The sequence below is a fragment of the Qipengyuania marisflavi genome, from assembly GCF_005884405.1.
Classification (GTDB): Bacteria; Pseudomonadota; Alphaproteobacteria; order Sphingomonadales; family Sphingomonadaceae; genus Qipengyuania; species Qipengyuania marisflavi.
In genome coordinates this window covers 54,482-275,709 of record NZ_VCAO01000003.1, presented here as the reverse complement: position 1 = coordinate 275,709, position 221,228 = coordinate 54,482, and the positions used below count along the sequence as shown (strand labels likewise).

Annotated in this window: 230 protein-coding genes, 3 tRNA genes and 2 pseudogenes (2 of these 235 running past the window's edge); 132 read left to right on the top strand and 103 right to left on the bottom strand. The window is 62.4% G+C overall.

Annotated elements, in window-relative coordinates; all coding sequences use genetic code 11:
• The 3 genes from FEV51_RS08395 to FEV51_RS08385 form a co-directional block, all read left to right on the top strand.
• Positions 1-678: the end of an asparagine synthase-related protein gene (locus FEV51_RS08395; RefSeq protein WP_138617824.1), read on the top strand. It extends 1,221 nt beyond the left edge of the window; the window shows 678 of its 1,899 coding nt (coding positions 1,222-1,899); the start codon falls outside the window, past its left edge; the stop codon is at positions 676-678.
• A gap of 53 nt (positions 679-731) precedes the next feature.
• A complete protein-coding gene (locus tag FEV51_RS08390) occupies positions 732-2,411 on the top strand; it encodes an ATP-binding cassette domain-containing protein (RefSeq protein ID WP_138617822.1) in 1,680 nt (559 codons plus the stop codon).
• 84 nt (positions 2,412-2,495) lie between these two features.
• The gene (locus FEV51_RS08385; RefSeq protein WP_138617820.1) at positions 2,496-2,993 is read left to right on the top strand and encodes a DUF2141 domain-containing protein; all 498 of its coding nucleotides are present in this window, start codon (positions 2,496-2,498) and stop codon (positions 2,991-2,993) included.
• Here FEV51_RS08385 and FEV51_RS08380 read toward each other — a convergent pair.
• Entirely contained in the window at positions 2,984-3,892 is a 909-nt protein-coding gene (locus FEV51_RS08380; RefSeq protein ID WP_138617818.1) for a hypothetical protein, read from the bottom strand. The genes FEV51_RS08385 and FEV51_RS08380 overlap by 10 nt on opposite strands.
• Entirely contained in the window at positions 3,889-4,935 is a 1,047-nt protein-coding gene (locus tag FEV51_RS08375; protein ID WP_138617816.1) for a diacylglycerol/lipid kinase family protein, read from the bottom strand. The genes FEV51_RS08380 and FEV51_RS08375 overlap by 4 nt, the downstream gene beginning before the upstream one ends.
• Positions 4,936-5,246: 311 nt before the next feature.
• On the opposite strand from FEV51_RS08375, the pseudogene FEV51_RS08370 reads away from it, so the two are divergent.
• The 3 genes and pseudogenes from FEV51_RS08370 (at position 5,247) to FEV51_RS08355 (ending at position 8,519) form a co-directional block, all read left to right on the top strand.
• Positions 5,247-6,494 (top strand): annotated as a pseudogene (locus FEV51_RS08370) (phage integrase).
• A gap of 184 nt (positions 6,495-6,678) precedes the next feature.
• A complete protein-coding gene (locus FEV51_RS13340) occupies positions 6,679-7,191 on the top strand; it encodes a helix-turn-helix transcriptional regulator (protein WP_246034500.1) in 513 nt (170 codons plus the stop codon).
• On the top strand, positions 7,191-8,519 hold the full coding sequence (locus tag FEV51_RS08355) for a type II toxin-antitoxin system HipA family toxin (RefSeq protein ID WP_138617810.1): 1,329 nt from the start codon (positions 7,191-7,193) through the stop codon (positions 8,517-8,519). The genes FEV51_RS13340 and FEV51_RS08355 overlap by 1 nt, the downstream gene beginning before the upstream one ends.
• A gap of 92 nt (positions 8,520-8,611) precedes the next feature.
• On the opposite strand, the gene FEV51_RS08350 is transcribed toward FEV51_RS08355, so the two are convergent.
• Positions 8,612-9,496 (bottom strand): ImmA/IrrE family metallo-endopeptidase, encoded by an 885-nt coding sequence (locus FEV51_RS08350; protein WP_138617808.1) that lies wholly within the window; start codon positions 9,494-9,496, stop codon positions 8,612-8,614.
• Positions 9,493-9,828, bottom strand: coding sequence for a helix-turn-helix domain-containing protein (locus FEV51_RS08345; RefSeq protein ID WP_138617806.1), 336 nt, complete (start codon positions 9,826-9,828; stop codon positions 9,493-9,495). Before FEV51_RS08345 ends, FEV51_RS08350 begins: the two co-directional genes overlap by 4 nt.
• A gap of 103 nt (positions 9,829-9,931) precedes the next feature.
• Here FEV51_RS08345 and FEV51_RS08340 point away from each other — a divergent pair, with 103 nt between their 5' ends.
• The 4 genes from FEV51_RS08340 (at position 9,932) to FEV51_RS08320 (ending at position 11,648) form a co-directional block, all read left to right on the top strand.
• On the top strand, positions 9,932-10,123 hold the full coding sequence (locus tag FEV51_RS08340) for a hypothetical protein (RefSeq protein WP_138617804.1): 192 nt from the start codon (positions 9,932-9,934) through the stop codon (positions 10,121-10,123).
• A 65-nt stretch (positions 10,124-10,188) separates the two neighbouring features.
• Positions 10,189-10,452 carry a DUF3892 domain-containing protein gene (locus FEV51_RS08335; protein ID WP_138617802.1) on the top strand — a complete coding sequence of 88 codons (264 nt, stop codon included), beginning with the start codon at positions 10,189-10,191 and terminating at the stop codon, positions 10,450-10,452.
• Between the two features lie 322 nt (positions 10,453-10,774).
• The gene (locus tag FEV51_RS08325; protein ID WP_138617800.1) at positions 10,775-11,239 is read left to right on the top strand and encodes a Panacea domain-containing protein; all 465 of its coding nucleotides are present in this window, start codon (positions 10,775-10,777) and stop codon (positions 11,237-11,239) included.
• Positions 11,240-11,291: 52 nt separating this feature from the next.
• Entirely contained in the window at positions 11,292-11,648 is a 357-nt protein-coding gene (locus FEV51_RS08320) for a DUF2207 domain-containing protein (RefSeq protein WP_138617798.1), read from the top strand.
• Here FEV51_RS08320 and FEV51_RS08315 read toward each other — a convergent pair.
• Together FEV51_RS08315 and FEV51_RS08310 are read right to left on the bottom strand one after the other, a co-directional pair.
• Positions 11,645-12,670 (bottom strand): BstA C-terminal domain-containing protein, encoded by a 1,026-nt coding sequence (locus FEV51_RS08315; RefSeq protein WP_222927447.1) that lies wholly within the window; start codon positions 12,668-12,670, stop codon positions 11,645-11,647. The two genes, FEV51_RS08320 and FEV51_RS08315, sit on opposite strands and share 4 nt — an antisense overlap.
• Positions 12,663-13,607: an IS1595 family transposase gene (locus tag FEV51_RS08310; protein ID WP_138617796.1), complete on the bottom strand. Its 945-nt coding sequence runs from the start codon at positions 13,605-13,607 to the stop codon at positions 12,663-12,665. Before FEV51_RS08310 ends, FEV51_RS08315 begins: the two co-directional genes overlap by 8 nt.
• Positions 13,608-14,294: 687 nt before the next feature.
• Here FEV51_RS08310 and FEV51_RS08300 point away from each other — a divergent pair.
• Positions 14,295-15,338, top strand: coding sequence for a LacI family DNA-binding transcriptional regulator (locus tag FEV51_RS08300; protein ID WP_138618214.1), 1,044 nt, complete (start codon positions 14,295-14,297; stop codon positions 15,336-15,338).
• A gap of 194 nt (positions 15,339-15,532) precedes the next feature.
• Here the strand turns inward: FEV51_RS08300 and FEV51_RS13475 are convergent, their stop codons facing one another.
• A complete protein-coding gene (locus FEV51_RS13475) occupies positions 15,533-16,096 on the bottom strand; it encodes a helix-turn-helix domain-containing protein (RefSeq protein ID WP_138617792.1) in 564 nt (187 codons plus the stop codon).
• A gap of 237 nt (positions 16,097-16,333) precedes the next feature.
• Here FEV51_RS13475 and FEV51_RS08290 point away from each other — a divergent pair, with 237 nt between their 5' ends.
• A complete protein-coding gene (locus FEV51_RS08290) occupies positions 16,334-17,584 on the top strand; it encodes a phage integrase SAM-like domain-containing protein (protein WP_171033075.1) in 1,251 nt (416 codons plus the stop codon).
• Between the two features lie 596 nt (positions 17,585-18,180).
• Here the strand turns inward: FEV51_RS08290 and FEV51_RS08285 are convergent.
• Positions 18,181-18,257, bottom strand: a tRNA-Arg gene (locus FEV51_RS08285).
• A 149-nt stretch (positions 18,258-18,406) separates the two neighbouring features.
• Here FEV51_RS08285 and FEV51_RS08280 point away from each other — a divergent pair.
• The 9 genes from FEV51_RS08280 to FEV51_RS08240 all read left to right on the top strand — a co-directional run bounded on the left by FEV51_RS08280 (position 18,407) and on the right by FEV51_RS08240 (position 27,048).
• The gene (locus tag FEV51_RS08280) at positions 18,407-18,805 is read left to right on the top strand and encodes a hypothetical protein (protein ID WP_138617790.1); all 399 of its coding nucleotides are present in this window, start codon (positions 18,407-18,409) and stop codon (positions 18,803-18,805) included.
• Positions 18,806-18,856: 51 nt separating this feature from the next.
• Entirely contained in the window at positions 18,857-19,339 is a 483-nt protein-coding gene (locus tag FEV51_RS08275) for an MmcB family DNA repair protein (protein ID WP_138617788.1), read from the top strand.
• A 46-nt stretch (positions 19,340-19,385) separates the two neighbouring features.
• Positions 19,386-20,102 carry a sterol desaturase family protein gene (locus FEV51_RS08270; RefSeq protein ID WP_138617786.1) on the top strand — a complete coding sequence of 239 codons (717 nt, stop codon included), beginning with the start codon at positions 19,386-19,388 and terminating at the stop codon, positions 20,100-20,102.
• Entirely contained in the window at positions 20,066-20,548 is a 483-nt protein-coding gene (locus FEV51_RS08265) for a DUF2141 domain-containing protein (protein WP_246034499.1), read from the top strand. The genes FEV51_RS08270 and FEV51_RS08265 overlap by 37 nt, the downstream gene beginning before the upstream one ends.
• A 101-nt stretch (positions 20,549-20,649) precedes the next feature.
• Entirely contained in the window at positions 20,650-22,779 is a 2,130-nt protein-coding gene (locus tag FEV51_RS13470) for a hypothetical protein (protein WP_138617781.1), read from the top strand.
• Between the two features lie 58 nt (positions 22,780-22,837).
• Complete coding sequence (locus FEV51_RS08255; protein WP_138617779.1) at positions 22,838-23,953, top strand: phosphatase domain-containing protein; 1,116 nt, start codon at positions 22,838-22,840, stop codon at positions 23,951-23,953.
• A gap of 14 nt (positions 23,954-23,967) precedes the next feature.
• Entirely contained in the window at positions 23,968-24,942 is a 975-nt protein-coding gene (locus FEV51_RS08250) for an alpha/beta hydrolase (RefSeq protein ID WP_171033074.1), read from the top strand.
• Positions 24,943-24,948: 6 nt separating this feature from the next.
• Positions 24,949-26,343 carry a M48 family metalloprotease gene (locus tag FEV51_RS08245; RefSeq protein ID WP_138617775.1) on the top strand — a complete coding sequence of 465 codons (1,395 nt, stop codon included), beginning with the start codon at positions 24,949-24,951 and terminating at the stop codon, positions 26,341-26,343.
• A gap of 18 nt (positions 26,344-26,361) precedes the next feature.
• Complete coding sequence (locus tag FEV51_RS08240; protein ID WP_138617773.1) at positions 26,362-27,048, top strand: DsbA family protein; 687 nt, start codon at positions 26,362-26,364, stop codon at positions 27,046-27,048.
• Positions 27,049-27,052: 4 nt separating this feature from the next.
• On the opposite strand, the gene FEV51_RS08235 is transcribed toward FEV51_RS08240, so the two are convergent.
• Positions 27,053-27,664 carry an HD domain-containing protein gene (locus FEV51_RS08235; RefSeq protein WP_246034498.1) on the bottom strand — a complete coding sequence of 204 codons (612 nt, stop codon included), beginning with the start codon at positions 27,662-27,664 and terminating at the stop codon, positions 27,053-27,055.
• 83 nt (positions 27,665-27,747) lie between these two features.
• On the opposite strand from FEV51_RS08235, the gene FEV51_RS08230 reads away from it, so the two are divergent.
• The 5 genes from FEV51_RS08230 (at position 27,748) to FEV51_RS08210 (ending at position 31,772) form a co-directional block, all read left to right on the top strand.
• Positions 27,748-28,959 (top strand): sensor histidine kinase, encoded by a 1,212-nt coding sequence (locus FEV51_RS08230; protein ID WP_138617771.1) that lies wholly within the window; start codon positions 27,748-27,750, stop codon positions 28,957-28,959.
• Positions 28,956-29,753 (top strand): LytR/AlgR family response regulator transcription factor, encoded by a 798-nt coding sequence (locus tag FEV51_RS08225; RefSeq protein ID WP_138617768.1) that lies wholly within the window; start codon positions 28,956-28,958, stop codon positions 29,751-29,753. The genes FEV51_RS08230 and FEV51_RS08225 overlap by 4 nt, the downstream gene beginning before the upstream one ends.
• Positions 29,753-30,613, top strand: coding sequence for a carboxylating nicotinate-nucleotide diphosphorylase (gene nadC, locus FEV51_RS08220; protein ID WP_138617766.1), 861 nt, complete (start codon positions 29,753-29,755; stop codon positions 30,611-30,613). The genes FEV51_RS08225 and nadC overlap by 1 nt, the downstream gene beginning before the upstream one ends.
• Positions 30,614-30,685: 72 nt before the next feature.
• Entirely contained in the window at positions 30,686-31,054 is a 369-nt protein-coding gene (locus tag FEV51_RS08215) for a hypothetical protein (protein WP_138617765.1), read from the top strand.
• 4 nt (positions 31,055-31,058) lie between these two features.
• Complete coding sequence (locus tag FEV51_RS08210) at positions 31,059-31,772, top strand: ribonuclease T2 family protein (RefSeq protein ID WP_246034497.1); 714 nt, start codon at positions 31,059-31,061, stop codon at positions 31,770-31,772.
• A gap of 10 nt (positions 31,773-31,782) precedes the next feature.
• Here FEV51_RS08210 and FEV51_RS08205 read toward each other — a convergent pair whose 3' ends face one another.
• Positions 31,783-32,241 carry a nucleoside deaminase gene (locus tag FEV51_RS08205; RefSeq protein ID WP_138617761.1) on the bottom strand — a complete coding sequence of 153 codons (459 nt, stop codon included), beginning with the start codon at positions 32,239-32,241 and terminating at the stop codon, positions 31,783-31,785.
• A 156-nt stretch (positions 32,242-32,397) separates the two neighbouring features.
• Between FEV51_RS08205 and rpmB the strand changes: the two genes are divergently transcribed.
• Positions 32,398-32,688: a 50S ribosomal protein L28 gene (rpmB, locus tag FEV51_RS08200; protein WP_138617759.1), complete on the top strand. Its 291-nt coding sequence runs from the start codon at positions 32,398-32,400 to the stop codon at positions 32,686-32,688.
• Between the two features lie 98 nt (positions 32,689-32,786).
• On the opposite strand, the gene FEV51_RS08195 is transcribed toward rpmB, so the two are convergent.
• From FEV51_RS08195 to xseA, 4 genes are read right to left on the bottom strand one after another with little or no spacing between them, the layout of a single operon-like run.
• The gene (locus tag FEV51_RS08195) at positions 32,787-33,761 is read right to left on the bottom strand and encodes an esterase-like activity of phytase family protein (RefSeq protein WP_138617757.1); all 975 of its coding nucleotides are present in this window, start codon (positions 33,759-33,761) and stop codon (positions 32,787-32,789) included.
• A 19-nt stretch (positions 33,762-33,780) separates the two neighbouring features.
• Positions 33,781-34,725, bottom strand: coding sequence for a M23 family metallopeptidase (locus FEV51_RS08190; RefSeq protein ID WP_138617755.1), 945 nt, complete (start codon positions 34,723-34,725; stop codon positions 33,781-33,783).
• A complete protein-coding gene (locus tag FEV51_RS08185; protein WP_138617753.1) occupies positions 34,722-34,928 on the bottom strand; it encodes a DUF2093 domain-containing protein in 207 nt (68 codons plus the stop codon). Before FEV51_RS08185 ends, FEV51_RS08190 begins: the two co-directional genes overlap by 4 nt.
• A 23-nt stretch (positions 34,929-34,951) precedes the next feature.
• A complete protein-coding gene (gene xseA, locus FEV51_RS08180; protein WP_138617751.1) occupies positions 34,952-36,421 on the bottom strand; it encodes an exodeoxyribonuclease VII large subunit in 1,470 nt (489 codons plus the stop codon).
• Between xseA and purD the strand changes: the two genes are divergently transcribed.
• Entirely contained in the window at positions 36,420-37,709 is a 1,290-nt protein-coding gene (gene purD, locus FEV51_RS08175) for a phosphoribosylamine--glycine ligase (protein WP_138617749.1), read from the top strand. The genes xseA and purD overlap by 2 nt on opposite strands.
• Before the next feature lie 4 nt (positions 37,710-37,713).
• On the opposite strand, the gene FEV51_RS08170 is transcribed toward purD, so the two are convergent.
• On the bottom strand, positions 37,714-38,712 hold the full coding sequence (locus tag FEV51_RS08170; protein WP_138617747.1) for an adenosine kinase: 999 nt from the start codon (positions 38,710-38,712) through the stop codon (positions 37,714-37,716).
• Here FEV51_RS08170 and FEV51_RS08165 point away from each other — a divergent pair.
• Positions 38,711-39,511, top strand: coding sequence for an EI24 domain-containing protein (locus tag FEV51_RS08165; protein WP_246034496.1), 801 nt, complete (start codon positions 38,711-38,713; stop codon positions 39,509-39,511). The two genes, FEV51_RS08170 and FEV51_RS08165, sit on opposite strands and share 2 nt — an antisense overlap.
• On the top strand, positions 39,504-39,926 hold the full coding sequence (locus FEV51_RS08160) for a hypothetical protein (RefSeq protein WP_138617746.1): 423 nt from the start codon (positions 39,504-39,506) through the stop codon (positions 39,924-39,926). The genes FEV51_RS08165 and FEV51_RS08160 overlap by 8 nt, the downstream gene beginning before the upstream one ends.
• Here FEV51_RS08160 and FEV51_RS08155 read toward each other — a convergent pair.
• The 11 genes from FEV51_RS08155 to FEV51_RS08105 all read right to left on the bottom strand — a co-directional run bounded on the left by FEV51_RS08155 (position 39,923) and on the right by FEV51_RS08105 (position 47,646).
• Complete coding sequence (locus tag FEV51_RS08155) at positions 39,923-40,093, bottom strand: hypothetical protein (RefSeq protein ID WP_171033073.1); 171 nt, start codon at positions 40,091-40,093, stop codon at positions 39,923-39,925. The two genes, FEV51_RS08160 and FEV51_RS08155, sit on opposite strands and share 4 nt — an antisense overlap.
• A 64-nt stretch (positions 40,094-40,157) precedes the next feature.
• Positions 40,158-40,514 carry a HesB/IscA family protein gene (locus tag FEV51_RS08150; protein ID WP_138617742.1) on the bottom strand — a complete coding sequence of 119 codons (357 nt, stop codon included), beginning with the start codon at positions 40,512-40,514 and terminating at the stop codon, positions 40,158-40,160.
• A complete protein-coding gene (locus tag FEV51_RS08145; protein WP_246034509.1) occupies positions 40,511-41,002 on the bottom strand; it encodes an SUF system Fe-S cluster assembly protein in 492 nt (163 codons plus the stop codon). The genes FEV51_RS08150 and FEV51_RS08145 overlap by 4 nt, the downstream gene beginning before the upstream one ends.
• 8 nt (positions 41,003-41,010) lie before the next feature.
• Positions 41,011-42,240, bottom strand: a complete 1,230-nt coding sequence (locus tag FEV51_RS08140) for an aminotransferase class V-fold PLP-dependent enzyme (protein ID WP_246034495.1) — start codon at positions 42,238-42,240, stop codon at positions 41,011-41,013.
• Entirely contained in the window at positions 42,237-42,986 is a 750-nt protein-coding gene (locus tag FEV51_RS08135) for a SufD family Fe-S cluster assembly protein (protein ID WP_138617738.1), read from the bottom strand. Before FEV51_RS08135 ends, FEV51_RS08140 begins: the two co-directional genes overlap by 4 nt.
• Positions 42,983-43,729 carry a Fe-S cluster assembly ATPase SufC gene (gene sufC / locus FEV51_RS08130; protein ID WP_138618200.1) on the bottom strand — a complete coding sequence of 249 codons (747 nt, stop codon included), beginning with the start codon at positions 43,727-43,729 and terminating at the stop codon, positions 42,983-42,985. Before sufC ends, FEV51_RS08135 begins: the two co-directional genes overlap by 4 nt.
• Positions 43,730-43,859: 130 nt before the next feature.
• On the bottom strand, positions 43,860-44,381 hold the full coding sequence (locus tag FEV51_RS08125; protein ID WP_138617737.1) for an endonuclease domain-containing protein: 522 nt from the start codon (positions 44,379-44,381) through the stop codon (positions 43,860-43,862).
• Positions 44,378-44,746: a hypothetical protein gene (locus tag FEV51_RS08120; RefSeq protein WP_222927446.1), complete on the bottom strand. Its 369-nt coding sequence runs from the start codon at positions 44,744-44,746 to the stop codon at positions 44,378-44,380. Before FEV51_RS08120 ends, FEV51_RS08125 begins: the two co-directional genes overlap by 4 nt.
• Positions 44,743-46,236, bottom strand: coding sequence for a Fe-S cluster assembly protein SufB (sufB, locus tag FEV51_RS08115; RefSeq protein ID WP_138617735.1), 1,494 nt, complete (start codon positions 46,234-46,236; stop codon positions 44,743-44,745). Before sufB ends, FEV51_RS08120 begins: the two co-directional genes overlap by 4 nt.
• On the bottom strand, positions 46,233-46,643 hold the full coding sequence (locus FEV51_RS08110; protein WP_138617733.1) for an SUF system Fe-S cluster assembly regulator: 411 nt from the start codon (positions 46,641-46,643) through the stop codon (positions 46,233-46,235). The genes sufB and FEV51_RS08110 overlap by 4 nt, the downstream gene beginning before the upstream one ends.
• A 91-nt stretch (positions 46,644-46,734) precedes the next feature.
• Positions 46,735-47,646 carry a helix-turn-helix transcriptional regulator gene (locus tag FEV51_RS08105; protein ID WP_138617731.1) on the bottom strand — a complete coding sequence of 304 codons (912 nt, stop codon included), beginning with the start codon at positions 47,644-47,646 and terminating at the stop codon, positions 46,735-46,737.
• Positions 47,647-47,976: 330 nt separating this feature from the next.
• On the opposite strand from FEV51_RS08105, the gene FEV51_RS08100 reads away from it, so the two are divergent.
• The 5 genes from FEV51_RS08100 to FEV51_RS08080 all read left to right on the top strand — a co-directional run bounded on the left by FEV51_RS08100 (position 47,977) and on the right by FEV51_RS08080 (position 53,516).
• Positions 47,977-49,005 (top strand): quinone-dependent dihydroorotate dehydrogenase, encoded by a 1,029-nt coding sequence (locus tag FEV51_RS08100; protein WP_138617729.1) that lies wholly within the window; start codon positions 47,977-47,979, stop codon positions 49,003-49,005.
• Positions 49,006-49,015: 10 nt separating this feature from the next.
• A complete protein-coding gene (gene ggt / locus FEV51_RS08095; protein WP_138617727.1) occupies positions 49,016-50,734 on the top strand; it encodes a gamma-glutamyltransferase in 1,719 nt (572 codons plus the stop codon).
• 109 nt (positions 50,735-50,843) lie between these two features.
• Entirely contained in the window at positions 50,844-52,646 is a 1,803-nt protein-coding gene (locus FEV51_RS08090; protein ID WP_138617725.1) for an AMP-dependent synthetase/ligase, read from the top strand.
• A gap of 2 nt (positions 52,647-52,648) precedes the next feature.
• Complete coding sequence (locus FEV51_RS08085; protein WP_138617723.1) at positions 52,649-53,029, top strand: cupin domain-containing protein; 381 nt, start codon at positions 52,649-52,651, stop codon at positions 53,027-53,029.
• 4 nt (positions 53,030-53,033) lie between these two features.
• On the top strand, positions 53,034-53,516 hold the full coding sequence (locus FEV51_RS08080) for a hypothetical protein (RefSeq protein ID WP_138617721.1): 483 nt from the start codon (positions 53,034-53,036) through the stop codon (positions 53,514-53,516).
• 13 nt (positions 53,517-53,529) lie between these two features.
• On the opposite strand, the gene FEV51_RS08075 is transcribed toward FEV51_RS08080, so the two are convergent.
• The 3 genes from FEV51_RS08075 to FEV51_RS08065 form a co-directional block, all read right to left on the bottom strand.
• Positions 53,530-54,057: a hypothetical protein gene (locus FEV51_RS08075; RefSeq protein ID WP_138617719.1), complete on the bottom strand. Its 528-nt coding sequence runs from the start codon at positions 54,055-54,057 to the stop codon at positions 53,530-53,532.
• Positions 54,058-54,129: 72 nt separating this feature from the next.
• Positions 54,130-55,110, bottom strand: coding sequence for a sulfur carrier protein ThiS (gene thiS, locus FEV51_RS08070; protein WP_138617717.1), 981 nt, complete (start codon positions 55,108-55,110; stop codon positions 54,130-54,132).
• 10 nt (positions 55,111-55,120) lie between these two features.
• Complete coding sequence (locus FEV51_RS08065; RefSeq protein ID WP_342773739.1) at positions 55,121-55,618, bottom strand: MerC domain-containing protein; 498 nt, start codon at positions 55,616-55,618, stop codon at positions 55,121-55,123.
• A gap of 48 nt (positions 55,619-55,666) precedes the next feature.
• Between FEV51_RS08065 and FEV51_RS08060 the strand changes: the two genes are divergently transcribed.
• The 6 genes from FEV51_RS08060 (at position 55,667) to FEV51_RS08035 (ending at position 59,766) form a co-directional block, all read left to right on the top strand.
• Positions 55,667-56,719, top strand: a complete 1,053-nt coding sequence (locus tag FEV51_RS08060) for a COX15/CtaA family protein (protein WP_138617715.1) — start codon at positions 55,667-55,669, stop codon at positions 56,717-56,719.
• The gene (gene cutA, locus FEV51_RS08055) at positions 56,716-57,006 is read left to right on the top strand and encodes a divalent-cation tolerance protein CutA (protein ID WP_138617713.1); all 291 of its coding nucleotides are present in this window, start codon (positions 56,716-56,718) and stop codon (positions 57,004-57,006) included. The genes FEV51_RS08060 and cutA overlap by 4 nt, the downstream gene beginning before the upstream one ends.
• 26 nt (positions 57,007-57,032) lie before the next feature.
• Entirely contained in the window at positions 57,033-57,749 is a 717-nt protein-coding gene (locus FEV51_RS08050) for a hypothetical protein (RefSeq protein ID WP_138617711.1), read from the top strand.
• A gap of 202 nt (positions 57,750-57,951) precedes the next feature.
• Complete coding sequence (gene rplM / locus FEV51_RS08045; RefSeq protein WP_138617709.1) at positions 57,952-58,431, top strand: 50S ribosomal protein L13; 480 nt, start codon at positions 57,952-57,954, stop codon at positions 58,429-58,431.
• Positions 58,431-58,961, top strand: coding sequence for a 30S ribosomal protein S9 (gene rpsI / locus FEV51_RS08040; RefSeq protein ID WP_138617707.1), 531 nt, complete (start codon positions 58,431-58,433; stop codon positions 58,959-58,961). Before rplM ends, rpsI begins: the two co-directional genes overlap by 1 nt.
• A 67-nt stretch (positions 58,962-59,028) precedes the next feature.
• On the top strand, positions 59,029-59,766 hold the full coding sequence (locus FEV51_RS08035) for a class I SAM-dependent methyltransferase (RefSeq protein ID WP_171033071.1): 738 nt from the start codon (positions 59,029-59,031) through the stop codon (positions 59,764-59,766).
• A gap of 16 nt (positions 59,767-59,782) precedes the next feature.
• Here FEV51_RS08035 and FEV51_RS08030 read toward each other — a convergent pair whose 3' ends face one another.
• The 3 genes from FEV51_RS08030 to FEV51_RS08020 form a co-directional block, all read right to left on the bottom strand.
• The gene (locus tag FEV51_RS08030; protein ID WP_138617703.1) at positions 59,783-60,643 is read right to left on the bottom strand and encodes a metallophosphoesterase family protein; all 861 of its coding nucleotides are present in this window, start codon (positions 60,641-60,643) and stop codon (positions 59,783-59,785) included.
• Complete coding sequence (locus tag FEV51_RS08025; protein ID WP_171033070.1) at positions 60,633-61,460, bottom strand: diacylglycerol kinase family protein; 828 nt, start codon at positions 61,458-61,460, stop codon at positions 60,633-60,635. Before FEV51_RS08025 ends, FEV51_RS08030 begins: the two co-directional genes overlap by 11 nt.
• A gap of 77 nt (positions 61,461-61,537) precedes the next feature.
• The gene (locus FEV51_RS08020; protein WP_138617699.1) at positions 61,538-61,804 is read right to left on the bottom strand and encodes a hypothetical protein; all 267 of its coding nucleotides are present in this window, start codon (positions 61,802-61,804) and stop codon (positions 61,538-61,540) included.
• Positions 61,805-62,000: 196 nt separating this feature from the next.
• Here FEV51_RS08020 and FEV51_RS08015 point away from each other — a divergent pair, with 196 nt between their 5' ends.
• A complete protein-coding gene (locus tag FEV51_RS08015; RefSeq protein WP_138617697.1) occupies positions 62,001-62,216 on the top strand; it encodes a UrcA family protein in 216 nt (71 codons plus the stop codon).
• A gap of 198 nt (positions 62,217-62,414) precedes the next feature.
• On the opposite strand, the gene FEV51_RS08010 is transcribed toward FEV51_RS08015, so the two are convergent.
• The 3 genes from FEV51_RS08010 to FEV51_RS08000 form a co-directional block, all read right to left on the bottom strand.
• The gene (locus FEV51_RS08010) at positions 62,415-63,164 is read right to left on the bottom strand and encodes a LytR/AlgR family response regulator transcription factor (protein ID WP_138617695.1); all 750 of its coding nucleotides are present in this window, start codon (positions 63,162-63,164) and stop codon (positions 62,415-62,417) included.
• The gene (locus FEV51_RS08005; protein WP_138617693.1) at positions 63,154-64,386 is read right to left on the bottom strand and encodes a sensor histidine kinase; all 1,233 of its coding nucleotides are present in this window, start codon (positions 64,384-64,386) and stop codon (positions 63,154-63,156) included. Before FEV51_RS08005 ends, FEV51_RS08010 begins: the two co-directional genes overlap by 11 nt.
• A gap of 93 nt (positions 64,387-64,479) precedes the next feature.
• On the bottom strand, positions 64,480-66,006 hold the full coding sequence (locus FEV51_RS08000) for a fumarate hydratase (protein WP_138617691.1): 1,527 nt from the start codon (positions 66,004-66,006) through the stop codon (positions 64,480-64,482).
• A 145-nt stretch (positions 66,007-66,151) separates the two neighbouring features.
• Between FEV51_RS08000 and FEV51_RS07995 the strand changes: the two genes are divergently transcribed.
• From FEV51_RS07995 to FEV51_RS07975, 5 genes are read left to right on the top strand one after another with little or no spacing between them, the layout of a single operon-like run.
• On the top strand, positions 66,152-66,748 hold the full coding sequence (locus FEV51_RS07995; protein ID WP_138617689.1) for a protein-L-isoaspartate O-methyltransferase family protein: 597 nt from the start codon (positions 66,152-66,154) through the stop codon (positions 66,746-66,748).
• A complete protein-coding gene (locus FEV51_RS07990) occupies positions 66,748-68,229 on the top strand; it encodes a TolC family outer membrane protein (RefSeq protein ID WP_138617687.1) in 1,482 nt (493 codons plus the stop codon). Before FEV51_RS07995 ends, FEV51_RS07990 begins: the two co-directional genes overlap by 1 nt.
• A 50-nt stretch (positions 68,230-68,279) precedes the next feature.
• Positions 68,280-68,792, top strand: a complete 513-nt coding sequence (locus FEV51_RS07985) for a DUF2497 domain-containing protein (protein WP_138617685.1) — start codon at positions 68,280-68,282, stop codon at positions 68,790-68,792.
• A gap of 46 nt (positions 68,793-68,838) precedes the next feature.
• Entirely contained in the window at positions 68,839-70,983 is a 2,145-nt protein-coding gene (locus tag FEV51_RS07980) for an alpha/beta hydrolase family protein (RefSeq protein ID WP_138617683.1), read from the top strand.
• Positions 70,950-71,354, top strand: a complete 405-nt coding sequence (locus tag FEV51_RS07975) for a (2Fe-2S) ferredoxin domain-containing protein (protein ID WP_246034494.1) — start codon at positions 70,950-70,952, stop codon at positions 71,352-71,354. The genes FEV51_RS07980 and FEV51_RS07975 overlap by 34 nt, the downstream gene beginning before the upstream one ends.
• On the opposite strand, the gene FEV51_RS07970 is transcribed toward FEV51_RS07975, so the two are convergent.
• Entirely contained in the window at positions 71,351-71,641 is a 291-nt protein-coding gene (locus FEV51_RS07970) for a hypothetical protein (RefSeq protein WP_138617681.1), read from the bottom strand. The two genes, FEV51_RS07975 and FEV51_RS07970, sit on opposite strands and share 4 nt — an antisense overlap.
• 111 nt (positions 71,642-71,752) lie before the next feature.
• On the opposite strand from FEV51_RS07970, the gene FEV51_RS07965 reads away from it, so the two are divergent.
• The 3 genes from FEV51_RS07965 to xth all read left to right on the top strand — a co-directional run bounded on the left by FEV51_RS07965 (position 71,753) and on the right by xth (position 73,380).
• Positions 71,753-72,184: a CBS domain-containing protein gene (locus FEV51_RS07965; protein ID WP_138617679.1), complete on the top strand. Its 432-nt coding sequence runs from the start codon at positions 71,753-71,755 to the stop codon at positions 72,182-72,184.
• Positions 72,185-72,215: 31 nt separating this feature from the next.
• The gene (locus tag FEV51_RS07960; protein ID WP_138617677.1) at positions 72,216-72,545 is read left to right on the top strand and encodes a HesB/IscA family protein; all 330 of its coding nucleotides are present in this window, start codon (positions 72,216-72,218) and stop codon (positions 72,543-72,545) included.
• A 61-nt stretch (positions 72,546-72,606) separates the two neighbouring features.
• Positions 72,607-73,380 (top strand): exodeoxyribonuclease III, encoded by a 774-nt coding sequence (xth, locus tag FEV51_RS07955; RefSeq protein WP_138617675.1) that lies wholly within the window; start codon positions 72,607-72,609, stop codon positions 73,378-73,380.
• 18 nt (positions 73,381-73,398) lie between these two features.
• Here the strand turns inward: xth and FEV51_RS07950 are convergent, their stop codons facing one another.
• The 9 genes from FEV51_RS07950 to FEV51_RS07910 form a co-directional block, all read right to left on the bottom strand.
• Positions 73,399-74,049 carry a cell wall hydrolase gene (locus FEV51_RS07950; protein WP_138617673.1) on the bottom strand — a complete coding sequence of 217 codons (651 nt, stop codon included), beginning with the start codon at positions 74,047-74,049 and terminating at the stop codon, positions 73,399-73,401.
• 201 nt (positions 74,050-74,250) lie between these two features.
• The gene (locus FEV51_RS07945; protein ID WP_281281614.1) at positions 74,251-74,589 is read right to left on the bottom strand and encodes a DUF1491 family protein; all 339 of its coding nucleotides are present in this window, start codon (positions 74,587-74,589) and stop codon (positions 74,251-74,253) included.
• Entirely contained in the window at positions 74,582-75,055 is a 474-nt protein-coding gene (locus FEV51_RS07940; RefSeq protein WP_138617669.1) for a PaaI family thioesterase, read from the bottom strand. The genes FEV51_RS07945 and FEV51_RS07940 overlap by 8 nt, the downstream gene beginning before the upstream one ends.
• Positions 75,056-75,067: 12 nt before the next feature.
• Positions 75,068-75,631 carry a ribosome hibernation-promoting factor, HPF/YfiA family gene (hpf, locus tag FEV51_RS07935; RefSeq protein ID WP_138617667.1) on the bottom strand — a complete coding sequence of 188 codons (564 nt, stop codon included), beginning with the start codon at positions 75,629-75,631 and terminating at the stop codon, positions 75,068-75,070.
• 72 nt (positions 75,632-75,703) lie between these two features.
• Positions 75,704-76,393 carry a DNA polymerase III subunit epsilon gene (gene dnaQ / locus FEV51_RS07930; RefSeq protein WP_138617665.1) on the bottom strand — a complete coding sequence of 230 codons (690 nt, stop codon included), beginning with the start codon at positions 76,391-76,393 and terminating at the stop codon, positions 75,704-75,706.
• A 46-nt stretch (positions 76,394-76,439) separates the two neighbouring features.
• Positions 76,440-77,072: a dephospho-CoA kinase gene (gene coaE / locus FEV51_RS07925; RefSeq protein WP_138617663.1), complete on the bottom strand. Its 633-nt coding sequence runs from the start codon at positions 77,070-77,072 to the stop codon at positions 76,440-76,442.
• Positions 77,069-77,923 carry a shikimate dehydrogenase family protein gene (locus FEV51_RS07920; RefSeq protein WP_138617661.1) on the bottom strand — a complete coding sequence of 285 codons (855 nt, stop codon included), beginning with the start codon at positions 77,921-77,923 and terminating at the stop codon, positions 77,069-77,071. The genes coaE and FEV51_RS07920 overlap by 4 nt, the downstream gene beginning before the upstream one ends.
• Entirely contained in the window at positions 77,920-78,528 is a 609-nt protein-coding gene (locus FEV51_RS07915; RefSeq protein ID WP_138617659.1) for a Maf family protein, read from the bottom strand. Before FEV51_RS07915 ends, FEV51_RS07920 begins: the two co-directional genes overlap by 4 nt.
• Positions 78,525-79,370 carry a pyruvate, water dikinase regulatory protein gene (locus FEV51_RS07910; RefSeq protein ID WP_138617657.1) on the bottom strand — a complete coding sequence of 282 codons (846 nt, stop codon included), beginning with the start codon at positions 79,368-79,370 and terminating at the stop codon, positions 78,525-78,527. The genes FEV51_RS07915 and FEV51_RS07910 overlap by 4 nt, the downstream gene beginning before the upstream one ends.
• A 318-nt stretch (positions 79,371-79,688) precedes the next feature.
• Between FEV51_RS07910 and hemE the strand changes: the two genes are divergently transcribed.
• The 4 genes from hemE to FEV51_RS07890 all read left to right on the top strand — a co-directional run bounded on the left by hemE (position 79,689) and on the right by FEV51_RS07890 (position 83,066).
• On the top strand, positions 79,689-80,714 hold the full coding sequence (hemE, locus tag FEV51_RS07905; RefSeq protein WP_138617655.1) for a uroporphyrinogen decarboxylase: 1,026 nt from the start codon (positions 79,689-79,691) through the stop codon (positions 80,712-80,714).
• Positions 80,715-80,745: 31 nt separating this feature from the next.
• A complete protein-coding gene (locus FEV51_RS07900) occupies positions 80,746-81,189 on the top strand; it encodes a CopD family protein (RefSeq protein ID WP_138618188.1) in 444 nt (147 codons plus the stop codon).
• Between the two features lie 157 nt (positions 81,190-81,346).
• Complete coding sequence (rho, locus tag FEV51_RS07895; protein ID WP_138617653.1) at positions 81,347-82,612, top strand: transcription termination factor Rho; 1,266 nt, start codon at positions 81,347-81,349, stop codon at positions 82,610-82,612.
• A gap of 58 nt (positions 82,613-82,670) precedes the next feature.
• Positions 82,671-83,066, top strand: coding sequence for a BLUF domain-containing protein (locus FEV51_RS07890; protein WP_138617651.1), 396 nt, complete (start codon positions 82,671-82,673; stop codon positions 83,064-83,066).
• Between the two features lie 13 nt (positions 83,067-83,079).
• Here the strand turns inward: FEV51_RS07890 and FEV51_RS07885 are convergent.
• The 3 genes and pseudogenes from FEV51_RS07885 to FEV51_RS07875 all read right to left on the bottom strand — a co-directional run bounded on the left by FEV51_RS07885 (position 83,080) and on the right by FEV51_RS07875 (position 85,788).
• A pseudogene (locus FEV51_RS07885) lies at positions 83,080-83,480 on the bottom strand (nuclear transport factor 2 family protein).
• Complete coding sequence (locus tag FEV51_RS07880) at positions 83,468-85,096, bottom strand: FMN-binding glutamate synthase family protein (protein ID WP_222927445.1); 1,629 nt, start codon at positions 85,094-85,096, stop codon at positions 83,468-83,470. The pseudogene FEV51_RS07885 and the gene FEV51_RS07880 overlap by 13 nt, the downstream one beginning before the upstream one ends.
• Positions 85,093-85,788: a dienelactone hydrolase family protein gene (locus tag FEV51_RS07875; RefSeq protein WP_138617649.1), complete on the bottom strand. Its 696-nt coding sequence runs from the start codon at positions 85,786-85,788 to the stop codon at positions 85,093-85,095. Before FEV51_RS07875 ends, FEV51_RS07880 begins: the two co-directional genes overlap by 4 nt.
• Positions 85,789-85,887: 99 nt before the next feature.
• On the opposite strand from FEV51_RS07875, the gene FEV51_RS07870 reads away from it, so the two are divergent.
• From FEV51_RS07870 to FEV51_RS07815, 12 genes are all read left to right on the top strand, one after another.
• Positions 85,888-86,151 carry a DUF6489 family protein gene (locus FEV51_RS07870; protein ID WP_138617647.1) on the top strand — a complete coding sequence of 88 codons (264 nt, stop codon included), beginning with the start codon at positions 85,888-85,890 and terminating at the stop codon, positions 86,149-86,151.
• Positions 86,152-86,167: 16 nt separating this feature from the next.
• Positions 86,168-87,439, top strand: a complete 1,272-nt coding sequence (gene mnmE / locus FEV51_RS07865) for a tRNA uridine-5-carboxymethylaminomethyl(34) synthesis GTPase MnmE (RefSeq protein WP_138617645.1) — start codon at positions 86,168-86,170, stop codon at positions 87,437-87,439.
• Between the two features lie 61 nt (positions 87,440-87,500).
• Positions 87,501-89,357, top strand: a complete 1,857-nt coding sequence (mnmG, locus tag FEV51_RS07860) for a tRNA uridine-5-carboxymethylaminomethyl(34) synthesis enzyme MnmG (protein ID WP_138617643.1) — start codon at positions 87,501-87,503, stop codon at positions 89,355-89,357.
• Positions 89,354-89,986, top strand: a complete 633-nt coding sequence (gene rsmG / locus FEV51_RS07855; protein WP_138617641.1) for a 16S rRNA (guanine(527)-N(7))-methyltransferase RsmG — start codon at positions 89,354-89,356, stop codon at positions 89,984-89,986. The genes mnmG and rsmG overlap by 4 nt, the downstream gene beginning before the upstream one ends.
• A complete protein-coding gene (locus FEV51_RS07850; protein WP_138617639.1) occupies positions 89,983-90,774 on the top strand; it encodes a ParA family protein in 792 nt (263 codons plus the stop codon). The genes rsmG and FEV51_RS07850 overlap by 4 nt, the downstream gene beginning before the upstream one ends.
• Complete coding sequence (locus FEV51_RS07845) at positions 90,771-91,739, top strand: ParB/RepB/Spo0J family partition protein (RefSeq protein WP_138617637.1); 969 nt, start codon at positions 90,771-90,773, stop codon at positions 91,737-91,739. Before FEV51_RS07850 ends, FEV51_RS07845 begins: the two co-directional genes overlap by 4 nt.
• A 154-nt stretch (positions 91,740-91,893) precedes the next feature.
• A complete protein-coding gene (locus FEV51_RS07840; protein WP_138617635.1) occupies positions 91,894-94,506 on the top strand; it encodes a hypothetical protein in 2,613 nt (870 codons plus the stop codon).
• Positions 94,503-94,880 carry a response regulator gene (locus tag FEV51_RS07835; protein ID WP_138617633.1) on the top strand — a complete coding sequence of 126 codons (378 nt, stop codon included), beginning with the start codon at positions 94,503-94,505 and terminating at the stop codon, positions 94,878-94,880. The genes FEV51_RS07840 and FEV51_RS07835 overlap by 4 nt, the downstream gene beginning before the upstream one ends.
• Before the next feature lie 23 nt (positions 94,881-94,903).
• Positions 94,904-97,465: a poly-gamma-glutamate biosynthesis protein PgsC/CapC gene (locus tag FEV51_RS07830; RefSeq protein ID WP_138617631.1), complete on the top strand. Its 2,562-nt coding sequence runs from the start codon at positions 94,904-94,906 to the stop codon at positions 97,463-97,465.
• Between the two features lies 1 nt (position 97,466).
• The gene (locus tag FEV51_RS07825; protein ID WP_138617629.1) at positions 97,467-98,240 is read left to right on the top strand and encodes a hypothetical protein; all 774 of its coding nucleotides are present in this window, start codon (positions 97,467-97,469) and stop codon (positions 98,238-98,240) included.
• On the top strand, positions 98,237-99,124 hold the full coding sequence (locus FEV51_RS07820) for a hypothetical protein (protein ID WP_138617627.1): 888 nt from the start codon (positions 98,237-98,239) through the stop codon (positions 99,122-99,124). The genes FEV51_RS07825 and FEV51_RS07820 overlap by 4 nt, the downstream gene beginning before the upstream one ends.
• Positions 99,121-103,296 (top strand): hypothetical protein, encoded by a 4,176-nt coding sequence (locus FEV51_RS07815; protein WP_138617625.1) that lies wholly within the window; start codon positions 99,121-99,123, stop codon positions 103,294-103,296. The genes FEV51_RS07820 and FEV51_RS07815 overlap by 4 nt, the downstream gene beginning before the upstream one ends.
• Here FEV51_RS07815 and FEV51_RS07810 read toward each other — a convergent pair whose 3' ends face one another.
• The 4 genes from FEV51_RS07810 to FEV51_RS07795 all read right to left on the bottom strand — a co-directional run bounded on the left by FEV51_RS07810 (position 103,297) and on the right by FEV51_RS07795 (position 106,464).
• Entirely contained in the window at positions 103,297-104,196 is a 900-nt protein-coding gene (locus FEV51_RS07810) for a hypothetical protein (RefSeq protein ID WP_138617623.1), read from the bottom strand.
• A gap of 7 nt (positions 104,197-104,203) precedes the next feature.
• The gene (locus FEV51_RS07805; RefSeq protein ID WP_138617621.1) at positions 104,204-104,959 is read right to left on the bottom strand and encodes a response regulator; all 756 of its coding nucleotides are present in this window, start codon (positions 104,957-104,959) and stop codon (positions 104,204-104,206) included.
• Positions 104,960-105,058: 99 nt separating this feature from the next.
• Positions 105,059-105,847, bottom strand: a complete 789-nt coding sequence (locus FEV51_RS07800; RefSeq protein WP_138617619.1) for a hypothetical protein — start codon at positions 105,845-105,847, stop codon at positions 105,059-105,061.
• 134 nt (positions 105,848-105,981) lie between these two features.
• The gene (locus FEV51_RS07795; RefSeq protein ID WP_138617617.1) at positions 105,982-106,464 is read right to left on the bottom strand and encodes a GAF domain-containing protein; all 483 of its coding nucleotides are present in this window, start codon (positions 106,462-106,464) and stop codon (positions 105,982-105,984) included.
• Between the two features lie 91 nt (positions 106,465-106,555).
• On the opposite strand from FEV51_RS07795, the gene FEV51_RS07790 reads away from it, so the two are divergent.
• Positions 106,556-108,010: a PQQ-dependent sugar dehydrogenase gene (locus FEV51_RS07790; RefSeq protein WP_138617615.1), complete on the top strand. Its 1,455-nt coding sequence runs from the start codon at positions 106,556-106,558 to the stop codon at positions 108,008-108,010.
• Between the two features lie 15 nt (positions 108,011-108,025).
• Here FEV51_RS07790 and FEV51_RS07785 read toward each other — a convergent pair whose 3' ends face one another.
• Positions 108,026-109,765, bottom strand: a complete 1,740-nt coding sequence (locus FEV51_RS07785) for an acyl-CoA dehydrogenase family protein (RefSeq protein ID WP_138617613.1) — start codon at positions 109,763-109,765, stop codon at positions 108,026-108,028.
• Positions 109,766-109,812: 47 nt separating this feature from the next.
• Here FEV51_RS07785 and FEV51_RS07780 point away from each other — a divergent pair, with 47 nt between their 5' ends.
• The gene (locus FEV51_RS07780) at positions 109,813-110,742 is read left to right on the top strand and encodes an L-threonylcarbamoyladenylate synthase (protein ID WP_138617611.1); all 930 of its coding nucleotides are present in this window, start codon (positions 109,813-109,815) and stop codon (positions 110,740-110,742) included.
• A 5-nt stretch (positions 110,743-110,747) separates the two neighbouring features.
• Here FEV51_RS07780 and FEV51_RS07775 read toward each other — a convergent pair whose 3' ends face one another.
• From FEV51_RS07775 to FEV51_RS07750, 6 genes are all read right to left on the bottom strand, one after another.
• On the bottom strand, positions 110,748-111,086 hold the full coding sequence (locus FEV51_RS07775; protein ID WP_171033069.1) for a hypothetical protein: 339 nt from the start codon (positions 111,084-111,086) through the stop codon (positions 110,748-110,750).
• A 52-nt stretch (positions 111,087-111,138) separates the two neighbouring features.
• Positions 111,139-111,966: a head GIN domain-containing protein gene (locus tag FEV51_RS07770; RefSeq protein ID WP_138617609.1), complete on the bottom strand. Its 828-nt coding sequence runs from the start codon at positions 111,964-111,966 to the stop codon at positions 111,139-111,141.
• A 137-nt stretch (positions 111,967-112,103) separates the two neighbouring features.
• Positions 112,104-112,637, bottom strand: a complete 534-nt coding sequence (locus FEV51_RS07765) for a CarD family transcriptional regulator (RefSeq protein ID WP_138617607.1) — start codon at positions 112,635-112,637, stop codon at positions 112,104-112,106.
• A 238-nt stretch (positions 112,638-112,875) separates the two neighbouring features.
• The gene (gene fdxA / locus FEV51_RS07760) at positions 112,876-113,214 is read right to left on the bottom strand and encodes a ferredoxin FdxA (RefSeq protein WP_138617605.1); all 339 of its coding nucleotides are present in this window, start codon (positions 113,212-113,214) and stop codon (positions 112,876-112,878) included.
• Positions 113,211-113,534: an RNA-binding S4 domain-containing protein gene (locus FEV51_RS07755; RefSeq protein WP_138617603.1), complete on the bottom strand. Its 324-nt coding sequence runs from the start codon at positions 113,532-113,534 to the stop codon at positions 113,211-113,213. Before FEV51_RS07755 ends, fdxA begins: the two co-directional genes overlap by 4 nt.
• Before the next feature lie 10 nt (positions 113,535-113,544).
• Complete coding sequence (locus tag FEV51_RS07750; RefSeq protein ID WP_138618181.1) at positions 113,545-115,992, bottom strand: helicase-related protein; 2,448 nt, start codon at positions 115,990-115,992, stop codon at positions 113,545-113,547.
• Positions 115,993-116,290: 298 nt separating this feature from the next.
• Between FEV51_RS07750 and FEV51_RS07745 the strand changes: the two genes are divergently transcribed.
• The 5 genes from FEV51_RS07745 to FEV51_RS07725 are packed head-to-tail and all read left to right on the top strand — an operon-like array spanning position 116,291 to position 120,597.
• Complete coding sequence (locus FEV51_RS07745; protein WP_138618178.1) at positions 116,291-117,865, top strand: M23 family metallopeptidase; 1,575 nt, start codon at positions 116,291-116,293, stop codon at positions 117,863-117,865.
• Positions 117,866-117,911: 46 nt separating this feature from the next.
• Entirely contained in the window at positions 117,912-118,910 is a 999-nt protein-coding gene (gene hemB, locus FEV51_RS07740; protein WP_138617601.1) for a porphobilinogen synthase, read from the top strand.
• On the top strand, positions 118,903-119,463 hold the full coding sequence (locus FEV51_RS07735; RefSeq protein ID WP_138617599.1) for a GNAT family N-acetyltransferase: 561 nt from the start codon (positions 118,903-118,905) through the stop codon (positions 119,461-119,463). The genes hemB and FEV51_RS07735 overlap by 8 nt, the downstream gene beginning before the upstream one ends.
• The gene (locus FEV51_RS07730; RefSeq protein ID WP_138617597.1) at positions 119,456-120,016 is read left to right on the top strand and encodes a GNAT family N-acetyltransferase; all 561 of its coding nucleotides are present in this window, start codon (positions 119,456-119,458) and stop codon (positions 120,014-120,016) included. Before FEV51_RS07735 ends, FEV51_RS07730 begins: the two co-directional genes overlap by 8 nt.
• Positions 120,013-120,597: a gamma carbonic anhydrase family protein gene (locus tag FEV51_RS07725; protein WP_138617595.1), complete on the top strand. Its 585-nt coding sequence runs from the start codon at positions 120,013-120,015 to the stop codon at positions 120,595-120,597. Before FEV51_RS07730 ends, FEV51_RS07725 begins: the two co-directional genes overlap by 4 nt.
• Before the next feature lie 72 nt (positions 120,598-120,669).
• On the opposite strand, the gene FEV51_RS07720 is transcribed toward FEV51_RS07725, so the two are convergent.
• The 6 genes from FEV51_RS07720 to FEV51_RS07695 all read right to left on the bottom strand — a co-directional run bounded on the left by FEV51_RS07720 (position 120,670) and on the right by FEV51_RS07695 (position 128,602).
• The gene (locus FEV51_RS07720; RefSeq protein WP_138617593.1) at positions 120,670-122,268 is read right to left on the bottom strand and encodes a cisplatin damage response ATP-dependent DNA ligase; all 1,599 of its coding nucleotides are present in this window, start codon (positions 122,266-122,268) and stop codon (positions 120,670-120,672) included.
• 3 nt (positions 122,269-122,271) lie between these two features.
• The gene (locus FEV51_RS07715; protein ID WP_138617591.1) at positions 122,272-123,276 is read right to left on the bottom strand and encodes a ligase-associated DNA damage response exonuclease; all 1,005 of its coding nucleotides are present in this window, start codon (positions 123,274-123,276) and stop codon (positions 122,272-122,274) included.
• A 64-nt stretch (positions 123,277-123,340) separates the two neighbouring features.
• On the bottom strand, positions 123,341-124,840 hold the full coding sequence (locus FEV51_RS07710) for an ABC transporter permease (protein WP_138617589.1): 1,500 nt from the start codon (positions 124,838-124,840) through the stop codon (positions 123,341-123,343).
• A complete protein-coding gene (locus FEV51_RS07705; protein ID WP_138617587.1) occupies positions 124,837-125,751 on the bottom strand; it encodes an ABC transporter ATP-binding protein in 915 nt (304 codons plus the stop codon). Before FEV51_RS07705 ends, FEV51_RS07710 begins: the two co-directional genes overlap by 4 nt.
• A 112-nt stretch (positions 125,752-125,863) precedes the next feature.
• Positions 125,864-128,275, bottom strand: a complete 2,412-nt coding sequence (clpA, locus tag FEV51_RS07700; RefSeq protein ID WP_138617585.1) for an ATP-dependent Clp protease ATP-binding subunit ClpA — start codon at positions 128,273-128,275, stop codon at positions 125,864-125,866.
• A 126-nt stretch (positions 128,276-128,401) separates the two neighbouring features.
• Positions 128,402-128,602 (bottom strand): DUF1192 domain-containing protein, encoded by a 201-nt coding sequence (locus FEV51_RS07695; RefSeq protein ID WP_138617584.1) that lies wholly within the window; start codon positions 128,600-128,602, stop codon positions 128,402-128,404.
• Positions 128,603-128,746: 144 nt separating this feature from the next.
• Here FEV51_RS07695 and FEV51_RS07690 point away from each other — a divergent pair, with 144 nt between their 5' ends.
• The gene (locus FEV51_RS07690) at positions 128,747-129,724 is read left to right on the top strand and encodes an NAD(P)H-quinone oxidoreductase (protein WP_138618175.1); all 978 of its coding nucleotides are present in this window, start codon (positions 128,747-128,749) and stop codon (positions 129,722-129,724) included.
• On the opposite strand, the gene FEV51_RS07685 is transcribed toward FEV51_RS07690, so the two are convergent.
• Positions 129,721-130,728, bottom strand: coding sequence for a class I SAM-dependent methyltransferase (locus FEV51_RS07685; RefSeq protein WP_138617582.1), 1,008 nt, complete (start codon positions 130,726-130,728; stop codon positions 129,721-129,723). The genes FEV51_RS07690 and FEV51_RS07685 overlap by 4 nt on opposite strands.
• A gap of 77 nt (positions 130,729-130,805) precedes the next feature.
• On the opposite strand from FEV51_RS07685, the gene FEV51_RS07680 reads away from it, so the two are divergent.
• Positions 130,806-131,513, top strand: coding sequence for a DUF1013 domain-containing protein (locus FEV51_RS07680; protein WP_138617580.1), 708 nt, complete (start codon positions 130,806-130,808; stop codon positions 131,511-131,513).
• A gap of 141 nt (positions 131,514-131,654) precedes the next feature.
• Complete coding sequence (locus FEV51_RS07675; protein WP_138617578.1) at positions 131,655-133,340, top strand: AMP-binding protein; 1,686 nt, start codon at positions 131,655-131,657, stop codon at positions 133,338-133,340.
• Between the two features lie 85 nt (positions 133,341-133,425).
• Here FEV51_RS07675 and FEV51_RS07670 read toward each other — a convergent pair whose 3' ends face one another.
• Together FEV51_RS07670 and FEV51_RS07665 are read right to left on the bottom strand one after the other, a co-directional pair.
• Positions 133,426-133,818: a bactofilin family protein gene (locus tag FEV51_RS07670; protein WP_425466604.1), complete on the bottom strand. Its 393-nt coding sequence runs from the start codon at positions 133,816-133,818 to the stop codon at positions 133,426-133,428.
• A 10-nt stretch (positions 133,819-133,828) separates the two neighbouring features.
• Complete coding sequence (locus FEV51_RS07665) at positions 133,829-134,914, bottom strand: M23 family metallopeptidase (protein WP_246034492.1); 1,086 nt, start codon at positions 134,912-134,914, stop codon at positions 133,829-133,831.
• 337 nt (positions 134,915-135,251) lie between these two features.
• On the opposite strand from FEV51_RS07665, the gene FEV51_RS07660 reads away from it, so the two are divergent.
• The 10 genes from FEV51_RS07660 (at position 135,252) to wecC (ending at position 143,786) form a co-directional block, all read left to right on the top strand.
• Positions 135,252-135,914, top strand: a complete 663-nt coding sequence (locus FEV51_RS07660; RefSeq protein ID WP_138617576.1) for a nicotinate-nucleotide adenylyltransferase — start codon at positions 135,252-135,254, stop codon at positions 135,912-135,914.
• A 57-nt stretch (positions 135,915-135,971) separates the two neighbouring features.
• Positions 135,972-136,391 carry a ribosome silencing factor gene (gene rsfS / locus FEV51_RS07655; protein WP_138617574.1) on the top strand — a complete coding sequence of 140 codons (420 nt, stop codon included), beginning with the start codon at positions 135,972-135,974 and terminating at the stop codon, positions 136,389-136,391.
• Between the two features lie 73 nt (positions 136,392-136,464).
• On the top strand, positions 136,465-136,887 hold the full coding sequence (locus FEV51_RS07650; protein ID WP_138617571.1) for a 23S rRNA (pseudouridine(1915)-N(3))-methyltransferase RlmH: 423 nt from the start codon (positions 136,465-136,467) through the stop codon (positions 136,885-136,887).
• A gap of 18 nt (positions 136,888-136,905) precedes the next feature.
• On the top strand, positions 136,906-138,129 hold the full coding sequence (locus FEV51_RS07645) for a murein hydrolase activator EnvC family protein (protein ID WP_138617570.1): 1,224 nt from the start codon (positions 136,906-136,908) through the stop codon (positions 138,127-138,129).
• A 102-nt stretch (positions 138,130-138,231) separates the two neighbouring features.
• Positions 138,232-139,569 (top strand): S41 family peptidase, encoded by a 1,338-nt coding sequence (locus FEV51_RS07640; protein WP_138617568.1) that lies wholly within the window; start codon positions 138,232-138,234, stop codon positions 139,567-139,569.
• Positions 139,570-139,587: 18 nt separating this feature from the next.
• On the top strand, positions 139,588-140,061 hold the full coding sequence (locus FEV51_RS07635) for a disulfide bond formation protein B (RefSeq protein WP_138617566.1): 474 nt from the start codon (positions 139,588-139,590) through the stop codon (positions 140,059-140,061).
• Positions 140,061-140,588 (top strand): demethoxyubiquinone hydroxylase family protein, encoded by a 528-nt coding sequence (locus tag FEV51_RS07630; RefSeq protein ID WP_138617564.1) that lies wholly within the window; start codon positions 140,061-140,063, stop codon positions 140,586-140,588. Before FEV51_RS07635 ends, FEV51_RS07630 begins: the two co-directional genes overlap by 1 nt.
• Positions 140,589-140,675: 87 nt before the next feature.
• Positions 140,676-141,281 (top strand): hypothetical protein, encoded by a 606-nt coding sequence (locus tag FEV51_RS07625; protein WP_138617562.1) that lies wholly within the window; start codon positions 140,676-140,678, stop codon positions 141,279-141,281.
• A 44-nt stretch (positions 141,282-141,325) separates the two neighbouring features.
• Positions 141,326-142,450 carry a non-hydrolyzing UDP-N-acetylglucosamine 2-epimerase gene (gene wecB, locus FEV51_RS07620; RefSeq protein ID WP_138617560.1) on the top strand — a complete coding sequence of 375 codons (1,125 nt, stop codon included), beginning with the start codon at positions 141,326-141,328 and terminating at the stop codon, positions 142,448-142,450.
• Between the two features lie 70 nt (positions 142,451-142,520).
• Positions 142,521-143,786, top strand: a complete 1,266-nt coding sequence (gene wecC / locus FEV51_RS07615) for a UDP-N-acetyl-D-mannosamine dehydrogenase (RefSeq protein ID WP_138617558.1) — start codon at positions 142,521-142,523, stop codon at positions 143,784-143,786.
• 19 nt (positions 143,787-143,805) lie between these two features.
• Here the strand turns inward: wecC and FEV51_RS07610 are convergent, their stop codons facing one another.
• From FEV51_RS07610 to FEV51_RS07595, 4 genes are read right to left on the bottom strand one after another with little or no spacing between them, the layout of a single operon-like run.
• On the bottom strand, positions 143,806-144,804 hold the full coding sequence (locus FEV51_RS07610; protein ID WP_138617556.1) for an SDR family NAD(P)-dependent oxidoreductase: 999 nt from the start codon (positions 144,802-144,804) through the stop codon (positions 143,806-143,808).
• Position 144,805: 1 nt separating this feature from the next.
• Positions 144,806-145,612, bottom strand: a complete 807-nt coding sequence (gene fabI, locus FEV51_RS07605) for an enoyl-ACP reductase FabI (RefSeq protein WP_138617554.1) — start codon at positions 145,610-145,612, stop codon at positions 144,806-144,808.
• Positions 145,609-146,637, bottom strand: a complete 1,029-nt coding sequence (locus FEV51_RS07600; protein ID WP_171033068.1) for a YihY/virulence factor BrkB family protein — start codon at positions 146,635-146,637, stop codon at positions 145,609-145,611. Before FEV51_RS07600 ends, fabI begins: the two co-directional genes overlap by 4 nt.
• 3 nt (positions 146,638-146,640) lie before the next feature.
• Positions 146,641-147,609, bottom strand: a complete 969-nt coding sequence (locus FEV51_RS07595; protein ID WP_138617552.1) for a DnaJ C-terminal domain-containing protein — start codon at positions 147,607-147,609, stop codon at positions 146,641-146,643.
• Between the two features lie 83 nt (positions 147,610-147,692).
• Here FEV51_RS07595 and pdxH point away from each other — a divergent pair, with 83 nt between their 5' ends.
• Genes pdxH through FEV51_RS07580 form a run of 3 tightly spaced genes read left to right on the top strand, consistent with a single transcriptional unit; the run spans position 147,693 to position 150,045 of the window.
• A complete protein-coding gene (pdxH, locus tag FEV51_RS07590; RefSeq protein WP_138617550.1) occupies positions 147,693-148,298 on the top strand; it encodes a pyridoxamine 5'-phosphate oxidase in 606 nt (201 codons plus the stop codon).
• Entirely contained in the window at positions 148,295-149,242 is a 948-nt protein-coding gene (locus FEV51_RS07585; protein ID WP_138617548.1) for a cation diffusion facilitator family transporter, read from the top strand. The genes pdxH and FEV51_RS07585 overlap by 4 nt, the downstream gene beginning before the upstream one ends.
• Complete coding sequence (locus FEV51_RS07580) at positions 149,239-150,045, top strand: PhzF family phenazine biosynthesis protein (RefSeq protein WP_138617546.1); 807 nt, start codon at positions 149,239-149,241, stop codon at positions 150,043-150,045. The genes FEV51_RS07585 and FEV51_RS07580 overlap by 4 nt, the downstream gene beginning before the upstream one ends.
• On the opposite strand, the gene FEV51_RS07575 is transcribed toward FEV51_RS07580, so the two are convergent.
• A complete protein-coding gene (locus FEV51_RS07575) occupies positions 150,030-151,178 on the bottom strand; it encodes a serine hydrolase domain-containing protein (RefSeq protein ID WP_246034491.1) in 1,149 nt (382 codons plus the stop codon). The genes FEV51_RS07580 and FEV51_RS07575 overlap by 16 nt on opposite strands.
• 19 nt (positions 151,179-151,197) lie before the next feature.
• On the opposite strand from FEV51_RS07575, the gene FEV51_RS07570 reads away from it, so the two are divergent.
• Positions 151,198-151,536: a hypothetical protein gene (locus FEV51_RS07570; RefSeq protein WP_138617544.1), complete on the top strand. Its 339-nt coding sequence runs from the start codon at positions 151,198-151,200 to the stop codon at positions 151,534-151,536.
• On the opposite strand, the gene fcl is transcribed toward FEV51_RS07570, so the two are convergent.
• The 3 genes from fcl to mnmA all read right to left on the bottom strand — a co-directional run bounded on the left by fcl (position 151,517) and on the right by mnmA (position 154,775).
• The gene (fcl, locus tag FEV51_RS07565) at positions 151,517-152,488 is read right to left on the bottom strand and encodes a GDP-L-fucose synthase (RefSeq protein WP_425466611.1); all 972 of its coding nucleotides are present in this window, start codon (positions 152,486-152,488) and stop codon (positions 151,517-151,519) included. The two genes, FEV51_RS07570 and fcl, sit on opposite strands and share 20 nt — an antisense overlap.
• Positions 152,485-153,531, bottom strand: a complete 1,047-nt coding sequence (gene gmd / locus FEV51_RS07560) for a GDP-mannose 4,6-dehydratase (RefSeq protein WP_138617542.1) — start codon at positions 153,529-153,531, stop codon at positions 152,485-152,487. The genes fcl and gmd overlap by 4 nt, the downstream gene beginning before the upstream one ends.
• Before the next feature lie 80 nt (positions 153,532-153,611).
• On the bottom strand, positions 153,612-154,775 hold the full coding sequence (mnmA, locus tag FEV51_RS07555) for a tRNA 2-thiouridine(34) synthase MnmA (protein ID WP_138617540.1): 1,164 nt from the start codon (positions 154,773-154,775) through the stop codon (positions 153,612-153,614).
• A 105-nt stretch (positions 154,776-154,880) separates the two neighbouring features.
• On the opposite strand from mnmA, the gene FEV51_RS07550 reads away from it, so the two are divergent.
• From FEV51_RS07550 to FEV51_RS07525, 6 genes are all read left to right on the top strand, one after another.
• Positions 154,881-155,177, top strand: a complete 297-nt coding sequence (locus FEV51_RS07550; protein WP_138617538.1) for a hypothetical protein — start codon at positions 154,881-154,883, stop codon at positions 155,175-155,177.
• Positions 155,174-155,473 carry a CtrA inhibitor SciP gene (gene sciP / locus FEV51_RS07545; RefSeq protein WP_138617536.1) on the top strand — a complete coding sequence of 100 codons (300 nt, stop codon included), beginning with the start codon at positions 155,174-155,176 and terminating at the stop codon, positions 155,471-155,473. Before FEV51_RS07550 ends, sciP begins: the two co-directional genes overlap by 4 nt.
• A 145-nt stretch (positions 155,474-155,618) precedes the next feature.
• A complete protein-coding gene (locus tag FEV51_RS07540; RefSeq protein ID WP_138617534.1) occupies positions 155,619-155,882 on the top strand; it encodes a GlsB/YeaQ/YmgE family stress response membrane protein in 264 nt (87 codons plus the stop codon).
• A 268-nt stretch (positions 155,883-156,150) separates the two neighbouring features.
• On the top strand, positions 156,151-157,335 hold the full coding sequence (locus FEV51_RS07535; protein ID WP_138617532.1) for an efflux RND transporter periplasmic adaptor subunit: 1,185 nt from the start codon (positions 156,151-156,153) through the stop codon (positions 157,333-157,335).
• A gap of 6 nt (positions 157,336-157,341) precedes the next feature.
• A complete protein-coding gene (locus tag FEV51_RS07530) occupies positions 157,342-160,515 on the top strand; it encodes an efflux RND transporter permease subunit (RefSeq protein ID WP_138617530.1) in 3,174 nt (1,057 codons plus the stop codon).
• A gap of 38 nt (positions 160,516-160,553) precedes the next feature.
• Positions 160,554-161,789, top strand: coding sequence for a DUF445 domain-containing protein (locus FEV51_RS07525; protein ID WP_246034490.1), 1,236 nt, complete (start codon positions 160,554-160,556; stop codon positions 161,787-161,789).
• Positions 161,790-161,804: 15 nt separating this feature from the next.
• Here the strand turns inward: FEV51_RS07525 and FEV51_RS07520 are convergent, their stop codons facing one another.
• The 4 genes from FEV51_RS07520 to sucC all read right to left on the bottom strand — a co-directional run bounded on the left by FEV51_RS07520 (position 161,805) and on the right by sucC (position 165,906).
• The gene (locus FEV51_RS07520; RefSeq protein WP_138617528.1) at positions 161,805-162,716 is read right to left on the bottom strand and encodes a TonB family protein; all 912 of its coding nucleotides are present in this window, start codon (positions 162,714-162,716) and stop codon (positions 161,805-161,807) included.
• An 80-nt stretch (positions 162,717-162,796) separates the two neighbouring features.
• On the bottom strand, positions 162,797-163,726 hold the full coding sequence (locus FEV51_RS07515; protein WP_138617526.1) for an electron transfer flavoprotein subunit alpha/FixB family protein: 930 nt from the start codon (positions 163,724-163,726) through the stop codon (positions 162,797-162,799).
• Positions 163,727-163,781: 55 nt separating this feature from the next.
• Positions 163,782-164,534: an electron transfer flavoprotein subunit beta/FixA family protein gene (locus FEV51_RS07510; protein WP_138617524.1), complete on the bottom strand. Its 753-nt coding sequence runs from the start codon at positions 164,532-164,534 to the stop codon at positions 163,782-163,784.
• A 172-nt stretch (positions 164,535-164,706) separates the two neighbouring features.
• Positions 164,707-165,906 (bottom strand): ADP-forming succinate--CoA ligase subunit beta, encoded by a 1,200-nt coding sequence (gene sucC, locus FEV51_RS07505; protein ID WP_138617522.1) that lies wholly within the window; start codon positions 165,904-165,906, stop codon positions 164,707-164,709.
• A gap of 119 nt (positions 165,907-166,025) precedes the next feature.
• Between sucC and FEV51_RS07500 the strand changes: the two genes are divergently transcribed.
• Entirely contained in the window at positions 166,026-166,808 is a 783-nt protein-coding gene (locus tag FEV51_RS07500) for a 3'(2'),5'-bisphosphate nucleotidase CysQ (protein ID WP_138617520.1), read from the top strand.
• Positions 166,809-166,887: 79 nt separating this feature from the next.
• On the opposite strand, the gene FEV51_RS07495 is transcribed toward FEV51_RS07500, so the two are convergent.
• Complete coding sequence (locus FEV51_RS07495; RefSeq protein WP_138617518.1) at positions 166,888-167,589, bottom strand: YiaD family glycine zipper/OmpA-like lipoprotein; 702 nt, start codon at positions 167,587-167,589, stop codon at positions 166,888-166,890.
• A gap of 188 nt (positions 167,590-167,777) precedes the next feature.
• Here FEV51_RS07495 and FEV51_RS07490 point away from each other — a divergent pair, with 188 nt between their 5' ends.
• A complete protein-coding gene (locus FEV51_RS07490; protein ID WP_138617516.1) occupies positions 167,778-169,097 on the top strand; it encodes a hemolysin family protein in 1,320 nt (439 codons plus the stop codon).
• Positions 169,098-169,100: 3 nt separating this feature from the next.
• Here FEV51_RS07490 and FEV51_RS07485 read toward each other — a convergent pair whose 3' ends face one another.
• The 9 genes from FEV51_RS07485 to FEV51_RS13130 are packed head-to-tail and all read right to left on the bottom strand — an operon-like array spanning position 169,101 to position 176,898.
• The gene (locus FEV51_RS07485; RefSeq protein WP_138617514.1) at positions 169,101-169,511 is read right to left on the bottom strand and encodes a DUF3035 domain-containing protein; all 411 of its coding nucleotides are present in this window, start codon (positions 169,509-169,511) and stop codon (positions 169,101-169,103) included.
• A complete protein-coding gene (lspA, locus tag FEV51_RS07480) occupies positions 169,511-170,047 on the bottom strand; it encodes a signal peptidase II (protein ID WP_138617512.1) in 537 nt (178 codons plus the stop codon). Before lspA ends, FEV51_RS07485 begins: the two co-directional genes overlap by 1 nt.
• A complete protein-coding gene (ileS, locus tag FEV51_RS07475) occupies positions 170,044-173,007 on the bottom strand; it encodes an isoleucine--tRNA ligase (RefSeq protein ID WP_138617510.1) in 2,964 nt (987 codons plus the stop codon). The genes lspA and ileS overlap by 4 nt, the downstream gene beginning before the upstream one ends.
• A gap of 44 nt (positions 173,008-173,051) precedes the next feature.
• The gene (locus FEV51_RS07470) at positions 173,052-173,981 is read right to left on the bottom strand and encodes a bifunctional riboflavin kinase/FAD synthetase (RefSeq protein ID WP_138617508.1); all 930 of its coding nucleotides are present in this window, start codon (positions 173,979-173,981) and stop codon (positions 173,052-173,054) included.
• On the bottom strand, positions 173,978-174,472 hold the full coding sequence (locus FEV51_RS07465) for a dihydrofolate reductase (RefSeq protein ID WP_138617506.1): 495 nt from the start codon (positions 174,470-174,472) through the stop codon (positions 173,978-173,980). The genes FEV51_RS07470 and FEV51_RS07465 overlap by 4 nt, the downstream gene beginning before the upstream one ends.
• Positions 174,469-175,527 carry a 5-(carboxyamino)imidazole ribonucleotide synthase gene (locus tag FEV51_RS07460; protein ID WP_138617504.1) on the bottom strand — a complete coding sequence of 353 codons (1,059 nt, stop codon included), beginning with the start codon at positions 175,525-175,527 and terminating at the stop codon, positions 174,469-174,471. Before FEV51_RS07460 ends, FEV51_RS07465 begins: the two co-directional genes overlap by 4 nt.
• On the bottom strand, positions 175,527-176,033 hold the full coding sequence (purE, locus tag FEV51_RS07455) for a 5-(carboxyamino)imidazole ribonucleotide mutase (RefSeq protein ID WP_138617502.1): 507 nt from the start codon (positions 176,031-176,033) through the stop codon (positions 175,527-175,529). Before purE ends, FEV51_RS07460 begins: the two co-directional genes overlap by 1 nt.
• A 1-nt stretch (position 176,034) precedes the next feature.
• Positions 176,035-176,721, bottom strand: coding sequence for a 2,3-diphosphoglycerate-dependent phosphoglycerate mutase (gene gpmA / locus FEV51_RS07450; RefSeq protein ID WP_138617500.1), 687 nt, complete (start codon positions 176,719-176,721; stop codon positions 176,035-176,037).
• 33 nt (positions 176,722-176,754) lie between these two features.
• Entirely contained in the window at positions 176,755-176,898 is a 144-nt protein-coding gene (locus FEV51_RS13130) for a hypothetical protein (protein ID WP_171033064.1), read from the bottom strand.
• Positions 176,899-176,988: 90 nt separating this feature from the next.
• Here FEV51_RS13130 and FEV51_RS07445 point away from each other — a divergent pair.
• From FEV51_RS07445 to FEV51_RS07435, 3 genes are all read left to right on the top strand, one after another.
• Positions 176,989-177,063 (top strand) — tRNA-Thr (locus FEV51_RS07445).
• A gap of 99 nt (positions 177,064-177,162) precedes the next feature.
• Positions 177,163-177,630: a PH domain-containing protein gene (locus FEV51_RS07440; RefSeq protein WP_138617498.1), complete on the top strand. Its 468-nt coding sequence runs from the start codon at positions 177,163-177,165 to the stop codon at positions 177,628-177,630.
• On the top strand, positions 177,627-179,207 hold the full coding sequence (locus FEV51_RS07435; RefSeq protein WP_138617496.1) for a PH domain-containing protein: 1,581 nt from the start codon (positions 177,627-177,629) through the stop codon (positions 179,205-179,207). The genes FEV51_RS07440 and FEV51_RS07435 overlap by 4 nt, the downstream gene beginning before the upstream one ends.
• On the opposite strand, the gene FEV51_RS07430 is transcribed toward FEV51_RS07435, so the two are convergent.
• On the bottom strand, positions 179,170-179,466 hold the full coding sequence (locus FEV51_RS07430) for a GNAT family N-acetyltransferase (protein ID WP_138617494.1): 297 nt from the start codon (positions 179,464-179,466) through the stop codon (positions 179,170-179,172). The two genes, FEV51_RS07435 and FEV51_RS07430, sit on opposite strands and share 38 nt — an antisense overlap.
• Positions 179,467-179,519: 53 nt before the next feature.
• On the opposite strand from FEV51_RS07430, the gene FEV51_RS07425 reads away from it, so the two are divergent.
• Positions 179,520-180,515 carry a threonine aldolase family protein gene (locus FEV51_RS07425; RefSeq protein ID WP_138617492.1) on the top strand — a complete coding sequence of 332 codons (996 nt, stop codon included), beginning with the start codon at positions 179,520-179,522 and terminating at the stop codon, positions 180,513-180,515.
• Positions 180,512-181,420: a DMT family transporter gene (locus tag FEV51_RS07420; protein ID WP_138617490.1), complete on the top strand. Its 909-nt coding sequence runs from the start codon at positions 180,512-180,514 to the stop codon at positions 181,418-181,420. Before FEV51_RS07425 ends, FEV51_RS07420 begins: the two co-directional genes overlap by 4 nt.
• Here FEV51_RS07420 and FEV51_RS07415 read toward each other — a convergent pair.
• A complete protein-coding gene (locus FEV51_RS07415; protein WP_138617488.1) occupies positions 181,417-182,193 on the bottom strand; it encodes a Rossmann-fold NAD(P)-binding domain-containing protein in 777 nt (258 codons plus the stop codon). The two genes, FEV51_RS07420 and FEV51_RS07415, sit on opposite strands and share 4 nt — an antisense overlap.
• Positions 182,190-183,437: a M48 family metallopeptidase gene (locus FEV51_RS07410; protein ID WP_246034489.1), complete on the bottom strand. Its 1,248-nt coding sequence runs from the start codon at positions 183,435-183,437 to the stop codon at positions 182,190-182,192. The genes FEV51_RS07415 and FEV51_RS07410 overlap by 4 nt, the downstream gene beginning before the upstream one ends.
• Before the next feature lie 182 nt (positions 183,438-183,619).
• Between FEV51_RS07410 and pepN the strand changes: the two genes are divergently transcribed.
• The 9 genes from pepN to FEV51_RS07365 all read left to right on the top strand — a co-directional run bounded on the left by pepN (position 183,620) and on the right by FEV51_RS07365 (position 193,350).
• Positions 183,620-186,271, top strand: a complete 2,652-nt coding sequence (gene pepN, locus FEV51_RS07405; protein ID WP_138617486.1) for an aminopeptidase N — start codon at positions 183,620-183,622, stop codon at positions 186,269-186,271.
• Positions 186,264-186,926 (top strand): peptidoglycan editing factor PgeF, encoded by a 663-nt coding sequence (gene pgeF, locus FEV51_RS07400; RefSeq protein ID WP_138617484.1) that lies wholly within the window; start codon positions 186,264-186,266, stop codon positions 186,924-186,926. Before pepN ends, pgeF begins: the two co-directional genes overlap by 8 nt.
• 245 nt (positions 186,927-187,171) lie before the next feature.
• Positions 187,172-187,744, top strand: coding sequence for a ubiquinol-cytochrome c reductase iron-sulfur subunit (gene petA / locus FEV51_RS07395; RefSeq protein ID WP_138617483.1), 573 nt, complete (start codon positions 187,172-187,174; stop codon positions 187,742-187,744).
• A 25-nt stretch (positions 187,745-187,769) separates the two neighbouring features.
• Positions 187,770-189,062 carry a cytochrome b gene (locus FEV51_RS07390; RefSeq protein WP_138617482.1) on the top strand — a complete coding sequence of 431 codons (1,293 nt, stop codon included), beginning with the start codon at positions 187,770-187,772 and terminating at the stop codon, positions 189,060-189,062.
• Positions 189,063-189,084: 22 nt separating this feature from the next.
• Positions 189,085-189,966, top strand: coding sequence for a cytochrome c1 (locus tag FEV51_RS07385; protein WP_138617480.1), 882 nt, complete (start codon positions 189,085-189,087; stop codon positions 189,964-189,966).
• 79 nt (positions 189,967-190,045) lie between these two features.
• On the top strand, positions 190,046-190,582 hold the full coding sequence (locus tag FEV51_RS07380; RefSeq protein ID WP_138617478.1) for an adenine phosphoribosyltransferase: 537 nt from the start codon (positions 190,046-190,048) through the stop codon (positions 190,580-190,582).
• A gap of 104 nt (positions 190,583-190,686) precedes the next feature.
• On the top strand, positions 190,687-192,537 hold the full coding sequence (locus FEV51_RS07375) for a cation:proton antiporter (protein WP_138617476.1): 1,851 nt from the start codon (positions 190,687-190,689) through the stop codon (positions 192,535-192,537).
• Positions 192,534-193,166: an OmpA family protein gene (locus tag FEV51_RS07370; RefSeq protein ID WP_138617474.1), complete on the top strand. Its 633-nt coding sequence runs from the start codon at positions 192,534-192,536 to the stop codon at positions 193,164-193,166. The genes FEV51_RS07375 and FEV51_RS07370 overlap by 4 nt, the downstream gene beginning before the upstream one ends.
• 110 nt (positions 193,167-193,276) lie before the next feature.
• Positions 193,277-193,350, top strand: a tRNA-Gly gene (locus FEV51_RS07365).
• On the opposite strand, the gene panC is transcribed toward FEV51_RS07365, so the two are convergent.
• Complete coding sequence (panC, locus tag FEV51_RS07360; RefSeq protein WP_138617472.1) at positions 193,319-194,203, bottom strand: pantoate--beta-alanine ligase; 885 nt, start codon at positions 194,201-194,203, stop codon at positions 193,319-193,321. The genes FEV51_RS07365 and panC overlap by 32 nt on opposite strands.
• Before the next feature lie 101 nt (positions 194,204-194,304).
• On the opposite strand from panC, the gene FEV51_RS13325 reads away from it, so the two are divergent.
• From FEV51_RS13325 to FEV51_RS07335, 5 genes are read left to right on the top strand one after another with little or no spacing between them, the layout of a single operon-like run.
• Entirely contained in the window at positions 194,305-195,117 is an 813-nt protein-coding gene (locus FEV51_RS13325; protein ID WP_138617470.1) for a division plane positioning ATPase MipZ, read from the top strand.
• Positions 195,114-195,416, top strand: a complete 303-nt coding sequence (locus tag FEV51_RS07350; RefSeq protein ID WP_138617468.1) for a J domain-containing protein — start codon at positions 195,114-195,116, stop codon at positions 195,414-195,416. Before FEV51_RS13325 ends, FEV51_RS07350 begins: the two co-directional genes overlap by 4 nt.
• Positions 195,413-196,816: a phosphoglucomutase/phosphomannomutase PgmG gene (gene pgmG / locus FEV51_RS07345; RefSeq protein ID WP_138617466.1), complete on the top strand. Its 1,404-nt coding sequence runs from the start codon at positions 195,413-195,415 to the stop codon at positions 196,814-196,816. The genes FEV51_RS07350 and pgmG overlap by 4 nt, the downstream gene beginning before the upstream one ends.
• Before the next feature lie 15 nt (positions 196,817-196,831).
• Complete coding sequence (locus FEV51_RS07340) at positions 196,832-198,031, top strand: J domain-containing protein (protein WP_138617464.1); 1,200 nt, start codon at positions 196,832-196,834, stop codon at positions 198,029-198,031.
• A gap of 44 nt (positions 198,032-198,075) precedes the next feature.
• Positions 198,076-200,550, top strand: coding sequence for a ligase-associated DNA damage response DEXH box helicase (locus FEV51_RS07335; protein WP_138617462.1), 2,475 nt, complete (start codon positions 198,076-198,078; stop codon positions 200,548-200,550).
• 7 nt (positions 200,551-200,557) lie between these two features.
• Here the strand turns inward: FEV51_RS07335 and FEV51_RS07330 are convergent, their stop codons facing one another.
• The 6 genes from FEV51_RS07330 to FEV51_RS07305 all read right to left on the bottom strand — a co-directional run bounded on the left by FEV51_RS07330 (position 200,558) and on the right by FEV51_RS07305 (position 204,312).
• Positions 200,558-201,004 carry an ExbD/TolR family protein gene (locus tag FEV51_RS07330; RefSeq protein ID WP_138617460.1) on the bottom strand — a complete coding sequence of 149 codons (447 nt, stop codon included), beginning with the start codon at positions 201,002-201,004 and terminating at the stop codon, positions 200,558-200,560.
• An 85-nt stretch (positions 201,005-201,089) separates the two neighbouring features.
• Complete coding sequence (locus tag FEV51_RS07325; RefSeq protein WP_138617458.1) at positions 201,090-201,518, bottom strand: ExbD/TolR family protein; 429 nt, start codon at positions 201,516-201,518, stop codon at positions 201,090-201,092.
• A gap of 144 nt (positions 201,519-201,662) precedes the next feature.
• Positions 201,663-202,088: an ExbD/TolR family protein gene (locus tag FEV51_RS07320; RefSeq protein WP_138617457.1), complete on the bottom strand. Its 426-nt coding sequence runs from the start codon at positions 202,086-202,088 to the stop codon at positions 201,663-201,665.
• Positions 202,089-202,126: 38 nt separating this feature from the next.
• On the bottom strand, positions 202,127-202,657 hold the full coding sequence (locus FEV51_RS07315) for an ExbD/TolR family protein (protein ID WP_171033067.1): 531 nt from the start codon (positions 202,655-202,657) through the stop codon (positions 202,127-202,129).
• A 78-nt stretch (positions 202,658-202,735) separates the two neighbouring features.
• Positions 202,736-203,578 carry a MotA/TolQ/ExbB proton channel family protein gene (locus FEV51_RS07310; protein WP_138617455.1) on the bottom strand — a complete coding sequence of 281 codons (843 nt, stop codon included), beginning with the start codon at positions 203,576-203,578 and terminating at the stop codon, positions 202,736-202,738.
• A 53-nt stretch (positions 203,579-203,631) separates the two neighbouring features.
• Positions 203,632-204,312 carry a TonB family protein gene (locus FEV51_RS07305; protein WP_138617453.1) on the bottom strand — a complete coding sequence of 227 codons (681 nt, stop codon included), beginning with the start codon at positions 204,310-204,312 and terminating at the stop codon, positions 203,632-203,634.
• A 353-nt stretch (positions 204,313-204,665) separates the two neighbouring features.
• On the opposite strand from FEV51_RS07305, the gene FEV51_RS07300 reads away from it, so the two are divergent.
• The 3 genes from FEV51_RS07300 to FEV51_RS07290 are packed head-to-tail and all read left to right on the top strand — an operon-like array spanning position 204,666 to position 207,283.
• Positions 204,666-205,505 carry a hypothetical protein gene (locus FEV51_RS07300; protein WP_138617451.1) on the top strand — a complete coding sequence of 280 codons (840 nt, stop codon included), beginning with the start codon at positions 204,666-204,668 and terminating at the stop codon, positions 205,503-205,505.
• A gap of 58 nt (positions 205,506-205,563) precedes the next feature.
• Positions 205,564-205,980, top strand: coding sequence for an acyl-CoA thioesterase (locus FEV51_RS07295; protein WP_138617449.1), 417 nt, complete (start codon positions 205,564-205,566; stop codon positions 205,978-205,980).
• Positions 205,973-207,283: a homoserine dehydrogenase gene (locus FEV51_RS07290; protein ID WP_138617447.1), complete on the top strand. Its 1,311-nt coding sequence runs from the start codon at positions 205,973-205,975 to the stop codon at positions 207,281-207,283. Before FEV51_RS07295 ends, FEV51_RS07290 begins: the two co-directional genes overlap by 8 nt.
• Here the strand turns inward: FEV51_RS07290 and FEV51_RS07285 are convergent.
• Positions 207,237-207,857, bottom strand: coding sequence for a hypothetical protein (locus FEV51_RS07285; protein WP_138617445.1), 621 nt, complete (start codon positions 207,855-207,857; stop codon positions 207,237-207,239). The genes FEV51_RS07290 and FEV51_RS07285 overlap by 47 nt on opposite strands.
• A 94-nt stretch (positions 207,858-207,951) precedes the next feature.
• Here FEV51_RS07285 and glpX point away from each other — a divergent pair, with 94 nt between their 5' ends.
• Positions 207,952-208,926: a class II fructose-bisphosphatase gene (gene glpX / locus FEV51_RS07280; protein ID WP_138617443.1), complete on the top strand. Its 975-nt coding sequence runs from the start codon at positions 207,952-207,954 to the stop codon at positions 208,924-208,926.
• A gap of 56 nt (positions 208,927-208,982) precedes the next feature.
• Here the strand turns inward: glpX and FEV51_RS07275 are convergent, their stop codons facing one another.
• Positions 208,983-209,357, bottom strand: coding sequence for a hypothetical protein (locus FEV51_RS07275; RefSeq protein WP_222927444.1), 375 nt, complete (start codon positions 209,355-209,357; stop codon positions 208,983-208,985).
• A gap of 220 nt (positions 209,358-209,577) precedes the next feature.
• Here FEV51_RS07275 and FEV51_RS07270 point away from each other — a divergent pair, with 220 nt between their 5' ends.
• Both FEV51_RS07270 and FEV51_RS07265 read left to right on the top strand, forming a co-directional pair.
• A complete protein-coding gene (locus FEV51_RS07270; protein WP_138617439.1) occupies positions 209,578-210,216 on the top strand; it encodes an SEL1-like repeat protein in 639 nt (212 codons plus the stop codon).
• Positions 210,217-210,380: 164 nt separating this feature from the next.
• Positions 210,381-211,316, top strand: coding sequence for a ribose-phosphate pyrophosphokinase (locus tag FEV51_RS07265; protein ID WP_138617437.1), 936 nt, complete (start codon positions 210,381-210,383; stop codon positions 211,314-211,316).
• Here the strand turns inward: FEV51_RS07265 and FEV51_RS07260 are convergent.
• The gene (locus tag FEV51_RS07260; RefSeq protein WP_138617435.1) at positions 211,313-212,305 is read right to left on the bottom strand and encodes a helix-turn-helix domain-containing protein; all 993 of its coding nucleotides are present in this window, start codon (positions 212,303-212,305) and stop codon (positions 211,313-211,315) included. The genes FEV51_RS07265 and FEV51_RS07260 overlap by 4 nt on opposite strands.
• Positions 212,306-212,416: 111 nt before the next feature.
• Between FEV51_RS07260 and FEV51_RS07255 the strand changes: the two genes are divergently transcribed.
• The 9 genes from FEV51_RS07255 to pheT all read left to right on the top strand — a co-directional run.
• The gene (locus tag FEV51_RS07255) at positions 212,417-213,220 is read left to right on the top strand and encodes an inositol monophosphatase family protein (RefSeq protein ID WP_138617433.1); all 804 of its coding nucleotides are present in this window, start codon (positions 212,417-212,419) and stop codon (positions 213,218-213,220) included.
• A gap of 48 nt (positions 213,221-213,268) precedes the next feature.
• The gene (locus FEV51_RS07250; protein ID WP_138617431.1) at positions 213,269-215,251 is read left to right on the top strand and encodes a sulfatase-like hydrolase/transferase; all 1,983 of its coding nucleotides are present in this window, start codon (positions 213,269-213,271) and stop codon (positions 215,249-215,251) included.
• Between the two features lie 43 nt (positions 215,252-215,294).
• Complete coding sequence (locus FEV51_RS07245; protein WP_138617429.1) at positions 215,295-216,038, top strand: SDR family oxidoreductase; 744 nt, start codon at positions 215,295-215,297, stop codon at positions 216,036-216,038.
• A gap of 123 nt (positions 216,039-216,161) precedes the next feature.
• Complete coding sequence (rpmI, locus tag FEV51_RS07240) at positions 216,162-216,365, top strand: 50S ribosomal protein L35 (RefSeq protein ID WP_138617427.1); 204 nt, start codon at positions 216,162-216,164, stop codon at positions 216,363-216,365.
• A 29-nt stretch (positions 216,366-216,394) separates the two neighbouring features.
• Complete coding sequence (gene rplT, locus FEV51_RS07235; protein WP_138617425.1) at positions 216,395-216,754, top strand: 50S ribosomal protein L20; 360 nt, start codon at positions 216,395-216,397, stop codon at positions 216,752-216,754.
• A 160-nt stretch (positions 216,755-216,914) separates the two neighbouring features.
• A complete protein-coding gene (locus tag FEV51_RS07230) occupies positions 216,915-217,763 on the top strand; it encodes a helix-turn-helix domain-containing protein (RefSeq protein WP_171033066.1) in 849 nt (282 codons plus the stop codon).
• Positions 217,764-217,860: 97 nt separating this feature from the next.
• Positions 217,861-218,757: a helix-turn-helix domain-containing protein gene (locus FEV51_RS07225; RefSeq protein WP_138617421.1), complete on the top strand. Its 897-nt coding sequence runs from the start codon at positions 217,861-217,863 to the stop codon at positions 218,755-218,757.
• A gap of 83 nt (positions 218,758-218,840) precedes the next feature.
• Positions 218,841-220,001, top strand: coding sequence for a phenylalanine--tRNA ligase subunit alpha (pheS, locus tag FEV51_RS07220; RefSeq protein WP_138617419.1), 1,161 nt, complete (start codon positions 218,841-218,843; stop codon positions 219,999-220,001).
• A protein-coding gene (pheT, locus tag FEV51_RS07215) for a phenylalanine--tRNA ligase subunit beta (RefSeq protein WP_138617417.1) crosses the window boundary here: on the top strand, positions 219,998-221,228 show its 5' portion. Its footprint extends 1,160 nt past the window's final position; 1,231 of the gene's 2,391 nt are visible here — the first part of the coding sequence; the start codon lies at positions 219,998-220,000; the stop codon falls past the right edge of the window. The genes pheS and pheT overlap by 4 nt, the downstream gene beginning before the upstream one ends.

The window sequence follows — 221,228 nt, the reverse complement described above, 5'->3', positions numbered from 1 at the left end:
CTGTGGCGGCGCTTCGGGGGGCTGGTGCTGGGCGATTGGCTGCCGGGGCGCGGTCCGCGTGCGCAGGTGCCCGCCAGCCATTTTGCCGCATTGGGGCTTAGCCAACGCGCTGTGGCCGATGCACAGCTGCCCGCCAGCAATGCGCTCGCATTCCTGCGCCGCCGCCACCCGCGTTCGCTGAGCCAGCACGAACTGACTGAAGCCTTGGTCACGCGCGATGATCAGGGGCGCAGCGATGCTCTCAAAGCGCTCGAAGCGCGGCATGGCATTCCCTATCGCGACCCCACGCTGACCCGCGCGCTGGCCGAGTTCTGCCTCGCGCTGCCACCCGAACAATTCCTGCGCGATGGCGAGACCCGTTTTCTGGCGCGGCGGATGGCGCGCGGGATCATGCCCGAGGACCAGCGAACCGCCACCACGCACGGCGCTACCCACGCCGATTGGCACCACCGCCTGTTCCGGGCGCGTGATGCAGTGCAGTCCGAACTGGACCTGATGGCGAGTGACGAAGACATCGCCGGACTACTGGATCTGACAGATTTGAAACAGCGGCTCGAACAACTGGCTCCGCTGCCCGATGGCAGCGAGGACGAACGGCTGTTTGTCACCTGCGGCCTGCCCTCCGCCATCGCTGCGGCCCGGATGATTGCGCGTGCCAAGGGGCGCAATGATATCTGAGGTGGCGGCCCGCACAGGCTTGAACCCAGCGCCCAGCGCGCCATAGGTGGGGCATGGCTGCTTCGTGGCGCACCCTTCTTGCCCTTGCCGGGCCGCGCAGAGCGCTGGCGCTTGCGGCGCTGACACTGTTGGTTGCGGCCACCGAGGGTGCGGGTTTTGTCCTGCTGGTTCCGCTGCTGGAGGGGTTACAGGCAGGCGGCGACACCGCGCTGCCCTTGCGGTTTTCTCTGGGCCAGCTGCTTGCCGGTTTCGTGCTGCTGGTCGGCCTGCGCGCGGGGGCCGAAATGTACCGTGCACTGATCGCGCAGGATCTGACCGTGGCGGTTGTCGACGGCCTGCGCCGCCGCGCGTTTGCAGCTCTGGTCGGCGCGGAATGGAAGCTGCTGGCGCGGATGCGGCACAGCGACACTCGCGCGATGCTGATCACGACGATCGATAGAGTTGGCCACATCGCGGCGTGGTTTGCCGATCTGCTGCGCATCGGCCTCAGCCTGATTGCATTGCTGCTGGCTGCGCTGGCCATTGCGCCATTGGTATCGGTAATCGGCGGACTTGCGGCACTGGTCACACTGGCGCTCTACGCCGGTCTGCGCCGCCATGCCCGCCGTCTGGGCGAGGCGACCACGCGCAGTTATGAGGCGATTTATCGCAGTCTGGAGCAAGTGCTGGGCAGCTTGCGGATTATCAAGAGTTTCGGGCGCGAGCGCGCGGCGCTGGCCGATGCGGATGAGGCCTTCAGGGCGCTGCGCATTACCGAACGGCGCTATATCCTGGTCAGCGGGCTGGCGCGCGCGGCATTGCAAATCGTTGCGGCGGGCGGGCTGGCCGCCGCCCTGTGGCTCGCAGCTAGCCGCTGGGAGGTGCCGCTGGCGATCCTGTTGCCGCTGGCTGCGCTCGCAGTGCGCGCTGTGCCGCTGCTGGGATCGTTGCAAGCGACCGCGCAGGAATGGCACCACGCTCTCCCAGCGCTGGAGGAAGCCCGCGCCCTGATCGACCGCGCCGAAGCCGCTGCCGAGCCGCCGCCAACGCTACCCGCGCCGCAGCTGACCAGCGCGATTGCGCTGCACGGTGTGTCATTGGCCCATGCGCCCGACCGCCCGGCACTGCGCGCCATAAACCTGACCATCGCGGCGCGCAGCACGGTGGTGCTGGAAGGGCCATCGGGCGCGGGCAAGAGCACGCTGGCGGATCTGCTGGGCGGGTTGCTGTCACCTGACAGCGGCACAGTGACTGTGGACGACACGCCGCTCATCGGCGGCGCACGCTCCGCCTGGCGCAGCCGCGTGGCCTATGTCCAGCAAGAGCCTGTGCTGCTGGCCGGAAGTGTGCGCGGCAATTTGCTGTGGGCCATGCCCGATGCTGATGAGCCGGCATTGCAGCGGGCGCTGGAACAGGCGCATGCGGGCTTTGTCCATGATTTGCCGGGCGGTCTTGATTGCGACCTTGGCGAGGCGGCGCGCGCGCTCTCGGGCGGGGAGAAGCAGCGAATCGCACTGGCACGGGCGCTGCTGCGGCAACCCGATCTGCTGATTCTCGACGAAGCGACCAGCGCGCTCGATCCTGCGGCGGAGGCGGAGATCGCCCGCGCCATTGCCGGACTGGCGGGGCAATGCACCGTATTGGTCATCGGCCACCGCGGCGCGGTGGCGCAGATTGATGGCCGCCGGATCATGCTGGAGGGCGGGCGGCTGCGCGAACAGGAAATTGCTGCAGCGCCGCAAATTCAGCCGTAATTCAGCGAGAAAGCCTATATTCACTCCCAAACCAGCCGCTCTGGCGCCGCTATGGCTGCCGGACGGCGAATGGACGGGATGATTATGAAGACCTCTTTCACTGCACTTTCGGGTGTGCTGGCTCTCGCACTGTCGGGGGCGCTGATCGCCGCTCCGGCGCAGGCGCAATATCGCCAGAAAATCGCCAATGATCCGGCCAAATGCGCTGCGGGCCGCGGGCCTGCGGTGCAGGTTACTGTCACCGGCGTTGCGGCGGGCGGCGGTACGCTGCGCGTCCAGAGCTATCGCGCCACGCCGGGCGAATGGCTGGAAAAGGGCAAGTGGCTCAGCCGCATCGAAGTACCTGCCCGGGCCGGGACCATGCGTTTCTGCGTCCCGCTGCCCAGCAGCGGCAGCTATGGCATCGCGGTGCGCCATGACCTCAACGGCAATGGCAAGACCGATCTGTCAAAAGACGGCGGGGCAATGTCGAACAATCCCAGCCTGAACATCTTCAATCTGGGCAAACCCAGCTACAAGAAGACCGCGTTCAGCGTCGGCAACAGTGTCGAGGCGATCTCGATCACCATGCGTTATATGTGATCGCGCGCCGCGCGCCTGCGGGCGCGCCATAGCGCAAACATCGCACCGGGCGCGGCCAGCAAGGGATGCCGCGCGGCAAACGGCGTGACTTTCAGCGCGATGCCCGTGTGCCGCTCCAGCTTCCACGCGGCATAATCCGCCGCCCCGTCAAACGTCGTGGTCGCCTTGGCCAGCCGCAACAGATTGAGCGGTTTGCCCAGCCGCGCGCAGCGCTGCCACCAGCGCAGGATAGCGGCGCGTTCTGTGGGTGACAGCTGCGGCGCCAGAGCATCGGCTGCACGCGCAAAGCTGATCCCGCCAGCCTCCCACGCCAGCGGCAACAGCCCGTCGAAATGCGCGCGATTGACCGCCAGGATCGATTCCTCGCGCCCCGCTTTCTCCACCCGGAATTCCGCTTTGTAAGTTGCCTGAAACAGCGCGCGCCAGAAAGCATCCTCCGGCCCTTGCTCAGGCCCCAGCGCCGCCGCCAGCCGCGCCGCCGTTTGCGCCGCGCTGGCCGCCGCCTGCACCACTGCGCCGCGCGCCGCTTCATCCGCCGCCCAAACCAGCGCGCTGGGCTGGACAAACCGCGCCCAAATCGTGGTGTCGCGCGATTGCCCGGCAGCAGCCTGCGTGAACTGGTCCAGCGACATGGTGGCAATTTTGGCGCGCAGGACGCTGTCCCCGCTGCGCTGCTCACGGTAACTCACACGCGGCCAGATTCGCTCCTGCTGCGGACCCGGCAGCAGCACATAGAAATCGAGCACGCCCTCCAGCGATCCGGTGCGCAGGTTGGAGCCATAGAACAGCACCGCAAGCGCTCCCGCCTCAGCCCCCAATTGCGCGGCCCATGCGCGCACTTCGGCGGCTACCGGCTGCGCCAGCGTATCTGCACTGCGGTGGTGGAGGGCCTGAGTCACGCGGTGACGAAGGTCAGGTCCGGCCCCTGTTCGACGCGGTATTGGCCGGGATCGAAGGCTTCCCCGTCAAGGATAAACGGCTCGGCAAAACGCATTGCGAAGCCTTCGCCATCGGTCTGGTGGAAACCGGCACGCTCCAGCCATGCCGGACGCCAGCCATACAGAATCGCCGGGAAGCTGAGCAGCAGGCGCCGCAGCGGCTTGTCCATCGCCACCAGCTTGATGCCGCTGCTATCCGGCGCGAACAATTTCAGCCCCATCGGCATATGCCGCAGCGTGCTGGCCAGAATGATGCTGCGGCGGCCCGGATCGCCATGTTGTGAGTGCGCCAGCGCGGATCCATCGGACAGCCGCGAGATTGCCATCTCGCTGCCGCGCCGCCACTGGTTACGATTACTGCCCAGCAGCGCCTGTAGCACGCCCCAGGCTGCAGTGGCCCCGACAGCAAGGCTGCCGAAGAAGCCCAGCGCATGGGCATCCTGACCAGCGCGCGTGCCAATGGTGAAAGCGCCCGCGCCAAGGAAAAAGCCCATCACCGCAGGCTCGTCACGCCCCTGCGCAGTGATTGCCAGCGGGCGGCGGCGCACGCGGCGACCGTCCGACCAAGCCGCCACGGCATCGCTCAGCGACCAGTCGGTCGGCACGCCCAGATCAACCGTCAGCGCATTGGTCTTGCCCTTGGGCAGCACCGCCAGCGCAGGCCAGTTGTCACCGAACACGCCCTGACCCATGGTCAGCACATCGCGCACCGTACCGTCGCCGCCATTGATGATGAGGAAGTCCACGCCCTGGCGGTCCAGATCGGCCAGCGCCTCGGCAATCTGTTCGCGCGATTCGGGCTGCGCCACGGTAATGCCCAGCCGCTGCGTGCATTCCAGATCCTGCCCGCGATTGCGGTGGCTGCGCGGATTGTAGATCACGCCAATGCGGGGATTTGGCGCATTGGGCGGCGGAGCACGTTCGCCAGACCCACCGCCGACACGCCGCAGCGGCGCTGCACGCAACGCCTCGATACGGTCGAACTGGTAAGTCGTGCGGTCCATTACCCTATCGCAATACCCGCGGTAACCACGGCTTTCCTAGGAAATTTTTCGTCATCATGTGGAGGCGGACCTTTGCCCTGGCGCACCCGACAGGATTCGAACCTGTGGCCTCTGCCTTCGGAGGCATAAAAATGGCGAAAAAATTTTGCACCGCAACAAAACAAAAATGAACGATAAACAATTATTTTTTATAGGTTAAATTGGCTTCTCTAAGTTGCGAACCGTTCGCATTTGTTGCACTGCGTTCACCCCTCTTGCACTTACATTTCACTTACGGATCGGCTAGCTTTGTGATCACAGGAAAGATCGCAATGCCAGCTTCCATGAACAACGCAGTGGCAGAACGGGCGGCCCCAAGGGCCAACCCTTACGAGCTGCGCGATCCCAAGTTGAACGGCTTACTGCTGCGGGTTCAGCCCTCCGGTGTGAAGACTTGGTATCTCGAATTTGAGCGTGGCAAGCGCATCAGGCTCGGTCGCTTGACCAGCATGGGATACGCTGAAGCCGTCGAGGCGGCAAAGAACGCGCTTGGCCCGTATTGGGCCGGTGTCGATCCGCGCATTGAGCGCCAGAAGCGCAAGCAAGTCTCAACGTTCGGCGAGTTTATCGACGAGCATTATGCCGCTTGGGCACGGGTCCACCAGAAGACCGCAGAGGCCACGATCAAGCGGCTGAAAGTGACCTTCAAGAAGTTTCTCAAGACTCCGATGGCGGCAATTTCACCGCTCGATTTGGAACGCTGGCGCGCCCAGCGAATGAAGGATGGCGTGAAGACCAATACGGTCAATCGGGACATCACGGCCATCAAGGCAGCGCTCAACCGGGCCGTCGAATGGGAACTGATTGCGGTAAATCCGATCGCCAAGGTCAAGAAGGCGCGCGAGAACAAGGAGGTCCGCGTTCGTTACTTGGACGAAGCCGAGGAATACCGCCTGCGTTCGCAGCTAAGGAAACGCGAAGACAGAATGCGGACCGAGCGCGATTCGGCCAATCAATGGAGGCGTGAGCGTGACCGCGAACTGCTCCCAAGCTTGCACGCTGTGCCCTTCGCCGATCACCTGACGCCGATGGTTCTGCTATCGATCAACACGGGTATGCGGCGCGGTGAATTGTTCGATCTCAAATGGTCGCATGTGAATTTCGATCGGCGGATTGTGACCGTGTCAGCCGAGACCGCCAAGTCTCGCAAAACACGGCACATACCGCTCAATGCAGAGGCCTAAGAGACCTTGAAGTCCTGGCGCTCCCAATGCGACCTAGGCAACAGCCGCGTCTTCGAAAGCGAGGACGGCAAGCGCTTCGACAACGTCAACTCATCTTGGAAGAAGCTGCTCGATGACGCAAAGATTGCAGATTTCCGCTGGCACGACATGCGCCACCACTTCGCCTCTCGCCTTGCCATGGGGGCAGTAGACCTCAATACGATCCGCGAACTGCTTGGCCACAGCGACTACGCAATGACGCTCCGCTATGCGCACCTTGCGCCGGAGCATCGGCGGGAGGCGGTCGAAGTGCTTGATAAGCCCCGAACGCACCTCAAGATCGTAGCCACAAATTGAGGTGGAGGCCTTGGACGTATATTCACTGCGCAGAGAATATCGGCTTTTTACCGAATCTTACAACGCTCCCGAACGGGATCACGATGGAAAATTGTTTACCCAACTGCTCAAAATGCACCCTTTCAGGAACAAATGTTGACTTTTTAGGTCTGGAATGCCATTTCGCTCCCGAAAGGGATCAAAAATGAAACCGGCCTCTGATAGTCAGCGCCTCCTGAAAGCTCTCAACGAGCAGGATCAGGCATTTCGGAAGCTCGCTACGAGTCCAGCCATCAATTCGGTAAGCAAGGCCGGTCGCGAGCTCAATGCCAGATTGGCAGAGGTGATGTCGCCTATACAAAAAGTGGCCGAACAGCTGCAAACCCCACAATATCAACGAGCAATCGATATAGCACGACAGCTCTCGGATGCCTCATCCGGCCTTTCCGTTTCGAAACCTCCCACACCACGAATTGCAGCACCGCGCATGCCAGCCTCTGTCGAGCGCGTAAGATCGGTTGCGGAACTGGGCGCGCTTGTGCGGCGCGCGCGCAAGGCGATGAAGATGAAACAGTCGGAATTCGCTGCGCATGCCGGTGTCGGGCGGCGGTTCGTATCCGAACTCGAAGGCGGGAAGCCAAGCCTGGAATTCGACCGCGTGATGGCCTGTGCGCAGGCAGCAGGCATCGATCTTACCGCCAGATTGCGTAGCCGCTGATGCTCATCCTGCAAGTCTGGCTCGAAGCGTCGGCGGAGCCGGTCGGTTACCTTGTCAAAGGCGATGATGGTGATCTGTCTTTCACCTACAATGCCCATTGGCTGGCGGCCCCGAACAGTCATGCTCTTTCGCTCTCTTTGCCACTCAGCGAACAGCCCTTCGGAGATGTACCCGTGCGCGCGTGGTTTGGAAACCTGCTCCACGAAAATGACCAGCTCGAAGCGACCATGGCGCGCTATGGAATCGAGCGCAGCGACATAGCAGGGCTGCTCGAACATCTGGGGGCAGACTGCCCGGGCGCTGTCAGCGTGCTCGGTCTCGACCGTCCACCGGTGAAACGTCCTGGAACGCTGAGCGAAGACTATGATCCGCTCGACGAGGGAACGTTGCGCGACATCGTCGAGCGCCTCGCCACAGGCAAGCCCCTACCAGAAAAGATGCGCGACCCTTCGCCAGTCGCGGGTGTGCGCCGGAAGATATCACTCGCCGCACTGCCCGACGGACGCTTCGCACTTCCCAAAGATGGGACGGGCGCGCCCACGACCCACATTCTGAAGCTCCCGGATCGCCAGAACCTTAAGGAGGCACGGGACGAAGCCTTTCTGACCGACCTGGCAGCCAAGTGCGGCTTCGCGGTCGGGACATGCGTCGCTGATCAAATCGGTGAACACGACATCCTTCTCATCAATCGGTTTGATCGCCTTATCGACGGCGACAAGGTGTACCGCTTGCATGTCGAGGACTTTGCCCAAGCGAGCGGCCTTCCCTCCGATCTCAAGTATGAGCGGCGTGGAGAGGCGGGACGACGGTTCGATGCGGTGACAATCGGAAGAACGCTTGCCGCAACGGACCAGCCCGCTCTCGCTCGCAACACATTCCTAAGAATGACGCTGTTCAACCTGCTTCTCGGCAACAACGACAACCACGCCAAGAACATCGGCCTAATCCTGGTCCCAGGCGGATCGGTGCAACTTGCCCCATTTTACGACCTTACCCCGGTGCTGATGGGGGACGACTACACAGACGAGCTGGCGTTCAATGTGGGGGCAGCCAGTCGTTTCGATGACATAACTGCCGACGACCTGATTGCCTTCTGCGCTGCCATCGGAATTCCAGCATCGGGTGCGAAAGCATTGCTAAGGTCGGCGGCGGACGAACTGATCGACAAGATCGAGGAGTTGTCGGCAAGTTTTCCTCGGGAGATGTCGGCACTCGATCGCTTGTTTGGGCATACGGCAACGCACCTCAATGAGATACTTGGCCTGGATCGCGCGTTAAGAGAGCGAGATGCGCATGTGACGCGTGGCGGTGGTTGGTCCTTAAGCTGAAGGTACGGCTGTAAAGAATGATGCCGCTTAAAAGTCACTCCAAGCAAGCTGCATACGTTCACGGCGCACCTAGTGTCTCCTGCGCGCTGCCGTTATCGGCCATAAGCGAACTTTGCCGTATAGCTACCTATTAGGGCTGCTTCCTCGTCTTCGAATTCGTCAGGCTCCTCAGGTAGTTCCTCGCTTGAAAATACCGTAAGAGTGTACCCATACTTACCAAGTCCCAAAACTTCTTCATCGAGTATAATGCCCGGCGGTCCGTCAAACCAGTCTGCCAGCGTGGTTTCGCCCGCGTGGCGTTTGCCGTTTTCGATGTTGGCCGTGTCCAAATTGAACTGGCGAGTTGCAGAGTCGGGTAACAAGTCACCTTTGCGGGGGAATGCGCGGGGCTTTAGTTGTTTGAAGCCATCTGAAAGAAACCCGTAACAGATCTGGTCCTCACGGCTCATTACAATAGCCATGGGGTAAGGGCTGCATTCTGCTGCCCGGATTGCAGAGGCAGTTAGCGAACACTCGGATAATTCGGAAAGTTCCTCGATTCCCTCTAGGCCTATTTGACCATCTCCAAGTGCCTGCCGGACCAAGTGCCCAGGCAAAAGCAGGCCAGAGGAAAAATGGTCGGCTTCGATTTCGATCGCCCTGTCGCCTTGAGAGAAGCCTGCCTTAGAAGCATGCAACGGCCCGGTCTGCAGTATCTCTTCGGGATGGCCTTCGAGAAAGTAGTGACCCAATTCATGGCCGACAGTGAAGCGTTGAAAGCCGGAGCTACTGATGTTAGTCGCATAGAAAATGGCAACATCTTCGTCATTGAATATGATGCCACCGCTTACACCTATTTGGTCGGCTTTCTTCGCCTGGACCAAGATATCCTCATCTTCAGCGATTCTAAACGGGTCTATTGGGAAACGCAGAAAACCACACTGCTTTGCTTTGCGCTCACCACACTTGCGTGCCCACTCTGCTCGTGTGGGCCTCACGGATCAGACCGCTCTCTTCGTTCGCGCATCATATCGATCATGAGCTGGATTTGATCACGGTCCGCACTGGAAAGATCGTCTTCGCCTCGGAACGCCGTCGTAGCTCCTTCCATACTTGGAGTTCTGCCAAGCAAATAGTCTGAGCTCACGTTGAGCGCCTTCGCCAAAGCTCGAACATTTGCGAAAGAAGGCTTGCGTCGACCTCGTTCGAAATGTCCGATCGCAGCAGCTTGGAGGCCAGCTCTTTTCGCAAGTTCGGCCTGATTCATCTCGCGCTTGTCCCGCGCGGCGGTGAGCCGCTCACCGAAATCATTTTCGTTTGATACCATCATTGCCCTACGGTTAATATTGCTGTATACCTACGGAATAGTAGCCCAAGTGCGTCGCAACTGCGGCGTTTATTTTCGCTCTATCACCCTACGTTTACGTAGGAAAATGTACGACGAATCGCAATTGCTGTCAATAAGGAAGGAGGTGAGTGAAATGGCGGGCAAAAAGGGCAATTCCGAAGTGACAAGCAAGAAGGCGGCTTCCGCGGCATCAAAAGTGCTGCGTAATCCCAGTTCAAGCAAAGCTGCAAAAACAGCGGCAGCTTCGGCGCTGACGCAGCGTCCGAACAAGAAGTGAATATGGGCGGGGCAGCAATGTCCCGCTCACGATATCAAGAACCGACCAAAAGATAGGAATAAATCATGGCAAAGCGTTATGTTCGCCAAACTGGCAAGGACAAAGATGGAGATATCACTCGCCTGTGCAACAGCGTGCATGAGTGGTCTCCCCGTTCGAAGGCCAATGCTATCAGCGATATCGATTCGGGTGCGCACGAATATTGGGTCAACTGGGCTAACAGTCCAGAAACAAGTATCCACGTAGTCAATGGCACCGACGGCAAGTATCTCCGTACCGATTGGGACAATACCAGTAAGAACAATTTGGATGATTTACCCGATTGCTAAGTTGGGAGTCCGACGCAACCAGGATCAATTGACAGTTCCGGTCGCAGATTTGCGAATGTATCGAAGCGACTTATTTTAACTGATTAGCTGGAAGGAATTTTCGATGGCTAGATGCACAGCACCAACAAGAGGACACCGTACCTCAAGCGGCGCAGCGGCATGTCCTGCCTGTAGTGGCGTACGCCGTTACGGTTCTGACTCATCCTATTCACCGTCGACCTACCCGTCTTATTTTTGGGACCTATATACCTAACTAGCCGCTCCGCGCTGCGACGGTTGCATCCTGACTCGACATGGACCATATAGGGAACGGAGAAACCTCATGCCATACGATGCTCGCGCCATTGCGAACGAGTTTCTAAAACTCAAGGAAGGCCCTGCTAACCAGATGTGGTTGCAGAAGCTGGTTTATATCGCACACGGCTGGAATCTCGCAATCAATGGGGAGCCGCTGGTCGAGGATCGCATCGAGGCATGGGATGGCGGCCCCGTACTGCGCATAATCTGGAACCACCTGCGTGATTTAGGCTTTAACGCTAAGGGCGGACTTCTAGGAAAGGCGGAAGGAAAGCCGTTCAAGGCCGAGTTGTCGGGTTCCGAAAAGGCAATAATCCGCCATGTTTGGAAGCGGTATGGCTCCTACACAGGCAATGATCTTTCCCGGATGACCCATCAAGAAGGAACACCGTGGAGTAACGCCTATTTTGGCATGGGTCGGAATGCCGCTCTTAAGAACGACGATATCAAGCAACACTTTACTGAATTAGCCCTTGCAGGACGAACCTGACACTCGGCCTCTTACGCCCGATGATATCGACAACGCGCCAAACGATGTTGTCATGTCAAAGGGTGATACGGCTGTCAGCGAAGAAACCCTTCGTAACGCGCTATCCCAAGTAGGCGCGGAAAAAGATGCATTACAAGCCGAGCTTGAGCTGACGCAGAAGCGCGTTCGCACCATTCAAATTCTGGACGACCTGATTGAGCCAATGGCCAACAAGGCGTTCATTTTTATGTGTGCCTACGCTGGAATTGTCGCGCTTTTGCTCATCATGCACGGGTTCGCAGGGATTGCGTTCTCGCTACCCGACAGCGTGCTTGAATTTTTGGTTGGTAGCACCGCAGTAACGGTCATCGGATTGGTGGGGATGGTATTGACCGGAATTTTCGTAGGTGCTCGAAACAAACGGGATTAGCCTTCAATCGCTTTCTGTTCATACATTGCCGCAAGTTGGCGGGCCTCATCGGCTCCGCCCGACAGCATCTTGGCTTTCTTGAGAATGTAGGGCGGGTATTTCGTGCGCAGGTAAACCGAACGAAACCAATCTTGGAACTCCGGCCAAGCCTGATTTGGGTAGGCGTTTGCCTTTTGCGGATTGCTGGCGCTTTGTGGATATTCTGGCGGATAATAATGCGGATATTCGATCCGTTCGCCATACTTTGCCGCAAGGTTCTGAGCGGTCCAGTGTCGCCCCCAGGTGCCGCCCACGCTACCATCGGGGATGGTGTGCTGGTTCACTGGTAGGCCCGCATTGATGAGGTCCACCACCAGCCCAGTGCTCTCTTTGAACACACTGAAATAACCGGCAGGAACGCTGTCCTTGAGTAGCGACACGCGGGCGTTGAAAAGCTTCCATGGGTCTTCGGGAACGTAGCCAAGCGCGTCGTAGATGAACTTTTGGAGGCCGTAGCGGGCTAGATTGCGGAAATTGGTGATGGCAGTCTCGTTGGTGCGCTGCGCCTCAAATGCGAAGTATTCCACCATCGCCATGCAAACCATGTCGGGGTAAGCATAGTGCGGAGATCCGTCTTTCGTGATCTCGATAAAAAGTCGCGGTTCATCGAAATCGGCTTTTGAAAGGTAGTCGCGGAAGTAGAGCATCCGGCCCCGCCAAACGTCTGTCGTCTGGGCCTCTTGCCATTCCTCAGTGATCTCTTGGATACTGCGTCGCGCTGCTCCCGTCATTTCTGCGAGACCGCGCTGCGTGAGATATGGAATTCCATTCTCAAGCACGCCCATTTCGATGCCGCCAACGACGCGCTCGACCTCAATCCCAAGGTCCAATTTAAGCTGTTTGGGGGTGGCTGGCGATTGGCCGGAAACTGTTTCTAAAGCTTTGTTTTTGTTAATTAAAGGGGTGGCGGGGGATATCATCTTTCGAGCCACTTCGTCAAAGCCAGCGTCGAGGGGTTCGATTGTCTTTTTGTTGTCAGGCATTGATGAGGCCCTTGTAGGTGAGGCGCTTGCCGACCATGCGGGCAATCGTCTTGTCGATGAAAAGCATGGTGCCATCCTGCGCAGTGTTCTGGCGGAATGCAAATTCGTTCACGTAGCGGTGCAAGTGCTTCTGGCTCATGAAGTGGTAGATACCGTAGTGGCCGCGCTTGAGTAGCGCCCAGAAGCTTTCGATGCCATTGGTGTGGATACACATATCGCGGACGTATTCGCCAGCGGAGTGGTTCACGGTGAAGTGGCGGTAGCCTTCCGAGCGGAGGCCCTGATAGCCGCCATGCTCGTCAGTGGTCACGAAAGCGCCCTGTTCGACATTCGCCTTGATATAGCCATTGAGGGTCGGTGCCGACGTATCAGCAATGGGAGTGGCGCGGACCTGCGCGTTCTCGTCGCGGATGCCGAGAACTGCAACCTTGCCGACGGGGCCGCGACCAGCGCGAAGCTTCTTGGAAGCGTGCTTGTTGCGCTCTTTGCCACCGATGTAAGTCTCATCAACCTGCACATCATCGCCCATAGGGCCTTCATCGCGGCCTGAAAGCCAAGTTTCACGGATGCGCTGCGCAAGGAACCATGCGGACTTTTGGGTAATGCCGAGTTCGCGGGCCATCTGGGTAGAGGGGATGCCCTTGCGGGCCGTTGTCATCATGTAGATCGCCATGAGCCACTTGTGGAGGCCAAGGCGGCTCTCAGCCAAGACTGTGCCTGTGCGGACGCTGAAATGCTTCCGGCAATCGCGGCAGCGATAAGGCATTGGCTTCTGGTTTTCGATCACAGCAACGTTCGTGCTGCCACAGTGACCGCAACAGGCTTCGTCGCCCCAGCGGTTGTTTTCGAAATACTTGCGAGCCGCTTCCTCATCAGGAATGCGCGCAAAAAACTGGTAGAGGCTGATGGTTTCGGGTTTGTCTTTTGCGTTGCTCATGAAACCTAACTAGCCACAATGGGCGGCTAGGTCAAGCTAAATCTGGCTAGTTAGGTATATAGGTCCCTTAAGTTGCCCTAATTGCAAATAGAGACCGTAGTCGCAATACTTCCACTAGCGGTAGGAGTTTCGGTCTTGGTTATCTCACAGGTCTCACTAACAGAGACAATATAATAAACTAGCCAAAAACTCGCAAACGCAAGCAGAGTTAAAACTATTGCTTTTACAATTGTTTCAAACTTAAACGCAGAATCAGTCATTTAATTTACGAACACGTAGTTCTAGTTGTGGTTCTGGTAACAGTTTCCCCAGCGGCGTTCGTGGACGTTCGCGTCGTGGTCGTCGTCACGCAATCATCTGTGGATCTGGCCGTAACATACCCCGCAGCGCCCGCAACGACCGCGACGACCACAGGAACTAACAGAGCAGGCAATGGGCCGCCAGCTACAAGGCCTACCTCGTCGAAGCTCAGCTCTTGAATTCCACCAGCTGGCGCAAATTCGGTATTGGTCATATAGCTCATAGCGTTCCCTTCCCAAATAGATGTGATGTCGATTCTTCGACACGGCGACGATAAGATTGCCCACATGGTTGTCAAGCCCAAAGCAGGCGGCTCGTAGGTCGAAAAGCAAGTCGTGCTTGTCGGCATTCATAGAGCCTGCATATGGCCACACATTCACCGATGAGATGTGCGACGCGAGATCTCCAATCGACGATGCCCAGGTCGAATCAAACCGCGTGCGCACCATCACCGATCTGGCGAAGCTCGCCGGCGTCTCGCCCGGCACCGTCTCTCGCGCGCTGGCGGGCAAGAGCCTCGTTAATGCCAAGACGCGTGAGAAGATCGAGGCGATCGCGCGAGAGCACGGCTTCCGCCCCAACCAGATGGCGAGCCGTCTGCGCCGTCAGAAGACCGGCGTTATCGGCGTCATCATCCCGCTGGGGCACGAACAGAAGCAACAGGTCTCGGACACGTTCTTCCTCACCCTGCTGGGCCACTTGGCGGACGAACTGACAGCGCGCGGATACGACCTCATGCTGCGCCGCGTCGTGCCTGCGGCGGACGAGGACTGGCTCGATCCCTTCATCGGATCGGGGATGATCGACGGTGTTATCGTGGTCGGACAGTCGGACCAGTTCGACCGGCTGGAGGAGATCGCCGAGCGCTACCGTCCGATGGTCGTTTGGGGCCAGCACCGCGAGGGCCAGCGCCACTGCGTGGTGGGGACCGACAACCTGCTCGGCGGCAAGCTCGCCATGGAGCGGCTGATCGCCGCAGGCGCCACACGACTTGCATTCGTGGGCGACACAAATGCGCCCGAGTTCGCCGCCCGCTTCGCCGGAGCTCGGCATGTAGCGCAAGCGTTCGGCCTCGACCTCGCCGAGATGCCGGCGCACCTCGCGACCTCGGGCATGACATCGGAGATCGCTGCGCTGATGCGTAAAGCCAAGGGGCGCTTCGATGGGTTGTTCGCCGCCACCGACCTGCTGGCGCTCGCCTGCATAGGCGAGTTGCGCCAGCTCGGCATCGATGTGCCCAAACAGATGAAGCTAGTCGGGTTCGATGACCTCCCGATCGCCCGACAAACCACGCCGGCACTCACCACTGTCCGGCAGGACATCGCGGTCGGTGCTCGCGCCATGATCGACCTCCTGCTGCGCCGCGTGGCCGACGAGGACACCGAAAGTATCGTGATGCCGCCTGCGCTTATCGCGAGAGAGACTGCCTAGAAGCGCACGACGTCAGGCGGCCAGTGCCATGTCGAGCCGTTCTGCGCGATGAGCTAGGGAGAGGCACCAAGGCAAGCTTACAATAGGACCTCGCTGTTCGTCCCAAACGTGTCTGGCTTATTTCACCTTTAAAATGGCGGCTTTCGGGATGCGAGATGGCAGGACCGAATGACCGGGATTGGGGCGCTTAGCGGTCATTCGCTTGGGACCGAGGCCTGACCTAACTCAATCCATTCGCATGCGTCGGTTAAATCAGCCGCAGACCGGTAGCCGAGCAACTTCGCCAGCGGGTCAGAAACAAGCGTCAGGCGCTCGGTCATCCTACCTTCGGCTTTATACAGCTTTGCTAGTTCCCCCTCCCCATGAAGTCCCCTCTCGAATCTCGAGAACGTGCTAATACTCACGCCCGCAGCGCGGGCAGCTTCTGTCAGAGTGATAGACCTTCCAACCCTAATCTGACGCAGCCCCAAACCCAGATGCTCTGTGCCCAACACGATCCGTTCGCGATCATCGGCTGCCCAATTGGGTGCTAGCAGACCAACCGACACTCTCAAGACACCTGCTATACGACGGAGCGTGTCTTCCGTTGGCAGCTGATGGCCTCGCTCAATCCTCGCTAGCGTGTGGGGGGCAATAGCCGCGTCACCCGCTAGGTCATTTCGGCTGATTCCTGAAGCTTCACGGTGCTTCCGGACGCGACAGCCAACAGATTTATCAAGAGATCGACGAGCGAAACGGGGTGGGCCTTTCTTCGGCATGGTCCGAGTTTGCACGCCTAATCCTAATCAATCCTAAAAACCAAGCGCAACGGCATGCCGTGCGAATGGAAAGGAGCGAAGCGTGGAGCAGTCTTTGAGTGAGATCGCCCGGAAGTGGTCGAGAAACAGCGAGAAGGGAAAAGGGCTTCGGCTCGATTCCGTCGCGCTCGACCGGCTCAACGAGATTGGCGTCGGCGAACTCATCCAGGCCGAGGCCGCGAAACAACAGAGGTTAGAATGCGCAAAACGGATAAGCCCCTCTACGAGCGGGGAGACTATAAGCTCGTCTACGATCGGAAGCGCAACGGCACCCTCCGATCCCCCTACCTCCAGATCGTCTGGTATGACGGAGCCGCGGGACGTCAACGCAGCAAGTCGACGGGCACGGCGGATGTTGAAGTAGCTGAACTGCAGCTCGACGCGCTTTACCTAGCAAACGAAAAAGGGCGGGCCGTATGTTATGCTTGTGGCCAACCCATCACGACCGACGACAGTTATCTGCTCACCGAAGCCATCGAAGCATACTTGGCTGCCAAAAACAGCAAACCAAGCATCAGCTCCATACGGCCACGGATCGCTCATGTGCTGGATTATCTCACGCAGAACGACTCCTTGGCAACGCTCTGTAACGAGGTGGACGAAGAATGGATCGAGGACTTCCGCGAATGGAATATCTTGATCCCTGTCGAGGAGGGCAACGGTTCGACACGGGAACGTGCTCCCGGCACTGTCGAAGCGAGTGTCAGGCAGCTGGCGGCGGCGATCAATTACGCAAAGAAGCAAGAGCACATTCGAAAGGGTGCCCAGTTCAAACCGAAGAAGCACACCGAGGTAAGCCATACTCCGACCTACCGTGCGGCGGTGTCCGAGCTCGCTGATATGTTCCGCTATTGCACTGAGCCGCCCAGAAAGGATGGAGAAAGCGACAAGACCTTTGCGAAACGAGTCGCGGACCGTCGTAACCTTTTACGCTTTCTCCAGATCAGCGTAGCCACGTGGGCGCGCCCGGATGCAGCGCATGACGTATCGACAAGCAGTAAGCGTGGTCAGTGGCAGTCGAAGCGCCGGTTGCTCAATCTCAATCCTCGGGGCCGCACTCAGACCCGCAAGTATCGTCCAACGGTTCCGATTGCCCGTCAGGTGGCACCGCTGTTGGACGATACCGACGGCTTCTTCGTAACCGTGGCTTCGGTCCGGAAGGCGTTCGAAGCAATGCAGGACGCGCTCGGCCTCCCGGGTGATCGTGAGGCCGGATTGAAACTGATCCGCCGGTCCATGGCACAGCTGGGCCGCGATCGCCTTGGCCGCACCGCATGGATCGAAGGCAAGTATATGCTGGGCCATCACCGTCCGGACCCATCGGACCTCTACGGCATCGATACGCCAGGCGATTTCCCACTAGCGCTGAAGGTCACCGAAGAGATCATTGACGAGATTATTTCGCTGGCTCCGTTGGCATTCGCCGCCACGAAAATGGAAGGCGGATGACCGGTCCTGTGGTGGGAAGCGGACGTAGATTACGGCTGCGTAGCTCGCGAGCCTTCCGGGCAGCGGGGTGGTTAACCTTTCCGAGACCTTCGGGACGCCGCAGTCGCACTCTCGGTTGAGTGATACTCCTTCGAAAGTTTGAACTTTCCGTCGCCATCGTATTGACGATCGGTGCTAATCGCCGATGCCCGCATCGTGCGCACGCCACGCCACGCAGCGAATGCGTTGAACGCAAGGCCAAATACCACGGATGGCCAGAACCACCAGTTACCGATGATTGGGGTCAGCAACGCTGGCACGAACGGCAAGACTACAAGCAGCTTACGATGACGACTGCCCGGTACATTCCACTGCGCATCAACCCATTTTCGCGTTTTGAGATACAAGCTCACTGATTCATTCCGAACACCACCTCAATTGCGACGAGGATAGCAGCATTGAGCTGCGCTCGAAATGGGTCGAGAGCGGACTTAGTGCGGCGCGCTCGGCGCGCGCGGCTACCTAGGCGACGCGAAAATTCGCGAATGTTCTACCCATTTCACCGGAGATACACCGGACTGCAAAATCGGGCGATAGGGCAAAAATGGCGGAAAAGCTGGCGCACCCGACAGGATTCGAACCTGTGACCTCTGCCTTCGGAGGGCAGCGCTCTATCCAGCTGAGCTACGGGTGCATCATGGCCTCGCGGCGAGCGGGGCGCTTAGCAAAGCGTGCCACTGCTCGCCAGTGCAAATCGCGCAAGGGAATGTGCGGGGGATCGCGCAAACATTTTCGCGCCGGGCGTTAGCGTTTTGGCAAGTCTGGCTGCGTTACTCTGCGCCCATGAGCGCGATGTCCCACGAATTCGACCTGTCGCAAGCGACGATGTTGCCACCCGCCAAGCCGGGGCCGCACCCGATCCCGGATGCCGGCGCGCTGGCCAGTCAATGGGATGCGGTTCACGAAGCGGCGGCGGCGGTTGGCCATCTGGCGCAGCTCAGCCGCGAGGATACAGACTATTCGGTGCAATCCTTGCCGCTGCGGGCGGCGGAGTTGGGCGGCTGGCATTATGAAATGGTTGCACGTGGGATCGACGATCTGGCCGCAGTGATGCAGCCGGGCCTGCGCGCCTTGCTGGCGCTGACAGCGGACGGCCGCGACACCACAGCGGCGGCGCTGACGCTGTGGCGCGAATTTCACATCGCGCGCGCCGCGATCCTGAGCATCGCCGTGCAGGATTGATCCAGCCAGCTTGCGCTTGACCTTGTTCGCGCTCTGTTCCATTTCTGGGGCATGAGCGATTCACAATTAATCTCCGATTGCACCGCCGCGCAGGTGGCGCGCGGTATTGCCCGGCTGTTTGCGCGCAATGATATCTGGTGCCTATCCGAAATGCCGCTGCGCAATGGACGGCGCGCCGATCTGATGGGCGTGGACGCCAAGGGGCGGGTGATCATTGTCGAAATCAAGGTCCAGCGCGGCGATTTGCTGGGCGATGGGAAATGGCCCGATTATCTGGACTATTGTGACCGGTTTTACTGGGGTGTTCCGCCCGGAATGGATCGCAGCCCGCTGGAAGGGGACAGCCACAAGCCTGATTGCTGCGGCATTATTGTTGCCGATGAATATGACGGCGAAATCCTGCGCCCCGCACCGCTCCACCCGCTCAGCGCCGCGCGCCGCAAGGTGGAGGTTGAGCGGCTGGCCCGCGCCGCGCTGCGCCGGATGACCGTGGCCGCCGATCCACACTGCGCGCCCTGGGGGCAGGAGAGTTAACCTGCGCTCTGTCATCGCCCGCGAAGCTGCGGCATAAGCGCCTGCGATGTTGACTGCGATTGCTCTTTCCGCGCTCGCGATGACTGTGATTGTCGCGCTGCGCTATCTGGCGGCGAGCGCGCTGTTCGCGTGGATCACCGCGCGGCGGCTGCCGGGGTTTTATGCCAAGCTTGGCCCGCAGATGCGGCGCGAAATTGGCTGGTCACTGGCCTCGGCTGCGATTTACGGCGTTCCTGCAGGGGTGGTGGCCTGGGGCTGGCAGCACCGCGGCTGGACACAGGTTTACAGCGATTGGGACAGCTATCCGCTGTGGTATCTGCCGCTTGCCCCATTGCTGTACCTGCTGGCGCATGACGCGTGGTTTTACTGGACGCACCGCTGGATGCATCGGCCCCGCCCATTCCGCATTGCCCACGCTGTGCATCACGCCAGCCGCCCGCCCACCGCATGGGCAGCGATGAGCTTTCACCCGATCGAGGCACTGACCGGGGCCGTGGTGATCCCCGCGCTGGTGTTCGTGATCCCGATCCATGTCGCCATGCTGGGTGTGGTATTAGTGATCATGACCGTAATGGGTGTGACCAATCACATGGGGTGGGAAATGTTTCCCCGCAGGCTGGTTCACTCCCGGTTAGGGGGCTGGCTGATAACAGCAAGCCATCATCAGCGTCATCATGAAGAGTACAAATGCAATTACGGACTGTATTTCCGCCATTGGGATCGCCTGTGCGGCACCGACAAGGGCCTGAGCGCCAACGCCTGAGCCGCACTGCGGCGCTGCTGCTGTTGCCGCTGGCTGCCGGGCTGACAGGAGCGAGCGCGCCACAAGAGGGCGCAACTGTCACCGTTACCGCCACCGATCTGCGCAGTGCCAAGGGGCTGGTGCAGGCCTGCATGACATCGGCCGAGAGCCAGTTCCCGCGCTGTGACAACCCCGCCGAGGTGCTGGGCACAACCGTCAGCGCGGCGGGCAAGACGGTCACACTGCGATTCACCGGCGTCAAACCGGGCCGGTACGCCATCGCTTTGCTGCATGATGAAAACGGCAATGGCAAAGCCGATATGGCGCTGGGATTCATGCCAAAGGAAGGGTTTGGCTTCTCCCGCGATGCGCGCGTGCGCATGGGGCCGCCCAAATTCTCCGAGGCCGCAGTCGACATTGGCACTGCTGACCAGCACTTCAGTATCAGGATGCGCTATCTGCTCTGATCTGCCCCGACATCCTTGGTTAACGATTTTAACCGGATGTTTACTACGCTCCCCCACAAGCCTTGTGAATGCGCAACGCAACTTCGGGGGCTTAAACAGCGATGGACAGGCTTGGCGGCTATTTTGGCTCGCACGACGCGGACGACCATCTCGATTACGAGGACGATATCGGCGAGGATGATTCCGCGCTCGATCATCCGCCCTCGCCCGTCGGGCAGGACGAACGGCGCATGCAGGTGCGCGCTTACAATCATTGGGCGGGCCTGCTGGGCGACCGCAATTTTCCCAGTATCGAAGATCTTGAGCCCGAACAGCTGGACGATTTCGGTCCCTATTCGGTGCTGCTCGATTTCACTGTGGGCGTCGAAGATGCCGAGGTCCGCTTTGTCGGGGCCGAGCTGGCGCAGGAATGCGGCGGCGGCAATCAACTGGTGCGCCTATCAGACGTACCCAGCCGTTCGGTGCTCAGCCGAATCACCGATCATTACATGCAAATCCTGGCGAATCAGGCGCCGATCGGATTCGAGGCGGAGTTCGTCAACGATGCCGGGCTGACCGTGCTCTATCGCGGGATCCTGCTGCCCTATTCCTCGGATAACGAGACGATCGACTTCATTTATGGCGTAATCAACTGGAAGGAAATGGCCGACCAGCAGACCGCCGACGAGCTGCTGCTCGAAATCGACCAGTCGCTGGGTGTGAATGACGAGATTGGCGAAGACACCGAACGCCCGCTCGAAACCGCCGAAACGCTGACCGAAACGAGTGAAGCCGTAAGCCAGGAGGCTGAAGCGATGCCCGAAGTTACCGCCGAAGCCGCCGCCGAATTCACTGGACCCGAAGACGCTGACAACACCGTGTTCGACCTTGGCAATGCCCAGATGGTCGACGATACGCCGGAAGGCGCGCTGCCGCTGCCCGCATTCGGACAGGATGATGACGAAACGCCCCCGCTGGCGGCCACGCTGGACGAGGATGACGAAGATTACGACGATGGCTCAGCCGCTGAATGGACGCCCGCACCGCCGCGCGTCGGCACGCGCGGTCTGGACGCGCTGGGCAATCCGATTGGCGCCCATCCCGGTGCCGGTGAAGAGCATGGCGGCGAATACGAATCGCTCGACGATTACGACAGCGGCATGAAAACCGCCGCCGATTACGGCCTGCCCGATTGGGACGAAGAGCCCGAGGGCGAAGATGTGGACGATCTGGTCGACCCGCTCGCCGATGAAGATTCCGAAAGCAGCCTAGTTTCACTGGTCAGCCGGGGAATGCGCACCAAGCGGTCTGTCGATCTATCGCGGATCGAACCGGCGGCGCCTGTGCCCGAACCTTATGAGAACGAGAGCGAAAGCGGCGAACCGCCGTTTATCGATCCCAGCGAATATGCCGGCGGACCCGAGGTCGAAGCTGAAGAGCCGGTCGGATCGGTCGCCGAGGACGCGGTTGAAATCATGCCCGAGCCTGAGCTTGAAGCAGAGCCAGTGTTCGAACCCGAGCCGCCAGTCGAGGCGCAGCCCGAACCCGTCGCCGAAGCCCCTGTCCCCGCTCAGGTGGTGCCAGAACCCCAGCCGCTGGAAGCCATCGCAGCCGCCGACATCGCTCCGCTGCTGGCCGAACCTTCACCCGAAGGCCTGTACGACTGCCTCGCCGCAGCACGCGAGATGGCGCATGCTGCGCTGACGACCGAAGATCGCAGCCGCAAGACGCTCTATGCCGCCGTGGGCCGCGCCTATGACTTCAGCCTTGAAGCCGAGGAAAACCGCGACGAATTCGCTGAACTGATCGCCGACAATGGCCTGACCGTTCAGGACCGCGCGCCGATGACGCCGGTGGTCAAGCTGGTCTTCGGTGCCGATTACGACAAGACCCGGCTGACCGAATATGCCGCCGTGCTGACCCATGCCCACCGCCTGCAAGTTGCGCGCGGCGAGCTGTCGCAATTCCTTCGCAGCGCCGAAGGCGGGCTGAAAGGTGTGGTCCAGGCCGAACGCCGCGCCCGCCGCGAGGAACAGGGCAAGCCGGCTCAGGAGGTCAATTCCGTCCGTGCCGCGCTGGCGAAAAAGCTGCGCAAGCTTGAGCCTTTGTCTTTCGCCGATGTCGAAGATGATGGCGCCGAATTCGCGCTGGTCATGGTTCATCGCACTGCCGATGGTGAGCTGGTGGTGCTGGGCGAAGTGCCCGAGGATGTGCCGCTGATCGAGCGGGCCGCGCGCAAACTGCTCGGCTGACGCGATAATCTGCGCGAAAGGCTTGGCACCTTGCCACATGCTTCGCTAGCGCGGGGCTATGCCACTATTTCCCACCGCGCCCGTCCGTATCCAGCCCTATCTCGGCTATCGCAATCGTGACCGGCTGGTCATCACTGCGCGCGCGCTGCGGTCGCGCGAAAACACCTTTGCCAAAAGCGGTCGCTGGCGGGCCTTTCGCACCATGGTGGCGCAATTTGCCAGCCACGAGGTTGCGGGCCTGCCCGTCACTCTCGAAATCGCGCGGCCCGGCGGGGTCAGCCACCAGCATCAGGGGCTGAGCGACAAGGAAGGCTTCGTCCATTTCGATATCCGCCTTGACCCTGAATGGGATTATGCGGTGGATCCAGCATGGGAAACCGTGCTGTTCCACTGGCACAATGAAGAGGGCGAACATTGCGCCGAAGGGCATGTGCTTGCACCGGGCACAGCCACGCAGCTTGCGGTCATTTCCGACATTGACGATACCATTGTCGAAACCGGCATTACCGGAAATTTCCGCGCGGTGATGCGCAATTGGCGGCGTATCTTGCTGGAAATGCCGGAGGAACGGCTGCTGGTTCCCGGCGCAGACCTGTTTTATCAGGCGCTGGGCGGCGGCGCGGTGCAGAGCCATGATGATGCCCATGCGGGTGACCGCCAGCAGGCGACCTCGCGGCCGTTTTTCTATGTCTCATCCAGCCCATGGAACCTGTTTTCCTATCTCGTCGCTTATATCGGCGGACGCGGCCTGCCGCTGGGTCCGGTGTTGCTGCGCGATTGGGGGCTCAACCGCGCAACCTTCGGCAGTGCCAGCCACGGCGCGCACAAGCGGGCGGCGATCACGGGCCTGCTGGCGCATTACCCCGACCTAAAATTCGCGCTGATTGGTGACGATTCGCAAGGCGATCTGGTGGCGTTTGGCGAAATCGTTGTGGCTGATCCCTCGCGGATTCGCGCGGTGTTTATCCGCAAGCTGGGCGCGGCCAGCAGTGTCGAGGAGGAAGCCGCCAAAGCCGCCATCGAACAGGCCAAGGTCCCGCTGTGGCTGGGCGAGGGTTATTCCGAAGGGCACGATTTTCTGGCCTCGATGGGCCTGCTGGGCGACGATGAAGCAGAAGCCATTGTCGAAGCCGTCGACAAACCCGCCCAAACGCCCGACAAGCCTGCAACATGACAGGGAAGCGAAAGATGAGCCGCATGGTCAAATTGCTAATCGCATTGGTGGTGGTCGCGCTCGCGCTGTTCGGCGTGTGGCGCTGGGCCGTTGCGACCGGGTCCGCTGCGACGCTCGACTGGGTCGATGCGCGGTTCTCTCGCCATCACGATGTCGTGCTGGCGCAATCGGCGCAATATGGCTCTGATCCGGCGCAGCGCGTCGAATTGTGGGTGCCCAAGGGTCAGGATTTTGCCGAACCCGCACCCCCGCCGGGCACTCCGGTACAGCCCTTGCGCTATCCGCTGATGGTGTTCTTTCACGGCGGCGGCTGGCACAGCGGCGCGCCCGAGGATTACCGCTTTATCGCCCGCGCTATGGCGGACATGGGCTATGCCACCGCGCTGGTTGGTTACCGGCTGGTGCCCGATGGCCGCTATCCCGCCATGCTGGAAGACAGCGCCGCCGGTATCAAATGGGTGCGCGACAATGCCGGAAAACATGGCGCGAGAACCGACCGCATTGCGCTGATGGGCCATTCGGCGGGCGCGTATAATGTGTTGATGATGGGCCTCGACCCGCAATGGCTGGCCGCTGCTGGCGTGCCGCAGGATGCAATTTCAGGCGTGGTCAGCCTGTCCGGTCCGGCGGACTTCTATCCCTTCGACAAACCCTCTTCACAGAACGCCTTCGGCCATACCGACACACCCGAAGCGACTCAGCCGATCACCTATGCCCGCGGCGATGCGCCGCCGCTGCTGATGATCCACGGCACGGGCGATACAGTGGTAAGGCCGTACAATTCGCAGAATCTGGAGGCCGCCGTGCGCAACGCCGGAGGCTCGGTGACCCTGCACGAAATCGACGATGCCAGCCACGCCTGGACCGTCATGGCCTTCGCCCGCCCGTTTGACCGCGATCCGGCGGTCAAGGATTGGGTGCAGGCGTTCCTGCGCCAGACCGACCAGGCCCCGGCTTCAGCGCCCGTTCAGCGCGAGGCGGCGCAATAAGCGGTAATGCGTCAGCTCTCCCGCCTCCTCGCCCGCACGCTGGCCGTGCTTGCTGCTGCCATGCTGGCAGCGCAGCCGGTGGCGGCACAATCGGTGCTCCGCGATGCCGAGACCGAGGCGTTTCTGCAGGAAATTGCGGCTCCGCTGGTTCAGGCTGCCGGGCTGGAACCCGGCAATGTCGATGTGGTGCTGCTCAACGATCCATCGATCAACGCTTTCGTGGCGGGCGGCCAGACGGTCTATCTGCACAGCGGACTGATCGAGGCGGCGGACTCTGCCAGCGAAGTGCAGGGCGTGATTGCACATGAAATCGGCCATATCACTGGCGGACACATCAACCGTTACAGTGAAGGCGCGCGGTCCGCGACGACCATTATACTGCTGTCCATGCTGGCCGGGATCGGGGCCGCGCTGGCTGGTGCTGGCGAGGCCGCGCCCGCCATCATGTCGGCCGGACAACGCGCGGCGATGGGCAATTTCCTGTCTTTCACCCGCACGCAGGAATCCTCCGCCGATGCCGCTGGCGCGGAATATCTTGGCAAAGCGGGTATTTCCGGACGCGGCTCGCTGACCTTTTTTGGCAAGCTGCTCAATCAGGAATACCGTTACGGCTACCGTCAGGATGACGAGGCGGGCTTCAACCGCACGCATCCGCTATCGGGCGACCGGATTTCCGCCTTGCGCGAAGTGTATGAAAGCGATCCGGCATGGGATCGCCCCGATGATACCGAATGGCAACGGCGGTTTGAACGCGTGAAGGGCAAGCTGACCGGCTATATCGCCAAACCCGAAGCGACGTTCCGCGATTATCCGCAGAGCGACCGCAGCGTCCCGGCGATGTATGCGCGCGCTTATGCCTATCATCAGGAAGCGCGCATCGACAAAGCGCTGGCCGAGGCTGATGCGCTGCTCGAACTGGATCCTGCAGATCCCTATTTCCTCGAACTCAAGGGTCAGGTCCTGCTGGAATCGGGCCGCGCGGACGAGGCCATTGTGCCGCTGCGCCGCGCCACCGATCTTTCCAATTCAGAGCCGCTGATTGCGGGTCTGCTGGGCCATGCGCTGATCGCGACCGAGGACCGGACGCATTACGAAGAGGCCGAGGGCGTGCTGCGTGCCGCAGTGGGGCGTGACCGGCTGAACCCGTTCGCCTGGTATCAGCTGGGCGTGGTCTATGCCGAACGCGGCGATATCCCGCGCGCGCGCCTCGCCAGCGCCGAACAGCAGGTGATGAGCGGGCAATACGGTTTGGCGCTGCGCAGTGCGCAGGCGGCAGAAGCTGGCCTAGACATGGGCACACCCGACTGGCTGCGCGCGCAGGATATCGGGATGCAGGCCCGCGCGCTGATCGAACAGCAATGCGAGATCGAGCGCCGCCGCAATTGCACTGGCGGACGATAGGCGATAGCGGGCGCGGCCATGAAAAACCATCTGATCACCGCGCTGATCGCGCTTGTCTTTGGCTTTGCGGGCGCCGGATTGTGGGCTGCCAGCGGACTGGGCAACGGGCTGACGCGCAGCTATCTGGTCGGCAATCCCGACATTCTGCCCGCCATGGCCGAAGCGTATCAGCAAAAGCAGGCTGAGGACCGGCTGGCCGATGTCGGCGGCGCTGTAACCACGCCGTTTCCGGGCGCGGTGCTGGGCAATCCCGAAGGCAGCAAGACGCTGGTTGAGTTCACCGATTATGGCTGTACCTATTGCCGGATGAGCATCGCCGATGTCGACCGGCTGGCGCAAGAAGATCCCGATCTGAAGATCGTGGTCCGCGAATGGCCGATTTTCGATGGTAGCGAAGATGCTGCACGGATGGGTCTGGCAGCTGCCAAGCAGGGCAAGTTCGCCGCTTATTATCACGCCGTGTTCGATCTTGGCCCGCCCAGCGCCGCATCGGTCGAGCAGGCCGCCCGCACCGCCGGGATGGACCTTTCCGCCGCCCGCCTGTTCGCCGCATCCGATGCGGTCACTGCGGAAATTGCGAAAAACCGTGAATTTGCCCGCAAGCTGGGCTTTTCCGGCACGCCCAGCTGGATCGCGGGTGGCTCTACTCTGGAAGGTTATGTCGGCTATGACCGCCTGGCCGCCGCCATCGCGGGCGACAGCTGAGCGCTTATTCCTCGGCGATCGCCTTGGCATAGGCTGAGGTGATCGGCTTTGCCATCACGCGCCGCACCATCGGTTCGAAAAACTCCAGCGGTTCGCTGGCGTAATCCGGGTCGAATGCCGCCTGATCATATTTCTCGCAAAATTCGCGGCACGCCTCGAAATGCGGGTGATCGCGGAACTGTTCGCGTGCGTTCTGGTCCATGCCCAGAAAGTGGAAATAGTAATAGCCCTGGAACGCGCCGTGGTTCTGACAAATCCAGTGCAATTCCTCGCTGACAAACGGCTTGAGGATGGCGGCCGCCACTTCGGGATGGTTATAACTGCCCAGCGTGTCACCCATGTCGTGCAGCAGCGCCATCACCACGTAATCCTCGGCCCGCCCATCGCGGTGCGCGCGGGTGGCGGTCTGCAGGGAATGTTCCAGTCGGCACACCGGAAAGCCCCCGAAATCGCCATCAAGCAATTTGAGATGGGTCAGCACACGGTCCGGCAAGCCGCGCGCAAACTCGCGGTAATCGCGGCCGATGACCGCCCAATCTTCGGCGGTGCCCTGCTTCATTTCGCGGAATGCGGCGCGTTCTGCCATCCCGTGCAGCGTGTCTTCACGCACATCCATCAGCTGTCTCCCGCGGCCTGTCCGCATCACGCAAGCCTAGCCGCTGGCGCAGCGGCCTGCAATTGCGCTAAGGCGGGTGCCGCATGGCCGTGTTGCCCTTCAGTCCGACGCCGTTCTTCGCCAACAAGAATCAGGCATTCTGGAACCTCCAGCTGGCCGGTTGGGGCGGAACCGCGCTGCTGCGCGCCATGTCCGCGCTGGCCAATGGGCAGCCCGCCGATTTTCTGGTCATCATCCTGATCGCCACGATCACGGGCTTTTCGCTCAGCCTGATTCTGGCGGTAATCTATAACCGCCTGATCAAGCAGCAACCGCTGGTGACCTGGGGCATTACCGCGCTGTCATTGGTGCTGGCCGTGGGGGTTTACGCCTTTGTCGACAGCTGGGTGCTGGAACTGGCGCGCCCCACCAGCGACAGCGGTTTCGCGCGGCTGTTTGTCGGGATTTACTTCATCGATCTGACCCTGCTTGGGGCATGGTCTGCGCTGTATTACGCGATCAATTTCTTCCTGCAGGTGGAGGAACAGACCGACCGGCTGGAACGTCTGGAGGCGCAGGCCACCAGCGCGCAGCTGGCGATGCTGCGGTATCAGCTCAACCCGCATTTTCTGTTCAATACGCTCAATTCGATCAGCACGCTGGTGCTGCTGAAACGCACTGAGCCGGCCAATGCGATGCTGACCCGGCTGTCCAGTTTCCTGCGGCATACGCTGGTCACCGAGCCCGGCGGTAAGGTCACAGTGGCGCAGGAGGTCGAGACATTGAAGCTCTATCTCGACATCGAACGGATGCGGTTCGAAGATCGGCTGCGCACCGATTTTTCGGTCGAGAGCGAAGCCGCAGCCGCGCGATTGCCGTCGATGCTGCTGCAACCGCTGGTGGAAAATGCCATCAAATACGGCGTCAGCGTGCTGGAAGAAGGCGCGGAGATTACGCTGATGGCGCAAATCGTCGGCCCCCGGCTGCGCGTGACGATCAGCGACAGTGGGCCGGGCGTCCATGTCGGCGGGGTCGAGGGCGGGTTGCCCGCCGTGATGGCCACGCACAAACGGCGCGATTCGACCGGCGTGGGCCTTGCCAATATTCGCGATCGGCTGGCGCAGGCCTATGGTGACGATCACCGCTTTGAAATCCGCTCCCCCGAAAGCGGCGGTTTTACCGTGCTGATCGAGCTGCCGCACGAAACTGCCGACGAACAGGACCCGTTCGCCGCACCCCGCGCGACAGCGTCCGCGAAACCCGCCAGCACCTTGCGTGTTGAAGACCAGCAACCTCTGCAAAAGGCGATCCCATGACCATCCGCACCATCCTCGTCGATGACGAGAAGCTCGCGATCCAGGGCCTTCAGTTGCGGCTTGAACCCTTTGACGATGTCGAGATCATCGAAACCTGCCAGAATGGCCGCGAGGCGATCCGTGCGATCAAGACGCTCAAGCCCGATCTGGTGTTTCTCGATATCCAGATGCCCGGCTTTGACGGCTTTTCTGTGGTGCAGGGCGTGATGGATATCGAACCGCCACTGTTCGTCTTCGTCACCGCATTCCAGGAACACGCGATCCGCGCGTTCGAGGCGAATGCGGTCAATTACCTGATGAAGCCCGTGGATGAGGACAAGCTGGCCGACACACTAGAACGCGTGCGCACCCGCATTGCCGAAAAGAAGAGCACGGAAGAGGCCGAAAAGCTCAAGAATGTGCTGTCCGAAGTGGCGCCGGAAGCGGTCGAGGACATGGAAACCGACGATAGCGAAGCGGCAGGCCGCTATGAAAAGCTGATCAACGTCAAAGATCGCGGACAGATCTTCCGCGTCGAGGTCGGCTCGATCGAACATATCGAAGCGGCTGGCGATTACATGTGCATCTATACCGGCGACAATTCGCTGATCCTGCGCGAAACCATGAAGGATCTGGAGCGCCGACTGGACCCGCGCAAATTCCAGCGCGTGCACCGTTCCACCATCGTCAATCTGGATCAGGTCCGGCAGGTCAAGCCGCACACCAATGGCGAATGCTTCCTGGTGCTGGATTCCGGAGCAGAGGTGAAAGTCAGCCGCTCCTACCGCGACGTAGTGGCACGGTTCGTTCATTGATGGCGTTTCACATCGACGGCTTCGACCTGAACCGCTTTGTCCGCGATACGCTTGCAGAGGACCTTGGCGACGGCCTTCCCGGCGGCGGGCGCGATGTCACCAGCGAGAGCGTCATTCCTGCCGATGCGCGTTTTGCCGGGGTGATGGACACCCGCGATGCCATCCTCGTGGCGGGCCTGCCGATTGCCGCAGCTTTTTTCCGCGCGCTTGAGCCGGATATGGATGTGGAAATTCTGGTCGAGGAAGGCGCCGATGTGCCCGCCGGGACCGATCTGATGCGGCTGTCGGGCAATGCCCGCGCCATGCTGACCGCCGAACGCAGCGCGCTCAACACAGTCCAACACCTGTCGGGTATCGCCACCATGGTGCAGGGCTATGTCCGCGCGATGGACAATCCGGCGTGCACTCTGCTCGACACCCGCAAGACCATTCCCGGTCTGCGCCATCTGGAGAAATACGCGGTCCGCATGGGCGGCGCAGCGAATCACCGCATGGGCCTTTGGGATGCGGCAATGATCAAGGACAACCATGTTCTGGTCGCGGGCAATGTGGGCGAGGCCGTGCGCCGCGCCAAGGATGCGGGCGTCGCCGACATTATCTGCGAAGTCGACCGCATCGACCAGATCGAGCCCGCACTGGCTGCCGGGGCAACCCGTCTGCTGCTCGACAATATGGCCCCGCCCATGCTGCGCGAAGCGGTGGCGCTGGTGGCAGGCCGCGTGCCAACCGAAGCCAGCGGCGGGATCAATCTGGAGACCATCGCTGCCAAGGCTGCAACCGGGGTAAATTACGTCTCGGTCGGCCGCCTGACGCAAAGCGCGCCCGCTGCTGATATCGGTCTCGACTTTACCCCGCTTTAACTTTGCTGCATTCCAAGCGCGGGCGTTTCTGAGAGGGATTGTATGCGACCAGACTCAATCAAGAAATTCGACATGTTATTCCTGGGCGGCATCGCCTTGGGGATCGTGAACTTCATCATCGGTTACGGCGCGCTGTCAGCCGATCTTGAGGCGCAACTCGCAGCTGAAGGGGCCCAGGGCGGGCCTGCTATTCTGATCGGCAGCGTAATTTTCGGAACAGTGATTGCGCTGGCGCTGTGGTTTCTGGTCTCGCGGATGCGAATCGAATTTGTGAAATGGGTGCTGATCGCGCTGGTCGGTTACGGCCTGTTCTCGCTGTTTTCCAATGGGATTAAGGCGATGGATCTGATCGGCCTGCTGGCTTCGCTGCTGCAGGCGGCGGCGCTGATCTTTCTGTTCCGTCCCGATGCCAAGGCGTGGTTTGCCGCAAAGACGCGCTAAGGTTTTGGCCAATGGCAGCGCGGCGATCCGCAGTGGCATAGCATTTGCCGCCGCAATCGCTGCCACGCCACTGGCCGCGCAATCGTACCAATGCCGCCTGCCGGACTCGATCGCCGTGCCGCGCATCGCGCCCGATGCCGCGCCGCGCCGCCTGCCCGTGACCGGATACACGCTGGCGCTGAGCTGGGCGCCGGAATTCTGCCGGACCCGCGAAGACAATCCGGGCCATGCGCGGCAGTGTTCCGGGCGCGATGGGCGGTTCGGGCTGGTGGTTCACGGGCTGTGGCCGGACAGTGGCCGCAGTTGGCCGCAATGGTGCCGCGCCCGCGCGCCGGTCGCTGCCGATATGCGCCGCAACCTCTGCCTCAGCCCCTCGGCCCGCCTGCTGGCCAAGCAATGGGCCAAGCACGGCAGCTGCATGGCAAAGCGGCCTGCCACCTATTTCAAGGTCACGCGCATTCTCTACCAAGGGTTGCAGATCCCCGATTTCGACCGGATTTCCCGCGAAGAGGATTTGACCGCTGGCACAGTACGCACGCGATTCGTCGATGCAAACCGTGGGTGGCGCGCCGATGCCATTGGCGTGCATCTCAATTCGCGTGGTTGGCTGGAGGAGTTGCGGCTCTGCTATGACAAGCGGTTTATGCCGACCACCTGCGACCGCCAGCGGCGCGGTGCGCGTGACAAAGGGGCGGTAAAAATCTGGCGCGGGTTGTGACCTGTGCTGGCTATGACCGGCGCGCGCTGAAAAAACCGCGCAGCAGCGCCGCCGCTTTCGCCTCTCCCATGCCAGCATAAACCTCTGGCCGGTGCAGGCATTGCGGCTGGTCAAACACCCGCGCGCCGTGCTCGACAGCGCCGCCCTTGGGGTCCGCAGCGGCATAATAGAGCTTGCCTATCCGCGCATGGACAATCGCGCCGGCACACATCGCGCAAGGCTCCAGCGTTACCCACAATTCACAATCGGTGAGGCGCTCCTGCCCCAGCGCGCGGGCGGCGCGGCGAATCGCCAGGATTTCAGCATGCGCGGTCGGGTCATGGCCTTCGCGCGGCGCATTATGCGCCTCGGCAATAACGGCGCCAGCGCGGGTCACCACCGCGCCCACGGGCACTTCACCCGCCGCCGCCGCAGCCTCGGCCAGCGCCAGTGCGCGTATCATGGGTTGCGGTAGTGTCCAGCCAGCCATAGGAGGTCGCTAGAGCGGGGCGGCGCAAGGCGCAACGTGCTTGACGATTCGCAAGGCCGCAGCTATGCGCGCCGCTTTCCGGGACAAGTCGAGCCCCGCACCCCGCTTTCAGGGGACTGTGGAACTCGGCCCCGCCAATTGAACGAGAGACGCATCATGTCGCGTATTTGCGAACTCACCGGCAAGGGCCGTCAGGTCGGCCACAATGTGAGCCATGCCAACAATAAGACCAAGAAGGTCTTCCTGCCCAACCTGCAGAACGTTACGCTGATGAGCGAGAAGCTCGAGCGTAGCTACAAGTTCCGCGTGTCGACCCACGGTCTGCGCTCGGTTGAGCACAATGGCGGGCTCGACAATTGGCTGATGAAGACCAAGGACGAAAAGCTTTCGTCGCGTGCGGTCAAGGTCAAGCGCGAGCTCAAGAAGGCTTCCGCCGAAGCCGCCTGAGCGTAAGCGCCCTTCCGGCGCCTTACTCAGCGAGATAGAGATTTGGGGGCGTGCGGCCGGTCCGCGCGCCCCTTTCGCTTGCACATTCGCGGCGTGTTTCAGTCAGCCCAGCGCAGGCGCAGCAACAGCGTTCGCTGGAAATGTTGCATGTCGTTATCATCCGATATCAGCCACACGAAACGCTCGCCCTGCCGGCCGATTTCCACTGCAATACCTTCGTAATTGTCGCTGGGCACGGGAGCATCGAGCCGCGCAATCACGCGGGCCTGCCAGGGCTTGCCCGCAGCAATCCGGGCCGGATCAGCAATCGCGATGGCGCTGCCAAAGCGCGGCGGGAACGGCCAGCGCAGTTTTCGCAGCAGGATAAGCACGCGCCCGTCGGGCAGCGCAGCCATATCCACCGGCGCATAGCCATCGGTCCCCTCAAGGCCGAAGCGCACAGGCGCGGGCGTTGCACGATCGGTCGGGTCGCCAGCGAACAACAGGCCGCGATAGGCGCTGCGAAACAACCCGCCAGTCCCTTCGCTCAGCACGATAAACCGTCCATCGGACAACCGCACCATCGCCTCTGGCCCGGTATTGCCTGACCAATTGCGCATGGCGGGCGGGCGGGCGCGGGCCTCGGCCTCGAAATCTGGCGCAAACCGCTCGATTGTGTTGGAGCCTTCATAGGCCATCCACATGCGCCCGCTGACATCATCCAGCGTCATCGCCTCGATATCGAAATTGGACTTGTCGGCATCGCGGACGCGTTTGAAGCGGTCGAGATAGGCATCGGCTAGCGCCCCGCCCTCCCGCCGCAGGAACAGCAGGCGGCCACCGTCACTGGCGGCCACCAATGTGCGTCCGGGCCGCAGCGCCAGCGCCGAATAACCGCCGAACATCGGGCTATCGCTGGACAGCTGCCATGCGGCGTTGAGCCGGAACGGCCCGATTTTCGCGTGGGGGATATCCAGCCGCACGATGTCGACGGGGGCCTGGCGATCCAGCGGTTGCGGCTCACTACGCCACAGGATGCCCGGCGACAGGCCCGCAGCGATCAGCAGGGCAAGGGTCAGGCGGAATTTGCGCATGGTCCGGCGGGGCGTCGCCTCAGTTCATCGGGCCGGTAAACAGCAGCGGGTCGAGCCGGGCATCGCGCCACTTCAGGCTCCAGTGCAGATGCGGGCCGGTGGCGCGTCCGCTGCTGCCGATATCGCCGATATGCTGACCCTGCTTCACTCGCTCGCCTTCTTGCACATAGAGCCGCGAGGAATGGAGGAAAGCGCTGTTCAGGCCATTGCCGTGATCGATAATCAACAGCTTGCCTTCGAGGCTGAAATCGCTGCTGGTCGCCAGCACCACCACGCCGTCAGCGGGCGCGACATAGGGCGAACCTGCGCGGCCCGTGGTGACGTCCAGACCCGAGTGATAGCTGCCCGGTTCGCCGCGATAGACGCGCTGCGAACCGAAGCGGCCCGAGATCCGGCCCGTGACCGGCCAGACAAAGTCCTGCCGCCAGCCCTGCGTGTCGCTTTCCACCGCGCGCGCGCGAACAATCCGCGCCAGTTCGGGGCGGCGGATGCGCATAAAAGCTTCGCTGGCCCCGCCGGGTGAGCGCGCGACATTTACCCGTTCGATGTTCCAGGCGCGCGGCGCAATCGACAGCGGGCTGTCGATGGTTCGGCCATCGGCCAGCCTTGCTGACAGGGTTGCGGATGGTCCCGCATCCCGGTCGAACGCAGCGAAGAAATGCCCATCATCATCAATCGGCAGCGTCTGGCCGCCCAGTGTGACACTAACCGCACCGCCGGGTGCGGTGCCGCGAATATAACCGCCCTGCGTCAATTCGCCGCTGAACGAAAACACCCCGGGCCGGGTCGGCTGGATGTGCGCCACAGGAGTAGGGGTTGGCGCCGGTGTCGGGCTTGCCCGCACCGGCTGGACCACAGCAGAAGGCGCGGCGGTGGTAGCAGGCTCTTCGGGCTGCCCATCGGGGACGGCACAACCCATGACCAAAGCGAGCGCCAGCAGTGGCGCGACCCGGCTGATGATCATTTCGCCAACCGCTCTGCCGCGAGCTGCGCGCTGGCATAAGGTTCCTGATATTCTGCCGACCAATAGCGCAATTCCTCCAGCGGAACGGGCACCCCGCTCATCGCGCACAGGACATATTTGCCCGCGCGCAGGACGCGAAAGGCATTCGGGCCATAGTGCAGTTTGGCTTCAGAGCCCGCACCGGTAGATTTGTTCATCAGCATGGGGCTGCTTTAGCAGGTGCAGATTAACCGAACAAATCATCTTGCCGGGGCGGCGTTGGTTTCGCCGCAGCAGGCTTGCGGGCTGCCGGTTTGGCAGCAGGGCTGGCCCCATGTGGCACCACCACCAGCTCGCCATCGCGAAATTTCAGCGTCAGCGCATCCTGCTTGGCGGCCCGTTTGCGGTCGGTAATCGTGCTGCCATCAGAACCCATCACGCGGACATAGCCGCGTTCCAGCGGCCGGTCGGGATGCAATTGCTGCGCCAGACGGCCCAGCGCGGCAATTTGTTCGCGGCGATCCGTAATTCGCCGTGTGACCAGCGCAGGGTCCAGCCGCACCGCTCCCAGCCGCTCTGCCGCGCGTTCCAGCCGCGCGCGCAGCAGCGGGGCCGACAGGCGGGCGCGGTCGCCCTGCAATGTCGTGCGCGCGGCGGCGATCCGGTCGAGCAGGCCGCGCCGCAATCGCTCGGCCAGATCGTCCAGCTTCTGCGCGTGCGGTTCGACCAGCGTTTCGGCGCGCGGCAGGCGCTGCACCCGCGCCTCCAGCCGTTCGCGCCCCAATTGCACGGGCCGCGCGGCGCTTTGCCGCTGGCGATGCGCAAAATCCGCCAGTGTCGCGGCCAGCTCGGCGCGCACCGGCACGGCAATTTCCGCCGCAGCAGTGGGCGTGGGCGCGCGGCGATCGGCCGCAAAATCGGCCAGCGTGGTGTCGGTTTCGTGCCCGACCGCGCTGATCGTCGGGATAGTCGATTCGGCGATGGCGCGGACCACAGCTTCCTCGTTAAAGCTCCACAAATCCTCTATCGACCCGCCGCCGCGCGCCACGATCACCAGATCGGGCCGGTCGGCGTGTTCTTGCGGCAAATTCGAAAAGCCCCGTACTGCCGCCGCCACCTGCTCGGCAGCGCCCTTGCCCTGCACCAGCACCGGCCAGACAATCACGCGGCTGGGAAAGCGGTCTGCCAGCCGGTGCAGGATGTCGCGAATCACTGCGCCGGTGGGCGATGTGACCACGCCGATGGTGCGCGGCAGAAATGGCAGCGTGCGCTTGCGGTCGGCATCGAACAGCCCCTCGCCCGCCAGCCGCGCCTTGGTCTTTTCCAGCAGCGCCAGCAGCGCGCCTTCGCCGGCCAGTTCCATCCGGTCGATCACGATCTGGTATTTCGAGCGTCCGGGATAAGTCGTCAGCTTGCCCGCCGCGACCACTTCCAGCCCATCTTCGGCATGGAACGCCAGCCGCCCCGCATTGCCGCGCCACATCACCCCGTCGATGACAGCGTTTTCATCCTTGAGCGCGCAATAGAAATGGCCCGAGGCGGCGCGTTTGACGCCCGACAACTCGCCGCGAATCCGCACAAAACCGAATTTGTCTTCGACCGATCGCTTCAGCAATTGCGAGATTTCGCTCACCGAATGCGGCGCAGCGTTGTCGCCCGCCGCGCTGCGCGCTACGAGACTGTCCTTGCTATCCAAATCGGGGGTTTCGGCGGCCATGAATATCCTTCTGCTCGGCAGCGGTGGACGCGAACATGCGCTGGCGTGGAAGCTGGCGCAATCGCCGCGCTGCGACAAGCTGTGGGCGGCGCCCGGCAATCCGGGCATTGCCGAAGAGGCGACCTGCGTCAAACTGGATGCAGGCAATCACGCTGCGGTCATCGAGTTTTGCCAGCACCAGACAATTGGCCTGGTGGTGATCGGCCCCGAAGTGCCCTTGGTGGAGGGGCTGGGCGATGCACTGCGCGAGGCTGGATTTGCCGTGTTCGGCCCCTCGAAAGCCGCGGCGCAGCTGGAAGGCAGCAAGGGCTTTACCAAGGATCTGTGCGAACGCGCCGGTATTCCCACGGCGAAATATATCCGCACCACCTCGCTTGAACAGGCGTGGGGCGCGCTGAAGCGTTTCGATCCGCCCTTCGTGCTCAAGGCCGATGGGCTGGCGGCGGGCAAAGGCGTGGTGATCGCGCAAACGCGGGAAGAAGCGCAGGAAGCGCTGGCCGAAATGTTCGACGGCAAATTCGGTGCTGCCGGTGCCGAAGTGGTGATCGAGCAATTCCTCGAAGGCGAGGAAGCCAGCCTGTTTGCGCTGACCGATGGCGAGACCATCGTGACGCTGGGAAGCGCGCAGGATCACAAGCGCGTCGGCGATAGCGATACTGGCCCCAATACTGGCGGCATGGGCGCCTATTCCCCCGCCCCGGTGCTGACCCCCCAATTGCAGGCGCAAGCGCTGCGCGAGATCGTGGAGCCGACTGTGCGCACTATGGCGGCAGAGGGAATGCCCTATTCCGGTGTACTGTATGCCGGGCTGATGCTGACACCGACCGGACCGCAGCTGATCGAATACAATGTGCGTTTTGGTGATCCTGAATGTCAGGTGCTGATGATGCGGCTGAAAAGCGATCTGGTCGATCTGATGATGGCCTGCGCCGAAGGCACGCTGGGCCAGACCGCTGCGCCGCGTATGGCGGGCGATGCGGCGCTGACTGTGGTGATGGCAGCCAAGGGTTATCCCGGCACCCCAGCCAAGGGCGGCGCGATTGTGCTGGGTGATGCCGAGGAGGATGACGACGCCAAGGTCTTCCACGCCGGGACACTGATGCAGGACGGCGCGCTGGTCGCGGCGGGTGGCCGCGTGCTCAATGTCACCGCCAGCGGCGCGACAGTCACGCTGGCGCAGGCCGCCGCTTACCGCGCGGTGGACGAGATCGATTTCGACGATGGCTTCTGCCGCCGCGATATCGGCGCCCGCGAAGTCGAGCGCGAACAGGCGCGGCGGAGCAGCTGACGGATCAGGCGGAGAGCTTCTCCGCCACCAGCGCCTGAAGGTCGGCTTCGGGCCGTGCGCCGTAATGGCTGATCACTTCGGCGGCGCAGATGGCACCCATACGCAGGCACCGCTCAAGGCTTTCGCCGCGCGCATGGCCGGTCAGGAAGCCCGCTGCGAACAGATCGCCTGCGCCCGTAGTATCGACAACCTTGGCAACCGGCTCGGCAGCGACTTCGGCGCGGGTGCCGCCCGCCACTGCGACCGCACCGGCGGCGCTGCGCGTGGCGACCAGCACGGGAACCTTGGCGGTCAGCGCCGCGATCCCGTCCTCGAAATCGCTTTCACCTGTCAGCGATGCCAGCTCGTGTTCGTTGACGAACAGAATGTCGATCTTGCCCTCTTCGATCAGCGCGCGAAAATCGTCGCCATGCCGGTCAATCACGAAGCTTTCGGACGCAGTGAAGGCAACCTTGCGGCCCGCACCGCGCGCCACGTCGATGGCGCGGCGCATGGCGCTGCGCGGTTCTTCGGGGTCCCACAGATAGCCTTCCAGATAAAGGATGGCGGCGCTGGCGATGGTGTCATCATCCAGTGCGGCGGGAGGCAGGAACTGGCTGGCCCCCAGGAAGGTGTTCATGGTCCGCTCGCCATCGGGCGTCACAAAGATCAGGCAGCGGGCGGTAGGCGGCTCTGCAGCACGCGCGGGCGTGTCGAAATCGATGCCGACAGCGTGAATGTCGTGGCTGAACACATCGCCCAGCTGGTCCTTGGCGACTTGCCCGATGAAGGCGCATTGTGCGCCCAGCGCGCTCATACCCGCCAGCGTGTTGGCAGCCGATCCACCAGAGATTTCCTTGGCTGGGCCCATCGCTTCATAAAGCCGGGTGGCGCCTTCGGCATCGACCAGCGTCATTCCGCCCTTGGCCAGGCCAAGTTCGGCGATCAGCTCTTCGCTGCAGGGGGCCATCACATCGACAATGGCGTTGCCGATGGCGATTACGTCGTAACGGGGTTCGGTCATGAATGCTCCAGAACTGGCAATTGGTCGGCGCGCGTTAGCGGCTCGACCGCAAGAGGCCAAGCCCGGCGTTGACTTGGGCGGCGGCCTTGCGCATTCGCTGGCCGCTATGATTTCGCTCCCCCGCGCATCCGCACTGGCTGTTGGCCAGTTGAGCGACCCGGCGATCCTGAGGGTCTTGGCCAAGAGTGTTGCAATAACGCTGGCGATTTTCGGGGCGCTGGGGTGGTTGCTGGCCCTGTGGATGAACCAATTGCTGGCGGCGGGCGGCATTGCTGATCCCGACGGGCTTACCCCACTGATAGCTATTGCTGGCACCGTTATAGGCGGGTGGCTGCTGTTCCGCATCGTGGCGCTGTTCGTGCTGCAATTCTTTGCCGAGGATGTGGTGCGGGCGGTGGAGGCGCGGCATTATCCCGGCGCGGCATCGACTGCGCGCGAGCTGTCCTTTACAGTAGGGCTGAGCAATGGCTTGCGCTCGCTCGCCCGCACTTTAATCGCCAATCTTGTTGCCGCACCCTTTGCGATTGCGCTGCTGGTCACCGGGATCGGCACGATTGTGCTGTTCTGGGCGGTCAACGCCTGGCTGTTGGGCCGCGAATTGCAGGATATGGTGTGGCTGCGGCACCGCGCTGAAAATGAGGAAACTGCCCCCATGTCCGGATCGTCACGCCTGTTGATGGGCGGTGTGTTTGCCGCACTGATGTATGTGCCCTTCGTCAATTTCCTCGCCCCGGTGCTGGGCGCTGCCACGGCAACGCATATGGTACACCGCAAACGTGCGGGGATGGTCCATGCGTAAGCTTGCGCTGGCCCTTGTGCCGTTACTGGCCGCCTGCGCCGCCACCCCGCAGCCGCGCACTGCTGCACCGCCGCCTGCGCGCACCACTGCTGCTCCCCCGCCGCAGACCAGCCCGGTGAGGCCGGCCGTGACAACGGGCTTTCGCGCGCCGCGAGTGATGCGGATAGCTGGGCTGGAGGATGTAATTGGAAAGAACGGCACCGCCATCGCCAATATGTTCGGCACGCCGCGGCTTGAGGTGAAGGAAGGCGATGCCCGCAAGCTGCAATTCGCGGGCAATTCCTGTGTGCTCGACGTCTATCTTTATCCGCTGACGCAAGGCGCAGAACCAAGCGCGACCTATGTCGACGCCCGCCGCGCCAGTGACGGTCTTGACGTCGACCGCGCCGCCTGCGTCAAATCGCTGCGGCGTTAATCGAAGGCAAGCGGCGCTTCGGCCCCGCCCTGCATGGGCAACGGGCCTTTGGGCGAGATGGCGGGAACCGGCAGGCCAGCCTCAGGCGGTTTGCGCTTCGGCTTCGGCCCGGCCCGCACAGCTGTGACAATATCTTCCGCTCGCCGCCGCCGTTCTCGTGCGCTCACCCCGCGCTCCAACAGGTGGCGGGCCTTTTCCATAAGCAGGCGCTGAAAGTGATTCATCAGGTCACTATACCATGAAACTCTCGCCGCACCCGCATGCGCCCTTGGCGTTGGGGTTTTCGAAGGTGAAGCCGGCGGTGAAGTCATCCTCTACCCAGTCCATCACGCTGCCGACCAGATAAAGCACGCTTGCGCCGTCAATGTAGAACACCCCGCCGGGAGTCGCGATTTTCTCGTCGAACTTCACCTCTTCGGTAATGTAATCGACCGAATAGGCGAGGCCCGAACAACCGCGGCGCGGGGTCGACAGCTTGACCCCGATCGCATCGTCGGGGGCTTTGGCCATCAAATTGGCGACGCGCTGCTCGGCGCGCTGGGTCAGCGTCACGGCAGCGGGAAGAGTGCGGGTTTTTGTCTCGGTCATAGCATTCCCAGTTCCAGCCGCGCTTCGTCGGTCATTTTTTCTGGCCCCCACGGCGGGTCGAACACCAGATTGACCTGGGCATCGCGAACGCCCGGCACGCTGGCGGCGCGCAGTTCCACCTCGCCCGGCATCGATTCGGCGACCGGGCAATTCGGCGTGGTCAGCGTCATGGTCACAACGACGTCACTTTCGTCCGACACATCGACCCCGTAGATCAGGCCGAGATCATAGATATTGACCGGAATTTCAGGGTCATAGATCTCCATAAGCGCGGCCACGACCGCCTCATACAGATCACCGCCAGGCTCCCCCGCCGTCAATGTTTCAGGCTTGGCCGCCAGGAAACCTTCCAGATAATCACGCTTGCGCACCAGCTTTTCCTGCGGGCTTTCCTCAGGCTCCACAGCGTCCGACACCCGCGCACGCGGCGGCTTGGCCGCCAGCGGATCATTCGGCGGCGGGGCGGCGATATAGTCTTTGCTGTCCATGTCCTCGATCATCCGAAGATCCTCTGGGTTCGTTCGATACCGCGCATCAACGCAGTGATATCGCTTTCATCCGAATAAAGCCCGAAGCTGGCCCGCGCGGTCGCGGGGACGCCCAGATGCTCCATCAGCGGCTGCGCGCAATGGTGGCCTGCGCGGATTGCCACGTTCTCTTCATCCAATATGGTGCCGAGGTCGTGCGGATGCACCCCCTCCATCACAAAGGACACAATGCCCGCGCTATCTTCCGGACCGAGCAGGCGGACTGAATTGAGCCCGCGCAGCTGGTCACGCAGCTGGCTGGCCAGCGCGGCTTCGTGCGCAAACAGCTTATCAGGCCCAAGCGCGGCGACATAATCCACGGCAGCGTGCAGCGCGATTGCCTCGGCAATCATCGGCGTGCCCGCTTCGAAGCGCTGCGGCGGCGGGGCATAGGTAGTGCGGGCAAAGCTGACCCGGTCGATCATCGCACCGCCGCCCTGATAAGGCGGCATTGCGTCCAGCAATTCTTCCCGCGCCCACAACACGCCAATCCCGGTAGGACCGTACAATTTGTGGCCCGAAAAGGCGTAAAAATCGCAATCCAGCGCTGCCATATCCAGCACCATGCGCGGGGCCGCCTGACAGCCGTCGAGTAGCAGTTTGGCCCCCACCCCATGCGCCAGATCGGCGGCGCGGCGAGCATCGAGCACCGATCCCAGCACATTGGAAACATGCGCCAGCGCAACCAGCCTGTGCTGCGGCGTCAGCATGGTTTCCAGCGCGTCCAGATCGATACGTCCGTCTTCGGTCAGCGGGCAAACATCGATATGCGCGCCGGTCCGCTCGGCAATCATCTGCCACGGTACGATATTCGAATGATGCTCCAGCATGGACAGCATGATGCGGTCGCCGGCCTGCAGCACGCTTCCGCCCCAGCTAGCCGCGACCAGATTGATGGCCTCGGTCGCGCCGCGCACGAACACTATTTCGCTGGCGGAGCGCGCACGGATGAACTCCGCGACCCGGCGGCGCGCGGCTTCAAACCCCAGCGTCATTCGCGCCGAACGTGCGTAAACCCCGCGGTGCACTGTGGCATAGTCGCGCCCCAGCGCATGGCTCATCGCATCGATCACTGCCTGCGGCTTGTGTGCGGTGGCTGCCGTGTCGAGATAATGCCACGGCGCGCCGTCCGGCGTCAGCAGGCCGGGAAAATCGCCGCGCACATCGGGCTGGCGGAGCAGGGTGGCCGCTTCGCTCACAAATGCCGGTCCAGCTTGTCCAGTGCCATCCGCATCAGCCGCTCGCGAGTGTCATCATCGTTCAGCGCCACAAAGGCATCACCGATAAATGCCTGCACCAGCAGCCGCCGCGAAGCCTCTGGCGACAGCCCGCGCGCGGCCATATAAAACCGCGCAGTTTCGTCCATCTGGCCAACAGTTGCGCCATGCGCGCATTTCACATCGTCGGCGAAAATCTCCAGCTGCGGCACAGCGTTTACGCTCGCGCCCTTCTCCAGCAGCAATCCCTTGAAACTTTGCGCGGCATCGGTCTTCTGCGCATCGCGCGCGACATCGATATTGCCGAGGAAATTGCCCGTGCCCTGCCCCCAATGGACGCTGCGCACGGTCTGGTTGCTGGTGCCATCGGGCTGGGCATGGACCACGCGGGTGACGAATTCACGCACCGTGTCGCGCCCGCCGACGGTAACGCCGCCCATTTCAAAATGCGCGCCCTTGCCCAGCGTCACTTCCACTTCGATCCGGGCATAGGGAGCGCCCGCGATCACGCCAAAAAGCTCGCACCGCGCGCCGTCGGCCACACTCACGCGCAGACGGCGTACTTCGGCCACTTCACTATCGCCGATGGTCAGGCATTCGTGAAAAGTCTCACCCGCCGCGACAGCAATAGTGCGCCAGTCCGCCAGCGGTGCGGCTGCCAGCGCTTCCACCGCAGCATAGCGCCAGGCTTCGTCCTTGCGGGTCGGCAGGGTGGCCAGCTCGCTCACGCCGCCATCACCGCGTCATAGCCTTCGGCTTCAAGGTGCTTGGCCAGCTCCGCATCGCCGGTTTTCACGATCCGCCCCTGCGACAGAATATGCACGAAATCGGGCTTCACATAATCGAGCAGCCGCTGGTAATGGGTGATCAGAAGCACGCTCTTGTCAGGCTGGCGCATGATCGCATTGATGCCGTCGCCCACCACGCGCAGCGCGTCGATATCCAGCCCGCTATCGGTCTCGTCGAGGATGGCGAGGCGCGGATCGAGGATGCCCATCTGCACCATTTCGGCGCGTTTTTTCTCGCCGCCGGAGAAGCCGACATTGACGTGGCGCTTGAGCATTTCCATGTCGAGCCCCAGCAGCGCGGCCTTTTCGCGCGCCAGTTTGAGGAAATCGCCTGCCGAATGAAGCGCTTCATTTCGCGCCGAACGCTGGGCGTTCAGTGCCTCGCGAAGGAACTGAACATTCGAAACACCGGGAATCTCGACCGGATACTGGAATCCCAGAAAAAGACCCGCCGCGGCGCGTTCATGCGGCTCCATTTCGAGCAGGTCCTGCCCCATGAAAGTCACGCTGCCGCCGGTCACTTCATAGCCCGGACGCCCGCCCAGCACATAGGACAGCGTCGATTTGCCCGCGCCATTCGGCCCCATGATCGCATGGACCTCACCCGCATTGACGCTGAGCGAGAGGCCATTGAGGATTTGCTTGCCAGCGATAGTGGCGTGAAGGTCTTTGATCTCGAGCATCATATATTTCTCAATTCATCGTCGCCCCGGATATGATCCGGGGTCCCGCTGCCGTTTGACGGGCGGAGCGGAAAAATAGCGGGATCCCGGGTCAAGCCCGGGAAGACGGAGGTGGGGGCTGGGGAATGCATCAGTGTTCCTCGCGCCGGTTGGGGCGTGAATAATTCTGGTTCGGATTGGCATCGCGATGGGTGCGTGCGGCCTCCTGCTTGTCGGCCATGCGCACGCGCATTCCGGCTGTGATCCGCGCCAGCACGGCGTCCATGTCTTCAAGGATTTCTTCGGCTGGAATCCGCATCACGCGAATGCCCACCGCCTCAAGGCTCTTGTCGCGGCGGGTGGCCAGCGCCTCTTCCTCGTCCAACTCGTCGATCGAGATTGCCATACCCAGCGAGTGGCAGCCGAAATCGACAATCGCCGAGCCGATCACCATGTGGCGGATGAATTTGTGCCGCCCCAGATCGGCCTTGGCAAACCGCTCTGCCAGCGCCTTGTGCGCCGGGCTCGAATGCCGCCGCATATCGCGCGCGCGTTCGTGCAGCGCATCGAGCCGCTTCTCGGATATCTCCCAACCGCGGCCCTTCTTCTTGATTGCGGGCGCATCATCCTGCTCGGACGGGGTGCGAAGGTGGAGGGTTTTCTTTTCGGTCACGTTGCGTTTACCCTGAAATAAACTGTCCCGCTAAAGTCTCGATCTCCTTGCTCAGCTTTCTTAAAAGACCATTCGTCGGGTCGTTCCATGAATGTCTGCCAGACCATGAGTCCAAAGCATTTGCGCGCGGCGTCGAAACTAGACCGCGCCGCCTTCTCGTAGATCGGCTGAAACGGTGTGCCCGTCCAATCCGATCCAGGCATCCAACTTGATGTGTGAACCTCATCGCAAGAGATCATGCCGTTCAACTCATCTTTGATTTTGAGAAGTTCGCCTTCGGAAAGGCGCGAAAGCCAATCGCAATACTGTGTTGCATGTGGAACCGCTGTTATCTGATCACCATTTAGCAAATCTATCAACATCACCCCACGCTCCCCTCGAGCGAAATCGCCAGCAGCTTCTGCGCCTCTACTGCGAATTCCATCGGCAGCTGCTTCATCACGTCCTTCGCGAAGCCGTTGACGATCAGCGCCACCGCTTCCTCGGTCCCCAGCCCGCGCTGCATTGCGTAGAACAGTTGGTCGTCAGAGATTTTGCTGGTCGTCGCCTCGTGCTCGATCTGCGCGCTGGGGTTTTTCACTTCGATATAAGGCACGGTGTGCGCGCCGCATTCACTGCCGAGCAGCAGGCTGTCACACTGCGTGAAATTGCGCACATTGTCGGCGTTCGCGCCCACGCGGACCAGCCCGCGATAGGTGTTTGAGCTCTTGCCGGCGCTGATGCCCTTGGAGATGATCGTGCTGCGGCTGCCCTTGCCATTGTGAATCATCTTGGTGCCGGTATCGGCCTGCTGGTGATTGTTGGTCACCGCGACCGAGTAGAACTCGCCCACGCTGTCTTCGCCATTGAGCACGCACGACGGGTATTTCCACGTCACCGCGCTGCCGGTTTCGACCTGCGTCCAGCTGATCTTTGACCGTGCGCCCTGGCACAGCCCGCGCTTGGTGACGAAATTGTAGATCCCGCCCACGCCCTCGGCATTGCCGGGATACCAGTTCTGGACGGTCGAATATTTGATCTCCGCATCGTCCATCGCGACCAGTTCGACCACTGCGGCGTGGAGCTGGTTTTCATCGCGCATCGGTGCGGTGCAGCCTTCCAGATAGCTGACATAGCTGCCCTTTTCGGCAATAATCAGCGTGCGTTCGAACTGGCCGGTGTTTTCGGCATTGATGCGGAAATAGGTGGAAAGCTCCATCGGGCAGCGCACGCCTTCGGGAATGTAGACGAAGGTTCCATCCGAAAAGACCGCGCTATTGAGCGTGGCGAAATAATTGTCACGCTGCGGCACGATTTTGCCGAGCCATTTTCTGACCAGTTCAGGATATTCGCGGATCGCCTCCGAAATCGAGCGGAAGATGACGCCCGCGCTCTCCAGCTCCTTGCGGAATGTGGTGGCGACGCTGACGCTGTCGAACACCGCATCGACCGCAACCCTTGCCTTTTCGGGCTCAGCGCCTTCGACCCCGGCGAGCACTTCCTGCTCGGCGATCGGGATGCCCAGCTTGTCATAAACCGCCTTGATCTCGGGATCGAGCTCATCAAGCGAGCCCAGCACCGGCTTCTTGGTCGGTTCCGCGTAATAATAGGCGTCCTGGTAATCGATCTTGGGATAGCCGACCTTGGCCCAGTCAGGCTCGTCCAGCGTCAGCCACAGGCGAAATGCCTTCAATCGCCAGTCAAGCATCCATTCCGGCTCGTTCTTCTTGCCGGAAATGAACCGGACCGTGTCCTCGGTCAGCCCTTTGGGCGCGAAGTCCTGCTGGATATCCGACGACCAGCCGTGTTCATATTCGGCAGCGCGATCCGCTGCGTCACGGGCGTCCTGGTCCTGGATTGCGGCAACTTCGTTCATGCTGGTTCTTCCTGGCGGGCGAGTTGGGTCAAAGGGATATTGGCCAGCGCGCCGCGCACCGCCTCGTTCACCAGCGGCCAATGCGGCCTGACTGCGCAATCATGGCCGACCGAACAGTCGCCGCCATCGCTGCACGCCGACAGCGCGATCGGCCCTTCGACCGCCTCGACAATATCCGCCAGAGTGATCGCCGCTGCGGGCCGCGCCAGCTGCAAGCCGCCGCCGGCACCGCGGGTGGAGCGCAACAATCCGGCAGCCACCAGCTTGCTGACCAGTTTCTGGACCGTGGGCACAGGCAGGGCGGTTTCCGCCGCCAGTTCGGCCGCACTGGTCCGTCCCCCGCCGCAATGGCGGGCCGCAGCGCCCATCGTAACGACGGCGTAATCGGCGAGATTTGACAGGCGCATAATGTAATCGGACCAATCTGTTCCGATTAGGCACCTATGCCGCAGTGCAGCAGTTTTCAACCGTGAACCGCCTGTTGCGAGTCGTTAGCAGCTAGCCGTCATCGCCAAGCTGTTCATCCTGATTGCCGCCAAACAGGTCGACCGAACCATAGCCGTCAGGTCCAAGCATATCGGTTACCGCCGAACCATCATCAGGGATCAGCAGGCGCGGGGTGCGGCCCGTGAAATAGCGGATTTCCTTGATCAGATGCGCCTGATCGTAAAACGCATCGCGAATCTCGGTTTCGACTTCGGGGGCAAGCTGCGGAAATGACAGCAGAGTGGCGGCGCGAATGGCGCGGTAACGGCGGATCAGACGAATCGGTGATTGCCCGAAAAATTGCGCGACCAGCCGCTGAACCTGTCGTTCCGAATAGGGCAGGCTGGCATAGAGATCAGCCAGATCGGGTTTGAACGAGCTGCTCAGCCATTCCAGCGTGTGGTCGATCACTTCAATATGCTTGGGGCGCAAGGCGCTCAGCCCTTCGCGCACAATCTGCACCATTGCGTCCAGCATCTGCGCATCATCCAGCGCACCTGACCGCCAGGCCGGGGCCAGCGCGGCGAACTTTTCAGCCAGCCCCTCGCCCAAGGCCGCGCCGGGCGCGAAGAACCGGTCGTGCCATTTGGTGACATCCAGCCCGGTCAGCGCCGCCCAGCCGCGAAAATTGAGCGAGACGCCAAACGCCCGCGCCGGGCCAGTCACTTCGAACTGGCGCGCCTGTAGCAGCGGCGCGGCGAAGAAGGCGTCACTGGTCCGGCCAATGGCATCGCCATCGAACTTCATCCGCGCGCTGCCTTGGACAAACGCAACCATTTGCCCGGAATAGGCGGGCAGGATTTCCGTCAGGCGCGGCTCTTCAAGCTGCCAGCTGTAAAGCGAATTGAGATATGGCGCGAGGTCGGGCGGGGCCGCCACAAATGTAAACTGATGCGGGCTTTCGCCCTGTTGCGCGCCCGCCATCGACCCAGGTTCCGACTTATCAAGGTGCGACCCCTGGCCGGTTTCATGCAACCAAATGCGGCACTTGGAAAGGGGGCGAGAGGATCACGGTGCCAAAAAAAGGGGGCGGCGCCCGGAGGAACCGCCCCATAAAGTCAGGAACTCTTTGCATGAATGCGCCGAGCCCTTCGGGTCGCAGGGGTGAATTAAGCCGAGTCTGTATCATTTGATTGTATGCAAACGACATCTCGGCATTTCGGACAAAATAGGTCATCGCTGGATCGGTTTGTAGGTGCGGCCAACCGGTCCTGCGCTCGACAGGATCAGGCGGGTTGGGCATAGGCGCGGCGCATGTTGTTCCATCTCGCCCGCCCCGCCTTGTTCGCTCTGGATCCGGAACGCGCGCATGGCCTGACCATCGCCGCGCTCAAGGCCTCACCGCTGCGCAGTCCACCAACTGCAGGCGCGCTGGCAACCGAGGTGGCGGGCATCGCCTTTCCCAATCCGCTGGGCATGGCCGCCGGGTTCGACAAGGATGGCGAAGTGCCCGATGCGCTGCTTGGGCTGGGCTTCGGATTTGCCGAGGTCGGGTCGATTACCCCGCTTCCGCAAGCAGGCAATCCCAAGCCGCGCCTGTTCCGGCTGGTCGAAGACCGCGCGGTGATCAATCGGATGGGGTTCAACAATGGCGGCTCCGAAAGCGCGCGCAAGCGGCTGGCGAGCCGGGCGCAGCGACCGGGAGTGGTCGGGATCAATATCGGTGCCAATAAGGACAGCGCCGACAGGATTGCCGATTACGCCAAGATGACGCAAATCATGGCGCCGCTGGCATCGTATCTGGCGGTCAATATCTCCAGCCCGAATACGCCCGGCCTGCGCGCCCTGCAGGACGAGGGCGCGCTGACTGCCCTGCTTGACGCTGTGCTGGATGCACGCGGCGCTGACGGCCCGCCGATTTTCCTCAAGGTCGCGCCCGATCTGGAGCGTGCCGATATCGACGCGATTGCGCGGATTGCGCTGGACAAGCAGCTGGGCGCGCTGATCGTCTCCAACACCACCATCTCGCGCCCTGATTTGCGCTCGCATCACCGCGGCGAAACGGGAGGCCTCTCCGGCGCACCGCTGACGCAGCTGGCGCTGGGCCGCATCCGTGATTTCCGCAAGGCAACCGGCGGCGCGGTTCCGCTGATCGGTGTAGGCGGCATTGCCAGCGCCGCAGACGCCTGGGCGCGCATCCGCGCCGGGGCCAGCCTGGTCCAACTGTACAGCGCGCTGGTCTATGAAGGACCGGGACTGGCGCGGCGGATTGTCAGTGGGCTGGAAAAAATGATGCGCCGTGACGGCTTTACCTCGATTGCCGAGGCGGTCGGGACGGAGTAGCGTCCCCCGCATGATCCGTGCTTTTACCGTTTCGCTTGCTGCCGCCCTTCTCGCTGGCTGCGCCACTCTCCCCGCCAATGCGCCCGCCGCACCAATCGCTCCGCCAGCCGGTTTTGCCGGCACAGTGACCGCCGCCGATCCACGCGCTGAGGAGGCCGGGATGGCCATGCTGCGCGCTGGTGGCAATGCCACTGACGCCGCGGTTGCCACCATGCTGGCGCTGACAGTGGTCGAACCGCAAAGCTCCGGCATTGGTGGCGGCGGCTTTCTGGTGCGCGGCACCGCCGCTGGCACCGCTGAAAGCTTTGACGGGCGCGAGAAAGCCCCGGCGGCGGCTGGACCTGAGTGGTTCTCTGGCCCTGACGGAAAACTTCCCGCTTACCGCGAATCGGTCCGCAGCGGCTTGAGCGTGGGGGTACCCGGCAATGTCGCAATGGCCGCCCGCGCGCACGCCAAGAATGGCAGGCTGCCCTGGGCCAAATTGTTCGAACCCGCGATTGCGCTGGCCCGTGACGGGTTCCGCATCAATCCGCGCCTGCACGATTATCTGGTGCGGATGCCCGAACATGCCGGTGGTTCGCCGGTGGCCAAGGCGCTGTTTTATGACGCAGCGGGGGCCGCGCATCCCGTGGGCCATGTGGTCACCAATTCGGCGCTGGCGCGGACCTTCACAGATATCGCCGCACGCGGGCCGCAGGCGTTCTATACCGGCGCGCTGGCCGAGGAAATCGCCACCACCACTGCTGCTGCCACGCCGCATGACAAGGCAATGACCCCCGCCGATCTGGCCGATTACGAGGCGCAGGAACGGGCTCCGGTATGCGGCAATTACCGCGCCTATCGCATCTGTGCGATGGGTCCGCCGACTTCGGGCGGTGTCGCCGTGCTGCAAATCCTCGGCATGCTCGAACGCTTCGACCTGTCGGCGCTGGGCGCGGAAAACCCGGTCACCTGGCACCTGTTTCTCGAAGCGCAGCGGCTGGCCTATGCCGACCGGGAATTGTATCTGGCGGATAGCGATTTCGTGTCGGTGCCCGTCGCCGGACTGGTCGATCCGTCCTATCTGGCGCAGCGAAGCGCCCTGATCGATCCCGCGACCACGCTGGCCTTTGCCGCTCCGGGCAAACCGGCTGGTGCACCCATTGCCTTGGCCGACGGCGACGAGCCTGAGGAGCGCGGCACATCGCACCTCGCCGCCGTGGATGCGGCAGGCACGATGGTCAGCTACACCTCCACCATCGAGGGGCCGTTCGGGTCCGGGCTGATGGCTTCGGGATTTTATCTCAACAATGAACTGACCGATTTCAGCCGCTCGCCAGAAGTGGAGGGCCGTATGGTCGCCAACCGGGTGGAGAGCGGCAAGCGTCCGCGCAGCTCGATGTCGCCGGCTGTGGTCTGGGACCCGCAGGGCCGGCCATTCCTCGCCGTCGGTGCCGCTGGCGGCTCCACCATCCCGGTCCAGACCGCGCGCAGCATCATTGCCGCTATCGATTTCGGTGCATCGGCCGGCGAAGCGGTCGGGATGCCCTTCATCATGGCGTTTGGCGATGCGATACTGGTCGAACAGGGCACCTGGCTGGAAACCGCCATTCCCGCTTTCGAGGCATTGGGCCACAGCCAGATTACCGCACGCGCCGCCCCGGTAAAGGGCGGTGCCATCCTACGCTCTGCCAGCGGCTGGCAGGGCGCGCGTGACCCGCGCATCGAAAGTGATCTGATCTTGCCCTGAGACGCCGTTAATGCCGCCCGTGCATGGTCTTGCCGTAGCGGCAGCGGGAGCCTAAGCCGCCCCGCAACGTTGGGACGCAAACAAAACAAGAAACTACGAGGAGCCCGAAGTGCTTTCAGATATCGATGCGGCAAATAACCTCGTCGAGCTGTTCCTCAAGCATGCCGACGAAAAGGCCGACCAGCCCTTTCTCGGCCACAAGCGCGCCGGTGAATGGCAGACGCTGAGCTGGGGTGAAACTGCCGATCAGGTATGTATTCTGGCAGAAAAGCTGCGCGCCATGGGCCTGACCGATGGCGACCGCGTGGCGCTGGTGTCGGAAAACCGGCCCGAATGGTGCATTGCCGATCTGGCGATCATGGCGGCGGGCTGCATTACCGTTCCGGCCTACACCACCAATACGCAGCGCGATCACGTCCATATTCTCGACAATTCGGGCGCCCGCGCGGTGATCGTGTCGAACGAGAAATTGTCCGGACCGCTGATCCCGGCGATCATGCACACCGGAATTGCCGAACATATCATCCCGATCGACGGCATCCGCAAATATCAGGGCGGCAATCTTAGCTGCCACACATGGGCCGACCTGACGCAAGGCGATGCGGCCACGGCCCGTCAGGCTGTGCGGGAGCGGATTGCCACCATCGGGCGCGGCGACACCGCTTGCATCATCTACACCAGCGGCACCGGCGGTGCCCCGCGCGGAGTGATGCAGCATCACGGCGCGATCCTGTGCAATGTCGCGGGCGCGGGCGAAATCCTGATCGATGATTTCGGCCTGTCGAATGACGAGCGCTTCCTGTCCTTTCTCCCGCTTAGCCACGCATACGAGCATACTGGCGGGCAATTCCTGCCGATCTCTGTCGGCGCGCAGATATTCTATTCCGAAGGGCTGGAGAAACTGGCCAGCAATATCGAGGAAGTGAAGCCGACGATCATGGTCGTCGTCCCGCGCCTGTTCGAAGTGCTGCGCACGCGGATCATGAAGCAGATCGAAAAGCAGGGCGGCATGGCGCTCAAACTGATGGACACTGCGCTGGGTGTCGGTGAACGGCGTGCTGCCGGAAAGCCGCAGTTTGGCGATGCTGTACGCGATTTCGTGGTCGCCCGCCTGCTGCGCCCCAAGATTCGCGCCAAATTCGGCGGCCGGGTCAAGGCGATGGTCAGCGGCGGCGCGCCGCTCAATCCCGAAGTCGGCATCTTCTTCGATGCGATGGGTCTGACCATGCTGCAGGGCTATGGCCAGACCGAGGCTGGCCCGGTGATGAGCTGCAACCGCCCCGCCGCCGGGATCGCCATGCATTCCGTCGGCCCGCCCATGCGCGGCGTGGAAATCAAGATTGCCGAGGATGGCGAAATCCTCTGCCGCGGCGAGCTGGTAATGCATGGCTATTGGCAGAACCCCGCCGAAACCGGGCGGGCGCTGCAAGACGGCTGGCTGTACACCGGCGATATCGGCCATGTTGATGATCAGGGCCGGGTGGTCATCACCGACCGTAAGAAAGACATGATCGTCAATGACAAGGGCGACAATATCGCCCCGCAAAAAGTCGAGGGGATGCTGACCCTGCAGCCCGAAATCGGCCAGGCAATGGTGACCGGCGACCAGCGCCCCTATATCGTGGGCCTGATTGTCCCCGATGCCGAATGGGCGCTCGACTGGGCCAAGGCGCAGGGCAAGAAATTCGACCTGCGCGAATTGCAGGACAATCCCGAATTCCGGGCCGAAGTGCGCAAGGCTCTGGACCGGGTGAACAAGGAATTGTCAGTGGTCGAAAAGGTCCGCCAGTTCACCTTTGCCGACGAAGCCTTCACCGTCGAAAACGAAGAGATGACGCCGAGCATGAAAATCCGGCGGCATAAGATCAGGGATCGCTACGGCGAGCGCCTCGACGGGCTTTACCGCAGCTAAATATGCGAGATATAGGGATAATCCTTGCCGGCACGCTACTGCTCGGCAGCTGCACCACGCGCCAGCACATCAGCGATGCGCTACCCTCCGCGCTCGAAGCGGGCTGGGAAGGAGAGCGGGTCTGCACGCTCCAGCACCAGACCGACACGCACCGCTTGCTGCGCTGCACCTTCCCGCCGGGTGTGGGCCACGAACGGCATTATCACCCGCCGCATTACGGATACGCGCTGATCGGAGGCACGATGAAGCTCACCAGCGAAAGCGGCACGCGCACGGCGACGCTGGCGACGGGCTCGGATTATTCGAGCGACGGCGTGGAGTGGCACGAAGTAGTGAATGTGGGCGAGACCACGGTGACCTATCTGATTGTGGAAGAGATTTAGAACAATGATGCGGTACCCGGTCAGCCTCGCCGTTTCACTTTTGATTTCAGGCTGCGGTGGAGATGCCGAGACGACGAACGATTCCAAAGTTTCTTTAGACTTAGAACGGCTTGAGGAAATCTCGCGCATCAATTGCGAGTGTCGAATGGCAGGCTATGAAGATTCTGTCGCAGATGCCGAGTACAAGCGGCTAACGGTAGGCATAACGGGATTGGGTGTAGCAACTTCGAGCGTTCCCGTTTCCTATGAAAGCGTTTGCTTCGAAGGCTTCGGCGACGACGCCTGTATCTCTACGGGCGGATACGTCCCACCTAATTCCGATGACTTCATCTGCACTGAGGAGCAGGGAATTGCCCTTGAAGGGCTTTTCAATGCGGTCGAGGCCGGAGGTGGCTCTATCGATGATGCCGACAAAGCGGTTTCGGAAAAGCTGGAGTCATTTCGGCAGGAAGCTCGCCGCAATGCGGTGACGAAGAACTGTCGATGAACGACTGTGGCTCTTACGCAGCCACTTCCTCGATGAACTCCGGATAGAAGCTGGGTGCGCGGTCGCTCCAGCCTGGCGCGGTTGCGGCGGCTTCGCTGATGGATTGCAGCAGCATCCGACGGCGTTCAGGGCGAATTTGCGGCAGGGCTGCGGCGGCGCAGAAGGCGCTGGGCAGCCACGGACGCGCTTCGGCGCCCAGCAGGCGTTCGTAGAGGAAGCGGAAGGCGGAGAAACTGTCCATGCGTTCCTGCGCAAGGTCGAAAGCGGCCACGCGGGTGAGCTTGCCGACAAACCCTTCGATCCGGTCGAAACCCGAATCCTGCGGCACCGATTGGCGCAGCGCCTTCAATTCCTGATAAGCGACATATTGGCTGCGGATCGCGGCGTTTTCGACCGCGTTGCGGCCCCAGACACGAAACGCATCACAGCGCCCCAGACCGATATCGAGACTGCGGCGGATATAGCGCTGTTCGGCAGCGGTGAAGCTGGCGAATTCGCGCATTTCGGCGATGGTGAGCGATGCGGCATTCGTGACGGCCATGATGGCACTCCCTGTTGCAGGGTGAATGTCACCGAACTTGGTTAACAATTGGTGTTGATGGCCTAAATTGGTCTAGATCAAGCCCGCCAGTGGCGAGCTGGGGTCGGCATATTTGCGCGTGGCCATGCGGCCGCTGAGATAGGCGTGTCGCCCGGCCTCGACTGCCAGTTTCATCGCGCGGGCCATGCGGATGGGGTCTTTCGCCTCGGCAATGGCGGTGTTCATCAGCACACCGTCGCAGCCCAGTTCCATCGCCACAGCTGCATCGCTGGCAGTGCCAACACCGGCATCGACCAGCACGGGCACGCTGGCGCCTTCGACGATCAGGCGGATGGTCACGCGGTTCTGGATGCCCAGCCCGCTGCCGATTGGCGCGCCCAGAGGCATGACCGCCACGGCGCCCGCCTCTTCCAACTGCTTCGCCGCGATGGGGTCATCGGTGCAATAGACCATCGGCAGGAAGCCCTCATTCGCAAGGATTTCAGTGGCCTTGAGCGTCTCGCGCATATCGGGATAGAGTGTGCGCGCCTCGCCCAGCACCTCCAGCTTGACCAGATCCCAACCACCCGCCTCGCGCGCCAGCCGCAAGGTGCGGATCGCGTCGTCGGCGGTGAAGCAGCCTGCGGTATTGGGCAGATAGGTCGTCTTTTTCGGGTCGATGAAGTCGGTCAGCATCGGCGCCTTGGGATCGCTGACATTGACCCTGCGGACCGCCACGGTGACGATTTCCGCGCCCGAAGCCTCCAGCGCGGCGGCGTTCTGCGCAAAATCCTTATATTTGCCGGTCCCGACAATCAGCCGCGAGGTGAAGGTACGGCCCGCCACGGTCCAGCTGTCATCCCCGCTGCCGCCGCCGACGAAATGGACGATTTCCAGCGTATCGCCGTCACTGACCGGATGCTGCGCCAATTCGCTGCGCGGGGCGATCACGCCATTGCGTTCAACCGCGACCTTGGCCGGGTCGAGGTCCAGTTCGCGCACCAGCGCGGCTATTGTGGTGGCAGAAGTGCGGCGCAGTTCGCCGTTAACGGTCAGGGAGATAGGGGCTGTCATGCCCCGCCACTTAATCCTTGCAACGCTCCGCGCAAGACGCGGAGTGCGTATGGCGCATGTTGAGGATGTGGCCGAGCGAGACCAATGCGACGCCGATGATGGTCAGGATCGCCTCTTTCGCACCATGCGGCACCGCCAGTGCGCCGCCCATAAATGTCAGGCCGGTCATCGCCACCACAAAGGGTGCAGCCATGCGGTGACGCAGCGCGCCCCAGCCAATCGCAACCGCCGCAATCAGCGTTGCGATCACCAGGCCGATGCGGTGGATGTCGGGCGAGAGAAACAGCTCCTCGCCCAGACCCAGACCGGACACCAGCACAATCGACAGCAGGCAATGCACCGCACACGCACCCGACAGGAAGATGCCCGCACGGTCGAGCCGCCGACGAATCGGGGAAATGGCACGTTGCAACATGCAACACAGATATGTGACGATGTAACGTGATGCAAGGGGAATGCCCTGTTCCGCTGTAATTTCGCCATCGGCGGAGAGGCGATAGCCGCGCAATTCGTTTTGCCCTTGCGAAAGGCGGCGCGCGTCATCACACAGGCGGCCATGTCTCCCCAAGTCCTGAAAACTGCCGCGCAAGACCCGGCGCAAACACGGCCCCGCGCCATTGCGCTGTGGCTGTTGATCGTGGCGGCCATGGTGGTGCTGATGGTTGCAGTGGGCGGGATTACCCGGCTGACCGAAAGCGGGCTGTCGATCACGCAGTGGAACCCGGTCAGCGGCACCTTGCCCCCCCTGGACGAGGCGCAGTGGCAGCAAGAGTTCGATCTGTACCGCCAGACACCTGAATATCGCAACGAAACCGGACCCGCCGGAATGGATCTTGCCGCGTTCAAATTCATCTTTTTCTGGGAGTGGTTTCACCGCCTGCTGGGCCGCTTGATCGGAATCGCTTTCGCGCTGCCGCTGGCATGGTTCTGGGTGCGCCGGGCGATCCCTGCCGGATATAAGCTGCGGCTGGTCGCATTGCTGGCGCTGGGCGGGCTGCAGGGCGTGTTCGGCTGGTTCATGGTACGCAGCGGGCTGTCGGGAGAGATGACCGATGTCAGCCATTTCTGGCTGTCGATCCATCTGCTGACCGCTTTTTTCACACTCGGCGGGCTGGTCTGGACCGCGCTGGACCTGCGCGCCCTGGATCGCGACCCCGCAGCGGCTCCCGCAAGATGGACTGCAATGGCCAGCTGGGTGGCGGCGATCCTGTTCGTCCAGCTGTTGCTGGGGGCATGGGTCGCGGGGCTGAATGCCGGACTGGCTTCGGATAGCTGGCCGTTGATGCAGGGCCGCCTGATCCCCGAATACGATGGCGCGCGCGGATTTTTCTATGCTGCAACGCACGATCCCTTCCTGATCCATTTCCTGCATCGCTGGTGGGCGTGGGCCGCGGTGGCGGCGCTGATTGTGATGGCGCGCCGGGTGAAACCGCTTGAGAGACGCGCCTCGATTGCCATTCACAGCGCCTTCGGCACGCAGATACTGCTGGGCATTGCCACAGTGATGACCGGCGTCGCGCTGTGGCTGGCGGTGGCGCATCAGGTGGTCGGCGCGTTGCTGGTCGCCTGCTTCGCCTGGGGCGCACACGTGCTGGGGCGGCGCGCATGACGGCACTGATCTATTGCCCCTTCCCCGATGCTGCGACTGCGGAGCGATTGGGCGGTCAATTGCTCGCAGAAAATCTGATCGGCTGCATCAATATCGGCGGCCCGATCCGCTCGCTATTCTGCTGGCAGGGCGAAATGGGCGCGGGCGAAGAAATTCCGGCGCTGATCAAAACGGATGCCAGCCTGCTGGACCGCGCAGTCACCCGGCTTGAGGCCCTGCACCCTTATGACACCCCCGCAATAATGGGCTGGCGCTGCGATTCTGCGGGGAGCGGCACGGCGCAATGACTGGGAGCTTTGGGGGGATGAAAGACATGGGGCGCATTAATCGCCGGTCGGTGCTGGAAGTCATGGGCGTGATGGCCCTCGCCCCGCTGGCAGCGCTGGGTGTCACCGCTGCCCCGGCCAGAGCGACTGGCAAACTGAGCGCCCCGCCGCACGCCATGCGGTTGCAGCGGGTGCTGGAGCGTGAGCTGGTCGGCGGCGCAGCGCTGGTGGTCACACGCGATTGGGAATGCCGTTTTGAAGTCGTGGGCCGCGGGATGCAGATTGCTGGCCGCCAGCTGAGCTGCGAAGTCGAGGCACCTGCAGCACTCGCCCCGCTAGCCGCGCTTGAGCGCCAGCGCGATGTCACGGGGCTGTTTCCCGCACTGCTCGATGCGGATGGCCGGATCGTCAATTCTCCCGCCACGGCGGATAGCGATATGACAAGCGCGGTGGATGCGGCGCTGGCTGCTCTGGGCAAACATGCGAGCGCGGATTCGCGCAGCTTTATCGCGCAATTGCATCAGACGTCGGCGGCGCTGGTCAGCACTGTCCCGCTCGATCTGTTCTTTCCCGCACCCGGCGCCAGCACGGTGACGCGCACCATACCGCTACCCGACGGGACAGCAGGTGAGCTGGAAATTACGCTGGTCACCCATATCGATCCAGCGTCTGGCCTGCTGGATACCTGCGAGAAAATGATCGTCTCGCGCATCGCCGACACTCAGCGCACAGCAAAAGAGCGCTGGACACTGGCCGCTTTCTGACCCGCCAGATGCGCGCAAAACCGTTGCGATATTATGCTGCGGTATTATTTTACCGCAGCCAAGACGGGCGGATTTGCTTGACTAATCGGGGTGTCGGCGCCATTTGGTCCGCGCTTCGCAAATTCGGACAAACCCGGATTCGCCGGACGGGTGCTTGCCTCAGCGGCAAGTGCTGCAAACACTAGAAACGGATATCACAGCCATGAAGGCTCTCACCAAGACCACCCGGTCGATCAAACCGGCCGAGGTCGAAAAGAAGTGGCACATTATCGACGCCGAAGGGCTCGTCGTGGGCCGTCTGGCAGCGATTGTCGCCAATTTGCTGCGCGGCAAGCACAAGCCCAGCTACACCCCGCATGTCGATTGCGGCGATCACGTCATCATCCTCAATGCCGACAAGGTGAAGTTCACCGGCAAGAAGATGACCGGCAAGATCTATTACAAGCACACCGGCCACCCCGGCGGTATCAAGGAAACCACCCCGGCCAAGGTGCTGGAAGGTCGTTTCCCCGAGCGTGTGATTGAAAAAGCCGTGACGCGCATGATCCCGCGTGGCCCGCTGGGCCGTGCGCAGATGAAGGCGCTCCACCTCTACAACGGCACCGAGCATCCGCATGACGGGCAGCAGCCCGAAGTGCTCGATGTCGCCTCGATGAACCGCAAGAACAAGGCTGCCGCGTAATGGCCGACACCACCAACACCAGTGGCGAAACCGTCACCGATCTCGCTGATCTGAAAGACATCGCCGGGGGCGCGCCGGAAGGCGACGCCGCTGAAATCGCTGCCAAGGCCGAAGTTCCCCTGCGCGAGCAGGTGCTCGACAAGCAGGGTCGCGCCTATGCCACTGGCCGCCGCAAGGATGCCAAGGCACGCGTCTGGCTGAAGCCGGGCACGGGCAAGATCACTATCAATGGCCGCGATCAGGAAGTGTATTTTGCACGTCCCACGCTGCGCCTCGTGATCGATCAGCCGTTCGCCATCACCGAACGCCAGGGCCAGTACGACATCGTCGCTACGGTCAAGGGCGGCGGTCTGTCGGGCCAGGCTGGCGCTGTGAAGCACGGCATCAGCCAGGCACTGACGCGCTACGAACCGACGCTGCGCGCAGCCGTCAAGGCCGCTGGCTTCCTGACCCGCGACAGCCGCGTGGTCGAGCGTAAGAAGTATGGCCGTGCCAAGGCACGCAAGAGCTTCCAGTTCTCGAAGCGTTAAGCCGCTTCCAACCGATCCATGTGATCGCCAAAAGAAGGCGGCCCTGGCAACGGGGTCGCCTTTTTTCTTGCCCGCCAGCACTGCACAAAGGATTGCCAATCCGCTGGTTTGCCGCTTGAAGGGCGCGATGCCCTTGCGCCGGATCAAGCACGCTCTCACGCGGATGCTCTCGCCTTACAAGATCGAGGTCTACGATCTGTTGCGCGAAGCGGCGGCGCGGCAATCCGCCGATTATGCAGCGCAGCACCTCGATCAGGCGATGATCTTCCGGCTGCGCGAAGAGCTGTGGGATTATGCCGCGTCACACGCACAGCTTGAGAGCGGGATGATGCTGGAATTTGGCGTGTTCGAGGGGGTGTCGATCAACCATCTCGCCAAGCGCTTCCCCGGCGAGCGGCTGTATGGCTTCGACAGTTTCACCGGGCTGGCCGAAGACTGGACCGGCTATCATTTGCCCAAGGGTGCATTCGATCTGGGAGGGAATTTGCCCAAGGTCAGCAGCAATGTCGCACTGATCAAGGGCTGGTTTGAAGACACAGTGCCGTCATTCCTAGCTGAGCATCCTGACGCGCCCGTGCGGCTGTGCCACCTCGATTGCGATACTTACGCCAGCGCGCGCTATGTCCTGGAGACGATCGCCCCGCGCCTGACCACTGGCAGCGTCATCATTTTCGACGAATATTACGGCTACCCCAACTGGCAGCAAGGCGAGTTTCGCGCTTGGCAGGAGGTCTGCAAGCTTGCTGGCCTGAAGTATCGCTATCTCGCCTTTGCCAATATGCAGGCGGCGGTGATTATCGAATAGAAAGTCGCCGCCGCGGTCAGTGCACCGGCGGGTCTACGCGCGGCACCTGACGGATCGGTGCGACCGGCTCGCCCGGTTCACGCGGCGGCAGGGCATTTTCCGGGACGTCGTCGATCTGCATGGACGGCGTCGCGATATCTTCCAGATTGCGCACACACACGGTCAAATCCTGCCCGTCCCACATCAGCTCGTTATAGCTTGGCGGAGTCGAGCGCGTGCGCTTGGACAAAGTCCCCGCACCAATCATCCGCACCGGGCCATTGGTGGTCGCTTCGACGATATCGAACGCATCATGGACATGCCCCGACAACACTGCGGCAACGGGACGCTTGGCCAGTTCCGCCAGCGCATTGTTGCCGCCATGGGTAAGTGCCGTGCCTGCCGTGCCGACCTCGCGCAGCGGATGGTGCGCGGTCACCAGCGCTTTGACACCAGGAGGCAGGGCGTCGATCGCAGTCAGGCATTTTTCCAGCGCCCGCTTGCTGATCCAGCCCTTCGACCAATTGGCCCGGGGCTGCATCCGCACGGCAGTCTTCAGCGGCACAATCGCCAGGCCCGGCAGGTTAAGTTCGCGCTCAACCACGCTCTCCATGCCCTGAAACCGGCGATAGGGCGCAAAGAACCGCTCGACCGGGTTAAAATAAGGCATGTCGTGATTGCCGATTTCAACCGTCACGGGAATGCCCAGCGACATGATCCAATGCGTTGCGGCGGCAAATTCGCGGTGCCGCGCACGCATGGTCAGATCGCCGGTAATCGCCACCGCGTCCGGGCGGCGCTCGGCAATTTCCTGCACCACCCAATCGAGCGCGCGATTGTCCTCAAGGCCGAAGTGGATGTCCGAGAGGTGAAAAATCCGCGTGTTGTCAGTACCCATGATCGGTCGCTAGCAGATCGACCTCGCATGCTGCCACTGTGAATGTTGCGCGCGGGCCAAGTGTGGCCGGTTCGCCATCAATCAACACCTCGACCGGGCCACCGTCGACGCTCTCAAGCGTGACTTCATCGAACAGCCCCAACCGGATATGCGGCCCTTCACGGAACTGGCGGCGCAGCAGCGCCCAGCTTTGCTGCAGCAATTCGCCTGTAGTCTCCGACGAGAACCCGTCCAGCTGCATCCCGCGGTCGCTGGGGGAAAACTCGATCAGGGGATAGCCTTCAGGCCTGCCCCGAGCTGGCTCTGCGCAGCGCAGCATCGTGCCGGCCGTGGTCTCGTTGATCGCCTGACTGGCGGTTTCCGCAATCGCGGAGAGGTCGAAATCACGCATGGCCTCGCGAACCGAACCCCAGGCTGTGCCCGGCCCCGCCAACAGTCCGGCCAGCGCGTCGCCCTTCTCGCACCGCGCCATCAGCGGGCGCACCGGGCGCACCGCCTGATTGGCATAGCGTTCGATCACTATGGGCGCATCCACGTCACCGTGCAGGCGGATGCTAAGCAAATTCATCGTCCCGCCGGGCAGCACCAGGATCGAGCCGCCCCAGCCATACAGGGCGGTGATCGCCGCATTCAGTGTTCCATCGCCAGTATAGATCGCCAGACAGCCAACGCCCGCCTCATCCAGCTGCTCGGGGGTCGGCAATTCTTCGTCAGGAAAGTCGATCTGGCGTTCCACAACGATGCCGCGCGCGTCGCAGCAATCATAAAGCGCCACCAGCGCATCGGCGGTGTTGCTGCCGCTGCGGGCATTGGTCACGAGCCACATTCTGGATTGGTCTGTCATAGAACGAGAGCGCGGAAAGCCTCAGCTTGTTCCCGCAGCTGGCAACAGGATTATTCAGCGCGCCGGAGCATTGTCCACCCGGCCACGCCATTGCAAGCGCTGTAGAACGCATAAGCCCATCCCGCGCTGCTCCACCCGCCATTGGCCAGCAACATGGCCGAAAGCAGGATGATAAATTCCGCTGTCAGAGAAATCCGCCCGCCATTGGCGCGCAGCGCCGCAGGCACGCTCGCCAGAAAGGGATGCCCGCTTTCCAGCACGGCCTTGTGAACGGCAAAATTCGCCACACCCAGAATGAAGAGCACTGTCAGGATCATCGCCAAGAACCATAGGCTCGCCGCCCGCCGATGCCCAGCAGCACTTGGTCGGTAACGGTCAGCAGGTCGTCAGAACGCTGAAACACCCGTCGAATCCGGGCTGCCGGGAGGAAAATATGGGTGCATTCAAAGTGTGTCGGCACAGTGTTTCCGGGCAACTCGTCCAAACCTTTGCTGCAATCGAAAGGATAGAAAAATGGCGAAGAATCTTGCTATTGCCGCCGCGCTTGGGCTCGCCCTTGCCGCCGCGCCCACGCCCGCATTTGCCCAGAATGCCGCTGGCTACAACCGCGATCTCACAGTCACATACACCGACATCGACCTGACGAAGAAATCGGATCGCAAAGCATTGCAGCGTCGCCTCGACCAAGCTGCGCGTACGGCCTGCAATTATCAGGAACAGCGCACCTGAACGCGGCTGAAGGATGGTGATGGGCGCCGCTGCTACGCCAAGGCGCGGATCGCGGCCCGCGCCCAATATGACGCCGTTGTTGAACAATATGGCATAGGTGGCTGACCCCCCAGTCCGACCACCTGATCCCCGGCCGGAAGCAGTCCCCCGGTCGGGGATCCAACTTTTCCGATTATTCTGAAATATAGCAGCGCTGGATCAGCGTCCGGCCATCGCCTTGACCTTGGACAGATAGGTCCGCCCGATCCGCAGCGCCTCGCCATTGTCGAGTTCAACAGACCACACCCCCAGCCCGTCATGGCGCAGACCCTTGATCCCGTTCTTGCGCAGGATGGTGGAGCGATGGATGCGAATGAACTGTGCGGGATCAAGCCGCTTTTCCAGCCCCGCAATCGTCTGCAACAGCAGATAGGACCGCGCCTCTTCGCCATTGCCGACATGCAGGCGGACATAATCACGCTCGGCATCGATCCGGCCCACTTCGGCGGTTTCGATCCGGATCAGTTCGGAGCGGTGCGGAATCCACAGTTCTTCCAGCCAGCGACTGGCCTCGCGCCCCTCCTCGCCCCGCCGCGCCAGCGCGCGGCGCACGGCCCGGTCGAGCCGCTCGGGTTTGACGGGTTTGAGCACATAATCGACCGCATCCAGATCGAAAGCGTCGACTGCGTAATTGTCATGCGCGGTTACAAACACAACTGCCGGACGGGTTTTCGCCTTCGCCAGTTCGCGCGCCACTGACAGACCGTCGACCTCGGGCATGGTCATGTCGAGCAACAGCAAATCGGGCTGCAGCGCCTCGACCAGTCGCAGCGCCTGCGCGCCGTCGCTGGCAGTGCCGACGACCGAAAGATCGTCCAGCTTGGCGCAAATGACCTGCATCCGTTCGACCGCCAGCGGTTCGTCATCGACGATCAAGGTGCGGAGACGGGTGTCTTCACTATCTGCCATGTTTCACCAATGGTATCCGCAGTTCGGTGGCGTATCCGCCACTTTGGGAAGCGCCCGAGGTCACGCTGGCAGCATCGCCGAAACGAGCTTTCAGCCGATCGCGCACATTGGCCAGGCCGATGCCGAAACCCTTGTGGCCGCTCTGCTGGCCGCCCGGCCCGTCATCGGCAACCGTCAGCACCAGCCGTTCATATTCTGTGCGTGCCGAGATCACGATGGTCACCGGACTGGCACTCGCCGAAACACCATATTTGACCGAGTTTTCAACCAGTGGCTGGAGGATCATGCCCGGCACTTTGAAATGTGCCAGCTCGGAGGGAATGTCGATCTTGATGCGCAGCCGTTCGGGAAATCGCACCGATTCGATTTCGAGATAATGCTCCTGAAGGTCGATCTCTTCGTCCAGCGCCACATCACCCGTTGGATCGTCAGCCAGACTGTGGCGATAGAACCGTGAGATGGTCTGGATCATCTGCTCGGCGCGTTCGGCCTTGCCCGTCATCACCAGCGCGGACAGCGAATTGAGCGTGTTGAACAGGAAATGCGGATTGACCTGATACCGCAAGCTACGCAACTCGGCCGACTTGGCGGCCGACCGGAACCGCTCCTCACGCTGATGCGCGGCGCGCGCCTGCGCCCCGGCAAGCATGGCGAGATACAGCGCCGCCCAGGCGAGCAGCAGGAAATAGCGCCCGAGCGCAATATCGAAAATCGCCCGCCAACGGTCGCTGGCCGTCGGGGCGGGCGCAATCATGATGCTGCGGGGGGATGCCGCGCTGGCTTCATCGACCCCGTGGTCCATTGGCGCGCGCGGCAAATCGACCAGCAGATTGCCCGCTTCATCGCGGCGGATCGACACCCCGCGATCCTCACCGATCTTCTGTTCCACTTTCGCTTCGACCGATGCGAACACCCATTGGTTGACCTGCGCAATCAGCAGGGCCGCTGGCAGCGAGGCAATCAGTACCACGGTGACCTTCAGGCCAAGGCTGCGGTCTTCAACCAGCCGCAGCACCAGCCACAGCAGCGCCGTGACCCCCATCCCGGCCAGGCTGACCACACCGCGGCGCCACAGCAGTTCGCCTTGCAGCTCAAGCCCGACGACAGAACCGCGCAAAGTGGTGAGCAGGAAATAGCACAGCCATAGCCCGGCAATCGATGCCAGCACGGCCGCATGCGTCAGCCGCGGCTCTTCAGATTCGGAGGAGGTCACAAAATTCATGGGCGGTGCCGGTCTGCCGTCTTGTTCACAAAAAGGCCAGCGCCGCTGTCGAACGCGCATTGGCGTTCGTCGAGCGTCGCGCCGCTCGTCGGCTCAGGTTCCCGGCAGCAAATGTTCCTCGGCGATTTTCTTGCGCCATTTTGCGGGAGCCAGCGTGTGGACATTGTTGCCCCGCGCATCGACTGCCACGGTCACGGGCATATCCTCAACGGTGAATTCGTAGATCGCCTCCATGCCCAGATCTTCAAACGCCACCACCTGGGCGCCCTTGATCGCGCGGCTGACCAGATAGGCCGCACCGCCGGTCGCCATCAGATAAGCGACCTTGAAGCGGCTGATGACCTCAACCGCATCGTGCCCGCGCTCCGCCTTGCCGATCATTGCCAGCAGGCCAAGGTCGAGCATCATCTCGGTGAACACGTCCATGCGGGTGGCGGTGGTGGGGCCGGCGGGGCCGACCACTTCGCCCATCACCGGATCGACCGGACCCACGTAATAAATCGCGCGGCCCTTGAAATTGACCGGCAATTCCTCACCGCGCGCCATCATATCCTTGATCCGCTTGTGCGCAGCATCGCGCCCGGTCAGCATCTTGCCCGACAGCAGCAGGCGGTCGCCATCTTCCCAGCTGGCCACTTCCTCCGCCGTCAGATTGTCGAGATCGACCCGCTTGGCAGCAGCATCGGGCTGCCATGTGACTTGCGGATAATCCGCCAGCTTGGGGGGCTCCAGATAGGCAGGCCCCGATCCGTCGAGCGTGAAATGCGCGTGGCGGGTGGCGGCGCAATTGGGGATCATCCCCACCGGCTTGCCCGCCGCATGGCAGGGTGCGTCGAAAATCTTGACGTCGAGCACCGTCGATAGGCCGCCCAGCCCCTGTGCGCCCACGCCCATCGCGTTGACCGCGTCGAAAATGTCGATGCGCAGCTGCTCGATATCGTTTTGCGGCCCGCGCGCCTTCAGCTGGCCCATATCGATCGGGTCCATCAGGCTGAGCTTGGCCAGCTTCATGCAATGTTCGGCAGTTCCGCCAATCCCGATGCCCAGCATCCCCGGCGGACACCAGCCCGCCCCCATCGACGGGATCTGTTCGAGCACCCAGTCGACGATATTGTCGCTGGGGTTCATCATCTTGAACTTGGATTTGTTCTCCGACCCGCCACCCTTGGCTGCGACATCGATCGATACCGTATCGCCATGCACCATTTCCACCGACAGCACGCTGGGCGTGTTGTCGCGTGTATTGCGGCGGGTGAAGGCGGGGTCGGCGAGGATCGAGGCGCGCAGCTTGTTGTCGGGATGGTTGTAGGCGCGGCGCACACCCTCATCGATCACTTCCTGCAAGGCGCGGTCCGAGTCCAGCCGGCAATTCTGCCCCCATTTGACGAAGACATTGACGATGCCGGTGTCCTGGCAAATCGGACGGTGCCCTTCGGCGCACATGCGGCTGTTGGTCAGGATCTGCGCAATCGCATCCTTGGCAGCGGGGCCTTGTTCAGCCTCGTAAGCCTCGCCCAGCGCGCGGATGTAATCCATCGGGTGGTAATAGGAGATGTATTGCAACGCATCCGCCACGCTCTCGATCAGCGCGTCTTCTTCGATCACCACCATGTCGCTCATCGCTGCGTAATCCCTTGTTGCAGATTTGCGCTCTTCCCTAAGCGTGTTTCGGGGCAGTGGTCAAAGCGCTTGGATGCAAGCGGTGTTGTGCTTAAAGCATCATGGCTTGCAGAAGCGTGTTAGAACTGTAATACAGTTGGCGGACATGACGATTACACAGACCCTTCCCGACATGACTGCCGCGCGCCGCGCGATGATCGACAGCCAATTGCGCCCCAGCGGCGTGACCGAGGCTTTCGTGCTCGAACGCATGGGCACTGTCCCGCGTGAGGATTTCGTGCCTGATACGCTGCGAAGCAGTGCCTATGCCGACCGTGCGATGCGGCTCGGCGAAGGCCGCTTCCTTGCCGCGCCGCTGTTCCACGGGGCGATGCTGGCCGAGGCGCATCCCTCGATGACGGACCGCGTGCTGGTGATCGACGGCGGCAGCGGATATTTGCCAGCGCTGGTCACTCCGCTGGCCCAATCGCTCGCCACACTTACGCCCGAACAGGCGGTGGCAGGCAAACATCGCGGCGAATATGATCTGATCCTGGTTGATGGCGCGGTCGAGCATTTGCCCGCTGCAATGGCCAAGCTGGTGGCTGAGGGCGGACGCATTGTTACTGGACTGGTCGAGCGCGGCGTGACGCGGCTTGCCACCGGGCGCAAGGCAGGCGGCGCGCTGGCACTGCTGCCGCTGGCTGAAATGGGCATTCCCCGGCTTGGCCAGTTCGACCGTCCACCGTCCTGGAGTTTCTGATGCGGCGCAAAAGGTTTTCGGCAGCGCTGGCGATCGGGTCGAGCCTTGTGGCGCTGGCATTTGCCGTGCCCGCAGCTGCCGATACGCTGCAGGAAGCGCTGACCGAAGCCTATCTCAACAACCCCACACTGGCCGCTGCGCGTGCGGGACAGCGTGCGACTGACGAAACCGTTGCGGTCGAAAAGGCGTCAGGCCGGCCCAATGTTGCCGCCACCGGCGCTTATACCGAATTTCTGACTGGTGCTTCGGCGAATGGCCCGGATCGGCTGTTTTCGGGCGGGCTGGATCTGGGTGTGCCGCTGTATCAGGGGGGAGCTGTCAAAAACTCGATCCGCGCTGCTGAAAACCGTGTCGCAGCGGGCCGCGCCGATTTGCGCGCTACCGAAAGCGCAATTTTCACGCGCGTCGTGGCTGCATATATGGATGTGCTGCGCGGTCAGGCACTGGTTGGGCTCTCGGCCAATCAGGTCGATGTGCTTGGCGTGAACTTTCAGGCGACTGGCGACCGGTTCGAAATTGGCGACCTTACCCGCACCGATGTGGCGCAGTCGCAATCGCGGCTGGCGCTGGCGCAGGGCGATTTGCGCAGTGCGCAAGCCAATTTGATCGCCGCCCGTGAAACCTATATCCAGCTGGTCGGCGATGCGCCTGACAATCTCCAGCCGCCACCACCGCTGCCCGGTCTGCCGCAGGATGTCGGCACCGCAGTCGATATCGCTCTGGCCAACAATCCCGATCTGATCGCCGCGAAAGAGCGGGCCGAGGCATCGGGCTATGACATCGACGTCGCCGGATCGGCGCGCCTGCCGCGCGTGTCAGTGTTCGCCGGATACGATTACCAGAACACGCTCAGCTCGCTGCGCAGCAATGTGCCGAATGTCGTCCTGCCGCAGAGCAGCGGCGCAGCTCAGGCCGGGGTTTCGCTGCGCGTCCCGCTGTTTCAGGGCGGCCTTCCTGCCGCTCTCGAACGGCAGGCGCAGGCGCGTTCTGCCGCAGCGCTGGAAAACGTCATCGCTGCGGAACGCGATGCAATCGCGCAAGTGCGCTCGGCATGGTCGAGCTGGCAGGCATCGCTGGCCATTATCGAAAGCAGCCAGAGCGCCGTCGCCGCCAGCGAGCTTAGCCTTGAGGGCGTCCGCGCCGAAAACTCGATCGGCAATCGCACCATTCTCGACGTGCTCAACGCCGAACAGGAATTGCTCCGTTCGCGGGTCCAGCTCGTGACCGCGCGCCGCAACGCATACGTCGCCGGTTTTTCGCTGCTCGCGGCGATGGGCCGTGCCGAGGCGCGCGATCTGGGTCTGGTCGACGAGGGACTGCTGTATGATCCGATCACCAATTACGACCGCGTAAATGGCAAATGGTTCGATTGGGACCGCGATCCGGACCCCGAGGCGCAGGCGACGCGCACGGTCGATGTGTCTGCAGCGGATGCCGAAATTCCGCCTGCGGAGACATACGGACCCAAAACTTCTATGTAAGCCTGCGCCGAATCGGCTAGAATGCGATTCGCCAACAGGGGAAGATTTCCATGCACCAGCCAGGTGAACCCTCGGTCGAAGAGATTCTCGACTCGATCAAGAAGGTGATTGCCCGCGACAATCGTGATGACGCGATTGCCGAGCGTCGCCGTCGCACGCTGGGTTCTGACATGGTGGGCGCGGATGATGGCGAACGCGCCGAACCCGCCGATGCGGAAGAGGCTGCCGAAGTTCTCGAGCTGGACGAATCCGAAATGGTGCAGGCTGATGATCGCCCTGGCGATTCCGGTGATAGCGACATGCAGGACGGCGACTCTGCCGACGATCCACTGGTCCGCGCCGATACGCGCACGGCCATGCAGCAAAACTTCGCCGCGCTGGCGATGCTGTCCAAGCCCGGCAAACAGCCGCAAATCGTGCGTTCCGGCGAAACGTCGCTCGAAGGGCTGACACGCGAATTGCTGCGCCCGATGCTGGCCGCATGGCTGGACGAGAACCTGCCCGGCATGGTCGAAGAGCTGGTGAAGGCGGAAATCACGCGGATCGCTGGCAAGCGCAGCTGATTTTGCCCCTTATCATCGGGCGGCGCGAGGGCTAGACCCTCCACCCATGACTGCACGAAAATGGGTTTCGCGCCCGCTCGCCCGCCTTATCGGCCTCTCCCTCGCATCGCTTATGGTGCCCGCACCGCTCGCCGCGCAGGAGCGTCCGGCGATGAGCGCCGAAGATCTGGTCACCATGCCGCGACTGGGCGGTCCCGCGGTGGATGCCGATGGGCGCATCGCGATTTATCCTGTCACCACCACCGATCCCGACAGTTTCAAGCGCAGCACCGCGCTGTATCTGCGCCCGCTCGACACTCAGGGCACTCCGGCAGTCGAGCTGACCGCCCTCAAGGGCGCCAGCGACGCCGCGTTCGGCGGCGATGGTTGGCTCTATTACCTTGCGGATGATGCCACCCCGGCAGCTGGCAAGGACGCCACTAGTCAGGTCTGGCGCGCCCGCGTCGATCCCGACGGCAGCGTCAGCGGCATCAAACAAGTTACCGATTTTGCGCGCGGTGTGAACGGTTACACCGTTGCGCGCGACGGCGGGCATATCGCAGTATGGGCAGAATTGCCGCGCAGCTGCATCCGATTGGACTGCGATGACAGCGCCAAAGCGTATCTGCCCGGCCCCGGCGACGGGCGGCTGTTCGATGGCAGCGGCGGTTTTGTGCGGCACTGGGACGGCTGGGAAACCCCCGGTACGCATAGCCGCGTGTTCGCCTTTGCGCTTCAGGATGGCACCGCGCAGGGACCGGGTGTCGCACTCGACGGCCCAGCCGGTGACGGCGCGCCCACCGGCGATACCCCCACCCAGCCCTTTGGCGGAGGTGAGGACATCGCCTGGGCACCCGATGGCAAGAGTGTGTACTTCACCGCGCGTGAAGCCGGTGCGGATGAGCCATATTCGACCAATCTGGACATCTGGTGGTCCGATCTGACCGGCAGCGCCCCCACCAATCTGACCGCCGCCAATGAAGCGCTTGATGCGCTGCCCACCCCGTCGCCCGATGGCCAGTTCCTGGCCTATGTGGCGATGGCACGGCCAACTTATGAGGCGGACCGTCAAGTGGTCATGCTGCGCGATCTGCGCAGCGGCAAGACCACTGCCCTGACGCAGGATTGGGACCGTTCGGTCGGCTCGCTCGCCTGGACCCCCGACAGCCGCTGGCTGATCGCCACGGCGCAGGACGTGCTCGACACCCCGGCATTCCGCATCGATCCGCGTAGCGGCGCGGTCGAGCGGCTCGACCTGATGGCGGGCAATGAAGCGCATATCGGCAATGTCACTCCGCTGCACAGCGAACGACTGCTGTTCACCCGCGATTCGGTGGGCGGGCCAGCCGAACTGTATCTGTCCGAAGGCTGGCAGCAGGCCGAACCGCTGACTGACATTGCAGTCAGCCGGATGGGCAAGCTTGCTTCGGTCATGACCACGCGCTTCAGCTTCGCAGGCGCCAATGGCGACACTGTGTGGGGCCAGATTCACAAGCCCGAGGCGCACACCGGCAAACTCCCGGCGATCCTGTACGTTCACGGCGGCCCGCAGGGATCGTTCAACGATGGCTGGTCAACCCGCTGGAACCCGCGCGTTCTGGCGAGCCAGGGCTATGCTGTGATCTCGGTCGATTTCCACGGCAGCACAGGATACGGGCAGGCCTTTACCGATGCGATCAACCGCGATTGGGGCGGCAAGCCGCTGGAGGATTTGCAGAAAGGCCTCGCCGCTGCATTGGCGCAGGATTCGTCTATCGACGGTGATCGTGCCTGCGCGATGGGCGCCAGCTATGGCGGCTATATGATGAACTGGATTGCGGGCAAATGGCCCGACCGGTTCCGCTGCCTGATCCAGCATGACGGGTTGTTCGACATGCGCAGCTTCTATTTCACCACCGAGGAATTGTGGTTCCCGCGCTGGGACTTTGGCGGCGGTTATGCCGAGGCAGCAGCCGAGTATGAGAAGTGGAACCCGGTCAATCACATCGACGCGTGGAAAACGCCGATGCTGGTGGTGACTGGCGAGAAGGACTTCCGCGTTCCCTACACTCAGGGGCTGGCATCCTTCACCGTGCTTCAGGAAAAGCGCATTCCCAGCCAGCTGCTGGTGTTTCCGGGCGAGAACCATTGGGTGCTCAGCCCTAAGAACTCGCTGCAATGGCACCAGACAGTGTTTTCATGGCTCGACCGCTGGCTGAAACCCGCCGAATGAGCGGCGATGATGATCTGGCGAAGGCCCGCGCCGCGCTAGGCAAGATAGGCGGCGAGACGGTGACGCGGCAGATTTTCCTGTGCGCGCTGAGCGAGAAGCAGAAGTGCTGTTCGCGCGAGGATGGCAAGGCGGCCTGGACCTATCTCAAGCGGCGGCTCAAGGAATTGCAGTTGATCGGTCCGGGCAAGGTGCAGCGGGCCAAGGCGGATTGCCTACAGATCTGCGCCAACGGCCCGGTCGCGGTCGTCTGGCCGGACAATGTCTGGTACCATTCCTGTGCGCCGGAAGTGCTGGAGGCGATCATCCAGCGGCATTTGATCGGCGGCGTGCCGGTGGAGGAATTTCGCCTGCGCGGGGACCCGCCTGCTTAATCCTCGCGGTCGGAAGGCCGGTCCTCGATCGCATTGTCATGCCCCGTCCCCGATGACAGGAACACCAGCCCCATCAGCGCCGCGGTCAGCAGCATCGAGACGCCCAGCCCCAGCGCGGCGGCGATGTAGAAGTGCACTGACACCACATTGCCCTGCTTCCACAGCAGCGCCATGGCGATGGCGACAACCCCGATGGTCAGCAGCATCATGAAACGCATCAGGCGGCGGAACCGCGCCCAGGCAAAAGCAGCGGTTTCAGGATCATCAAGCGGGGATTTGCGCGTCATGCCCTCTCCTTGGCGTGTCAGCCGCGCGCATTCAACGCAAAGCAGCACGGAGATTCGCTTTTCCGCCGCATTGATGGCATCCTGCCTGGCGGAAAAGCGGTGGAGAACAGGATGAATGTTGGCAATTTGATCGAAGGCTTTGCGGCTGCGGATATTGTTTCCTGCACCGTGGACACCGCCATGCGCGATGCGGTGACGCTGCTGGCTGAAAAACGCATCGGCGCGCTGCCCATCATGGAGGGCGGCCGGGTGGTCGGGATATTTTCCGAGCGTGACGTGATTTACTGTCTGGCGGCCAAGGGCGCGGGGTGCCTCGATGGGCCGGTCGGCAATGTCATGACCTCTCCGCCAATCACTATTGCCCGTGATACCAGTTTGCTACAGGCGCTGTCGCTGATGACCAAGCGGCGGATTCGCCACCTTCCGGTGGTGGATGGCGACACGATGTGCGGCTTCATTTCCATAGGTGATCTGGTCAAAACCCGGCTCGAGCAGATCGAGCATGAAGCGCAGGCGATGCGCGAATATATCCAGACCGCTTGAGGCCGGGCCTCGCGCACCCTACATCGGGTGCATGGCCACCATGCTCACTCTGACCGAATCCGCTGCCGCCCGCGTTGCCGCGATTGCGCAAAAGCAGGCCAAGCCTGCGATCCTGCGCCTGTCAGTGGAAGGCGGCGGATGTTCGGGCTTCCAATACCGCTTTGGCCTGGCGGACGCCCCGGAGGACGGCGATTCGGTCAGCGAGACCGGCGGCGTTAGGCTGGTGGTCGATCCGGTCAGCCTTGATCTGGTGGCTGGCAGCAAGGTCGATTTTGTCGAATCACTGGGCGGCGCTGCGTTCAAGGTAGAGAACCCTCAGGCCGCTGCGGGCTGTGGCTGCGGGTCCAGTTTCGGGATCTGACACGCCTTATATGGGCTGATTTGGGTTAGACCCAGCCGCAGCATTCGGGCACAGTCTGCCTATGCGTATCGCCAGCTTCAACATCAACGGCATCAAGGCGCGCCTGCCGCGCCTGCTCGAATGGCTCGAGGAAACCCGGCCTACCGTCGCCTGCCTGCAGGAAATCAAGACGCAGGACGAAGGCTTTCCCGCCGACGAATTCGAGAAGATCGGATATCACGCCATCTGGCATGGCCAGAAAAGCTTCAACGGCGTCGCGATACTGGCTGACGGGGTGAAACCCGTCGAAACACAGCGGGGCTTGCCCGGCGAGCCGGAAGACGATCACTCACGCTATCTCGAAGCCGAGGTGAACGGGGTGCGTGTGGGCTGTATCTATCTGCCCAATGGCAATCCGCTGCCCGGCCCGAAATTCGATTACAAACTGCGCTGGATGGAACGGCTGCGGGCGCATGCGGCAACCTTGTGGGCGCAGGAAATCCCTACCGCGCTGGTCGGCGATTACAATGTTATCCCCGACGACAAAGACGTCTGGGCGCCGCGTGCCATGGCCAGCGATGCATTGATGCAACCGCAGTCACGCGATGCCTATTCCCGCGTGCTGGCCGATGGCTGGACCGATGCCCTGGGCACGCTCAATCCGCGCGGCGGCGTGTGGACCTATTGGGATTATCAGGCCGGAGCCTGGCAGCGCGATCACGGGTTTCGGATCGACCACCTGCTGCTGTCGCCAGAACTGGCTGACCGGATGACCGGCGCCGGGGTCGACAAGGAACACCGCGGGCGCGAAAAAGCCAGCGACCACGCACCCGTATGGGTCGCAGTCGCTGACTGATCGTTTTTTGTTGAACGCTTACTTGTAGAAAACGTGGGTGTTGATCGTCGCACGGGCCGTTTTGCGGCGGCTCCAGCTCGGCTTCACATATTTCGCATGGAAATACAGCGAATCCTGCGCTGCGCTGTCCCACGCATTTTCATGCGCGATGCGGGCGATCGCTTTGGCCTTGCGCCACGCGGCCGATCCGGTCTTGATGCGGGGCATCCGGCCGTTCTTCACAAAGGAGAACTGCGAACGCTGGTAAACCACGCCGCAATAGCTGGAGGGGAACTGGCGCGCTTCGGCGCGGTTGATGATGACCCTGGCAACGGCCAGCTGTCCGGCCAGCGGCTCGCCGCGCGATTCGAAATAGATCGCGCCGGCCAGGCACTGCATTTCTTCGGACAGCGTTGCAGGCGTCGCGGTGCTCTTGACCAGCTTGGCCAGAGTTTCCGCATGGGGAATGGGGGGAGCACTCTCGGGCTCGGCTGCCTCGGGCAGCTCCTGAACCACAGGGCTTTCCACGAATACCGGAACGACTTCGTCAGTCAGAACGGCTTCGGTGGTGATGGTCGGAGCAGCAATTTCGCTGCTCTGTGCATTGGCGCCGGAACTTTCAAAGCCAGCCAGCGTAATGATCAATGTAGCGGCCAGGGCCGCAGTAAAAGTAGTGGTCTTGCGAATCATAATCCCGAAGCAATTCGGCGGTTGGCGGACTGACACAGGCTGGGACCCGGCGCGCGTTACAATGCGTCATTGGGTTGGGTCCGTTACGGGCCTGCCGGCCACCCCCCGTCTGCGTGCTAGCCGGGCGACCCCTTGTCGACCCGAACCGCCTGCGCACTCGAAGTTGAGCCGCCAAATAGTCTCATTTGAAATCAAGTCAAGTTAACCGGCGCTCTCTGCGATGAAGCGTTCGGGATTCGTGACGTCCAGCTCGATTATCCAGCTATCGGGATCCTGACCCCGGCGGCGCTGCATATATTCGGCAAATTCGTGTGGATTTTCATCGTCTTGCCGCCGAGTGATCGAATAGATGCGGCGCCCGTCCAGCTGCGGCATCCGCTCCCAAAGGCACGTGTCCCTGCCGCATTCCATGGTTAACACCAGGATGACGCCGCCGGTCTTTTCCCCCTTGCGCAGCACCGTCGCAAAGCCGCCCGCAGCCTCTACCGCGCGCAGCATTCCAGAAACTTCAATATGCGCAGGCAGCCGCCCGTCAGGCACTCTGGGTGCCGTTCGAATAGCCGGACAGGCTGGAAAGCGCGATTCGCGACCGCATGAAGGTGCCCGTCCCCCGGCCAATTTCCTCGCCCTCTTCATCGATCAACCGCGATTCGGCGACCAGCACCCGTCGGCGGCCACTGACCCAGCGGCCCTCGGCCACGACAGTCCCTTCGCGTACCGGCTTGGTGAAATGGAGGTTGAATGAAGTCGTCAGCAGAAAGCGATCAGTGACCAGCGTGTTGGCCGCATAAAAGGCGGCGTCATCCAGCATTTTGAAATAGACTGTGCCATGCGCCGCACCGGCGGCGTGATAGCAGGTGGGCGTGACCTGGAAGGTGATCCGCGCGCGGCCATCCTCCAGCACGGCCAGCGCGGAATCGAACAGCGTGTTGACCGGGGCGGAGCTGTAAAGGCTCTCGAGCGCGCGATAATGCCCCTCTGCCCCGCTGGTTGCGGCCCCGGTCATCACAGCATTCCCTTACCGGGGCTCGATCCAGCCGATCGAACCGTCACGGCGGCGATAGACCATATTGTGGCGTTCGCTCTTGGCGTTCTTGAAGAACAGCGCATCGGTGCTCTGCAAATCGAGCAGCATTACCGCATCGGCCACGCTGCATTCGGGGATCGTGGCGCTGGTTTCGGCGATCACCGGCGGGCTTTCGGCGGTAACCTCCTGCTCGGGATCGGCATCGGCAAAGATGGTATAGGCCGCCTCTTCCTCGCGCGCGGAATGCGCGTGGCGCTCGTGCCGGTCTTTCAACCGGCTCTTATAACGGCGCAGCTGCTTTTCGATCTTGCTGACCGCCTTGTCGAACGCCTGATGCACATCATGCGCTTCGCCGTGACCCTTTAGGATCAGGCCCTGCATGACATGCGTGACGATGTCCGAACTATAGGCGCCGGCCGCTGCACGGCCGAACGTGACGTGCGACGAAATCGCGCGATTGAAATATTTCTCGACGATAGCGTTGAGCCGCTCGTCGACGTGCTCCTGCAGAGCACTACCGGTGTCCATCTGATGGCCTGAGACGCGGATATCCATATTTTCTCGTTCTCCTTTAAGCGGCCCTGCCGATCCCGAACCCCGGCCCGTCCGCCGGGGTCTTACCAGTACCTATCCCCAGAGCGGGGAAGTGATCCCGGCAATAAATTTCTTGTGCCGTGCACTTTCCTCCAGCGTGGGCGCATGCGGGCGCGGTGCGCGGCGCTGCCCCACAGGGGCCTGGCGCACGGCGGCGCGTTCCGGCTGCTGCGCGGCGGCCTGCGCCTTGGCAGCAAGTTCCAGCCCGATCTGCCGTCCGCCTTTCAGCTCGACATAGACCTGCGCCAGCAATTCCGCATCGAGCAGAGCGCCATGCTTGACCCGGTGGCTGCGATCGATGCCGTAGCGCGAGCACAGCGCGTCGAGCGACAGTTTGCCCCCCGGATGGCGTTTCTTGGCCAGCGCGACCGTATCGACCATGCGGCTGGTGCACACCGCCTCACGATCGCACTTCGCCAGCTCATTGTTGAGGAAGCCGAAATCGAAACCGGCATTGTGCGCCACCAGCGGTGCATCGCCGATAAAGGCGAGCAATTCTTCGGCCAGTTCGTGAAACAGCGGCTTGTCGGCCAGAAACGCCTCGGACAGCCCGTGCACCGCCTCGGCCCCGGGGGGCATATCGCGCTGCGGATTGAAATAGGCGTGGTAGCTTTCGCCGGTAGGCACCAGATTGACCATCTCGATGCAGCCAATTTCGACCATCCGGTCCCCGGTCCTGGGATCGAGGCCGGTCGTTTCAGTATCAAATACGATTTCGCGCATCCCCATTTCTATCGGCCCGGATGCCGCAGAATACAAGGGGTGACGGCTATCGAAGTGGCGAGGATGGCGGACCGCCTGTGTCGCCGGGAGGGGTGGTCAGGCGCGCGACCAGCGCCGAGACTGCAGCCTCGGTTTCTTCCAGCGAGACGCCCGTATCGATCACATGGTCGGCGCGGGAGCGTTTTGTCGCATCGGGGAGCTGCAATGCGAGGATCTGCGCGAACTTCTCCGGCGTCATCCCGTCGCGCGCCAGAACCCGCTCGCGCTGCACTTCGGCGGGAGCGGACACCACCACCACTGCATCGACCCGCTCGGCGCCGCCTTTTTCGAACAATAGCGGGATATCGAACACCGCCAGCGGAGCCGCCGCATGTTCGATCAGGAAAGCCTCGCGCCGCCGTCCGACTGCGGGGTGAATCAGCACTTCGAGCCGCGCCAGCTCGTCACGGTCGGCAAAGACCACTGCGCCCAATTTGTCGCGCAGCACGCCCTCGGGCGCGGTCGTGCCCGGAAACGCCGCCTCGATCTCTGGCAGCAGCTCGCCGCCTGGTCCCTGCATGGCGCGCACTTCGGCATCGGCATCGAAGACCGGCACACCCTGCGCAGCGAACATGGCAGCGACAGTGGATTTGCCCATACCGATCGAGCCGGTCAGGCCAAGAATGATGGGGCGAGTCATGGGGCGAGCCTTTCCTTGAGCATGGCATCAAATTCGCGCGGTGCCTCGATATCAAAGAAGTGTTGAAAAGCCGCAGCCGCCTGTCCGATGAGCATGGCGAGGCCGCCAATCGTCTCAAATCCGGCCTCCCGCGCATCACGCAGGAATTGTGTGTCCACCGGATCGGTCACGATATCATAGGCGATACTGCCGGGCGGGGCATGGCTCCAGTCAAATGCCAGCGCTGGCTGACCGCGCATTCCCAGCGGGCTGGCGTTGATCACCAGATCGCAGCAGCCGGAACGGTCATCGAAGGTGAAATCAGTGCGAGCGGCAAAATGGTCGAGCGGGGCGGCATGGTGCTCGCCCTGCGGTGCCAGCTCATCCAACAGTGCGCGCGCCTTGGCCGGATCACGCCCGGCAACCACCAGCGTGAACCCCTCTGCCGCCAGCCCAGCCACAACCGCCCTGGCCGCGCCGCCAGTCCCGATAATCCGCGCCATGCGAAAATAATGCTGTCTGGCGAGCCGGGATCGCAGTGGTTCGAGAAAACCCTCAACATCGGTGTTGCGCCCAAACAGTGTGCCATCTGCCAAACGCGTGATGGTATTGACCGCGGCAACCGTCTTCGCCAGTGGTTCGACCCGGTCGAGCAGCGGTAGCACCGCCTGCTTGTGCGGCATGGTGACATTGCAACCGCTCCAGTCGGGATCGCCGCGCCGCGCCGCCAGATAAGCGGCCAGATCACCGGGTGCGACCAGTTTGGCGCGGTATGCTGCGTCGATCCCCAGCTTCTCCAGCCAGAAATTGTGAATCGAGGGGGATTTCGACTGGGCGATGGGATCGCCGATCACTTCGGCGTAGACGCTCACCGGGCCAGCGCGCCATGTTCGCGCAGCGCCGCCAGCACCTGGAGCAGCGGCATCCCCAGCACGGTGAACTGGTCGCCCGCAATGCTGGAGAACAGTTGGACACCGGGGCCTTCGATCCGAAACACGCCGACGCAATGCGACACGGCGGGCCATTCGGCATCAAGATAGGCGGCGATAAACTCCTCGCTCAGATCGCGCACGCGCAGCCGCGCAAAATCATTGCCCACCCACAGCACCCGCTCGCCCTGCGCCAGTGCCGCAGCGCTGTGCAGGGTCATCGTCTGGCCAGAAAATGCACGCAAATGTTCGGCGGCCTCTTCGCGCGAAGCTGGCTTATCGAAACGCTGCCCGCCGACTTCAACCAGCGAATCGCTGCCCAACACAAGGCGCTCAGGGTGCTGCGCCGCGACCGCCGCCGCCTTGGCCGCTGCCAAAGCCTGCGCCACTTCGGTGGGCTCGGCATCGGCCATTTCGGCTTCCAGAGCGCGCTCATCGAAATCGGCAGCAATTGCCGAGAACGCGATCCCTGCCGCGCTCAGCATGGCTTTGCGTGAGGCGCTGTTCGACGCCAGCACAATGCCCGATCCGGCAAGATCACCGCTCATATCGGTTTTACCCCTTCGAAATCACCACCCTTGTGCCGCCCGCGATCACCCAGCAGGCGGATCACCGCAGCAGCAGTTTCCTCAATCGAGCGGCGCGTAACATCAATCACGGCCCAGCCATTGTCGGCGAACATTCGCCGCGCAAAGGCGACCTCGTCCTTCACCCGCTCATTGTCGATATAGGCGGTCTGATGGCCCTCATTGAGGCTGAGCAGCCGGTTGCGGCGGATTTGCACCAGCCGCTCCGGCGCTGTGGTCAGCCCCACCACCAGTGGATGCTTTAGCCGGTACAGCGCAGGCGGCGGCGGGCTTTCTACCACCAGCGGGATATTGGCGACCTTGTACCCGCGATTGGCCAGATAGATGCTGGTCGGCGTCTTGGAGCTGCGCGACACCCCGGCCAGCAGGATATCGGCCTCTTCCCAATCCTCGCTGCCGATGCCGTCATCATGCGCGATAGTGAACTGGATTGCCTCGACCCGTTCGAAATAGGCCTGATCCATCGCGTGCTGGCGACCCGGGCGGCCATGCGCTTCCTGCCCCAGCGCCTTTTCCAGCGCGGCGGTTACCCGGTCGAGGATCGGCACCGCCGGCAGACCCAGCTGCGCACAGCTTTCCTCCAGCCGGGCGCGGGTTTCCGGATTGACCAGAGTGAACAGCACCAACCCCGGATTGGCCTTGAATTCAGGGACAATGCGGTCAAGGTGCTGGCGGCTCCTGACCATCGGCCAGAAGTGCCGGACAACGTCGGCATTCTCGAATTGCGCCAGCGCCGCCTTGGCCAGCATTTCCAGCGTTTCGCCGGTGGAATCGGATAACAGATGCAGGTGGATCGAGGTCACGTGCGGCAGGACTCCGGCCTGTGGACAATGCGCGGCATAAACCACGGGAGAAAGCTGGCGACAAGTTCGGGGGTGGATTCGCTCCCCACTACCGGCCTTCGCCCTGCCCACTTGTGGACAGGCGCGCTGGCTTGTCGACAGGCTGGGGACAGAGGGCATAACTCTGACTCGACTCACGGCCTTTGGCGAGTCGCATGGCGCAGTGAACCTTTGCATCGCGGGAGAAATCGGGCAGGGGCGCGCTATGCCCGATATCCACAGGGCCAACAAACTACATCAATACTTATATATACTAATATTATTGGATTAGACTCTGAGATGCCCGGTCTTCTTCTCGACACTCTGAACGGTAATCGCGGCGTTGGCGTGCCGCTCTGGCTCATGCGTCAGGCAGGGCGCTATTTGCCCGAATATCGTGAGCTGCGAGCGCACAAAGGCGGCTTTCTGGCGCTGGCTTATGACAGCGAGGCAGCGGCAGAAGTTACGGTCCAGCCCATCGACCGGTTTGGTTTTGACGGCGCGATCCTGTTTTCCGATATTCTGATCGTGCCCCATGCGCTGGGCCAGCATCTGGAATTTCTCGCAGGCGAAGGCCCCAAACTGTCCCCGCGCCTGGTCGATGCTGCGTTAGAATCGCTGGCGCCCGATTTGACCCGCTTCGATCCGATTTACGAAACCGTGCGCCGGGTGCGGGCGCGGCTGTCGCCTGAAGTGACAATGCTGGGCTTCGCTGGCAGTCCCTGGACCGTGGCGACGTACATGGTGGCGGGCGAGGGCAGCCGTGACCAGCACGAGGCGCGGGCGATGGCCTATCGCGATCCGCAAGCCTTTCAGGCCATCGTTGACGCGATCGAAACGCTGACGGTGGACTATCTGTCAGGACAGATCACAGCGGGCGCAGAAGCGGTGCAATTGTTTGATAGCTGGGCAGGCAGCCTGGCGCCTGACGAGTTTGAACGCTGGGTCATCGCGCCCAATGCGCGGATTGTGGCCGCGCTCAAGCAGCGCCATCCCGGCACTCCGATCATCGGCTTTCCCAAGGGTGTGGGCGCGAAATTGCCTGCCTATGCCCGCGAAACCGGGGTTGATGCCGTGGGCGTCGATGAAACCATCGATCCAGTCTGGGCCGCGCGCGAATTGCCCGCCGATATGCCGGTGCAGGGCAATCTGGATCCGTTGCTGCTGTTGTCCGGTAGCCAGCGGCTGGAAAGCCGGACGCGAACCATTCTGGAAGCCTTTTCGGATCGTCCGCATGTCTTCAATCTGGGCCATGGGATCGACCGCCGCACGCCGATTGCGCATGTTGAGCTGCTGATTGCCTGTATACGGGGCTGGCAGGGGTGACGCGGGCAGCGACAGCGCCTACATCGCAGCCATGCAGGATGTGCTTTCGATGACCTATTACTGGCTCAAGGCGGGCCACATCATTTTCATGGTGTTCTGGATGGCGGGCCTGTTCATGCTGCCACGCCAGATGCTGTATATGCACAGCGCGCCGCCAGGTTCGGAAGAGGAAGCGCTGTGGGCCACACGCAGCGGCCTGCTGCGCACAATCATCCTCACGCCCAGCATCATCGTGGTATGGGTTCTGGGCCTGTTGCTGGCCATGACCATCGGCGCTTTCGACCAGGGTTGGTTCCACGCCAAACTGCTGCTGGTGATCGTGCTGTCGGGCTATCACGGCTGGCTGGTGGCCAAGGCCCGCAAGATGGCTGGCGGGGCGCGGCCGCTAAATGAAAAACAGCTGCGATTGTGGGGCGAATTCCCGGCCATCATGCTGGCGCTGATCGTGGTGCTGGTGATCGTCAAACCGTTCTGAGGCGCGTCCTGCCGCATTGGCGATTGACGGCTGTGTGCTGCGAACCTATTTGCTGAGCCTCTTTCCCGGCTAGAGGTCCCGCCCAGCGCGCGACCGGGTCTGCTTTCCCCAAGCCCATCGACCCGCCGGCTATCAATGATATATTTCGAGAAAACACATGCATCTCAAAGAATTAAAGGCCAAAACTCCCGCCGATCTGGTTTCGATGGCCGAGGAGCTCGGCGTCGAAGGCGCGTCCACCATGCGCCGTCAGGATCTGATGTTCTGCATCCTGCGCGAGCTGGCCGAAGACGAAGAATACGAAGAAAAGATCATGGGCGTCGGCACGATCGAGGTGCTGCAGGACGGTTTCGGCTTCCTGCGCAGCCCCGAGGCGAATTATCTCGCCGGGCCTGACGATATCTATATTTCGCCCAACCAGGTCCGCAAATGGGGCCTGCGCACTGGCGATACGGTCGAAGGTGAAATCCGCGCCCCGCGCGATGGCGAACGCTATTTTGCGATCACCAGCCTCGCCAGCGTCAATTTCGACGATCCCGATGCCGTGCGCCATCGCACCAATTTTGACAATCTCACGCCGCTCTATCCCGAAGAAAAGCTGTCGCTCGATACCCTCGACCCGACGGTCAAGGACAAGTCGGCGCGTGTCATCGATATCATCAGCCCGCAGGGCAAGGGCCAGCGCGCGTTGATCGTTGCTCCGCCGCGCACTGGCAAGACCGTGCTGCTGCAGAATATCGCCAAAGCAATCACTGACAATCACCCCGAAGTGTTCCTGATCGTCCTGCTGGTCGACGAACGCCCAGAAGAAGTCACTGACATGCAGCGCAGCGTGAAGGGTGAGGTTATCTCCTCAACCTTCGACGAACCCGCCACACGGCACGTCCAGGTCGCCGAGATGGTGATCGAGAAAGCCAAACGGCTGGTCGAACACAAAAAGGATGTCGTGATCCTGCTGGATTCGATCACCCGCCTGGGCCGCGCCTACAACACTGTGGTCCCGTCATCGGGCAAGGTGCTGACCGGCGGTGTCGACGCCAACGCCCTGCAGCGCCCCAAGCGCTTCTTCGGCGCAGCGCGGAACATCGAGGAAGGCGGTTCGCTGTCCATCATCGCCACCGCGCTGATCGACACCGGCAGCCGCATGGACGAGGTTATCTTTGAAGAGTTCAAGGGCACCGGCAACAGCGAAATCGTGCTGGATCGCAAGGTCTCCGACAAACGCATCTTCCCCGCGCTCGACGTGGGCAAAAGCGGCACCCGCAAGGAAGAGTTGCTGGTCGACAAGGATCAGCTGTCCAAAATGTGGGTCCTGCGCCGTATCCTCATGCAGATGGGCACGATCGACGCGATGGAATTCCTGCTCGACAAGATGAAGGATTCCAAGACCAACGAAGACTTCTTTGCGACGATGAACCAGTAGGTCTGCATACATCTGCTGTTAGGGATAAGGCTGTAGCTCCGTCTCAAAGGGGCATATCATGCAGCGAATCATCTATGTCAGTGAGGCTGTCGCCAACTTGCCTTCGGACGAGGTTTTTCGAATTATCGAAACCTCTTCACGCAACAATATGGGCGAAGACATTACTGGTTTCCTGTTGTTCAGGGCTGGCAAGTTTTTGCAATTGGTCGAAGGACCGCGCGGCAATCTTGATAGCTTGCTGGCACGGCTCCATCAGGATCCGCGTCATCATTCAATAAATATACTGTCGCGTGAGCCGGTTTTCGAGCGATTATTCCCGCGCTGGCGGATGAAACGGCTGGCGAACGGACAAGATGCAGTGGCTGCACTTGATCAGGCGATGGCAGCCGAGGTCGGCAATGGCTCGATCCCAGCTGAGGTGCGCGCATTTTTGCTGGATTCTGCGGGAGATTGACTGGGCGCAAGCGTTAGCTCTTGCGCGACCCATCCAGCTGCGTCGCCATCATTTCCCACACCTTGTTCACCGCCTTAAGCGGCCGGACCATCACCTTGAAATCCACGATCATGCCCGCCTCGTCAAGCGGATAAGGTCGATGCCATTGACTGTAATACCATCCATTTCGGTCACAAATTCCAGCATGGCGTTGTCGCCATCGACCAGTTCGCGCACGTAATGAAAGCTGTCATTGCCCAGCGTCTTGCCGGCTGCGGCGAGATATGCTGTGACGATGGCGCGGCCCCGCTGCGGGGTGTGGACGACCGGCGAGTGGAACACCGCATCATCGGCAATGATCGCCGCGAGCGCTGCAGGATCGCTGCCGCCATTGATGACCGCGTGCCAGCGTTTGAGGCCTGTTACTGCTGACATGCGGCCATTCCGAAGCTGTAGGCGCTCGCGATGGCCCAGTCGCGCGCATATTGTGTCCCACCGGGATCGGCGAGGAGCTGTCCCGGTTCGAGGAAATTGTAAATCCGGTCGATACTGTCCGAACGCGCACTGTTGAGCCGTTCGGAGATGTGACAGGGGGCGATTTGCCAGGGATCGTCCAGCCCCATCGCAATCACCATTTCGCGCAATGCGTGCAGTGTATGCCGCTGAAACCGCGTGACTCTTTCGGCCTTGTCCATGACCACAAGCCCGCGTTGCCGGGTGGCATCCTGTGTTGCGATGCCGGTTGGGCAGTGATCGGTATGGCAATTCATCGATTGCACGCAGCCCAGTGAAAACATGAACGCGCGGCCCGCATTGCACCAATCCGCGCCAAGGCCGAAATTCATCGCCATACCCGCGCCCGAATGAACTTTGCCGGCAGCGGCGATCTTGATCTGATCTTTCAGGCCAGCGCCAACCAGTGCATTGCGCACCAAGATCAGCCCTTCACGCAAGGGCGCGCCCACGCGGTTGGAAAACTCAACCGGAGCCGCGCCAGTGCCGCCCTCGGCCCCATCGACAACAATGTAATCGAGGGTGATCCCGGTTTCGCGCATCGCTTTGACAATGGCGAACACCTCATGCGGCTTACCCACGCACAGTTTGATGCCGACAGGCTTGCCGCCGGAAAGCTCACGCAATTGGGCCGCCCATTCAAGTAGACCAACAGGCGTTGAAAAGGTCGAATGTGATGGCGGAGAAATGCAATCGGTGCCGATGGGCACCCCGCGCGCTGCGGCGATCTCCTTGGTGACCTTCGTTCCCGGCAACACCCCGCCGTGACCCGGTTTGGCACCCTGGCTCAGCTTGATTTCGACCATTTTGACCTGATCGAGCTGCGCAGTATCGGCAAATTTTGCGGGATCGAACGCCGCATTGTCATCTCGGCAACCAAAATAGCCGCTGCCGATTTCCCACACCAGATCGCCGCCATGTTCCTTGTGATAGCGTGACAGGCCGCCTTCGCCGGTGTCGTGATAGAAATTGCCCGCCGCCGCACCCTTGTTGAGCGCCATGATGGCATTGGCTGACAGCGATCCAAAGCTCATTGCTGAAATATTGAGCAAAGCCGCCGAATAAGGGCGCGCGCATTGCTGGCTCCCCACATCCACCCGCCATTCCGCAGGAGCTTCCTCATTGGGCACAATCGAATGCGCAAGCCATTCATATTCATCGGAATAAACGTCCAGCTCGGTCCCGAAGGGATGCGAATCGAGCTGCCCTTTGGCGCGGGCATAGACCAGTGATCGCTCGTCATGGTTGAAGGGGCGGCCTTCAAGGTCGCCCTCAACCACATAGGCTCGCAGGAACGGCCGCATATCCTCCATTAGCCAGCGCATACGCGACAGCAGCGGATAATTGCGGCGCAGCGAGTGCTTGCGCTGAAAAAAGTCCAGGACCGCAATGCCGAGCAGGGGGAGGGTGATGACCAGCCCCCAGCGCAGCCACTCAACCCAAGCAAACAGCACGGTCAGCAGCAACAGCACCAGCGGCAGGCCGAACCGCATGAACAGCTCTGATGAACCCCGCACCTCCGCCTTGTTCTGACTCATCCCAAATGCTCGGCAAAGAACGCCATTGTACGCTCATCGGCCAGTTGCGCGGCCTCCCCGCTTCGCCGGTCGCCAAATTCGGTAGCAAACCCGTGATCCATGCCTTCGTAATCGTGGAGCGTGACCTTGGGGTGATTATCCAGCCCGGCGTGCATCGCCTGCTGCGCCGCCTTGTCGACAAAGCCGTCATCGGTGGGGATATGCAGCATAAGCGGATGCGCGATGGCGTGTTTTTCGCCCAACAGGCCGTCGACGCCTACCGCGTAATAGCCGACTGTCGCATGTGCATCAGTCCGTGCGGCGGCCATATAAGCGAGCCGTCCGCCCAGGCAGTAGCCAACAGCGCCCACCTTGCCGCAGCCTTCGCTCTGCGCCCATTTGATCGCGGCTTCGATGTCACGAACGCCCTGATCCTGATTGAACTTGCCCATCAGATCCAGCGCACGCTGGAATTCGGGTTCGATATCGGGATCCAGCTCGATGCCGGGCTCCAGCCTCCAGAACAAATCAGGCGCGATGGCGAGAAAGCCTGCTTCAGCCAATTTGTCGCATTTGCGGCGAATGCCCGCATTCACCCCGAAAATCTCCTGTATCACCACGATGGCGGCGCGCGGGGCATCAGCAGGGCGCGCAACATAGGCTGCAAAATTCTCTTTGCCGGACAGGGTTGTGACGGTGACAGTCTCGCTCATCGTTTGGCAGTCCTCTGGTTGATGCGCGCCGGGTCTAGCGCTTGCACGCGACAAGTGCCAAACCCGCCAGGCGATACTTAGCCCAACGGAGAACCCGCCATGAAGGTCCAAATCGAAATCGACTGCACCCCCGAAGAGGCGCGCAGCTTCATGGGTTTGCCCGATGTGGGCAAGGCCAATGCGATCTATGTCGACATGATGTCAAAGGCGATGAAGGGCGTTTCCAGCCCCGACCAATTGCAGGACTATGCGCGCCAGCTGGCCCCCATGGGGCAGGCGGGCTTCAAGCTTTTCCAGAGCTTCATGGAAGGCGCAGGCGCGGCCAAGGGGCGTTCGTCCAAGGACACCAGCTCCGACGACTGAGAGCTGAAGCAGCGCCGTGACTGATACAATTTTCGCGCTTTCGAGCGGTGCCCTGCCTGCGGGCATCGCGGTTTTGCGGATCAGCGGCCCCAAAGCTGGCGCTCTGCTGGCCGACCTATCGGGAGATTTGCCGCCGCCGCGTATGGCCAGCCTGCGCGTGTTGCGAGACGGTGATGTCATGCTGGACCGGGCTTTGGTGCTGTGGCTGCCGGGGCCTGCGACTGTGACAGGCGAGGATCTTGCCGAACTACATTGCCATGGCGGCCGCGCGGTCGTGGCGGCCGTTGAGACTGCTCTCGCGGCGACAGATGGGGTTCGCAAGGCTGAGGCGGGTGAATTTACCCGCCGCGCTTTCCTAAATGGCCGGATCGATCTGGCTGAAGCCGAGGGGTTGGCTGATCTGCTTACAGCTGAAACCGAATTGCAACGCCGCGGGGCGATGGGGTCGGTTGGCGGCTCCTTGTCTAAGGAAGTGGAAGGCTGGCGGACCACAATCTTGCAACTTTCGGCGCAAGTCGAGGCGGCGATCGACTTCTCGGACGAGGATGATGTCGATACCATACCCGCATCGGTAGCCAGTGAAGGGGCGGTGCTCTCAGCGGAGATATTCGCTGCGCTGAACCGCCCCTTTGCCGAGCGCCTTCGCGATGGTGTTCGGGTGGTCCTCGCCGGACCACCAAACGCCGGAAAATCATCTTTATTCAATGCGATGTTGAATGAGGGCGCGGCGATTGTCTCGGCAGAGGCGGGGACCACGCGCGATGTGATCGAGCGCCCAGTGGCGATACGGGGCGTGCCTTTCGTACTGATTGATACTGCCGGACTGCGTACGGATAGCGCTGGTGAGATCGAGCGGATCGGTATTGATAAAGCACAGGCTGAAATGCAGCGTGCCGACATTATCCTGTGGCTGGGAGCGGAAGGTGAGGGGCCGCTTGATGCTCTCGAAATTGAAACCAAGAGTGATCTTAACAGGCACGTTAAAACCGTGCCCGCTCATATGGTTTCTGCTGTAACCGGCCAAGGCCTCGAAAATTTGCTCGAAGGTCTGGTGATGCGCGCCGGTGCTCTGCTGCCATCAGGTGATGTACCGGCATATAATCAACGCCAACGCGGCGCGCTGATGATGGTGATTGCGGCTTTCAAGGATTTTGCTGAGCTCAACGATCCGCTGCTGGTCGCGGAGGAATTGCGATACGCACGCCGCGCGCTCGACAGGCTGTTGGGGCGCGAATCTACCGAGGAAATGCTCGACGCATTGTTTGGGCGGTTCTGTATCGGCAAATGATGTTCCACGTGAAACAATCGCGGCTTTGACGATGCGCCGCGTTGCCGGTATCGGCGCGTCCATGACACAGTTCGACATCCTTGTTGTGGGCGGCGGCCATGCGGGCGTCGAAGCAGCCTGTGCAGCGGCGCGGCTGGGTGCGCGGACTGGGCTTGTCAGTTTTGATCTCTCCAAAGTTGGCGCCATGAGCTGCAACCCGGCGATTGGTGGCCTTGGGAAGGGCCATCTGGTGCGCGAAGTGGATGCGCTGGACGGGGTGATCGGGCGCGCAGCAGATGCCGCGGCAATCCATTACCGGATCCTCAACCGCTCAAAGGGCAGTGCAGTATGGGGTCCGCGCGTGCAGGCCGATCGCACATTGTTCAAAGCTGAGGTTCAGCGGATCGTTGCAGCTCAGTCAGGGCTGACATTGATAGAAGGTGAAGTTGCGGAATTGATGCTGGAGCAAGCTCGCGTCACCGGACTGAAACTCGCCGACGGCACGGCCTTGGGTGCGCGCGCGGTGATCCTGTGCACCGGGACTTTCCTGGGCGGAGTTATGTTCCGTGGTGACGAGCGACTGACGGGTGGCCGCATCGGCGAAGATTCGGCCCATGTGCTTGCGGCGCAGTTGCGCGAGGCAAGCTTGCCAATGGCGCGCCTGAAAACGGGCACTCCGCCACGGCTTGACGGCCGAAGCATCGATTGGGCCAGACTGGAAGAGCAGCCATCCGACGGCGAGCAGTGGACGATGTCCTCACTGATCAAGCACCGTCCAAACCCGCAAGTATTCTGTGCGCTGACGCGTACCAATCCGCGCAGCCACGATATTATTCGCGAAAACCTTGAGCGTTCACCGCTGTTCTCCGGCGCTATCGATGCTGCCGGGCCGCGCTATTGCCCCTCTATCGAGGACAAGATCCACCGCTTTGCCGACCGCGAAGGCCATCAGGTGTTTCTCGAGCCTGAGGGCATAGCCACTCCGATGGTCTATCCCAATGGGATCAGCACCTCTCTGCCGGTCGATGTCCAACTCGTCATGCTCAGGAGTATGGAGGGCCTTGAGGACGTCACAATGGCGGTGCCGGGCTATGCCGTGGAGTATGACCATATCGACCCGCGCTCACTGCGCTCGACGCTCGAAATGCGCGATATCACCGGGCTCTATTGTGCCGGGCAAATTAATGGCACCACTGGATACGAGGAAGCCGCAGCACAGGGGCTTGTTGCGGGAATGCAGGCCGCGTGCACTGTGCTGAACCGGGCAGCACCCCCGCTTGATCGCGCGAATTCCTATCTTGCTGTGATGGTCGATGATTTGACGATTCAGGGCGTATCCGAGCCTTACCGCATGCTGACCGCGCGTGCCGAATATCGTCTGCGCCTGCGTGCGGCGAATGCTGATACGCGTCTTACGCCTCTTGGCATGGCCGCCGGGTTGGTTGGGCCGGAGCGCAGCGATTGGTTCAACGCGCGCGAGGACAAGCGAGCTGACTGGGCCACCTGGTTTGGGCAGGAGATCGCCAGCGCTGATATGGCAGCGCGCGGCCATACGGTGCGGCAGGATCGCGGAAGATGTTCGGTCGGCAATTGGCTGCAGGGCGGTCACGTCTCCCTCGAAGACCTTTCCGATACCATGCCCGACGGTCTCGATGCGGGGGATGATCTTGGCCGTGAGATGGCGGAGGACTTGGTCTACGCGCCGTATTTACAGCGTCAGGAAGCAGAATTGCGCGATCTGCGCGCCAGTGAGCTGGTGAAGCTACCGGCGGAACTCTCCTATGCCGCAGTCCCCGGTCTATCGAATGAAATGATTGAACGGCTGGAGCGCACCCGTCCAGATACGCTTGCTGCGGCGGGACGCATCCCCGGCATCACCCCTGCTGCGCTGGCCGTGTTGCTGGTCCATGCTCGCCGTCATGAGCGGAACGCAGCATGATACTTACAGATGAAACCGCCGCGCGTGCTTATGTTGCGCAGTCGACAAAGCCTGACGTGATGGTGAAGTTGGAGATGCTGTGCCACGCGCTGCGCGACGAGAACGAGCAACAGAATCTTGTCGCCAAGCGCACGCTGGAAGAGACTTGGCTGCGTCACATCGCCGATTCGGCTCAACTGCTTGAATATGTTCCACGTGAAACAGGTGACTGGCTGGATCTTGGAACGGGAGCCGGTTTTCCGGGGCTGGTGATCGCAATCATGCGGCCAGATACAAATGTGATTCTGATCGAATCCCGGAAGCGCCGGATCGAATGGCTTGCCAGCCAGATCAGTGTGTTGGATCTGTCAAATTGCACCATTCTTGGTCAGCGGCTGGAGCTTGTTGAAACTCGCAACGCTGGGTGCATCTCGGCCCGAGCGTTTGCTCCATTGCCAAAATTGCTCAGACTGGCGGCGCGTTTCTCCACAAGCGACACGCACTGGCTGTTGCCGAAAGGGCGTTCGGCGGCGCAAGAAGTTGCAGAACTGCCCGCCAAGCGGCGCACGATGTTCCACGTGGAACAATCCTTGACGGATGAGGATGCGGGAATCATCGTGGGAAAAGGCAAAGTGGAGACGCACAAGTGATCATCGTCGCGATTGCGAACCAGAAGGGTGGGGTGGGAAAGACCACCACCGCAATCAATATCGCCACCGCAATGGCCGCTACCGGGTGGAAAACGCTGCTGATCGACCTTGATCCGCAGGGCAACGCCTCGACCGGAATGGGTGTCGGCGCGGGCGAGCGCGAGAATTCCAGCTATGATTTGCTGCTGGAGCAGGCGACGCTGGCGCAATGTGTGCAGCCCACTGAAATCCCCGGCCTCGATATTCTGCCCGCGACGCAGGATCTTTCTGGCGCAGAAGTTGAGCTTGTTGCGGTGGAGGACCGCACTTCACGGCTCAAGCGCGGGCTTGACCAGCAAGGCCGCAAGGGAGCGCCATCATACGATATCTGTTTCATTGACTGCCCGCCGTCGCTCGGATTGCTGACTCTCAATGCGCTGTGTGCCGCGGATACGCTGATGGTGCCGCTGCAATGCGAGTTTTTCGCGCTCGAAGGGCTGAGCCAGCTGTTACAGACGGTCGAGCGTGTCCAGCAGCGCTTCAACGCCAATCTTGGCATTGTCGGCATCGCTCTAACGATGTTCGACCGCCGCAATCGCCTGACCGATCAGGTTTCCGACGACGTGCGCGACTGCCTCGGCGCGCTCGTCTTCGACAGCGTTATCCCGCGCAATGTCCGCCTGTCTGAAGCGCCCAGCCATGGCCTGCCGGCGTTGGTGTATGATCACTCTTGCGCGGGCAGCCGCGCCTATATCGCCCTGGCCCGCGAACTGATTGGCCGCCTGCCTGAGAAAAGGATCGCAGCATGAGCAATTCCCCCAGTGATCCAATTCGCCTGTCGGTGCCACGTCCGGCCGATCGCAAGAAGAAGCTTGGCAAAGGCTTGGGCGCGCTGATGGGTGAAACGCAGCGCGAAGAGCCGCTGGTCCGGCAGCCCGCTGGCAAGGACGTCACGAGCGGCGCGGACGCCCCTGAAGGTTCACGCCTGGTTGCCATTCCCATTGGCCAGATCGAACCGCTGCCTGGACAGCCGCGTAGCTATTTCGACGAAGCGGCACTTGCCGAGCTGGCAGCGTCGATTTCCGCGCGCGGGGTTATCCAGCCCATCATTGTGCGCCCCAAGGGCGAGGGGCGCTATCAGCTGGTCGCTGGCGAGCGCCGCTGGCGGGCCGCACAGAAGGCTCGCATCCATGAAATACCCGCGATTGTCCGCGATCTGGACGAACGCGAGGTGGTGGCCCTGGCACTTATTGAGAATCTTCAGCGCGAGGATCTCAACCCGGTCGAAGAAGCACGAGCATACCACCAGCTCTCCGAAGACGAGGGGATGACGCAGGCCGAGATTGCCAAGCTGGTCGACAAATCCCGCAGCCACGTGGCGAATTTCCAGCGGCTGCTCGCGCTTCCCGAAGAAGTGCTCGATTTGCTGGGCAGTGGTGCGCTGACGATGGGTCATGCACGAGCCTTGATTGGCAATGATCGCGCCGCAGAGCTTGCGCGCAGCGCGGCGCGTGATGGTCTGTCCGTGCGCGAAATCGAGAAGCTGGCGCGCGGCGATGCGCCCAAGCGCAAACCGCCGCGCCGGGGTGCGGTTCGCGAAGCAACCAATGATGCCGATATCGCGGCAGTACAGGGGCATCTGGAAGATTTCCTCGGGATGCCGGTGCGGATCAAGACTGACAGCGCGCCAAATAATGGCACTGTCAGCATCCGCTATCGCACACTCGACCAGCTTGATCTGATTTGTCAGCGCCTGACAGGCGGGGATATCTGAGCGCCTCTTTGCTCAAACAACGGTCAATAAATCTTGTTTATCAGCATGTTACATGACTTATGCCAACTTTCGGCAAACAGACCGTCACGACGTCAGCTTGCCGATGAAGAATTGAAGCCATAGGCAGGGGGAGGACGCAGGCAGGATCGGGCGATTGGCAAGCAGCAAGAGTTCATTCTGGCAGAAAGGCTGGCGCAAGAGGCTGCGCTCGTCGCGCGGTCTGGATGTCGCGCTGGGTGATTATGTCACTGCGCTAGTGGTTGCTCTGGCCGCAGCTCTTCTGGCGCAAACTCCGGCGCCGCGTATGCTTGACGGATTGTTCTTTGATAGCGTCACGCGCTTTGACGCGGGGCGCACTCCCAAAGTTGTCATTGTCGATCAAACGCAGGCAGTGCCTTCCGGGGAGAGTGCCGCACTCGAACTGGCGGCAGAAAACTTGCGCATTACCCGGTTATGTTACCGCGTGGCTCCGGAAATTTCACCGAACTCCGTCGATATATCCGCAAGCGCGCCCGGAATATCCGACACGGTAGTGGCAGGACGCGATGTGGAGCGGATTCCGGCGGGCAATGGATGGCGCTTTGCGGGTTCCAGCGAATTTCCAGCGAACATCGCCGCTGCAAACAACCGGATCGCGACACCCGAATATGGTGTTCACCGCCGCCAGCTGTTCGGGCAAAAGGGTGCCAGCGAACCCATTCCGATGCTCGAAACCGCCTGCGCTGGGCGGCAAGCGGCGCTGGGTTCTTATCTCGTCAGGATGCCGCGCGCGCAAAACATCCCGCGCGTTACGGCGGGCCAATTGCTCAGCGGCGAGTTCCAAGAAAGCGAGCTGGCGGGGATGATAGCTCTGGTCGCGCCGCCATCTGACCGGACCGAACCATACTTTCCCACACCGCTCACACCCGGAGCGCGCGGCACCAGCGCTACGCTGTTCAGCGCCTATGCGATTCAGGCGCTAGCTGACGGGCGCGAAGTGTACCGCGCGGGTCCCTGGGCGTCGCTAATGTTGCTGATCGTTGCGGCGCTCTCTGCAGCATTGCTAATGCGGCTCTTGCCCAGCAAGCGGTTTGCGGTGCTCGCTGCTTTCGGTGGCCTTTTGCTGGTGACAGCGGCTGGCTGGGCCGTGTTGCAGTTCGTCCATGCGCTAATGCCGATTTCGGCGATGCTGCTGGCGTTCGCGCTGACCGCAGCTGCGCTCATCTTGCGGCATGAGCGCGCGCAGGATCGCAAATTGGGGCAGACGCTGGAGCGGGCCATCAATCTGTCCTTCACGCGCAGCGTCTTTTACGACCATTCGCGGATACCCGACTATCTGCTTTCACTGGCGCGGCTGTTGAAATTGCCAAAAATGGCCGTTCTCGAGCGTGGGGCAGACACGCTCTGGCACGTTCTGGCTGCGCACAATGCTGAAAATTCCGAACTCGCCCTGACCGCACCGGCTGCCCGCCGTCAGCTTGAAAAGCTGCAGCGAGCGCAAAAACCGCTTTCTGCCCAGATACTTGCGCCCGAATGGGGTGACACCACTCGCGTGGCGCTTGTTTCTTCCGGCGATAGCGAAATTGCGTGGGTTTATGACGTCTTGCCGGGCCGCAAAGGGGCGATCACCGGGCGTGTGGTCACGGCCATTGCCAGCAGCCTGCGACAGATGCGCAATTGGCAACATTCGATGCTGGGCAACGCCGACGGCAAGAGCCGCCAGATCCCCATCGACGCCCGAGTCTCCAGCGCTGCCAATTTGATCACGGTGCAAAGCGAGCAAATCCGCCAGGGTCTGGACGCGCTCGATACTGCGGTGCTGATTTTCCATCCGGCTGGCTTTGCGTTGCAGGCCAACGTGCGCATGGCCGCGCTTTGCGAGCAGATTGAATTGCCGCTGGAGCGGACTTCGATAGCCGAAGCAATCCTTGCCCTGACCGAGCTGACCCCGGAGCAGGCTGACAGTGTTGTCGAGCGGATGCTGGTGCGAGGCGGCGATATGCGCGTGCCGATGCGGGATATTGCCAGCCGTCAATATATGCTGCGGATCGCCGCCACGCCGGGCCGCGATGAGGCCTGGAGGCGGGTTGTTGTGCTGGAAGCCGTGGATGTCAGCGACCTCGACCAGCTGGCCGAGCTGCGGCAGGCGGTGGGCGTCTTTATCGACCGGCAATTGCGCAATGATCTGGAGGCGATTACTTTGGGCGCGACACTGGCCGCCGATCCGCGCCTGAAAGAAGGTGCGCTCAACCGCATTATCGGGCGGATCAAAGACGTGGCAGCGCGGGCAACCGGGCGGCTTGAGGAAGTCGCCGAACTGCTTGGCGAGCTGCCGCCGGGTCTGATCCCCAGCTATCCGATCGAAGCGCGCAACAGTGTCGCGCAGGCATTAGAGCGCGTCAGCGAGCTGGCGGATGAAATGGCGGTGACAATTGACGCGCAATTGCCGGGCATCAGCGGCTTTACCATCGCCGAACCATTTATGCTGTCGGATATGGTCGAAGCGATCCTGCGGCTGGTAATTGCCGACACCGCGCAGGGCGGCACGATCACGTTGCTGCTTGAAGAGGTCGACAATCATACCCGCATCCGCATAGCCGGCGGTTTCGGAATGCCATTCGACCGGCTGGTCGAAGCACTCGATGCGCGGGCGGGTGAGGTGCCTAGCGAGTTCCAGATCGCCGCTGCAGGCTTTGCGGAAGTGCTGGCATGGCAGGGCAGTGTCTCCTACTGGAGCGCAGCAGGAGACGGCTACAAGTTCAACATTCAGCTTAGGCGTATCGGATGACCGGCCATTCCATCCTTATTATCGATGATGACGACCTGCTGTGCGACATGGTCGCATCGCTGCTTGAACTCGAAGGGTATCGGGTCACGCTGGCGCATGAAGGTCATGCCGGTCTGCAGGCGCTTGCCCGCGAGACGTTCGATCTGATCCTGCTGGATCTGGTAATGCCCAAGATGGACGGGATCCAGTTCATGCGGACAGTGCATGCAGATATGCCCGGCCACCCGCCGATTGTGGTGATGTCAGCTTCCGTCTCAGCGAAGATCGTCGAGCAGGGGCGCGGGTACGGCGTGACCGGGATGATCCGCAAGCCGGTTGATCCGCAACTGCTGGCCGAAACTGTCCGCGCGACCATCGCCGCCACGCACGGCTAGGCCGTGGCGCGGGAAAATCCCCCTTGCTGACTCTCGCCATCTTCCCCGAAGGCGGGCTTGCCAGCTCGGTCATCACCACCGTCTGGGTCGGTGTGTTGGTGCTGTGTTTCTTTAATCTGCGATTTGGCTGGGTGCTGTCGGGACTTGTCGTGCCGGGTTATCTGGTGCCGCTGATAATCGTAAAGCCAGTGTCGGCGCTGGTGATCGTGATCGAGGCGATCCTTACGTATCTGATTGTCTATCTCTTCTCCGAAAAGCTTGCGCGGGGGCGCTTTCCGGCGCTGTTCGGCCGCGACCGGTTTATGGGGCTGATCCTTGCCAGTATCGCGGTACGGCTGCTGCTTGATGGCTTTTTGCTGCCGCAGGCGGCGGACTGGATCCAGCTTAATTGGAACCGCGAGGTGGATTGGGAAAGCGATCTGCAAAGCTTTGGCTTGGTGATCGTTTCACTGATGGCCAACCAGTTCTGGAAGCCGGGGCTGGGGCGCGGCATCACCACGATGGTGGTGGTCACCGGCATCTCGTGGTTTCTGGTCCGCTATGGCCTGATGGAGTTTACCAATTTCCGCATCAGCGGCGTGACTTATCTGTATGAGGGTCTGGCCAGCTCGGTTCTGGCCAGCCCCAAGGCCTATATCATCCTGGTGCTGACGGCGCTTTATGCCAGCCATATGAACGTCCGCTATGGCTGGGATTTTTCGGGGATTCTGATCCCGGCACTGATCGCGTTGCAATGGTATGAACCGACCAAGATCCTGACCTCTTTTGCCGAAGCCATCGCGATTTATCTGATTGCCCGGCAATTGCTCAAAACCCCCTGGCTCGCCAATGCGACGATGGAGGGGGCGAACAAGGTCCTGCTGTTCTTCAACATCAGTTTTGCGCTCAAACTGCTGGTCGGCTGGGGATTGTTGTGGGCGGGGTGGAACGTCAAGACCACGGATTTCTATGGCTTTGGCTATCTGCTGTCGACGCTGTTGGCGATGAAGGCGCATGACAAGGACATTTTCCCGCGCCTGATGCGATCAACCTTGCAAGTGTCTTTTGTCGGCGCAGGGGCTGGCAATCTGGTGGGTCTGGCGCTGGCGGTGCTGATTCCGGCGAATGTTGCCGGGGCTGGAACGCAGACGGCTGATGATATGCGCCGCACGCGCGAAGATTCCTTGCTCGTCAACGCCATTGGCGATGCCCACTGGCGTGCGGAAAGCAATTCGGGGGCGACGCTGGGCAGTCAGTCTGCCGAGGCGCTGAGCGATGCGGTGGAGCTACTTGAAGTGGGCCTGCCTGCGGTACAGGCGGGCGCAGCGGCGGCCAGCGGAGGTTGGCGCGTCGAGGCGCTTTCTGCGCAGCGCGCGGCGATCATTCGCGAAGACGGGCAGGGACGCGACCTGATCCTGTTCGATGCCAATGGCACGCGCGATCTGGTGATGCGCGTCGATGATCCTGCCGCCCGGCCCGGCCTGGTGGCGTCGGCGCGGGTGTTGATGGAGCAGCTTGGCGCGCGCTGGCTGGTGGTCTCGGCCCCGGCTGCGTCGGGGAGCACGGGCCAATCGGTGGTCGGCACGATCAGCAGCACGCTGGATGTCCCGCAATTGGTGGTGGGAGCCTCGGCGCAGGCCGGCCCGCCGCGCTTGTCACTGGTGGGAGACAGCGCGGAGGCGATCGATTTGGACGCGCTGCGCAGTCTCTACCCATCGCTGGCAGTCTCCTTTGCTGATAGCCGAAGCCGAGCGGGCGGCGCAACTGTCGGGGCGAGCAGCCTGAGCCTGTCCGGCGATGCCATCGCCGCGCTACTGGCACCCCGCTCAGCCACCCCCGCCGCACTGAATGAATGCCAATTGCCCGAGCAGGGCGCCGCAGCGCCGCAAGCGGATAGTCTTGAGCAATTGCTGTTCCTGCGTAGCGAGATTGTCCTGCCGGTCCTCTCCGCGCTGGAAAGCGGCAAAGAGCCGACTACGGCGTTTCGCGCCGCACCGATGCTGGGCGTGATCCTGGAGCCGTGCACATCGGGCGGTCAGCCGCATATCCTGCTGCGCTCGGATGACGTTTCGGGTGGAGCTTACCTGTTCCGGCGCGGCGGCGATCCGGCGGTGCTGATCGAATCCGCTCTACGCAGCGAACGCAGGGGTACCAGCGGCGCGGCCAGCGATGCCGACATACAACTGGTCGATATGGGGCTGCGCGTGCAACAGGCCAGCAACGCCCAGCTGCTCGCTCTGGCGCCCCGCGAGCTGCGCTATGACGGCTCTCAGGCGACCGCTTTTGGCATTGTCACGCAAGCGGCGATTGGCCGGCAAGGCGATGATCCGGCGCTGGTGGTGCAATTGCGCCCACGGCCCAAATTCGGTGCATCATCTGTGCCCGCAGATCGCGCGATCCTGTTGCCCGACCGCCTGAATACCGTTTCCGAACGCATAGCCGCTTACGAGGCGATGGTTCGCGGGGCTGGTTACGTTCCGCTGGTGGCGACGCGCGATGCCCGGTTTGCTGGCTATGAGGCGTTCCCGCTGGCTTCGCTGCGCTATCTCAACCAGTATTTTGCCAAGCGTTATCTCATCATCTATCCCCCGGTGGAGGGCCGCTGACATGCGACTGACACGGATTGGACGCCTGGTAAGCCTGATAGCGGCGACGGCGATCGGGATTGGCGCTGCCTGGCTGGCGCGGGATGATATCATCCGCCTAATTGGCTGGAGCAAGGCGCAGAGCGAGCTGGAGGTGGAGGCAGCCAAGCGGTCGCTGGTGTACCGACTCAACCGGGAAGCGCCGCTCAATTTCGCATTCTCTCGCCCGGCGGGGGTCATTCGGATTGTCTCGCAGCCGCTGGTGGATGCTGGCAGCTGGGATAGGCTCGATTATTGGACCTATGGGTTCCGGGTGGAGGTCTATGACAGCGGCGGCACTGCTATCGCGTCCCATGACATCCACTCGCGCGCGCTCCATCCCGACCGCATCCTGCCATTCCGCCGCCCGGTCCGTTTTGTGCGCGACAGCGACCTCAAGATTGCGCTTCAGGATGACACTGTGATCGTCAGTACCCCTGCGGCGAGCACAATTGCGATCACGCCGCTCCCCTCCGACCCGGCGGTTCGCGAGATTGACCTGCGTGTTTATGAGCGGTTGCCCTTTATTGGCCGCACTGCCCTGGCCGCCTTCCACCGCCGCAGCCCCGCCGAACAGGCGCAGCTTGCCGGCGCGAGCGCGCTGCCAGCCGAACTGCTGCCCGATGCCGAGCGCGCGGCGCTGATGACCAATCGCTGGAAGGTGCTTGGCCCCACCGGGGTTCCGGGGCAGGATTACACCGTCACGGTCATGTATGAAGGGCGCTTCCAGCCGTCTGACGAAGAGGAGGACGAATGAGCAGGCAGCGCCGTCCGCGGCGCTGCACGCTTGTCATTGTCATCATCGCCATGATCGGGTCCGCCATACTTGCCACCGCCATCTTTCGCTCCCTGCGCGAAGCGACGGAGTTTTATGTGCCCGATCAACGCGAGGCTGCGACTGCCCAGGCGCTGTTTACGCGTGCGCTGGCGGGTGATCAGGGTGCGGTGCTGGGCCGTGATTTGGAGGCGCTGGGTTTCGAACTGCGCCCGATTGCGAACACAGAAGGCGAGCGCGTCATTCGCGAGATTGATGGCGATTGCCGGGGGCGCGGCCTCTATCGCCTGCGCGAACGCGGCGCAGTCCCGCTTGCCCTGATCGCGCCGCATCGCGGTTTTGATCGCGGCACGGGGCAGCTGGCAGAGCAATTGATGGCGGAGTTTCCCTTCGCCGCTGCCGCATGGAATTCGGCACCTCGCAAAATAACGCAGGACTGCCCCGGCGGCGGCGATCCGACGCGGGTCGAGACGCATTACCTAACCGCCTTTTCGCTCGCCTTCGCCGCCACCCATCCGGGCGGACGGGTGGTCCAGCTGCATGGGTTCGACCGCAGTCGCCGCGAAAGTAGCGCCGCGCAACTCGCCGATGCGATTATCAGCGAGGGCAGCGACAATCCCGCCGCGCGCCTGCTTGATGTTGCAGACTGCCTGTCGGTGGCGCTGCACCCCGCGCGCGTACTGGTCTATCCGGGCGAGACGCGCGAACTGGGCGCGACGCAGAACCGGCAGGGGCAGGCCCTGCGCGCGGGGGGCTTTGATGGCTTTGTCCATCTTGAAATGTCCGCCGGGCTGCGCGAGCGGCTTTTAAGTGACGGGGCATTGCGCGCGCGACTTGGCCAATGCCTCGGCACGGGGCTGACATGACCGAGGCTGTGCCGTCCCTGCGCGAAGCGCTGGCGCTGGGTATCGCACCACTGCTGGCGCCGATTTATGACGACATTATCGACGAGCTTTGTGCCGAACAAGCGACAGTACAGGGCGAGGGGTGGAGCGTTCTGGCGCGCATCACGATCCGGTTTGCCAAGAGCCAGGCGGCGCAGATGCAGCAGCTCAATGCCGATGCCGCACTGTTCAACGCCCGCTTTGCCACCGTGTCCGATGAAGCGGAAAAGCGCGGTGCGATCCTCGACTTTGCGGCCAAGATCGGTGCGGATGCGCGGCAATTGCGCCGCGACCGCAAGGCGTTCGACGCATGGTTCGATAGCGATGCCGTAATCGAGCGATATCGCCGCCGCGTGGGGGAGCGCGAGCGGGCCTATGGCTTTGCGATCGAGCGTGCCGGGATGCTGGCGGGACGCGCGATGCAGGAAGGTGAGGTCACGGGTTCCGGGGCATTGCTGGCCCGCGAACTGGCCCCGCTGCTGGCCGCAGCGCGCAGCCACCGGGGCGACCCGCGGATCCGTGAGGCGGCCTATCTGTCCTTCCTCCATGTCGCCAACAGCTCGGGCGAAGAAGCGACCACGCTGTGGACAGACACGGCGCTGCGGGACACGCGCCGGGCAGCCCTGGATTTGGGCGAATCGGTGTGGACACAGTGCCATGCGTTCAGCGCACTGCTGGCCGCCTCACCGCGCGGGCTGGCCCCGGTGCTCGAGCAGCGCATTGCCAGTGCGCGCGGCGGCGAGAGCGCGGCGCGGCAGAGCAGCCAGCTGTTCCTGCGCCGCCATCTGGCGCGGATGATTGCCGGTGCAGTAGGACGCCATGCTTTTCTGCAATCCTCGCTCCAGCTGCTATCGACCGACCCCGATGGCGCTGTGCGGCAAGCGGTGGCGCAGGCCATCCCGATCCTGCCGCCCGAACTGGTCAATCCTTATACCACCCGCTTCCGGCTGGACCGCGACCCGCAGGTGCGCGCGCAGATATTTGCCGATCCGGCGGCAATTGCGGCTGCGGGCGGGATCGAACCCTATCGCGGACACTTGCTGCGCGTGCTGGCGCGCGAGGAGGACGGGTTCGTGCTACGCGTGGCCATCGATGCGAGTCGGCTGCTGTGCGAATGGGCGATAGAAAATAGCGACGAACAGGCCGAAGCGACGGCGCGGGCCTTGCAACAGGCACTGGTCGATTTGCGCCAGCGTATCGCCGATCCCAAGATCCGCCGCTGGGCCAGCGAGGCCTATGAACACATCTGGCTGCTTGGCGATGCCGAGGGACAGGCGATTGCGGCAAAAGTGCGCGCTGCTGCGGGCCGCCTGCGCGAAGGCGAATCGTGCCGGGTCGGAGCGCTGGGCGATGCAGTGGCAGGGGATCCGGAGAAGGTTGGCCGCGTGCTGGCCGTGCTGGCGCAGCGCGATTTCGGGTTCGACCTGGTCGAAGCGCGCCGCCCCTTGTTGCGGCGCGGCGACCGGATAGTTCGGCGGCTGTGGCGCGTCCTGTTCGAACTGCGCGTCAATGCGACCGATAAACGCCAGGCGCATCTTCACACGACGGGCCGCGAATTTATCGGCACTATCGCCGCACCATCGCCGCGCATTGCCGAGCTGGCCCCGACCAAAGTGCCCGGCGAACCGCTGTTCCAGTCTGAGGACGGCAATTGGCGCAACTGGCTGCCACTGGTCGATCATGTGCTGGGCGCGGTTGATCTGGGCAAGCCGGTGCGGCTGTTCACCAGTGAGGGGGTGACGACCATCCATCCGCCCGCAGGAATGCTGCGCCGGGCGCGCCTTTACTGGCGGGTCAGTGCGAATTTCGCCCGCTTTGCCGAGGCGCGCAACACCACCGGCCATGACTTCGTGAAGCTATTGCGCGCCGAAGGCATCGACCTGACCTTCACGCCGCATCAGGCGGTGCATCTGGAGGAGGAAGAGCCCGCGCCGCTGCCTGCCGATGAAAGCGTCACGCGCTTTTTCAGCGTTGGCGCGCCCTTCGCGCTGCTGCCGATCTTCTGGGACAATGCGGTCAGCTATTTCGCGACTGTGTTCGCCAATACGCTGGTCCAGCTGGCCGTATTCGTTCTGCTGGCGTGGCTGTGGTTTTTTGGACGCCATATCGTCATCGGGCGACATGCGCGGCGCGTGCGCGATGCGATTCCGCTGCGGCTGGGCGGTTGGGGCACACGTGGCAAATCGGGGACCGAGCGGCTTAAGGCGGGGTTGATCAACGCGCTTGGCCCGCCGCTGGTCTCCAAAACCACGGGCTGCGAGGCGATGTTCCTCAATGGCGAAGCGTTTGGAGATCTGACCGAGATGTTCCTGTTTCGGCCGTATGACAAGGCGACGATCTGGGAGCAGTACAATCTGATTGCCATCGCCCGGCGGCTCAAGGCGCGGGTGTTCCTGTGGGAATGTATGGGGCTGAACCCGTCCTATGTGCGCGTGCTGCAGCAGGACTGGATGAACGACAATATCGGCACGCTGACCAACACCTATCCCGATCATGAGGATGTGCAGGGCCCGGCGGGGCGGAACATTCCCGAAGTGATGACCGAATTTATCCCCGCCCAGTCGGTCTGTCTCACCACAGAAGAGGAAATGCTGCCGATCCTGCAGGAGGGTGCCGACCGTGTGCACACCAGGATGCGGGCGATTACGTGGAAAGAGGCGGGGCTGGTCCACCAGCAGCTGCTCGACCGCTTTCCTTATGAAGAGCACCCTTACAATATCGCGCTGGTCGCCGCGATGGGCGACGAATTGGGGCTGGAGGACGATTTCAGCTTCAAGGAAATGGCCGACCGGGTGGTTGCCGATCTGGGCGTGCTCAAAACCTACCCTCAAGCGCGGATCGATGACCGCCTGCTGGAATATGTCATGGGCAATTCTGCCAATGAACGCTTTGGCGCGATGGGCAATTGGACGCGGATGGGCTTTGACGAGCACGATCTGTCGCGCGATCCTGAGGTCTTCGTCAGCACTGTGGTCAACAACCGCGCCGACCGTGTGCCGCGCAGCCGGGTGTTCGCACGGATCCTGGTAACCGATATTGCAGCGGACAAGCACTTCCTGATCGGCTCCAACATCGAGGGCTTGATCGGCTTTATCGAGGAAGAGTGGGACATTTACGCCGCTGCGCAATCGCTGGTGGCCGAGGGTGAGGAACCGCTGGCAGTATTTGACAGGCTGGCCAAGATGCAGCGCATCCCGGCGAGCGAAGCCGAGCTGTTCGGCAGGCTGGAGGCGATGGTTTCAGGCGTAGGGGCCGATCTGTCCGGCGAGGAATTGGTGCTGGCAGCATCGGGCGGCGCGCTGGCAGCATTGCTCGAAAGCAAGGCGGTGCCGCATGGTGACGCGATCCTGGAGCATTACGAGCAGATTGCGGAGTATCACAAGGCGTACGCAAAGTTGCGCGGCGCGATTTCTTCATCGGGCGATCCGGCCAGCCATGATGCGGATATGCGCGCGCTGCTGCGGCGGGTGTTCATGGCCAAGCTGGTCCCGGTCCGCGATTTCTACATCAAGGGCGAAATGATCGTCCGCCTGATCGCGGCGCAGACCCCGCCGGGCCTGCTCAACCGCATCATGGGGATGCAGAACATCAAGGGCACCGGGCTGGACTTCGTCTATCGCTGGCAGGCGTGGGAAGCCGTGGCGCGCGCCTGCGAACAGGCACTGGACCCGGACCCGGCAGTGGCGGACAAGGGGTTGGCGATGCTGTCGTCCTTTCAGGAATACGGCGCGCTTAGCGATGAACGCGTCCGTCATACGGTGGCAAAGCTGGTCGCGGCGGACAATCTCCCGCCCAGCTATTCACCGCAGCAGGTCGCGGCGATACCCGCACGGCTGGACGAGCAGCTGTCAGTGTACGCCGAGGCGGACGAGGCGGATGGTTCGGGTGGGGGCGGAAAGCAGGACGGCGCGGCATCCCGGCTGCGCGCTTATCTGCTCGCGATGCTGGAAGGCTTCATCGATGGCGGGGATGCGATCAGCCGCAGGCGCAAGGCCGACAAGATCTATGAAGCGATGATTGCCGAGCAGATCAGCAGCCCGCGCGCGGCGCTGGAGCTGAAGAAGCTGACGTCGCGGCAGAAGGGCGGCTGGCTGGCCAATTCTATCGGGGATCGGCTGGGGCGCCTGCCGCTGCTATCGCTGCTGCGCCGGTAATCAGAACCGGTAGCCGATCGTCAGATCGAGATAGGGCGCGTCGTCGCTATAGCGCGGATCGTTTGATGTGCGGAACTGGTAGGCTGCCCGTAATCTGGCGCGCAGCCCCGAGGAGCCTCCATAATCTAGGCCGATTTCCGGCGCGACGTAGGAATCCTGGCGCAGCTCGCTTGCGGGATCACCCAGCACGCGGCGTTCGTCATAGGTCCAGCTGCGATATTCCAGTTGCGGCCGCAGACGCAGCTTTTTGGCGACCGGCAGGCTGTAACTACCGCGCACTGTCATGCGGTGATAACTGCGGCGCGCAGTGTCACTGTCGATATCATCGAACTGAACATCCAGCCGCGCCCAATGCCACGATCCAATGCGGCGGTTGTATTGCGCATCATAGCGAAACCCTTCGCCCTGATCGTCGACAATGGTGGAGGAGCGATATTCGCGGGCGCGATATTGCGCGCGCAGGCGCAGGCGGTCCTGCTTGGTTTCATATTTGACCTCGACCCGCACTGCATCCTGATCGGTTTCGCGCGCTTCGAGTGTGACGATATCCTCGGCATGGCTGACGGTCACCGCGACTGACAGCGTATCGTTTAATTCCTGCGCCAGCGTGGCGCTGGCCGTGGCACTCTCGCGTGTTTCGCGCGTGTCTTCGGAATAGTCGAAAATCTGCGCACCCAGGTCAAATTGCACGCTGGTGCGGCCATTTTTCCATTCGAACCCGGCGGCGGCGGCGACGCCGACGCCCGAGCTGTCGATATCATCACCTTCAAAGACGGCGCGGCTGGAATCAACTGCCCGTGCGGACAGTTCGGCCCAGACATCGACGCCATCCTTGGCGTGTGCGGGCACTGCGCCCAACATCAGGGTCGCAGCGATAAGAAAGGAAATCCCGTTACGCATTATGCTCTCAGCCTACCGCCTTGATCAGCGCCAGCGCCTTGGCCAGCGCCGCATGGCTCTCACCCGGCTGTGCTGCGGCGACCACGCCTGCAGCCTCGGCTGCGGCGGCGCTTAATGCCTCTTCGCCAAACGAACCGGCAGTCCCGGCCAGCTTGTGCAGATGGTTACGCAGCGCACTTGTCTCCTCGTCGGCGCAATTGCCAGCGGAGACGCATTCTTCCAATTGCGAAAACACCTCGGTCTTGCGCAGCGCGTAGCGGCGGCGCAGAGCGTCGAACGAGTGACGGGCAATCGGTGCACCCGCTTCGGGGCGCGTGGTCACCCATGCATCGAAACAGGCGGATAAATCGGCGATGGAAACGGGTTTGGCCAGATAAGCTTGCATGCCCGAGTCGAACAGGTCGCGAACCTCGTCATTGGCGGTGGCGGCGGTGACAGCAACGATCGGCAGTTCTTCAGGCGAAATGCCATTGGCGCGCAGGCGGCGCGTCGCTTCCGCGCCGGACAGCACAGGCATCATCGCATCCATCAACAGCAGGGCATAAGGCAATCCGGCTTCGCGTGCGCGGTGGACGGTATCGACAGCGTCGAGGCCGTTTTCGACCCAGTCCATCTTCGCGCCCAGCCGGTCCCCCATCATGCGCAGCAATTCGGCAGCGATACAATTGTCCTCGGCCAGAAGAATGCGCAGCTCTTCGCGGCGCGCGGGCACGGCGGGCTGCTGCTTGGTGGCGCCAGACGATGATGCAGGGCGAGAGGCCATGCATCGCCTATCGCAGCACAGGGTTAATACGAAGCTAAGGCTGATCCCTTAGCCAGCATAGACGGGCCTTTGAAAGGGTCTGGTCGCGCCGCGCAACTTTTAGCGGCGGGGTTCCTGCGGGACCATTACAGTCACGGGGACCAGCATATATTGCTGGCTATAGCCCTGCTGCGGCACCAGTGTGCCCGCTGCCGCGCTGTTCATATAGCTGTCCAGATAGGCTTCGCAGTGATCGCGGCCTGCCGAATAGCCCGCCGCAGCGCCGCCCAGCGCGGCGATCGCAGCCGCGCGGTCGCGAGCATTATACCCGCTCAGCCGCTGACGACAGGCACCAAGCCATGCTGCGCGATCAAACGTAACCAGCTGTGATCCGGCAGGGATGGGGCTTGCCGACTGCGCGTAATCCTGCGGCACGGCATATTGCACGGGTGCAGGCGCGGCGCGTCCAGCGGGGTAGATGACACGCGATGCCCCGCCCGGCGGCGCTACTTGCGGAGCCGGGATGCTGCGAGGATCGACATAATAAACCGGCCCGGCATTATAGATCGGACCGCGCGGCACGACTGCCACTGTGGGTGCAGGAACCGCTGCCGCTGGCAGGGTAACCACAGGCTGCATCGTGGTCAGCGGCTGGATCATCGGCGTGGAAACGAACACAGGGGCTGCGCCTGCCTGACGCCCACCCTGACGCATGGGGATCACCCGTGCCGCAGTTATTTCGGCACCCTCCACAGGCAGCGTTGTGGTCACAACATCGTCATCCTGCGCCGCATCTGCGGTTTTCGCATAGACATATTGTCCGGCCTCATAGTCGATCTGGGGCTGCGCCAGTACGGGCGCGGCCAGCGCGATGCTGGCGCAGAGGGGTAGGATGAAACGAACCGACATCGAAATGCTCCTGAGGCGCGACTCCGGCCAAACCGGTGGTTGCAAGTTAACCCCTTGTTAGCATTTACAGTGCCCTGCGGCAAAAGCCGGATCGCCCGGGTGTCCCCCTGCGGGGCAGTTCGCCAGACAAAGCTTTATATGCGTGCGGCGAGCAGTGCGGCCAGCGCTTCCAGCCCGGCGGAATCATCGGCATCGAAGCGCCCATGCGTCGGGCTGTCCAGATCGATCACCGCAATCACCGCGCCATCGCGCACCACCGGGACGACCAGTTCGGCATTGCTTGCCGAATCGCAGGGGATGTGTCCGGGGAATGCGTGAACATCCGCCACCAGCTGGGTTTCGCCCGTTTGCGCGGCGGTACCGCAAACGCCGCTGCCCACAGCAATACGGATACAGGCGGGCCGCCCGACAAATGGCCCCAGTACCAGCTCGCCATCAATCATGCGGTAAAAGCCTGCCCAGTTGAGATCAGCCAGAAATTCACCGAGCAGCGCCGCGACATTGGCCATATTGGCTACCGCATCCAGCTCTCCGGCGGTCAGCGCATCGGCGGCCTGCGCCAGCTGGCGATAGACTTCGGGTTTGGGGACATCGGCTGCGGGGCGGAAATCATACATGCGCAGCGATGTAGGGTTCTGGCGGTGTGCTGCAAGGGGCTCCTAAAGACTCATTGCCGCCGCGCGGCACCTCGCGTAGTCATCCGCTCTTATGAGCACTCTCAAGAAGCTGGGTATCGCCCTTCTCGTCCTCCTGCTGGTCCTTGTGGTCGCAGGCTATTTCTTCACCCGCGGTGATCAGGCCGATGTGGATTTTGCCGAGGTTACGGGTGTCGATCCCAAGCTTGACGAGCCGGCCGCCGAAAGCTTCCCGACTGTCGCCATCGCAGAGCCGATCGGGTGGGACGCTGACGAAGTGCCGGTTGCCGCTGAAGGCCTGGCGGTCACGCGCTTTGCCGACGGTCTCGACCATCCGCGCACGATGCACACGCTGCCCAATGGTGACGTGCTGGTGTCACTCACCGGATCGCCGGGGATCAGCACCGGCGAAAGCAGCTGGCTGCGAAAGCAGGTCGAGGCATTCCTGTTCAGCAAGGCGGGTGCCGGAGGCAAATCGCCGAATCAGCTGGTTTTGCTGCGCGATGCCGATGGCGACGGCGCAGCCGAAGTGCGTAAAGTGCTTGCTGACAATCTCGATTCCCCCTCGGGCATCGCGTGGGGTGATGGCATCTTGTATGTCGCCAACCACGATGAAGTGCTTGCCTATCCCTACACGCCGGGCGAGCTGACATTGACCGGTACGCCAAAGAAAATCGCCGATCTGGCGCACGGCACCGGGCACTGGATGCGCAATCTCAAGCTCAGCCGTGACGGGGCAAAGCTGTATGCCGCCGTGGGATCGCAATCCAACATTGCCGAGAAGGGGCTGGAGATCGAGGTTGGCCGAGCGCTGGTGTGGGAAATCGATATCGCAACCGGCCGCCAACGGATCTTCGCCAGCGGCCTGCGCAATCCCAACGGGCTGGATTTCAACCCGTGGTCGGGCGAATTGTGGACCACCGTGAACGAGCGGGACATGCTGGGTTCGGATCTGGTGCCCGATTATCTGACCAATCTTCCGGTAGGCGCGAATTACGGCTGGCCCTGGGTCTATTGGAAAGACAATTTCGATCGCCGGGTGAAATATGATTATCCCGCCACCATCAATTACGTCCGCAAGCCGGAATACGCGTTGGGACCGCATGTCGCTGCGCTGGGACTGGTATTCAGCCGCGAAGGCGCGACGATGGGTGATCGCTTCGCCAGCGGCGCATTCATCGCCGAACATGGCTCGTGGAACCGCAAACCGCCGTCGGGCTATGAGGTGGTCTATGTGCCCTTCGATGCGCGCGGCAACCCGTCGGGCAAGCCGGTGCCGGTGCTGTCAGGCTTCCTGACCGGCGATGGTACCACGCGCGGCCGCCCGACCTGGGTTGAATGGGCGGGCGACGGCGCGCTGCTGGTCAGTGACGATACCGCCGGGATTATCTGGCGCGTTGCTGCGCCGGGTGCCGAAGGACAGGCGGGAATCACACAGATCGCCGGAAACCGGCTGCCGCCGCAGCGCGAATTGCGCGGGCAGAACGCAACCTTCGGCAAAGATGACTACGCGCGCCCGGCCAACTGATCCGGAGGAACGTCCTCAGCCCGCCAGCGCGGCGGAGTCCAGCTGGTAAAGCCCGGCTGCACCCGCAGTCGCGGCGGCTCTCAGGCCCACCGCTTCGGGCACGATCCGGTCGAGGAAGAACCGCGCGGTAACCGGCTTCGTGGCGGCAAGTGCTGGCGCCGCGCCGTCCGCGACTGCACGCGACTGGCGCAGCAATTGCCAACCCGCCACCGCCACTGCCATCATCGTACAGAACGGCACTGATCCGGCGAGCCGGTCATCGAGGCTGGCCTCGCCGCGCATCCATTCGGCAATCGTGCGGCATTCCTGTGCCAGCACCGCCAGCGCAGGTTCGTCCGCGCCATCGCGCGCGATATCGTCGACCAGCGCGAACAGGACCTGCCCGTCCTCCAGTCCCAGCTTGCGGGTCACCAGATCGGCGGCCTGAATGCCGTTGGTGCCTTCATAGATCGGGGCGATCCGCGCATCGCGCCAATGCTGCGCGGCGCCGGTTTCCTCGATGAAGCCCATGCCGCCATGCACTTGCACACCCAGGCTGGCGATTTCGACACCGACATCGGTGCCCCACGCCTTGAGCAGCGGAACCAGCACTTCAGCGCGGGCCGCGCCCACCGCATCGCCCAGCGTGCCGCGATCAACATGTCCGGCCGTGTAATACAGCAGCGCGCGTGCGCCTTCGGTCAGCGCTTTCATCCGCAGCAGCATCCGGCGCACATCGGGATGTTCGATAATCGCCACGGGCGTGCGGTCGGCCGATCCGGCGCGGGCCGATTGCACCCGTTCCTTGGCATAGCCCATCGCCTGCTGAGTCGCGCGTTCGCCGATCTGCACGCCCTGATTGCCGACATTGATTCGCGCATTGTTCATCATCGTGAACATGGCGGCGAGTCCGCGATTGGGCTGGCCCACCAGCTCGCCGATGCATTCGTCACTGTCGCCATAGGACATCACGCAGGTGGGCGATGAATTGATGCCCAGCTTATGCTCCAGACTGACGCAGCGCAGATCGTTCTTCGGACCCAGCGCGCCATCGGCGGCCACATGGTATTTTGGCACAGTGAACAGCGAAATCCCCCGGCTCCCCTCGGGCGCATCGGGCAGCCGGGCCAGCACCAGATGGATGATATTCTCGGCCAGCTCGTGCTCGCCCCAGGTGATGTAGATCTTCTGGCCCTTGATTCGGTATTTGCCCGCATGCTCGCCATCCTCGATAGGCTGGGCGGTGCTGCGCAGCGCGCCGACATCGCTGCCTGCCTGCGGTTCGGTCAAATTCATTGTGCCCGACCATGCGCCGCTGACCAGCTGGGGCAGATATTTCTGCTGCAATTCCTCGCTGCCATGATGCGCGATGGCTTCGATGGCCCCGACGCTGAGCGTGGGGAGCAGGTTGAACGCCATATTCGCCGTGCCGATGTTTTCCAGCACATTGCAGGCCAGTGTGAAGGGCAGGCCCTGACCGCCGAAATCCACCGGGCTGGCAATCGCGTTCCAGCCCTGCTCGACATAATGGCCATAAGCCTCGGCATAGCCATCGGGCAGGCGAACCACGCCGTTCTCCAGCTTCGCGCCTTCCAGATCGCCCTTGCGGTTGAGCGGGGCAAATTCGCCTGCTGCAAACTGGCCGACGCCCTCGACGATGGCCTCGACCATATCGGGTTCGGCGGCGGCGAAGCGGTCATGCGCTGCCAGTTCCTCGATCCCGGCATTTACGCGGATGGCGAGCAGCTGGTCTTGCGTTGCGGCGGCATAGGTCACTGGGCATTCCTCTTGGCTTTATTCCGCTGCGCATATAGCGCGCGGGCATGGTCGGCAAATACGCTACGGAAACGCTTCAGGCAGATGCGGCAGGAATCGCCCGCGCCGTGCACATCCTGCGCGATGGCGGTCTGGTCGCTGTGCCGACAGAGACGGTTTACGGGCTGGCAGCGCGCGCTGACAGCGATGAGGCCGTGGCGAAAATATATGCAGCGAAGGGACGGCCCAGCTTTAACCCGCTGATCGTCCATGTCGCGACCCCCGACGAGACGCGGCGATACGCACATTTGTCAGGTGAGGCAGAGGCGCTGATCGCCAAGCATTGGCCGGGGCCTCTGACCATAGTGCTGCCACGGCGGGACGACGCCGGGCTGGCCGAAGCCGTGACGGCAGGTTTGCCCTCCATTGCGCTGAGGATGCCTGCGCATCCGGCAATTCGGGCGCTGCTGGAGGCGGCGAGGTTTCCGCTCGCTGCGCCGTCTGCCAATCGTAGTGGCTACATAAGCCCGACAACGCCGGGCCATGTGCTGGCGACACTGGACGGGCGGATCGATGCAGTGATCGACGGCGGGGCCTGCGCTGCCGGGCTCGAATCGACCATCATCGCGGTTCGCAAAAATGGTGAGCTCGCGGTTCTACGGCCCGGTCCCATCGCCCTGGGTCAGGCAGTTAGCAGCGGCGCGATAGAGGCGCCCGGCCAGCTTGCCAGCCATTATGCGCCGGGCAAGCCCATGCGGCTGGATGCGGCAGAAGTTGCGCCAGACGAGTTTCTGATCGGGTTTGGCGCAGTGGCCGGAGATGCGAACTTGTCGGCGCGCGGGGATCTCAATGAGGCGGCGGCGCGGCTCTATGTGTGCCTGCATCTGGCCGCATCGTCAGCCAAGCCGCAGATTGCGGTTGCCCCGGTGCCTGAACAGGGCGTCGGCGCGGCGATCAATGATCGCTTGCGGCGCGCGGCAACGCTGCCTCACGCTTAAGACAATTACTTCCGCTCGGGCGGCGGTTCGACCGGGATGGTGGGGATGATCTGCTGCATTTCGGCATAGGTCCCGCGCGCCTCGTTGCAGGCATTGCGGTCGCCATCCTCGCATTCGTCGAGCTGCTTTTCATAAGCGCGCTCCAGCTTGGCCAGCTGGGCTTCGCGGCGGCGAATTTCGCGCCCGCGCTTCTCATCGGCCTCAGACTGGCTGGTGGTCGCCAGATCGACGCCCTTGCTGACAATCTTGACCGGCGCGGTCGCAATATCGAGCGCGGTCTTGGCAAGGCAGCCCGGGAGCATCAGGCTCGCCGAGACCAGAGTAAACAGAGCTATGCCGCGCATCGAATTTCCTTCCGAGCGCGGCATAGACTGTAAACCGTGAGCCTGCGATGAATTATTCAGGCGCTTCGGGGGCTTCGGGTGTTTCGGGAGCCTCAGGGGCTTTTGGGGCCTTCGGCGCCTTGGGCTTCTTGGCCTTCGTCGTGGTGCCGCTACGGCAATTGAGCGAGCCGGAACCCATCGAGCTGACCGTACAATTCGCGCGGCCGATGACGGTTACGCTGCCCGATCCCATGATGCTGGCATCGACATCGCCATCCGAGGCGAAGCTGGCATCGCCCGAACCGGCAATCGTCACTTCGGCCATGTCGGCCTTCAGATCGGCCATGTCGGCCTCACCCGAACCGGCGATTGTCAGTTCCAGTGCCCGGGCCTTGCCGCTGGCTTCCAGCGAACCCGATCCGGCGATGGTAACCGCAAGATCTTTCGCATCAACCTTGGCAGCGCGCATCGTGCCCGAACCGGCAATGGTAATGTCCGCATCGCCAGACAGCGAAGCAGCTTCGATCGTGCCCGATCCCGCCAGTGTCACCGATTCGGCTGCCGGCATTGTCACGCGCACAGTTGCCTGGGCCCGGTTTTTCCAGTCCCCCTTTTCGCGCATGATGGCCAGCGTTCCGTCATCCAGCGAGAAGCGCATTGCCTCCACGGCATCGTCGTCGCCAGACACGTTGATATCCAGTTCTGCGCCATCGGTTACGATCACGGTGTCGGGTCCGGCCAGCACCAGCTTGGTGGGCGCAGGGCCGGACATATCGAGCTCGGCCAGCGGTACGCCATCCGAATCGCCGATCTGGATGTTCATATTGTCGCAGCCCGCAACCATCACGCCCGCTGCCAGTGCCGCAACTGGCCCGATAGCCTTGAATAATGTCTTCAGCATTCGCCTCACTCCTCGATATCTGCCAGCAATGGCCGTATTGGCGATATAATACAGCGAGGGGGTTAGGGCAAGACATACAAGAAGGGCCGCCCCTTGCGGAGCGGCCCTTTCGTCGAACCCGGAAGGTCGCCTGTCGATCAAGCTTCTTCGGTGTTCTCGTAATATTGCGGCGCGTGCGTGCGCAGGACCTCGAGGATTTTTTCCAGCGCGGTCGGCTCGTCCGTCTTTTCCATCGCCGCGAGCTCACGGGCGAGGCGGCTGCTGGCCGCTTCGAAAATCTGCCGCTCGGAATAGCTTTGTTCGGGCTGGTCTTCTGGACGGAACAGATCTCGCGTCACCTCGGCAATCGAGACCAGATCGCCTGAATTGATCTTGGCTTCGTATTCCTGGGCACGGCGGCTCCACATGGTGCGCTTGACCTTGGGCTTGCCCTTGAGCGTTTCCATGGCCTCGTTCAGCGTCTTGTCGCTGGACAGCTTGCGCATCCCGATCGCTTCGACCTTATTGGTCGGCACGCGCAGGGTCATGCGTTCTTTTTCGAAACGGAGCACATAAAGCTCCAGCTGCATTCCCGCGATTTCCTCGCTTTGCAGCTCGATCACACGGCCCACGCCGTGTTTGGGGTAGACAACGTAATCGCCAACGTCGAAGGCATTCGCCTGGCTCGCCATGCATCAATCCTTTGTTCGGGTGGCCCGCATCCAGTGTCACGAAAGGGGCAGGCCGCTAACCGGTAAAGGCGCGGTCGTACCCCGATTCTGGCGTGTTCTGGAGGTGGCTTGCCCTTTCAATCCATACACCTGACCGGGAGCATACCGGCGCAGTTGTTGCATTATATAGCACACCGGCAACAAAGTTGCGAGTCGGGATTGATTCAGCGCAATTGCAGCGAGCCGGTCTCCCGGAGGATCAGTCGCCTTCGCCGGGTTCCGGGGTGAAGAACTTCTCGAACTTGCCCTCTTCACCCTTATGCTCATCAGCGTCCTCGGGCGGGGCCTTCTGGCTGGTGATATTGGGCCACTCGGCTGAGAACTTGGTGTTCAGCTCCAGCCATTTTTCCAGATTGTCTTCGGTATCGGGCAGGATCGCTTCGGCCGGGCATTCGGGTTCGCACACGCCGCAGTCGATGCATTCGCTGGGATTGATGACCAGCATCGTTTCACCTTCGTAGAAGCAGTCCACCGGACAAACTTCGACGCAATCGGTATATTTGCATTTGATGCAGGCGTCGGTGACGACGTAGGTCATGGGTGCGGCATCCCTCGCGTGATGTGGGCCGGAACAGGTGTGTCTGGCGCTGCTATTGCGGTTTGGCCCTGCGGGTCAAGCTCGCGATAACATGCCTGCGCATCTCGCGGGGCGCCGCGTCGTGTCGGAAGCGCTGTAATCTCGACCAGCCGGACTGCCTGGTCCAGCGGTAAAGTCAGGATATCGCCGGGCTGCACATCGCGGCTGCAGCGGGTCACCCGTTCGCCATTGCGGCGGATGTGTCCGGCATCGACCAGCTTGCAGGCGGCGCTGCGGGTGCGGACAAAGCGCAAATGGCAGAGCAGACGGTCGATCCGCATCCGCAGCGGCTCAGCGCACCAGATCGGCCAATGCGGCAAAGGCGCTGCCTTCGCGCGGACGGGCAGGGACGGCGCGTTCCTGCTTGCGCTGAGAGGGACGCCATTCCCAGCTATCGGGACGTGGCGGGCCAAACGCGCCATCGGCCAGCGACCGGGCGCGTTGGACCCGGAAGCCCGCCGTGCCCAGCAGCCGCACGATATTGTCCGCCTCGAGCCCGATCGACACGGGCAGCGCAGTATCGAGCACGAATTTGCGCCGCCGGTCCTTGCGCTGATTGCCACCCTGCGATTTCGCGCGGGCATCATGAGCGGCGCGCAGGATTTTCTCCGCCAGATCGATGCGGATCGCCTGCGTCCCGGCATGGCGATAGCCGGAGGGGAGCTTGCGCGTGTCGCCAAGCACCGGCAGCATTGCGTCCTGAAGCGGGCGACGATCCACGCCCAATGCGTGGAGCAGTTGGCGCGGGGCAGGCTTGAGCAGGGCGGATGTGAAAATATCCAGCGCCCCGAAAGTCACCCCGATCTTGCGCAGGAAGGGCCGCATTTCCTTGGGCAGATGTTCGATCCCCGCCTGTTCGCGGCTGACATAGCCATGTCCGGCAATCAGGTTCAGCAGCAAGGCGCGCGCCTGCGATCCGGCATCGGGATTGCGCGCGGCATGGTGCAGCTTGGCCAATGCATCGAGCGGTGACAACTTCACGCTCAGCCATTTGGCCAGCGCCGCCAGCAGCGCCTCGCGCGGGCCATCGGGCAATGCAGCAATCTCGCGCGCGGGGTGCAGCAAGGGGTCCCCGCCGCCATCACGCAATTCGATCCGCGCCAGTTCCTGACCGTTCCAGCGCAGCGCGCCGCGGGTCAGTTCGACCTCAGCCAGATCTGTGCCCGCCAGTGCGGCGGCGCGTTCGCCCAAAATCCCCGGCAGTGCCTTTTCGGCAGCGGCCAGCAGCATCCGGCGATCCTCGGCACGCGCGGCAGGGTCCACTGTAAAGCGGAACCCTTCAACCCGGCCCATTGCCTCTTCCTCAACCCGCAACACCCCATCTTCGCCCAGTGCGATGGGCAATATCGATGCGTCCTGTCCCAGCGTTTTCATCAGGATTGCCGTCCTCCGATTGACGAATCTTTCAGTCAGCCGCGCGTGTAGCGCATCCGACAGCTTGGCCTCGACTGCGCGTGCCCGTGACGCCATTTCGTCACGCGCCAGAACCCAGTCGGGGCGCTGGCAAATATATGCCCAGCTGCGAATCGCCGCGATCCGCCCTTGCAGCGTATCGATGTCGCCACTGGTATTGTCGAGTTCGGATATCCTCGCCGCGACATAGTCCGCCCCCAGATAACCGCCATGCAGGTCCTGCCACAAGCGCGCGACAAAGCGTGCGTGGACATCAGGGCCGCGCTGGCGAAAATCGGGCAGCGAGCACGCCTGCCAGAACCGCCGGACGTTGGCGGCCTTGCGAATCTGCGCTGCGAAAGGTTCTTCGGACAATCGCTTGAGCGTGGCCAGATCCACTGCCTCGGGCGCTGATCGCAAAACGGGGTCATTGGGCGGGGCCTCTAGGTCGGCAATCAGCGTATCCAGCGAATCAAAGCGCGGCTCTGCCTCGCGCCAATAGAGATGCGTCAGCGGGGCGAAGCGGTGCTCCTCGATCGCATAGACTTCCTCTTCGGTGAATTCGGGTGTCTCGCCCATCCGCTTGCCGGTGCCGCCCAGCGTGCCGAAAGTCCCGTCACGCTGGTACCGCCCGGCGCGCCCGGCGATCTGCGCCATTTCCGCCGGCTGCAGCCGCCGCTGGCGCACGCCGTCGAATTTGGACAGGCCGGCAAAGGCCACGTGGTTCACATCCAGATTGAGCCCCATGCCGATCGCATCAGTGGCGACAATGTAATCGACCTCGCCCGACTGATAGAGTTCGACCTGACGATTGCGCGTGTCGGGGCTCAGCCCGCCCATTACCACCGCCGCGCCGCCGCGAAACCGGCGCAGCATCTCCGCAACGGTGTAAACCGCCTCCGCACTGAAGGCGACAATCGCGCTGCGCGGGGGCAGGCGCGACAATTTGCGCGGGCCGATATGGGTCAGCGTGGAGAAACGCGGGCGCGTGGTAATCTCGGCCTCGGGCACCAGCTGGCGGACCAGCGGAGCTAATGTCGCCGCGCCCAGCAGCATGGTTTCCTCCCGCCCGCGCGTGTGCAGCAGCCGGTCGGTGAACACGTGCCCCCGTTCCCGGTCGGCACCCAGCTGCGCCTCGTCCAGCGCCACAAACGCGCGGTCGCCGCCATCGCGCGGCATCGCCTCGACTGTGCAACACATATAGCGCGCACCGGGCGGCTCGATCCGTTCTTCGCCCGTGATCAGCGCAACCGCCGCGTCGCCCTTGATCGCGCGCACCCGGTCATAGACCTCGCGTGCCAACAGCCGCAGCGGGAACCCCATCGCGCCGCTGGAATGCGCGCACATCCGTTCGATCGCCAGATGCGTCTTGCCGGTGTTCGTCGGACCCAGGACGGCCTTGATAGAGCTGTCTTCCACATCCCACTGGTGACAGCCGCAGCGCCCGCCTGCAACCACTCGCCGCACGATGTCATCGCTTTGCCGCACGCTGGATTTGTTTGGTCGCAGGTTAAGCGGGTCTTTACTTTGTTTCGGCAGAGAAAGCCGTCACACGGGCCCGCAAGGGTCGGACCGCAGCTGTCACGCAAGGCGCGGTCGAGATGGAGGGTTGTGCGTGTACCAGTTCCGCGAGGTCAATGATCAGATGCATGAAGGTGTAGCCGCCGGTGGCCCGACCGGCCCCGCTGCCGCGCTTGCCTGCGACCAGATCATCGCACCGGAATCTGCCAACCCGTTTTCCTGGACGATCCTGCGCGATCAGCTTTCTGCCAAGGCCGCCGCCGCCGACCTCGCGCCCGATCTGGGCAGCCAGATCGGCAGCCGCCGCTGGTTTCGCGGGCTGGGCACAATGGTCGGGCTGTCCGCGATTGCGCTGGCTTTCTGGCCCGGCTTTGCGCCGCTGGAAGCGGCTCCGCCGATGCATGTCGATGATGCCATTCGCGACGAATACCGCAGCCAGATGATCATGCCGTTGGCTTTGGGCGCCGATAGCGGCCGCCATATGGGCGCGACCGCTGCAATGCAGCCATTGGCCGCCGCGCCCGAACGGCCGCAGCTCGACATGGTCGCCACACTTTCTCAGGGGGACAGCTTCGACCGGATGCTGCGCCGCGCCGGGGTAAGCCCATCGGATACCGCGCGGGTCGCGGATATGGTGGGCGGGACCATTGCACTGGGCGAGCTTACCCCCGGCACGCAATTCGATATCACTCTGGGCCGCCGCGCCGCTGCTGGCGCGCCGCGCCCGCTGGAGGCACTGGCTTTCCGCGCGCGGTTCGATCTCGAGCTGGAAATTGCCCGGATCGATGACGGCGGACCGCTGGCGCTGGTGCGCAAACCGATCCGCGTTGATGATACCCCGCTGCGCATTCGCGGCATGGTGGGGGACAGCCTGTATCGGTCCGCCCGCGCAGCAGGCGCTCCGGCCAGCGCGGTTCAGGCCTATCTCAAGACACTGGGCAAGCAGGTCAATCTCGACCGCGAGCTCAAGCCCACCGACACTTTCGACATGATCGTATCGCACCGCCGCGCTGCCACGGGCGAGCGGCAGGCGGGGCAATTGCTCTATGCCGGGGTCGATCGCGGCGAGAAATCCAAGACCCAGCTGATGCGCTGGGGCAAGGATGGCAAATTCTACGAAGCATCGGGCGTTGGCGAACAGCGCGCGGGCCTGCTGGCACCGGTGCCGGGCCGCACAACCTCGCGCTATGGCATGCGCCGTCATCCGATCCTTGGGTACAAGCGGATGCATTCGGGGCTTGATTACAAGGCCGGTCATGGCCAGCCCATCGTTGCCGTGACTGACGGAGCGGTTGTCTCTGCCGGACGTGCAGGCGGCTGCGGCAATGCGGTCAAACTGCGCCACGGCGGCGGGCTGGAAACGCGTTATTGCCATATGAGCCGCATGGCGGTTAATCGCGGGCAGAGCGTGCGGCGCGGTCAGGTGATCGGCTATGTCGGATCAACCGGTCTGTCGACCGGCGCGCATCTGCATTACGAAATGTATCGCGGCGGACGGGCGATCAATCCGGCATCGGTGCAATATGTCACGCGCGCCCAGCTGTCGGGCGAAGATTTGCGCCGCTTCCGCGGGCTGCTCGCCAAGCTGAAAACTGTCGAAGCCGGTGCTGCGCTCACAGATCTGGAGCCAACCGCCACCGAAGCTGTCGCTGACCAGCCCAAACGCGAAATCGACAAGCTCGCCCCGGCGAAGAAGTAATACCGCCGATTGCGCGCCGCCGCCACTTGCGGCAACAGCTTGAGGTATGACTCAAGCCTCCTTCCCCGCCACTCGCCTGCGCCGCACCCGCGCGCATGGCTGGAGCCGCACCATGCACCGCGAAACGGTGCTGACCCCAGCCGATCTGATCTGGCCGCTGTTTGTCACCAGCGGCACGGGGGTGGAGGAGCCAATTGCCAGCCTGCCGGGCGTCTCGCGCTGGTCGGTGGACGGGATCGCGAAACGGGCCCGCGAAGCGGTAAATCTGGGCATCCCCTGCATCGCGCTGTTCCCCAATACCCCTGCCAATTTGCGCAGCGAGGATGCCAATGAAGCGCTTCATTCGGACAATTTGATGTGCCGAGCAGTCCGAACAGTGCGCGATGCCTGCGGTGATGACATCGGCATCCTGACCGATGTGGCGCTCGATCCCTATACCAGCCACGGCCAGGACGGGTTGCTGGATGCGCGCGGTTACGTGACCAATGACGATACGGTGGCAGTGCTGGTCGACCAGGCGATCAACCAGGCGGAGGCGGGGGCCGATATCATCGCCCCGTCGGACATGATGGACGGCCGCGTGCGCGCGATTCGCATGGCGCTGGAGATGAACGATCATCCCAATGTCCAGATCATGGCCTATGCCGCCAAATATGCCTCGGCCTTTTACGGCCCGTTTCGTGTTGCCGTGGGGTCTGGCGGGCTGCTGAAAGGCGACAAGAAAAGTTATCAGATGGACCCCGCCAATGCCGATGAGGCGCTGCGCGAGATCGCGATGGATATTGCCGAGGGGGCCGACAGCGTGATGGTCAAGCCGGGGCTGGCTTATCTCGACATCATCTACCGCGCCCGGCAACGCTTCGAAGTGCCGGTGTTCGCGTATCAGGTCAGCGGCGAATATGCGTTGATCGAGGCAGGGGTTGCCGCCGGTATTGGCGACCGCGATGCTCTGGTGATGGAAAAGCTGATAGCGTTCAAACGCGCCGGATGCAGCGGAATATTGACCTATTTTGCACCCTTGGCGGCACGGTTGTTGCGTGGCTGAGTTCCGCTACGAGACCGAGCGACTGGTGGTGCGCGATTGGCGGGACGAGGATTGGCCCGCGTTTTTTCGGCACACCAACACCCCGGCCGTCATGCAATGGCTGGGCGGCGTGCTGGATGATGCGGGCGAGGCGAAGCAGCGCGCGCGTGTGGAGGCTTGCAGGCAGCGCAACGGGTTCTGTTTCTGGCTGCTGGAACGCAAGTCAGATGGCGCAATTCTTGGCTTCTGCGGTTTGAAACGGGCCGATGCGCCGGGCTCCCGTGTTGCCGATATGATGGAAGTGGGCTGGCGGCTGCGCGAAGATGCCTGGGGCCAAGGCTATGCTAGGGAAGCCGCATTCGCCGCGCTTGACTGCGCTTTCGACCGGTTCGGTGCGGATCAAGTCGTCGCGCTGACGGTTGCTGGCAATGCGGGCAGCTGGGGCTTGATGAAGCGACTGGGAATGCAGCGGCGAGAAGAACTCGACTATGCCGATGATCGCTATGACCCGCCGTGGCGCGACGCCATCGTTTATTCGCTCGACCGGGCTGCATGGGAGGCTGCAAATGGCTGACATCATCGCGGAAACCCCGCGCCTGATCCTGCGCACGATCGAGGAAGGCGATGCCGAGCGGCAATATCGGCTGCTCAACACACCTGCCGTTATGGCGCGGTTGGGCGGGCCAAAGGAACTGCACGAGATCGAGGCCAAACACGCCCGGTCGATGGCGCTTTATGCGCGTGACGGCTTTGGCTTCCTGATGATCCTGGAAAAGGCAACGGGCGAACTGGTGGGTCATTGCGGGATCAAGCGGGTTGATAATCCCTTGGCAAAAAATATCGACGATCACGAGATCGGCTGGGTGGTGCGCGATGACCGCTGGCGGCGCGGCTATGCCGAAGAAGCGGTGCGCGCGGTGCTCGAATGGGCCTTTACCCGCGTCGGTGCGCCGCATGTTGTCGCTCTCACCAGCGCTTTGAACGTGGGAAGCTGGAAGCTGATGGAAAAGCTCGGCATGGAACGGCGCGCCGATCTGGATTTTGACGATCCAGCCTATCCGCCCGAAGACCGCACCACCATATTATACAGCCTTAAAGCCCAGCAATGGCAGGAGCATATGCAATGACCGCGAACCGTCCTGGCGTCACCATCGTGGCGATCCACGGCCATACGCCGCGCATCCACGACAGTGCCTTTGTCGCGCCGGGCTGCGTGCTGGTGGGCAATGTCGAGATCGGCGCTGACAGTTCGGTCTGGTACAATTGCGTGCTGCGCGCCGATGTCAGCCGTATCGTGATCGGGCAGCGTACGAATATCCAGGACGGCAGCGTCGTGCATTGTGATCCGGAGCGGCCCGGAGACCCCGATGGCTCGCCGTGCCTGATCGGTAATGACGTGCTGGTCGGCCATATGGCCATGATCCACGGCTGCCGGATAGAGGATCGCGGATTCGTTGGCCTCGGCGCGATTGCCATGAACAAGGCAGTGATCGGCAGTGATGCGATGCTGGCGGCAGGGGCCATGCTGACCGAGGGGAAAATCATGGCACCTCGCGAATTATGGGGCGGCCGGCCGGCGCGCAAGATGCGCGATCTGGACGATGCGGCGATCATGGGGATGCGCATGGGCGTGGCGCATTATTCCCAGAACGCCAAAGCGCACGGCTTGGCAGTTGCGGCGATGGACAATGACGCGCCCAAAGGCTGACAGGTGTGGCTGCGCGGCGTCACGATTCCGCTTTTTGCGCGGCGCGACTTTCCTGCTGTGAGTTCGTGTTAACTAGTCGCGGATCAGCGCGCGCAGCGCTTCGATCCTGTCGGCCTCATGCGCGGGCTTGTCCCAGCGGATGCGGTGGATGCGCGGAAAACGCATGGCAAGACCGGATTTGTGCCGCTTGCTTTCGTGTACGCTGTCAAATGCGACTTCGAACACCAGAATTTTCTCGGTCTCGCGCACCGGGCCAAACCGGTTGGTGGTGTTCTGGCGGACGTGTTTGTCGATCTTCTTCAGTTCCTCGTCGGTAAAACCGGAATAGGCCTTGCCCACGGGCAGCAATTCCGCGCCGGCATCGGGATCACCGTTCCAACAGCCGAAAGTGTAATCGGAAAAAAAGCTGGAGCGCTTGCCGCTGCCGCGCTGTGCATACATCAGCACACAGTCGATAAGCAGCGGATCGCGTTTCCATTTGTACCAGTAACCGACCCGGCGGCCTGCAATGTATGGGCTGTCGCGGCGTTTCAGCATCAGCCCTTCGATGGCATCGTCGCGCGCACCTTCGCGAATGGTTGCCAGCTGCGCGAAACTGTCCGCTGCAACGACTTCGCTGAGGTCGAAATGGCTGTCGGGCAGGCGCGGCATCAGCGCTTCCAGCTGCTCGCGCCGCTGCTCCCACGGCAGCGCCCGGCAATCCTTACCATCATGCAGCAGCACATCGTACAACCGCACAAAGGCGGGATATTCGGCGAGCATTTTCTTGCTCACGGTCTTGCGGCCAAGGCGTTGCTGCAAGGCGTTGAAGCTGGCCGCGCCGCCTGCTTCGCCGCCCTGATGCGCGCCGCGCACCAACAATTCGCCGTCGAGCACTGCGGGAAAATCCAGCACCTCCAGCAGCTCGGGGAAAGTCGCCGAAATATCGTCGCCCGACCGCGAATAGACCCGCGTTTCCTCCCCGGCACGCACCAGCTGCACGCGGATACCGTCCCACTTCCACTCGGCCGCATACTGCGCCATGTCGACGACTGTTTCCTCCAGAGGATGCGCGAGCATGAAGGGGCGGAAAGTGGGCAAATTCTCGATATCCGGCGGGGCCTGGCCATCGGCGGCCCAGGCGAACAACTCGGGATAGGGCGCGGTCAGGCCGTGCCAATATTCTTCGACATCCTCCACCGATACGTCGAACGCCTGTGCCAGCGCGGTCTTGGCAAGGCGGCTGGACACCCCGATTCGCATCCCGCCGGTCGCCAGCTTGAGCAGCGCATAGCGGCCCGAGGGATCAAGCCGGTCGAGCAGTTCGGGCAATTCGGTCAGCACCGATTTGCGGGTCATTGCCGTCAGCGCGTCAACCGCCTCGCTGACAGTGGGCGGCGTGCGCTCGGTATCCTCCAGAGGCGGCGGCCACAACAGGCTGGCGGTTTCCGCCGTATCGCCCACGAAATCACGGCTGAGCGTCCACAGCACCGGGTCGAGCCGGTCCTTGAGCAGATTGCGGATGGTGGAGGATTTGACGGCGGGAAAGTCGAGCCCGTCGGCCAGCGCCGCCAGCGCCCACCCACGGTCGGGATCAGGCGTGCCGCGCAGATATTCGGCGATCAGCCGCAGCTTCTCATTGCGGCTGCGCGTGTAGACCAGCGCATCGATCAGAGTGGCGAACTGTTCCACCCGTCAGTCGTCCTCGTCCTCATAACCGACCAATGCCAGCGCGCGGGCGCGGCGCTGGTGGAGCTGGCACCAGCGCAGCAGCGCTTCCTCGCGCCCGTGGGTGATCCAGTTTTCCTGCGCATCCACCTCTTCGATGGTGCGCGTCAATTCGCCCCAGTCGGCATGGTCGGATATGACCAGTGGCAATTCCACATTGCGTTGCCGCGCACGCTGGCGCACGCGCATCCATCCGCTGGCCATTGCGGTAATCGGTTCGGGCAGGCGGCGGCTCCACCGGTCATTCAGGGCGCTGGGCGGGCATACCACCACATGGCCGCGCAAATCATCCTTCGTATGGTCCGCTACCAGCCGCAATTCGCCCAGAGCAACGCCGTGCTCTTCGTACAGGCGGCACATCTTTTCCATTGCGCCATGCAGATAGATCGGCTGGTGATGCCCGGCCGCGCGCAGCTCCGCAATCACCCGCTGCGCCTTGCCCAGCGCATAGGCACCCACCAGTACGCAGCGGTCGGGATGCGCCGCCAACCGGTCCAGCAGCTTGCGCATTTCCTCGGCAATCGGGGGATGCGTGAACAGCGGCAGGCCAAATGTCGCCTCGGTAATGAAGATATCGCAGGGTGTCACTTCGAAGGGCGGGCAGGTCGGGTCGGGGCGGCGCTTGTAATCGCCGGTCACGACCACTTTCTCGCCCGCGTGTTCGAGCAAAATCTGCGCGCTGCCCAGCACATGGCCAGCGGGGATATAGGTCGCATCGACCCCGCCGGGCATGCGGATCGTCTCGCCATAGGCAACCGGTGTCGCGCCCTCGCGTGTGTTATAGCGCAGATCCATGATCGCCAGCGTTTCGGGCGTGGCGACAGTCTGGCCGTGACCGCCGCGCGCATGATCGGCATGGCCATGCGTCACCAGTGCGCGATCGACCGGCTTTGACGGATCGACCCAGCAATCGGCGGGCACGATATGGATGCCGTGCGGTTCGGGCCGTATCCAGGAAAACGGGGCTGCCATGCCCGATTAAAGCCCGGAGCGCGGCGCCGGGTTCCCGGCTTTGTACCAGCGCGCGATCAAATGCTTAGCCGGGCGCGCTGCGGAACCGGTCGATGATCTGCTTGAAGCCGGGCTTCTGCCCCTGCGCCAACAGGCTGGCGCGGAACAGGCGGCCAAGGAACACCACTTCCACTGCGATGAAGACGGCCAGCAATATGGCTGCGCCGACCAGCTCCCAGGTTTCGATCCCGATCCCCAGCCGCGCCAGCACGGCAAAGGGCGTCCAGATCGGCACCCAGGTCAGCACCTGCACCATCAGCCCGTCCTTGCCCGCCACAATGGCCTGCATCAGGAAGGTGATCGGGAGCAGAATGCCCAGCAGGATCGGCATCAGATAGCCCTGCGCCTCGCTCATCGAATCGGCCATCGCGCCAATCGCGACGAACAGGATCGAGATCGCCAGATAGCCCGCGATGAAGAAATAGATCATCGCCAGGATCACACCGGGCGAGGTCAGCGGGGCGAGCGCGGGACGGATCATATCGGCAATCGCGCCATGCGTGGCGAAGGCGGCAATTGCAGCGCACCCGACCCACACGGTAATCATCGACAGCCCGACCGCCAGTGCGCCCAGCAGCTTGCCATACATCAGTTCTTCGGGCCGAATGCAGGCGAGCAAAGATTCGAGCAGCTTGTTAGAGCGTTCCTCGATCGAGCCTTGCAGCATCCAGCTGCCCGACAGCATCAGGCTCATCATCAGGATATAGGCAATGGCGAGCGGGACGATGGAGCGCACCAGCATCGCTTCACGAGCACCGCCGCCGGGTGGCGGAGTGGTGACGGCGATGGCGGGCACGGCGGATTGCAACGCTTGCGCATCGCCAGCAGAGAACCCGCGATCAGTCAGCAGGCGCTGGCGCAAATCGCCGGTCAGCACGTCCTGCAAGGCCGTTACAAAGCTGCTGGGCGGTTGTTCGTTCGACCACAGCCGCACAGTCGGGTCGGCGGGATAATTCTCGCCCACCAGCACCACGATATCGGCAGCCTCGGCAGCGCCCTTGTCCTTGTCGGCATCAAGCAGCGTATCGACCTGCTCCTGCAATTGCTCACCCTCGGCAGCGGCCAGCGCGGCTGGCGCTTCGGCAAAGGCATAGGACGGCGTCGGCTTGTCATAAGCGGGCGTATCCTGCGCCTTTACCCGGTCGATCTTGGCCATTGCCGCGTCGATCCCGCCCGCGCTGCGAAAGGCAGCGATATCGGCATCGGTGTACCAGCGATCATGCTGTGTCCACGGGGCTGCGGGATCGGCATTTTCCAGACTGTGTCGGCGGACATAGCGGGACAGGCTGCGCAAGGCATAACGGTCTTCGTCCAGCGCAAAGCGGTCCTCGATAGCGGTGAGGGCGCTTCCTCCGGCGCGGTCGATCACTATGATCCGGGTGGATTCGTCATCGTTCAGCGCCTTGCCCAGCAATGGGCCGAGCGCGAGTGCGATGGGCACCAGCAGGAGGGTAAGCCAGAAGCTTTTCATCGCTGCGATCTGGCGAAATTCGCGCCGCGCAACGAGCAGAATATTGGTCATCATAGCACGTCCTCCCCGCCCACCAGGCTGACAAACACATCATGTAGATTGGCGCGGTGTTCTTCAAACCGGCGCAGCGGCAGGGCATGGGCGCTGCATCGTTCCAGCACGGCACCGGCCTCGGTATCAGGGGCCAGCACGATGTCCCATTCAAGCCACCCGCCGCCCAGATCATTGGTTGCGGTCGCTTTGGCCACACCGGGAATATCCGCGATGGCGGCGGTGGTTATTGCAGTGATCCGCGCGGGCAAGGTGGCACGCGCCTGATCCAGCGTGCCTTCAAACCGTTTGCGGCCCTTGCGCAGCAACAGCAGGCGGTCACACAGCCGTTCGGCGTGCTGCATCACATGGGTGGAGAAGATCACCGCCGCCCCGCGTTTGGAGGCGCGCAGGATTTCCTCTTCGAGCAGGCCCTGATTGACCGGATCGAGCCCGGAAAACGGCTCATCCAGCATCAGCAATTCGGGTTCGTTGACCAGTGAGGTGGCGAGCTGGACCTTTTGCGCCATGCCCTTGGACATATCGCCGATCTGGCTCTTGGCGCGGTCGGCCAGGTCGAACCGTTCGAGCAATTCCAGACCGCGGTGGCGGGCATCGCCAGCGTCCATCGCCTTCAGGCGGCCGAAATAGACGATGGTGTCGATGGCGCTCATATTGCCGTAAAGCCCGCGCTCTTCGGGCAGGAAGCCGATAGCGGCGGCGTTGCGGCGGTCGGGGGCGCTGCCCAGGATAGAGATCGTGCCCGAAGTGGGGCGGATGATGTCGAGAACCATGCGCAGCGTGGTGGTCTTGCCTGCGCCATTGCCGCCCAGAAATCCGAAAATCTCGCCCGGCTGGACTGCGAAACTCAGATCATCGACGGCGCGCACGCCTTCGAAATGCTTGGACAAATTGTCCACTTCCAGAACCGGCATTCGTGCGACCCCCATCCCTGTCTAGTCGCCGGTGGGCTAGAGGGGATGGGGGGCACTCACAAGCCGTTTCCCGATATTCGTGATAGCGGGACCGACGAACGGCGTTGCTGGATCAGCTTTCGCTGCCATCCTTGCCATCGCCGTTGCCGGTGCCGCCAGCATCAGCATCGGGTTTGCTTACCGATTTAGCTTCCAGTTTGGCCGCAGCAGGCTTCTTCTTTTTCTTGGTAGTTTTCTTGGCATTGGGCGGGGCCGGGGTTAGCTCGAAACTGGGCTTGCCGTCCTTTACGCCAACCTGGACCTCGCCGCCCTTGGCGAGCTTGCCGAACAGCAATTCCTCGGCCAGCGGCTGCTTGATCTTCTCCTGGATCAGGCGGCCCATCGGGCGTGCGCCATAGAGACGGTCATAGCCCTTGTCGGCCAGCCAGCTGCGCGCATCCTTGTCGAACTGGATATCGACATTCTGTTCGGTCAACTGCAATTCCAGCTGCAGGATGAACTTGTCGACCACACGCGCGACGGTGTTCTTGCCCAGATAGTTGAACGGGACAATCGCATCGAGGCGGTTGCGGAATTCCGGCGTGAACATCCGCTTCACGGCTTCCTCGCTGGCGTCTTCCTTGGATACATCGCCAAATCCGATGCCCTGGCTGGCCATATCGGCAGCGCCAGCATTGGTGGTCATGATCAGCACGACATTGCGGAAATCTACCGTCTTGCCGTGGTGATCGGTCAGGCGGCCATTATCCATCACCTGCAACAGGATATTGAACAGATCGGGATGCGCCTTCTCGATCTCGTCGAGCAGCAGCACGCAATGCGGATTCTGGTCGATGGCATCGGTCAGCAGACCGCCCTGATCATAGCCGACATAGCCCGGAGGTGCGCCGATCAGGCGGCTGACGCTGTGGCGTTCCATATATTCGGACATATCGAAGCGTTTCAGCTCGATGCCCATAATGCTGGCGAGCTGGCGGGCGACTTCGGTCTTGCCGACGCCGGTGGGGCCGGAAAACAGGAAGCTGCCAATCGGCTTGTCCGGATCGCGCAAGCCCGCACGGCTCAGCTTCATGGCGGTGGAGAGGCGCTTGACCGCCGCATCCTGGCCAAACACCACATGTTTCAGGTCACGCTCAAGATTTTCCAGTGCGCGCTTGTCATCGCTGGACACATTCTTGGGCGGGATCCGCGCCATGGTGGCGATGACCGCTTCGATTTCCCTGGCGGTGATCTTCTTCTTGCGGCGGCTGGGCGGGACCAGCATCTGCATCGCACCAACTTCGTCGATCACGTCGATGGCCTTGTCGGGCAATTTGCGATCATTGATGTAGCGCGCCGACAGCTCGACCGCAGTTTTCAGCGCATCGGCGGTATAGCTCACCTTGTGATGGTCTTCGAAGGCGCTTTTCAGACCTTTGAGGATCTTGATCGTATCCTCCACCGTGGGTTCGTTCACATCGATTTTCTGGAACCGGCGCAGCAGCGCGCGATCCTTTTCGAAGTGATTGCGGAATTCCTTATAGGTGGTCGACCCGACGCAGCGGATCGCCCCGCTGGACAGTGCGGGCTTGAGCAGATTGGACGCGTCCATCGCCCCGCCGCTGGTGGCCCCGGCGCCAATCACCGTGTGAATTTCATCAATGAACAGCACCGCGTCAGGCATCCCCTCCAGCTCGTTCACGACCTGCTTCAGCCGTTCCTCGAAATCGCCGCGATAGCGTGTGCCCGCCAGCAGCGAACCCATGTCGAGCGAGTAGATCACCGCATCCTTGAGCACTTCGGGCACTTCGCCTTCGACGATCTTGCGCGCCAGCCCTTCCGCAATGGCGGTTTTGCCGACGCCGGGATCACCGACATAAAGCGGGTTGTTCTTGGACCGGCGGCACAGGATCTGGATTGTGCGGTCGACTTCGGGGCCGCGGCCAATCAGCGGATCGACTTTGCCGGCCTCGGCCTTTTTGTTCAGATTGACCGTGAACTGGTCGAGCGCGGTTTCCTTCTTGCCCTTGCCGCCCTCCTTGTCCTCGCCATCGGTCTGCGCATCTTCGCCGCCAGCCTTTTCGGACCGCGTTTCGATCTGCTTGCCGCCCTTGCCGATGCCGTGGCTGATATAGCTGACCGCATCGAGACGGCTCATATCCTGTTGCTGGAGGAAATAGACCGCATAGCTGTCGCGTTCGGAGAACAGCGCGACCAGCACATTGGCGCCGGTAACGGTATCCTTGCCCGATGACTGGACATGCAGGATTGCGCGCTGGATCACCCGCTGGAAGCCCGCGGTGGGCTGCGGATCGGACACTTCATCGGCCTTCAGGCTCTGGTATTCCTGTTCCAGATATTGCGTCACCACAGCGCCCAGTTCGGCATTATCGACCCCGCAGGCCGCCATCACCTGCGCCGCATCTTCATCGTCGATCAGCGCCAGCAGCAGATGTTCGAGCGTGGCGTATTCATGGCGCCGTTCGCCCGCATCGGCCAACGCGGCGTGAAGGGTCTTTTCAAGATTCTGGGCAAAGCTGGGCATTCAAAGGGTCTTTCGTCGAGACTCGCAAATGGCGAGCAAGGGGCAGCTTAGGCGCAGAGCGTTAGCCAAAGCTGTATGCACGACCGATATGGTTTGCGGAGGCGGAAGTTTCAGCCCCCCCACCGGCTATTCCTTCCGGCCGAACAGCGCATCGGCAGCATCGCGGTGCGCGGCGGCCTTGATCCGGTGGCTTTCCACTCGCGCGATTTCTGCCTTGAGCAGCGCAATCCGCAAGTCCAACTCGTCAAGCGAGTAGGGCGCGAGATCCTCGCCCGCCAGTCTGCCAGCAGCGTCGCCTCGGGGGCGTGGACGGTCATCGTCTTCCATGCAGTGCGGATTTCGCCTGTTTGCGCGGTTGCTGTCAACGGGGGTGCGCGGTATTGCACCGCTTCGTGGCCTTGATGCCACGGTGCCAGCAGGGGCTGACGGGGGGCACGATTGGCTGATTTATTGCCGCAAACGATGGTTGCGATGGGGTTTGATTCACCGGGGGGACCCGATGTGTTCAGGGCTGAAACGCTGCCTGTACCCACGCCCGGAGCGGGCGATGTGCTGGTCCGGGTGGCCTGGGCCGGGGTCAATCGGCCCGATGTGATCCAGCGTCAGGGCTTTTATCCCGCACCGCCCGGCGCATCGCCAATCCCCGGACTGGAAATATCCGGTGTTGTGGTGGCGATTGGTGAGGGTGTTGCGCCCGAAATGCTCGATCGGCGCGTCTGCGCGCTGGTGACGGGCGGCGGTTATGCCGAATACTGCCTCGCCAAAGCCGCGCACTGCCTGCAGGTCCCGCGCGAAATGACATTGCAGCAAGCTGCGGCGATTCCCGAAACGCTGTTCACCGTCTGGCACAATGTCTTCGAACGCGGCTGGGCCGCCGATGGCGAGACGCTGCTGGTGCATGGCGGGACCAGCGGGATCGGGACGATGGCGATTATGCTGGGCAAAGCCTTTGGCCTGACGGTCATCGCGACAGCGGGCAGCGACGACAAATGCACTGCGATCCGCGATCTGGGCGCCGATCTGGCGATCAATTACAAAACGCAGGATTTCGTGGCGGAAGTGGGTTCTTTTACCGAAAAGCGCGGCGTTAACGTAGTGCTCGACATGGTGTCGGGCGATTATGTCGCGCGCAATCTGGAGTGCCTTGCCGATGACGGGCGGCACGTCACCATCGCGGTGCTGGGGGGCCTGAAAGCCGAAATCAACATGGCCACGGTGATGCGCAAGCGGCTGATGCTGACCGGCTCCACCCTGCGCGCGCGGCCTGACGAGTTCAAGGCGCTGCTTGCAGACGAGATTTACAACCACGCCTGGCCGCTCTTCGAAGACAAGACGATCAGCCCGGTGATGGACCAGAGCTTCCCGCTGGCAGAGGCCGCCGCAGCGCATGCGCGAATGGAAGGCGGCGCGCATATCGGCAAGATCGTGCTCGAGGTGGCTGGTGGCTAGTGTGGTTTTCGCGCTGCGACGAAAAGTTCATAACGGTCGAGCGCTCCGAGCAGCTGTGTCCCCGCCGCGCCCGTATTGAGGTGCGCCAACGCGTCATCGTCAATTGACGCGGGCCATGCCCAGATAATCGATGAGACACTGCCCAGCGCGCGGGTCAGATAGAGTTCGTCGATGAAATTGGGATGCACCATTCCCCAAAGCTGCCGCCAGGATTCGGGATCGGCCCGCCGCCAGCTGTCGCTGCCATTGGGCACCACGGACAAGAGCACTCCGCCCGGCTTGAGAAGCTTCAGCGCAGCATCAATGATCGCGCTGGGGCTGGGAACATGTTCAAGCACGTGAGAGCTGAAGAATGCATCGAATGTCCCGGCATTCTCATTCACGAAACGCTCAAAATCATTGGTCAGGTTCACGCCCAGATGGTGCACGCCATATTCACGCCTGTCGCGCGCTATTTCATAACTTTTCACATCGTAGCCGTGCTGCGTGAAAACCCAGCTGCCGTAACCCCAGGAACATCCATATTCGAAGAGACGCCCCCCCTTGGGCACCTCCAATTCTCGGAGAAACTCTGAGAATTTTGTGTAATCATTGTTCATCGCGCCGAATTGCTGGGCTTTCATCACTTCAAGTTCGGCCGGCGAAGGCAGATCCATAGCCGTGCCCTGCTCATAGCTTTCGTTGTAAAATCGCTCTGCTTCGTCCGGCCGATCTGTCGGAGTGCGATACAGCAAGGCGCATTCGTTACAGCGCCGTAGCGCCGTAACCACATATTTGCGCGAAACAATACGGCCGCTTCCCGCACAATTGGGGCAGGCCCGGCGTGACGGGCTCGCCATTAGCATCGCGGATCGCAGGAAATAACGAAGTTTCGAGTTCATTCTGGGGGCTATACCAAACAATGCCGCACTGCGAAGCGCGCTGCGGTTCTTCAGGGCGAATAGCGTGCAATAGGTTTGGGGCAGGTGCGGCAGGCGGGAAAAGCTTGCCGAAGTGCGCGCCATCGCCTACATCGCTTCTACGTAAGGCCGCTCCGCAAGGGGCGGCCCTTCTATTTTCGGACCTCTTGAAAGACACCCATATGGCCGACCAGTCCACGCCCCTGATGCCGCATGCGACCGCCACCTGGCTGGTCGATGGAACCGGCCTGTCGTTTGAACAGATTGCCGAGTTTTGCGGGCTCCATATTCTCGAAGTCCAGGCCATGGCCGATGACCTCGCCAGCAGCAAATACACTGGCCGCGACCCTGTTCATGCAGGCGAGTTGACGCTGGAAGAAATTGCGCGCGGGCAGGAAGACCCCGAATACCGCCTCAAGATGCAGCGCGCACCGGTCGCGGTCAGCCGCACCAAGGGCCCGCGTTACACCCCGGTGTCCAAGCGGCAGGACAAGCCCGATGGCATCGCCTGGCTGATCCGCAATCACGCCGAGATTACCGATGCGCAGATTTCCAAGCTGATCGGCACCACCCGCAACACCATCGGCGCGATCCGTGACCGCAGCCATTGGAATATCCAGAACATTCAGGCGAAAGACCCGGTGACGCTGGGCCTGTGTTCGCAGCGCGAGCTTGACGCCGTGGTTGCCAAGGCGGCCAAGAAGGCGGGCATCGAAGCCGAAGCGCCAGCGGCGGATCAGGGCAGCGATCGCGAACGCCTGATCGAAGAGCTGCGTGCAGAGCGTGACGCGACCGAGAAAGCCGTTGCCGAGGCCGCTCAGGAAGCTGAAGCCGCCGCATGGCTCGAAGCCAAGCGCGCCGCCGAAGCTGCTGGCGATCCGCCCGCCTGATATCACGCGAAAAATTATCCAATGCATTGTGCGGCGCAGAAAATCATGGGGCGAATGGCGCGCAATTAATGTGCGGCATTCGCCCTTTTTCTTGCCCGCTTTTCACTTGCTCAGCGGCTTCGGACCCGCCATGTTACTGACATGGTTGTAAATAAGCGCTTCCCGCTGCCGCCCACGCCCTATGCCCACCCGACCGCGTGGAATTCGAGCATCAAGCCCGAACCCCTTCACGCGATTTTCGCGCGGCAGACGCAGGCGCAGCCGCTCGCCGTGCTGGCGGAATTTCTGGGGCGCGAGTTCACCTATCGCCAGCTGTTTGCCGAAGCGCAGCAATTCGCTGCCGGTCTGCTGTCGCGCGGGATCGGCAAGGGCGACCGGGTCGGCCTGTTCCTGCCCAATGTGCCTGCCTATATCTCGGCCTATTACGGGGCGATGATGGCCGGGGCTGTGGTGGTCAATTTCTCGCCGCTCTATTCTGCCGAGGAATTGAGCGATCAGGTCGAGGATTCGGGCACACGGTTGCTGGTTACGCTCGATGCGCCGGCGCTGCTGCCGACTGCAGTGGAAGTGCTGGACCGCTCCTCGCTGGAAATGCTCGCTGTCATTGGCCTCGCCGATATGCTGCCCCGCCTGAAAGGTCTGGCGCTGCGTACGCTGGGCCGCAAACAGCTCGCCAAAATGCCCAAGCGGCCAGACGTGTCGCGCTGGACCGAATGGCTGAGCGATGCCGCGCCAGAGCTGCCTGACGCCGCTGCCAGCGATCTGGCGCTGCTGCAATATACTGGCGGCACCACCGGCACCCCCAAGGGCGCCATGCTGACGCACGCCAATCTTTCGAGCAATGCCATCCAAATCGACATGCTCGACCCGTTTGATCGCAGTGATCCCGATATCGTGATGGGCGCTCTGCCGCTGTTCCATGTCTTCGCCAACACCTGCGTGCTCAACCGCACTGTGGTGCGCGGCGGCAAGATTGTGATGCTGCCGCGCTTTGATGCCGGACAGGTGCTGGCGGCGATCACCCGCAGCCAGCCCAAAGCCTTTCCGGGCGTACCGACGATGTTTCAGGCGCTGGTCGATCATCCCGATTTCGCCGCCACTGACTGGACCTCGCTCAAGGTCTGTATTTCTGGCGGCGCACCGATGCCCGGCCCACTGCGCGAAAAATTCGAAGCCGCGACCGGCGTGCCGCTGGTCGAGGGATATGGCCTGACCGAAAGTTCAGGAGTCGTATCTTCCAACCCCTATGACGGCCTGCGTAAGCCGGGCTCGATTGGTCAGCCGCTGCCGGCAACGCAGATCCTGCTGCTGGATAAAGAGGACGCGACATCGCTCGCCCCCGATGGCGAGCCGGGCGAGCTGGCCGTGCGCGGTCCGCAAGTAATGGGCGGTTACTGGAACCGGGCCGAAGCCGCCGCGTCGGAATTTGCCGAGCATAATGGCGAACGTTGGCTGCGCACCGGCGATGTCGCCACCATCGATGCCGATGGCTACATGGCGATTGTCGACCGCATCAAGGACATGATCGCGGTGGGCGGGTTCAAGGTCTTCCCCAGCCAGGTCGAAGCGGTGCTGCTGCAACATCCGGCAGTGAAAGAGGCGCTCGTGATCGGGCGGCCCGATGATTATCAGGGCGAACGGCCGGCCGCCTATATCACCCTGGCCACCGATGCTGCGGCTTCGGGTGAGGAGCTGAAGGAATGGCTCAACACCCGCATCGGCAAGCATGAACGGGTGGCCGAAGTGGTGATCCGCGATGAACTGCCCAAGACGATGATCGGCAAGCTGGACCGCAAGGCCCTGCGCGCCGAGGTGCTGCCCGCCTGATCGCAGTGAAGGCCGGACACAAAAACGCCGCCCGTGCTGATGCAGGGGCGGCGTTTTTTGTCGTACGTCAGTGCTTGCCAGGCAATCAGCCCGCGACGGTAAGCTCTGGCTTGGCGCTGCCGGTCTGCGGCTTGGCCGCAGCGGCGCGAGCATCGCGGTGGGCGAAGCGGCCTTCGACCTGCGCGCCCTGTTCAATGGTCAGCGCATCATAGAATACGTCGCCTTTGATCTTTGCGGTTTTGAGGATGACCAGTTCGCGCGCGGTGATCGATCCATCGACCGATCCGGCCAGCCGGGCATGCTCTGCTGTGATCGCCCCGGCAATCGTGCTGGTTTCACCCTGCACCAGACTGGCGCAGGCGATGTCGCCTTCGACCGAGCCATCGATATGCAGGTCTGCGGAGGCCTTGATATCGCCCTTTACGGCAATATCGGAACCCAGGACCGAGAAGGTCGAATTGCTTTTGCTGGCCATCATCCGCCCCGAATTACTTGCCGAGGGCGAGCTGTGGGGCTCGTCGGATTTCTTTGAGAACATCGGGAGCCTGCTCCAGGAATGTGCGCGGGTTGACCGCACGATTGTTGATGCGAACCTCGAAATGGAGGTGCGGGCCGGTTGAACGGCCGGTGCTGCCAATAGCACCGATGGTATCGCCTGCGCCAACCTTCTGGCCCAGCTTGGCCGCGAAGCGCGACATATGCGCATAGCGGGTCATCAGGCCATTGCCGTGATCGATCTCGACCACTTTGCCATAACCCGATTTGTTGCCAACAAAGCTGACCCGTCCGCGCGAGGCGGCATAGATCGGGGTGCCGGTAGGACCGCGGAAATCGAGGCCGCTGTGCATTGCGCCGCCGCCGGTGAAGGGGTCACGGCGGAAACCGAAGCCCGAAGAAATAAATTCAAGGCTGGCCGGTTCGACCTGCGGAACCCCGGCAAGGCCCGCTTCAAGGGCCGACATCCGCGCAAGGCTGAGGCCGAGGCGTTCAAAGCGCGGATCAATGGTGCCATCGGAATTGGTCGAGAGTTTTTCGAGCGGGCCACCCATCGCCTGGCGGTCGCTGCCGCGCATAATCGCCTTGGGATCAAGCCCAAGCTTGCGCAGTGCATCGGCAGCGCGCGTGGTGCGCCAATCGGCATAGCGAGTCAGCCCTTCGACAAAGGCGAGCTGGCGCGCTTCGACCTTGGCGAGCACTGCAGCTTCTGGGATCGCGACGCTGACCTTGTCGACGGTGGCAGCGGCTTCGCCCGAAGAATCGCTGACCTTGGTGACGCTTTTGGCGTCTGCGGGCAGCGACGAAACCATGTTTTCGATGAATTCCTGGCGATTCTGCAAATCGCTGGCAACAGCACCGATGTCATCGCGATAGGCGTTGACGCGGTCTTCCGCCGTGGCAACCTTGGCCTCGCGGTCGTTCAGAGAGATCAGATCGGCCGTGGCGCGATATTGCGTCCATCCGGCGACCGCCATCGACACTGCCCACACGAACAATACGGCGGCGGTGATAGCTGCGGCGGTGATCTGAAGCTTTGAAGATAGCGTAATGAAGCGAACCTGGCCCTCGGAGCGCATAAAAAATTCGCGATCCGGAAACCAACCGCGCATACGGTTGGCCCCGCCATTGATGGCATTCATGATTTGCAAAACGACCCGTCCCTATTGTTTTTTGGTCCCGTGCCGATGGAGGTAACAAAAGATGTTCCCGAAATCGAATCGGGGTTCCCGGCTAATCTATGAGTCGCACTGATTGTGCGACGAGTCGTTTCATCGCAGGAAAATATATGATCCCAAACGCGCAGCAAAGTTTAAGTTCATATTAACCATCTCCCCGCGATTCGGAGCTTGAGGCAATTCCAACCCATTGTTTAACAGCAATATTCACACGCGCCCACTGTCAGCGAATCACTCTGTGAACGCTATCAGGCGCGTTGGACTGCTCGGCGGCAGTTTTAATCCGGCGCATGGCGGGCATCGGCGGATCTCGCTGTTTGCCCGTGCGGCGCTTGAACTTGACGAGGTGTGGTGGCTGGTCTCGCCGGGCAATCCGCTAAAACCCAAAGTGGGGATGGCGCCGCTTGCCGCGCGGGTGCTCTCGGCAGCGCGGCAGGCGCGGCGCGCACCGATCCGCGTGACCGCCATCGAACGGCAATTGGGCACGCGCTACACCGTCGATACGTTGCAGGCACTGTTGCGCCGCTATCCCAAGATCGAATTTGTCTGGTTGATGGGGAGTGACAATCTTGCCGATTTTCACAGCTGGCGCGATTGGCGCGGCATCTCACGCGCGATGCCGATTGCGGTAATCGCACGACCCGGGTATGATGGTGCTGCCTTCGCGAGCCCCGCGATGGCCTGGCTGCGGCGCTACCGCGTCCCGCTGGCCAGCTTTGTGAAGCGGAGCGATTGGAGCGCACCGGCACTGGTGACATTGCGTTTTGACCCTGACGAACGTTCGGCAACGGCCATCCGCCGCACCGATCCCGACTGGGCCGCGCGCTATGCCGGTATCTCTCCACGGGACCAACTGACATTCAGGCGTATCGACAGCGCGGGGGAAACCCCGAAGCCATGATGCGCGTTGACCCCATTATGCTCATCACCCCCTTATTCAGGAGTACCGCATCTGCCTATGACGCAGGCGCAAACCCCCTCGGCCAAGGCCGATTCCGCTACTGCCACGGTGACCCGCTTGGCTGATGCAAACCAGGACCCGCTGTTGGCGATGGTGCTGGAGCATCTCGACGACGACCAGGCGCATGACGTTGTGACCATCCCACTCGAAGGCAAAAGCTCGATCGCCGATTTTATGGTGATCGCGTCCGGCCGTTCGACGCGGCAGGTTGCGGCCATGGCGCAGAAACTGGCTGAAAAGATCAAGCACGCAGGGCGCGGCCCGGTGAAGCTCGAAGGGCTTCCCGCCGCCGATTGGGTGCTGGTCGATGCCGGTGATGTGATCGTCCACCTGTTCCGGCCCGAAGTCCGCAGCTTCTACAACCTGGAACGGATGTGGGCCTTTGGCGACGCGCCACCAGTGGCTGGCACGGCTTAAACACGTCTGTAGCGCCGCAATGCCGCTCCCTCGAAGGTGATCGCGCAGCAATCTGCCGTGAGAGCGAACCAATATGCTCCTGCACATCATAGCTCGCGGCAAAATCGCTCGCTCTCCCGAGGCGGAGCTGGTCGCGCGTTATGAGAAGCGGCTCACCTGGCCGGTGAAGATTACCGAGCTTCCCGAAAACGGCGGGCGCATTCCCGATCCGGTCACTCCATACAAAACGGTGTTGCTGGACGAGCGCGGCAAGGATCTGTCGTCGGAGGAATTTGCAGCAATATTGGGCCGCTGGCGCGATGACGGGACGCGCGAGTGCCGCTTTGTGCTGGGCGCGGCTGACGGCCATTCGCGCGCGGAACGCGGGGCGGCGGATTTGCTGATCGCCTATGGCACGGCAACCTGGCCGCATTTGCTGGCGCGCGCCATGCTGGCCGAGCAATTGTACCGCGCGACCACCATCCTTGCCGGACACCCCTACCATCGCAGCGGATAATGCGGCAGGAGTGACATCATGATCCGCCGCGCTCTTGCCATCCTTGTCCTGACGGGCGGCCTTGTCGCTGTTCCCGCACTGATCGGGCCGCTGACAGCACAGGACACGCGATTTTCCACTTCGGCAGAGGCCAGCAAGGCGCTCGACATTGCGCGCCAGCAACAACGTAACGCCCGCGCCCGCAGCGAACGGCTGGAGCAGCGCGCAGCCGGTGCGTTGCAGGCGGCTGACAAGGCATCGGCGCAAGCGGCGGCGCTGGCAGCCCGCGTCCAGCAGGCCGAGGCGGCGGCAACTGCGGCAGAGGCGCAGCTGGCGCTCGTAACGGCGCAGCGCCGGACGCTCGACCGCAAGCTGGCGGCGCGGCGTGAACCGCTGGTCCGGTTGACCGGCGCGCTGCAAAATATGGCGCGGCGGCCAATGACACTCACGATGTTCCAGCCGGGCAGCCTGCAGGATCTGGTTTACACCCGCGCCGTTCTTGGCAGCACTGTCCCGTTGGTGCGCGCCCGCACGGCATCGCTGCGCGGCGATCTGGAGCGTGCCCGGACGCTGCAAGGCGAAGCGCGCACGGCCTATGCCGATGGGCGCGAGGCGGAGGCGACACTGAAAGGACGCCGCCGCGATCTGGCCACTCTGGCGGAGAAAGAACGGCTGGTGGCGCGCCGCGTGTCGGGCGATGCGTCGCGCGAAAACCGCCGCGCACAGGCACTGGCCGAACAGACCCGCGATCTGGATGCGCTGGTCGGGCAGCTTGAGCAGGCGGGCACGCTGCGCACGCGGCTGGCCGCGCTGCCGGGGCCAATCCCCCGCCCCGCCAATCCCGGCGCGGTGACAGCCCCGCCGCCGCCAAGCCCTTCGCCAACGTCAACGCAGCCGCCTGCCGATTACCAGCTGCCGGTTGCCGGACGGCTGGTCGGCGGGTTTGGTGAAGCGGCCAGTGGCAGCGGTGCGCGCCGCCCCGGTATCGCGCTGATCCCGCGCAGCGGCGCACAAGTGGTTGCGCCCGCAGCGGGCCGCGTAGCCTTTGCCGGTCCCTATCGCGGCTATGGCCGGATCGCGATTGTCGAGCATGCGGGCGGCTGGACCAGTCTGGTGACGGGACTGGCCAGTCTCGATGTCGCGGTTGGACAGCGAGTCGCCGCCGGATCACCATTAGGGCTGGCGGCGCGCAGCGATCCTGAAATCACGCTGGAGCTGCGCCGTGACGGCGCGCCTATAAACCCGCTCGACCATGCCGACTGACGCATTTGTCGAATTTTGCTTGATCGGGCCAATCCACGCCTCATCTGGCATTAACCGGCAGTGCGCGATACGATGCACTTGCACGCAGGAGTTCGCCGCAGGATGAAATTCGCCCATTACGCCCGATCCGCCGCGCTGGTGACCGCGCTGGCTCTGATACCCGCCACGACGGCGGGCCTTGCGCAGGTCGATGGCCGCGCCGGTCCCGAATTTGCCAAGGTACTGGCGGTTTATCAGCGGATCAAGGCCAGCTATGTCGAGCCGGTGAAGGACGATGTGCTGATGCGCGGGATGATCGACGGCATGCTCGCCGCGCTCGATCCGCACTCCGGCTATCTCGACGGCAGCGATCTCCAGCGGCTGGAGACGATGATCGATGGCAATTATTCGGGTCTTGGCCTGTCGGTTGCGATGGAAGACGGCGCGGTCAAGGTGATCTCGCCCTTCCGCGGCAGTCCGGCGGACAAGGTTGGCATTAAGGCGGGCGACTTCATCACCCATCTGAACGGCAAACTGATCTATGGCGGCAGCCTGGACGAAGCCGTGTCGCAAATGCGCGGGCCAGAAGGCACTGCGATCCGGCTGACGATTTTCCGCGCCGGTCGCGAAGAGCCGTTCGATGTCACCGTGACACGCGGCGTGATCGAGCTGGAGCCGGTCACCTGGGAGCTTAAGCCGGGCAATATCGGTCACATCATGGTCAATGAATTTTCGCGCGATGTCGGTAGCGATGTGTTCTCCGCGTGGGAGGATATGCGCAAGAACGCCAGCGGGCGGATGAGTGGGCTGGTGCTCGACCTGCGCTCGAACCCGGGCGGCAGCCTTGATGAAGCGGTGGCGCTGGGCGATCTGTTCCTGACCAAGGGGCAAATCGTGTCGCAGCGCGGCCGCGCACGCGGCGAAAGCATCAGCTATGACGCCGAAACCGTGTTCCGCGGCGATATTGCCGCCGGTGTGCCGATTGTAGTGCTGATCGATGCCGGATCGGCCTCGGCCAGCGAAATTGTGGCCGGCGCGCTGCAGGATCATCGCCGCGCAGTGGTCATGGGCGAACGCAGCTTTGGCAAGGGCAGCGTGCAGACATTACTGCCGCTGGGCCGCGATGCGGCGCTAAAGCTGACAACGGCGCGGTATTTCACGCCTTCGGGCCATTCGGTGCAGGAAGGCGGGATCAAGCCCGATATCACGGTCCCGCAGCTGAGCGATCCCGACCTCGCCAAGCGCGCCAAATTCGTGCTGCGCGAATCGGATCTCCGCGGCCATCTGATTAATGAAGCCACGCTGGCCGATGATGCGATGGAAGCGGATAAGCGCGAAGACCCTCGCTTCCAGCTGACTGCCGAGGAATTGAAGGAGCAGGGGATCGAGGATTTCCAGCTGCATTATGCCTTGGAAACGCTGCGCCGCACCGCGCCCAGCGCCGTTGCCCGCGCCAAGTAATCCGGGCCTGCAACTGGCATGATCGACACCGCTAACGAGAGACTGGCGCAGCGTCTGGCGCTGGCCGTGCCTGCGCTTTTGCTGGGCGGGGCCTATGTCGCGCAATATGGCTTTGGCCTGTACCCTTGCGAGATGTGCTGGTGGCAGCGCTGGCCGCATTTCGCGGCGCTGGCGCTGGCGCTGCTGTCGTTCTTAGCCCCGTCACGCCGTCTGCTGGTGACGCTGGCTGGATTTGCCATCATCGTGTCGGGCCTGATCGGCCTGTTCCATGCGGGCGTCGAATATCACTGGTGGGACGGCATCACGTCCTGCTCTGCCATGCTGTCGGACGAAGGCGGCAGCGCGCTGGAGCAGATCATGAACACCCCGCTGGTGCGCTGTGACGAGGCGGCGTGGCGCTTCCTTGGCATCAGCCTGGCGGGTTTCAACTTCCTGATCTCCACGGCGGCAGGGGTTGTTATCCTGCGGCTGCTCGGCAAGAAGCCATCCTGATGACCAAGGCCCCTGACCATATCGCCAGCATGATCCGTGTCGACCAGGCGGGCGAATTTGGCGCGACTCGCATTTACGCCGGGCAATTGGCAGTAATGGGCGACCGCGCCCCGCATTCTGCCGAGATCGAAGGCATGGCAGAGCAGGAAGCGGGCCACCGCGCAAAATTCGATGCTCTGATGGCACGCCGCAGCGTGCGCCCTACCGCGCTGCAACCGTTCTGGTCAGTGGCGGGTTATGCGCTGGGCGCGGCGACTGCGCTGCTGGGGCCGGAAGCGGCGATGGCTTGCACAGCAGCGGTCGAAACCGAGATCGACAAGCATTATTCCGACCAGCTCGACCAATTGCACGCCACCGGCGAAGATCCCGAGCTGGCCGGCATGATCGAGGAATTCCGCGAGGACGAGCGCGAGCATCTGGGGGCCGCGCTGGCCGCTGGGGCAGAGCGGGCGCCTGCGTACCCCCTGCTATCGGGCGTGATCCGGCTGGGCTGCCGCGCCGCGATCAAATTGTCGGAGCGTATCTGACGGGAATTGCCGTCCCGGATGCTGCGCTTCACCAACCATTCACCGCTGCGCCGCCTTAACTGCGCGCCTTGCTGGGAGACGATGATAATGACCCTGTTCCGCACTTTTGCCGCTGCCGCGTTGATCGCGTCTCCGCTGGCCTTCACCGCCCCCGCTATGGCGCAGGACGCCGCCGAGGAAGAAACGGTCAACATGGTCATCGTTTATGGCGATGACCGCTGCCCTGAAAGCACTGCCGACCAGATTGTGGTTTGCGCGCGTCAGGCCGAGAACGAGCGTTACCGCATCCCGCAGGAATTGCGCCTGTCCGACGATCCCGCGAACAATTCATGGGCAGAGCGGGTTGAGCAGCTGGAGATGGTTGGCGCTTCGGGCGCGTTTTCCTGTTCACCTTCGGGCGCGGGCGGGTTTACCGGCTGCACGCAGGAAATGATCAGGAAAGCCTATGCCGACAAGGCCAATGCCAGCAGCATCCGCTTTGGCCAGCTGGTTGACGCCGCCCGCGCCGACCGGCTGGGCGGGATCGACGCCGAAGCCGCCGCCGAGCAGGAGCGGGTCGAAATGATCGAGCGCGACTATATGGAGCGGCTCGAACGCGAACGCGCTGCGCCGACTGCTGATGAAACGACGGAATCTGCCACGCCGGGAAATCTTGTGACTGAAGAAGAGCTTTCTCAGCCACCGGAACTTTGATTGCCCCTATGGCGATTTAACCATTTACGGTTACTAGATCGCGCATGTCAGTGACCCGCAAGATACTTACCGTATTCGGTACCCGTCCCGAAGCCATCAAACTTTTCCCGCTGGTCCATGCGCTGGAAGCGGATGACCGCTTCATCAGCCGCGTATGCGTTTCTGCGCAGCATCGCGGAATGCTTGATCAGGTGCTGGATATCGCAGGCGTGGTGCCCGATCATGATCTTGACCTGATGACACCGGGCCAGACGCTGGATGAACTCACCGCCCGCGCGCTGACCGGCATTGGCAAGGTGCTCGATATAGAGCAGCCCGACTGGGTGGTGGTGCAGGGCGATACAACCACAGTCATGGCTGGCGCGATCGCGGCCTATTACCGCAAGATTCCGGTGTGCCATGTCGAGGCGGGACTGCGCAGCGGCAACATCCATCACCCCTGGCCTGAAGAGGTCAACCGCCGCGTGGTGGGCACGTTTGCGGCACTGCATTGCGCGCCGACAGAAACCGCTGCGGCGGCGCTGCGGCGTGAAAATGTCGCGGCGGACAGCATTCACGTTACTGGCAATACCGTAATCGATGCGCTGCATTGGGTTACCCGGCGGATTGCAGAGCAGCCGGGTCTCGCCACCGGACTTTCCGCGCTTGAGGAGCGCTTTGTCGGCAAGCGGATCATCGGCATGACCAGCCACCGGCGCGAAAATTTCGGGGCCGGGATGCAGGGTATCGCCGATGCGGTAAAGCGGATCGCGGCGCGGCGCGATGTCGCAGTGATCTTCCCCGTCCATCTCAACCCCAATGTCCGCGCGGTGATGAACCAGCAGCTGGCGGGGCTGGACAATGTCGCGTTGATCGAGCCGCTCGACTACCCGCACTTCGCGCGGCTGCTCGATATCAGTACGCTGATGTTGACCGATAGCGGCGGCGTGCAGGAAGAGGCGCCCGCATTGGGCAAGCCGGTGCTGGTGATGCGCGAAACGACCGAGCGGCCCGAGGGCGTGGAGGCTGGCACGGCCAAGCTGGTGGGCACCGATGCCGACATCATCGTGGCCGAGACTAAGCGCCTGCTCGACGACCCCGCAGCCTATGCCGCGATGGCGCGTGCGCACAATCCCTTCGGGGACGGTCATGCTGCCGCTCGGATATGCGATCTGCTGGCGGACCGTTGAAACAGCGTTACTGTTAAATTTACCGACACAGGCTAAACGCTCCTGAGAATGGTTCAGGGATTCATATTTCATGCGCGGTGACACCAAACCCGACGTCTGCGTCATCGGCCTCGGCTATATCGGCCTGCCCACCGCCGCGATTATCGCGCGAGCTGGCTGCCCGGTACTGGGTGTCGATGTGTCCGAAAATGTGGTCGAGACGATCAATCGCGGCGAGATTCATATCGAGGAAGTCGATCTGGACGGGTTGGTGCAGGCGGTGGTCCAGCGCGGCTTGCTCAAGGCTTCGACCCAGATCGCGCCGGCCGATGTCTTTGTGATCGCGGTGCCCACGCCCTTTGCCAAGGATGGTAATCACACGCCCGATATCTCCTATGTCTTGGCAGCGGCAGAGCAGGTCGCTGCCGTGCTGAAAAAGGGCGATGTGGTGATTCTGGAATCCACCTCACCCGTCGCCACGACCGAGGCGATGCGTGACATGATCGCCGCCAAACGCCCCGATCTGGCGATGCCGGGCCTGTGCGAAGGCCAGCCCGATGTCTCGATTGCCTATTGCCCCGAGCGTGTGCTGCCGGGCAAGATCCTCGAAGAGCTGACACACAATGACCGCTCGATCGGCGGTATAACCCCGCGCTGCGCGCGCAAGGCGCTCGCCTTTTACAAACGCTTTGTGAAGGGCGAATGCGTCACCACCGACGCCCGCTCGGCGGAAATGACCAAGCTGGTCGAAAACGCCTTTCGCGACGTGAACATCGCCTTTGCCAATGAATTGTCGATGATCGCCGATGAACAGGGGCTCGACGTCTGGGAAGTGATCCGGCTGGCCAATCGCCATCCGCGCGTCAACATCCTCCAGCCCGGCCCCGGCGTGGGCGGGCATTGTATTGCCGTGGACCCGTGGTTCATCGTCCACGGCGCGCCGCAGCAGGCCAAGATGATCCGCCAGGCGCGCGAAACCAACGATGCCAAGATGCACCACGTGCTGGCCCGCGCAAAGGCATTGGTGGCCGCCAATCCGGGCGCGAAAATCGCCTGTCTCGGCCTCGCGTTCAAAGCCAATATCGACGATTTCCGCGAAAGCCCCGCACGCTATGTCGCCGCCAGCCTGGCCCGCGAATACGGCAGCCGGGTGCGGGTGGTCGAACCCTATGCGGGCGAACTGCCACCCGAATTCGAGGGTTCAGACGCGCAACTGGTCGATATCGACACCGCGCTGGAAAATTGCGGCGTGATCATCGTGCTGGTCGATCATGATGTGTTCAAAGTAATCCCGCCCGAAGAACGCCGCGGCGCAGCGGTTTACGACACGCGCGGCATCTGGCCCGACGTGGCTTGAGCGCCTGCGGGTCTGACACTCAGACCCCGTGGTAGGCGCGGTACCATTGCACAAATTGCGGGATGCCGTGTTCGATGGTGGTGGTGGGCTGATAGCCGATGTCGCGCTGGATCGCGTCGATATCGGCATAGGTTTTCTCGACATCGCCCGCCTGCATCGGCAGCATTTCCAGCTGCGCCTTCTTGCCGCATGCATCCTCGATCAGGCCGATGACCTTCATCAGATGTTCGCTGCGGTGGTTGCCGATATTGTACAGCGCGTGCGGCTTGACGCTGCCCCCTGCCTTTTCGCTGTCGTCATCCGCAGGCGGTTTGTCGAGACAGGCGACCACGCCGCTGACGATGTCGTCGATAAAGGTGAAATCGCGCCACATCTCGCCGTGGTTGAACACTTTGATCGGGCGGCCGGCCAGGATCGCATCGGTGAACAGCCACAGCGCCATATCGGGCCGTCCCCAAGGGCCATAGACTGTAAAGAACCGCAGACCGGTCAGCGGCAGGCGATAGAGATGCGCGTAAGTTTCGCTCATCAGCTCGTCAGCGCGCTTGGTCGCGGCATAGAGCGAGACCGGATGGTCGGCGCGGTCCTCCACTGCGAAGGGTAGCTTGTCATTGCCGCCATAGACCGAAGACGAGCTGGCATAGACCATATGGCCGGTCTGCCGCGCGCGCGCGATTTCCAGCAGATTGAGATGGCCCATCAGATTCGCAGAGACATAAGCGTGCGGGTTCTCAAGCGAATAGCGCACCCCCGCCTGCGCCCCGAGGTGGATGATGGCAGCAAATTCCTCGCCCTCAAGCGCCGATTGCAATGCCGCCCAGTCCGAGAAATCGACCTGTTTGAAAGCGAAGCGGTCGGGCGCTGCGGCGGTCAGTTCGCGCAGCCGGTCTTCTTTCAGCGAGACCTGATAATAGGGGTCGAGGCTGTCGATCCCCAGCACGCTGTCGCCGCGTTCGCACAAGCGCCGCGCGACCGCAGCCCCGATAAATCCCGCCGCCCCGGTGACGAGGACGCGCATCCTATTTGTCGAGCGCGATGTCGGGCGCGTCTTCCTGCTTCATGCCGACGACGTGATAGCCCGCATCGACATGGTGCGTTTCACCCGTGACGCCCGAAGACAGTTCGGACAGGAAATACAGCCCCGAACCGCCGACATCCTCGATCGTGACATTGCGGCGCAGGGGTGCGTTCAGCTCGTTCCATTTCAGGATATAGCGGAAATCGCCGATCCCGCTGGCGGCCAGCGTCTTGATCGGTCCGGCGCTGATCGCATTGACGCGGATGTTTTCCGGGCCAAGATCATTGGCAAGATATTGCACACTGGTTTCCAGCGCGGCCTTGGCAACGCCCATCACATTGTAATGCGGGATCACCTTTTCCGCGCCGTAATAGGTCAGCGTCAGGATGCTGCCGCCATTGGGCATCATTTCGCGCGCACGCTTGGCCACCGCTACCAGGCTGTAGGCCGAAATGTTCATGGTCATCAGGAAATTGTCGAGGCTAGTATCGACATATTGCCCGCGCAATTCTGTCTTGTCGGAAAAGCCGATGGCGTGGACCACGAAATCGATGGTGTCCCAGCGTTTCTTCAAGGCATCGAAGGCGGCATCCAGCACAGTCATTTCCGACACGTCGCATTCGAACACGAAATCGCTGCCCAATTGCGCCGCCAGCGGCTCGACCCGCTTCTTCAGCGCCTCTCCCTGATAGGAAAACGCCATTTCCGCGCCGTGTTCGGCCAGCTTCTTGGCAATTCCCCAGGCCAGCGATTTGTCATTGGCGAGCCCCATGATGAGACCACGCTTGCCTGCCATCAGACCGCTCATTCCGCCGTGCCTTTCTGCTCTTGTGCAAGAGCCTTTGCTGCTTTCCTGCGCTGCCGGTCATCGGCCTGCCCGATGGGGTTCATCGTTTCCTCAGGCGTTTCGGCCAGCGCCGCATTAAGTTCCGCGCCGATAACCACCCCCAGCCCGACAAGCCAGAAAAAGAACAGCGCGACCATGATCCCGGCCAGGCTGCCATAGGTCAGATCATAGGTGAAGAAGCTGCGCAGCGCGACCGGCATGGCGGTGGTGACCATCACCCACCACAGCGTGGTCAGCAGCACGCCGGGCCATTTGGGATAACGACGGCTGCGATAGGCCGAGGGGGTCAGTGTGTAGAAAATCAGATACAGCGATCCGAACAGGCCAAATGCGGGGATGATACGGGTCAGCCGCAGGTCCGAAATGCGGTCCACCAGTTCGGGGATATAGGCCTCGATCACTTCCTGCGCGGTGCCGATTATCACCTGCGCCAGCAGCGACAGCAGCAACAGGAAGACTGCGCCCAGTATCACCCCGGTCGACAGCAGGCGGTATTTCCAGAACGCCTGCGTCGCCTTGGTGCCATAGGCACGGCGCAGGATGTCGCGGATGGTTTCGACCAGGCTGCCAACAGTCCACAGCGCCACCAGCGCGCCTGCCCACAGCAGCCAGCCGCTACGCGCGCCAATCACATCGCGGGCCACCGGCTCGATAACATTGCCCACCTGCGGCGGCAGCGCGAACAGGATCGCATTGACCATCGCGGCACGATCAGCCTCCTCGCCAATGGCGGAAAACACGGCTGCGCCCAGAATGAAGAAGGGAAAAATCGCCAGCATCGCCAGATAGGCAAGATTGCCGGCGTGGATGAAGCCATCGTTATAAGTGCCCACCAGCGTGCGCTTGGCGACATTCCAGATGCGGGTTCCCGGCCCCATCTGTGCGGCCACCCGGTGGCGAAAGCGCGCGGCCTCAAGGCGGCGAGCCTCGGGCGAGAGCGACTGGATTTCGCGGTCTTCCGGGTCCGGAAGTTCTGCAGGCGACAAAAGCTATACCCCGAGCTTGCTGCGCGGATCTGCTTCGTCTTTCCATCCCTCGAGCCGCTTGGCAAGCTCGGTCAGGTCATCGGGCAGCTGGATTTCCAGCGTCACCAGCTGATCGCCGCGGGTGCCGGACTTCTTCGAAAAGCCCTTGCCCTTCAGCCTCAGCACGGTGCCGCCGCTGGTGCCCGGCTTGATCGTCATCATCACTGCGCCGTCAACTGTCGGCACGCGGACCTTGCCGCCATTGACCGCTTCGTCGAGCGTGATCGGCAGGTCGAAGCGCACATCATCGCCCTCGCGGCGGTACAACGTGTGGCGATCGATTTCGATTGTCACGATGCCATCGCCAGCCCCGCCAGAGCCGCGCTCACCCTTGCCCTTCAGGCGCATCTGCGTGCCGTTTTCAGTTCCGGCGGGAAGTTTCAGATCGATGGTCTTGCCATCGGCCAGCGTGATGCGCTGGTCCTTGCGGGTTGCTGCTTCGATGAAGGGCACACGCAGCCGATAGGCGATGTCCGCGCCCTTGGGCGGCGGTGCGGCGCGCTGCTGGCGGCCAAACGGGCTTTGCCCCCGGCCCGGCCCGCCGCGTGCATTGCCGCCGCCGAACAGACCGTCGAAAATATCGCCGAGATCGACGCCTTCGCCGGCAAAGCCCTGCAAATCCTCGGCCCGGAAACCGCCCTGACCACCGCCAAAGCCGCCCCCGCCAAAACCGCTACCGCCGCCGCCCATTCCTGCAAAGGGATTGGCAGGATTGCCCTCGCCATCGATCTCGCCGCGGTCGAATTGTGCGCGCGTGTTCTTGTCCGACAGCAAATCGTAAGCCCTGGTAACGTCGGAAAACCGTTCCGACGCTTTGGGATTGTCTTTGTTCTTGTCGGGATGGAGCTCTTTGGCGAGCTTGCGATAGGCGCTCTTGATCGCCTTTTCGTCGGCATTGCGCGCGACACCAAGAGTGGAATAGGGATCGGCCATGGCGTGTTAGCTAGGTGTAACAGCGCGGCTGTGCAAGCATAGGTGCTTCCGCTTGGGCGCGGCGGGCGTTAGGGCTGCTGGTCATGGAACATGAAAGCGCCATCCCCCAATCCGATCCCTTCGCTCTGTTCGAAGTGTGGTTTGGCGAGGCAAAAGTCAGCGAACCCAACGATCCCAATGCGATGGCGCTGGCGACCGCCACCCCCGACGGTGCGCCATCGGTACGGATGGTGCTGCTGAAAGGGCGTGGCCGTGACGGCTTCACCTTTTTCACCAATGCCGAAAGCCGCAAGGGTCACGAAATCCGCGCCAATATGCGCGCCTCGCTGTTGTTTCACTGGAAGAGTCTGCGCCGCCAGATTCGTATCGAAGGCGCGCTGACAGAGGTCAGCGCCGATCAGGCGGACAATTATTTCCATTCGCGCCCGCTGGTCAGCCAGATCGGATCGGCGGCCTCGGACCAGTCGCGTACCTTGCCTGATCGCCAGATTTATCTCGACCGGGTCAAGGCGATGGAGGAGCATTTCGCCGGGCAGCAGCAGATCCCGCGTCCGCCGCACTGGACCGGCTTCACGCTGTCGCCCGAGCGGATAGAGTTCTGGCTGGACCGCCCCAACCGCCTGCATGACCGGCGGCTGTTCGCCCGCGAAGAGGGGGGCGGCTGGTCCAGCGCCCTGCTCTATCCATGATGACACCAGCAGAGGCTGACCGCGCCCGCCTGACGCGCAGCGCCGCCTTCGCCTCGATCGCCGTGGCGGTGTTGCTGGTCACGCTCAAGAGTTGGGCCTCGTGGAAGACCGGCTCGACCGCGATGCTGGGCAGTCTGGCGGATTCGGCGCTGGATCTGATTGCCAGCCTCGCGACATTGGTGGGGGTCTGGTTCGCCTCGCAGCCTGCCGACCGCGAACACCGCTTCGGTCACGGCAAGGCCGAGGCTTTGGCGGCGATATTCCAGGTGATGCTGATCGGCGTATCGGCCTTTGGCATCGCGATTCGCGCTATCGAGCGGCTGGCAGGCGGCGCGCAGACCACAGCGGTAGCCGAGGGGATTGGCGTTTCGCTGGTAGCGATTGCCGCGACCTTCGCGCTGATCGGCTGGCAGCGTTACGTAATCTCGCGCACCGGCTCCTTGGCGATTCGCACAGACAATGTGCATTACCAATCGGACTTGCTGCTCAATCTGGCGGTTATCGCCGCGCTCGTACTGGACCAGTTTCTGGGCTTTGCGAGCGCGGACCCGCTGTTCGGCTTGGGAATTGCCGCATGGCTGGCGTGGGGCGCATGGCGCGCCGCGGGCGAGGCGGTTGACCAGCTGCTGGACCGCGAATGGCCCGACGACAGACGGCAGGCTTTCGTCGCCGCTGCCGCGCAGCATCCCGAGCTGTCCAATCTCCACGATCTGCGCACGCGCAGCAGCGGGACGCATGATTTCGTGCAGTTCCATGTCGATCTGCCCGGCGAAATGACCATCGATAACGCGCATGACATCATCGACCGGGTCGAAGCGGATTTGTGCCACCGCTTTCCCGGCATCGAACTGCTGATTCACATCGATCCGGCGGGCCATGTCGACGAACCCGGCAATCCGCTGGTCGAAGAGGATGAGTTCGCCCGGCTGGAGGAAAAGCCATGATCGCGCTGCCCTATTGGCATGTTGATGCCTTTTCCGACCGGGCCTTCGCCGGCAATCAGGCGGCGGTGATACCGCTGAAGGAATGGCTGCCCGACGATATTCTCCAGGCCATCGCCGAAGAAAACAATTTTGCCGAAACCGCCTTCGTCGTGAAGGATGACAGCGGGGCCGCCGATTGGGAGCTGCGCTGGTTCACGCCGACCGAGGAAGTCCAATTGTGCGGCCACGCGACGCTGGCCAGTGGGCACGTGCTGTTAGCTCGCGATGGCGGTGACAGCGTGAATTTCCGCACGCGGAAAGCCGGGCTGCTTGAAGTGCGGCGCAGCGATGCTGGTTATGAGCTGGGCTTGCCGCTGATCCAGACTGCGCCGGAGCCATGGGACGAGGCGGCGGCCCTGCTGCGCAAACCCCCGCGTGAGGTGTGGCGCAATCATACCGGATATCACGTGTTCCTCTATGCAGACGAGGCCGAGCTGAGCGCGCTTGCCCCCGATTTGCGCGGGTTGGAGAAGCTGGGGAATGACCAGTTCATCTGTACGGCACCGGGCACTGCAACCGATGTCGTCAGCCGCGTGTTCGTGCCGGGCGGCGGCGTTGACGAGGATAGCGTCACGGGATCAGCCCATGCGGTTCTCACCCATTTCTGGGCGGAGCGCCTTGGGCAAGAGCAATTTACCGCGCATCAGGCATCCAAGCGGGGCGGCACGCTGACCTGCCGCCGCGAGGGTGATCGTGCGTGGCTGGGCGGGGCCTGTGTCACGGTGGTCGAGGGGCAGTTCTACCTGCCTCACTCGGCAGGATAAAGCTCCAGCACATCGGCGAGCTGCCCAAGCATCGCGCGGCGCTGAGGCCGGTCAGAATGGCCCAGCCGCACCACTGTCAGCTTCTGCGCCGGCGAAACCATCACATATTGTCCCATATGGCCGCTGAGCGAGAACATGCTGTGCGGCGCGCGATCAGGGATCAGCGGGCCTTCCTCGCCTTCGGGAAGCGGACGATTGAGCCAGATCTGGAAGCCATATTGCGTCGCGCGCGGGCTGGGCTCCACCATCTTTTCGATCCAGCTGCGCGGGACCAGTTGGGTGCCCTTATGGCTGCCCTTGTGGCGCAGGAATTCGCCGAATTTTGCCCAGTCACGCGCGGTGGCGTGGATCAGGCTGCCACCGATCAGCGTGCCCGCGCGGTCAAATTCCGGCACCACCGATGTCATCCCCAGCGGTTCGAACAGCCGCGCCTGCAGATAATCCGCCACCGCCTTGCGCCGCGCATCGGGACTGGCACTGTCGGTCAGCGCGCGGGCGGCGATGTCCGCCAGTATGACCGTAGTGTTGGAAGAATATTCGAACTTGGCCCCCGGCTCTGCCTCCAACGGCTGAGCGGTGGCATAATCGGCCATGTTGTCGCGCCCGTCGAGAAACAGCATTCGCACTTCGGCGCTTTCATACAGCGGTTCGGTCGCTTCGCTGTGCTCAAGCCCCGAACGCATCTGCAACAGCTGGCGCAGCGTAATCTCGCCGCGCGCATCGCCGGGTCGTTGCCAGCGGGGCACCGGGGCGCTTTCATCCAGCCGCAACCGGCCATCGGCGACCAGCATCCCGATCATCACCGCCGTGACACTCTTGGCCATCGACCAGCTGATGTGCCGCGTATTGGCATCATAGCCGGGCGCGTAGCGCTCCGCCGCGATCTCGCCAGCGTGCATCACCAGCAAAGCGCGGGTTTCACCCAAGTCGGGGAGCGTGAACAAATCGTCCACTTCACGCGCCACTGCCTTGATCGGCGCGCCCGGATTCTTGCTTACGGCTGCCAATGCCTCCTCGCTCAGCGGCGGTTCCTCGGGCGGCGCGGCGCTGCCACATCCGGCAAGGGTTGAAGCGGCAAGGAGAAGGGCGATAAGGGGGGCGCGGCGCGGCGAGATCATCCGTGTCAGTCGCATGAGGAAAACCCGCTTGGCAATGGCGAATAGAAAATCACCCCGATCGCGCCGCTGGTTCTGGCTGATCCTGATCGCTGCGGCGCTGGCCGGCGCGGCCTGGATCGTCTGGGGAGAGGGCGTGCGCAAAACCGGCGCTGCGGCCACTGCTTACGGCGCGCGGGTGGCCTGTTCGTGCCGCTTCGTGGCGGGACGCAGTCTGGACGATTGCGGCAAAGACAAGCTGGAAGGGATGGAGCTGGTCAGCTTTTCCGAAGATGAAGCGGGCAAGAGCGTGACCGCCGCGATTCCGCTGATCGCCTCCGACACTGCCACCTATCGCAAGGGCTATGGCTGTATGCTCAAGGAGTGGGAGGGGTAACGCCCATTCCGCGCGCTTCGCTGCGCAGAAATGCAGCATAGGCATCGCGCAGCCCGTCTTCCAAAGCGATACGCGGTGCCCAGCCCATTGCCGACAGACGCGCAGAATCCATCAATTTGCGCGGCGTGCCATCGGGCTTGCTCGGGTCGGTGTCGATTCGGCCTGTAAAACCCACCACTCTGGCGACCAATGCCGCCAGTTGCCCAATCGGCAGGTCTTTGCCGCTGCCGACATTGATATGCTGCTCGTCAGAATAGTTTTCGAGCAGCAACACGCAGGCATCGGCCAGATCATCGACATGCAGAAATTCGCGCCGCGGTGTTCCGGTGCCCCAGATTGCGATGCTGTCCTCCCCCGCCGCTTTGGCATGATGCGCGCGGCGGATCAGCGCGGGGATGACGTGGCTGCTGTCCGCATCATAATTGTCGCCGGGGCCATAGAGATTGGTCGGCATGGCGGAGATAAAGTCGCAGCCATATTGGCGGCGATAAGCGGCGGCCAGCTTGATCCCCGCGATCTTGGCAATGGCATAAGCTTCATTGGTGGGTTCAAGCGGGCCGGTCAGCAGTGCGTCCTCGGCAATCGGCTGATCGGCGAATTTGGGGTAGATGCATGACGATCCGAGGAACAGCAGCTTACTGGTTTCCTGCTGCCGCGCTGCCTCGATCACATTGGCGGCAATGGCGATATTGTCATAGAGGAATTCGCCGGGGCGGGTCTGGTTTGCCATGATGCCGCCCACGCGCGCTGCGGCCAGAACCACCGCATCGGGGCGGTGCTGGGCAAACCAGCCGCGCACTGCGGCCTGTTCGCGAAGATCAACGCTGCGCTCTGCCGTCAGGATGCGGCAATCCTCCTGCTCCAGCCGCCGCACCAGTGCCTGGCCGACCATCCCGCGATGCCCCGCGACATAGACCGATTTGCCCGCCAGCGCGTATCCCGGCACGCTCAGTATCCGCGCAGCGCGGCAGTGTCGGCCGCCACCATTTCGCGCGCCAGTTCGCGCGCCGATGTCTGCGCTTCCCAGCCCAATTGCGCCTTGGCCTTGGCGGCATCGCCCAGCAGGATATCGACCTCGGTCGGGCGGAAATAGCGGGGATCGATCTCGACCAGACACTTGCCGGTTTCGGTGCAATAGCCCTTCTCGTCTTCGCCCTCGCCGCGAAATTCCAGCGTCATACCGGCATCTTCAAAGGCCCAGCGGGTGAAATCGCGCACGCTCGTGGTGACGCCGGTGGCCAGCACGTAATCATCCGGCATGTCTTGTTGCAGCATCAGCCACATCCCGCGCGCATATTCGCTGGCATGGCCCCAGTCGCGCTGCGCATTGAGATTGCCGAGGTACAGCGTGTCCTCCAGCCCCAGCGCAATCGCCGCTGCGCTACGCGTGATCTTGCGCGTCACAAAGGTTTCGCCGCGCACCGGGCTTTCATGGTTGAACATGATCCCGCACGATGCGTGCAGATTATACGCTTCGCGGTAATTGACCGTGATCCAGTGCGCGTAGAGCTTGGCCACCGCATAGGGGCTGCGCGGATAGAACGGGGTGGTTTCGCGCTGCGGGGTTTCCTGCACCTTGCCATACATCTCGCTGGTCGATGCCTGGAAAAAGCGCGTCTGCCCTTCCAGCTTCAGAATGCGGATCGCCTCCAGCAGGCGCAGCGTGCCCAGCGCATCGGCATTGGCAGTGTATTCGGGGGTTTCGAAGCTGACCAGCACATGGCTTTGTGCAGCGAGGTTGTAGATTTCGTGCGGCTGGACCTCCTGCACCACGCGAATGATATTGGTCGCATCGGTGACATCGCCGAAATGCAGGTGGAAATGCGGGTGGTCGACGTGCGGATCTTCGTAAATATCCTCGATCCGGCCGGTGTTGAACGAGGATGACCGGCGTTTGACCCCGTGAACCTCATAGCCTTCCGCCAGCAACAGGCGGGCGAGATAGGACCCATCCTGTCCGGTAACCCCGGTGATCAGTGCCCGTTTCGCGCTCAAGCTGTGTGCTCCCGTTGTTTTCTGGGTCTTTTCGGCATCTGGCGGCGCTTGGCAAGGCCGCGGCCTTGCGTGACCGTGGCTCAGACCAGTTCGGCGACGCCCGAATCGGTGGAATCGATCCAGCCGCCGCCCACCACGCGCTCGCCGGCGTAAATGACAGCGGCCTGTCCGGGGGCAACACCATATTCAGGCACTTCGAAGCGTAGCGTGCAGGAGGCGCCGTCGCCGATTGCGCCTTCGACGATAACCGGTACCGGCTTGGCCAGACTGCGCACCTTGGCGGTCAGCGGCACATCCGGCTGCGGGCCGATGCGATTGGTTTCGATCAAATGTGCGGCGGTTACTGCCAGCAGGCGGCGCGGCCCGGCCAGCACGCGGGCGTTTTCGGCATCGATCCCCACAACATAAAGCGGTTCAGGCTGCCCGCCGATATCCAGTCCGCGTCGCTGGCCGACGGTGTAATGGATCACACCCTTGTGCTGACCCAGCACTGCGCCACTTGCAGCGTGGACGATCTCTCCGGGCCGCGCGCCTTCGGGGCGCAGCTTGCGGACGATCTTGGCGTAATCGCCATCGGGCACGAAACAGATGTCCTGACTGTCCGGCTTGGCCGCATTGCGCAGCCCCGCCGCTTCGGCCAGCTGGCGCACCTCGGCCTTGGGCAGACCGCCCAGCGGGAAGCGCAGATAATCGAGCTGCGCATCGGTGGTGGCATAAAGGAAATAAGACTGGTCGCGTGCCGGATCGGCGGCGCGGTGCAATTCTAGCCCGGCTGCGCCCATCACGCGTCGCACATAATGTCCGGTGGCCAGACAATCCGCGCCCAGTTCACGGGCCATGCGGAACAGATCTGTAAACTTCGGCCCCATATTGCAGCGGATGCAGGGCACCGGGGTGCGCCCGGCAAGATATTCATCGGCAAAGGCTTCGACCACATCTTCGCGGAAAGCGCTTTCGTGATCGAACACATAATGCGCAATGCCCAGCCGGTCAGCGACATTGCGCGCGTCGCGGATATCGTCACCCGCGCAGCAGGCACCCTTGCGCCCGGTAGCCGCACCATAATCATACAGCTGCAAGGTGATGCCGATTACCTCGGCCCCGGTCTGCGCGGCCAGTGCGGCCACCACCGAACTGTCCACGCCGCCCGACATCGCCACCACGATGCGGCATTCACTCGCGGCGCGGGGCAGGTCGAAAAGCCCGGCGGAGGCCAGCGGTTCGGGGAGCAATGCTTCAGGCATGTCGCGCGCCATACACGCGCGCAGGGGTTGACGCCAGCACTCCTGCGAAACTGCCCGCAGTGATGCTTCATCACCTATTTACCAACTGCGGTTATCCACACTGTTATGTACGAGGGGCAATTCAACGCAGAGCATATCGGCGAACCGCGCGAAAGCGACGTTCTGCGCCGATTCCGCTGGACCGATCTGGTCGCCAAGCTGGCCGCGACTCGCGACCTGCGGGACGAGCTGACACGCACGGGCGAAGGCGATTTTAGCGCCTTTGCCGATGCCAGACGGGAAAGTTCGGATGAAAGTAAACGGCCCATTAACCATGATGCTTTAAGCGCTGGCAAACCCGATGCCGTAATCCTTGGTGAAGCCGCGAACTGCGCGGTTCAAGGCGATCGAGAGACCGAATGATTGAAAACCAGGACATCCGCCCTGCACAGGTAATCGGCCCGCTTGGCGAGCCGATGACCGTTGCTGACCTGCCTGCGCCTTCGACGAAGCGCTGGGTGGTGCGGCGCAAGGCCGAAGTCGTGGCTGCGGTCAATGGCGGCCTGCTGACCATCGACGAGGTGTTGGAGCGGTACAGCCTGACGCTCGAAGAGTTCGCCTCGTGGCAGCGCGCGGTCGACCGGTCGGGAATGCAGGGCCTGCGGGTCACGCGGATCCAGCACTACCGGGACCTTTACGAACGCCAGCTCAAATACTGATTCCCGCTGCGCGCATCTGCGCAGGGAACCAATTTGCCTTCCAACCGCTCCGAGTGTATCTCCGACATAACACGGGGAACCGTTTTCCTGTGCTGTCCGTTTGTTTTGGCAGAGGGTCGACGGGAGCTAACAGGAGGATTTCTTTATGGGTTGGATTATCGCAATTATCGTCGGTGGCATCATTGGCTGGCTTGCCAGCATGGTCATGGCTCGCGACGCCTCAATGGGCATTTTCTGGAACATCGTCGTTGGTGTCGTCGGCTCGTTTATCGGCCGTTTCATCGGTTCGCTGATCGGTGTCGGTTCGACATTGACCAGCTTCGACATTCCGGGCCTGCTGATGTCACTGCTGGGCGCAATCGTCCTGCTGGGCATTGCCAACATGGTACAGCGTGGCCGCGTACGCTAATCGCGTCGCGAATACGGTTTGAATAGAGGGGGCGGAACGGCTTTGGTCGTTCCGCCCTTTTCTTGTTGGCAGCACAATATTTCGCACCTGTTCAATAATTAGTGCAATGACGCCCATCCGCCGTCAACGGCCCTAGGTCGATCCCTGCATTGTGCTGGGGCGCTGCCCGGAGTAGGGAATTCCTCGAAAATCTTGCGCTCGGTGCATTATAGCGATAATACACCCGGCATGACGGGGCGGTTCCCGCCGGTTCGAGGCGATGGTAGCGATGAATTACGAAACGCGTTTGAAGGCCGAGGACGGCGTCGCGGTGAGCGGCGACTTGAGCGGGGCGGGTGATCCGGCACCCGCACGCAAGTCGCGCCGCCGCACAATCATTATCTTCGCATTGATCGGGCTGGCGCTGGCTATCGCCGCGTATTTCCTGATGCGCGGCGACGCGCCCGCACCGCCCGCAGAATCGCAACTGCCCGTTGTCTCCGTGCTCCAGCCCGGACGCGAAACCGTTGCCGGACAGATTTCCGCTACCGGGACGCTGGCCGCGCGCCGCGAATTGCCGGTCGGCGTGGTTGGCGAAGGTGGCCGGGTGCTGTCGGTGCCGGTCGAACAGGGCCAATGGGTCAAGCAGGGTCAGGTGCTCGCCGTGATCGACCGTTCGGTCCAGTCGCAGCAGGCGCAAAGTTCCGCCGCGCAGATCCAGGTCGCGCAGGCCGATGCCAATCTGGCGCAGGCCAATCTCGACCGTGCGCTGCAATTGGTTGAGCGCGGCTTTATCTCCAAGGCCGACGTCGACCGCCTGACTGCAACCCGCGATGCCGCCGCCGCGCGGGTGCGCGTGTCGCAGGCACAATACCGCGAACTCCAGGCGCGCAATGCCCGGCTCAACATCGTCGCTCCGGCGGCGGGTCTGGTGCTGATGCGCAATGTCGAACCCGGCCAGACCGTTGGCGGTGGCTCGGCGCCGCTGTTCTCGATCGCCAAGGGCGGCGAGATGGAGCTGATGGCGAAACTGGGCGAGGGTGACCTTGCAAAAATTTCCGCCGGCGTCGCTGCTGAAGTGACCCCGGTCGGCACGGACCGCGTGTTTGCCGGGCAGGTCTGGCAGGTTGAACCAACCATCGATCCGACCAACCGTCAGGGCACCGCGCGGGTATCGCTCGCCTATGCCCCTGAACTGCGCCCCGGCGGCTTCGCCAGCGTGGTGATCAAGAGCGGGACTGTGGTCGCGCCGGTGCTCCCCGAAAGCGCGATCATGTCCGACGAGAAGGGTGATTACGTCTTTATCGTCAACAAGGATGACAAGGTGGTGCGCCGCACGGTCAAGCAGGGCGCTGTCACCGCGCAGGGGATCATCGTTGCCGAAGGGCTGAACGGCACCGAGCGCGTGATCCTGCGCGCTGGCGGCTTCGTCAATCCGGGCGAAACGGTCAAGCCGGTCAAGCCGCGGAGCTGACACGCCATGCGTAACATCTCCGCCTGGTCAATCCGCAATCCGATTGTCCCGCTTGTGCTGTTTATTGCCCTGACTTTCGCGGGGCTGCTCAGCTTCTCGCGGATGGAAGTGCAAAACGATCCGGATATCGAATTTCCGGTCGTCATCATCAATATCAATCAGCCGGGCGCCGCGCCGAGCGAGATTTACACCCAGATCACTGAAAAGGTGGAATCCGCTGTCACCTCGGTCGAGGGCGTCGATGTCATCGCCAGTACGGCGGGTGAAGGCTACAGCAGCACCCGTATCCAGTTCGAGATTGGTGAAGACATCAATGTCGCGGTGAACGAGGTCAAGGCGGCGGTTGACCAGATCCGCGGCGATTTGCCGGACGGAATCCTCGAACCGCGCGTGTTCAAGGTTGCCACTTCTAACAATGATATCGCCAATTACGCGGTGTCCGCGAATGATATGACGATGGAGCAGCTGAGCTGGTTCGTCGACGATACCGTTTCCAAGCGCCTGCTGGCGGTGCAGGGCGTCGCCTCTGCTGCGCGCCGTGGCGGGGTCGACCGCGAAATTCGCGTAATTCTGGACCCCACGCGGATGCAGTCGCTGGGCGTAACTGCGGCACAGATCAACGGCGTGCTGCGCCAGAACAATGTCGATGCCGGCGGCGGTCAGGCGGAAATCGCCGGATCGCGGCAATCGGTCCGCGTGCTGGGCAATGCCGCCACTGCGTTTGAACTCAGCCAGCGCCAGATCGCACTGGGGGGCGGCCGTTCGATCAAGCTGGCCGATGTCGCCGATGTCAGCGACGGCGCGAGCGAAATACGCAATATCTCCAAGGTCAATGGGCGCCCGGTGGTGACCTTCGGCCTACAGCGCGCCAAAGGCGAATCGGACGTCACCGTCTATGACGAAGCGCAGGTTGTGCTGCGCGAGATCGAGGCGGAAAACCCCGGCATCAAGTTTGTCGAGCTGTTCAATTCGGTCAAATACACCAAGTCGCAATATGACAGTTCGATCGAGGCGATGATCGAAGGCGCGATCCTGGCAGTCGTGGTGGTATTCTTCTTCCTGCGCGACTGGCGCGCGACGTTTATCTCTGCGCTGGCCATCCCGCTGTCAGCAATCCCCACATTCTGGGCGATGGATTTGCTGGGCTTTACGCTCAACCAGATGAGCCTGCTGGCGCTGGGTCTGGTGGCCGGGGTCTTGGTGGATGACGCCATTGTCGAGATCGAGAATATCGTCCGACATATGCGTATGGGCAAATCCGCCTATCAGGCATCAATCGACGCGGCAGACGAAATCGGTCTGGCGGTTGTGGCGACCACATTCTCGATTGTCGCGGTGTTCCTGCCCGTCGGGCTGATGCCCGGTATCGCCGGCCAGTTCTTCATGAACTTTGGCCTGACAGTCGTTTCGGCGGTACTGATGAGCCTGGCCGTGGCGCGGATGATAACGCCCATGGTGGCGGCATATTTCCTCAAATCGCACGGCCATGCCGATCACGCCAGCGGGCCGATGATGGCGAAATATGTCGGGCTGCTCAAATGGTCGCTCAGCACTGATTCCGCCGATTCCTATCGTGAGCGCCGCCTTGCGACTGGCAGGAAGCTGAGTATCGGCGCGCGTATCATGGCGCGGCTGCGCGATCACCGGATCTGGGTGATGGGTGTCGGTCTGGCATCGTTCCTGATCACGCTGGTGATGTTCGCCACGCTGCCGATGCAGTTCTTCCCGAACGTCAATTTCGATTTCAGCCAGGTTCGGATCGCCATGGTGCCCGGCACCACGCTGGCGCAGACCGAGGCGGTGGGTGACGAAGTCGTCGCGATTCTGGAGCAGCAGCAGGAAGTCGACAAGGTCATCCTCAACGCCAGCGAAGGCAGCGGCTCGCTCTATGTGACGCTGGTCGACGATCCCGTGCGGACCACGCAGCAGTTCGAGCGTGAGACCGCCCAGCTGTTCAACCGCATTCCCGATGCGCGGGTAAACTTCCAGGCCATGCAGCAGGGGCCGCCGGGCGGTTCAGGCCGTGACGTGTCGGTGATGCTGGCAGGCAGCGATCCCAAGCTGCTCGACACCACAGCTGCGCAATTGGTCGAACAGATGAAGGATGTGCCCACGCTGCGTTCGCCGCGTGTGGAGGCTGAATTGCAGCGCCCTGAAATGGTGATCACTCCGCGGTCCGATCTAGCATCCTCGCTGGGCGTGACGACCATCGCGCTCAGCCAGGCGATCCGCATCGCCACCATTGGCGAGATCGACCAGAACAGCGCCAAATTCTCGGTCGGCGGGCGGCAAGTACCCATTCGCGTCATGCTGCCCGTGGATTCGCGCAACCGCATGGCGACCATTGCCAATCTGCCAGTGCCAACGGCCAATGGCGGTTCGGTGCCGCTGGGCCGGGTGGCCGATATCCGTTTCAGCTCAGGGCCGACCTCGATCGAAAGCTACGACCGCCAGCGCCGCGTCTATATCGGCGCCGATCTGGCCCCGGGCGCTGAGAAGAGCGTGGCCGATGACGCGATCAAGGCCCTCCCGCTGATGAAAGATCTGCCGCGCGGCGTCAGCAATCGTGCTGCCGGTCAGGACAAGTTCCTGCAGGAATTGCTGCGCGATTTCGGCATCGCTTTGGCGACCGGGATCATGTCGGTCTTTGCCGTGCTGGTGCTGCTCTATCGCCGCCTGATGAGCCCGCTGGTCAATATGGGCTCACTGCTGCTGGCCCCGCTGGGCGGGCTGATCGCTCTGGCGATGCTGGGCCAGCCGATCTCGCTGCCGGTGTTTATCGGCATTTTGATGCTGTTCGGGATTGTCGCCAAGAACTCGATCCTGCTGGTCGATTTTGCGATTGAGGAAATGGCGCAGGGGGTCGAACGGTTCGAGGCGATTGTCGATGCCGGGCGCAAGCGTGCGCAGCCCATCGTCATGACCACCGTGGCAATGACGGCGGGGATGGTCCCCACCGCGCTCTCCATCGGCACCGATGGCGCATGGCGCGCCCCGATGGGCACAGTGGTGATCGGCGGCATCGTCCTGTCGACCGTGTTGACGCTGTTCATCGTGCCTGCCGGGTTCAGCCTGGCATCGGGCATCGAAACCCGGCTGGGGCCGAAACTGCGCCGCAAGTTCCTGACGACCAAGGGCGATGAAGAAGACGTCGCTGCCGCACCGCAACCGGCCGAGTGAGCGAGGGCCTGTCCCCACCTATCGATATGCGGGCGGTCATGATGCCGGTCGACCGCGCGCGCACCATGCGCCGGACTGCCACCGGACTGATCGTGCTGATGGCGGCGTTGTTCCTGTTCACCGGGCGCTATCTCGAAGTGCATCCGGTGTGGGGCTATCTGCACGCCTTTGCCGAGGCGGCGATGGTGGGCGGGCTGGCCGACTGGTTTGCTGTTACTGCGCTGTTCCGCCGTCCGCTGGGGCTGCCAATCCCGCACACTGCGATCATTCCTGAGAACAAGGACCGCATCGCCGATACGATGGCGCTGTTTCTGCGGGAGAATTTCCTGATCCCCAATGTCGTGGCGCGGCGCATGGCGACGATGAATCTGGCAGGCGCGGTGGGCAGCTATCTCGCCGATCCGAAGGCGAGCCGCGACACGCGCATTCGTGCGGGCGCGGGCGAACTGGCGATCGAGGTGCTCGAATCGCTCGATCCCGAGCGGCTGGGCGGGCAGGTCCGCAGCGGGCTTAAGACCCAGCTTGAACGGCTCGAAATTTCGCGCGTCCTCGGCCAGATGGTCGATGCGATGATCGCCGAGGGGCGGCACCGCATATTGATCGACAAGATCATCCGCTGGTCGGGGCTGGTGCTCGAAGACAATGAAGACATGGTGCGCGCCATGATCCACGAACGCGCCAACGGCCTGCTGCGGTTGACCGGGCTGGATGAACGGCTGGCCAATTCGGTGCTCGACGGGCTGTACAAGCTGCTGGCCGAAGTGCTGGTCGATCCCGATCACCAGTTGCGCGACAAGATCGAGGAGGGTCTGCAGGAACTGGCGCGCGGTCTGCGCGAAGACCCCGAGATGCAGGAGCGCGTCGAGCGGATGAAGCGCGAGATGCTGTCCAACCCCGCGATTGGCGATTGGTGGCAGGATGTGTGGGAACGGCTGCGCGCCGGATTGATCGGCATGATTCGCGACGGCCAGATGGAAGGCGGCGGCTATGTCGGCGAAACGCTGGCAGAGCTTGGCGCCGCCCTACGCGACGACACGCGCCTGCAAACACAGGTCAACCGCTTTGCCCGCCGCACCGCCGTGGGGGTCGCCACCCGTTATGGCGATCAGATTGTCCAGCTGGTGTCCGAAACCGTCCGCCGCTGGGATGCCCGCACCCTGACCGACCGGGTTGAAGGCGCCGTGGGCCGCGACCTCCAGTTCATCCGCGTCAACGGCACGCTGGTGGGCGGGCTGGTGGGCGTGGCGATCCATTTTGTGAGCGGCGTGCTCTGATCGGCGCTGCGGCGGTCACCGCATTTTGTAGGCGACATTCATCGTATAATAGGACCGCATCGGTGCGCCCTTCGCGTCGAGCGCGGGTTCGAACTTCGCCCCTTGCATAATCTGACATGTTGGAGATTCCAGCAAGACCAGTTTGGTGGCGTTTTCTTGGCTACAGTCGGTCACCGAACCGGCTTCGTCCACGATCACGCGCGCCCGGATAAACCCCTGTTCGCCCATCATTTCGGCCGCGCGCGGATAGTTTTTGCGAATGCGATCCGAGATCGTTTCGATATTTAGCAAGCGTGGTGGGCGACTGCGCGTTTTGTGCTGTTCTACGTCCAGACCCCATGATCCGACCAGATCGAATGTGCAGACATTCATGGCCGCAAAGGCAGGGGCCAAACTACCTGTCTGAAAGATGATCCGACGTGATTTCTGCGAGACTGCAATGTGGTCGATGGCAGCCGCGGCACTCTCGTCTAGTTGCGACAATCCGTCTTGCTCTTCAGTCTCCTGATTTACGGCTTCACTTTCGGGTGGGGTGCCGGAATATGGGGAAATGCCGGTCAAGATCACGGCCGCGCCGTAGCTATCGACCTGGCCCTTGTAATAACTCTTAACTTCCTTCGCTTCGGCCCCCGCTCCGAACGTAAGGAATAAATCAGACCTTCCGGTGAAAGACCCGAAGCTGCGTCCCGCGGCGGTCAGCGCAAAAGACCCCGATGGGGAATTCTGGTCCATAATCAAGATATGGGGGTTTTCCCCACCACCAAATTCGCGCGCCAGGCGGCATTTTTGATCGGCATAATCCAAATGCCAATTAGAGCTTGGCTCCAACACGACCGGCGGCTTGTCAGCAGCCTGTCCGGCCACGGGCAGGGCGGTCAGCGCGCTGCTCACCAGCGTGCATGCAATGGACTTGATTGTATTGAGCATGAAAAAGCGACCTCCCCTTGATCCAGCAATGATACTGGAGGGGAGGCCGCTTAATGTAAATGCCAGCTGTCAGGGAAGATTTACAGCTTCTCGGTCAGTTCCGGCACGATCTTGTACAGATCGCCGACGAGTCCGAGATCTGCCACCTGGAAAATCGGCGCGTCTTCATCCTTGTTGATCGCGATGATCGTCTTGGAATCCTTCATCCCCGCCAAATGCTGGATCGCGCCCGAAATACCGATTGCGATATAGACTTCCGGCGCGACAATCTTGCCGGTCTGGCCGACCTGATAATCATTGGGAACATAGCCCGCATCGACCGCCGCACGGCTGGCACCGATCCCGGCGCCCAGCTTGTCGGCCAGCGGGGTGATGACCTGCTCGAAAGTCTCGGCATCCTTCAGGGCGCGGCCGCCCGATACGATAATTTTCGCGCTGGTCAGTTCGGGGCGTTCGCTCTCTGCGATTTCCGATCCCACAAAGCTGGACAGACCGGCATCGCCTGCGCCCGAAACGTCTTCGATGCTGGCCGATCCGCTGGTCGCATCAGCCTTTTCGAAAGCCGTGCCGCGCACGGTGATCACCAGCTTGGCGTCGGAGCTTTCGACAGTCGCGATGGCATTGCCCGCATAAATCGGACGGGTGAAGGTCTTGTCTCCTTCAACCGAAAGAATGTCGGAAATCTGCATCACATCCAGCAACGCGGCAACGCGCGGGGCGATGTTCTTGCCGGTGGTGGTGGCGGGGCAGATGAAGGCATCGTGATGCCCCATCAGATCGACCACCAGCGGGGCGATGTTTTCGGCCAGCGCGTGTTCGTATGCGGCATTGTCGGCAAGGTGGACCTTGCCCACGCCAGCGATCTTGGCGGCTTCATCGGCGACCGCGCGGCAGTTTGCGCCTGCGACCAGCAGATGCACTTCGCCAAGCTTGCCGGCGGCAGTTACTGCGGCCAGCGTCGCGTCTTTCATGTGGGCGTTGTCATGTTCGACCCAGACGAGCGTTTTCATGTGCGTGTTCCTTTCAATCCGGGCCGCTTGCGCGCTCCCCGTCATGTGATGGGTGTCAGGCGATGCCGAGGGCCTTGATCTTGGCGACCAGCTCGTCGACGTCGGCAACCTTGATCCCGGCCTGGCGAACAGGGGGCTCGGCAACTTTCAACGTCTTGATCCGCGGTGCGGTGTCGACGCCGTAATCAGCAGGGGTCTTGTTATCGAGCGGCTTCTTCTTCGCCTTCATAATGTTGGGCAGCGAAGCATAACGCGGCTCGTTCAGACGCAGATCGGTGGTGACGATGGCGGGCAGCGCCAGCTTGACCGTTTCCAGACCGCCGTCAATTTCGCGCTTTACCGTAACGCTGTCGCCATCGACCTCTACCGTATTGGCAAAGGTACCTTGCGGGCGGGCCATCAGCGCGGCCAGCATCTGGCCGGTCTGGTTCGAATCGTCGTCGATCGCCTGCTTGCCCAGCAGCACCAGACCCGGCTGTTCTTCATCGGCGATAGCCTTGAGGATCTTGGCGACGGCCAGCGGTTCAACCTCGGTGCCGTCATCGACCTGTACCAGAATGGCGCGATCAGCACCCATCGCCAGCGCGGTACGCAGCGTTTCCTGCGCCTTGGCCGGGCCGATCGAAACCACCAGGATTTCTTCGGCCTTGCCCTGTTCCTTCAGCCGGATGGCTTCCTCGACCGCGATTTCGTCGAAGGGGTTCATGCTCATTTTGACATTGGCCAGGTCGACACCTGTGCCGTCAGCCTTGACGCGCGGTTTGACGTTGTAATCGATCACCCGTTTGACGGGTACGAGGATCTTCATGAAGTTTCCTTCCTCTCGGCGTGAATGTCGCAGACCGGGTAACTTGCGTTTACGTAAACGTCAAGCAATCCAGCCGGCTGCTTGATGATCAAGCGTTTGACGGCCCGCCGCGTTCCGCCCCCGGTCCGCTCGCGGATCAGGCGGGGGTTGCAGTGCGGCGGGACCAGACCGTTCAAGCCGCCTTCTTCACCTCGGCGACAATCTTCTTCGCAGCGTCGCCCAGATCGTCGGCGCTGACGATGGGGAGGCCCGAATTGGCGAGGATGTCCTTGCCCTTCTGCACATTGGTGCCTTCCAGACGGACCACCAGCGGCACGGACAAATTCACATCCTTGGCTGCGGAAACGATCCCGTCGGCGATGATGTCGCATTTCATGATGCCGCCGAAGATGTTGACCAGAATGCCCTCGACTGCCGGATCTTTCAGGATGATCTTGAATGCTGCTGTGACCTTCTCCTTGGTCGCGCCGCCGCCCACATCAAGGAAGTTGGCGGGGAAGGCACCGTTCAGCTTGATGATGTCCATCGTCGCCATCGCCAGACCCGCACCATTGACCATGCAGCCGATATTCCCGTCCAGCTTGATGTAGGCGAGATCATATTCGCTTGCTTCGACTTCGGCCGGGTCTTCCTCGGTCTCGTCGCGCATCGCCTCGACATCCTTGTGGCGATAGAGTGCATTGCCGTCGAAGCTCATCTTGGTGTCGAGCACCAGCAGCTTGCCATCATCGGTTTCGACCAGCGGATTGATCTCGAGCATTTCCATGTCGAGGTCCATGAAGGCGGTATAGAGCTGCTTGGCCAGCTTCTGGCACTGCTTGTTCAGATCGCCCGACAAATTCAGCGCAAAGGCTGCGGCGCGGCCGTGGTGCGGCATGAAGCCCTGTGCCGGGTCGATGGTGATCGTGGTGATCTTCTCTGGCGTGTTGTGCGCCACATCTTCGATATCCATGCCGCCTTCGGTCGATACGACCATAGCCACCTGGCCCGAAGACCGGTCGACCAGCAGCGCCAGATAATATTCGCGCGCGATATCGACACCGTCGGTGACATAGAGGCGATTGACCTGCTTGCCCGCATCGCCGGTCTGGATCGTGACCAGCGTATTGCCCAGCATTTCGCGTGCTGCCGCTTCGACATCGTCCAGCGATTTGGCCAGCCGCACGCCGCCCTTGGCATCGGGGCCAAGCTCGGTGAACTTGCCCTTGCCGCGGCCACCTGCGTGAATCTGCGCCTTGACCACATACAGCGGTCCGGGCAGCTGCCGAGCACCGGCAACTGCTTCTTCAACGGTCAGCGCGGCGTGGCCCGCAGGAATGGCGATGCCGTATTTCGCGAGCAGTTCCTTGCCCTGGTATTCATGGATATTCATGGGTCAGCGATGTCCTTCGCACGTATCTGCGGATCGGGGAGAGGTTTGCTGGGGGCATAAGCATGGATGGGCGCGCTTGAAAAGTGGCCAATCAAGGTGCAGGGCGCGCGCACCCACCCATGATCGACTCCGCCGCCCTCGAATCCATCGTCGCCGAAGCGGGACGTATCGCCTCCGGGCTCTATCCCGGCGCGGGCAATGCCGTGCGCACATGGGAGAAATCCCCCAACAATCCGGTGTGCGAAGCCGATCTGGCGGTCGATGCCTTTCTGCGCCGCGAATTGGGCCGCCTGTTGCCCGCCGCCGGTTGGCTGTCTGAAGAAACCGCCGATGATCCCTCGCGACTCGACAAGGATCTGATCTGGCTGGTCGATCCGATCGACGGCACACGCGATTTTATTCGCGGACGGCCCGGCTGGGCGATCTCGGTGGCGCTGATCAGCGCGGGCCGCCCGCTGATCGGGATGCTGTGCGCCCCCGCACGCGGCGAGATGTGGCACGCGGTGGCGGGCAAGGGGGCGCGGCGCAATGGCAGGAAACTGGTGTCATCGCAGCGCCAGCAATTCCCCGGCTCGCGCGTGCCCGCCGATTCGCTGATGCGCGCCGACCGGGATCTGGTCACGGTCGACAAACCCAATTCGATTGCCCTGCGGGTGGCGATGGTGGGTGCTGACGAGGCCGATCTGGTCGCCACGCTACGCTGGGGATTTGAATGGGACATCGGCGCCGCCGCGCTGATCGCGCGCGAGGCGGGGGCGGCGGTGTCCGACGCCTTCGGGCGCAAGCTCAATTACAACAAACGCGATCCGCGCGCCTTTGGCCTGCTGGTCAGCGCGCCCGATATTCACGGCGCGGCGGTGGAGCGACTGGCCGACCGCGCGGCCATCCTGTCGCAGGATTGAACCCGGCGTGCGCACAAAAAAGGGGCCGACCCTGCGGCCGACCCCCCTGTTTGCGATTTTCCCGAAGGACGCGGCGGGCTTAGTTGCCCTGCTGCTGCGCCTCTTGGACATCCTGCTGGTCGAACGGGATGATCTTGATTTCAACGCGGCGGTTCAATGAACGACCATATTCGGTCGAATTGTCGCCCTTGAAGTACTGCGGGTTTTCACCAAAGCCCTGCCAGCGCAGACGCGATGAAGCCACGCCGCGGCCGATCAGATAGCTCGCCACGGCCTGCGCCCGCTGTTCGGACAGGCGCTGGTTGAAATCATCCGCACCGGTCGAATCGGTGTAACCATACACATCGACCAGGCTGCTGGGATACTGGACCATGCTCGCCGCGACAGTGTCGAGCGTGGCGCGGAAGGTCGAGTTGATTTCGTAGCTGCCGGTGGCAAATGTAACGCCATCGGGCAGATTGACCAGAATGGCTTCGCCGCCATCGACCTCGGTAACATCAACGCCGGACCCTGCGGTCTGCTCTTTCAGTTCCTTGATCTGCTGATCCATCTTGTAGCCGACATAGCCGGCTGCTGCTGCGCCGCCGACGGCCCCGATGATGCGTCCGGTCTTGCCGCCGATAACGCCGCCCAGCAGGCCGCCCACGGCTGCGCCGCCGACACTGCCGAGCACAGTGCGCGAAATTTTCTTCTCGCCCGTGTTGGGATCGGTGACACAGGCTGACACTGTCAAAAGGGATACTGCAGCCAGGCTGGCTGTAAGAATGCGCGATTTTTTCATAGATAATCCTCCGTTCGGGCAGGTGTCCGGTCTTGCTTCCCGACCGATTGAACCCGCAACAAGTGGGACGCGCCCACCTGCGTCTCCTCCCTGAAACCCTCCAAACCCCACAGCGTTCCTGAAACACAATTTTGCGCACGATTATGTGAAGGTGTGGCGCGGGCGCGGATTTATGCTAGCGGTCGGGCGTGACACCCTTTCCCCTGACCGACCTGCTCATCATTGCCGGGCTGATTCTGCTTAACGGCGTCTTCGCGATGTCCGAACTGGCAATCGTCTCGGCGCGCACCTCGCGGCTGCGGGCTGCCGCGCAACAGGGCGCTGGCGGGGCGAAGGTGGCCTTGCTGCTCGCTTCCGACCCCGGCAAATTCCTCTCGACCGTCCAGATCGGCATTACGCTGGTCGGTATTATCGCCGGTGCTTACTCGGGTTCCAGCCTGGGCGGACCGGTGGGGGAGCGGCTGGCGATGCTGGGCGTTCCTGCCGAATGGGCACCGCAGGCCGGGTTCGCACTGGTCATCGCGCTGACCACCTATTTCAGCCTGGTTGTGGGGGAACTGGTGCCCAAGCAGGTCGCGCTGCGCGCGGCGATCCCCATTGCCATCGTGATGGCGCGTCCGATGGCGATTGTCGCCAAGGTGGCCGCGCCGCTGGTCTGGCTGCTCGATACCTCGTCGGCGCTGCTGATTCGCCTGATGGGCGTGCGTCCGGCGGGTCAGGGGTCAGTAACGGCGGAAGAGCTGCACATGCTGTTCGCCGAAGCCACGCGCAGCGGCGTGATCGAGCATGAACAGCACCAGATGCTGCAAGGCGTGGTCCGGCTGGCGCAGCGCCCGGTGCGCGAATTGATGACGCCGCGCACCGAAGTCGACTGGATCGATGTCGGCGCAGACGAGGCAGCGATTCGCGCGGCCATTGATGCCAGCCCACATTCGCTGCTGCCCGTGGCAGCGGGATCCCCCGACCAGATATTGGGCGTGGTCCGCGTGCGTGAATTGCTCGCTGCGCTGGTAGCGGGCGAGACAATCGACGTGGCGGCGCTGATGAAGAGGCCCGAGATCGTGCCCGACCAGCTGGATGCCGTCGATGCGCTGCGCGTGTTGCAGCAGGGCGAGATCGCTATGGCGATGGTGCATGATGAATATGGCCATCTCGACGGGATCGTCACTCCGGTCGATCTGCTCACTGCATTGGTTGGCGATTTCGTCAGCGATCAGGACCCGGGCGATGCCCCGGGCATTGTCGAGCGCTCCGATGGCTCGATGCTGGTGGCCGGGTCGCTGTCAGCTGATGTGCTGGCAGACCGGCTGGCGCTGGATTACGGCGACAATCGCGAATTTGCGACCGCCGCCGGCTTCGTGCTGTCAGTGCTCAAGAAATTGCCCGCGGAGGGCGAGTTCTTTGTGGAGCAGGGCTGGCGTTTCGAAGTCGTCGATCTCGACAATCGGAGGATCGACAAGCTGCTGGTGATGGCCGAAACGCCGGAGCCGGAAGCTACCCCCGAATAAGTATCAGCCCGGGATAACCGCCTGCGCCGATGCGCCGTCACCTTCGGGTGCGGCGATGATGTCGCGCGTCACGCTGCCTTTGGCGACCGTATTGGTTTCGGCGTCACCAATCACGCTGCGGATGCCCGGATCGGCCTGACCGGCGCGGTCAAGCACGCTGGTTTCCACCTGGCTGCGCGCCGCCGGGCCGCCGAACAATGCTTCCAGAGCCTGCTCAGCCGCAGTGCCTTCTGCCGGGCGCGGGGCACCGGGAGCGGGCGGGGCGAGGTTGAAATCTGGCGGAACCACCAGCGGCGCCTGGCGCTGCACGGCGAATTCATCGGGCCGGTCACGGTTGAGGAAGCCGCCGCCGCCGCAGGCCGCAGTCATGCTGGCGAGCGCGCCGACAAGGGCGATTTTGGCGATTCTGGTCATCAAATATTCTCCGCGGCATCAGCCGGCTTGCTGTTCATGAGTTCATCGACCTTGTCGCGCATGAAAAACGCGCGGGCAAGGATAATCACGACACCGATGGTAATCGCGGCGTCGGCAATATTGAAGATCAGGAAGGGGCGAAACTCCCCGAAATGTAGATCGGCAAAATCGACCACATAGCCCAGATCGTAACGATCCTTGATGTTGCCCAGCGCGCCGCCAAGGATCAGCGAGAGCCCGGCGATGTCGCCAAACTCCTTCTCGCGCATCAGCCACACCGTCACCACCAGCGCAATCAGCGCGGTGACCGCCACCAGCGTCCAGCGCATTTCCGGGCTGGTCGCTTCGAACATGCCCAGCGACACGCCGAAATTGCGCGTGAAGGTCAGGTTGAAGATCGGCAACAATTCCAGCGAATCGCCCAGCTGGTCGATGCGCAGCACCTTGGTGACGTAATTCTTCGACCATTGGTCGATGAAATAGATCACCAGCGCGGCGGCCAGCCCGATCAGCCGATTTCGTGTGACAGTCTTCATTTCGCGCCGTCCAGTTCGCCAACGACACTGTCGCACCGCCCGCACAGCGCGCCGTCTTCGGGCACGCTGGGAAGCAGCCGCCAGCAGCGGCCACATTTGCTTGCAGAGGTCCGGCTTACCGTCACTGCGTCGCTATCGCCGCGCGTAACTGACGCGGTGATGAACAGTTCGGCCAGTGCTTCGTCGGTAAAGCCTGAGGGCACGGCGGCAGCGGGGACCGTGACATCGGCCTCCAGACTGGAGCGGATGGTCTTGTCGCGGCGCAATGGCTCGATCGCTTCGGTGACTTGCTCGCGCAGGCTGCGCAGTGCCTCCCAACGCGGCATATCGGCAGCGATGGCGGGCACCACGGGCCATTCCAGCAGATGCACGCTGCCTCCATCGGGATAGCGGGTGGTCCAGATTTCCTCTGCGGTAAACACCAGCACCGGCGCGGCATAGCGGACCAGCGCGTGGAACAGGGTGTCCAGCACGGTGCGATAGGCGCGGCGGGCCGGATCGTCCGGGCCATCGCAATAGAGGCTGTCCTTGCGGATATCGAAGAAGAAGGCCGACAGATCCTCGCTGCAGAAATCGACCAGACGGCGGGTATAGGCGTTGAAATCGTAATCACCTGCTGCCCGGAGCAATTTCGCGTCCAGCTCGGCCAGCAATGCCAGCACATATTGCTCCAGCTCGGGGACAGGCGCCCCGTCGCTGGTATCGCCGACAAAACCGTCCAGCGCGCCCAGCAGATAGCGGAAGGTGTTGCGCAGCTTGCGATAGCTGTCGCCCACCCCTTTGAGGATTTCATCGCCGATGCGGTGGTCTTCGGTGTAATCGACGCTCAGCGCCCACAGCCGGATGATGTCAGCGCCGTATTGCTCCATCACCTTGAGCGGATCAACGGTGTTGCCCAGCGATTTGGACATTTTCATGCCCTTGGGGTCCATCGTGAAACCGTGCGTCAACACGGCATCGTATGGCGCGCGGCCGCGTGTCCCGCAGCTTTCCAGCAGACTGGACTGGAACCAGCCGCGATGCTGGTCGCTGCCTTCCAGATAGAGGTCAGCCGGGCTGGAAAGTTCGGGCCATTCGTCCGATTCCAGGACGAATGCGTGGGTGGAGCCGCTGTCGAACCAGACGTCGAGAATGTCGCTGACCATCTCGTAATCGTCGGGATGGCGATCAGGGCCGAGGAATTCGCCTGCGCGGCTATCTTCCCAGGCATCGACCGTATCGGCGGCAATCGCGGCCTGAATGCGCGCGTTGACCGCCGGATCGACCAGCAATTCCCCGCCTTCCCGGTGGACGAACAGAGCAATCGGCACGCCCCAGGCGCGCTGGCGGCTGATCAGCCAGTCCGGGCGGCTTTCGACCATGGAGCGCAGGCGGTTGCGGCCCTTCTCCGGCACAAAGCGAACCCGCTCGATTTCGGATAGGGCAGTCGAACGCAAGGTTGAGCCCTTTCCCTTGACGGTAGGGGTTGGGGATGGGTGCTCGGCGCCAGCAGCGGAGGGTGAACCCCCCACCCCCGGCCCCTCCCCCGAAGGGAGGGGAGGCAAGTGAGAAAGTTCCTCGTCGATGGCGATGAACCATTGCGGGGTGCAGCGATAGATGACCTTGGCCTTGGAACGCCACGAATGCGGGTAGCTGTGCTGGTAGTCGGCACTGGCCGACAGCAGCGCACCCGCTTCGCGCAGATCGTTGCAGATCGGCCCGTCGGGTGCGTTGAAGGGTTTGTTGATGACGCTGCGGCGGCGTTCCTTGCCGTCGGCATCGACGTCGCCTGCGCCCAGCCACAGCCAGTCGTCGCGATAACGCCCGTCGCCCATGACGGCGAACACGGGATCAATGCCGTTGGCTTTGCACAGATCGAAATCGTCCTCGCCGTGATCGGGCGCCATATGAACGATGCCGGTGCCGCTGTCGGTGGTGACGAAATCGCCCGCCAGCATGGGGCGCGGCTTGGCGTAGAACCCGCCGAGGTGGTGCATTGGGTGGCGGGCGACGGTTCCGGCGAGGTCGGAGCCTTTGCCAGTCCAAACTTCCTGTATCCCTGCCGCAACTTCAGTACAGGTATTTCGCTCCAAAAACGCCTTCTGCAACTCTTTCGCAATCAGCAGTTTAAAATCCATCGAACCGTCACCGGGCTTGGTGCCGATGGCCGGAGCGAAGAAGCTGGCTTGAAGCAGAACATACTCAATATCCGGCCCATAGGCCAAAGCCTGGTTCACCGGGATCGTCCACGGCGTCGTCGTCCAGATCACCGCATGCGCGCCGACCAGCTCGGGCACGTTCGGGCATTCCATGATCTCGAACGCCACATCGATCTGCGGGCTGTCGGTCAGATCGGCATATTCGACTTCGGCATCGGCCAGAGCGGTTTCCTCCACTGGCGACCACATCACCGGCTTCGCGCCGCGATAGAGCTGACCGGTCTCGGCGAATTTGTGCAGTTCGGCGACAATCGCGCCTTCCGCTTCGGGGCGCATGGTCAGATAGGGTTTGTCCCAGCGGCCATTGATGCCCAGCCGTTTCAATTGCTCGCGCTGCACATCGACCCATTTGGCGGCATAAGCGCGGCATTCGGCGCGGAACTCCTTTGCCGGCACGTCCTTCTTGTCGCGCTTCTGCTTGCGGTAAAGTTCCTCCACCTTCCATTCGATCGGCAGGCCGTGGCAATCCCAGCCGGGCACATAGGGTGCATCCTTGCCCAGCAGGCTTTGCGTGCGGACCACTGTGTCTTTCAGCACATGGTTCAGCGCGTGGCCGATATGCATATTGCCATTGGCATAGGGCGGGCCGTCGTGGAGAATGAACTTCTCGCGGCCCTCGCGCGCTTTGCGCAATTGCTGGTAAATCCCCTCATCCTGCCAGCGCGCCAGAATGCCCGGCTCCTTCTGCGGAAGGCCGGCCTTCATGGGGAAATCGGTCTTCGGCAGGAAAACCGTGTCTCTGTAATCGCGCTGCTCAGTCATGGAACCGCCGCCGCTAGAGGAATTGGCGCGTGTAGGAAAGTGTTTCAGCGCGCCAGCAGCTGGCGGGCCTGCTCGCAGTCGCGCGCCATCTGGGCGACCAGCGGGTCCAACCCGTCAAACTTCGCCTCGCCGCGCAGGAAATGGTGGAAGGCCACTTCGATTTCCTGACCGTACAGATCGCCGTCGAAATCGAAGAAATGCGGCTCCAGCAATTCGCGCGGCGGATTGAACATTGGCCGAACACCGATGTTCGCCGCGCCATGAAGCGCTTCATTGACACCTGGTACGCGGCCCGTGACGGCATAGATACCATACGCCGGGCGCAGATAATTTTCGATCGCGAGATTGGCGGTGGGATAACCGATGGTGCGCCCCCGCTTGTCGCCATGCTCCACCACGCCGCGAATCGCGAAGGGGCGGGTCAGCAGCCGCGCCGCCTCCTGCGGATCGCCCGCCACCAGCGCATCGCGGATGCGGCTGGAGGAAACCGCCGCGCCGGAATCCATCACCGGCGGCACCGCGCGCGCCGCGATACCCGCGCCGCGCCCCAGCGTTTCCAGCGCCTCGCGATTGCCCGCCGCGCCTTTGCCGAAGGTGAAATCCTCGCCTGTCACCACGCCGCTGACACCCAGATGCTGCGCCAGCAGGCCCTGCACGAAATCCTCTGCCGTGGTGCCCGCCAGCGCGGCATCGAAATGGAACACCAACATCGCCGTCGCCCCGGCGGCGAGGTACAATTCCTGCCGCTGTTCCAGCGTGGTCAGGCGGAAGGGCGCGATATCGGGCTTGAAATGGCGCACCGGATGCGGATCGAAGGTGGCAATGATGGAGGGGCGACCCTCGGTGCGCGCCCAGTCGATGGCTTCCTGCGCCACCGCCTGATGGCCCAGATGGAACCCGTCAAAATTGCCCAGCGCAATCACTGCCCCGCGCAAGGATTCGGGCAATGGATCGCGGTGGTCGAGGAACCTCATGCGCCGCGCTCCAGCGTGATGAAGGAAAAGGCGGGGCGCTCGCCATCCTCGTCATGATCCTCGCGCTGCACTTCGCACCATTGCAGCCCCGGCGCGGCCATGAACGTGTCGCCGGGATAGTCGCGGTGAATCTGGGTCAGCTCAATCCGGCTGGCGAGCGGTTCGAACAGTGCGAAGATCTCTGCTCCGCCGATTACGGCAATCGCGCCCTCGCCAGCCAGCGCCAGCGCGTCTTCGGGTGAATGCACGACTTCCGCGCCCGCGTCAGACCAGTCCAGATCGCGGGTCAGCACGATATGGCGGCGGCCGGGCAGGGGTGCGGGGAAGCTGGCAAAGGTCTTGCGGCCCATAATCATGGCCAGACCCTTGTTATCCGGCCCCATCGTCAGCGCTTTGAAACGCTTCAGGTCGGCGGGCAGATGCCAGGGCAGCGTGCCATCCTTGCCGATTGTGCCGTTCGCCGCACGGGCATAGACCAGCGTCACAGTCATGCGCGGGTAAGCCGGGTGATGTGCCCCATCTTGCGCCCGGCCAGCGCCTGTTTCTTGCCATAGTCGTGCAGGTGCGTGTCGCTGTCGCCCAGCTGGCTATGCGCGGTCTTGATATCCTTGCCGATGATGTTGGTCATCACTGTTCCGGCGGCCACAGTCTGCGTGTCACCCAGCGGCAGGCCTGCGACCGCGCGGATGTGGTTTTCAAACTGGCTGGTGACTGCGCCTTCGATGCTCCAATGGCCCGAATTGTGCACGCGGGGGGCCATTTCGTTGAACACCGGGCCGTCGGCTGCGGCGAAAAATTCCAGCGTCAGCACGCCAACATAATCCAGCGCATCGGCGACCTGCCGCGCCAGTGCGCGGGCGTCTTCGACCTGGCTTTCAACTTCCGGTCCGGCGGGCAGGGTGGAGGTGACCAGCACGCCGCCCGAATGGATGTTGCGGGCGCTGTCCCAAAACCGGACTTCGCCATCATTGCCGCGCACCAGAATGACCGAAAACTCGGCGTCAAAGCGGACAAGACCTTCATAGATCGTGGGGGTGCCGGGGATTTGCAGCCCCGCCGCCTCGCTGCGCGATTCGATCCGCCACTGGCCCTTGCCGTCATAGCCGTCACGCCGGGTCTTGAGGATGCCGGGCGCGCCGATGCGTTCCACGGCGTCATCCAGATCGGCGCGCGAATCGACTGCGGCATAGGGTGCGGGGCGGCCGCCCAGCGTCTCGACAAAGCGTTTTTCGGCCAGCCGGTCCTGCGCGGTTTCCAGCGCGCGGGGATGCGGGAAAATCCGGTCCTGCGGCATCGCCTGCGCGGCTTCGACCGGGACATTCTCGAATTCCCACGTCACTACGTCGCATTTCTCGGCAAAGGCGGCCAGCGCGGCGCGGTGATCCCATTTGTTGGCGAAGAAATCGCTGCATACGATGTCCGCGACATTATCTCCTTCGGGTGCATAACCGATGGGGCGATAGCCAAGCTGGACCGCCGCCTGCGCGAGCATCCGCCCGAGCTGACCCCCGCCAAGGATGCCGATAGTCGCGCCGCGTTTCAGCATCAGGCGTCCGGGCGGTCCGCCACGGCGGCGCTGCGGGCGCTGCGCCAATCCTGCAGCCGCTGCGACAGATCGCTGTCATTCGTCGCCAAAATCGCTGCAGCAAGCAGGCCCGCATTGGTCGCGCCCGCTTCGCCAATCGCCAGCGTCCCGACTGGAACCCCGGCGGGCATCTGGACAATCGACAGCAGGCTGTCCTGTCCCGACAATGCCTTGGACTGGACCGGCACCCCCAGCACGGGAAGATGCGTCATTGCCGCGATCATGCCGGGCAGATGCGCCGCCCCGCCAGCGCCCGCGATGATGACATGGAAGCCATCGCCCGCCGCTGCCTTGGCGAAATCGACCATCCGGTCAGGGGTGCGGTGCGCCGACACGATGCGGACATCGCTGGCCACGCCCAGTTCGTCCAGCACCTGAGCCGCGCGCTGCATCGTCGGCCAGTCCGACTGGCTGCCCATGACAATCGCAACCTTTGGCGCGGTGGGAGGAGTGGCGGGTTCGGCCATCTCAGCAATCCTTCAGATAACGGCGCTCGCCAGCAACTTGCGTGCCGTCGAAGTCGTAAATGATCGGCTGGCCGGTGGGAATTTCCAGCCCGGTGATGTCGTCGTCGGAGATGTTGGAGAGGTGTTTGACCAGCGCGCGCAGGCTGTTGCCATGTGCGGACACGATCACGGTTTTACCCTTGGCCAGCTGCGGCAGGATCGCGCTTTCCCAATAGGGCAGCACACGTTCGATCGTCAGCTTCAGGCTTTCGGCCATCGGCACTTCGATCCCGGCATAGCGCGGGTCATCCGACAGGTCGAATTCGCTGCCGGGCTCCATTGCGGGCGGCGGGATATCGAAGCTGCGGCGCCAGATATGCACCTGCTCATCGCCATGCTTGTCACGCGTTTGTTGTTTGTCGAGGCCGGTCAGCCCGCCATAATGACGTTCGTTGAGGTGCCAGTCCTTGATCACCGGAAGCCACAGCCGCCCGCATTCTTCCAGCGCCAGATTGAGCGTCTTGATCGCGCGGGTCTGGAGGCTGGTGAAGGCGATGGTGGGCAAGACGCCCTTGGCAGCCAGCAGGACGCCAGCGGCGCGCGCTTCGGCCACGCCTTTGTCAGTCAGGTCGACATCCCACCAGCCGGTGAAGCGATTGGCGAGATTCCATTCGCTCTGGCCGTGGCGGACGAGGATAAGCTTGGACATGAACGCTCCTGAGACCCTTGGGAGCACCCGGCGTTAGCTTTCGCCGCCCGGCTTGGAAAGGGGCTGCGCATCCGATTCGCCGATTTCGCGGCTCTGCGCCTTGCGGCGGCGCAGGTTTTCACGCAATTTTGCAGCCAAGCGCTCGTCGCGGGTCGAATTTCCTGCCGGTTTCTCCATAGCAGCACCCATTGCCAATATCGCCGCGAAGCTCAAGCTTGGCTTGACTTTCGGATGCGCTCTGCCAATAGCGCGCGCCTTCGACCCAGTGCTGCTGTAGCTCAGTGGTAGAGCGCACCCTTGGTAAGGGTGAGGCCGGGAGTTCAATCCTCCCCAGCAGCACCATTTCCACCACCCGATACCAATCGCCCGCCGCGCTGCCCCTCGCGCCGCTACGTGCGAAAGCGCTTGTCGGTTGGGGCTGTGTTACATAGTTAGCACGGCATGGAAGAAACCGAACCACTCACCCCGCTGCACCCCAATCACGTGAAGGCCATGCGGCTGACCGCGATCATTGCGGCGGTGCCGTTCACGATTGCGGCGCTGGCGGCGGAAATTACGCGGCTGTTGCCGTGGGGCGTGTTTCTGGTGCCCGTGGCGCTGGTCGCCGCCATCATCATTATCCGCATCCCGCTGCGGCGCTATCATGCGCGCGGGTACCGGCTGGCGGAGGAACGACTGCAAGTGGTGCGCGGGATGCTGTTCCGGCGCGACACGGTGGTGCCGTTCGGGCGGGTTCAGCATATCGATGTCGATCAGGGACCGATCGAACGGTTCTATGGCCTCGCGACTTTAACTCTGCATACAGCAGGATCGCACAATGCCTCGGTCTCGCTGCCCGGGCTGGCACATGAGGACGCGCTGGCGATGCGCGACGAAATTCGCGCGGCGATCCGGCGCGATACGCAATGACGGACGAAGTGCTTGAAGGGACACCGCAGCGCACCGCGCTGAAGGGTCTGCTGGCGCGCGGGATAGAAGGGGTGCGCAAAGGCATCCTCGGCATCGCCGCCATCGGTTTTGCCATGCGCGACGAAGGATCGGGTTTCATTCTGGCGGCGGGCGGTTTTGCCGTCGCGATCTTCGTCGTGACGCTGGTGTTTTCCTATCTCGCCTGGACACGGCTGACGTATACGATTGGTGACAGCGATATCCGGGTGGAAAGCGGCATTCTGGCGCGTGCGGCCCGTGCGGTGCCGTTTGAACGGATACAGGATGTCAGTTTGGAACAGGGGTTCATCCCGCGCCTGTTCGGACTGGTCGAGGTCAAGTTTGAAACCGGGGCGGGCGGCAAGGACGATCTCAAGCTCGCCTATCTGACCGAGGATGATGGCGAGGCGCTGCGCGATTTGCTGCGCGCCCGCCGCGAAAGCGCGCCTGTTGCGGCCAATGCCAATGCCAATGCCGAGACTGGCGAGCCGGAAGCCGCTGCGGAAGAGGCCGCTCTGTTGTTCACAATGGGGCCGCGCCGGGTGCTGACCTTTGGCCTGTTCGAATTTTCGCTGGCCGCCGTGGCGGCGCTGGCCGGGGCGGTGCAGCAGTTCGATTTCCTGCTGGCGTTCGATTTCTGGGATCTGGATGCCTGGCAGAAAACGCTGGCCGGGCCGGGTGACTGGCTGGCGGGCCTGGGCTTTGCCGCGCGCATCATCGGGATCGGGCTGGTCGTGGGCACGCTGCTGCTGGTGGGGCTGGCGACAGGGTTTGTGCGCACTGCGCTGCGCGAGTGGGGTTTCCGGTTAGAGCGGACCGCACGCGGCCTGCGCCGCCGACGGGGGTTACTCACCCGCACCGATGTGGTGATGCCGGTCCACCGCGTTCAGGCGCTGCGGCTGGGCACAGGCTTTCTGCGCCGCTTGTTCGGCTGGCACTCGCTCAAGATTGTCAGTCTGGCGAGCGATAGCGGCGCGGCCAATCACGAGGCCGCGCCCTTTGCCACGATGGCGGAAATCGCGCCCATCGTCGCCACCACCGGCTTTGCGCTGCCCGATGATGATCTGGAATGGCATGGCGTGTCGCGGAAGTACCGGATTGACCGGGTATTGCTGAGTGCGGCGGCGCTGGTGCCGGTGGCGATTGCCCTGCCATTTGTCGGGGAAGCACGGCTGATCCCGCTGCCACTGGCCGGTCTGGCGCTGATCGCCTTGCATGAATATCTGCGCCTGCGCTGGGATCGTCACGCACTGGGGTCACAGCAATTGTTCACCCGTCACGGCTGGCTGGCACCGAGTCTGGCGATCGGGTCTCGGGTAAAGCTGCAATCGGTTGAAATCGCGCAAGGGCCAATTGCCCTGCGGCGGGGCTATGCCAGCCTGCTGCTCGGGCTGGCCGGAGGGCGGTTGCGCGTGCGGGGTATGGCGCTGGCCGAGGCGCGGAATTGGCGCGAGGCCATCCTCACCACCATCGCATCGCAGGACTTTTCGCAATTGAGCGAGCCTGCGAAAGCGAACACTATTACGCCAGCAGCTCACTCCAGTCCGGATTACGCTTGAACGCGGCGGCGACATAGGAACAGTCGGGCGCGATCTTGAAGCCTTCGCGCTTTGCATCGCCAACCAGCATTTCGACCAGTTGCCCGGCAATACCCTTGCCGCGAAGCTCTTCGGGCACCAGCGTGTGTTCGGCATGGCGGACGTTGTCACGCATGGTCCAGGTCAGCTTGCCCGTGCCTTGGCTATCCGGGACATGAGCAATATATTCCCCGTGAGTGACTCTGTCGCGCCTTTCGATTTCAATTTCAGCGGTTTTCATGATCGATTCTTTCCTTACTGTGCAACCAACGCATGGCAAGCTAAGGGCGTTCCATGCTGTTCCTTTCCGACAATGCCGCCTCCGTTCACCCGCTGGTGTGGGAGGCGATGCGCGCCGCCGATGCGCCCGACACGCCCTATGACGGAGACGCGCTGAGCGCGGCGCTGGACGAGCGGTTTGCCGAGCTGTTCGGGCGCGATTGCGCGGTGCTGTGGGCCGCGACCGGGACTGCGGCAAACTGCCTCGCTTTGTCCTGCATGGTCCAGCCGCACGGCGGCGTGGTGTGCCACCGCGAGGCGCATATCGAAATGGATGAAGGCGGCGCGCCCGGCTTTTACCTGCACGGGGCAAAGCTGCTGCTGGCAGACGGCGCGGGGGCCAAGCTGTCGCCCGAGACGATCCGCGATGTGATCGACCCGATCCGCGACGATGTGCATCAGGTCCAACCGCATGCGATCTCGATCACACAGGCCAGCGAATATGGCCGCGCCTATCGGCCAGACGAAGTGGCCGCGATTGCCGCGCTGGCGAAGGATCGCGGACTGGGCCTGCATATGGACGGCGCACGTTTCGCCAATGCGGCGGCGTTTCTGGGCTTGTCTGCGAGCGAGGCGGCGGGTCCGGTCGATGCGCTGAGCTTCGGATGTATCAAGAATGGCGCGATGAGCGCCGAGGCGATTGTGTTGTTCGACCCCGCGATGGCCGATGTCGCGCGCTATCGGCGCAAGCGGGCGGGGCATCTGCAATCGAAGGGTCGCTACCTCGCCGCGCAATTGCACGCGATGTTGAACGGTGACCTATGGCTGGCCAATGCGCGCCACGCCAATGCCGCTGCGGCGGAAATCGCCGGGGCCTGCGAAGGCCGGTTAATGCATCCGGCCGAGGCTAATGAGCTGTTTGTGCGCTGCACTGCGGATGAGCGTGAGGCGCTGCGTGCGCGCGGTTTCGCATTCTATGACTGGGGAGATGACGCCGCCCGCTTCGTCACCGCATGGAACACGCGTGACAGCGATGCGCGCGCGCTGGCCGAGGCAATTGCCAGCCTATGAGCGACGCCGCGCCGCACGCGCTGCTCCGTCCCCGGATCGCGCTGCCATTCCTGATTGTCGCGCTGATCTGGGGATCGACCTGGTACGTCATCACTGGCCAGATCGCCGATGTGCCGCCCAGCTGGTCGATCGCATACCGATTTATGCTGGCGACCCCCGCGATGTTTGCGGTGGCGCTGGTGATGCGCAAAAGCCTGCGGCTGGACAGCAAGGCGCACGCGCTGGCGCTGTTTATCGGACTGACCCAATTCTGCGGCAATTTCAATTTTGTCTATCGCGCGGAGCTGCATCTGACTTCGGGCATCGTCGCGGTAATGTTCGGGATGCTGATGGTGCCCAATGCGCTGTTTGCGCAGGCGCTGCTGGGGCAAAGGGTGACACGGCGGTTCCTGTTGGGCAGTCTGGTGGCGATTGCCGGGATTGCACTGCTGCTGACGCATGAAGCGCAATTGGCGCGGCTGGACGGCAATATCCCGCTGGGAGTGCTTATGGCAGTGGGCGGGATTCTGTCCGCCTCGATCGCCAATGTTATGCAGGCCAATCCGACCGGGCGCGCGCTGCCGATGGCCAGCCTGCTGGCATGGTCGATGCTGTATGGCACGATCATCGATATCGGTTTCGCGTGGAGCGTGGCGGGGCCGCCGGTGATCCCGTCCAGCACTGCCTATTGGGCGGGCCTGGTGTGGCTGGCGCTGGCCGGATCGGTGGTCACTTTCCCGCTGTATTATTCCATCGTGCGCGAAATCGGGCCAGGGCGGGCGGCGTATAATGGCGTGCTGGTGATCGTGGTAGCGATGCTGATTTCGACCTTTATCGAAGGCTATGAATGGTCGTTACTGGCGGCTGCTGGCGCAGCGCTGGGGCTGGGCGGGATGATCATCGCGCTGCGAGCGCGGCAGGTTTAGCGCAGCGCGGCCAGACCTTCACGGAAAGTGGGATATAGCGGCGTCCAGCCCAGCACGCGCTTGGCCTTGCCATTGGCGACGCGGCGGTTCTCGGCATAAAAGCCGCGCGCCATCGGGCTCAACCCCGCATCGTCGATGCTGCGCAAAGGCGGCGGTTCGGTATCGAGCAAGCGGCAGGCTTCCTCAATCACCATATTCTGGCTGGTCGGCAAATTGTCGGCCAGATTATAGGCCCCCGGCGCGGCATCCCGCCGCAGAGCCGCGACCACCGCGCTGACGATATCATCGACATGGATGCGGCTGAACACTTGGCCGGGCAAGTCGATGCGATTGGCCTTGCCTGCGCGCACCCGGTCCAGCGCGCTGCGACACGGCCCATAGATACCCGGCAGGCGGAACACTCGCGCCCCAAGCGCCAGCCAGCGCGCATCGGCAGCCGCGCGCGCCGTGCGCCGCCCGCCGCCAGTGGGTGCGCTTTCATCAACCCATGCGCCCGCCGCATCGCCATAAACGCCGGTGGAGGACAAATAGCCCAGCCAGTGCCCGCTCAGCGCATCGCCATAGCAATCCAGCACAGGGTCACTGTCGTCAGCGGGCGGAACCGATGACAGCACATGCGTCGCCGCTTGCAAGGCGGCGCGCACTGCGGCTGTATCGGCAAAATCGAGATTGCCCGCGCTGCCCGTCGCCTGCACCTGCCAACCCTGCGCGCGCAACGCGGCGGCAATGCGCGTGGCCGTGTAGCCCAGCCCGAAAATCAGCAGCCGGCTCATTCGGCGTCGAGATAGCCCTGTTCAGGCACCACCACTTGCGGATTCTCAACGTTGTCCTGCTTCCACTGCATCGCCATTCGCACGCGGGTCGCGCCGCTGGGGTGATCGAAGAACAGCGCTTCTTCCAGCGCGCCGGGTTCGATCTTGCGATATTCGGAGAGGCGCATCGCCACCTTGGCAAAGCCATCGGGTTCGCGCGCGGCCTCCAGCCCAAAGGCATCGGCCTGGCTTTCGTTCACTCTGATCAGCGTGTTGGTCACCGGCGTGGCGAAAAAGAAGAACACCGCGATGCAAATCGCCAGCACCGGGAGCGAGGCCGGATCAGCCAGATCGCGGACGCCCCACCGCCCGCCATAACGGCTTATCAGCCAGGGCGCGGCGCGGCTGGTAATGAACAAGCCTAGGGCGAGCAGCAGCATGATGACGCCAAAGTTCACCCAGATATGCCTGAGTTTATAATGGCCCATTTCATGACCCATCACGGCCAGAATTTCCGGCTCGCTGGTCCGTTCCAGCAGATTGTCATTGAGGGATATGCGGATCGTCGGCCCCAACCCGGACACATTGGCGGAAATGCGCTTGTGCTGTTTGGACTGGTCGAAAACATAGATGTGATCGGCCGGAATGTCGTATTTGCCCGCGATGTCGACGATCTTGTCGCGTAGCGGGCCTTGCTCCATCTCGTCATAATCGTTGAACAGCGGAGAAATGAACACCGGCCCCAGCACCATCGCGACCATCAGGAATATTCCCAGCACACCGGTTGCCCATAGCCACCAGTTTTTCGGCGCGCGGCGAATCAAAGCGTAGATTGCCACTATCACCAGGGGCATCATCACCAGCGATATGGCAAACCCGGTGAGCGATTCTGCAAACCACGCACCAAAGCTCTGATCGAGCAGGCCGTACTGTTTTTCGCGAAAGAATCCGGTGTAGATCGACCAGGGCAGCGCCATCACGAAACCCACCACGGTATAAAGCGCCGCAGTAACCCAGGTGACGATCCACAACCGCTTGCTCAACCGTTCACCCAGCCTGCGGAAGGCGTGTGCGATGCGGAAACGCAGGAATATCCAGTCGATCAGCACGGACACCAGCGTGCCCAGCGGGATCAGCCAATAACCGCCTTCGAAATAGGCATCGGACTGCTCCCGCGCGGGGCCCTCCAAAGTATCGAGATAGGCGCGCGTCGCGGTTTCCACATCGAAGGAGCCACTGGCGGCGGCCATCAGTTCGAGCATCATGTTCCCATTCCCATCCTAGCATCATGGCCCGGCATCTTGGCTCTTGTCGGTGTCGTGGTGACGCAATACACGGCTGCCTGTCAATCGCCGCCGCAGCGCTCACCGACGAATGAACCGAAGCGCTCGACGGGCGTTACCAGCAGTGACACAGCCTACCACTCGCAGCAGCAGACAGGAATTGCATGGATATCGCGCGCACCCCCGCCACTCCCGATGGGAACCCCGAAATGGCCGATGCTGCGGTTGAGCCCAAGGCTTCCGCGATTATCCGGCGTGAAGATTACACGCCCTTTCCTTGGCTGGTGCCGCAGGTGCATCTCAGCTTCGAGCTGGGGGTCGAACAGACGCGGGTCACGTCGCGGCTGACGGTGGAACGCAACCCCGCTGCCGATGCCTCCCCGACCATCCGCCTCAACGGTGACGGCCTTAAGCTGTCCGAATTGCAGGTCGATGGCGAGCCTTGCAGCACCCATGCAATGGACGGCGATGATCTGGTGGTTACGCTGCCGGGTGAGCGCCACGAACTGACGATTGTGACGCAGATCGACCCGGCTGCCAATTCGCAGCTGATGGGGCTCTATGCCTCCAACGGAATGCTGTGCACCCAGTGCGAGGCGGAGGGCTTCCGCCGGATCACTTTCTTCCCCGACCGTCCCGACGTGCTGAGCACCTATACCGTGCGGATGAGCGGCCCTGCCGCGCAATTCCCGATCCTGCTGTGCAATGGCAACAAGGCCGATAGCGGCGGCGACGGCGACACGCATTGGGCCGAATGGCACGATCCGTGGCCCAAGCCCGCCTATCTCTTCGCGCTGGTCGCGGGCGATCTGGTGGCGCGCAGCGACAGTTTCACCACCACGGGCGGCCGCACGGTAGAGCTCAACGTCTGGGTCCGCGATGGCGATCTGGACCGCACCGAACATGCGATGGAAAGCCTGAAGCGGTCCATGAAATGGGACGAGGAAGTGTTCGGGCGCGAATATGATCTCGACCTGTTCAACATCGTCGCAGTGTCAGATTTCAACATGGGCGCGATGGAAAACAAGGGCCTCAACGTCTTCAACACCAAATACGTTCTGGCCGATCAGGAAACCGCCACTGACGGCGATTTTGACGGCGTGGAAGGCGTGATCGGGCACGAATATTTTCACAATTGGTCGGGCAACCGCATCACCTGCCGCGACTGGTTCCAGCTGAGCCTGAAGGAAGGCTTCACAGTGCTGCGCGACCAGCTGTTCAGTCAGGATATGGACAGCGCGCCGGTCAAGCGGATCGAGGATGTTCGGATATTGCGCGGGGTCCAGTTCCCCGAGGATTCCGGCCCGCTGGCGCATTCAATCCGGCCCGACAGCTACCGCGAAATCAGCAATTTCTACACGCCCACAATCTATAACAAGGGCGCTGAGGTGATCCGCATGATGCGGACCATGGCGGGCGAGGAAGCTTTTCGCAAAGGCACCGATCTGTATTTCGACCGTCACGACGGCGAAGCCGCCACGTGCGAAGATTTCATCACGGCAATAGAGGATGGTGCAGGCCTGGACCTGCGGCAGTTCCGCCTGTGGTATTCGCAGGCCGGCACGCCCAAGGTTTCGGTGGCGGTAACACATGATGGCGATACTGCGGCGCTGACCTTCAAGCAGGACATACCCGCAACGCCGGGGCAAGCTGACAAGCAGCCCATGCCGATCCCGCTGCGGATTGCGCTGTTCGACCGTGAGAGCGGGAAGCATGATGGGGAACATCTGGTGATGCTGGACACGGCTGAGAAGGAAGTGCGCTTCGCAGGCTTTGCCGCGCCGCCGGTGCTGTCGATCAACCGCGGCTTTTCCGCGCCGGTCACCATTGACCGTGCGGTTTCGCGCGATGATCTGGTGTTTCTTGCTGCCAAGGATGACGATCCGTTTGCCCGGTATGAGGCGATGCAGGATCTGATGGTCGGCCATCTGGTTTCCGCCGTCGCGGGCGAAATGGACAGCGCAGAGCGTGATGCCGCGCGGCAGGATATCGCCTGTGCGTTCGCAGCGGTGCTGGAGGATGACCGGCTCGACGATCTGATGCGCGGCGAATTGCTGATGATGCCCAGCCAGGCCTATCTGTCCGAACAGATGCTGCTGGCGGAGCCGGGCCGCATCCATGAAGAACGCGAGGCGCTGAAGGCGGCGCTGGGCAGCGCGCTGGAAAGCCAGCTGCTGACGCTGCATAAACGCGCCAGTGCGCTGCCATTTGCGCTGGATCAGGCAGCCAAGGGTGCGCGCAAGGTGAAGACCGTGGCGCTGACCTATCTGGCCGCCGCCAAGCCCGACACTGCATCTGATCTGGCTGAGAAGCAGTATTCGGGCGCGGACAATATGACCGACCGGCAAGGCGCGCTGATGGTCTTGGCGGGCCTGCAATCGCCCGCGCGCACCGGCGCTTTGCTAGACTTCTACAACCGTTACCGCGACAATCCACTGGTGGTCGACAAATGGTTCTCGCTGCAGGCATCGTCATTGCATCCGCAGGTGCTCCAGCACGTCAAGGCACTGCGCGATCATCCCGACTTCACGCTGAAGAACCCCAACCGCGTCCGCGCGCTGTATATGGCGTTTGCCGCCAGCCCGCATGCCTTCCATGCGGAAGACGGTGAGGGGTATCGGATGATTGCCGATTTGATTCTGGAACTTGACCCCATCAATGCCCAGACGGCGGCGCGCTTTGTCACGCCACTGGGGCGCTGGCAGCGGATCGAACCGGCCCGCTCGGCGCTGATGCGCGGCGAGCTTGAGCGGATTGCCGAGGCGGGCAATCTGTCGCGCGATACCTTTGAGCAGGTCACCCGCTCGCTTGGCTGATTTCCTGCGCAGTGACTTGCTTGGTCCGGCCCCGCATGGCTTTTCGCTGCGCAGCGGGCTGGTGGCAGGCGATGTGCTGCGCGGGGCCCATCTGGTTCTGGCAAAACAAGTGCATTCGCCTGCGGTAATGATCGTGCATGGCCAATGGGCCGCCCCGCCCGAGGCAGACGCGCTGGTGACCACCAGGCGCGGCCTGCTGCTGGGCATAGTCACCGCCGATTGCGCGCCGGTGCTGCTGGTGGATGCGCAAGCTGGCGTCATCGGTGCAGCCCATGCCGGGTGGCGCGGTGCAGTGGGCGGGGTGATTGACAACACTGTGGGCGCGATGGTCTCGCAAGGCGCGCAGGTGGCGGACATCAGGGCGGTTATCGGTCCCACCATTGCGCAGGAAAATTACGAGGTGGACGAAGATTTCCGCGACGCATTCGAGGATGAAGACACCCCGTTCTTCAGCTTTGGCGCTCCGGGCAAACGCCTGTTCAACCTGCCCGCCTATGTCGCGCATCGGCTGGCGGCGGCGGGCGTCGGCCACGTCGCCGATCTGGGCGAAGACACCTATGCGCAGGACGCGCGCTTTTTCTCTTACCGCCGGGCAACCCATCGCGGCGAGCCGACGGGCGGGCGCCAGTTGAGCGTGATCGGCCTGCCCGCCTGATTGCACCGCACGCGCAGTCCCATGCCAAAAATCGCTGTTGGCAACCTGCGGCATTGCGGCTAGAGGCTCGCCCAAACCGGCGCTCCGGGGGCTTACCGACAGGCATTTTCCCAACCGGCACTTTCGGAGCGTAACGCGGCGCGGATCATCGGTCCGGCTGTCCGGTACGAAACACATCAATCACCCGGCTCCGGCACCGTTTCGGATAATGGGGTGCAGGCACAAGGCAGGCAAGGCAAGCGCTGATGGCAGAGACCGCTGCAACCGCAACAACCGACCAGATCGAGCATGATGGCGAAGGCTATCGTCGCCGTGACTTCATCGATATTGCCGCCGTCAGTGCGGCCGGTATCGGCGGCGCTGCGGTGTTGCTTCCGCTGATCAGCCAGATGTCGCCGTCCAAGGACGTGCTGGCCGAAAGCTCGACCGAGATTGACGTTTCCGCAATCGAGATTGGCCAGGCAATCAAGGCAGTTTTCCGCAAGCAGCCATTGTTTGTCCGCCGCCTGACCGCCGCAGAAGTGGCCGAGGCCAATGGCGTCGCAGTCGACAGCCTGCGTGATCCTGAATCACTGGCAGACCGGACCAAGGAAGGGCATGGTGACATGCTCATTACCATGGGCGTTTGCACCCATCTTGGCTGTGTCCCGCTGGGCGCTGCCGAAGGCGAGGTTCGCGGCGAATTCGGGGGCTATTTCTGCCCTTGCCACGGTTCGCATTACGACACGGCCGGACGCATCCGCAAAGGCCCCGCTCCCACAAACCTCGAAGTGCCCGAATACGAGTTCACTTCGGACACCGTCGTCCGCGTCGGCTAAGTTTTTGCAAGGATAGAGCAAGATCATGAGCTTTCCCTGGGCACGCCAGTATGAACCCAAGACCGGGCTGACGAAGTTTCTCGACGAGAAGCTGCCGCTGCCACGGCTGATGTATGGCGCGATCGGTGCGGGTTATCCCGTGCCGCGCAATCTCAGCTATTTCTGGAATTTCGGCGTTCTTGCCGGCTTTTTCCTGGTGCTGCAGATCATAACCGGAGTGGTTCTGGCCATGCATTACGCTGCCAATGCGCAGGTCGCATTTGCTACCACCGAACACATTATGCGCGATGTAAACTGGGGTTGGGTCATGCGTTATGCGCACGCCAATGGCGCCAGCTTCTTCTTCATCGTCGTCTATCTCCACATCTTCCGCGGCTTCTTCTACTCATCGTACAAGGCCCCGCGCGAAATGATCTGGCTGCTGGGTGTAGTCATCTTCCTGCTGATGATGGCGACCGCTTTCATGGGTTACGTGCTGCCGTGGGGCCAGATGAGCTTCTGGGGCGCCAAGGTTATTACCGGCCTGTTTGGCGCGATTCCCGGGATCGGCGAATCGATCCAGATCTGGCTGCTGGGCGGATTTGCGCCTGACAATGCCGCACTCAATCGCTTCTTCAGCCTCCACTTCCTGCTGCCCTTCGTGATTGCCGGTGTGGTTATCCTGCACATCTGGGCGTTGCACATTCCCGGTTCGTCAAACCCGACCGGGGTCGAGATCAAGAGCGAGAGCGATACGCTGCCCTTTCACCCGTATTACACGGCGAAGGATGGCTTCGGCCTGGGTGTCGTGCTGCTGTTCTTCTTTGCGATGGTGTTCTTTAGCCCGAACATGCTCGGCCATCCGGACAATTATATCGAGGCGAACCCGCTCTCGACGCCGGCGCTGATCGTCCCTGAATGGTATTTCTATCCGTTCTACGCGATCCTGCGCGCTTTCACGGTGGATTTCATCCTCCCGGCAAAGCTGTGGGGCGTGCTGGCCATGTTCGCGGCGATCCTGGTGTGGTTCTTCCTGCCCTGGCTTGACCGTTCGCCGGTGCGCAGCGGCCATTATCGCCCGCTGTTCCGCAAATTCTTCTGGTTCGGCCTGATCCCGTGCATGGCACTGCTGTTCTATCTTGGCGGCGCGCACGCCGAAGAGCCGTATATCATGCTCAGCCAGATCGCGACGGCATACTACTTCCTTCACTTCCTGGTGATCCTGCCGATCATCAGCCAGATCGAGCGGCCCGAACCGCTGCCCTATTCGATCACCGAGGCGGTTCTCGGCTCGGACAAGAAGGCGGTGCTTGGCGAAAACACCACGCCTGCGGTTTGAGCGACACGAGAAAGACTGACCCATGAGCAAACTTCTTAGCGTTCGCCTCGTCGGCATCTTTGTCGGCCTCGGTTTTGCCTTCGTCGCGCTGTGGTCGCTGGTCTTCGGGCTGGCGCCTGCATTCTCGACCTTTGCCGAGCATGGCCAGTTCGTCGAACCGACTGTGGAGCATGAATTCCACGAACACCCCAAGGACTATGCCTACAGTTTTGAAGGCGCGTTGGGGAAATGGGACACTGCCCAGTTGCAACGCGGCTTCAAGGTCTACAACGAGGTTTGCGCTGCCTGCCACAGCCTGAAATTCGTGGCGTTCCGCGATCTGGGCGAGATTGGCTATGACGAAGGTCAGGTCAAAGCCTTCGCCGCCAGCAAGCAGGTGCCCGGAATTGATCCGAACACTGGCGAAGCCAACATGCGGCCGGGCCTGCCGACCGATTACTTCCCGTCGCCCTATCCCAATGCGGTTGCGGCGGCTGCGGCCAATGGCAATGCGATCCCGCCAGATCTTTCGCTGATCACCAAGGCGCGGCATGACGGTACCAATTACGTCGCCTCGCTGCTGTCCGGCTATGGCCCGGCTCCGGCGAAGCTGAAGGAAGAATTCCCGGAATTCAGCACGCCTTCCACGCTGCATTTCAACAAATACTTCCCCAACCTCAATCTGGCGATGGCACCGCCGCTGACCACTGCCGAGCAGGTCAGCTATGACGATGGCACCAAGGCCAGTGTCGAGCAGATGTCGCAGGACGTTGCTGCGTTCCTGACCTGGACTGCCGAACCGACCATGGTGAAGCGCAAGCAGACGGGTTGGCCGGTATTGATTTTCCTGCTGTTCGCGACCGTGCTCGCGTATTTCTCGAAGAAGCAGATCTGGGCCGCTGTGAAGCCTAAAAAGCGCAGCTGATCCGGTTCGCATAATTTAACAGAATGCCCCTCCATCCCGCCGGATGCGAGGGGCGTTTTCGTTTGCAGGAGGACGCCGCATGGCTCCCGACGAGATCAAGGCGCTGGTGCGCACCATTCCCGACTTCCCCGCGCCGGGAATCCAGTTCCGCGATATCACCACGTTGATCGGTAACGGGCCGGGCTTCGCCGCCACGGTCGAATGGCTGACGACCCGCGCGCAGGACGCAGGCGCTCAGGCGATTGCGGGCATGGAGGCGCGCGGCTTCATCTTCGGCGCGGCGGTCGCGGCGCGGCTGGGCGTGGGGTTCATTCCGGTGCGCAAGCCGGGCAAACTGCCCTGCAAGACTATCGGCGTGGATTACGCGCTGGAATATGGCAGCGACCGTCTGGAAATGGACCCCGGCGCAGTCACGCAGGGACAGAGCGTGGTGATCGTCGACGATTTGCTGGCGACCGGCGGCACGGCTTGCGCGGCCACGACATTGCTGCGGCAGGCGGGGGCGGTTGTCGAAACAGCGGTGTTTGTGATCGACTTGCCCGAACTGGGCGGCAATGCTGCGCTCTGCGCCGACTCGATTACCGTCGCAGCACTGATGGCATTTGCGGGCGAATAGCCCTAAAGTCGCAACGACTGGGACATAAGCAGCCTTTCGGGCATTGAACGCAGATAAGTGCGTTTGATAGCCAAGCGCAGGCAGGGTGGGATTGCGGCAACCGCATGGAAGAACAAACTCTCGTAATCGCCATGGTTGGCATGCTTGGTATCGGGGCGCAATGGATTGCGTGGCGGACCGGGTGGCCTGCCATTGTGCTGATGCTGGCTGCGGGCTTTCTGGCCGGCCCGGTGCTGGGCCTGTTCGACCCCGAGCACGCTTTTGGCCCACTGCTTGATCCGATGGTTGCCATTGGCGTTGCGCTGATCCTGTTTGAAGGCGGGCTGAGCCTTGATTTCCGCGAGCTGCGGCATTCGGGCGAGGGCGTCTTGCGTCTGGTCGTGCTTGGCGTGCCGCTGGCGTGGGTGTTTGGTGCGGTTGCCGCCAACCAGATTGGCGGGCTGGAATGGCCCGTGGCGATCCTGTTCGCCGGTATCTTGGTGGTGACGGGGCCGACGGTGGTCATGCCCATGCTGCGCCAATCTTCGGTCAAACCGCGACCCGCTTCCATGCTAAAATGGGAAGCGATCGTGAACGATCCGATCGGCGCGCTGTGCGCGGTCATCGCTTATGAATATTTCCGCAAGGTCGCGGCGTTCCCCGACGCCACGCTGTTTGAAGTGGTTCCGCCGCTTATCCTTGCTGCAATTATTGCCGGTTTGATCGGCTATCTTGCTGCCGCAGCTATCGCCTGGGCCTTCCCACGCGGAGCGGTGCCCGAATATCTCAAAGTCCCGGTGCTGCTGACAACGGTGGTCGCCATCTTCGTGCTCGCCAACCAGATCGAGCATGAGGCCGGTCTGGTCGCCGTCACTGTGATGGGCATCGCGCTGGCGAATATGAACATCTCGTCGCTGCGCAGCATTCATCCGTTCAAGCAGAACATCGCTGTGCTGCTGATTTCCGGCATCTTTATCCTGCTGTCCGCCAGCCTTGATTTTGAAGATCTTGCCTACCTCAACTGGAACTTCGGTCTGTTCCTGCTGGCGTTGCTGTTCCTTGTTCGCCCGGCCACAATTCTGCTCAGTCTGCTGGGCACCAAGGTGCCGTGGAACGAGCGGCTGTTTCTGGCGTGGATCGCCCCGCGCGGTATCGTGCTGGTGGCGATTTCCGGCCTGTTCGCGCTCCGCCTGTCGGATCTTGGGTATGACGGCGATGCGCTGATCGGGCTGTCCTTCGCGGTGGTGGTGGCGACCATCGTGGCGCATGGCTTCACCATCGATCTGGTCGCGCGGCTGCTGAATGTGAAGGGCGGCACCCGGCCGGGCATCATCTTTGTCGGCAGCACACCCTGGACCATCTCGCTGGCCCAAATGCTCACCGATATGAAAACGCCGGTTATGATCGTCGATTCCAGCTGGCAACGATTGGCGCTGGCGCGGCAGAAGGGCCTGCCGACCTATCACGGCGAAATCCTCAACGAGGCAACCGAGCACAATCTGGACCTGACACCCTATCAGGTGCTGGTCGCCGCGACCGAGAACGAGGCGTATAACGCGCTGGTCTGCAATGAATTCGCTTACGAAATCGGGCGTGATAAAGTGTTCCAGCTGGGCGAATCGAGTGATGACAAGGATCGTCACGCGATCCCCGAAAGCATTCGCGGTCGGGCGTTGTTCGATTCCGGCTTTGGCGTGGAAGACGTCAGTGAGCGTCAGTCGCAAGGCTGGGTGTTCCGCAAAACCAAGCTGACCGAAGAATTCCGCTTCGAAGACGCCCAGCAACGGCTGCCTGAGGCTGCCAATATGCTGCTGCTGCTGCGCGACAATGGCGTGATCCGGTTCTTTACCCATGCCGCACGGCCCGAGCCGCGCGCTGGCGATACGATTGTCAGCTTCTCGCCGCCGCAGGAGAAGACAGCGGAGGAAATTGCCGCCAAGCGAGGCAACCGCAAACAGGGAGTGCCAGTGACATGATGCGCCGGTTCACATCAGGACGGAAGATTGGCGGGATCGCTGTAATGCTGCCGCTGGTCCTTGTCCTGGCTGCATGCGACAAGCGCAGCGAAACCCCGCCTGAACCCGCAACAGAGCCCGACAGCGGCGAACCCAAGTCGATTTTCCGCCCCGAGTTTCAGGTGGAAGAGGCCCCTGCTGCGGACACGTTGGCGGCGCTCGACACGCGAATATTCTTCCCTGACGGCGATGCCCTGACAGAGACGGCGCTGGCCGAACTGGCTACCATTATCGACGCCCCTCAGGTTGAACGCAAAACCGGGCAGATTACGCTGCGCGGACACAGCGATGCGGGCGGCAATGACGCAGCCAATATGCGCGCGTCGCAGGCCCGCGCCGAAGCGGTGCGTGACTGGATGGTCGAAAACGGTGTCGCCGAAGACCGGATTGTTGTGATCGCGTTCGGTGAACAGAACCCGATTGCGCCCAATGCCATGCCTGATGGTTCGCCCAATGAGGAAGGCCGCTCGGTCAATCGCCGGGTCGATGTTCATGTGGCGACAGACACACCGCCGCCGGTGCCAGAAAAGAAGGACGCCACGCTGGCTGAGGTGTTGGCCTCACCCGCGGCAGAAGAACCGGAACAGTAACCGGCGGTCTGCGCGTATATCGCGCAAAGCGGCTGTTGACGCGGGCCATACAAGAATGGCATCTGCGCCCCGCGCGACCGGGCAAATATCCGGCGCACTGCCGGTACTGGGCGGGTATAGCATAGTGGTAATGCTCCAGCCTTCCAAGCTGGCTAGAGGGGTTCGATTCCCCTTACCCGCTCCAGCCCTTCGACCGCCATATTGTCGATCAGCCGCGTCCCGCCGATCCGGGCGGCCACGAACAGGCGTGCATTGCCATTGTCGTGTGCCAGTGGGGCCAGGTTGTCGGCATCGCGCAGTTCGGCATAATCGAGCAAATCGAAGCCGCCCGTCATCAGCGTATCGTGCAGATTGCCGAGGGTTTCGGATGCCGGAGCGCCCGCTGCGATAGCCGCCAGCGCGTCTTTCATGGCGCGGGGCAGGGCCGCTGCGGCGGCGCGTTGCTGGGCGGAGAGATAGGCGTTGCGGCTGCTCATCGCGAGCCCGTCATCCTCGCGCACTATAGCGACACCGTGGATCGCCGCCGCGTCAGGCCGCGTCAGGTCGAGATCGCGCGCCATACGGCGGATCACGGCCAATTGCTGCCAGTCCTTCTCGCCAAAAAACGCCATGTCGGGCATCACCTGGTTGAACAGTTTGCACACTACGGTCGCCACTCCGTCGAAATGGCCCGGACGGTCACCGCCGCACAGACCTTCGCTGACACCCGCGACCGAGATATTGGTGGCATAGCCAGGGGGATAGACGACCTCAGGCGGCGGCGCCCACAGCAGCTCGGCGCCCTCGGCCTCCAGCAGCGCGGAATCGCGCGCCATCTGGCGGGGGTAAGCGCCCAGATCCTCATTCGCGCCGAATTGCCGCGGATTGACGAAGATCGACACCGCGACATGATCGGCCACTTCGCGCGCGCGCCGGACCAGCGTCAGATGCCCTTCATGCAGCGCGCCCATTGTCGGCACCAGAGCGATGCTGCCTCTTCTCGCACGCAGCTTTGCCAGCGTGCTTCTCAACGCTTCGAGTTCGGTGATGGTTTGCACAGGCGCGGCCCCTTGGATAAGAGCGGTTTCGACAGTGCCCTAGCGGTTTGTGCCGGGGTGCGACAACATTTCTCGACCAGCCTTTCACCACAGGAACAGCCTTGCCCGAAGCCGCGCCGCACTGGATCACCTTCGCCAATGAAAAGGGCGGAACGGGGAAATCCACCACTGCGGTGCATGTAGCGGTGGCGCTGGCCTACGCCGGGCTGCGCGTGGTCGCCTTCGATCTCGATCACCGCCAGCGCACAATGCATCGCTATCTGGAAAATCGCGCCGAAACGGCACAGCGTCGGGGCATCACTTTGCCGACCGCCGCGTGCCATGTGGTCGAAGGGCTGGACGAGGCGGCTTTCGATGCGCTGGTTCGGCGCGAAGCCGCCGGTGCCGATTTTATTCTGGTCGATACGCCGGGCCGCGACGATCCATTGGCCCGCCACGCCGCGACGCAGGCCGATACGCTGGTCACGCCGATGAACGACAGCTTTGTCGATTTCGACCTGATCGGGCAGGTCGAGGGTGAGACGTTCAAGGTCAAGAAACTGTCATTCTATGCCGAACTGATCTGGGAAGCGCGCATCCGCCGGGGCCGGGCGCAGCTGGAGGAACAGCGACGGCCGATGGATTGGGTGGTCGTGCGCAACCGCACCGGCTACACCGAAGCGCGCAATATGGGACGCATTGAAAAGGCGCTGACCGAAATGTCCAAACGGGTGGGTTTCCGGGTTGCCAAGGGGCTGTCCGAACGCGTGATTTACCGCGAGCTGTTCCCCTCCGGCCTGACCTTGCTGGACAAGGGGCAGCTGGGCGATCTGGGGACCAGCCACCTTGTCGCGCGGCAGGAATTGCGCGGTCTGGTCGCGGGCCTGCGTCTGCCCGGGAGCGGCTTTGAAACACCCGCAGGACAGGCTGCATGATCCGGATCATCGCCATTGTGGTGCTGGTCTCCATCGCCTGCCGGTGGATCTTCGGGAAATGGCCCTGGGACTATCTGCAATCAACGCCCACGCGCGAGCAGGCGCTGTCCAAGGCGCGTAAACTGCTGGGCGTTGCCCCCGGTGCCGATCACCGCGAAATTCGCGATGCGCACCGGCGGATCGCGGTGCTGGTGCATCCCGACAAGGGCGGCAGCAAAGCCCAGATCCAGGAAGCCAATGCCGCACGCGACCTGTTACTGCACGAATTGCCCTATGAAATACCGGAGACCCCGCAATGAGCCATAATTTCGATCCCACCGTCCTGCGCGAATATGACATTCGCGGGATTATCGGCGAGACGCTTGGCCCCGACGATGCGCGGGCGATTGGCCGCACCTTTGGCGCGATGTTGAGCGAGGCGGGCGGCAAGAAAGTCGCCATCGGTTATGATGGCCGCGTCAGCTCGCCAATATTGGAACACGCGCTGGTCGAAGGCCTTACCGCCAGCGGCTGCGATGTGGTGCGGATCGGCATGAGCGCGACCCCGATGCTGTATTATGCCGAGGCTTCAGCCGAGGACGTAGATGGCGGCATTCAGATAACCGGCAGCCACAATCCCGCCAATTACAACGGCTTCAAAATGGTCTTTCAGGGGCGTCCGTTCTTCGGTGCGGACATTCAGGAGCTGGGCCGCCGTGCCGCCGCCGGCGAATGGACCGACGGTACCGGTGAAGTCGAGCAGCGCGAGCTGATGGATGCCTATATAGCCCGGATGCTCACCGCTCTGGATGGCGTTGATGCAAACAAGCTGGGGTCGATGCGGATCGGCTGGGATGCGGGTAATGGCGCAGCCGGACCCGCGCTGGAGAAGCTGGCGGCGGCGCTGCCGGGCGAGCATCACCTGCTCTACACTGAAGTTGACGGCAATTTTCCCAATCATCATCCCGATCCCACTGTCGAGGCGAATCTTGCAGACCTGAAGGCGCTCGTCGCCGAGAAGTCGCTCGATTTCGGTATCGCTTTCGACGGAGACGGCGACCGGATCGGCGCAGTGGACGGCGAAGGCCGGGTCATATGGGGCGATCAGCTGCTGATGATCTATGCGGAAGACCTCTTAAGGGATCGCCCGGGGGCCACCATTATCGCCGATGTAAAGGCCAGCCGCGCGCTTTACGATCACATTGCGAAATGCGGCGGGGAGCCGCTGATGTGGAAGACCGGCCATTCGCTGATTAAGTCCAAAATGAAGGAAACTGGCAGCCCGCTGGCCGGTGAAATGAGCGGACACGTGTTTTTCGCCGACACTTATTATGGATATGATGACGCGCTGTATGCCGGGATTCGCCTGATGACAGCATCGGCGCGGCTGGGCCGCTCGGTCACGCAATTGCGCGGCGCGATCCCGGCGATGGTCAACACGCCCGAAATGCGCTTCCAAGTGGATGAAAGCCGCAAGTTCGCTGCCATCGATGAAGTGCAGGCGCGGCTTGCGGACAGTCCGGCGGACGTCAATTCCACCGATGGCGTGCGCGTCACCAATGATGATGGCTGGTGGTTGCTGCGCGCTTCCAATACGCAGGACGTGCTGGTCGCCCGCGCGGAAAGTGATAGCGAGGCAGGGCTGGAGCGGCTGGTCGCGCAGATCGACGAGCAATTGCAGCTGTCCGGGCTGGAGCGCGGGGAGAGCGTGGGCCATTAGGCTGCGCTGCTGTCCATGAGCAAGCCCCCGTGGTCGTTGCTGGGCATCAAGCCCACGTCCGACAAGGAAGCGATCCACGCCGCCTATCGCAAGCAGCTTGAAAAGCTTGATCTGTCGACGTCGATATCGCGCTTCGCCAAGTTGACAGAAGCGCGCGAGAAGGCGCTGTTTCAAGCTGCCGAAATGCGGCGCGAAACTGCGCGAGGCGGGCCGGTTGAGGCTTATGCGGTGCAGAAGCCGCCGGAAGCACCAGCGCTCATTTCTGAGTCAACGCCGCCGCCGCCGGCATCGTCAGTGGCACCCACACCCACCCAGCCACGCAACCCTCCGGTCACCCTGCGCCGCTCACGGGAGGGTACCGAGCCTACGGCAGTGCCGAATACCTATGTTGATCCATACTATGATCAGCCGCTTCCGTCTCAGTCGGCTGAGCGGCCTTACAGGCGAGATTATATTTCTGCGCCGCTAGAGTTCGACTTCGGCAAGACGAAGGGTGCTGTCACAAAAGTTTGGCTGGCGCTCTTGGTGACCGCATTCTTGTATCAATGTGTCTCGGGCATTTTCGAAGATGATTCCGCGGATCCCGAAATTTCATACAGCTCCTCCCCACTCGTGTTCGACACAGATGTGGGTGAAAGCGGTGACGTACTGGCTCTGGAGCTTTTCGGTGAAGGCATTGACTGGGATTACATCGTCAAGACCGATCCCTATCTCGCATACGCATTGGCCGGGTGGATCACGGGATCTGCCACTGCGGATAATGATGCCACGCGCGCCATCCTGCGAACGACTATAGTTGAAGCACGCACCTCGGCCAGTCGCGCCGATGTAATCGCTATTAGCGAAGTGTATCTGATATGGCTCAAAGCCGCTGCAACAGAAGAAGGGGGCGCTTGCCGGGAAGTGACCTCACATGCATTTTTCGATGGGGTTCCGCACATACGTGGCGCCGAACTTGAGCAAGAACAACGGCTGGCCCGGCACATGCTCGGCTCGCGTCTACTCACGCCAAGGGAGGGTATGGGGCGAGAATCCGTAATTCCAAGCTGGGCGCTCCAGCGCGCCTCGGAATCTTCAGGGCTGCCCGAATCGACCATCACAAAATCGCTCGAAGATTTCGCCCATCCCCAGCGCTGCGAAGCCACAATCGCCCTGCTCGAAGCGCTGCTCGAAAGGCCTGCGGATGCGCCGCTTGAGGTGCTCGACAGACTTTGATTGCATCGCATGGAAACGCAGCGGGTGCGGGGCGTTCTGGAACCGTGACCACGGCGCAAATTCCCCCAGAAATCACGGACTGGTTCGCCGGGCGGGAATGGCGTGTGCGGCGGCATCAGGGTGAAATGCTTGCCGCTGCCGATGCCGGGCATCATGCGATGCTGGTAGCCGATACCGGGGCTGGCAAGACGCTGGCCGGGTTTCTGCCCACGCTAGCCGATTTCACGCCATCGCGCCTTTGCGGGGAGCCTCCGCCTGAAGGCTTGCACACGCTCTATGTCTCGCCCTTGAAGGCGTTGGCGCATGATGTGCAGCGCAATCTGGTGACTCCGGTGGAGGAAATGGGGCTGCCGATCCGCATCGAAACACGCAGCGGCGATACCCCTTCCGACCGCAAGAAACGCCAGCGGATCAAACCACCCCATATCCTGCTGACCACGCCGGAAAGCCTCTCGCTGCTGCTGTCCTATCCCGACAGTTTCGCGCTGTTCGCAACGCTCAAACGCGTGGTGATCGACGAGGTTCATGCCTTCGCCACCGGTAAACGCGGCGATCTGCTGGCGCTGGCATTGTCCCGGCTGCAGGCCATTGCCCCGCAGATGCAGCGTGCGGCGCTGTCGGCCACAGTCGCCAGCCCCGAGGCGTTTCGTGAGTGGTTGGCGCCGTGGGGCGATCTGGACAGCGTTGAACTGGTGATTGGTGAGGAGGGCGCGCCGGCCGATGTGGAGATCCTGCTGCCAGTGGAACAGCGCGTGCCATGGGGCGGCCATGCGGCAACCTGGGCGATCCCGCAGCTGTACGAGCAAATTCGAGCCGCAAGGACTGCGCTGGTGTTTACCAATACACGGTTTCTGGCCGAATATATCTTCCAGTATCTGTGGGATGTGAACGAGGACAAGCTGCCCATTGGCATCCACCATGGATCGCTTAGCAAGGAGGCACGCCGCAAGGTCGAGGGCGCGATGGCACGGGGCGAATTGCGCGCTTTGGTGGCTACCGCCAGCCTGGATCTGGGTGTTGACTGGGGCGATATCGATCTGGTCGTGCAGATGGGCGCGCCCAAGGGGTCGAGCCGCCTACTCCAGCGGATTGGCCGCGCCAATCACCGGCTGGACCAGCGTTCCAAAGCGCTGCTGGTGCCCGGCAACCGCTTCGAATTCCTCGAAGCGACCGCCGCCAAGGACGCGGTCGACGAGGGGCAGCGCGATGGCGAGGATTTCCGCCCCGGCGGGCTCGATGTGCTGGCACAGCACGTCATGGCGTGTGCCTGCGCCGCGCCGTTTCAGGAAGACGAACTGCTGGCCGAAGTGCGCTCCAGTCTCGCCTATGCATGGATCGACGCGGAGATCTGGGCGCGGGTGCTGACCTTTGCCGAAACCGGCGGGTACGCGCTCAAGGCCTATGACAAGTTTCGCCGGATCGTGCGTGACACAGCGGGTGTGTGGCGGCTCGCCCATCCCGATCAGGCGGCGCGGCACCGGCTCAATGCCGGGATCATTATCGATTCCGAAATGCTGGAAGTGCGCATCAATTCGGGGCGAGGACGAGGCGGGCGGTCGCTGGGCAGGGTGGAGGAGCGGTTCGCTGCCACCTTGCGGCCCGGCGACACTTTCGCCTTTGCGGGCATGAGCCTGGAAGTGGTCAAGCTTCAGGATATGGAGGTGTTGGTCAAGGCATCCAAATCCTCTGCCATGATCCCCAGCTATGGCGGCGCGCGGATGCCGCTGACCACGCATCTCGCCGAGAGGGTGCGTGCCATGCTCGTCGACCGGGCCAGCTGGGCACGCTTTCCCGATGATGTGCGTGAATGGCTGGAGGTGCAGGACTGGCGCAGCCAGATGCCCGGTCCGGGCCAGCTGCTGGTGGAAAGCTTCCCGCATGCGGGACGGCATTACAGCGTGTATTATACCTTCGAGGGGTGGAACGCGAACCAGTCGCTGGGGATGTTGATTACTCGCCGGATGGAGGATCGCGGGCTTCAGCCGCTGGGTTTTGTCGCCAATGATTATTCGCTGGCAGTGTGGGGCCTTAAGCCGGTCACCGATCACGCGCCGCTGCTGTCACCCGATATCCTCAAGGAGGAATTCGTCGAGTGGGTGCAAAACTCGCATCTTTTGCGCCGCGCCTTTCGCGAGGTGGCGGTGATTGGCGGGCTGGTCGAGCGGCAGCATCCAGGCAAGCGCAAGACGGGCAAGCAGGTCACCTTCTCGACCGATTTGATTTACGATGTGCTGCGCAAATACGAGCCTGACCATCTACTGCTGGAGGCGGCATGGGCCGATGCGCGGACGCGGCTGACCGATGTCGGGCGATTGGGCGATCTGCTTGATCGATCTGCTGACCAATTGGTGCATGTCGAGCTGGACCGGGTCAGTCCGCTGGCCGTGCCTGTGCTGGTGATGGTTGGCCGCGAGGCGACGCCGCAGGGGGCTGCTGATGACGAGCTGTTGCTGGAGGCAGAGAGTCTGGCGGGCGCAGCGATGCGGGTGGATATGCCCGAGCCGGCTGAGGACGATTAGGTGCGCGCTACCACGGCCCAGCGAAAAGCCGTCCATCGCGCGATGGATCACAGTGCGGCGTTTGCCCAGTTTCCTGGTGCGGATCAGCTGCAGGTCGATCGCCGAGGCGGCGATACAAATCCAGATCGCCGAGACAGAACCCTGCTTCCGCATTGGCGGTCTCTTTGACCAATCCGAGCACGCGCAGGCTGCGGCCATATTGGGCATTACCAGCAGGCCGAAATGTCAGGCCCCGTAATAAGTTGTCCTGTCCACGCCGTTCAAGAATCCGGCGCAGTTCAGCATCCCCGACGGCAATATTATTCCACCACGCGACCCCGTCTGAATCCACCGCAAGCTCATCGATCGGGAGCGGTGAGATTGCAGCGTCAGAGGGGCTTGGATGCGGCAGATCGATTGTCACCTCTTGCATCTGGACACCGTATGTTGCCGCTGACAGCGTGGCGGCGATCAACCAGACCGATGCCAGCGGAACCAGCGAGGGCCGCCATATTGGACTGCCGTGATCATAAGGCTTGCGGCGTCCGTGCCGCGCGCTCCTATTCCTCGCCACCAAAGGTCCGGTAGCGTTCGTTACCGATGAAGCCGAACCGTGACACGCCGCTGGATTTGATCGTAGCGAGCGTGTGAGAGGCGGCATCATAGCTGGCGAGCGGTTCGGGCTCGAACTGCAATTCGGGCTCAACCGCCAGCTTCGTCGTGGCCCGAAGCAGTGTAGGGAGCTGCTGTGCCTCGATCTGTGTGCCGTTCCAGGCGAGCCGGTCTCCGGCGGTCAGGGTCAATTTGTTGAGGTTGGGCTCAAGCGAAGGGATCGGGCAACCGCCACAATCGCCGGGCATATCGATATCGACCGAATTGGTCGCTGCCGGGATGGTAATGATGAACATGATCAGCAGCACCAACAGCACGTCGATCAAGGGGGTGGTGTTCATCTCGCCCATTGGCTTGCCGCTGAATGCCATGCTCATTCTCCCACTATGTTATGTCATAACATTGCAGAGATAGTGCGGTATTGCAAGGGCTAGTCAGTAGGAGCGTAGGTATCGGAAGCGCGCGTAGAAAAAGGGGCGGATCGCTCCGCCCCTTATGATCTTGGTTCCGGTTAAGGCCGGTTAGTTGAAGGTACGATACCGTTCATTGCCGACGAAACCGAACTTGGTCACGCCCGAGGCCTTGATGACCTGCAGCACATTGGCTGCGATCTCGTAACTGGCGAGCGGCTCGGGTTCGAACTGAAGCTCGGGCTCTGGATTGATCGAGCGCGACTCGTCCAGCAGCGTGCGCAACTGGCCCTGATTAATCGGATTGCCGTTCCACAGGATCTCGTCGGTGCCGGTCAGCACCAATTTGTTCTTGTCAGGCTCTACCATGTTTGGCGGAGCCGGTGACGGGGCGGGCAAATCGATATCAACCGAATGCGTCGCCACGGGAATGGTAATGATGAACATGATGAGCAGAACGAGCAGGACGTCGATCAACGGCGTCATGTTCATTTCCATCATCGGCGCGCCATCGTCCTTGCCGCCTGACATTGCCATTGTGGGTTACTCCTGAAATTGCTGGGTCGGGCCGCCGATCAGGCGTCCGGATCGACCTTGTTCGAGATGAAGCCCACGGTCGGATAGCCGGCCGCCTGGACGTTGTAGATCGCACCGGCGACACAGGACCACGGGGCGTTGACGTCGCCGCGGATGTGAACCTGAGGGATTTTCTCCGGATCTTCCATGATCGCTTCGGGGCCGCCGGCGCGCTGCACAATGGCATCGAGACGGCTGAACGCCTGATCATAGAGTTCTTCGGACGACACCGGCGTGGTGTTGTTGAAGTACACGCGGCACTGACCGTTGCGGTTCGCACCTTCAAAACCCGGTTCACCGGCACTGCGGCCAGCGGCATCGGTGGTGCTGATCGTCAGCAGCAGGTTTTCGACCTTGTCCTTCGATTCGACAGACTCAAAGACCGGAATCTTGAGCTTCTCGATCGTCTGGATCGCGACCGGAACCGCAATCAGGAAGATAATAAGGAGCACCAGCATCACGTCCACAAGGGGAGTGGTGTTGATGTCCGACATCGGCGTATCGCCGCCGCCACCCGAGGATATCGCCATGGCTTAAATCCTATTCCCGTTCATCATTCTTTTGAAGCGAAACAGGGCGGGGCAAGAGATTTTGCCCCGCCCATGTAATTAGCGCTTCGGAGTGGTGGTCGTAGTGCCTACCGGCGGCGTGGTCGTCGTGGTTGTGGTGCCAGTGCCCATCGGCTTGGTGGCAGTAGCGGGCGCGGTGCGCGCAGCCTTGCCAGCTTGCTGGGTCGAAGTCGCCGTCATCGTGGCCGGCTTAACAGCACCCTTGGAGTTGATGTTGGCCAGCAGATCGGTCGAGAAGCTCGAGAGCAGTTCCGAGATTCGCTTGTTACGGCTTTGCAGCCAATTGTAGGCAAGCACGGCAGGAACCGCGACGAGCAGACCGATGGCGGTCATGATCAGAGCTTCACCAACCGGACCAGCGACCTTGTCGATCGAAGCCGAACCGGCGAGGCCGATGTTGATCAGGGCGCGGTAGATACCGATAACCGTACCGAGCAGGCCGACGAAGGGAGCGGTTGCACCCACCGTCGCGAGGAACGGCAGGCCGCCCGCAAGCTTGGAGTTGATGGCATCTTCCGAACGCGACAGCGAACCGTGCAACCAGTCATGGGCTTCCAGCTTGTCCGGCATTTTGGCGTGCTGGTCTTCGGCGTGATTGGCATCATCGACGAGCTGGCGCCACGCGCTGTTCTTGTCGAGCTTGGCCGCGCCTTCCTTGATGGTGGGGGCGCGCCAGAAATTGGTGCGGACACCCTTGTACTGGTTGAGGATTTTCTGCTGTTCGATCAACTTGGTGAACAGGATATAGAACGAGCCGACCGACATGATCACCAGCACAGTGAGGATCGACCAGGCGATTACGCCGCCCTGTTCCATGGCTTCGATAAAGCCGAACTGGTTCTGAGGCGCATCCCCAGCTGCTGCAAGAATTTCGATAATCATAGCGAGTGTCCTCTTAAGGTAATTGTTATCGGCCCCGCGGGGCGCCTATCAGATTAATTAAGCTTGTAGACGATCGTCGTGCTGGCACTGCCGGGGATCGGATCACCAGCAGCATTAAGTGCAGGGTTGTAACGAGCGTAGCGCGTCATGCCCTGACAGGCAGCCGAGTCCAGTTCACTGGAACCGCTGGACGATGACACCGAGCAGTTGGACACCCGGCCATCAGGACCAATTGTAATCGACACGCCAACCGAACCTTCCGTTCCGTCACGTTCTGCGCGGCGCGGATAGTTGTCTCGAATCCGCGCCGCCCAGCCTTCCTGGCCCTTTGGCGAGGCGGCCCGAGCCTTCGACGGCGCTGGCGGTGCCGGCGGCGCGGGCGCAGGCGCAGGCGGCGCGGGCTTTGGCGGAACGATCCGCTGGATCGGCGCGGGCGGCGGGATCGTAACCTGCGTGCGGATTGGCGGCGGCGCAGGCGCGATGCGGATCGGCGGCGGCGGCGCAACGGGCGGCGGCGGCGCAGCATCTGGCTCAGGCGGCGGCGGCGGTTCGTCCGGCTCTTCGGGTGGCGGCGGCTCTTCCACATCAATCGTGGTTACGCGCTCGACAAGCTTGCTTGCCGCTTCATAGGCAAGGCCAGTGATCAGCGCATAACCGAGAGCAATATGGATGAGGGCAACAATAATGATCGCGACAATGCGATTGCCGCTCATCTGTTGGTCAGCATAAGCCATTCGGTCGCATCACTCCATCAAGTCGATCCGGGTTGTCCCGGACCAGTTGGGCAACCGTCCTCCGCACCAAGGCATCGGCGGCACCATAAATTTCCATTCCCATCGTGACCCTGTTGGGACGACGGTGCAAGACGCATCGGGTTCCCAAAAGGTACGCCCAATGGCTTTTTCAGGCAATATTGTATCACCTGCCTGATCAAGGTCAGCCGCTTTAGCTACGATAACCAGCCATCGCAAACGCTTTATCGGTTAACCGCCAATTCAGTGCCTTGTCAGCAGGAGCAGTGCAGAGCATCGGGTAACTGGCTCGCCGTACCGACAGTGGGCCACCCTCAAAACCACAGGCATTTGCTATGAAATCGATCTTCACTTTGCTGGCCCCCTTGGTTGCAGTCGCCTTTGCTGCGGGCGCTCCCGCCATGGCGCAGCCGGTCGAAAGCCGCGCGGCGCAGATGAGTTTTGCCGATATGGTGGATTTGGCCGATGGCACGCCGCTGGTGCTGCGCGCGCAGATCAAGGATCAGGCGCTGGTCGAACCGGAACGGTCACCCGGTCTCGCACCCGGTTTCGCCCGGTTGTATATCGAAGCGCGCACCAGCGCCCTGATTACCGGAACGGTGCCGATGGGCGAATCACTGCGCTATCTGGTTGATGTGCCGCTGGACGCGAAGGGCAAAGTGCCCAAGCTCAAGAAACAGGAAGTAATGCTGTTTGCCCGCCCGGTGCCCGGTCGCCCCGGTCAGTTGCAGCTGGTCGATCCCACTGCACAGTTCCTTTATGACCCCGGCTTCGAGGCTCGGCTTCGTCCGGTCCTGTCGGCCTTGTTGGCGCAGGATGCGCCGCCGGTGGTGACGGGTATTCGCGATGCGTTGACGGTCGAGGGCACGCTGGTGGGCGAATCGGAAACCCAGCTGTTCCTGGACACGCGCGGCGACGGTCCGGTTTCGGTGACCATCGTGCGGCGACCGAATCAGGCACCGCGCTGGGGCGTTTCATGGACCGAGATTGTCGATCAGTCCGCCCGCGCGCCGCAGCCCGGTACGCTGGCATGGTACCGCCTCGCCTGCGCCTTGCCCGAACGGCTGCCCAGTGACGCCAGCCTCGCCCGCGATTCGCGCGTGCGGGCAATCACTGCGCGGGATTACGCCTTCATGCTCGAACAGCTTGGCCCCTGCACGCGCAACCGGGGCTAGTCAGCCGCCAAGACAAACTGTTTCCCTCCGCCCGCCCGCCTGCGCTAGGCGGCTGGGCATGGAGCCGTTCTGCCACACTTTTCGCGTGCGCTATGCCGAGGTCGACCCGCAAAGCGTCGTCTTCAATTCGCGCTATCTGGAATATGCCGATATTCTGGTGACCGAGTTTTATCGTGATCGCCGCGCGCACGGTATGCTGGCCGATATCGAGTTTCACGTGCGCCGTGCCGAAGTGGATTATCTGCGTCCGATTCGCGGTGACGAACTGATCGAAGGGCGCTTGTCGGTCGAGCGAATCGGCACCAGCAGCATCGAACAGCGCGTTGCGCTGCACGGGGCCGATGAAGGCGAGCTGCGCGCCGAAATCACTATCATCGCGGTCCATGTTGAATTGCCAATTGGCCAGCCCATGCGCGTACCAGACAGTGTGCGCCGCGCGTTCGGCTTCCCCGTGACGGAGACTGCACATGGCTGAACCGCTGCGGATTGCCCTGGCCGGGCTGGGCACTGTGGGTGCCGGAGTGGTGCGCCTGCTCGAAGCCAACAGCGCGCTGGTCGCGCGCCGGGCGGGACGGCCTATCGAGATCACTGCCGTCAGCGCGCGCGAGCGGGGCAAGGATCGCGGAGTCGACCTGACCCCCTATGCCTGGGTCGATGATATGCAGGCGATGGCGGGCCGCACCGATGTCGATGTGGTGGTCGAGCTGGTCGGCGGCTCTGACGGTCCGGCGCTGACGCTGGCGCGCGCCGCCTTGGATGCGGGCAAGGGGCTGGTCACTGCCAACAAGGCGATGATCGCCCATCACGGGCTGGCGCTCGCCGAACTGGCTGCGCTGCACGGCGCGCCGCTGCGTTTCGAAGCGGCAGTGGCTGGCGGCATTCCGGTGGTGAAGGGCCTGCGCGAAGGCGCATCGGCCAATACGATCGAGCGGATTTACGGCATCCTCAACGGCACCTGCAATTACATCCTGTCCGAGATGGAGCGCACTGGCGGCGATTTCGCCGATATGCTGCGCGGCGCTCAGGATCAGGGCTTTGCCGAGGCGGACCCGGCCTTCGATATCGAAGGCGTGGATGCGGCGCACAAGCTGGCGATCCTCGCCGCCATCGGGTTTGGCGCACGCATAGATTTCGCTGCCGTGGCGACCACTGGTATTGGCGAGGTCAGCGCCGCAGATATCGCTCAGGCCGATGCGCTGGGGTTTGTGATCCGGCTGGTCGGGGTCGCCAGCCTGTCCACGCGGGAAGGCGAAACGCCGCATCTGCTCCAGCGCGTGCGGCCATGCCTGGTGCCGCGCGGCCATCCGCTGGCGCATGTTACCGGCGCAACCAATGCCGTGGTCGCAGAGGGCGATTTCGTCGGGCGGTTGCTGTTTCAGGGTGCGGGCGCAGGCGATGGACCTACCGCCAGTGCGGTGGTGGCCGATCTGATCGATATCGCGCGTGGTGACCGGACCGCGCCATTCTCTGTCCCGGTGGCGGAACTGGAAGCCTTTCCCAAGGCGGATCCGGGACACCGGCTGGGCCGCGATTACATCCGCTTTACCGTGACCGACCGGCCCGGAGTTCTGGCGGAGATCACCGCCGCCATGCGCGATGCGGGGGTTTCCATCGAAAGCCTGATCCAGCGCGGGCGTGCCAGCAATGGCGGCGATGTGCTGGTCGCGATGGTCACACACGAAGGGCCTGAGCGCTGCGTAACCAAGGCGGTGGATTTGCTCAGCGGCTCGCCTAGCCTGACGGCTCCGCCGCTGGTGATGCCGATTCTGAAGGACTGACCGCCGCATCCTCGGAATTTGCGGGGGGCAGGCCCAGTTGGTCAGCGCCCACCTGAACCGCGCCCGGCGTCGCCACATCGCGCCCCAGCGGGGGCAGCCCGCGCGAAATGCGATCGGCGTCGGAGCCGGGCGGCGCATCGGGCAGGGTGGAGAAATCGATCATATATGCAGGCGGCGGCGGACATTTTTGCAGGCCCGGGATGCACATGCCGCTGATGGTTGCAGGACCGCGGAAGATGCCTGCGCCTGCTACATCCGGGGTCTGGGGCGAATCCTCGTACATGGTTTCCTGCGCGTACCGCCTGGCAGCGCGCTCCTTGTCATAGCCATATTCCGTATTGTCGGTCCGGCGGCGGCAGACCACGATTTCGCCAGAGATTGCGGCGGCTTCCTGTTCTTCGGTGCAGCGTTCGTACTCCGGGCCTTGCTCCTCCCGAGCGGTGCTGGCGAGCAGGTCGATGCGTTCGGGAGGTTCGCCCTGCGCGCCATCCTGAGAGAGCTCCTGCGCAGACGCCGGGTGAAGCGGGAAGAACAGCATTGCAATCGCGACCACAGGCCACCGGCGGCTCGACAATAGGAGTCTCCCTGTCTATCGGCTCGGCGCATACGATTGCACCGCGCCCCTCGCATTCGTCGGGGCCAATCACCCGTGAAGGACTGAACCGCATATGAACTCGCCCGCCGACAACCCGCTCGACCGTATCCTTGTGCTCGAGCTGGTCCGCGTGACGGAAGCCGCCGCAGTGGCCGCTTCCAAGCTGATCGGACGCGGTGACGAAAAAGCCGCCGATGCCGCTGCGGTCGAGGCTATGCGGGAGGCGTTTGACGAGCTGTATATGGATGGCACCGTGGTGATCGGTGAAGGCGAACGCGACGAGGCACCGATGCTGTATATCGGCGAAAAGGTCGGCGGCGCGCCGGGCAAGGGGCCCAGGATCGACATTGCACTCGACCCGCTTGAAGGCACCACCATCACCGCCAAGGCCGGCCCCAATGCGCTGGCCGTGCTGGCGGCGGCGGAAGAGGGAGGACTGCTCAATGCGCCCGATGTCTACATGGACAAGCTGGCGGTCGGTCCGGGCTATCCCGATGGCGTGATCGACCTTGCCAAGACACCCACCGAAAATGTCCAGGCGGTTGCCGCTGCCAAGGGCGTTGCGCCTGCCGACATCATTGTCTGCGTGCTCGACCGGCCGCGGCACGGCGATCTGATCGCGGAATTGCGCGGGCTGGGCTGCGGCGTGGTGTTGATCGGTGATGGCGATGTCGCAGGCGTAATCGCGGTGACTGACGAAGACACCACGATTGACATGTATATGGGCCAGGGCGGCGCCCCTGAAGGCGTGCTGGCGGCGGCCGCTTTGCGCTGTGTCGGCGGGCAGTTCAATGGCCGCCTCATCTTCCGCAATGATGATGAGAAAGCGCGCGCGCGCAAATGGGGCATCGACGATCTCGACCGCATTTATACGCGTGACGATCTGGTGAAAGGCGACTGCATCTTTGCCGCCACCGGCGTGACCTCCGGCTCGCTGCTCGACGGCGTCAAATACCGCCGTGACGGACGCATGACGACCGAGAGTGTGGTGATGCGTGCATCGTCGGGCACGGTGCGCTGGATCAAGGGCGAACACAGCGCGAAATAATCCGCAAACCGGATCGCGCATGGACCACATACCGGGGGGTTTTCGAAAATATCCGGTCATCCCCGCGAGCCTGCCAATTCGCCGCTTCCGGTCGCCAGGCCACTGCGCCGAAACAGGCGGAAAAGTGCGGAATTGTCGGCTTTCCGGCGGATTGCCGTCATCCGGCCCCGGTATATCACCGGTTGGAACAAGCCGGTTTCCAGCCGCCAGATCAGCGTGTCATCTGTCACCTTCCGATAATCCTGTCGGGGAGCAGAGAAGCGGCCCGATCCCGGCGGCATCATCACCCTGTCCCATGCGGCTGCGAAACCTTCCGCCCCGGCACGCGCCCGCAGGCGATAAGCGCTCGCGCGCGTCATCCCGGCCTCGCGCGCTGCGGCACTGACCGAGCCGGTCAGATAAAGCTGCGCCAGAAATTCGCACTGCCGCACCGCGCTCCACCCATCGCTGCGCGCCCGAAGTGGGACAGGATGGAACAACGGTGGCCGGCTGCGGACACGGTATGCGGGGGGTTTGGGCATCTGCCAGTTTAAGGCAGATCATGCGCGTGTAGGAAAATGGTTTGTCCGCAACTAGGGTTGAAAGCGGACGTTCGCTAGGATAGCTTGTGCAGTCGTCCAAGACTTCGTTCGGACACGGAAAGGCGTTCTCTTGACCTGCAAGCTTTGCGACCGCTTCTGGGAATCATTCTGGATGAGTTGCGACGCTTGGGAGAGGCAGCACTCGAACGAGAACGAACTCTTTGCCAACGAGTCGGAACAGAGCTGGGAACTCATTCAGCGTGCAGCAAAGCTAGACGACTGTGACCCCGAAGCCGCTTTTCAGTTCTATGTCACAGCTGCGAATAATGGTTCGGTATGGTGCATGGAGGCGGTTGGCTGGCGATACTGGTCCGGGTCCGGTGTCATTGCCGATCTAAGCAAGGCTGAAGATTATTATCGCCGGGCCGTATCCGGGGGAGCTTGGATGGCGCGGATCGGCTACGCTCGGCTGCTTTCATCTATTCAACGCCACGAAGAAGCCGAAACAGTTCTTAAGGACGGTATGGATACTGGTTTCCATCCCTTGCACTTCTGGCTCGCCCGAACCCGTTACGATAGAAGCGAGTCACCCGAAGTGGCGCGCGAAGTCAGACCCATGCTCCGACATGCCGCACGGGAAGGGCATCTAGGCGCGCAACAGATGCTCTCGCGAATGATGCTGACTGGAAAGTTCGGATTGCTTGAAATCCCGCGTGGCATAGGACTGGCAGTGAACGGGGCGTTGAAGTTCGCTTCTGCACGACATTGATTCCACCTAATTGGCCACTTGGCCAACGTCCGCAATTGGGTCGTAAGTGGTCGTTGCCCAAGCAACCCTCTACCCCGCCCTTCTAAGCCCCATCTGTTGCAATCCCGTGACCCTGCGCTAAGCCGCGCTTTGCCGATTCCCGCTGCATCAGGACCAGCCACCGCATGAAAATCATGGCCGCCAACTCGAACTTGCCACTTGCCAGAGCCGTTGCCGGCTATCTCGAGCTGCCGCTTGTCGATGCCCAGGTCCGCCGTTTCGCTGACGAGGAAATTTTCGTCGAAATTCACGAGAATGTGCGCGGCGAAGATGTTTTCGTGGTCCAGTCGACCAGCTATCCGGCGAACGACAACCTCATGGAATTGCTGATCTGCATCGACGCGCTCAGGCGTGCCTCGGCGCGGCGCATTACCGCGGTTGTGCCCTATTTCGGCTATGCCCGGCAGGACCGTAAACCCGGCCCGCGCACGCCGATCTCGGCCAAGCTGGTGGCCAATCTTATTACCGAGGCGGGGGCCGACCGCGTGCTCGCAGTGGATCTTCACGCCGGACAGATTCAGGGCTTCTTCGATATCCCGACCGACAATCTCTATGCCGCGCCGGTGATGGCGGCCGATATCCAGGCGCGGTACGGAGATCAGGATCTGATGGTCGTCAGCCCCGATGTCGGCGGTGTGGTTCGCGCCCGCGCACTGGCCAAGCGACTCGACAATGCGCCGCTGGCAATTGTCGACAAACGCCGCGACCGGCCGGGCGAATCCGAAGTGATGAACATCATCGGCGATGTCGCTGGGCGTCACTGCATCCTGATCGACGATATTATCGATTCGGGCGGCACGCTGTGCAACGCGGCGCAGGCCCTGCTCGATCAGGGCGCGAAAAGTGTCGCGGCATATATCACGCACGGCGTATTGTCGGGTGGCGCAGTGGCGCGGGTTGACGGTTCGGCGCTGAAGGAACTGGTGATCACCGATACCATCCGCGCGACAGATGCGGCGAGCGATTCCAAATCGATCCGCATCCTCACCATTGCTCCGCTGATTGGCGAAGCAGTGCGCCGCATTGCCGATGAAAGCAGCGTCAGCTCATTGTTCGATTAAGCCGCGCCATTGGGCTCCGCCGACGGGTCGCGCCACGGCTGGATCGCGCCCTGGGGCAGCAAATCAAGCGCTTCGATCCGGCGCGCCTGACGGACCTCAAGATTGAGCCGCAACAGCGAATGGGGTGCCTGTTTGAACTGGCGCGGGGTCATGCCGAAGAAATGCCGGAGCTCGCGGATCTGGTGTGACTGGTCGAAATAGCGCAGCCGCAGCTCCGCCTCCTCATCTTCCATCGCCACGCCCATCAGCGCGGCTGCCAGATCCAGCGCCCGTGCGCGGCGCAGCACCTGCTTGGGCGGCAGACCGTAATCGCGCTTGATGATCCGTTCTACGGTGCGCGGGGTAACGCGCTGGTCCTCGGCAAAGGCCAGCAGGGTCATCGTCGGATCGCGCAACGTGGCCATTTCAAAGGCCTGCGTGATGGGATCAGGCGATCTGGCCCCGAATTTGCCGAGAAATTTGCGCAATTCGCGCTCGAGCGCGGCGAGCCATTTGTCCGGCGTGTCGTCCGGGCAAAACCGCCTCGCCAATTCGCCATGCCCCACCAGCTTGCTGTGCTCGACAATCCGGTCGATCATATCCGGCTGTGCAGGCCCGCCCATCGCCGTCGCCGCGCCGGGGCCAAGCTGCACCGTAATGACCTTGATCGTGCCTGACATCGTAATCTGCATCGCGCGGCTGTGCGGGCCGAAATAATATGCCCCGCCGTCAATGCCGGGTTCCAGAGGAACTGTGCCGTCGCGGGTTTCGGCGCGCGATTTGCCGCCGAACATGATGCGCAGGCAGGGCAGATCATTGAGCATGCTGCCTTGCAATTCGGCACCATCAGGCAATGTGGCATCCGTCGCGCTGAACCATGTGAACCAGGGCCGTAAGTCTTCTGCAGGCGCGTGGTTGAACGCCAGCGGATGGCCGTCCCGTGTCTGACCAGTATGCGATACCAGATTGTCCGGCTTGGCGCCGGTATCATTGTGCTGGTGCAATCCCATGCCCCCGAATGCTGCGGCCCTCGGACTGTCGCATTTGTACAGTTTGGCAGCGATTCGACAAGCAGCACAAAAGGCTAGGCCGCTCCAGTCAGGGCTGATAGCGGGCGGCGCATGGCCACTTCCCGCGATCTCGCCCTTGCCAACCGCCTTGCCGATGCCGCTGGCGCAGTGATCAAACCGCTGTTTCGCGGCGATTGGAGCGATGAACGCAAATCCGACGCCTCCCCCGTCACCGAAGCCGACCGCGCCGCCGAGGCCGCGATGCGCACGCTGCTTGAAGGCGAGGCCGCCAGCGACGGGATTATCGGCGAGGAATATGGTACGCTTAATGAAGCTGCCGCGCGGCAATGGGTGCTCGATCCCATCGACGGCACGATCAGTTTCATGTCGGGCCGCCCGATCTTCGGCACACTGATCGCGCTGATGCAGGATGGCTGGCCGGTGCTGGGCGTTATCGACCAGCCGATAACGGCCGAGCGCTGGGTTGGCCGCATCGGTCAGGGCACAACTTTCAACGGCAAGCCGGTGCAGACGCGGCGCTGCCGGTCGCTGGAGGCGGCAACGCTGGCCACCAGCAGCCCGCATTACTTCACCGCGCATCAGGCCGATCATTACATGGCGCTGGCCAAAGCGGTTGGCGGCGGCGCGCAGCAGGGCATGATCGTCTATGGCGGCGATTGCTACAATTACGGTCTGCTCGCTTCGGGCCATCAAGATGTGATCTGCGAGGCGGGCCTGAAAATCCACGACTTCGCGGCACTGGTGCCCGTCGTCGAGGGGGCAGGCGGGCTGATGTGCGACTGGGCGGGCGAACCCCTCCACGCCGAAAGCAGCGGTGAGGTGCTGGCGCTGGGCGAACCGGCCCGGCTGGAGGACGCGCTGGAAGCGATGGGTATGCAGGACCACACGCATTAGCGCTTCGGCAATTGCGATCTGCTATCAGCGGCAAGCAGAGGGAGCGGCATGACAGCAGGCGCGGACAATTCAGCATCGGCTGGCCCAAGCGACGCAATGTCGCGCGCTTTGCGGGCGTTTCCGTTGTTTGTCATGGCGGCTGTCACGGCCATCGAGCTGGCACTGGCAGACCGCAAATACGGCATTTTTACCGGCGGTTTCGGGCAATCGCGCGCGGTTGATAGCGCGGCTGACCTCGCATGGTTTTTCAGCGGCTATTTCGTCGCTCAGGCGCTGATCGGGCTGGCCGGGTGGTGGCTGGCCACCAGGCTGGCGCGGTCTCGGCCCGCGTGGGCGGTGTGCTTCCTGTTCGCTCTGATCAACGGCGCGCTGTTTCTGGCTATTCTGGCAGCGCAGTATCAATTGGCTTCTTTTTTCAGCGATGCGGTCGGTTTTGCCCTGCTCAAGCAATTGGGTGGGGGCAGCCTGGCCGATGCGCTGCTGTTCGGACTGAGCGAGATCGGGATGGCACTGCTGGCGCTGGCTGTGCTGGCGCTGGCGGCCTTTGTGCTGTGGCGCGCCGCGCGCCGCGTTTTTCCCGCCGATATGCCCGCCGCCCGGCCTTCGCGCGGGCGCTGGTTGGTGATTGCCGCAGCGCTGTTCGCCGGGCTGAGCTGGACGGCAAACCGGAGCGGAACCGATGCGCCTTTTGGGCTGGCGCGGATGCTGGGCTGGTCAGCGGCCAATGGCGCACTCAACACGCTCAGCGATGTCGACCGCGATGGCTATGGCCTGTTCGCGGTCCAGCATGATGCGGCACCATTGGATGATACGCGCCACCCGCTGGCGCTGGATATTCCGGGCAATGGCGTGGACGAAGACGGCTATGGCGGCGATCTGGTGCTGGTCCCGCTAAGCTCGCCACAGGGGCCGCAGCGGCTGGCCGGCACGCGGACGAATCTGATCATTGTCGTGCTTGAATCGACGCGGGGCGATGTGCTGGGCAAGCGGATCGGCGGCAAGGTGGTGGCGCCCAATCTCGAAGCTCTGGCGCAAACCGGCGATGTCGCGCGGCCGGTGTACAGCCATGTCGGATTTACGACCGAGAGCCTCAAATCGCTGTTCTCCGGACAGCTTGCCCCGCGCCGCGGCGATGCTTCGCTGTTCACCGATCTGGATGCCAGCGGTTACCGGATCGGCGTGTTTTCGGGCCAGCCCGAGGATTTTGGCGACATCGCCGCGACGGTCGCGATGCGGAGCGCGGCGGATGTGTTCGTCGATGCCGAAGCGCTCAGGGAAAAGCGGGCCTTTGAGTTTGCCGCCAAGGGGTCGCTGCTGGTCGATGAGAGCCACCTGTTGTCCGCCTTTGATGCGGCGCTGGGCGGCATAGCTTGGGAGCAACCGCACTTCCTCTATTTCAATTTCCAGTCGGCGCATTTCCCCTATTTCCATGAAGGTGTCGCGCCTCGGCTGGTGGCGGAGCCGCTCGATCGCGCGGAGATATCCGCTGAACGGGCGCAGGAGGTCGCGGCCACCTATTGGAACGCGGTGGCCCATGCCGATGCTACGCTGGGGACGCTGATCGCGCGCCTCAAGGCGCAGGGAGTGTGGGACAACACGCTGCTACTGGTGACCGGCGATCATGGTGAGGATCTGTTCGAAGGCGGGTTCCTTGGCCACGGCCATATCATCAACACGCGCCAGTTCGCGACCTTGCTGGTGGCGAACCGGCCCGGGGTGCTGCCTGACGGTCCGATTGGCCTGTCCGATATCCGGGCGATTGCGCTGGCTGCGCTGCGCGGCAAAACTCCAGAAGTACCCACTGTGCCGCCGTTCCTGCATATCGGCTCGCTCGATGCCCCGACCGCCATTGGATTGTCCGGCCCAAATGGCGCGCTCACCAGTCTGCGGCTGGATACGGGGCTGGCGTGTTTCGTCGAGGCGAACCGCTGCGCGCCTTATGAGGATTTGACTGGGAAAGACCGCCAGCGCGCCGATGTGGCCATCGCACGCTGGGGTAGCGAGCGCTGGCGCGAACATTCGCGGCGCTGAATTGGCCCGTGGCAAGGCGGCCCGGATCGACTAACAAGCGGCGATGACAGAGAGTTTGCAAGGTAAGGTCGCTTTGGTGACCGGCGCGGCGCGGGGGCTGGGGTTCGCCATTGCCGAGCGTCTGGCGCAGCACGGTGCGCAGGTGTGGCTGGGCGGGCGCGGTGTTGCGGCGCTGGATGAAGCGGCGAAGCGAATCGGCGGTAATACGCAGTCGCTGCCTTTCGACATCACCGATGACGCGGCGACCGCAGCAGCTGTCGCGCGCCTGGAGACAGAGGGCGGGCTCGACATCCTGGTCAACAATGCCGGCAACCGTGACCGCAGGCCGCTGGGCCAGCTTGACCGCAATGATATGCGGGCGATGCTGGAGACCAATCTTGTCGCGCCCTTCGACCTTGCGCGCCGCGCTGCGGTGCTGATGGCGGCGCGAAAGGCCGGGCGTATTATCAACATCACCTCCATCGCGGCGGAAATCGCGCGCGGCGATGCGCTTTACACGGCCAGCAAGGGCGGACTGGCCGCGCTGACCCGCGCGCTGGCGGCGGAGCTTGGGTCCGCGCGAATCACTGTGAACGCAGTCGCACCGGGTTACTTCGCCACCGAAGCGAATCGCGACATGGTGGCCGACCGCGAGATTGCCGCGCATCTGGCGCGGCGCACTTCGCTGGGCCGCTGGGGCGAACCGCACGAAGTGGCGGGCGCGGTCGCCTTTCTCGCCTCCGACGAAGCATCTTATGTCACCGGCAATACGATCGCGGTCGATGGCGGCTATCTCGCCCACTTCTGAAAGCTTGCATTCCTGGCCAGTTTCGCTAGGAGCGCGCGCTTCACCGACACGTGATTTATGTGCCGGCCTGGCGACAAGGGCTGCCAGGGCTGGTTCGACGTGTCTCTGACCAAGGAGATGAAAATGCCCAAGCTGAAGACCAAGAGCGGCGTCAAGAAGCGCTTCAAGATTACCGCTACGGGCAAGATCAAGCACGGCGTCGCTGGTAAGCGCCACCGTCTGATGAGCCACAATGCCAAGTACATCCGCCAGAACCGCGGCACTTCCGTTCTCGCCGAATGCGATTTCAAAGCGGTGAAGAAATGGGCCCCCTACGGCCTCGGTTGAGCCCGTCTGTTTTTCAGGAGTACTAGAGCATGTCCCGTATCAAACGCGGTGTAACCACCCGTACCAAACATAAGCGGCTTCTCGAGCAGGCCAAAGGCTATCGCGGCCGCCGCAAGAATACCATCCGCGTTGCGCGCCAGGCAGTCGAAAAGGCTGGCCAGTACGCATATCGCGACCGCAAGGTTAAGAAGCGCAGCTTCCGCGCCCTGTGGATCCAGCGCATCAATGCTGCGGTCCGGGCCGAAGGCCTGACCTATTCGCAGTTCATGCACGGCACCAAACTGGCCGGCATCGAGCTGGACCGCAAGGTGATGGCCGATCTGGCGATGAACGAAGGCGCTGCCTTCAAGACGATCATCGAACAGGCCAAGAAGGCGCTTCCCGCCTAAGGCCCTGCCATCGCAGACAATTTGAAAAGGGGCGTTCCGGTGAGGAGCGCCCCTTTTTTCATGTCGGTCGGTATTTATTTGCAATGTGTTGGCGCGTTATTACAGCCGGATGTGGGGCGCGATTAAGGGGGCGCACTTGCATCAGGATTGCCGGATTGATATGCGTTTTTTTGCGCTACCAGAGGATCTTGCTCCCTATTTCACGACCTTCATCCGGTTCGACATCGATGTGCCCAAGGGTCGGAAGGTCACCGAGCAGCTGCAACCCGAATGGGGCACGCTGCGCTTTTTCACCGCCCATCTCCCGTCTGGGAAAATCGGTGACAACCCTGCGTTAAGCGGTGCGCGCTTCGTCGTCTCAGGCCCCAGTTCGCGGCCAACCCACTTTTCTGTTGGCCGAACCCGAATGTGGGGCATCGGGCTGCTGCCGCTCGGCTGGACGCGTTTTGTGGGGGTGAAGGCCAGCAATTTCGCCGACACGCTTGCCGATGGCGAGACAACTGCTGAGTTTGCGAAATTCGCGCCGCTGTGCGCCCATTTGTGCCGCGGTCCGGCCGACGACGACCGGCAATTTGCAGCGCTGGTTTCATTCTTTCGCGGGATCGGGCGTGAGCCGCGCAATGCGGCGCGGTTGCTGGCGGTTCACGCCGCACGGGTCGATCCCGGTCAAATGCAAGTGGCCGATCTGGCCGCCACTGCCGGGGTGCCCAAACGCACGCTAGAGCGGCTGTGTCTCAGGCATTTCGGCTTCTCACCGCATGTGTTGCTGCGCCGCCAACGGCTGATGCGTAGCCTGAGTGCCTTTATGCTCGATACGCAAAGCACCTGGTCGGATGCCATCGACAGACAATATCATGACCAGTCCCATTTCGTTCACGAGTTTCATTCTTTCATGGGGGTCAGCCCCAGCGAATATGTCGAGGCTCCGCGCCCGATCATGACAGCAATCATGACCGAGCGGCAGCGGGTTATGGGGTCCGCAGTGCAAACCCTCGATAAGCCGAAATAACGCTTGAAGACCATGCATCTTTACGACACCTGATCAGGTCAATGGCTGTTCTTGGTACGATAAAGCTTCTTGCACATCATCACAGGATCGCGCCTGTATGAGCCGTCCTCAGCCCGATGACTGTGTGACCCTGCGCTTTTTCCTGCCGCCGGAGCAGCTGAAGCCTTTCATCACAACGCTGTATTATATGGAAGTTTCGGGCGAGGCGGCAAATCCGATTGAAGACTGGCTACACCCCGAATGGGCCAATCTGCGCATCTTCAATCGCCGTTCGGTGGAAGCAGCGATCGGCACCCAGCCGGTCGCGATGATGCCGCGCGCGGTTGCGGCGGGGCCGACCAGCTATGCCACCCTGTTCCGTACCAGCAATGTGAAGAGCTGGGGGATCGGCCTGTTGCCGCTTGGCTGGGCACGGTTCGTGGGTGCTTCGGCGAAGGATTATGCGGATCGTCTTTGCAACGCCGAAAGCGATCCGGCGATGGCCCGGTTGGGGCCGCTGGCAAGGCGGCTGCACGCCCCCGGCCGCACCGTTGCCGAAGATCGCGATACAATCGTCGCCTATCTGACCCGCCTGCTTGAAGACCCGCCGCCACGGCGCGAAACAGAACTGGTGCGGTTGCAGGCGGCGCTGGTCGATCCGGCGATCAAGGATGTTGCCGGGCTGGCCGCCGCTGTCGCGACTACGCCGCGCACTCTTGAAAGGTTCTGCGCCTCCGCCTTTGGGTTTACGCCGCAAATGCTGCTGCGCCGTCAGCGGTTCCTGCGCAGTCTTGCACATTTCATGCTCGACCCGTCGCTGAAATGGATTGAGACGCTGGACACACATTACCATGACCAGGCGCATTTCGTCCGCGATTTCAAGCGCTTCATGACAATGACGCCGTCCGAATATGCCGCTCTGCCGCATCCCGTGATGATGGCCGCAGCACAGGTGCGCAAGTCGGTGGCGGGTGAAGCAGTGCAGGGGCTGCATCGGCCCGCCCGCCCGGCGTAACCGCCGATTGGGGCTTGGGCACGGGCGCGCGAAGCGCTAGGGGCGCAGCACGTTTTTCCCCGCAATCACCGAAACATTTTCCTATGACCACCAACGACACATTGCAGAGCGAAGCGCTGGCGCGCATTCTTGCCGCCACAGATGCCCCGGCGCTGGAAGCGCTGCGGATCGAATATCTGGGCAAGCAGGGTTCGATTTCTGCGCTGATGAAGACGCTGGGCAAGATGTCGCCCGAGGAACGTCAGGCGCAGGCTCCCGTTATTCAGGCGCTGCGCACTACGGTTGCAGATGCATTGGCCGCGCGCAAAGAAACATTGGAAATTGAAGAACTTGAGCGGCGACTGGCGAGCGAGACGCTCGACCTCACGCTCCCCGCGCCAGAGGCTCCGCGCGGATCGGTGCATCCGGTCAGCCAGGTGATGGACGAGCTGGCGGAAATCTTTGCCGATCTGGGTTTCTCAGTCGCCACCGGGCCTGAGATCGAGGACGACTGGCACAATTTCACTGCGCTCAACATGGCCGAAACGCACCCCGCACGCGCCATGCATGACACGTTCTATTTTCCGCAAGAGGGTGCGGATGAAGCGCTTGATCAGGCGCCGAACACTGGGGCGAACACTGCTGCAAACAACTCCCGCATGTTGCTGCGCACACACACCAGTCCGGTGCAGATCCGCAGCATGATGAAGCAGGGCGCACCGATCCGCATTATTGCGCCGGGCCGGGTCTATCGCAGTGACAGCGACGCCACGCACACGCCGATGTTCCATCAGGTCGAAGGGCTGGTGATCGACAAGGATATCCACCTCGGCCATTTGAAATGGACGCTGGAAACCTTCCTCAAGGCATTTTTTGAGCGTGACGATATCGTGCTGCGCCTGCGTCCCAGCTACTTCCCGTTCACCGAACCCAGTGTCGAGGTCGATGTCGGCTGGCAGGACGTCAAGGGGCCCAATGGCTCCCGCCGCGTGCTGGGCGGGGATGGCGATGCGCCGGGTCACGGCTGGATGGAATTGCTGGGCAGCGGCATGGTCAATCGCAAGGTCATCACCTTTGCCGGGCTGGACCCTGACGAATGGCAGGGATTTGCCTTTGGCGTGGGCGTCGACCGGCTTGCCATGCTGAAATACGGAATGGACGATCTGCGCGCCTTCTTCGACGGCGACCAGCGCTGGCTGGACCATTACGGCTTTTCGGCATTCGACCAGCCGACCCTTTCCGGCGGTGTGGGAGCAGCGGCATGAAGTTCTCGCTCGAATGGCTCAAGCACTTCCTCGACACCGAAGCGACCGTGCCGGACATCGCTGCCGCGCTGAACGCAATCGGTCACGAGGTTGAGGGGATCGAAGACCCGGCGCAGAAGCTCGATGGCTTCCGCATTGCCAAGGTCCTGACCGCGGCCAAACATCCCGATGCCGACAAGCTGCAGGTTCTTTCGGTCGATACCGGCGCGGGTGACCCGTTGCAGGTGGTGTGCGGCGCGCCCAATGCGCGCGCCGGAATGCTCGGCGTGCTCGGTCTGCCGGGCGCGGTGGTCCCCGCCAATGGCATGGAACTGCGCAAGAGCGCGATCCGCGGTGTCGAATCAAACGGCATGATGTGTTCGGTGCGCGAGCTCGAGCTGGGCGACGAGCATGACGGCATCATCGAATTGCCGGAAAGCGCTCAAGTCGGCCAGAGCTTCGCCGATTACACGCAGGCATCGCCCGTGTTCGACGTGGCGATCACGCCGAACCGGCCCGACTGTATGGGCGTGATGGGCATCGCGCGAGACCTTGCGGCGGCAGGCATTGGCACCTTCAAGCCGGTCGAAATCCCGAAAATTGCGGGAACGGGCCGTTGCCCGGTCGAAATCCGCACCGACGATGCGCAAGGCTGCCCGGCCTTTTATGGCCGCGTCATTCGCGGCGTCACCAATGGATCAAGCCCCGGCTGGATGCAGCGCCGCCTGCTCGCAGCGGGGCAGCGCCCGATCTCGGCGCTGGTCGATGCCACCAATTATCTGATGCTGGCATTTGGCCGCCCGGCCCACGTCTATGACCTCGCCGAGCTGTCCGGTGCGGTCAGGGCGCGCCGTGCGCACGATGGCGAAAAATTCGCGGCGCTGAACGAGAAAACCTACACGCTGGACGACACGATGACCGTGATCGCCGACGATAATGGCGTGCATGACATTGCGGGCATCATGGGCGGCGAACATTCGAGCGTGACGACCGAGACCACCGACGTGCTGCTGGAAATCGCTTATTTCGCTCCTGAGAGCATTGGCGTCACCGGGCGCAGGCTGGGCCTCGCCTCTGACGCGCGTACGCGGTTCGAGCGCGGTGTCGATCCTGATTTCCTCGACGACGGGCTGGCACTGCTGACCGATCTGATCGTGCGGACCTGCGGCGGTGAACCCAGCGAGATTGTCCGCGCGGGATCGCCGCCAAGTGACGGCAAGGTGATCAAATTTGACACGGGCCTGACCG

What these genes read in the sequence shown, in the direction of transcription:
- FEV51_RS08390 (WP_138617822.1), top strand. Translation starts at nt 732, where the DNA reads ATGGCTGCTTCGTGGCGCACCCTTCTTGCCCTTGCCGGGCCGCGCAGA.
- FEV51_RS08385 (WP_138617820.1), top strand. Translation starts at nt 2,496, where the DNA reads ATGAAGACCTCTTTCACTGCACTTTCGGGTGTGCTGGCTCTCGCACTG.
- FEV51_RS08375 (WP_138617816.1), bottom strand. Translation starts at nt 4,935, where the DNA reads ATGGACCGCACGACTTACCAGTTCGACCGTATCGAGGCGTTGCGTGCA.
- FEV51_RS13340 (WP_246034500.1), top strand. Translation starts at nt 6,679, where the DNA reads ATGAAACCGGCCTCTGATAGTCAGCGCCTCCTGAAAGCTCTCAACGAG.
- FEV51_RS08355 (WP_138617810.1), top strand. Translation starts at nt 7,191, where the DNA reads ATGCTCATCCTGCAAGTCTGGCTCGAAGCGTCGGCGGAGCCGGTCGGT.
- FEV51_RS08345 (WP_138617806.1), bottom strand. Translation starts at nt 9,828, where the DNA reads ATGATGGTATCAAACGAAAATGATTTCGGTGAGCGGCTCACCGCCGCG.
- FEV51_RS08340 (WP_138617804.1), top strand. Translation starts at nt 9,932, where the DNA reads ATGTACGACGAATCGCAATTGCTGTCAATAAGGAAGGAGGTGAGTGAA.
- FEV51_RS08335 (WP_138617802.1), top strand. Translation starts at nt 10,189, where the DNA reads ATGGCAAAGCGTTATGTTCGCCAAACTGGCAAGGACAAAGATGGAGAT.
- FEV51_RS08325 (WP_138617800.1), top strand. Translation starts at nt 10,775, where the DNA reads ATGCCATACGATGCTCGCGCCATTGCGAACGAGTTTCTAAAACTCAAG.
- FEV51_RS08320 (WP_138617798.1), top strand. Translation starts at nt 11,292, where the DNA reads ATGTCAAAGGGTGATACGGCTGTCAGCGAAGAAACCCTTCGTAACGCG.
- FEV51_RS08315 (WP_222927447.1), bottom strand. Translation starts at nt 12,670, where the DNA reads ATGCCTGACAACAAAAAGACAATCGAACCCCTCGACGCTGGCTTTGAC.
- FEV51_RS08310 (WP_138617796.1), bottom strand. Translation starts at nt 13,607, where the DNA reads ATGAGCAACGCAAAAGACAAACCCGAAACCATCAGCCTCTACCAGTTT.
- FEV51_RS08300 (WP_138618214.1), top strand. Translation starts at nt 14,295, where the DNA reads ATGTGCGACGCGAGATCTCCAATCGACGATGCCCAGGTCGAATCAAAC.
- FEV51_RS13475 (WP_138617792.1), bottom strand. Translation starts at nt 16,096, where the DNA reads ATGCCGAAGAAAGGCCCACCCCGTTTCGCTCGTCGATCTCTTGATAAA.
- FEV51_RS08290 (WP_171033075.1), top strand. Translation starts at nt 16,334, where the DNA reads ATGCGCAAAACGGATAAGCCCCTCTACGAGCGGGGAGACTATAAGCTC.
- FEV51_RS08280 (WP_138617790.1), top strand. Translation starts at nt 18,407, where the DNA reads ATGAGCGCGATGTCCCACGAATTCGACCTGTCGCAAGCGACGATGTTG.
- FEV51_RS08275 (WP_138617788.1), top strand. Translation starts at nt 18,857, where the DNA reads ATGAGCGATTCACAATTAATCTCCGATTGCACCGCCGCGCAGGTGGCG.
- FEV51_RS08270 (WP_138617786.1), top strand. Translation starts at nt 19,386, where the DNA reads ATGTTGACTGCGATTGCTCTTTCCGCGCTCGCGATGACTGTGATTGTC.
- FEV51_RS13470 (WP_138617781.1), top strand. Translation starts at nt 20,650, where the DNA reads ATGGACAGGCTTGGCGGCTATTTTGGCTCGCACGACGCGGACGACCAT.
- FEV51_RS08255 (WP_138617779.1), top strand. Translation starts at nt 22,838, where the DNA reads ATGCCACTATTTCCCACCGCGCCCGTCCGTATCCAGCCCTATCTCGGC.
- FEV51_RS08250 (WP_171033074.1), top strand. Translation starts at nt 23,968, where the DNA reads ATGAGCCGCATGGTCAAATTGCTAATCGCATTGGTGGTGGTCGCGCTC.
- FEV51_RS08245 (WP_138617775.1), top strand. Translation starts at nt 24,949, where the DNA reads ATGCGTCAGCTCTCCCGCCTCCTCGCCCGCACGCTGGCCGTGCTTGCT.
- FEV51_RS08240 (WP_138617773.1), top strand. Translation starts at nt 26,362, where the DNA reads ATGAAAAACCATCTGATCACCGCGCTGATCGCGCTTGTCTTTGGCTTT.
- FEV51_RS08235 (WP_246034498.1), bottom strand. Translation starts at nt 27,664, where the DNA reads ATGGATGTGCGTGAAGACACGCTGCACGGGATGGCAGAACGCGCCGCA.
- FEV51_RS08230 (WP_138617771.1), top strand. Translation starts at nt 27,748, where the DNA reads ATGGCCGTGTTGCCCTTCAGTCCGACGCCGTTCTTCGCCAACAAGAAT.
- FEV51_RS08225 (WP_138617768.1), top strand. Translation starts at nt 28,956, where the DNA reads ATGACCATCCGCACCATCCTCGTCGATGACGAGAAGCTCGCGATCCAG.
- nadC (WP_138617766.1), top strand. Translation starts at nt 29,753, where the DNA reads ATGGCGTTTCACATCGACGGCTTCGACCTGAACCGCTTTGTCCGCGAT.
- FEV51_RS08215 (WP_138617765.1), top strand. Translation starts at nt 30,686, where the DNA reads ATGTTATTCCTGGGCGGCATCGCCTTGGGGATCGTGAACTTCATCATC.
- FEV51_RS08205 (WP_138617761.1), bottom strand. Translation starts at nt 32,241, where the DNA reads ATGGCTGGCTGGACACTACCGCAACCCATGATACGCGCACTGGCGCTG.
- rpmB (WP_138617759.1), top strand. Translation starts at nt 32,398, where the DNA reads ATGTCGCGTATTTGCGAACTCACCGGCAAGGGCCGTCAGGTCGGCCAC.
- FEV51_RS08195 (WP_138617757.1), bottom strand. Translation starts at nt 33,761, where the DNA reads ATGCGCAAATTCCGCCTGACCCTTGCCCTGCTGATCGCTGCGGGCCTG.
- FEV51_RS08190 (WP_138617755.1), bottom strand. Translation starts at nt 34,725, where the DNA reads ATGATCATCAGCCGGGTCGCGCCACTGCTGGCGCTCGCTTTGGTCATG.
- FEV51_RS08185 (WP_138617753.1), bottom strand. Translation starts at nt 34,928, where the DNA reads ATGCTGATGAACAAATCTACCGGTGCGGGCTCTGAAGCCAAACTGCAC.
- purD (WP_138617749.1), top strand. Translation starts at nt 36,420, where the DNA reads ATGAATATCCTTCTGCTCGGCAGCGGTGGACGCGAACATGCGCTGGCG.
- xseA (WP_138617751.1), bottom strand. Translation starts at nt 36,421, where the DNA reads ATGGCCGCCGAAACCCCCGATTTGGATAGCAAGGACAGTCTCGTAGCG.
- FEV51_RS08165 (WP_246034496.1), top strand. Translation starts at nt 38,711, where the DNA reads ATGAATGCTCCAGAACTGGCAATTGGTCGGCGCGCGTTAGCGGCTCGA.
- FEV51_RS08170 (WP_138617747.1), bottom strand. Translation starts at nt 38,712, where the DNA reads ATGACCGAACCCCGTTACGACGTAATCGCCATCGGCAACGCCATTGTC.
- FEV51_RS08160 (WP_138617746.1), top strand. Translation starts at nt 39,504, where the DNA reads ATGCGTAAGCTTGCGCTGGCCCTTGTGCCGTTACTGGCCGCCTGCGCC.
- FEV51_RS08150 (WP_138617742.1), bottom strand. Translation starts at nt 40,514, where the DNA reads ATGACCGAGACAAAAACCCGCACTCTTCCCGCTGCCGTGACGCTGACC.
- FEV51_RS08145 (WP_246034509.1), bottom strand. Translation starts at nt 41,002, where the DNA reads ATGGACAGCAAAGACTATATCGCCGCCCCGCCGCCGAATGATCCGCTG.
- sufC (WP_138618200.1), bottom strand. Translation starts at nt 43,729, where the DNA reads ATGCTCGAGATCAAAGACCTTCACGCCACTATCGCTGGCAAGCAAATC.
- sufB (WP_138617735.1), bottom strand. Translation starts at nt 46,236, where the DNA reads ATGAACGAAGTTGCCGCAATCCAGGACCAGGACGCCCGTGACGCAGCG.
- FEV51_RS08110 (WP_138617733.1), bottom strand. Translation starts at nt 46,643, where the DNA reads ATGCGCCTGTCAAATCTCGCCGATTACGCCGTCGTTACGATGGGCGCT.
- FEV51_RS08105 (WP_138617731.1), bottom strand. Translation starts at nt 47,646, where the DNA reads ATGGCGGGCGCGCAACAGGGCGAAAGCCCGCATCAGTTTACATTTGTG.
- FEV51_RS08100 (WP_138617729.1), top strand. Translation starts at nt 47,977, where the DNA reads ATGTTGTTCCATCTCGCCCGCCCCGCCTTGTTCGCTCTGGATCCGGAA.
- ggt (WP_138617727.1), top strand. Translation starts at nt 49,016, where the DNA reads ATGATCCGTGCTTTTACCGTTTCGCTTGCTGCCGCCCTTCTCGCTGGC.
- FEV51_RS08085 (WP_138617723.1), top strand. Translation starts at nt 52,649, where the DNA reads ATGCGAGATATAGGGATAATCCTTGCCGGCACGCTACTGCTCGGCAGC.
- FEV51_RS08080 (WP_138617721.1), top strand. Translation starts at nt 53,034, where the DNA reads ATGATGCGGTACCCGGTCAGCCTCGCCGTTTCACTTTTGATTTCAGGC.
- FEV51_RS08075 (WP_138617719.1), bottom strand. Translation starts at nt 54,057, where the DNA reads ATGGCCGTCACGAATGCCGCATCGCTCACCATCGCCGAAATGCGCGAA.
- thiS (WP_138617717.1), bottom strand. Translation starts at nt 55,110, where the DNA reads ATGACAGCCCCTATCTCCCTGACCGTTAACGGCGAACTGCGCCGCACT.
- FEV51_RS08060 (WP_138617715.1), top strand. Translation starts at nt 55,667, where the DNA reads ATGTCTCCCCAAGTCCTGAAAACTGCCGCGCAAGACCCGGCGCAAACA.
- cutA (WP_138617713.1), top strand. Translation starts at nt 56,716, where the DNA reads ATGACGGCACTGATCTATTGCCCCTTCCCCGATGCTGCGACTGCGGAG.
- FEV51_RS08050 (WP_138617711.1), top strand. Translation starts at nt 57,033, where the DNA reads ATGGGGCGCATTAATCGCCGGTCGGTGCTGGAAGTCATGGGCGTGATG.
- rplM (WP_138617709.1), top strand. Translation starts at nt 57,952, where the DNA reads ATGAAGGCTCTCACCAAGACCACCCGGTCGATCAAACCGGCCGAGGTC.
- rpsI (WP_138617707.1), top strand. Translation starts at nt 58,431, where the DNA reads ATGGCCGACACCACCAACACCAGTGGCGAAACCGTCACCGATCTCGCT.
- FEV51_RS08030 (WP_138617703.1), bottom strand. Translation starts at nt 60,643, where the DNA reads ATGGGTACTGACAACACGCGGATTTTTCACCTCTCGGACATCCACTTC.
- FEV51_RS08020 (WP_138617699.1), bottom strand. Translation starts at nt 61,804, where the DNA reads ATGATCCTGACAGTGCTCTTCATTCTGGGTGTGGCGAATTTTGCCGTT.
- FEV51_RS08015 (WP_138617697.1), top strand. Translation starts at nt 62,001, where the DNA reads ATGGCGAAGAATCTTGCTATTGCCGCCGCGCTTGGGCTCGCCCTTGCC.
- FEV51_RS08010 (WP_138617695.1), bottom strand. Translation starts at nt 63,164, where the DNA reads ATGGCAGATAGTGAAGACACCCGTCTCCGCACCTTGATCGTCGATGAC.
- FEV51_RS08005 (WP_138617693.1), bottom strand. Translation starts at nt 64,386, where the DNA reads ATGAATTTTGTGACCTCCTCCGAATCTGAAGAGCCGCGGCTGACGCAT.
- FEV51_RS08000 (WP_138617691.1), bottom strand. Translation starts at nt 66,006, where the DNA reads ATGAGCGACATGGTGGTGATCGAAGAAGACGCGCTGATCGAGAGCGTG.
- FEV51_RS07995 (WP_138617689.1), top strand. Translation starts at nt 66,152, where the DNA reads ATGACGATTACACAGACCCTTCCCGACATGACTGCCGCGCGCCGCGCG.
- FEV51_RS07990 (WP_138617687.1), top strand. Translation starts at nt 66,748, where the DNA reads ATGCGGCGCAAAAGGTTTTCGGCAGCGCTGGCGATCGGGTCGAGCCTT.
- FEV51_RS07985 (WP_138617685.1), top strand. Translation starts at nt 68,280, where the DNA reads ATGCACCAGCCAGGTGAACCCTCGGTCGAAGAGATTCTCGACTCGATC.
- FEV51_RS07980 (WP_138617683.1), top strand. Translation starts at nt 68,839, where the DNA reads ATGACTGCACGAAAATGGGTTTCGCGCCCGCTCGCCCGCCTTATCGGC.
- FEV51_RS07975 (WP_246034494.1), top strand. Translation starts at nt 70,950, where the DNA reads ATGGCTCGACCGCTGGCTGAAACCCGCCGAATGAGCGGCGATGATGAT.
- FEV51_RS07970 (WP_138617681.1), bottom strand. Translation starts at nt 71,641, where the DNA reads ATGACGCGCAAATCCCCGCTTGATGATCCTGAAACCGCTGCTTTTGCC.
- FEV51_RS07965 (WP_138617679.1), top strand. Translation starts at nt 71,753, where the DNA reads ATGAATGTTGGCAATTTGATCGAAGGCTTTGCGGCTGCGGATATTGTT.
- FEV51_RS07960 (WP_138617677.1), top strand. Translation starts at nt 72,216, where the DNA reads ATGGCCACCATGCTCACTCTGACCGAATCCGCTGCCGCCCGCGTTGCC.
- xth (WP_138617675.1), top strand. Translation starts at nt 72,607, where the DNA reads ATGCGTATCGCCAGCTTCAACATCAACGGCATCAAGGCGCGCCTGCCG.
- FEV51_RS07950 (WP_138617673.1), bottom strand. Translation starts at nt 74,049, where the DNA reads ATGATTCGCAAGACCACTACTTTTACTGCGGCCCTGGCCGCTACATTG.
- FEV51_RS07940 (WP_138617669.1), bottom strand. Translation starts at nt 75,055, where the DNA reads ATGACCGGGGCCGCAACCAGCGGGGCAGAGGGGCATTATCGCGCGCTC.
- hpf (WP_138617667.1), bottom strand. Translation starts at nt 75,631, where the DNA reads ATGGATATCCGCGTCTCAGGCCATCAGATGGACACCGGTAGTGCTCTG.
- dnaQ (WP_138617665.1), bottom strand. Translation starts at nt 76,393, where the DNA reads ATGCGCGAAATCGTATTTGATACTGAAACGACCGGCCTCGATCCCAGG.
- coaE (WP_138617663.1), bottom strand. Translation starts at nt 77,072, where the DNA reads ATGACTCGCCCCATCATTCTTGGCCTGACCGGCTCGATCGGTATGGGC.
- FEV51_RS07915 (WP_138617659.1), bottom strand. Translation starts at nt 78,528, where the DNA reads ATGAGCGGTGATCTTGCCGGATCGGGCATTGTGCTGGCGTCGAACAGC.
- hemE (WP_138617655.1), top strand. Translation starts at nt 79,689, where the DNA reads ATGCCCGGTCTTCTTCTCGACACTCTGAACGGTAATCGCGGCGTTGGC.
- FEV51_RS07900 (WP_138618188.1), top strand. Translation starts at nt 80,746, where the DNA reads ATGCAGGATGTGCTTTCGATGACCTATTACTGGCTCAAGGCGGGCCAC.
- rho (WP_138617653.1), top strand. Translation starts at nt 81,347, where the DNA reads ATGCATCTCAAAGAATTAAAGGCCAAAACTCCCGCCGATCTGGTTTCG.
- FEV51_RS07890 (WP_138617651.1), top strand. Translation starts at nt 82,671, where the DNA reads ATGCAGCGAATCATCTATGTCAGTGAGGCTGTCGCCAACTTGCCTTCG.
- FEV51_RS07880 (WP_222927445.1), bottom strand. Translation starts at nt 85,096, where the DNA reads ATGAGTCAGAACAAGGCGGAGGTGCGGGGTTCATCAGAGCTGTTCATG.
- FEV51_RS07875 (WP_138617649.1), bottom strand. Translation starts at nt 85,788, where the DNA reads ATGAGCGAGACTGTCACCGTCACAACCCTGTCCGGCAAAGAGAATTTT.
- FEV51_RS07870 (WP_138617647.1), top strand. Translation starts at nt 85,888, where the DNA reads ATGAAGGTCCAAATCGAAATCGACTGCACCCCCGAAGAGGCGCGCAGC.
- mnmG (WP_138617643.1), top strand. Translation starts at nt 87,501, where the DNA reads ATGACACAGTTCGACATCCTTGTTGTGGGCGGCGGCCATGCGGGCGTC.
- rsmG (WP_138617641.1), top strand. Translation starts at nt 89,354, where the DNA reads ATGATACTTACAGATGAAACCGCCGCGCGTGCTTATGTTGCGCAGTCG.
- FEV51_RS07845 (WP_138617637.1), top strand. Translation starts at nt 90,771, where the DNA reads ATGAGCAATTCCCCCAGTGATCCAATTCGCCTGTCGGTGCCACGTCCG.
- FEV51_RS07835 (WP_138617633.1), top strand. Translation starts at nt 94,503, where the DNA reads ATGACCGGCCATTCCATCCTTATTATCGATGATGACGACCTGCTGTGC.
- FEV51_RS07825 (WP_138617629.1), top strand. Translation starts at nt 97,467, where the DNA reads ATGCGACTGACACGGATTGGACGCCTGGTAAGCCTGATAGCGGCGACG.
- FEV51_RS07820 (WP_138617627.1), top strand. Translation starts at nt 98,237, where the DNA reads ATGAGCAGGCAGCGCCGTCCGCGGCGCTGCACGCTTGTCATTGTCATC.
- FEV51_RS07815 (WP_138617625.1), top strand. Translation starts at nt 99,121, where the DNA reads ATGACCGAGGCTGTGCCGTCCCTGCGCGAAGCGCTGGCGCTGGGTATC.
- FEV51_RS07810 (WP_138617623.1), bottom strand. Translation starts at nt 104,196, where the DNA reads ATGCGTAACGGGATTTCCTTTCTTATCGCTGCGACCCTGATGTTGGGC.
- FEV51_RS07805 (WP_138617621.1), bottom strand. Translation starts at nt 104,959, where the DNA reads ATGGCCTCTCGCCCTGCATCATCGTCTGGCGCCACCAAGCAGCAGCCC.
- FEV51_RS07800 (WP_138617619.1), bottom strand. Translation starts at nt 105,847, where the DNA reads ATGTCGGTTCGTTTCATCCTACCCCTCTGCGCCAGCATCGCGCTGGCC.
- FEV51_RS07795 (WP_138617617.1), bottom strand. Translation starts at nt 106,464, where the DNA reads ATGTATGATTTCCGCCCCGCAGCCGATGTCCCCAAACCCGAAGTCTAT.
- FEV51_RS07790 (WP_138617615.1), top strand. Translation starts at nt 106,556, where the DNA reads ATGAGCACTCTCAAGAAGCTGGGTATCGCCCTTCTCGTCCTCCTGCTG.
- FEV51_RS07780 (WP_138617611.1), top strand. Translation starts at nt 109,813, where the DNA reads ATGGTCGGCAAATACGCTACGGAAACGCTTCAGGCAGATGCGGCAGGA.
- FEV51_RS07775 (WP_171033069.1), bottom strand. Translation starts at nt 111,086, where the DNA reads ATGCGCGGCATAGCTCTGTTTACTCTGGTCTCGGCGAGCCTGATGCTC.
- FEV51_RS07770 (WP_138617609.1), bottom strand. Translation starts at nt 111,966, where the DNA reads ATGCTGAAGACATTATTCAAGGCTATCGGGCCAGTTGCGGCACTGGCA.
- FEV51_RS07765 (WP_138617607.1), bottom strand. Translation starts at nt 112,637, where the DNA reads ATGGCGAGCCAGGCGAATGCCTTCGACGTTGGCGATTACGTTGTCTAC.
- fdxA (WP_138617605.1), bottom strand. Translation starts at nt 113,214, where the DNA reads ATGACCTACGTCGTCACCGACGCCTGCATCAAATGCAAATATACCGAT.
- FEV51_RS07755 (WP_138617603.1), bottom strand. Translation starts at nt 113,534, where the DNA reads ATGCGGATCGACCGTCTGCTCTGCCATTTGCGCTTTGTCCGCACCCGC.
- FEV51_RS07750 (WP_138618181.1), bottom strand. Translation starts at nt 115,992, where the DNA reads ATGTGCGCGCATTCCAGCGGCGCGATGGGGTTCCCGCTGCGGCTGTTG.
- FEV51_RS07745 (WP_138618178.1), top strand. Translation starts at nt 116,291, where the DNA reads ATGCATGAAGGTGTAGCCGCCGGTGGCCCGACCGGCCCCGCTGCCGCG.
- hemB (WP_138617601.1), top strand. Translation starts at nt 117,912, where the DNA reads ATGACTCAAGCCTCCTTCCCCGCCACTCGCCTGCGCCGCACCCGCGCG.
- FEV51_RS07730 (WP_138617597.1), top strand. Translation starts at nt 119,456, where the DNA reads ATGGCTGACATCATCGCGGAAACCCCGCGCCTGATCCTGCGCACGATC.
- FEV51_RS07725 (WP_138617595.1), top strand. Translation starts at nt 120,013, where the DNA reads ATGACCGCGAACCGTCCTGGCGTCACCATCGTGGCGATCCACGGCCAT.
- FEV51_RS07715 (WP_138617591.1), bottom strand. Translation starts at nt 123,276, where the DNA reads ATGGCAGCCCCGTTTTCCTGGATACGGCCCGAACCGCACGGCATCCAT.
- FEV51_RS07710 (WP_138617589.1), bottom strand. Translation starts at nt 124,840, where the DNA reads ATGATGACCAATATTCTGCTCGTTGCGCGGCGCGAATTTCGCCAGATC.
- FEV51_RS07705 (WP_138617587.1), bottom strand. Translation starts at nt 125,751, where the DNA reads ATGCCGGTTCTGGAAGTGGACAATTTGTCCAAGCATTTCGAAGGCGTG.
- clpA (WP_138617585.1), bottom strand. Translation starts at nt 128,275, where the DNA reads ATGCCCAGCTTTGCCCAGAATCTTGAAAAGACCCTTCACGCCGCGTTG.
- FEV51_RS07695 (WP_138617584.1), bottom strand. Translation starts at nt 128,602, where the DNA reads ATGGAAGACGATGACCGTCCACGCCCCCGAGGCGACGCTGCTGGCAGA.
- FEV51_RS07690 (WP_138618175.1), top strand. Translation starts at nt 128,747, where the DNA reads ATGGGGTTTGATTCACCGGGGGGACCCGATGTGTTCAGGGCTGAAACG.
- FEV51_RS07685 (WP_138617582.1), bottom strand. Translation starts at nt 130,728, where the DNA reads ATGGCGCGCACTTCGGCAAGCTTTTCCCGCCTGCCGCACCTGCCCCAA.
- FEV51_RS07680 (WP_138617580.1), top strand. Translation starts at nt 130,806, where the DNA reads ATGGCCGACCAGTCCACGCCCCTGATGCCGCATGCGACCGCCACCTGG.
- FEV51_RS07675 (WP_138617578.1), top strand. Translation starts at nt 131,655, where the DNA reads ATGGTTGTAAATAAGCGCTTCCCGCTGCCGCCCACGCCCTATGCCCAC.
- FEV51_RS07670 (WP_425466604.1), bottom strand. Translation starts at nt 133,818, where the DNA reads ATGATGGCCAGCAAAAGCAATTCGACCTTCTCGGTCCTGGGTTCCGAT.
- FEV51_RS07665 (WP_246034492.1), bottom strand. Translation starts at nt 134,914, where the DNA reads ATGCGCTCCGAGGGCCAGGTTCGCTTCATTACGCTATCTTCAAAGCTT.
- rsfS (WP_138617574.1), top strand. Translation starts at nt 135,972, where the DNA reads ATGACGCAGGCGCAAACCCCCTCGGCCAAGGCCGATTCCGCTACTGCC.
- FEV51_RS07650 (WP_138617571.1), top strand. Translation starts at nt 136,465, where the DNA reads ATGCTCCTGCACATCATAGCTCGCGGCAAAATCGCTCGCTCTCCCGAG.
- FEV51_RS07645 (WP_138617570.1), top strand. Translation starts at nt 136,906, where the DNA reads ATGATCCGCCGCGCTCTTGCCATCCTTGTCCTGACGGGCGGCCTTGTC.
- FEV51_RS07640 (WP_138617568.1), top strand. Translation starts at nt 138,232, where the DNA reads ATGAAATTCGCCCATTACGCCCGATCCGCCGCGCTGGTGACCGCGCTG.
- FEV51_RS07635 (WP_138617566.1), top strand. Translation starts at nt 139,588, where the DNA reads ATGATCGACACCGCTAACGAGAGACTGGCGCAGCGTCTGGCGCTGGCC.
- FEV51_RS07630 (WP_138617564.1), top strand. Translation starts at nt 140,061, where the DNA reads ATGACCAAGGCCCCTGACCATATCGCCAGCATGATCCGTGTCGACCAG.
- FEV51_RS07625 (WP_138617562.1), top strand. Translation starts at nt 140,676, where the DNA reads ATGACCCTGTTCCGCACTTTTGCCGCTGCCGCGTTGATCGCGTCTCCG.
- wecB (WP_138617560.1), top strand. Translation starts at nt 141,326, where the DNA reads ATGTCAGTGACCCGCAAGATACTTACCGTATTCGGTACCCGTCCCGAA.
- wecC (WP_138617558.1), top strand. Translation starts at nt 142,521, where the DNA reads ATGCGCGGTGACACCAAACCCGACGTCTGCGTCATCGGCCTCGGCTAT.
- FEV51_RS07610 (WP_138617556.1), bottom strand. Translation starts at nt 144,804, where the DNA reads ATGCGCGTCCTCGTCACCGGGGCGGCGGGATTTATCGGGGCTGCGGTC.
- fabI (WP_138617554.1), bottom strand. Translation starts at nt 145,612, where the DNA reads ATGAGCGGTCTGATGGCAGGCAAGCGTGGTCTCATCATGGGGCTCGCC.
- FEV51_RS07595 (WP_138617552.1), bottom strand. Translation starts at nt 147,609, where the DNA reads ATGGCCGATCCCTATTCCACTCTTGGTGTCGCGCGCAATGCCGACGAA.
- pdxH (WP_138617550.1), top strand. Translation starts at nt 147,693, where the DNA reads ATGGAACATGAAAGCGCCATCCCCCAATCCGATCCCTTCGCTCTGTTC.
- FEV51_RS07585 (WP_138617548.1), top strand. Translation starts at nt 148,295, where the DNA reads ATGATGACACCAGCAGAGGCTGACCGCGCCCGCCTGACGCGCAGCGCC.
- FEV51_RS07580 (WP_138617546.1), top strand. Translation starts at nt 149,239, where the DNA reads ATGATCGCGCTGCCCTATTGGCATGTTGATGCCTTTTCCGACCGGGCC.
- FEV51_RS07575 (WP_246034491.1), bottom strand. Translation starts at nt 151,178, where the DNA reads ATGCGACTGACACGGATGATCTCGCCGCGCCGCGCCCCCCTTATCGCC.
- FEV51_RS07570 (WP_138617544.1), top strand. Translation starts at nt 151,198, where the DNA reads ATGGCGAATAGAAAATCACCCCGATCGCGCCGCTGGTTCTGGCTGATC.
- mnmA (WP_138617540.1), bottom strand. Translation starts at nt 154,775, where the DNA reads ATGCCTGAAGCATTGCTCCCCGAACCGCTGGCCTCCGCCGGGCTTTTC.
- FEV51_RS07550 (WP_138617538.1), top strand. Translation starts at nt 154,881, where the DNA reads ATGTACGAGGGGCAATTCAACGCAGAGCATATCGGCGAACCGCGCGAA.
- sciP (WP_138617536.1), top strand. Translation starts at nt 155,174, where the DNA reads ATGATTGAAAACCAGGACATCCGCCCTGCACAGGTAATCGGCCCGCTT.
- FEV51_RS07540 (WP_138617534.1), top strand. Translation starts at nt 155,619, where the DNA reads ATGGGTTGGATTATCGCAATTATCGTCGGTGGCATCATTGGCTGGCTT.
- FEV51_RS07535 (WP_138617532.1), top strand. Translation starts at nt 156,151, where the DNA reads ATGAATTACGAAACGCGTTTGAAGGCCGAGGACGGCGTCGCGGTGAGC.
- FEV51_RS07530 (WP_138617530.1), top strand. Translation starts at nt 157,342, where the DNA reads ATGCGTAACATCTCCGCCTGGTCAATCCGCAATCCGATTGTCCCGCTT.
- FEV51_RS07525 (WP_246034490.1), top strand. Translation starts at nt 160,554, where the DNA reads ATGATGCCGGTCGACCGCGCGCGCACCATGCGCCGGACTGCCACCGGA.
- FEV51_RS07520 (WP_138617528.1), bottom strand. Translation starts at nt 162,716, where the DNA reads ATGCTCAATACAATCAAGTCCATTGCATGCACGCTGGTGAGCAGCGCG.
- FEV51_RS07515 (WP_138617526.1), bottom strand. Translation starts at nt 163,726, where the DNA reads ATGAAAACGCTCGTCTGGGTCGAACATGACAACGCCCACATGAAAGAC.
- FEV51_RS07510 (WP_138617524.1), bottom strand. Translation starts at nt 164,534, where the DNA reads ATGAAGATCCTCGTACCCGTCAAACGGGTGATCGATTACAACGTCAAA.
- sucC (WP_138617522.1), bottom strand. Translation starts at nt 165,906, where the DNA reads ATGAATATCCATGAATACCAGGGCAAGGAACTGCTCGCGAAATACGGC.
- FEV51_RS07500 (WP_138617520.1), top strand. Translation starts at nt 166,026, where the DNA reads ATGATCGACTCCGCCGCCCTCGAATCCATCGTCGCCGAAGCGGGACGT.
- FEV51_RS07495 (WP_138617518.1), bottom strand. Translation starts at nt 167,589, where the DNA reads ATGAAAAAATCGCGCATTCTTACAGCCAGCCTGGCTGCAGTATCCCTT.
- FEV51_RS07485 (WP_138617514.1), bottom strand. Translation starts at nt 169,511, where the DNA reads ATGACCAGAATCGCCAAAATCGCCCTTGTCGGCGCGCTCGCCAGCATG.
- lspA (WP_138617512.1), bottom strand. Translation starts at nt 170,047, where the DNA reads ATGAAGACTGTCACACGAAATCGGCTGATCGGGCTGGCCGCCGCGCTG.
- ileS (WP_138617510.1), bottom strand. Translation starts at nt 173,007, where the DNA reads ATGACTGAGCAGCGCGATTACAGAGACACGGTTTTCCTGCCGAAGACC.
- FEV51_RS07470 (WP_138617508.1), bottom strand. Translation starts at nt 173,981, where the DNA reads ATGAGGTTCCTCGACCACCGCGATCCATTGCCCGAATCCTTGCGCGGG.
- FEV51_RS07465 (WP_138617506.1), bottom strand. Translation starts at nt 174,472, where the DNA reads ATGACTGTGACGCTGGTCTATGCCCGTGCGGCGAACGGCACAATCGGC.
- FEV51_RS07460 (WP_138617504.1), bottom strand. Translation starts at nt 175,527, where the DNA reads ATGCTGAAACGCGGCGCGACTATCGGCATCCTTGGCGGGGGTCAGCTC.
- purE (WP_138617502.1), bottom strand. Translation starts at nt 176,033, where the DNA reads ATGGCCGAACCCGCCACTCCTCCCACCGCGCCAAAGGTTGCGATTGTC.
- gpmA (WP_138617500.1), bottom strand. Translation starts at nt 176,721, where the DNA reads ATGTCCAAGCTTATCCTCGTCCGCCACGGCCAGAGCGAATGGAATCTC.
- FEV51_RS13130 (WP_171033064.1), bottom strand. Translation starts at nt 176,898, where the DNA reads ATGGAGAAACCGGCAGGAAATTCGACCCGCGACGAGCGCTTGGCTGCA.
- FEV51_RS07440 (WP_138617498.1), top strand. Translation starts at nt 177,163, where the DNA reads ATGGAAGAAACCGAACCACTCACCCCGCTGCACCCCAATCACGTGAAG.
- FEV51_RS07435 (WP_138617496.1), top strand. Translation starts at nt 177,627, where the DNA reads ATGACGGACGAAGTGCTTGAAGGGACACCGCAGCGCACCGCGCTGAAG.
- FEV51_RS07430 (WP_138617494.1), bottom strand. Translation starts at nt 179,466, where the DNA reads ATGAAAACCGCTGAAATTGAAATCGAAAGGCGCGACAGAGTCACTCAC.
- FEV51_RS07425 (WP_138617492.1), top strand. Translation starts at nt 179,520, where the DNA reads ATGCTGTTCCTTTCCGACAATGCCGCCTCCGTTCACCCGCTGGTGTGG.
- FEV51_RS07420 (WP_138617490.1), top strand. Translation starts at nt 180,512, where the DNA reads ATGAGCGACGCCGCGCCGCACGCGCTGCTCCGTCCCCGGATCGCGCTG.
- FEV51_RS07415 (WP_138617488.1), bottom strand. Translation starts at nt 182,193, where the DNA reads ATGAGCCGGCTGCTGATTTTCGGGCTGGGCTACACGGCCACGCGCATT.
- FEV51_RS07410 (WP_246034489.1), bottom strand. Translation starts at nt 183,437, where the DNA reads ATGATGCTCGAACTGATGGCCGCCGCCAGTGGCTCCTTCGATGTGGAA.
- pepN (WP_138617486.1), top strand. Translation starts at nt 183,620, where the DNA reads ATGGATATCGCGCGCACCCCCGCCACTCCCGATGGGAACCCCGAAATG.
- petA (WP_138617483.1), top strand. Translation starts at nt 187,172, where the DNA reads ATGGCAGAGACCGCTGCAACCGCAACAACCGACCAGATCGAGCATGAT.
- FEV51_RS07390 (WP_138617482.1), top strand. Translation starts at nt 187,770, where the DNA reads ATGAGCTTTCCCTGGGCACGCCAGTATGAACCCAAGACCGGGCTGACG.
- FEV51_RS07385 (WP_138617480.1), top strand. Translation starts at nt 189,085, where the DNA reads ATGAGCAAACTTCTTAGCGTTCGCCTCGTCGGCATCTTTGTCGGCCTC.
- FEV51_RS07380 (WP_138617478.1), top strand. Translation starts at nt 190,046, where the DNA reads ATGGCTCCCGACGAGATCAAGGCGCTGGTGCGCACCATTCCCGACTTC.
- FEV51_RS07375 (WP_138617476.1), top strand. Translation starts at nt 190,687, where the DNA reads ATGGAAGAACAAACTCTCGTAATCGCCATGGTTGGCATGCTTGGTATC.
- FEV51_RS07370 (WP_138617474.1), top strand. Translation starts at nt 192,534, where the DNA reads ATGATGCGCCGGTTCACATCAGGACGGAAGATTGGCGGGATCGCTGTA.
- FEV51_RS07350 (WP_138617468.1), top strand. Translation starts at nt 195,114, where the DNA reads ATGATCCGGATCATCGCCATTGTGGTGCTGGTCTCCATCGCCTGCCGG.
- pgmG (WP_138617466.1), top strand. Translation starts at nt 195,413, where the DNA reads ATGAGCCATAATTTCGATCCCACCGTCCTGCGCGAATATGACATTCGC.
- FEV51_RS07340 (WP_138617464.1), top strand. Translation starts at nt 196,832, where the DNA reads ATGAGCAAGCCCCCGTGGTCGTTGCTGGGCATCAAGCCCACGTCCGAC.
- FEV51_RS07325 (WP_138617458.1), bottom strand. Translation starts at nt 201,518, where the DNA reads ATGAGCATGGCATTCAGCGGCAAGCCAATGGGCGAGATGAACACCACC.
- FEV51_RS07320 (WP_138617457.1), bottom strand. Translation starts at nt 202,088, where the DNA reads ATGGCAATGTCAGGCGGCAAGGACGATGGCGCGCCGATGATGGAAATG.
- FEV51_RS07315 (WP_171033067.1), bottom strand. Translation starts at nt 202,657, where the DNA reads ATGGCGATATCCTCGGGTGGCGGCGGCGATACGCCGATGTCGGACATC.
- FEV51_RS07310 (WP_138617455.1), bottom strand. Translation starts at nt 203,578, where the DNA reads ATGATTATCGAAATTCTTGCAGCAGCTGGGGATGCGCCTCAGAACCAG.
- FEV51_RS07305 (WP_138617453.1), bottom strand. Translation starts at nt 204,312, where the DNA reads ATGGCTTATGCTGACCAACAGATGAGCGGCAATCGCATTGTCGCGATC.
- FEV51_RS07300 (WP_138617451.1), top strand. Translation starts at nt 204,666, where the DNA reads ATGAAATCGATCTTCACTTTGCTGGCCCCCTTGGTTGCAGTCGCCTTT.
- FEV51_RS07295 (WP_138617449.1), top strand. Translation starts at nt 205,564, where the DNA reads ATGGAGCCGTTCTGCCACACTTTTCGCGTGCGCTATGCCGAGGTCGAC.
- FEV51_RS07290 (WP_138617447.1), top strand. Translation starts at nt 205,973, where the DNA reads ATGGCTGAACCGCTGCGGATTGCCCTGGCCGGGCTGGGCACTGTGGGT.
- glpX (WP_138617443.1), top strand. Translation starts at nt 207,952, where the DNA reads ATGAACTCGCCCGCCGACAACCCGCTCGACCGTATCCTTGTGCTCGAG.
- FEV51_RS07265 (WP_138617437.1), top strand. Translation starts at nt 210,381, where the DNA reads ATGAAAATCATGGCCGCCAACTCGAACTTGCCACTTGCCAGAGCCGTT.
- FEV51_RS07260 (WP_138617435.1), bottom strand. Translation starts at nt 212,305, where the DNA reads ATGGGATTGCACCAGCACAATGATACCGGCGCCAAGCCGGACAATCTG.
- FEV51_RS07255 (WP_138617433.1), top strand. Translation starts at nt 212,417, where the DNA reads ATGGCCACTTCCCGCGATCTCGCCCTTGCCAACCGCCTTGCCGATGCC.
- FEV51_RS07250 (WP_138617431.1), top strand. Translation starts at nt 213,269, where the DNA reads ATGACAGCAGGCGCGGACAATTCAGCATCGGCTGGCCCAAGCGACGCA.
- FEV51_RS07245 (WP_138617429.1), top strand. Translation starts at nt 215,295, where the DNA reads ATGACAGAGAGTTTGCAAGGTAAGGTCGCTTTGGTGACCGGCGCGGCG.
- rpmI (WP_138617427.1), top strand. Translation starts at nt 216,162, where the DNA reads ATGCCCAAGCTGAAGACCAAGAGCGGCGTCAAGAAGCGCTTCAAGATT.
- rplT (WP_138617425.1), top strand. Translation starts at nt 216,395, where the DNA reads ATGTCCCGTATCAAACGCGGTGTAACCACCCGTACCAAACATAAGCGG.
- FEV51_RS07230 (WP_171033066.1), top strand. Translation starts at nt 216,915, where the DNA reads ATGCGTTTTTTTGCGCTACCAGAGGATCTTGCTCCCTATTTCACGACC.
- FEV51_RS07225 (WP_138617421.1), top strand. Translation starts at nt 217,861, where the DNA reads ATGAGCCGTCCTCAGCCCGATGACTGTGTGACCCTGCGCTTTTTCCTG.
- pheS (WP_138617419.1), top strand. Translation starts at nt 218,841, where the DNA reads ATGACCACCAACGACACATTGCAGAGCGAAGCGCTGGCGCGCATTCTT.